Origin of the sequence: Mesonia algae (assembly GCF_003253545.1) — a bacterium.
GTDB lineage: Bacteria > Bacteroidota > Bacteroidia > Flavobacteriales > Flavobacteriaceae > Mesonia > Mesonia algae.
Genome location: NZ_QKYV01000001.1, coordinates 268,574 through 499,259, shown reverse-complemented (window position 1 = coordinate 499,259; position 230,686 = coordinate 268,574). Strand labels below are relative to the sequence as shown.

The following is a 230,686-nucleotide window of genomic DNA, read 5'->3' as shown; positions in this document are numbered from 1 at the left end:
TTATAAAATGTGGTTTTTGCAAAGGTATTTTAATAGGCCTTAAAAACATGAAAAATTATACAAAAAAAGACCCCGAACTGTTTTTCAACAATTCGGGGTTTAGTTATTAAATGAATGGTGTAGCGGTTACTACGTTATCTTTATGAAGCTGTATTTTGTCTTTTCAACTCATCTCTAATTTGAATAAGCAATTCTTCTTGGGTTGGTCCTGCAGGTGCTGCAACAGGTTTTGGATCTTCTTTTTTCTTTACTTTTTCATAATACTTTAAAAATAAGAAGATAAAAAGACCAACAATAATAAAGTTAATAATGGCTTGTATTAAGTTACCGTAAGTAATTACAGCAGCTTTTGCTTCTCTTGCAGCTTCTAAGCTTTCATAAGTTACGCCATCTAAGGAGATAAATTTTTTCGTGAAATCTATTCCACCTGTTAACATTCCTATGATAGGAGTGATGACATCTTTTACAAAAGAATCTACAATTGTTTTAAAAGCAGCGCCAATAACAACTGCTGTAGCAAGGGCAACGATATCGCCCTTCATTAAGAATTTTTTAAAGTCACTAAAGAACCCCATAGTTTATTTTTGTTTGGTTAGTATAATTAAATATAGAATAAATTTTAAAATTATTCTATAATTTTTCTTTTTACTCGTTGAGAGACAGAGGTTATCAGTTCATAAGAGATGGTTCCGGCATTATGGGCAAATTCTTCGGCGCTTTTTTCTTTTCCAAAAAGGATGACTTCATCCCCTTCTTTACAGTTAATTCCCGAAATATCTATCATAATCATATCCATACATACATTTCCAATGATGGGCGCTAGATGTCCGTTTATAGAAACATTTGTTTTTTGTTTTCCGTAAATTCTATTGATGCCATCGGCGTGACCTAAAGGTAAGGTAGCTGTTTTGGTATCTTTTTCGGCTTTAAACTTTCGGTTATAACCTACACTTTCCCCTTCTTTGATATGATGAATTTGAGAAATAATCGTTTTTAAGGTTCCTACGGGAATAAGCTGTTTATCGATTTCATCTGAATTTCCGTAGCCATATAGTCCGATCCCTGTTCTTACCATATCAAAATGAGCTTCGGGATAATTTAAAATTCCGCTGGTATTACATAAATGTTTTAGGGGTTGATAACCAATACCTGCGATGATATCTTCACTTACTTTTTTAAATGTGTTTATTTGAGAGGTAGTAAATTCTTTTTCTTCTGGGTCTTCACTTGCTGCTAGATGAGAAAAAATCCCGTCTACTTTTATACTCGAAGTCTGTTGCAACTTTTCAATAATCAACGGGGCTTCATCAGGGTCAAAACCAAGTCGGTTTAAACCTGTATTCAATTTTAAGTGAATAGGATAATGCTGTTGATTGTTCGCTTCCGCGGAAGCGATAAAATGAGTAAGTACAAAATCACTATAAATACTCGGAGTAAGACAACGATCTATAATTTCTTGAAAATGGGCAGACTGTGGATGAAGCACTAAAATGGGTTTAGTAACCCCTCCATCTCTTAATGCAACTCCTTCTTTGGTGTATGCAACTGCAAAATAGTCTACTTCTAGCTTCTCTAATCTTTTTGCTAAAGCTACAGAGTCACTCCCATACGCAAAAGCTTTGATCACCGCTAGTTTTTTTACTTGACTATTTACTTTAGAAGCAAGGTAGCGGTAATTATGTTCTAAAGCTTTAAGATCTATTTCGAGAACAGTTTCTGAAGCTTTCATAGTTTTTTTTCTTCTTTAGGTAAAATCTCTTTTATTTCAATATCCATTTTTCTCACCTTTTGATCGAGCATGGCTTTGTAGTAGGCAGCCCTACTTAGAGGTTCATATTCTTCGGTTTCTCCTAAAAGCACTAAATCTTTACTAGCTGCTTTTCTAAAGCTGTATTGGGCTAAATTTCCCGTTCGTGTGCAAACAGCGTGTACTTTAGTCACATACTCTGCAGTGGCCATAAGATTAGGCATAGGTCCAAAAGGGTTTCCTTTAAAATCCATATCTAAACCAGCAACCACTACTCGAATTCCTTTATTCGCCAAATCGTTGCAAACGCTTACAATCTCATCATCAAAAAATTGAGCTTCATCAATGCCCACAACATCGCAACCATCTGCTAAAAGTCTAATGTTAGCAGCGGCAGGAACGGGTGTAGACCTAATTTCGTTAGCATCGTGAGAAATTACCATCTCATCATCGTAGCGCGTATCGATAGCGGGTTTAAAAATTTCTACTTTTTGTTTGGCAAACTGGGCTCGTTTTAACCTGCGAATAAGTTCTTCTGTTTTACCAGAGAACATACTTCCACAAATTACTTCAATCCATCCAAATTGCTCTTCGTGATTTACAGTATTTTCGAGAAACATTTTGTAATTTTCAGCATTCAACAGGAAAATTCCTGTTAGAGTAAAGTTGAGATAAATTTACTAAAAATAAAGCTGCAGTAGCAAAGTAAATCATAAAGTTATGAAGAAGACCCTAGAAGCAGAGCTTATGAGTATAGCTCATAGAATTTTGCAATTAAAAAATAAAGCAGATGTTCATGAACTTAAAGCAGTAACGGGTGTATTGTACGAAAAACTTTCGGTGCTTTCTTTCACCGAAAAGTATTTTGAAGGACCGCAACCCACTATTGGTAGAAAAAATATTGAAAAAGCCTTAACGGAAGAAATTGTAGCTCCATCAAAATCAAAGAAAGAGGATAACACTTCTATTAAAGATGATGCTAGGCCTGATGGGACAGAACATAACACCCAAGCCATTACAGAACCTAATACCGAAAAAATTAAAGATATTGTAGCTTCAATGGCTCCAGAAACTCAAAAAGTAGATGAGGTGTTAGAAGATATCTTACCACAAAAAGAGGAAGATAAAAAAGATGAGTTTAGAAATTTAGGAGGTATACATTATGACGATTTGCCTCAATTTGAAAGACCTTCCGAAAAGAAAGAAGAGAAGAACGAAAATGAAATTGCTCACGAAATAACCTCTACAGAAGAACCTCAATTTGAAGAAAAAGAAGTAAAAAACGATATAGAAAAAGCGAAAGATGAGAATTTATTAACGGAAGAGCAGCAAAATCTCTTTGGAATTATGCCAGAGTTTGAACGCAAAGAAGACTTTAACAGTAAACATTCTGACAAGAAAAAATCATTAAATGATCGTTTAAAAAAAGGAATTCAAATAGGACTTAATGATCGGCTAAGCTATATTAAACATCTTTTTGATGGAGATGCATCAGACTACAACAGAGTGCTTTCTCAATTAAATACTATAGAAAGCTACCCTGAAGCAGAGAGATTTATTAATGAAGTCGTAAAACCAGACTATAACCATTGGGAGAATAAAGAGGTTTATGAAAATAGATTTCTTCAAGCTATCGAAAATAAATATGCCTAATGGGAAAACTATTTATTGTTCCTACACCTATCGGTAATTTAGAAGATATGACTTTTAGAGCCATTCGAGTTTTAAAAGAAGTTGATTTTATTTTAGCCGAAGACACACGAACCAGCGGAAAACTTTTAAAACATTTTGAAGTTTCTACACAAATGTACAGTCATCATATGCACAATGAGCATAAAACTTTAGAGATGATTGTAAATAGATTAAAACAGGGGGGAAATGCGGCATTAATAAGCGATGCAGGTACACCAGCAATTTCAGATCCTGGCTTTTTGTTGACACGTGCTTGTGTTGAAGAGGGTTTAGAAGTAGATTGCTTGCCGGGAGCTACCGCTTTTGTTCCTGCTTTAGTGAATAGTGGTTTGCCCAACGACAAATTTATATTTGAAGGATTTTTGCCCGTAAAAAAAGGAAGACAAACTCGGCTTCAACTCTTAGCGGAAGAAACCCGAACCATGATTTTTTATGAATCTCCGCATAAGCTTTTAAAGACACTTCAACATTTTAAAGAATATTTTGGAGGGGAACGGCAGATTTCTGTTTCAAGAGAAATAAGTAAGTTGCACGAAGAAACCCAACGAGGAGAGGTACAAAAAGTATTAGAGTATTATACTCAAAAACCTCCTAAAGGTGAAATCGTAATTATTGTAGAAGGAAAAAAATAAGGTGGCTGCAAGCCACCTTATTTTATATTTAATAAGAAGATTATTACTTAGAAGATTTTTCTAAAAGCATTAATGATTCTTTTGCATTAGAAAGTTCAGCGAATTTTTTGGCAGTGTATCTTTCTTTGCTAGAGCGCATAGAAAGATCTGCTCCATTTTCAATAAGAAGCGTTAGGATCTCTACTTTATTATATCTTGCAGCATACATCGCTGGTGTTTTTCCTAAAGATTTTTGATTAATATCTTCTCCTAGATCAATAAGTTGCTGTACCATTTTTAGATCTCCTTTTACGATTGCTTTACAAAAAGAGCTTAAAGTTTCGTTATTCTCGTTCATTTCGTAAGTCGAAACAGAAACGTAAGTTTCATGATTTTCTAAAGCTGTTGCATAACTAGATGCTGCTAACAAACTCATCGCGGCTAGTGTAAAAAATAATTTTCTCATAATGAATTAATTTTGATTAATGAATTAGTTTATAGTTACTTACTATATTCTAAAGACCAAATTAATTATTAAATGTTTCAAAAATCTTTATAAGATTTAAAGAAATGTTTATTTTAAAGTAAGTTTTAATGACTAAATGTGAAGTAGGGTTTAAGTCATTAATGAAATGAGTTGAGAAGTTTTTCAAAATAAACCTGATCTTGCTTACTGTATTCTTTAAGATCAATTTTTAAATTTTCACGATCTTTGAGTATCACTTCTAAATGGTCATCGGTGAGAAGCGCTTTTTCTATTAAATCGGTTTTTATTTTCTTACTCTCTTTTTGGGTAAGTTTAAATTTTACAAAAACAGGATCGTATATGACTTGATTCTTTTTAATTCGGGAGGTAAAGAAAATGTAAGCTAATATAATATTAGCTGCAGCCACGAGATAGAAATAGATAAAATCTTGAGAAATAAAATAGCCTATTAATCCGCCGACTAGTAAGATAAGCCCTAACAAAACAAAACTAAAAATCTTTAATAAATTACGTTGCTTAAATTGAATAGGTCTAGCGGGCATAAAATAGGTTTAGGTTTTTTCAAATGTAATAAACTTCTTTTGAGACAAAAAAACTAGAACCTAATATTATAAAGTGTAAGCGATATTCTTACTTGTAGCGCTATACTTTTGTAACTTTACTCTTAATAAATATCAAAATATAGAAAATGCGTTGGACGCTTGCCCCAAAACCAGATCAAGAAAAAGTAGCACAACTTCAAAAAAGCTTGGGAGTAGAAGAAGCTATTGCTTTTTTGTTAGTCCAGCGAGGCATTGAAACTTTTCAACAAGCTAAGAAATTTTTTCGGCCGCAGCTAGAAGATTTACATGACCCATTTCTTATGAAAGATATGGATGTAGCGGTTAAAAGAATTCAGGAAGCTGTACGCGAAGAAGAATTCATTATGGTTTATGGCGATTATGATGTAGATGGGACTACAAGCGTAGCATTAATGAGCTCTTATTTGAGAACACAAACCAACTTAGTCACTACCTATATTCCCGATCGCTATAAAGAAGGATATGGCGTTTCTTATGCGGGAATAGATTATGCACACGACAATGGAATAACCCTAATTGTAGCCTTAGATTGTGGTATTAAAGCCATAGAAAAGGTAGCTTATGCTAGAGAAAAAGGGATAGATTTTATTATTTGTGATCACCACAGACCAGGAAATCAAATTCCCCAAGCAATAGCCGTTTTAGACCCTAAACGAGAAGATTGTAATTATCCCTATAAAGAACTTTGTGGTTGCGGTGTAGGGTTTAAACTTATACAAGCTTTAGAGCAAGATAAAGGAAATACGGTACAAAGTTTAATTCCATATTTAGATTTAGTGGCAACCGCAATAGGAGCCGATATTGTCCCTATAACAGGGGAAAATAGAATATTAGCCTATCACGGTTTACATGTTATAAATACGCTTCCGCGGAATGGATTCAAGGCGATTATCAATCAGATAAAAAAAACAACGTTAACCATTACAGATGTAGTTTTTATCATCGCTCCCAGAATAAATGCTGCCGGAAGAATGAAACACGGTTTACACGCTGTAGAATTACTTACTGAAGAGAATGAGGAACAAGCTCAACTTTTTGCACAAGAAATAGAACAGTACAATAAAGAAAGAAGGGAAGAGGATAGAAGTATTACTGAGTTGGCTTTGCAACAAATTTTAGATCATAAGGAAGAAGATAAATTTACTACGGTAGTTTATCAAGAAGATTGGCATAAGGGAGTCATTGGGATTGTGGCTTCCCGTCTCACCGAAACGTATTACAGACCAACGTTGGTTTTTACTAAAAGCGGTGAAAAATTAGCAGCTTCGGCAAGATCCGTTAAAGGCTTTGATGTTTATAATGCTTTAGAAGCTTGCCAAGAATATATAGAGCAATTTGGCGGACATAAATATGCTGCGGGTTTAACACTGCACGAAAACCAATATGAAAAATTTAAACAAAAATTTGAAGAAGTAGTTGCGGCAACTATAGAACCTCGTCTTCTTACGCCCGAAATTAAAATAGATGCAGCATTATCTTTAACAGAGATTACCCCTAAATTTTATAGAATCCTTAAACAGTTTGCGCCTTTTGGACCTGGGAATATGGCTCCTACTTTTCTAACGACCAACCTTACAGATACGGGTTATGCAAAAGCCGTAGGCCAAGAAAATGATCATTTAAAATGTTGTGTACAGCAACTTCCTAACCAAGGAATGCTGGGAGCAATAGGTTTTAATTTAGGAAAAAAATTAAAAACTGTAGCTAACAAAGAGCCTTTTGATGCTGTTTATTCAGTTGATGAGAATGAATGGAAAGGCAATGTTAGTCTCCAATTAAAACTGAAAGATATTCGATAAGTAAATGTTAACAAAGAAAGAAAAGGAAAGATTATTTCTGGAGAAATATCTTGATCAACTAGAAGAAAAGTTCGAGATAGAAAGTACAGAATCGCCAGATTTTATTTTAACTAGAAATAATTATAAAATTGGATGCGAAATCACAGACTTTTATTCAGACTATTCTGATACTGGCTCTATTTTGAAAAGGAGTGAAGTTTATGTAAATCGTCTACATAAAATCGCAAGAAAGCGAATTAAAGAAAGATATCCTAAAGGTTATAGCATCACTATACATTATAATCACATAGTAATAAATCATTTAAAATTTATTGAAGAAGCTAAAAGCTTAGAAGAAGAAATCAGAAACTATATTAATGAAAGACAAATTATAAACCCAACTCCAAATATTAGAAGAGTAACTATCCTTAAAAGGAATCATAGTACTATAATTAATCTAAGTGTAACTTCAAATTATGAAGACACTAAAGAAGAATACATTAATTGTATAGTTAAAAGTAAAAGTCAATTAGCATCCAAATGGTTTTCAAATTTTGAGAGTAATTGGTTAATTATATGTGCTGGTGCATCTAGATCGAGTGATTTAGACTTGAGGGATATCTCATCCAATGATAAATTTGAATTACATAACTGGAATAAAATTATTTTAGTAGATATCTTTACTTCTGAAATCTTAGAAATTAAAGAAAACTCAAAGATTAATTATATAGCATTTTAAACAACTATCAACTTGAATAAATATTACTTAGATATATTCGCCATAATTTTTTTAACAGGCTTTGCCATTTTAGCTTATTCTTTAGGGTGGTGGCAAAATTATTCCGCATTTGTATTGATACCGCTTTTAGGAGCTTATTTTCTTGGAAAAGAGATTGCTAAAAAGCAGGAAAAATAAAACGCATTTTTAGTTTAGAATTATTCTAAATAAGTTTATCTTTGATTCAAAAGATAAGCATGGAAGAAATAGATATCATACACAAAACCCAATTCGGAATTTCTTTTTTTTGGAAATCAAAAAAAGATAAATTACAAGTGGTATTTAGAGACACGGGTTTTTTTCTTAGCGTAGAAGAGGTAAAGTTGTTTCAAAAAAATGTAATTGAAGCAGTAGAACAAGGCTGTTGTTCACAATGCAAGACGCCAAAAGACTGCAAGTCTATTCTTCTAAAAACGCCATCTTCAAAAATTGAATTGGCGGTTAGTAAAATAGAATTAGAAGAAATTAATACCTTATTAGGAGCAACATTATTTCAATTAGACCTTAAAAAATATTTAGAAGTTTGCGCTAATTAATATTCCTTTAACTCAAATGTATTTCCGTTAAAAACTCCATAGGTGTAATAATTAATCCAATCTCCAAGATTGTGATAAGTAGAGTCTTTTCCTACTTCTATACTCATAGGTAAATGTCGGTGTCCAAAAACAAAATAATCGTAATGTTTACTTTCTAATTTTCGCTTAGCATATTGTACTAACCACTCATTTTCTTCTCCTAAAAATTTGGCATCGTCATCGCCAGAGATCAGTTTATTTTTAACTGAGAGGTGCTGTGCTAATGGCACCCCCAAATCTGGATGAAACCAACGGTACAACCATTTAGAAAAAGGATTGGTAAACACCTTTTTCATTCGTTTGTAGCCTTTGTCTCCCGGGCCTAGACCATCGCCGTGTCCTATGAGAAAGGTTTTGTTATTAAAAATAAATTCTTTGGGTTGGTGAAAGACAGGAATGTTTAATTCGTCTTCAAAATAAGAGTTCATCCAAAGATCATGGTTACCAACAAAAAAGTAAATAGGGATTCCGCTGTCACGGATTTCGGCTAATTTTCCTAAAACACGTACAAATCCTTTGGGGACTACGTGTTTATATTCAAACCAAAAATCGAATAGATCTCCCAGCAAAAAAATGGCTGCTGCATCTTCTTTTACCTCATCTAGCCATTGCACAAATTTTTTCTCTCTGGGTTTGCTTAATTCTTGAGTAGGAGCGCCTAAGTGATTATCACTTGAAAAATAAACTTTTTTACCTGGAGGAATCTGCATGGTTTTCATTGTAGAAATCAAATATACTTATTTCTAAGAAGATTTTTTTTTGCGTTAGGGATTGAAATGAAAATCCTTTAAGAGTTTTTGAAGAAAACTTTTAAAGATTGCAATGTAAAGCCCGACCCGCAGGGAAACGCCCTAATTATCACTCGCAAACCACTCGGCAAAACTAGTTTCAGTTTCTTGAAGTTTTAAGCTGTGTAATTGTATTTCTTTAGGAAGTCTTGCTTTAATTTTTTCGGCAAAATCTATGATCATTTGCTCGCTTGTGGGTTGATAATCTACCAAAATAACATTATGATCTCTCTTTATCAATTCTTCTGCCAGTTCTATATGCGGCGTAGTTTTATTGAGTACCGTAGCGTGATCAAATTGGTCTACAATTTCTTCTTTCACAATTTTTTTTAGATCGCTAAAATCGATCACCATTCCGTTTTTTACGTGGTTACGGTCGTTAATAGGTTGTCCTATTACCGTAACGTTAAGTTTATAGCTATGACCGTGTACGTTTTTACATTTACCATCGTAACCATAAAGGGCGTGACCCGTTTCAAAATTAAATTGTTTGGTAAGGCGAATTTGACTCATTATTTCTTGAATTTATTATAAAGAACCACTGCAACTACTGCTATACCTAAAATTAAGAAAAGTCCTGGGCCGCTTAAAAATTGTAATATTTCCACTAGTAAAAATTTTATTTGTGCTGCAAAGTTAAGGATTAAACTTGAGTTGAATTAAATTTTAATTTTTCTGATTTTTTTAAAACTATACAATCAAAAAAAAGGACTAATATTGCCGGGCTATTTTATAAATATTTTAATGCTAAATACCGAACTTTTTGAGCAAGTAGATTTTGAAGTAAATCTAAAATTTGAGAAAATAATTGAAGACTTATTAAAAGATCAATACAGTATCATTGATACATTTTTCGATGCCTCGGAAATAGAAATTCTACGTACAGCGACATTACAGAAGTTTGAAGAAGACCAATTTAAAAAATCTGCCATAGGAAACCGAACTAACGAGGTAATTGAAAAAGCCATACGAGGTGATTTTATTTTATGGATAGATGAACAAAAGGCAGATCGGGCAGAAAGTATTTTTTTTACAAAAATAAATAACCTTGTAGCTTACCTTAATAAAACTTGCTTTATGGGAATTTTACATAAAGAGTTTCATTATGCGGTATATCCTACAGGAACATTTTACAAGAGGCATTTAGATACTTTCCAAAATGATTCTCGTAGAAAACTGTCGATTGTTTGCTATTTAAATGAAGAGAATTGGTTAACTACCAACGGTGGGGAATTGGTTATTTACAAACCCTATGGTGGCGAAGAAGTGATTTATCCTATGCCTGGTAGAGTTGTAATTTTTGAAAGTCAGGTTTTAGAACACGAAGTAAAAAAGGTCACCAACGATCAACGTTTAAGTATCACCGGTTGGTTGAAGACTCGTTAGTATTTTGTCGAGCTTCTTCTTGCCTTTTTAAACGTTCTCGTTTCAACCTCTTAGAATACATAAGAACGATTAAAGCAATAACAACAACTGCCGTAATATAAAACCAATTGGCAGCTATAAAATCTCCTAAAGTATACCAACCAAATTGCTGATTCGTATCTGTTTTTTCTTCGTTAGGTATATGAATTTGTTGAAGCATGGTCTTGTATTTTTCTTAAAGTTAGAAAAAATGAATTACAAGACCATGCGTTTTAGCTTAGCTTTAACCCTTATAAATTATTGATAAAATTACCATATAGGTCTTGAAATTGAGTGCCTTCAGAAAAGTCGTGCTTACTTAGTTTTTGATAGGCAGCTAATCCCCACAATACCATCTCCATCATAAAAAATTGATCATTCTCATTTACATCGGGAACGTATTTTTTTACAAGTTGAGGTAAGGGAGTAATTCTTAATAAAGTTTGCTGGTATTCTTCATCACTCAAATCTGACGTTATTGCAACCCCTTCCTGATTAAAAAACCAATTAAGTAAATCATCATAAGGCGTTTCTTCGTCTTGTTTTTGAAGCTTTTCAATTTTCGGGAAGTAAGTAGTGAATAACGTTTTTACAGCTTCGGTCATTAATTCTTTGGCTACAAAATCGGCTCCTTCTTGTTCACCTTCATATACCAATTCTATTTTCCCAGTGATAGCAGGGATTATTCCTATAAAATCACTTAATCGAAGTTGCGTATGCTTATCATCAGCTATTATTGCTCTACGCTCTGCCGTACTCAATAAGTTTTGAAAAGCAGTAATACTCATTCTTGCACTAATACCACTTTTTACATCTACATATTCGCTTTTTCTCGCCTCAAAACTAATTTGTTCTAATACATCTTTAGCAATTTCAGGGACACTTACTCGGGTATTTTGATTCTCTTCTAGTTTTGCTTCTTGTGCTGTAATCTTTTTAGCCGTTTCTATATCTTTAGGATAGTGCGTCAGAATTTGAGAGCCAATTCTATCTTTAAGTGGCGTGACAATGCTTCCTCGGTTGGTGTAATCTTCAGGGTTTGCGGTAAAGATAAACTGAAGATCTAGCGGCATTCTTAACTTAAAACCACGTATTTGAATGTCTCCTTCTTGTAAAATATTAAAAAGAGCCACCTGTATTCTGGCTTGTAAATCGGGCAACTCGTTAATTACAAAAATACAGCGGTTTGCGCGTGGTATCATCCCAAAATGAATAACACGATCATCGGCATAAGTCAATTTTAAATTAGCAGCTTTAATAGGATCTACATCCCCAATTAAATCGGCTACAGTGACATCTGGCGTTGCTAATTTTTCAGCAAAACGATCGTCTCTATGCAACCAACTTAACGGAGTGTCATCTCCCATTTCATTTAAAGTCTCTTGTGCAAACCTAGAGATAGGATGAAAAGGATCATCATTAATTTCTGAACCTTTAACTACAGGTATATATTCATCTAATAACTGAAGCATTAAACGCGCAAGTCTTGTCTTTGCTTGTCCTCTTAATCCTAAAAGATTAATGTTATGTTTAGATAGAATTGCACGTTCCAATTCTGGAATTACTGTTTTTTCATAGCCGTGAATTCTTTCAAAAACTTGTTCTTTACGCTTTATTTTATCAATAAGATTTTGGCGAAGTTCTTCTTTGATACTTTTACTTTGGTATCCTGTATTTTTTAACTCGCCAAATGTTTTTATTTCAGTTAAATTCATTTTTATATTTCTTTGGGCGCAACCCTGCGGGTCGGGCTTTCACGAGTCGCTTTTTTAAACTGTAGCTCTCGCAACATTTTAAAAAGAGCTTCAACAATCGCTCAATCCCTTGCGCATTAATATTTATTCTTTTTCTCTTTAGGCTGAACGAAGTCAAAACCTATTATTTACCGTATTCTCTTTTTTCTATTCGCTTCATAATCTTCAAAAATCATCTCTCCTAATCCCGAAAGTCCAGTGTAATAAGCTTTTCCTTGATTGGAAGCAGAAAATTCATCTACAAATTGTTGTAAATAAGGGTCTGATGCTATCATAAATGTAGTGATAGGAATATTTAATTTTCTGGCTTGTGCTGCCATATTATAGCAGCGTTGGGTAATATATTCATCTAAGCCCATAGAGTTTTTGTAATATGTACCATCGGGTAAGCGCAAGCAACTGGGTTTACCATCAGTAATCATAAAAATTTGTTTATTGGCATTTCGTTTTCTTCTTAAAATATCCATCGCCAATTGCAATCCGGCAACGGTATTGGTATGAAACGGACCTACTTGTAGATAAGGCAAATCTTTAATTTTTATAGGCCAAGCATCATTTCCAAAAACGATTACATCTAAGGAGTCTTTGGGATATTGAGTAAGAATTAATTCCGCTAAGGCCATCGCCACTTTTTTGGCAGGAGTAATACGGTCTTCACCATATAAAATCATACTATGACTTATATCGATCATTAAAACCGTGCTCATTTGCGATTTATGATTGCTTTCTTCTACCACCAAATCATCTTCGCTTAAATGAAAATCGTCTAAACCATGGTTAATTTGTGCATTTCTCAAACTCTCTGTCATAGAGATTTTATCTAGCGCATCTCCATATTGATAATTCCTAAAATCTTCTGTAGAATCCTGGGTATTTCCTGTATGTTTTGTTTTATGGTTACCCGAGGCGCCTTTACGCATTTTCCCAAAAATTTGTTTTAATGCACGTTGTCGTATCGCTTTTTCGGTTTTTGAAGTAATTTCAATTCCGTTTTTACCATCAGGTTTTACACGTTCTTGAATGTAGCCTTTTGCTTTAAGATCTTCAATAAAGTCTTCGATACTATAATCTGGAGTGGTCAATTCATATTCCTTATCGAGTTGACGAAGCCAATCTATAGCTTCATCAAAATCTCCAGACGTGTGGGTAATTAATTCTTTAAAAACCTCAAAAAGAACTTCAAAGGGAGATTGATATGGTTTTTTGTAGGTTTTAAAAATAAAACCACTACTAACATCGTTTCTATTCATACCTTAAAATTACGACTTTTTAAAGCAATTTTAAATAGACAGATGTTAAACTGAAATTAATATTATAAATAGAAGTTTTTAGATTTTGGTTTTTTTTCTCTTCAACACTTTTTCCATAAGACGTACAAAATTAATGTTATCAAAAATTAATCCGCCAACGATTAATCCTAAACCTATAAGGGTTGAGCTTTGGATGTTTTCCCCAACCGTAAAGTAAATAACGATTAAAGACAAAAATGGGACGAGGTAGATTAATCGACTTACTTTAGCTGTGTGCGTCGATTTTTTTAAAGCCATAGACCAAATAATAAAAGTAACTCCCATTTCAAACAATCCTACATAAACAGCACCCATATAATGCTTAGCGGAAAAAGTAGGGAAACTCGAAAAAGCAGCTAGAGCAATACTAATGTAAACGATTCCGAAAAGGAAATTGAGAAAGAGCTTGCTAATTTCATCTCGTTTATCTTTGATATTGTAAATCCAAAACAGCGCCCAAATTACAGCAGAAGCAATTCCTAAAATAGCTCCGTAAGGGTTGCTAAAAGAGAAACCTAGTAAATTACCTCGTGTAGAAATGGTGAGAACACCTAAAAAGCTAATGAGAATCGCTAAAAAATTTTGAATATTTATCTTTTGCTTTAAGATGGGAATAGACAAAAGCGTCATCATAATAGGCCACGTATAATTTAAAGGCTGGGCTTCTTGAGCAGGCAATAGATCATAAGCTTTAAATAAAACGATATAGTAAAGAAAGGGATTTATGAGTCCAAAAACAGCAGATTTTAAGTAAGCTTTTAAAGGAAGTTTAAACACATTTTTCAACTTTCCTTGACCTACTATGACGATAAAAAGCACCACTAAAGAAACCGAAACAGAAAGAAAGAGCAATTGTAAAAAATCGAGATATGCTAAGCTAATTTTCATCGCAGAAGCCACAGTTGCCCATAACAGAACAGAAATGCCAGCGTAGAGGTAAGCTTTGTGTTGATCTTGCATAAACCTTAATGTTTTAATTCAAATATTTTCTTCTAAACTGAATAACCAATGCGCTGCTGCGGATGAGCATCCAAACCAAAAAACCAAGCCAAATGGCATAAAGCTTTAATCCAAAATAGTCTGCCAACAAAAGGGTAGGTGTAAAACCTAAAAAAGTGGCTGCCAATAAAATATTGCGAAGGTATTTAGCTTCTCCCAAGCCTTTAAAAATACCGTCGAACATAAAAGCAATAGCGTTTATAGGTTGCATTAAAAGTACTAACCAAAATACTGAAGAGAATAAAACCAATACACTTTCTTCTTTGTTAAAGATAAGTCCGATTTCATCGTAAAATAACCCACAAATTCCTACTAAAATAAAAGCGATAAACACCGCATACTTGCAAATGTCTTTACTTAAATTCCATAGTCTGGTATAATCTTTTGCACCTAAAAGTCTTCCACTTATAGCGTTCCCTGCATTAGCATAACCATCAATAAAAAAGGAAAAGAAGAGCCAAATGTTCATCAAAATACTCTGCGCAGCAATATAGTTTTTACCATAATCTGTAGCGTAAGCATTTGCTAAATAAATGGCGAAATTGAGCGCTGCCGTTCTTACGAACAGATTAGCTGCCATAATAAGAAGTGGTTTCATTTGAGGGTTAATATTGAAACTCAGCTTTAAATGGAATGGTGTTTTTTTAAAGAAGTAATACAAAGCCATAATAAGCATGGTAGCTTGTGCAGCAAGACTCGCATAAGCGGCTCCAGCCAAATGCAGAGGAGGAATATAACCTTCAACGCCATAGACAAGTAAAAAATCTAGCCCTACGTTAACTGCCGCTCCTGCCAAACTACACTTCATGGCCCAAAGTGTATTTTGAAGCCCGCGAAAAATTCCGAAAATAGCAAAAGTGACTAAGGTGAGTGGATAGCCAAGGGCCCTAATCGTGTAGTATTCTTGCGTGTATTGAAGTATTAATCCATCGGCATTGTAAGCGCTAAAAATAGCTTCAGCAAAAAAGGCTGTAAGTCCGTAAATAACGAGACTCAAAAACAAATTAAAAAGAATGGCCTGTGGTATTAAAGTCTTTACCGCATGAATTCTATTGGCTCCTAAGTGTTGAGAAATAATAGAAGAAATAGCGGTTTTGGTTTGTGCGACAATCCAAATAATAGCCGATAAGAATGATCCTACAATTCCGGCAGCAGCCAAGGCTTCAATAGAGTTTTTTTCTACATTTCCAATTACTGCGATATCGGTTAAAGAAATAAGCGGTTCTGCTATTCCTGCAATAATAGCTGGAATTGCAATTTTGTTTATTTCTTTAAAAGATACTTTTGGAGTTGTGGCCAAGACTTAAAATTTTAAGCCACAAATTTCTTTAAAAGGATTTTAAAAACCTCAATCTTTCACTTCTTTAATTACAAAAAAACCATCATTTCCTTGCGCTTGATATAAAGGCATAAAAATTCTTGCGTTCCACTGACTTTTAATTTCTTTTCCGTTTTGAATGGCAAGCAATTCCCCCTTTTTTATTTCTTGAAAATTTTGAAAACCAGGTTGCATTTTAAAATCGTCGTTATTTTCTAATCCGTGGCGGTATTCAATATCAAAAACTTTTTGTGCGGGTGCATTTTTAGTTTTAAAATTTTCGACACAATCGGGGTAGCAAGAAATAAGACTTAAATCTAAGTTGCAGGCTTCTTTTAAGCAAAGCCAAATCATCCCTTCTTGGTTTTCTACAGAAGATTTGCTTTCGTGTTGACCAGCTTCAAAAACAAAGCCAGTAAGACCAGTTCTACTTAGGTAATGATCAAAATCGCCCGTAATAATGTCGCTAAATCCTCTTACGATATAAGTAGGGAAGTTACGCGACCACGCATCGTTATCGTTTACTTCTTGTACAGAAAGGTAAGGGAGACTATCAGAAGAAGTGGTATGACAATCCATAAAATAGCGCTTGGTAAAATTAGCTTCAGGATATTTTTTTAGTACTTCAATAATCTCGTACATCTCTTTCTCTTCGTGACTTTCAGCTTTCCCCTTTTCTATGTTTTCTTCTGTCCAAACCCGATTAAGATCTTCGTCTATATAACGTTGATTTTTATTAAGTGCTTTATGGTTTCCAGAAATTCCGACAAGGGTTCCGTTAATGTGAGGTTGGGTTTTTTCTAATTCTTTAAACACTTTTTGGAGAGCAATAACTCCGCTGGGTTCATTCCCATGAATTCCTGCACTTATAAATAATAAAGGGCCTTTATTGCCAGAGGTATATTCTCCTAATATTCTTGTTACGTTCTCTTTCATTTTTCTCTTTTCTAAAAATTATTCCATAGTAGCCAAAACCCTGTTAGAAAGGTGATGACCATACATTTTTTTATATTTTAGCTTTCTCTCTATTGCATCGATAATTTCGTCACCAAAATCGGGATAATCTATTTGATGGAAATAATCTAACCCCCCCGGACTTAATACATTAATTTCTATCAACTTGTCTTTAACCACATCTAGACCAACAAAGAACAAACCATCTTGAATTAATTTTGGTGCAACCACCTCAATAATCTTTTTAAAATCATCGGTAAGCTCAACTGCTTCTGCCGTTGCTCCTTGATTAAAATTACTTCTAAATTCACCTTCTCCCATTTTTCTTCTAATCATAGAGTGTTTACCGTCACGTTCAATAAGTCTACCGTTCATTAGCAAAATTCTCACATCGCCGTCTTTTACATCGGGTAAATATTCTTGCCCAATCACATAACCTTGATTTAATAAGGTTTCGATAATTTGGTTGAGGTTTTTTTCATTTTCATCAATAAGATAAACATCTCTTCCACCCGAACCCTCCAAGGGTTTAAGCACCATTTTTTTGTTTTGCTTTTCAAAGAATTCTAAAATATCTTCTTTCTTGCGGGTAATGACAGAATCGGGTTTTATACTTAACGGAAGTTCTTCAAAGTAAAGTTTATCTATAAAAGCGTGCGATAGCGCATAAGCATCATTAAGTACTAAAACACCTTCTTGTTGCATCATTTTTCCAAAAGCGACACCTGCATGTTCTGCCCATTGTCTTTCTACTTCTTCAGTAGGGTTATTCCTAATAAAAAGCACATCTACATTTTTAGAAGAGATCTTCTTTTTCTTGAGCTTAGCCTTCTTAACATCATCAATAAACTTTTTAGCCGATTTCGTTTTCACGGATTTAGGCACTTGAAGTACATAAATACTTAGCGGTTCATTATGTGTGAAATTAAAATCACCTACATCCATCATTAATACGGTATGACCTCTTTGGTGAGCATTGTGCATAAGCAAAACAGAACTGTTATAGTTCTCTTCGTGGACGTTATTTACTACAAAACATATTTTCATGGGTTGATCATTTGTGAGATGGGCAGGCCTTCTCTAATTAGTTGTAATCTCTCTTTTGCTTTATTACTAGTTAAATAACTAGGTCGTAATTTTGGTGGATGTAAAACTTGTCTTTCGGTTAATTCTTTGACGACTTCTAAATGCTTTAAGCTGAATTTACCAGCTAGCAATGGCTCATAATCTCCATCATTTTGTAGGTAATTGCGTAAAAGCACTAATCCTTTTAAATAAATTATATCTTTTATGAATCCTCCACCTTGCATAATTCTCGAAGTGATATTAAAAGCACTCTCGGGAGAAAAATCTTTTTCTTGAGTAAGCAATCTAAATATTTGTTGAAAATCTCCTCCATCCATTAGAGCTTTTCCTGCAACTACTCTTCCTGCCAAGGTTCGTAATCGATTAGCAGTAAGTCCTCCAATTAAATACTCAGACATTACAGCGAGTCCTTCTTGTAAGGTATCATAGTCGGCTAACCCGACACTTAATTGCTGTAAAGGTTGCTGTTGACCATTATAAAAAGTAAGCGCGTGCGTGCCAACCTCGTGCTGAATTAGTGCTTCAGCTTCTGTAGCACTCATTTTATAATCGCTAGGAATATACAACTCCCCTTGAGAGACCATCATAATATTTACATCGTCTCTTAAATGAACTTTACATTTAAAATTTTTGTCTTGCTGTTTGTAGTAAGAAAATTCTTGATGAGCTAAATCTCTAAAATAAGTAGCATCGCATATATCATTATCTTCGGTTTTTTCCTTTTCGGAAATGTCTTGTAATATTAGTTCTGCTTGTTGGCAAATTTCGTTGTCTATTCCCTTATAAAGTCGGATGCTGTTATAGAAAAAATTTTTACTTCCCCTTTCATTAAGCATCGTAATTTGCTGATCTAATTCCTCTCTTTTTTCGTGAAAAATATAAGACATAGCAGGATCATTAATGTCTTCAATTTTTAGATTGTAAAGCTTTCTTTTTAAAATATCTGGATCTATAGGAAGAAGACGATAATGGTAGTCTAAAACTTTTTTGTAGTTACTTTCAAAGAAAGTTTGTTTTATATTTTGAATATTAACAGGAGATACCAGCCATAAAAACTGAAATGATTTTTCAATATCAGCTAATTCTTTATCGATTTCAAAAACCTTTTGCTTTAAACTTTTTCTTCCTAAAGCATAATAACTCTTTATAGGATTTTTAGTTTGTACCCTTATAAAATCATATACCGCTTTTTGAACGGAGTTGATAAGAAAATCTCTAAACTTCCTAAAAAATAAAGGATACAAGTGATATTCTTTATCTCTAAAAATGGGAGGTATTTCTAAGCCTATCCATAAGGCACCAGAATCTTTGGCGTCTTCAATAGAAATTAAGGGATAATTTCCTTCCGCTTGACGGTTTTCAACATTTTTTATTTCCGCCGAAAGGCTAATTCCTTGTGATAAACCAGAAGATTTGGTAAGCTCTTCTTTAAGAATCTCTAAGGTAGTGGAGATCTTTTGTGCAGGACCTTTTATGTAAAAATTTTTACTTTCTAAAGCGCTTAGATACATCTCAAAGAGCATGTAAGAACCAAATTTTATAGAAAGCTTATGTGATAAAGTTTTTAATAGTTTTTGATAGCCCTGAAAATCTTTTTCACCAATAATAAGGTAAGCACCGCCACTATTAATCATTTTTTTGATTCCAGTATCTTCATTTACTTGACGATAGATAATGAGGTAAGGGAGGTTATTTTCTATATGCATCCATCCTCCTCCTGGAAGTTCACAATTAACCTCAGAAGATTCTTCAAGAGTAGTTAAAATCTTTTCTATAGATTTTTCTGAAAAACTAGAGATATGAAGCATTGCTAAGCGAAGTTTTATTTTTAATTAGTTAGAGAAACATTTTTCCAAAAAAACTGGGAAACATTTTCTTCTGTTAAATTAAAAATAAAACAACGTTTAGGAGTATTGCAAAAACAACTTTGGCTTTAATTTAAGAGGAAGCTGTTGGTTGTTAAGGTTTTATTTAGAAACTATAAACTTTTAGGAAGTTAATTTTCAAAAAGCGCTTTTAGTTCGGTTGCTTCTTGGGGTTTCATTTTTCCTGCCAAGACCAAACTAAGTTGTTTTCTACGTAATGCGGCATCGTATCTTTCCTTTTCTACATCAGTCTCTGGCTGTAGAGGAGGAACAGGAACGGGTAAACCGCTATCGTCTACTGCAACAAAAGTATAAATAGCATCATTGGCTTTAGAACGAATTCCGCTTTCGCGATCTTCAATCCACACATCTATAATTACCTCCATAGAGCTTTTAAAAGATCGTGAAATATTGGCTTCTACGGTAACTACACTTCCTAACGGAATTGTTTTTTTAAATGCTACGTGATTCACAGAGGCAGTAACCACAATTCTTCGGCTATGTCTTCTTGCAGCAATACTCGCAGCTCTATCCATTCTTGCAAGTAGCTCTCCCCCAAAAAGATTATTTAGAGGATTGGTCTCACTAGGTAAGACTAAATCGGTAAGTATAGTTTTTGAATCTTTAGGATGTTTTGGCTCCATCTTCTTTTTTGTGCAAAGATAAGCTTATGAATGTTAAAAAGAGATTAAAGTTCTTTAACTAACAACCAAGCTCCAGGATTGTTTGATTTTTTAATTTCGCGAAGTTTAGCTAAAGCTTCTTCTCGAGTTTCAAAACTGCCATAAACTACTTGATGTAAACCATATTTGTTAGCACCAATTTCTCTTGGAGAGAAACCTTCGGCTTTCAACTGAGTTACTTTTTTGGCTGCATTTTCTTTTTCTCTAAAAGCTCCCGCAACAATATGATAATTGCCTATTTCGGTTTTTACTTTAAATACAATTTCTGGTAGGGGATTGTTAATGACAAAAGTAGCTTCTTGTATTTGCTGTTCTACTTTTTTGGTTGCTTTTTGTTGTTCTACTAAGTTATGTTCGGTTACATTTTGGCTGTACCAATTGGCTCCAAATAATCCAGCAACACCTAATGCAATAACTCCTACAGCAGCATATTTAGCAAATGCATAGCTAGAAGTATTTCGCTTTACAATAGCTTCTTGTAAAGAAATTTCTTTTATAGAAGCTGTAGCAGTTTCTTCTTGTTGAGGTAAAGTTTTTGATACTTTTACCTTTACGGAATTAGCTTTCGTACTCTGTAACCCAAAAGAATCTAATAGGAAATTTTGACTGCCATTAACAAAGAATAATATTTTGTCATCTTTTTGATAGAAAGTACCTATTTCAGATAACTTTATTTCTTTGTGTTTAGCGAGAGAACTAGAAAGTTGTTCTACAAATAAATTGATTTTATCTACCGCTTGTTGATAGCTAATATTTTCCGCTTTAGCGATATAGTTAGCTAAAATTCCGTCATTCTCAATTAACTGTCGGTTAAAAGAAATGCTTTTAGAAGGTGCTATAAATTGCTGATTTTGAATGTCTAAATAAGCCGATTTTCTTTGGGTTAAAAAACCTCCAAAACCAGGTATAACAACGCATTCGTAGCGGTATAATAATTCTTTTATGTAGTGTTCCATTCTCATTAAAACAAAAGTAGACGTTTTTTGTAAAACGAAAAATAAGATGTCAAAATTTTATTAACAAATGTTTTTATGTAATTTTAGAAAGAGCCTAACACACTATGAGCGAGCAAGAACTAATTTATTTACTAGCATTACAAAAAGTACCAAACATCGGAGATATTTCTGCGAAAAAGCTATTAAGAACATTAGGTTCCGCGGAAGCGATTTTTAAAAGTACCAAAAAAGAACTTAAATTAATTGAAGGTTTTGGAGATTTAAAAATTAATAGCATTCACGATTCTTCTTATATGGAAGAAGCAGAACAAGAGCTTTTATTTATAGAAAAAGAAAATATTAAAGTGCGTTATTTTGAAGACAGAAATTATCCCGATTATTTAAAACATTGCATTGATGCTCCTATTTTACTATTTCAGAATGGAAATATAGACTTAGCACACAAAAAAATTATAAGTATTGTAGGAACAAGAAAAGTAACCACTCACGGAGTGGCTTTTTGCGAACAACTTATAGAAGAACTTGCACCCTTAAATCCTGTAATAGTTTCAGGCTTTGCGTACGGAGTAGATATTTGTGCACATAAGGCAGCTATGACTCATGGATTGCAAACTATAGGTTGTTTGGCTCATGGATTAGATCAAATTTATCCTAAAGCTCATGCTAAATATGAGAGTGAAGTGATGGATCATGGAGGTTTTATGACTGATTTTTGGAGCGGTTCCCACTTTGATAGAAAAAACTTTTTAAAAAGAAACCGTATCATCGCCGGTTTAAGTGAAGCTACCATTGTTATTGAAAGTGCCGAAAAGGGTGGCTCTTTGGTCACTGCCGATATAGCGAACTCTTATAATAGAGAAGTGTTTGCCGTGCCAGGAAGAAATACCGATCAGTTGAGTAAAGGCTGTAATAATCTTATAAAAACTCAACAAGCACGGTTATTAACGAGTGTAGCTGATTTGGTATATGTGCTTAATTGGGATATTCAGGATCAAAAAAAACAACAAACTCAGCTTTTTGTTGAACTTTCTACTGAAGAACAATTTGTATTTGATACTTTAAAAAAATTAGGAAAGTCTGAAGTGGATGTGCTCGCCTTACAATGTAAATTACCTACGTTTAAACTCAATCCTATATTATTGGCCTTAGAATTAAAAGGTGTTGTGAGACCATTACCTGGAAAACAATTTGAGGTAATTTAAAAGTTTTATTTCGGAATATATATTGCAACTTTAACAGAAATAATACATAATGAAAAAATTAATTTACTGTTTAGTCTTTGTACTTAGTTTAGTATCAGTAAATGCACAAGAATCTATTTATGGAATACAAACGGGAGTTTTAGGTTTTTGATGACATACAGAGAGAAGGTTAACTAATAAAATAGCATTAAGAGCCGAAATAGGTTTAGATGCTGCGCTTTTTGGTGGAAGTATTTATTTTGAAGATAACAGAACCAATTATGCCTTTGCGCCAGTAATTACAATTGAACCTAGATGGTATTATAATATTGGAAAAAGATTTGAAAAAGGAAAAGCTATTGATAAAAACAGCGCAATTTTTTTCACTATTTCTTTTAGTTATAATCCCGATTTGTTTGTAATCTCTAACGTTGATAACGTAAACGTATTTAATCAAATACGTATTGTTTCCAAATGGGCTATAAAGAGAACAATAGCAAAACATCTTACTTACGAAGCAGGAATAGGCTTAGGTTATCGATACGCTTTTTTTGATGAACAAGATTATTTCTTTCCTCCCGAAAAAGGTTTTGCAGTTTTAGACCTTCATATTAGGTTAGGATATACCTTTTAAATCATAAAAGCCACTTCTTTTTATGAAAGTGGCTTTTTTATATCTAATTTCTTATAAAATTAATACCCTAATTTTTCTCTTACTCTAGCGAGTACTCCGTTAGCAGTTTGTTGTGCTTTTTGAGCTCCAGTTTCTAAAGCTGAATCTATTTCTTCAAGGTGAGTCATATAATACTTATACTTTTCTCTCTGTACCGCATATTTGTCAATTAAAAGGTCGAATAGAGCTTGTTTTGCGTGGCCATAACCGTAATTACCACCTTCATAATTAGCCCTCATTTCTTTAATTTGTTCCGCGGAAGCGATTACTTTATAAAGGTTATACACATTACACGTATCGGGATTTTTAGGTTCTTCTAAAGGAGTACTGTCAGTCTCGATACCCATCACTTGCTTGCGTAATTTTTTATCGGTCTCAAAAAGATTGATATAATTCCCTCTAGATTTACTCATTTTTTCGCCATCGGTACCAGGAATATATTTGGTTTCTTCTTGTATTTTTCCTTCAGGCATGACAAAAGTTTCTCCCATTTGGGTATGAAAACGAGAAGCTACATCGCGGGTCATCTCTATGTGTTGCAATTGATCTTTTCCTACAGGAACTAATTCGGCATCGTATAATAAAATATCTGCTGCCATTAACATTGGGTAAGTAAATAACCCCGAGTTAACATCTGCCAATCTATCGGCTTTATCTTTAAAAGAATGTGCCAAGGTAAGACGCTGAAAAGGAAAGAAACAACTTAAATACCAAGAAAGTTCGGTTGTTTGCGGAACATCACTTTGTCTATAAAAAACAGTCTTATGAATGTCTAAACCAAATGCAAGCCAAGTTGCTGCGACAGAGTAGGTGTTGTGCCTAAGTGTTTCTGCATCTTTAATTTGCGTTAACGTATGCAAGTTAGCAATAAACAAATACGATTCGTTTTTAGAATCGTTTGCCATCTCAATAGCGGGAATAATGGCTCCTAAAAGGTTTCCTAAGTGAGGTGTGCCTGTACTTTGCACGCCTGTTAGTATTCTAGACATAATTATATTTTTTGTAAAGGTACTTTTTTTATAGAGTTTGCTAAATACATTTTCATATTTTTGGAAAATGAAGATTTTAAAGAAATCTATAATTTTGCTGTGGCGGATTTGGTTTTACGTGCTAATGGGAGTTCCTATTATACTCATGTTTCCGCTATTGCTATTGTTTACCTCTAAGGAGAAGTTTTATCCACAATTTTTTGTGTTAGCTCGGTTTTGGGCGAGAATCATAATCTACGGTATGGGCTTTAGGCCTATTGTAAAACGAGAAGCAGAACCTCAATTAGGTTCTAGCTATATGTTCGTGGCTAATCACACTTCTATGATGGATATTATGATGATGTTGCATATGGTAAAAAATCCATTTGTCTTCGTTGGTAAAAAAGAGCTAGCAAAGATTCCCATCTTCGGTTTTTTCTATAAGCGTACTTGTATTTTGGTTGACCGAAAAAATATACGCAGTCGAAAAGAAGTTTTTAATCAAGCCCAGCGTAGGCTTAATCAAGGAGTAAGTATTTGCATTTTTCCCGAAGGAGGCGTGCCCGATGATGAAACTACAATATTAGACCCTTTTAAAGATGGCGCTTTTAGGTTGGCTATAGATCATAAAATAGCTATTGTGCCTTTAGTATTCTACGATAATAAAAAAAGATTTTCATATACATTTTTTAGCGGAAGCCCGGGTAGAATGAGAGCAAAAATCCTTCCTTTCTTTTCTACTCAACCATATTCCCACGAAAATAAAGCGCAGCTAAAAGAAAAAGTAAGGCAAGTAATCTTAGACGAATTAACTTCTGAAAAGTAAAAAGGCTTATCTTTTTATATAAGATAAGCCTTTTTACTTACTACTTTAACTTAACTAAAACTTAAAATTTAATCCTGTATATATCCCAAAATAATAGGGTTTAAAACCATTAGTATTTCCCGAAAATGTATTGAGTTGATATTTAAAGGTAGGCTCTACATTAAAATCTAATTTTTCTGAAATCTCATACCCAAGTCCAACCCCTAAGTTTGTACTAAAACTTACTGAGTTAAGGTTGTTAGCTTTTCCTAAATTGGTAACACCTTCAGAAGAGGAAATAGCGACTTCATTTTCATTAAGAATAAGACTACTAGCTCCACCTATAAGATGAATTCCAAAACGTTTATCTAATATAGCATATTCAATCTCTAATGGTACTTCAATAAAACCAACTTGCTGTTTTAGAGCACCAGAAGTATATGGGTTTATATTGCGTCCTTGTATGCTTTGATCTTGATTTCCAGAAGGTCGTGCACTTACCACTTGTATGTTTTTAGTACGTGCATTACTATTTACTCCACTTAGATTCATAGGCTCTACCGATGAGGTGAAGGCAACATCATTAGTACTATAATTTAATTTAACTCTACTCACCCCTGTTCTAACTTTTAATTTCTTAGAAACAGCATAAGCAAAATTAACTCCGTATGCCATACTGACTTCCCCGGAAGCATTGTTATTAGAAAATTGCGGATCTATAGGGCTTCCAGAATCACTTAGATTTCCGTAATAAACTGGAGAAACATTGGGTCTAATATTCCAACGAGCAAAACTTTCAGTTTCATCATCCTCTTTCTCATCATTATTTTCTTCTTTAAGCTCTTTCTCCCGCTGTGCTAAGGCATTCTCTTTTTCTAAATTTTCTTTTGTTAATGTACTGTCTTTATTAATTACTGTAGCAGCAAGGTTGGTATTGTCTAATTTTAAATTTCCGTCTTGATTAAAGTCAGTTTCTTCCTTAAAATTTTCAGTGGTTTCTAGAAGGTTCTTTTTAGTTTTCGCTTCCGCGGAAGCGTGATTAGTTTGAGCTATATTTTGAGTTTTATTTTCGTGAGCAGAATTATAAGAGTTGAATCGTTTATTTGATTTTTTTACCGATTCTTGCTGAGAATAAAAATCGGTATTATTCTCTTTCTTGGGGGTAGTACTTGGACTGGTTTCTGCAATTTTAATTTCGGTTTTCAATTTGTCATTTTCCTGAAGTGAAACAGAGCTTTCTTTACTTTTATTTATTACAGTATTTTTTAAAGAAGGGACAGATTCATCTTTTAAAGTTTCTTCTTTAGGATTGCTAGAGTTAACAATCTCTACTTGTTCGGGCTCAAATAAAGTATCTCCCAAAAATATTAAAAGTGCAATTGCCGCAGCCACACCTGCGGTTTTATACCAAAATATAGGTATAACTCTGCGTTTTTTGTCTTTCTTTAATTCTTGCTCAATATTTTTCCATACACGTTTATGCGGAGTTGCTTCAAAATCTTTGAACTTCTCTTGGTATAAACGATCTATATTCTTCTTGTTACTCATCTTTAAACAGACTGTACGTTATTTTTTTTTTGACTTTCTTCTATTTTTCGTTTTAAAATCGCTCTTGCCCTAGCAAGATTAGATTTTGAGGTGCCTATAGAAATACCCATGGTTTCTGCAATTTCTTTGTGAGAGTAGCCGTCTAAAGCATAGAGGTTGAAAACCATACGGTAACGGTCTGGCAGCTCTTGAATTATTTGAAGTAAAAAATTTAAAGGGGTATTTTCTTCATTGATTTCTACTTCGGGTTGTTCTATATTTTCTTCATTTACAATTTCAAAAACGTGTTGTTTGCGATAACGTTGTAACGCAGTGTTAATCACAATTCTTTTCATCCAGCCTTCAAAAGAGCCTTTAAAGTTAAACTGGTTAATTTTCTTAAAAATAGTGATAAAGGCATCTTGTAAATTATCTTCGGCCTCGGCATAATTTCTTGAGTACTTTAAAGAAACTGAAAAAAGTTTATGTGAGAAAAGTTGATATAACTTTTCCTGAGATTTTAAATCTTGCTTTTTACATTGTTTTATAAGCTTCTCAATACTCATTAATAACTATTGCTGAATCATTATTTCTTTAGTTAGATACAATTCATTTCCTTCTTCATCTTCACCTTGGTATATTTTAAAAGTATAATAATCGTTGCGTTTTACAAAGAATTCAAATACTTCAGTAACAGTAGTATTTTCTAAATTTTTACAATTAGAACTGTTTTTTATTACAGTGTTTAAAATACTTAATTTAACTTCTTGTTCGTTTTCAATAACGTTAAATCCTGCAAAGCCATAACAGGTAGAAGGACGGTTATAACTTAGCGGGAAATTATAGGTTTCGTTAAAATTTATAGTGTCGGGAAAATCAATAGAAGTAACTGGCATTAATTCATAGGTAAAATCAATATCATTTATATCATCAACACTACAGCTTGTAACTAAGACAAGGAGGGCAAAAAACAGGGTAATTTTCTTCATCACTTGAGAATGTATATCTTACAATACAAATATAAGGGTTTAGTTATAGATGTTTAATTATCAGAATGGTTGCGTGTAAAACAAAAGAATCTCGCCATTGGCGAGATTCTTTAATCTAAAAGGCAAAATGTTTTTAAGCTTTAGCTAATTTAATAGCTTCAGTAATTTTAGTTTCCAACTCATCCATTAAATCTGGATTGTCTTTTAAAAGTGCTTTAACGGCGTCTCTACCTTGACCTAATTTAGTGTCTTCATAGCTAAACCAAGAACCACTTTTCTTTACAATTTCATAGTCTACACCTATATCAATGATTTCTCCAACTTTAGAAACCCCTTCGCCGTACATAATATCAAATTCTGCCATTTTAAAAGGAGGAGCAACTTTGTTCTTCACTACTTTTACACGGGTTTTATTCCCCATTACGTCGCTATTGCTGTTTTTAATTTGAGTAGATCTTCTAATATCTAATCTTACAGAAGCATAAAACTTAAGAGCGTTACCTCCCGTAGTCGTTTCTGGATTTCCAAACATTACTCCAATCTTCTCACGTAACTGGTTAATAAAAATAACGGTACAATTGGTTTTACTAATAGAAGCCGTTAATTTTCTCAACGCTTGTGACATTAACCTAGCATGAAGCCCCATTTTTGAGTCTCCCATTTCTCCTTCAATTTCACTTTTAGGAGTTAATGCTGCTACAGAATCGACTACAATTATATCTATTGCTCCAGAACGAATCAGGTTATCGGCAATTTCTAATGCTTGCTCCCCATGATCTGGCTGAGAAATAATTAGATTTTCAATATCAATTCCTAACTTTTCAGCATATGTACGATCAAAGGCATGCTCTGCATCAATGAATGCTGCAATACCTCCTGCTTTTTGAGCTTCCGCAATAGCGTGTAACGTTAATGTAGTTTTACCAGAAGATTCTGGTCCGTAAATTTCAATTACTCTACCTCTAGGATAACCTCCCACTCCTAAGGCTAAATCTAAGCCTAAAGAACCCGAAGGGATAGCATCTACATCTTGTACGGCTTGATCACTCATTTTCATCACCGTTCCCTTACCGTAAGTTTTATCTAACTTGTCTAACGTTAATTTTAACGCTTTTAGTTTTGCTTCTTTTTCGTTATCTTTTTCTTTGCTCATAATCTATCGCTTTCTATGTTATCTTCAAGTGGTGCTAAAGTACTATAAGTTTTGTTTCATTACAATCTTATACGCAACCTTTTTATATTTCTTGCATCTACTTTAAAAGCAAGGAGAACATTTATGAAATTTCTCAAAAAAAATATGATTTTGAATTCCCGTCACGGCGGTGCTACCATAAGTTTTATGAGTAGCTGTAAAGTGGACGGTGGCTAACGTTATTTCTATTTTTTGATTTTTTTTAAAAAAATATAAATAACGAATTAGCCGTTCAAAAAAATGCCCCAAGCAAAAGCTTCGGGCATTTTTTTTTACCTTTAATTTATCACAAAAGCTTATGTAGGCTTGTTTTTAATTTTAAGCAACTTCTAATCCACACATTTAAGCTTATTCCCAAGTTCTTTATTTTTATATTATCTTTGCCGCTTCAACTTTTGTATAACTTAAAATTAGTATAGCATGCAACTGTACAATAAGCTAAGTGCACAAGAGAGAGCGCAGCTTTTAGATGATGCCGGTGAAGACCGTTTAACGCTTTCTTTTTATCAGTACGCCAAAATTGGCAATCCAGAACTTTTTAGAAACCATTTATTTGTGGCTTGGGACCAACTAGAGGTCTTAGGTAGAATTTATGTAGCAAACGAAGGGATTAATGCCCAACTTTCTGTTCCTGCAACCCGATTTAATGAATTTAAAAATTTCTTTGACGGAATTTTTTTCTTAGAAGGCGTACGTTTAAATGTTGCCATAGAGCACGACACCAAATCTTTTTTAAAATTAAAAGTGAAAGTGCGTGATAAAATTGTAGCCGACGGTCTTAATGATGAAACCTTCGATGTCACCCAAAAAGGAGTTCACGTAGACGCACAAAAATTTAATGATCTTATTAGTGATCCTAACACGGTTTTGGTAGATATGCGAAACCATTACGAAAGTGAAATAGGTCATTTTAAAGGAGCTGTTACACCAGATGTAGACACTTTTCGTGATTCTTTAGATATTATAGAAGAAGATTTAAAAGAGCACAAAGAAGATAAAAATTTAGTGATGTATTGCACGGGAGGTATTCGTTGCGAAAAAGCTAGTGCTTACTATAAGCATAAAGGTTTTAAGAACGTATTTCAGTTAGAAGGTGGTATTATAGAATACGCCCGCCAAGTAGAAAATTTACAATTAGAAAATAAATTTATAGGTAAGAACTTTGTGTTTGATCACCGTCGAGCGGAAAAAATCACCGATGATGTTATTGCCAAGTGTCACCAGTGTGGCGAAGCCTGCGACACGCACGTAAATTGCGATAACGAAGCTTGCCATTTATTATTTATACAATGTACATCTTGTGCAGAAAAAATGGATAACTGTTGTTCTCAAGAATGTAAAGAGGTGAATGCGCTATCTTATGAAGAGCAAAAAGCACTAAGAAAAGGAAAACACAACAGTAATAAAATCTTTAAAAAAGGAAGATCTGAAGTGCTGAAGTTTAAAATATAATTACAAAAAACCCTTCAAGAATTTGAAGGGTTTTTTTATTTAAGCTTTTTTTAGTCTATAAAGAAGTTGACTTATTCCATTTGCTTTTAATCTCGCCACCGTATAATTGAACATTTTCTTAGAGAAAAGATATTTGCTTTTTAAATAAATTTCAGAATTATTTAAATTAGTTATGAGTCTATACCATTTCCAAGTAGATTCATTTTTTTCGATAAAATATTGAGCTCCTACTCCTAAAGTCTGTACCCCCCAAGTTGTGCTAAAGGCTTGATGAAAGGGTTGGGAATGCATAATCAAATCGGCATTATCTATTGAAATATCAAGATTTTTCTCAATTATTCCCGAGGCCATCGAAAAAGATATTCCGTAATTGCTATCTTCTAAAAACACAGACATTTTCCCTAACTTATTTAAAATAAATTTTGGGTAGCTTAAAAGCAACTGATCTCTTCTTTTGAAAAACCCTTCTTTTATAGTTTCAAAAGAAATTTCAGGATAACTGTCATAATCTAAAGAGGCAAAATTAGATTGTTCTTCAAATTTTTTGAGAGCTTTAGAATCATCATAATTTTCATTATTCAAATCTAACTCATCATTAATATAAAGAGCTTTTAATCCTAAGCCTTCTTGATCGAAAATATTTTTTACATCACTTACTGTATTGTGGTAAGCGTTAATGTATTTATTGGTGATACTCGAAAAATATACAAAACTTGCAAACGGAATTGTAATTTTAGCATTTAGACCTTTATGATCTGTGATCATATTCTGTAAAATGCCCTTAGCTTTGGTTTCAATTTGAGGAATGTTTTCTCTAGAACCATTATTACCCGCTAACGAAAATTGATTGAGTAAAGCATCTATTTTAGAATCAAACTTCTTTGAAATTATCTTATAATCATTGGCATTAGGCTCGCAATCATTCATATTAAAAACAGAAAACCCCTTATTTTTAACACCTAAAGCAGAGTCCATAATACCTACTTGATAAACAAAAACTTCTGTTTGATCGGTAAGCTTAGTTAATTTAGAATGCGTAAGTAATTTTACAGTTTTAAAACCTAAACGTTTAAATGCGTTTGGCATTTTATCAGAATTTTTCTTCTGAAAAAGAACAGTAACTCTTTCCTTAAATGAAGCGGGTAAATTTTTAAGGGTTTCAATATGAAAGTGATCTGGGTGTTCATGAGAAATCCATAAATAATCTATTTCATTATACCATTCTTCCTTAAAGTTAGGTTTTGGGTGTAAGCTCCAAGAGTTATTAAAAGCTTTTCCCACTAACCAAGGGTCTGTCCATATTTTACAATCAGAACATGTGATTATTGCAGAAGCTTGTGATATTAATTTTACTTTCATATTTTTAGATTATAATATAAATGTGTCTTTTGAAGACAAGAATTACAAATGTAAAAACAATTTGTGTAATCGATGTTTTAATTTATAATAATGCCTTTTCAAGTACTTCAATAGTTTATGAAAATTCAACTCATCAATAAACTTGTGTTTTTTTCCGCTTTAAGCGTGCTTTTATATTTTTTGTGGCTCTACAGTTTTACTTATTTTGACATTAAAGATACTCCTGTAATTGTAGGTGTTTTTGTAGAGTTATTAACCATTCCCGCATTTTTGGCTACTCCTGTTATATTAGTAGCGTCATTTTTTTTGTGGTACAAAAGTAAATGGAATCCTGTTTCTTTTCCGTTAGCCGCTATTTTGGTAACACTTTTTCTTATCTATTTTCTCGTTAAAATCTCTTTCTAAGAAGAGAAATCTATTATCTTTTTTCATTTTCTCTTGCCTCACAATAAATTGGTATATTTACCCTTTTAAATAAAGTATTAATTTTTCAATACACGCAGTAATGAAATAGCTGCGATTGTATCTCAATATATAGAACATATGGCGTGTGGAAGTTGCTCGACTGGCAAAGACGGTCAGCCAAAAGGATGTAAGAATAATGGAACCTGCGGTACAGATGGTTGTAATAAACTAACTGTATTCGATTGGTTATCAAATATGAGTTTGCCTAATGGGCAAGAAACTTTTCAATGTGTAGAAGTACGTTTTAAGAACGGAAGAAAACACTTTTTCAAGAATACAGAAAACCTTACTTTAAGTATGGGTGATGTGGTGGCAGTAGAAGCTTCACCAGGTCATGATATAGGAATTGTTACCCTAACGGGGGAATTGGTTCGCGTACAAATGAAGAAAAAACGCGTAAAAGTAGATAGTGAGGAGGTATTGAAAATTTATAGAAAAGCTTCACAAAAAGATATTGATATTTGGCAAACTGCACGAGAAAAAGAAGAGCCTATGAAGGTGAGAGCTCGTGAAATAGCAATTCGTCTTCAGTTAAAAATGAAGATTAGTGATATTGAATTTCAAGGAGATGCTTCTAAAGCTACTTTTTATTATACCGCAGAAGAGCGTGTAGATTTTAGACAGCTTATTAAAGAGTTTGCACAAGAATTTAGAACGCGTATTGAAATGCGTCAAATTGGTTTTAGACAAGAAGCGGCTCGCCTTGGCGGAATTGGTTCTTGTGGGCGTGAATTATGCTGTTCTACTTGGTTAACCGACTTTAGAAGTGTAACCACATCGGCGGCTAGATACCAACAGCTATCATTAAATCCGCAAAAATTGGCGGGTCAATGTGGTAAATTGAAGTGTTGTTTAAATTACGAATTAGATTCTTATTTAGATGCTCTTAAAGAATTTCCAAGACAGGATACAAAACTCCAAACTCAAAAGGGGACGGCGGTTTGTCAAAAAATAGACATTTTTAAAGGTTCTCTTTGGTATGCGTATGAAGGGGAATGGATGAATTGGCATGAGTTAACTACAGATCAGGTTAAGATCATTATTAAAGCTGCAAAGGAGAAAAAGCCAGTAGCAAGTTTGGAAGAGTTTGCAACTCAACTTCAGCAAGAAGTAGAGATAGATTTTAGTAATGTAGTTGGGCAAGATAGTTTAACCCGATTTGATAAACCTAAATCATCTCAACCTAAAAAGAGAAGAAAGAAAAAGAGAAAGCCACAAAAGGCAAATGCAAATACGAATACAATCTCTAAACCTAATCAAAAAACGGGTAGTAAAAAACCTCAGAACAAGTCAAATAACAGGAGAAAAAATAATTCTAAAAATGCATAAATTAGGAGTTTTTCTTTTAGGGTCTATTTTTCTGGTTAGCGCAATTTCTTGTGACTCTAAGCAAGTGTATGATGAATATAAAAGTATACCAAATACGTGGGCAAAAGACTCTGTAGTTAAATTTGAAATAAAAAATATTGATAGCTTACAGACTTATAACTTGTTTTTTAACGTTAGAAATAATAGTGATTATAAGTATAATAACCTTTTTCTAATATCAAAAATGCAATTTCCCAACGGAAAACAAATTACAGATACTTTAGAATATGAAATGGCTTACCCTAATGGAGATTTTATGGGAACGGGAGCTGGAGAAGTAAAAGAGAATAAACTTTGGTACAAAGAAAACGTACGCTTTTTAGAGGATGGAGCATATACTGTTACCTTAGAACAAGCAATGCGTGAAAATGGAGAAGTAGAAGGTATAAAGAATTTAGAAGGGATTTTAGAAATAGGTTTTAGGGTAGAAAAAACAACTAATTAATACGTATAAAGGTGGCAAACGTAAAAGCAAATAAGAAAAAGAAAAAAGAAACAAGTTCTTTTAGAAAATACATTGGTATTTTTTGGAAGCTTTTCGCCTTAGGGATCGTTTTAGTAGTAAGCATATTTCTTTTGGCGAGTTGGGGACTTTTGGGTGAAATGCCAACTTTTGAACAATTAGAAAACCCTGAAACTAATTTAGCTACAGAGGTTTTCTCTTCAGATGGGGAGACCTTAGGAAAGTATTATAACGAAAATCGTACTCCTATAAAATATGAAGAGCTTCCCTCAAACCTTATCAATGCTTTAGTTGCAACCGAAGATATAAGGTATTATGATCATTCTGGTATCGATGCAAGAGGTACATTAAGAGCAGTAGCCTATTTGGGATCAAATGGTGGGGCGAGTACTATTTCTCAGCAATTAGCTAAGCAGTTATTTACTGGAGTAAGATCAAGTAATATTTTTGAAGCGGTAACTCAAAAGATTAAAGAGTGGGTAATAGCGGTTCGTTTAGAACGAAGTTATACCAAGCAAGAAATACTGGCCATGTATTTCAATATTTACGACTTTAACAATAATGCGGTAGGTATTAGATCGGCTTCCAGAATTTATTTTGGAGGAAAAGAACCTCAAGAATTAAAAATTGAAGAAGCTGCTGTTTTGGTAGGAATGTTTAAAAACTCTTCCCTTTACAATCCTCGTAGAAATCCAGTTGGAGTAACCAATAGAAGAAATGTGGTTTTACTACAAATGGAAAAAGCTGGTTTTATAAATGAAAAACAAAAAGATTCGCTTCAAGCACTCCCTTTAACAATAGATTATCATCCAGAAAGTCACCAATCTGGTTTAGCTACTTATTTTAGAATGCATCTAAGAGAGTTTCTTAAAGACTGGGCAAAAGAAAATCCGCAAGCGAATGGTGAAACATACAATATCTATAGAGACGGACTTAAAGTATATACCAGCATAGACTCTAGAATGCAAACTTATGCAGAAGAAGCAGTGCAAGCGCATATGTCAAATCTTCAAAAAGAATTTGATAGGCAGAATGAAAAGAATAAAACGGCTCCTTTTAGAAAAGTATCTTCAGAAGAAATAGATCGTATTATAGAACGCTCTATGAAAAATAGTGTGCGTTGGTGGGAGATGAAAGATAAAGGTTTTTCAGAAGAAAAAATAAGAGCCTCATTCGATAAAAAAACACCTATGTCTGTTTTTGCATGGAATAAGAAAAGAGAAAAAGATACAATTATGACGCCTAGAGACTCCATCTATTACTATAAATCTTTCCTAAATACGGGAATGATGTCGATGGAGCCTCAAACAGGAGAGGTAAAAGCATGGGTTGGAGGAATAGATCTAAGACATTTTAAATACGAACACGTAAAGCAAGCGCGTAGACAAGTAGGTTCTACTTTTAAGCCATTTGTATACGCAACGGCGATTGATCAACTACATCTTTCACCATGTTACGAATTACCAAACACCCAACACACCATTCCTGCAGGAAAACATGGAGTAACTAAAGATTGGACCCCAAAAAATAGTGGTGGGAAATACGGCGGAATGGTAAGTTTAAAAGAGGCGTTAGCAAATTCATTAAATACCATAACATCTAGATTAATTGATAAAATTGGTCCAGAGCCAGTAATTGATTTATTAGACAAACTGGGTGCAAATACAGAGAATATAGATCCTGTTGCGGCTATAGCTCTGGGATCTGTAGATTTAAGTGTATTCGAAATGGTTTCTGCTTATAGTACATTTGCCAATAAAGGCGTTTATGTAAAACCTGTAATTGTTACTCGTATTGAAGATAAAAACGGAACTATACTTTACCAACATGTGCCAGAAAGCAGAGATGTAATGAGTGAAGAAACAGCTTATGTAACCATCAACTTAATGGAAGGCGTAACTCAAGGAGGTTCGGGTACGAGATTAAAAACCGATAGTAATTACGCTGCAAATCTTACCCATTATAAACGAGCGGTAACGGGTTACCCTTATGCATTTAAAAACCCTATCGCAGGTAAAACAGGAACCACACAAAATCAAAGTGATGGGTGGTTTATGGGTATTGTTCCTAACCTTACCACAGGAGTTTGGGTAGGAGGGGAAGATAGATCGGTGCATTTTCCTACGATTACTTACGGTCAAGGAGCAACGATGGCTTTGCCTATTTGGGGAATTTATATGAAAAAAGTATATGAAGATGAAGATTTAGAAGTTTCTAAAGGAGCTTTTGAAAAACCAGAGGTACTTACTATTCAAACAGATTGCGATACTACTTCATCTGAAAATACAACTACAGAAGGAGGAGAAATAACAAAAGAATTAGATCTTTAAAATATATTCTTATGATAAGAAAAACGGTAAATAATGTTCAAGAAGCTTTAGAAGGCATTCAAGATGGGATGACTTTTATGCTTGGCGGATTTGGCCTTAGCGGAATTCCTGAGAACTCTATAACAGAACTAGTCAATAAAAATGTAAAAGATATTACTTGTATTTCAAACAATGCAGGAGTAGATGATTTTGGATTGGGTTTATTGCTGAAAAAAAATCAGATTAAAAAAATGATATCTTCTTATGTAGGTGAAAACGCCGAGTTTGAGCGTCAGATGTTAAGCGGTGAATTAGATGTAGAGCTTACTCCGCAAGGAACATTAGCAGCTAAATGTCAAGCGGCTCAACAAGGTTTTCCTGCTATTTTTACTCCAGCAGGTTACGGAACAGAAGTAGCCGAAGGGAAAGAGGTACGTGAGTTTGATGGGAAAATGTATGTTTTAGAAGAAGCATATAAAGCAGATTTTGCCTTTATAAAAGCATGGAAGGGAGACGAAGCAGGAAATCTTATTTTTAAAGGAACTGCAAGAAATTTTAACCCTTGTATGTGCGGAGCTGCAAAAGTAACGGTGGTTGAGGTAGAAGAGTTGGTAAAACCAGGAGAACTAGATCCTAACCAAATTCATATTCCAGGAATTTTTGTACAACGTATTTTTCAAGGAAAAGATTACGAAAAGAGAATTGAACAAAGAACCGTTCGTCAAAAAAAATAAATTATGGCTTTAGATAAAAACGGAATAGCACAACGCATTGCAAAAGAGGTTAAAGATGGGTATTATGTAAATTTAGGAATAGGAATTCCTACGTTGGTAGCCAATTTTGTAAATGACGATATAGAAGTAGAGTTTCAAAGTGAAAATGGAATTTTAGGAATGGGGCCTTTTCCTTTTGAAGGTGAAGAGGATCCAGATTTAATCAATGCAGGAAAACAAACTATTACTGCATTACCCGGAGCGAGTTTTTTCGATTCAGCTACAAGTTTTGGTATGATTCGAGGAAAACACGTTGATTTAACCATTCTAGGAGCGATGGAAGTTGCAGAAAATGGAGATATCGCCAACTGGAAAATACCTGGGAAAATGGTAAAAGGAATGGGTGGCGCTATGGATTTGGTCGCTTCCGCGGAAAACATTATTGTAGCGATGATGCATACCAATAGAGCAGGAGAATCTAAGTTATTAAAACGCTGTTCTTTGCCACTTACTGGTGTTGGTTGTGTAACTAAAATTGTTACCAATTTGGCAGTTTTAGAAGTTACCGAAAAAGGATTTAAACTTTTAGAAAGAGCTCCAGGCGTAAGTGTAGAAGAAATTCAAGCCGCTACAGAAGGAATATTAATTATGGATGGAGAAATTCCTGAAATGAAACTTTAAACATGGGTTTATTTAATAATATTTTAGGTAACTCTAGTGAGGTTTCTGTAGAGAAGCTTTTAGAAAAATACGGGCGTTTGTTGGTAGAAGGGGAGCAAATTGAAATCGGTTTCAAACTATTTCGAGATACCTTTATGTTTACCAACAAACGTTTGGTATTAATCGATGTTCAAGGAATTTCTGGTAGTAAGGCAGAGTATAAATCCTTACCTTATAAAAATATTTCTAGATTTTCTTTAGAAACAGCAGGGACATTCGATTTAGATGCCGAACTTAAAATTTGGATTTCTAGTGAAGATCTTCCTTCCGTAAGTAAAAAATTCAATAAAAGTATAGATGTGTACGAGGTACAACGGTATTTAGCAGAAAAAGTACTTTAATATTTTTTTCAGCTTTAAGCTTATTTAATTACTTGGGTAACCAGATATTACATATTCGACCTTATCATAAAAAAGATCAATCTCATTTAATAAACCTTCTCCAACTCAATACTCCAAAATATTTTTCTGAAGAGGAAGAAATAGACTTCATTCATTATTTAGAAAAAGAACGAGAAGATTATTTTGTGGTAGAACTCTCATCTAAAATTGTGGATTGTGGTGGAATAAATACACAAGGAGATATTGGTATTTTAAGTTGGGCTCTTTTACATCCCGATTTTCAACAACAAGGTATAGGCAGTCAACTGCGACAGTATAGAATACAGCGTCTTCTTCAGCAAAAAAACAGTTCAAAAATACAAGTAAGAACCTCTCAATTGGTTGAACCTTTTTATAGAAAAAACGGATTTCAACTCATAGAGATTAAAAAAGATTATTGGGCTAAAGGTTTTGATTTGTATTTTATGGAATATCAAAATATCTAACTATTCATATTTTTTTAAGTTACTTGGGGATCGAAATAAAATAAGGGCAGCTTTCTTTAAACTGCCCGCTTTTCGCATGTTTTTATAAATATCTACCCATACGTGAAAGACCAATTTAACGGGATTGTAATGTTTAGGTTGTTCTAAAATCCCATAAACCGCTTGTTCATCTTCAGGTTGAAAAGTGCCAAACATTCTATCCCAAATAATAAAAGTAGAGCCATAATTTTTATCTAAATAATGCTTATTTTTTCCATGATGCACACGGTGGTGAGAGGGAGTTACAAAAATAAAGCTTATCCACTTTGGAAGCTTTCTAATATATTCGGTATGAATCCAGAATTGATATAGAACGGCAATTTGGTGACAAATAAAGAAGATAACAGGGTGAAAGCCTAAAAAGCTTATAGGTAGGAAGAAAACCACTTTAATTTGTTGAGTCCAAGAAAGCCGGAAAGAAGTAGATAGATTATATTTTTCTGAATTGTGGTGCGTCACATGGGTTGCCCAAAAAATACTAGTTTCATGCCCAAACCGGTGCGCCCAATATCTAAAAAAATCTAAAACAACAAAACAAAGAATTGAAGTTACCCAATTAACAGGAATACTCCACGGGACCAGATTATAAAGCCATATTACCGACCCAAATAAAAGGGTTTTAATAAACAAGTTTTGAACTACAGAAACTAAGCCGATGCTCAAAGAAGCAAAGAAGTCTTTTTTCTCATAAAGCTGTTTCTTATGTTTCCAACTAAAATAACATTCGAGTAAGGCTAAACCAATTAGAATTGGCGCGGCGTAGAAAATTAAATCTGGCGCATTAGACATTACGTGATCAAGCGTTATCTTTTTCTTCATAAATTACAATCCTTTTGGTATTGCATCAATCAATTGTTGTGTATATTCTTTTTCGGGATGAGCATAAACAACGTCGGCATCGCCACGTTCTACGATTTCACCCTTATGCATCACTAAAAGTTGGTCAGCCATAAATTTCACTACTGCCAAATCGTGTGAGATGAAAATATAAGTAAAACCAAACTTTTCCTTCAACTCATTTAACAAGTTTAACACTTGTGCTTGCACCGAAATATCTAAAGCAGAAACCGACTCATCACAAATAATAAGTTTGGGTTCTACGGCAATGGTTCTAGCGATTCCGATACGTTGACGCTGACCACCACTAAACTCGTGCGGATAACGATAAAAATGAGCTTCCTCTAAGCCTACTCGTTTTAGTAACTCGAGTGTTTTTTCCTTTCGCTCTTTTTTACTTTTATACAAACCGTGGACTTCCATCGGCTCCATGATCGCTTTTCCTACAGGAATACGAGGGTTTAAAGAAGAAAAAGGATCTTGAAATATGAGTTGTATTTCTTTACGGAGTTTTCTCAATTCTTTCTTAGAAAGTTGCGTGATATCATTCCCTTTATAAAGTACTTTTCCTTCACTAGGTTTGGTAAGTTGTAAAATTACATCTCCCAGAGTTGATTTTCCACAGCCCGATTCTCCAACTAAACCTAAAGTCTCTCCCTCAAATATTTTAAAACTAACATTATTTACCGCTTTTACTACACTGGGTTTTTTAAAAAACCCAGCATTAGAAATAAATTCTTTTTCTACATTCTTAACCTCTAATAAAGGCGTTTGGTTGTAAATCTTATGGTGTCTTTCCTTTCTTTCTGTTTGAGTTTCAGCTATACTTATGGGTTGGTTTTCTATAAAATCTTTAACCGTTGGTAATCGTTTTAAGCGCTCTTGGGTGTCGGGTTTAGATGCTAATAAAGCTTTGGTGTATTGTTGTTTTGGATGATGAAAAATTTCTTTTGTGGTGCCTTGCTCAACGATAGAACCTTTAAACATAACCAAGACTCTATCGGCAATTTCAGAAACTAATGCCAAATCGTGTGAGATAAATAAAACACTCATTTCTGTTTCCACTTGGAGCTCTTTTAAAAGGTTTAAAATTTCTTTTTGCACGGTAACATCTAATGCGGTAGTAGGTTCATCTGCGATGAGTAATTTTGGTTTACAAGCAATTGCCATCGCAATCATTACCCGTTGTTTTTGTCCGCCGCTTATTTGATGAGGGTAAGATTCAAAAATCTTTTCGGGTCGAGGCAATTTTACCTTTTCAAATAAATGTAAAGTTTCTTGTTTTGCTTCCGCGGAAGCGATATTAGTATGTCTTAAAAGAATTTCTTGTACCTGAAAACCACAAGTTAAAGATGGGTTTAACGAACTCATGGGTTCTTGAAAAATCATGGAGATCTCATTTCCGCGTAAGCTTTGCATTTCTTTATCTGAAAATGACGCTAAATCTTTACCTAAAAACTGAATTTCGCCTTTCGTAATTTGTGCAATTGAAGGTAATAATTTTAAAATACTAAGCGAAGTAATCGATTTTCCTGAACCAGATTCTCCCACTACACCTAAAATTTCATTTTTATAAAGCTGAAAAGAAATATTATGGAGAACAGTTTGCTTTATATCACTTGTGTTAAAGCTAACTTCCAATTGTTTTACATCTAATAATTCGTGTTGTTTCATGTGTAATAAATGAGGCTTATTATTGAGGAAAAAGCACTTTTTAAGGGCTTATTTTGCGAATAAAAATGCATTTTAACGATTAAAATTTCATTTAGTCGATAAAATTTATTTAATTCGTAAGCAAGTTAATTATAAATTAATAATTTTTTAAATGAAACAAAACTATTTCTCTCAGCAAATAGTTATGTTGTACCATACTTTTAAGGATGAGCAACGTAACGTAAAACAACCGCCTAAACTACAATACGAAAAGCAATTAGCCATTCAGCAGTTTACGCATAAATTCCCTTTTTTAGAATTCTGGTCTAAAATTAACCACCCCCTACATCCCCTTCAATTTTATAGGCCAAGAATTTACGAAACTCCAGTTTTCAATTAAATTTTAAAATTTAAAAAATTTCAAACGTAATGTTTTGACGGTAATATTTATTGTCAAAACGCAAACAGTTGTTTATTAATCAAATCTTTATATTATGAAAAAAGACTATAAGAGCTTGGCTGTAATGGCTACTTTTTTATTAGGATCTACTTTCGGGTTTTCTCAAGAAAGTCCTAAAAAACCAATTAAAAAATTAAATGTATATGAGGAATCACAAAGCTTTCAAACTGCAGATGATAGCTTTAAAAGAAGCTTAGGCTTGCCGCCAGAAAATACATTATCTTTAGTAGAACAAAGAACAGATGAATTGGGATACCATCATCAAAAATTTCAACAATATTATAATTCTATTCCCGTAGAGTTTGCAACCACAGTTTTACACGCCAAAGAAGGCAAAGTAAAATCTTCTTCTAATAACCTTTATAGAATTAAAGATTTACCAACCACCCCATCTATTTCTAAAGAGATGGCATTTAATAAAGCTAAACAACATGTAGGAGCCACTGAGTATATGTGGGAGAATAAAGAAGAATCTAAACATATATCCTACCATCTTCCTGCTGGAGAATTAGTTATTCTGCCTAAAATTAAAGGAGTTACAGAAGAAAATAAACTTGCATATAAGTATGACATTTATGCAACAGCTCCTCTTTACAGAGCAGATGTTTACGTAGATGCGCAAACGGGTGATTTTATAATGGAAAATAAAAAAATTCACCATGCTAATACTCCGTCAAGCGGAAGTACACTTTATAATGGTAATGTTTCTATTACTACAGATAGTTACAATGGAAGTTACCGTTTAAGACAAACGGCAGATGGCGGCGGAATCCAGACGTATGATATGAATAACAGTACAAACTATAACAATGCTCAAGAAGTAACGAGTAGTTCTAGTAATTTTACAAATAATCCAACTGCGGTACAAGCACATTGGGGAGCAGAACAAACCCATAAATATTTCTCACAAAAGCATAATAGAAACTCTTATAACGGTAACGGAGCAATCATACGCTCATACGTTAGTTATGATAGTAATTATGTAAATGCATTTTGGGATGGTAGTAGAATGACTTATGGTGATGGTGATGGTGTTAATTATGGACCATTAGTAGCATTAGATATTGTGGGTCATGAGATAGGTCACGGTGTTACAGAATATGCGGCTAATCTCGTTTACAGTTATGAGTCTGGAGCTTTAAATGAATCTTTTTCAGATATTTTTGGAGAAGCTATTGAAGCCTTCGCTACAGGAACCAACGATTGGTTAATGGGTGATGAAATAGGATCTGGCGGAAGCGGAGGTGCACTACGCTCTATTAGTAACCCAAATGCTTACGGTCAACCCGATACGTATTTAGGAACTAGCTGGTATAGTGGTTCTGGAGATAATGGTGGTGTTCATTATAACTCTGGAGTTCAAAATTTTTGGTTTTACTTGTTGAGTACAGGAGGTTCTGGAACTAACGATAATGGAGATAGTTATAGTGTTACTTCTATTGGTATGGAGAAAGCTGCTGCTGTAGCTTACAGAAATTTAACTACTTACCTTAGTTCAAATTCTCAATATGCTGATGCTCGTAATGGTGCGATTCAAGCAGCAAAAGATCTTTACGGAACAGGAAGTACAGAAGAAATCGCAGTGACTAATGCATGGCACGCCGTAGGTGTGGGTGCAGCATATAGCGGTGGAGGAAATCCAGAACCTGAAGATTGTACAAGTGGAGATATTTATTTATCGATTACGTTTGACAATTACCCAGAAGAAACTTCTTGGACTTTGAAAGATGCTTCTGGAAATACAGTAGATAGCGCAGCATATTCTACATCGAATGCAGATGGTTCTACAGTTACAAAAACAATTAGTGGGTTAACTGATGGAGATTATACTTTTACGATTACCGATCAATATGGAGATGGGATATGCTGTAGCTACGGTTCTGGTTCTTATACCTTATCTAGTGATGATGGTACTATTTCTTCAGGAGGAAATTTTGGTAATTCTGAAGCAACCAATTTCTGTATAGAAGGTGGAGGTACTTCTTTAGACAGTGAAGCGCCATCAGCTCCTTCCGCTTTAAGCGCAAATAATGTTACACAAACCACAGTAGATTTATCTTGGAATGCTTCTTCAGATAATGTTGGTGTGGATACATATGAAGTTTTTCAAGGAAGTTCTTCTTTAGGAACAACAACCAGTACTTCTACACAGATTACGGGATTAACGGCTGGAAGCTCTTATTCATTTTCAGTTAAAGCAAAAGATGTAGTTGGGAATATTTCTCCTAGATCTAACGTTGTTAGTATTACTACGGCAGGAGGAAGTACTCCAGATTACTGTAATTCTCAAGGAAATAATTCTTCTTATGAATGGATTGACTTGGTAAGCTTAAATAATTTGAATAATTCTAGTGGAAATGACGGTGGATATGCTGATAATACAAATTTAATTGCTAATTTGCCTTACGGATCTAATACGATTCAAATAAGTGCAGGTTTTGCAAGTTCTAGTTATACCGAGCATTGGGCGGTTTATATAGATTATAATCAAAATGGTGCTTTTGAAACCAATGAGAAAGTAGTTTCAGGAAGTTCTAGCAGTAGTAATTCCCTTAGCGGAACTTTTAGTGTACCAACTTCTGCGATTAGTGGTAACACCAGAATGAGAGTTTCTATGAAATATAATGCTTCCCAAACTGCTTGTGAAAGTTTTGGTTATGGAGAAGTTGAAGATTATACCGTTAACGTTGGGCAAGCAGCTGCTCAAGGATTTAATAACAATAGTTTAGCTGCCACAGCAATTGGAAATGAAAGTGCAATATTTGCTACTACCATTTATCCTAACCCAGTTACTGGAAATGAAATATTTGTAAAAATGGAAGATGCTAGAGATGCAACTTACAAAATTTACGATATGTTAGGGAAATTAGTATTAAGCGGAGAATTAACGCAAAATGCTATACAATTAAATAGGCTTTCGGGCGGTGTTTATATGTTACAATTAGGAGATGGACAAAAGTCTATTACCAAAAAATTTGTAAAACAGTAAGCATCAATTTTTCATATGGGTTAAAGCTCGGGGTGGTTCCCGGGCTTTTTTATTACACAGAAGTAATTTCTGATTCTTCTAATAGTTTTTCTTGTCGGAGTTTTAAGAAAATCTGTGCAATAGCGACTACGTCTTTTTCACAATACGATACAATTCTTAATACATTATTCTCTTCATAAAAAACATCTCTTACTTGAGAGCCATCTATATCATCTTTTGGGGATGGGACACCTAATACGTGAGTCATCAATTTAAGAGAAGTATAGTGTTTATAATCGCCAAACTTCCATAATTCTAAAGTGTCTAAATGAGGTACTTCCCAAGGTTTCTTCCCGAATAAATCTAATTTAGAAGGTAGTTCTATACTGTGAATAAGCATTCTACGAGCGATATAAGGAAAATCAAATTCTTTACCGTTGTGCGCACACAGTAAATGCTGAGCTTGGTGAAAGTAATTATTAAGTAGTTCTTTAAAACCTTGTAAAAGCTTTTTCTCTTCCCCATGAAAAGTGGTAGTTCTAAAACTTCTATTATTTTCTTTTAAGACAAAATACCCTACAGAAATACATACTATCTTCCCAAATTCTGCCCAAATACCTGCTCGATCATAAAATTCTTTAGCTGTAAACTCATCTTTGCGTTGGTATTGAGATTTTAATTCCCACAAAGTTTTCTTTTCGTCGCTTAATTCATCATAAGAAGAAAATTCGGGTACGGTTTCTATATCTAAGAATAAGATATTCTCTAAGTTGAGTTTTTTAAGCATATTAAAAAAAATTATACCTATTGAAGATACAAAAAAAACAATCAAAAGATGTTGTTTGAAAAATGCTAAAATTTAATACTTTTTGTAACCTATAAGGACATAGGCACTAAGGTTTCTTAGCTTTATAGAATTAGCATCGATTTTTTCAAAATTAAAGTTTCTAATAATCAACTTATAGCTTCCTATATCATTAGAAAATATATATGTAAAACTTTCTTTAGGAGCACTTTTTAAGTCCGGATAAGCAGATAATGTTTTTAGTAATTTCTCATCTAGATTAAAAGTAAATAATAGGTTTTCACCTTGCTGTAATTTAAGTTCTTTGGGAGAGTGGGAGAATTGATAGTTAGCATTATGATAATTACTTAAATTAACCTCTACAAAATAGTCATAGTCTTTTACAAGTATTTTATCGCCCTTGTTATTATTATAAGAGTTATAATAATAATGATTATTGTTATAATAAGAAGAATTAGAAAATTGTTTTGCTTTTTCTTTTCCGTAAAGGGAATCTAAAATATAATTCCCAGAACTATATCTATTGGTAATATAATTGGTTTTAAAGCCTAAAAACTCATCTGCCAAAAAGAGCTTGTCCCTTTCTTTTAAGTAACGAGCAATACTTTTAAACTGGTTGGCTTTTTCTTGAGAGATAAGCTGGTTTTCTTTATTCTTTATTTCAGAAACAATTTGCTTCAACTCATTAACTTGTGCTTTAACAGAAACATTAAAAGCACTCCAAGGGCCATAAGAAGCCAAAACACAAAGTATAAATAATGAAATAGGAAACAGGCTTAATCTTTTCTTTTTACTGAAAAGCATATACAAACTCATTCCTAAAATCCAAACACCAAGTAGCATTAAAAAGTACCTGTTTTCTGTAAAGCTATAATCGCTTATTCGGGTGTAAATCGCCACGAAAAGTAAAACAAGCAAAGGCAATAATAACAGGTAAAATAGAGGATAAAACTTTTTAATGATTTGGTTGGGATGTGTTTTTCTTATCGGTTCTATAATAATCTGAATAATAAACCCAATTATAGCCAAAATACTAATTAAATAAGAGACCCATCCTTTTGGAAGCTCCCAAGCAATGAAAATTTTAATGGAATAGGCATAAACAATAAAAAGGTAAAGCGATAAAATAGGAATTAAAATAAACTTTAAAAAAACATCTAAGGCCTTAGTATAATAAAGTTGTTGGGTGTCGTAAATTTTCTTAGGAAAGTCTGATAAATAAATGAATGTATTGATAATACCAACGCAAGCTACCCATAACTGAAGATAAATTTTATCATCTATTGCTATATTAAATAGGTTATCTATCGCTACAATGGCTAGAGAAACACCAGAAAAAATTACAAATGAGAACAGGCTACTTCTTGCAATGGCAATGATAATTCTTTGTAAATAATTCCAATAATCAGTTTTGTTCCATTTTTTTAAAAACGGAGCAAAAAAAATAAAAACATGACCTGCCAATAGGAGCAAAAACCATCTGATGTAAACAATAGGATTAGAAGAAAAATCATTTTTTGGTAATGAGAAATAATAGACAATTAGGAATACAATGATTGTAATTTTTAAAAGCCAACCTTTCTTTTTATCTGCTAAGCTTTCAGTAAAAAATTGAGCGCCAATAAGCCAACTTACACCCAAGATTAGCGTAAGTAATTCTGCATTATAATTATCAAATATATTGGCTTCGACTAAAATAAGTATAATGAGAAATCCGCTTCCTAAAACCGACCATAAAATTGTGAGTGGAAACCTCTTAAAGGCAGCATAAGTTTTTGAAGGAAGCTCATTAAAATATTTCATTTGTTTTAGTTTAGCGATGGATCATTTGATAAGCTTCTTCCACGTAAGTGTAAAAATCATCTGTAAAAGCTCTATCGTTAGTTTTTTCTTCGCGTTGATGCCCCAGTCGAACAATAATCATATCATCTTCAGGAATCGTGATTACGTACTGTCCCAAAATACCTCGCATTACAAACATTTTTTTGTTGAGGTGGTTGCTTAACCAAAAACCATAACCGTATTCTGGGCTATCTTTAAATTTTGGCTGAATAGAAGTAGCCACAAAACTAGAATCTAAAAGTTGTTCCTCATTCCATTTCCCATGATTTTTATACAGTTTTCCAAATTTTGCAAAGTCTCTAGCGTTGCTGGCAATACAACAATAGGCTTTTTCATCACCCTCTTCATTATCATCTAACTGCCAAAAAGCTTTATCTTGCATTCCCATAGGCTGCCAAAAGCTTTCGCTTAAATAATCTGAAAGTGTTTTTTCACTTGCTTTGGCTATAACCATAGATAATAACTGGGTGTTTCCGCTAAGGTATTTATAAGCTTTTCCTGGTACTTCTTCTACTTTTAACGACAAGATAAGTTCTTTAATATCGTCATCTAAATACGCCCTAGCTGTCATAGAAAACGGACTGTAATAATTTTCTTCCCAATTTAAGCCAGAGGACATCGATGATAAATCACCTACGCTTAATCGCTTATCAAATTGGGGATAAAAATCTGCAACAGGTTGATCTAAGCTCTTTATAAATCCATCTTTAATCGCTTTTCCTAACAAAGCAGAGGTAATACTTTTTGCCATCGAAAATGAATTGGTATGGGATGTTTTACCATAATCATCTGCATATTTTTCATACCAAATGCTGTCATTTTTAATGATAAGAAATGCAACGGTTCCTAACTCTTCGTTTATCGATTGTAATTTTTGTGTCGCTTCCGCGGAATTATATTTTTTATGTAAAGGCCAAGGTTGAGGTTTTCCTGAAGTTTTAATCGTGCGATTATCAAATTCCGAGTAATCGTCTATATACGCAGTTTTATATCCTTTTAAGTAAGTAATTTTAACGCCACGCAAAATATAATCGGCATCAAAAAGGTAAAGCGCCAAAATGGCTAAACCCAATAGGGTAGCTAGGCTAAGAAGAAGCTTTTTAAAAAATTTCATATAAAAGAATGCTGTTAATTGTCAAGCTTAAATATATTAAAACAAAAGTAAACTTAGTTAAGAGGTTGGTTTAAAAGCTATTGTTACCATCGCTTTTTTACCCATTCTTCTTGCTTTTCTTTTGGCAGGAATGTCCAAACTACTATTCGGCTAGTTTTATTACCTGTGCCCATAGAAATCTCTTTTATTTGTTGAGCTTCTAGCTTTTTTAATAATTTATGAATTCCTTTAAGGTTAGATTCTTTTGAAACTAAGGAAGAAAACCAATAAATATCGTTTGCAAACTTTCTACTTTCCCAGATCATATTTTGAATAAACTTAGATTCTCCGCCTTCATAAATAAGTTCATTGTTTGCACCAGAAAAATTAAGCTCTGGAGTTTTTACTTTCTTACCAGATAGGTTTTTTATTTTTCTTCGTGTTCCCTTTTGAGCTTCTTCTATAGAGGAGTGAAAGGGAGGGTTGCAAATAACAACATCTACTTTTTCTTTAGGTTTTAGTATGTGATGAAAAAAATCTCTCGGACTTTTTTGCAGTCGGCAGTCAATTTTATCTTTAAGACTAGGATTTGCATTGACAATGTTTTTGGCAGAAGATATAGATTTTGCATCAATATCAGATGCTATAAATTGCCAGTCGTATTCTGTAGCACCAAGTATGGGATAGATACAACTTGCGCCTACGCCAACATCAAGGCAGGTAATTTTATCACCAGTTGGAATAGTGCCAGAATTACTTTCAGATAATAAATCGGCTATATGGTGGAGATAATCTGCTCTTCCAGGAATTGGCGGACATAAATTCTCATCGGGAAATTCCCAATATTTAATTCCGTAATAGTGATGGAGTAGAGCTTTATTTAAAATTTTTACAGCATTAGGATTAGAAAAATCTATTGATTCTACTCGTACTTTGTTGAGTTTTAAATAATTTTTAAGCTCGGGTTTAGCTTTTAATAGCGCTTCTAAATCATATCTTTCGCGGTTTTTATTCCGAAGGTGTAATCTTGATTTTACTTGTTTTTTTGTAGACATGATTTATGGTAGAATTATAGCGATTTAAAACTTCTTGTTTTATAGCAGTAAATATATAAAGTCTGCAATGATTAAAACCTGAAATACAAAACTTAAAATCTCGACTCGTTTTTTATATCTTATGGCCAACAGTAATATAAGAATAGTAATTAAAGGCAATGCGAGACCAGAAACTAATCTTAACGAATAAACGTTTCTTTTTTCTGAATCTATAAGGGAATAGTAATTCACCTCATTAAAAAGTGGAGAAATAGAGTAGGTTATTTTTTCAACATCCTTAATTTGTTTTGCGAAAGATCCTGAAACATTAAAGTCTTCTCTTTCTGTAAATACCTTGTAAGAAGAATGAGAATTTCCAGCGGCATTGTAATATTGCTGGCGTTCTTTTTTAATATTTAGAATAGGATCTGTATATACTTTACCCGGAATTATAAAATCTATGATAATCATAAGGGCAGCGAGAATAGATAAAACTTGAAACCATTGAGTTAAGGTAAATTCTTTTTTCAGTTTCGAAGAGTCCATTATTATTTTGTGAAGGTTACAAGTAGTTTTAAAGATTGCACATATGGCACAATCTTTAAAACTAAGAATTTATTCTTAATAAATGTGTATTGAAATCCTCAACATAAATTTTACTATTTCAAGCATATAATCTATTTAGAATACGCACCAGAAGAATAGGTAAGCTCGTAACTGTGTGTGTAAATTTCAAAGACGATTCCAAAAGGATCTTCTACGTAACACATTTTAAAAGGTTTTTCTTTAGGGTAATATTCTCTAATTGGCATCCTTTGTTTTCCCCCATAAGCTACAATTTTGTCGATAAGCTCTTCAATATTTGGGTCTTGTATGCAAAAATGAAATAGACCAGTATTGAAGGGATTAAACTCTGGAGCTTCTTTAATTCCGTGCGGAAAAGAAAATAACTCTACTCCAATTCCATCTGAAGTTGCCAAATGAGCAATTTCAAATTCGCTCCAGTCGTCTCCAAACACATCTATACACATTTGTCCAATAGCTGTTTCTTTTTCTTTTTTTACTGTAGAAGGCTGCATGATTACGTACCATCCCATTACTTCTGAATAGAATTTAACTGCTTTATGAATATCTGGAACAGTAAGCCCAATATGGGAGAATGATTTAGGATAATTTTTTATTGTAGTCATAAGATCTAATTTAGATTTCAAAATTAGTATATATTTGCTTGTTAGGCAATAACTTACCTTAAAGTGATATAGTTACTAAAAGGAGTAAAATGCTGTTTTTTAATATTTTAAATTATGTAAATTAAATAAAGATATGGATTGCCCTTTAAATTATACCATGAATTTGATTGGAACAAAATGGAAACCTCTAATTCTATTTCATTTGTTAGATGAAAATTTACGTTCGGGAATTTTACAAAAGAAAATTCTGGGTATCTCCAATAAAATGTTCACTCAGACGGTAAGAGAGTTAGAAAAAGACGGGCTTATTTTTAGAAAAGTATATCCCGTTGTACCACCCAAAGTAGAATATGGATTAACTCATAGAGGAAAATCTCTCGAAATTATTTTAAGAAGTATGGACGAATGGGGATTAAACGATAGCGACGCTAATTAAAACAAACGTTGTTGTTGAGCAGGACTTTCGTGCTCAAGTAACCACTTTTTTCTCCAAATTCCACCAGCATAACCTGTAAGAGAACCATCGCTTCCAATCACTCGATGACACGGAACTACAATCCATAAAGGATTTTTTCCGTTAGCGGAAGCCACTGCTCGAATAGCTTTAGGGTCGCCTAAACGTTTAGAAAGTTCTAGATATGAAGTAGTTTTTCCAAAAGGAATTTTTAAAAGTTCTTGCCAAACACGCTGCTGAAACGCAGTTCCCTGTGGCTGAATAGAGAAATTGAATTCTTGTAACTCACCTTTAAAGTAAGCTTTTAACTGCTCAGCTGCTTCAGTTAATTCTGTATCCTGAAAATTTCTCTCTGGAGTTTCAGATAAAACTGAAATTTTTTCAACCCCATTTGCGTTTCCTTCAATAAGAGCGATTCCAATGGGAGTTGGGAGGTGATATTTATTTTTCATCTTTCTCTTCTCCTGTAAATAAACCTAAACGTTTTGCTCTACGCTCCCAATTTTTCCTAGCCAAGAGTTGCATATCCTCTACGCTATCACTCTCATCCATGATTTCAAGCCCCAAAAGAGTTTCAATAATATCTTCCATGGTAATTAACCCTACAGTATTTCCAAATTCGTCAGTAACAATAGCCAAGTGTGATTTTTTGTCTATAAACAGCTCAAACAATTTGGGAATTGCGGTATGAGAATGTGTAACTAAAACATCTTTTTTTAACTGATTTAGAGTATCGTTTCCTTTATTTTCAATCATATGTTCTAAAACTTCATCTTTCAACACAAAACCTGTTATATTATTGGGTTGAGTTTTGAAGATAGGAATTCTTGAAAATTTTAAATTTTTATGAGTAGAAATAAAATCTTGAATGGTCGTTTCTTCTTCGGCTGTGACCGCAACAGAAAACGGCGTCATCACATCTTTTGCTAAAACCGATTTAAAAACGAGCATATTTTTTATAAAAGTGGTTTCATTTTCTTGAAAAATACCTTCTTTTTCTGCCGCATCTGTAATGGCCATAAACTCTTCTCTGCTCATTGTATTGGCGTGAGCAGATTTGCCAATAAGTTTGGTAGTTAACAAAAGTAGCCACAAAATACCTGTGTATTTTAAAGGAAAAATAATGATACGTAGCGTTTTGGCAGTAAAATTACCTAAAGATTTCCAGTAACTGGCACCAATGGTTTTAGGTATAATTTCTGATAATATTAAAATAAGGATGGTCATAATCGCAGATACCAATCCTACAAAATTGATTCCTAAAATTGAGTAATCAAATCCACCTTCTACAGCTAGTTTCCCAGCTTGGTTTCCCACTAGAATTGCACCTACCGTGTGCGCTATAGTATTAAGCGTTAAAATTGCGGTGAGTGGTGTATCTATATTTTTTTTAAAACCCGCTAAAGTTTTAGCGTAACTTTTTCCTTCTTTCGTTTTAATACGAATAAAAGTAGGGGTAAAGCTTAACAATGCCGCCTCTAGAATAGAGCATAAAAAAGAAACAAAAATAGAAACAAAGGCATAAACGATGAGTAGCGTCATAGTGATAAAGTAATTTTCAACAAGTTAAAAATTATTATGGCTGTTACTCTTAATTTCTATTTAAAATTTAAAAACCCCGAGTAATTTGTGGCTCGGGGTTTTTAGAAACTAACTTAGTTTTGCTTTCCATTTTTTAGCAAGTTCAAATTGCTCAATTGCAGAAACTTTTACATCATCATTATCTTTATAAAAATCAAATTGATGTTGGGTGTTAGAAGATTTAAAGACTAAAGAAATTTGCTCTATAGACTTATCATTTTTTCTAATTTCTAAAAGATCGATAGAGAAGTTTTTAAAATCTATTATGTGCATTTTTTTCTCTAAACTTTCTAAATTTCCATATATTAATTGTTCACTTTTATGATCTATTCCTATATAATCATCACCAAAAACATCAATTTCATTCAGTTGAATTTGATGAATCGCAGCTTTTTCTTGAATATTTTTTAAAGCTTGTTTTTTTCTTTTTGATTTTCCCATAACGGCATAAGCGACTGGGGCTGTAAATACGATTAGGAAAACTAACCCTAATACAATAGATGAAGTATCCATATTTTTCTTTTTTGAGATGGCAGTTACGCTTCCGCGGAAGCGAACTCGAATAAATTTTTAAATAAATCTAGGGTAAGTGTGAAATCCGCAAAGAGGGAAACCTATTACAGGCTTTCACATTTAAAAAAGTAAACAATCACAAAAAGAAATGAAATGGAAAAAGGTATCGAAAGATTTTCGCTCTTTGATCTACACAGAGAAATTGTATAAAAAGAGTTTTGGTTGTTGAAAAAGCATCGACCTTAGAATGATACGCTGTAGTGAAATCATAACTCCATTGGTGATCAATTTCATAAGAAGGTGCAGAAGATGAAATTTCTTCTACGGCATAGAATTTATGTTCATTTGCCGAAGAGCTAATAGTTTCTTTAACGCTATTATCTAGCAAAAAAAGACCATCACCGCTTTTTGCAGTACTTACTAACGAGAGTAGAAGTATGCAAAAAGCAGTGAGAAATCTAGAATAAGATGCTAACGTTAAGTTCATAAAGCGAAGTTGAGCTAAAAGCTTGCCAAGTTAATTATGAAAGTAATTTGGCAGCATCTTTGGCAAAATAAGTGGCAATAAAGTCAGCTCCCGCTCTTTTAATGGCAGTAAGTTGTTCTAAAATGACAGCATCATGATCTAACCAACCTTTTTCTGAGGCGGCTTTGATCATAGCATATTCACCACTTACTTGATATACAGAAATAGGAACATTCACGTTATTTTTTATATCTCTTACAATATCTAAATAACATAATCCTGGTTTTACCATAACGATATCGGCGCCTTCTTCAATATCCATAAGTGTTTCTTTAATAGCTTCATCGCGATTTGCAGGGTCCATTTGGTAAGTTTTCTTATCTTTTGGAATGTCTTTAGCATCTACAGGAGCCGAATCTAGAGCATCTCTAAATGGACCATAAAAAGCAGAAGCAAATTTAGCACTGTAGCTCATAATCCCGGTATTAGTGAAACCTTCCGTTTCTAAAGTTTCTCTCATCACCAATATTCTACCATCCATCATATCGCTTGGGGCAACAAAATCGGCTCCAGCTTGGGCGTGAGATAAAGCCATTTGTGCTAATGCTTTTACAGATTCGTCGTTGAGTACTTTTCCATTTTCTATAATCCCATCGTGGCCATAAATGGAATAAGGATCTAAAGCAACATCGGTCATCACCACCATTTCTGGAACAGCATCTTTTACAGTCTTAATAGCTCGTTGCATAAGTCCATCTGCATTTACAGCTTCGGTTCCTTTATTATCTTTTAGTTGATCATCAACTTTTACAAATAATAAAACTGATTTTATACCCAAGCTCCACAGGTCTTTTACTTCTTGCTGAAGTAAATCTAAACTGAACCTAAAATAATTGGGCATCGAGGCAATTTCCTCTTTTTTATTTTTGCCTTCTACTATAAATAATGGAGCCTGAAAATCGTTAGGAGTTAGAAAGTTTTGTCTTACTAAGCTTCTAATGGCTTCGTTTGTTCTTAATCTTCTATTTCTTCTTAGTGGGAACATAGGTTTTTGGCATTAGCTATTAGCTTTTAGCCTTTAGCTTGTTATATTTTTATTTCTTCTTCTTCTTAGATTATTGTTATTAACTAATAACTGAAAATTTTAGCTTGATAATTTTTGAATTAATGAATTAAGCATCTTTTTTATTTCTTCTACCTGAATCAGTAAACTTGCTCCAATTTCTTTCGGAATGAAATGAAGTTCAATACTTAATAAAAGCTGATACTCCAACTCATTAGCAGAACCGAATGCAAAGTAAAGAAATCTTGAGAAATCTTTTTCTGATTTTCTTCCACAGCCTTCAGCAATATTTGTCGGTATAGAACTAGAAGACCTTTTCATCTGACTAACCAAATTAAATAATTCTTCTTTAGGATATGTTTTTGTGTGTTTATAAATAGCTAGCGTTAATTCATGTCCTTTTTGCCAAACTAAATATTTTTTATAATCCCTCATTTCAATTATTCTTCTTTCTATTAAAAGCTAAAAGCTAAAAGCTAATTGCTTTAAGCTTTAATCCAATCTTTAGGCTTTTCTAAAACTTTTAGTAGTTTTTCTTCTTCGCTTCCTTCTGTAGGCTGGTGATCATAAACCCATTGCACGTGTGGAGGCAAACTCATTAAAATACTTTCTATTCTTCCGTTGGTTTTTAAACCGAACAAGGTGCCCTTATCGTGTACTAAATTAAACTCGACATAACGACCTCTACGTATTTCTTGCCAAGTTCTGTTTTCTTCCGTAAAGCTTAAGGTTTTTCTTTTTTCAACAATGGGAACGTAAGCTTCTAAAAAACTGTCACCTACTTCGGTAACAAAATTATACCAGTCTTGCATACTTTTTTCTTCGGAAACTTTTAAATGATCAAAAAATAAACCTCCAATACCGCGAGCTTCATTACGGTGAGCATTCCAAAAATATTCATCACATTTTTTCTTATATTCTGGGTAGAAAGATTTATCGTGTTTCTCACAAGCACTTTTAGAAACTTCATGAAAATGTTGAGCATCTTCATCAAATAAATAATAAGGTGTTAAATCTTGACCACCACCAAACCATTGATCTACCGTGTTACCCTGTTTGTCGTACATTTCAAAATAACGCCAGTTAGCGTGTACTGTAGGAACCATTGGGTTTTTTGGGTGAATAACTAGACTAAGTCCGCATGCAAAGAAATTAACATCACCTACATTAAAGTATTTTTGCATAGCCGGAGCTAAAGGCCCGTGAACAGCAGAAATATTTACACCGCCTTTTTCGAAAACATTTCCGTTTTCGATGACGCGTGTCCTTCCGCCACCGCCTTCTTCACGCTTCCAAATATCTTCATGAAACTTAGCTTCACCGTCTACCTCTTCTAGCTTTTGTGTAATACGATCTTGTAAATCTTGAATGTAATTATAAAATTTATCTTTCATTTTCAATATAAATCAATTGTTGTGTTGCTTTTTTAGCCTCATTTGGAGTAGAAACTTTTAAAGCCTTTTTCATTTCTTGCTGAAGAACAGCTACAATATTTTCTTCGTTTATTCCTTGTTCAAAAAGATTTCTGCCTTGTTGATTATTATGTAAATCCATAATTTTTGCCAATTCTTCATTGGGCGAGAGTTGCTCGTGCAAATGAGTTATTTTTCTTGCCCATTCTAAAGACTTCTTTACGGAATTATTTCCGCGGAAGCAATATTGAGCAATTAAAAAATTCCATAATGCATGTCTAAATGCATTGGCTTTATTGTTTTTATGGTGTGATTTTCCAAAAAGTTGATTGCATATGCTTACACTTTTTTGAGTTGCCTTATACGTAGGAATAATATAAGTAGGGTGAAGTGTAAAATGTTGGGCCAGCACGAAAAACTGCTTAAAATTTAAGTTTTTTATACGAGCCCAAATTGCCACTATCCTTGATATTCTTTTACAGCATCAACAAAGGCTTTAGCATTTTCTACCGGTATGTTAGGTAAAATACCGTGACCTAAATTGACAATATATTTGTCTTTTCCAAACTCATTAATCATTTGGTGAACCATTTGTTTAATCTCTCTTGGAGGAGAAAATAACCTTGACGGATCAAAATTACCTTGCAATGTAATGTTACCACCGCTTAAGTAACGCGCATTTCTTGCAGAACATGTCCAATCTACACCTAAGGCCGAAGCACCAGATTCGCTCATTTCTTTTAGGGCAAACCAGCATCCTTTCCCGAAGGCAATTACAGGAATATCGTCTTTTAAAGCGTCTATAATTTGTTGCATATACTTCCAAGAAAACTCTTGATAATCTACAGGAGAAAGCATTCCTCCCCAAGAATCGAATAACTGAACTGCATCTACTCCAGCTTCTACTTTTCCTTTTAGGTAAGCAATAGTAGTATCGGTTATTTTTTGTAATAAAATATGCGCTGCCATAGGTCGTTTAAAACAAAACTCTTTGGCTTTATCAAAGTTTTTAGAACCTTGTCCTTGTACTAAGTAGCAAAGAATAGTCCACGGTGAACCTGCAAAACCTATTAACGGCACTTCGTCATTCAAAGCTTGTTTGGTCATCTTAATGGCTTCGTAAACGTAACCTAATTCTTCATACACATCTGGTACAACGATATCATTTACTTGTACTGGAGTTCTTACTGGGTTAGGTAACCAAGGACCAACGCCAGGTTTCATTTCTATTTCTACTCCCATGGCTTGAGGAACTACAAGAATATCGCTAAAAAGAATAGCTGCATCTGTTCCTACTTGGTGAATAGGCATTACCGTAATCTCGGTAGCTAACTCTGGAGTTCTACAACGTGTAAAGAAGTCATATTTCTCCTTAAGCTTCATGAAGTCTGGTAAATAACGACCTGCTTGACGCATCATCCAAACTGGCGGACGTTCTACCGTTTCTCCTTTAAGGGCTTTTAAAAATAAATCGTTTTTAATCATTTTTATATTTTTTTACCACTTGCACGATGACATTTTCTATAGTGGGTTGGTTCGCAATTATGATATGATTAGTGTGTTTTTCTAATTCTTTAGCTGTGGTAGTACCTATACAAAATGCAATTGCAGATTTTAAAGTATTTACAGCGAAAAAGCTTTTTACAGCACTCGGACTAAAAAACAAGACGCCATCAAATTCTTGTTTAAATTCTTTATGATTTTCTAAGGTATCATATACCTGTATTTCTGTAAAGGAAATATTATTTTCTTTTAGTTTTTGAGGAATTTCATTCCTTCTCTTTTTTCCACAGAAGAAATAAAACTCTTCATTATTATGGGATTCACATATTTTATGAGCTAAATCTTTACCGTAATCTTGAGATTCAATAATATTAATATTGTTCTCTCTTAATAACTGTGAGGTTTTTTCACCTACCACATATGCATTTTCAATACTAACCTTATCTTTTATTACCTTCCAGGTGTTTTGGCTAGTAATAATAGCATTTATCACTTCTTTAGAGAAACTAAAATTAGATATTGGTGAAATGCGTATAGCATCGTATGATACATAGCTAATGCCTGCATTTAATAATAATGACTCTTGGTGTTTGTCAAGTTTTTTAGTGCTGAGTATCGTTGTCATTGTTTTTTAAATAATTTTCGACATCACTCTTTTTTCCAAATACTACCAATGTATCGTCTTCTTTAAAAACGGTATCGGGGGTAGGCATTCCTAATCCCTCTTTTTTATGAGTTTTTCTTCCGATAAGGTTATTGTAATTTTTATTTCTTAATATGGTAATGATATTTAATTTGTATTTCTTCCTAAAATCAGATTCAAATAATTTTTCTCCCACATGTTTTTTGTAAACAGCTACTTCTGAAACTAAGTGATCATCATCGGTTTCAAAATTATCAATACTACCTTTCAGGTTAATTTTTTTAGTAAGTCTCTCAGCAAATTCTTGTTCGGGATGTACTATTTGGTCTATTCCCATCGCCTCTAATATAGTATCTTGAATCTCTGAAGAGGATCTGGTAATAATTTTTGCTTTAGTGATTTTTTTAACAATGGCAGTTACCATAAGGCCAGTTCCTCCGTGCTCTCCAATGGCAACAATCACCACATCTGTATTTTTTAAAGGTAGAGATTGGTATGCACTTTCGTTGGTAGCATCCATTGAAACGGCATGGGAAACCTTGTTTTTTATAAGCTCTATTTTTTTTAAATCCTTATCGGAAGCAATCACTTCATTGCCAGAATCGGCTAAATGAATAGCGAGCGACATTCCAAAATTTCCAAGGCCAATGACAACTATTTTCATTTAGTATTTTTTAATTGATAAGAATATTTTCTTTTGGGTATGTATACTCTGTTGTATTTACACTTTTTAAGATTCCTATCATTAGATTAATAAGACCTATTCTGCCAAAAAACATTAAAAATATAATTACATATTTACTGTTTTCACTAAGTGCAGGGGTAATTCCTAAAGAAAGTCCCACTGTACTGTAAGCAGAAAAAGTTTCAAAAGCAATTTGTAATAATGTAAACTCTGGATTAAAAATAAGCAATAATAAAATTCCTGTTCCTATAGAGGTTAAAGAAATAGCGATAATTGCAAAAGCTCGCAAAACTGCTTCTTTGGCAACACGTCTTGTTCCAATTTCTATATTTGGTTTGTCTTTAGCGATAGAAAAAATATTAAGTGTAGCTAAAGCAAACGTTGTGGTTTTTATACCACCACCTGTAGATGCCGGGGAAGCTCCAATCCACATAAGGAAAATCATAAATAAGATTCCAGGAATGGTAAAATTGGTCATATCTACCGTATTAAATCCTGCAGTTCTTGTGGTAACGGAAGAGAACATAGCGGTTGTAAATTTCCCGAAAGCAGTTTTATGCTCCGCTAAATTGGTTTGTTGTTCAGATAATAAAAAGAAAGCGGTACCGGCCACAATTAATATAAGGGTAGTATACATCACAATTTTAGTGTTGAGTGTAATGACCCTAGATATAAATTTTTGATTTTTCTTGTTAAAAATATTATAGAAAAACTTTCTTACATATTGAATAAAATTAGAGGCAATAGCATAACCTAACCCCCCAAATACAATTAGCGCCATAACCACCCATTGCATATAGTAATTAAATCTAAAATTAGCGTCATATAAACCAGTAGATGATGTAGAAAAACCAGCATTACAATACGCAGAAACGGCATGGAACATAGCAAAAAAACTTTTATGTTCCATATTCTCTACATCTTGAAGTGAGCTGTAAATTAATAAAGCTCCAATACCTTCTATGATTAAAGAAAATACCACAATACGCATAGCAGTTTGCATAATGCTGTTTAATTTTTCATTCCCTAGAATATCTTTCATAAAAAGACTTTCTTTAAATGAAGCACCACTTTTAAAGAAGTAAGCAAAAAATGAAGTAAAGGTCAACATCCCTAAACCTCCAAGCTGAAACAATATCATAATTACGGTCTGCCCAAATGGAGTAAAATCTTTGGCGGTATCAAGAACAATTAAGCCAGTTACGGCAACAGCACTTGTTGATGTAAACAAAGCATCGGTAAAGCTAATGCCAGAGGTGGTAGCTGCAGGTAGCATTAACAAAAAAGTACCCGCTATGGCAATTAGCGCAAAACTACCCACAAATAATATAGCCGGATTAAAATAGAGATCATAAATACCTCTTACTAGAAAGGTAAGTCTTATGAAAAAGTAGAAGATTAGGCCGTATTCCATAAAATAGCGTTCTCTAAAAAACGTATCTATAAAAGAACCTTCATAATTTACTAAGACTAAAATAATTTCTAAAACGATTAGAAATGAAAGTAAAATTAGATTGAATCGAGAAGTGCGCTTAACTCTGTGTATTGATTGTAAATATTGATACTTGTAATAGTTAAAAGCAATAAGGGCGAATAACAAAACTGGCAAAGCAATAAGCTTGTAGAGTCTATATTCTTTAAAACTATCAAAGCCAAAATCAAATATTAAAAAAGATAGCAGAATAATGTCTAAAAACCAAAGGGCAATATTTGAATGTGCCACCTTTTTAAACATTAGTGCTCTAGTTTGGCTTTTATGGAGTGCATAAGTTCTTTTCCTCCTTGTTGTAATATTTTATGAGCTAAATTTTGACCCACATCTTGGTAGTCACTTACGTTAAAAGTAGCTTTTTCTTCTATTTTTTCTTTTCCGTCAAGGCTAAAAAGATTTCCGGTAAACGAAATTTTTTCTTCATTTTTAAATTCTGCTAAAGCTCCAATAGGGGCGGTACAACCTCCTTCTAAAGTTCTTAAAAACTCACGTTCAACGTGAACGCACATAGCTGTTTTTTCATCATTAAGCTTTTCTACAGCCTCTTTTGCATAAGAGTTAGATTCATTCACAACAATTAGCATTGCACCTTGAGCTGGGGCTGGAGTCATCCAATCTAAAACGGTGTGATTTTCTGGTTTTAAATTAATACGCTCTAGACCTGCTGCAGCAAAAATAGCTCCGTTCCAATCTTGGTTATCTTGTAGCTTTTGAAGTCTTGTATTAACATTTCCGCGAAGGTTTACAATTTTATGAAAAGGGTATTGGTTTAACCATTGTGCTTTTCTGCGTAAGCTTCCTGTAGCTATTACACCTTCTGAAGCTAGAAAATCTAAACCTTTATGAATTAAAATATCGTGTACATTGGCGCGTGGTAATACCGCAGCTTGCACAATACCTTTTGGTAATGCTGTAGGAACGTCTTTCATAGAATGTACGGCAATGTCTATTTCGCCTTTTACCATCGCAATATCTAGCGTTTTGGTAAAAATGCCTGTAATACCCATTTCGTAAAGCGGTTGATCTAAATTAAGATCACCTGTAGATTTTACGGGTAATAATTGAGTTTTGTACCCTAAGGCTTCGAGTTTATCTTTTACCGTATTGGCTTGCCACAGCGCTAATTCACTATCGCGAGTACCAATTCTTATTGTTGTCCCCATGTAAACTTATTTCGAAAAATCTTCTAGTTGAAAAACCTTTTGTATAAGTGCCAAGCTTTCATCGTTAGAATCGCTATCCTCTTTAAGGTGACTAGCAAATTGATTCATTATTTTTTGAATAATACGATTACTTACAATTTCGGCGTGTTCATTATTAAAGTCGCTAAGTTTTTTGCTTTGAAAGTCCAATTCTTCGTCTTTCATATTTCTTAGCTTATGTTTTAAAGCCTTGATGGTGGGAGCAAATTTACGTGTCTCTAACCAAGCATTAAAATCTTTTCTTACCTCTTCTATAATAATTTTAGCTTGTGGAATAAATGTTTTTCGCTTTGCTAAAGTAGCATCGGTCATTTGAGAAAGATGATCTAAATGAATGAGTTTTACATTCTCCAAATCGGCCACATCATCAGATACATTTTTAGGAATCGATAAATCTAAAATTAGCAATTCTTTATTGGAATAGATAAGTTCTTTAGAAATGGTAGGATTTTGTGCTCCTGTTGCAACGATAAGGATATCGGTGTCCCGAATCTCGGTTTGCAAATCGGCATGATCTTTTACGATAAGATTAAACTTTCCTGCAACTTTTTCAGCTTTATCTTTAGTACGATTAATTAACGTAATATGATCATTTTTGGTGTGTTTCACCAAATTTTCACACGTGTTACGTCCAATTTTTCCTGTTCCGAAAAGGAGAATATTCTTATCGGAAACATTTTCGTAGTTATTTAAAATATATTGTACTGAAGCAAAAGAAACCGAGGTTGCTCCTGAAGAGATTTCGGTTTCATTTTTAATTCTCTTGCTTGCTTGAATCACAGAATTGACTAAACGTTCTAAAAACGGATTGGTCATTTGTAAATTCTTGGAAAGAGAAAAAGCAAATTTTAACTGACTAATAATCTCGAAATCACCCAAGATCTGACTGTCCAAACCTGTTCCCACCTTAAAAATATGAGAAATGGCTTCTTGGTTTTTATAAACATAAGCCACTCTTTCAAATTCTTCTACCGTGCCGTGCGTATGTTGGCAAAGAAGTTTTATAAGTTGAAAAGGGTGTTGAGCAAATCCGTAAATTTCGGTTCGGTTACACGTAGAAGTTACAAGTATGCCGTCTACACCGTCTTTTTTTGCGTCCTCAATTAAATTCTTTTTTTTCTCTTCATCGAGACTAAAGTGTCCCCTAATGTCGGCGTCAGCTTTTTGATAGCTTAGACCAATGGCATAAAAAGAATTGTGTTTAGATATATGGTAGTTCTTCATAGAAGAAAAAAGTCCTGAATATTTAGACTACAAAAGTAACCGCTTACATTTTCTAAAAATAACGTTAAAAGTACTTTTATTGTCGCTATAAGTTATTTTGATCTAGAATTTACTCTAATTTAATGAATTAAGCTATTTTTGTAGTATCAACAAGCATTTGAAGATCATTATTTTAGAATGATTCTAAATAAAAACAAGATTTTGTCTATGAATATTTCATTAGAAAATAACGCTCAAAGTACTTTTCATAAATTAGTTATTGAGGAAGGGATTCATATTCTTACTTTTCAAAATAACACTACTGATAATCAGGTTTTTGAAAAAGATATTCATCTTGATTTTATTCAGTTTCATTTTTGTTTAAAAGGCTCAGGTCAGTTTAGTTTTAATCAAGGAAACTATACCCTAGACTTAGGTGATGAAAAATCGTTGTTGCTTTATAATCCTACTAAAAATTTACCGCTTAGTGTCACGGTAAGTGCTAATTCTTGGATGGTAAGTGTCATTATTTCTATACAGAAACTGCATTCACTTTTTTCTGATGAAGCCAATTATATAGATTTTTTAACAGATGATAATAGAGACAAAAAATACTATCAAGAACAATCTATAAGTCCGTCTATGGCTGTAGTTATTAGTCAGATTTTAAACTTTAATTTACACCCATCAGTAAAGAAAATTTATCTAAAAGGAAAGGCTTACGAACTTATGGGGTTATACTTTAATAGACCCGAAGAAGCAGATGTTGAGCAATGCCCTTTTTTGATTGATGAAGATAATGTACGCCGTATTCGCAAAGCAAAAGATATAATGATACAGCGCATGGCAGAACCACCAAGCTTACAAGAATTAGCGAATGAAATTGGACTTAGCTTAAAGAAATTAAAGGAAGGGTTTAAAGAGGTGTATGGCGATACTGTATTTGGATTTTTATTTGATTACAAAATGGATTTTGCTCGAAAACTTTTAGAGACAGGACAACACAATGTAAATGAAGTAGGTTTAAAAGTAGGTTACAGTACAGCAAGTCATTTTATTGCCGCTTTTAAAAAGAAATTTGGGACTACCCCAAAAAAATATATACAGTCGGTTAATTTAATTTAACTATTGTGTGATTGATAAATAGAAGGAATTAGAAAGAATTTTGTTAGTATAATCGATTATTTTTGAAATAAATAAATTGAAATGAAAGGAGTTTTACTCGTTAATTTAGGTTCTCCAGAGAGTACCAATCCAAAAGATGTAAAGAAGTATTTAGATGAATTTTTAATGGATGAGCGCGTAATAGACGTACCATGGCTTCTGCGTGCTTTTATAGTAAAGGGAATTGTTTTAAATACAAGACCAAAAAAATCCGCGGCAGCGTACCAAAAAATATGGTGGGAAGAAGGGTCTCCACTTATCGTACTATCAGAACGTTTGCAAGAAAAAATAGATAAGTTTACTGAAGTTCCTATATCTCTGGCGATGCGTTATGGAAAACCAAATATAGAACAAGGTTTAAAAGAGTTAAGCGCAAAAGGTGTGGATGAGGTATTACTATTGCCATTGTACCCACAATTTGCGATGGCTACTACAGAAACAATTTTGGTTTTAGCAGAAGAGTTACAAAAGGAAAAATTTCCGCAAATGAAGCTTACTACGTTACCACCGTTTTATAACCGTCCAGATTATATAGAGGTTCTTTCCCGTAGTATTGCCGAAAAAATAGAAAACTTAGATTACGAACATTTATTATTTAGTTACCACGGCGTTCCAGAAAGACACATTAAAAAGAGTGATATTACCAAATCGCATTGTCAAATAGATGGTACATGTTGTAAAACTCCGTCACCAGCACACCAATTTTGTTATCGTCACCAATGTTATGAAACCACGCGTTTGGTCGCAGAGAAATTAGATTTAAATCCAGATGCGTTTAGCACTTCGTTCCAGTCCCGTTTAGGATTTGATCCTTGGTTACAACCCTATACCGATAGAACAATTGAGAAGTTTGCTCTTAACGGAATAAAAAAAATGGCAATTGTTACACCGGCATTTGTTTCAGATTGTTTAGAAACCTTAGAAGAAATTGCCATGGAAGGCGAAGAAATTTTCCATGAAAATGGCGGAAAAGAATTTACGGTGATTCCGTGTTTAAATGATCGGGAAGATTGGGTAAAGACGTTAAGCAGTTGGATAAATTCTTGGGCAGAATTAACAGAAGAAGAAAGTATCGTTAAATAATGGCAAAGGTAAATTCGACCGCCTTAGGACAAGAACCTATAGGGAAGCTTCTTATAAAGCAATCTTTACCAGCCTCTATAGGCATTTTAGTAATGTCTCTAAATATTTTGGTCGATACTATTTTTGTAGGTAATTGGATTGGACCTACCGCCATTGCCGCTATAAATGTTGTTTTACCGGTCTCCTTTTTTATTGCTGCTTTAGGAATGGCGATTGGGATAGGAGGTTCATCAATTATCTCTCGTGCTTTAGGAGCAAATGATAGTAGCAAGGCATTAAAAACTTTTGGCAATCAAATTACCCTAATCATAGTGCTGTGTATTACGTTAGTAATTTTAGGGTTGACATTTATAGAACAATTAATTCCTGCATTTGGAGGAAAAGGAGAAATTTATGCTCCTGCAGAAATTTATTATCGTATTGTGCTTTACGGAGTTCCTATTTTAGCCTTAAGCATGATGGGAAATACAGTAATTAGGGCAGAAGGAAAACCTAAGTTTGCCATGATCGCTATGATTTTACCTTCTATAGTTAATCTAATAGCAGATTATTTTCTCATTAATGTTTTAGACTTAGGGATGGCAGGTGCAGCTTGGGCAACCACAGGTTCTTATGTAATCTGTTTTTTATATGTTTTATGGTTTTTTCTTTCTAAAAACTCTGAATTAAAACTACAAAGCGCTCATTTTAGGTTAGATCTTCCCATTTTAAAAGAAATAAGTTCTTTAGGTTTTGTGACATTAGCAAGACAAGCAGTGGTGAGTATTACTTACTTATTACTGAATAATATTTTATATAATCTTGGCGGAGCTGCCTCGGTTACGGTTTATGCGATTATAGGTAGAATGCTCATGTTTGCTTTATTCCCAGTATTGGGAGTTACTCAAGGATTTTTGCCTATTGCAGGTTATAATTATGGAGCAAACAATCCGTCAAGGGTAAGAGAATCTATTAATAAAGCTATTTTATATGCGGGAGTATTGGCGCTAGTAGTTTTTGCGATTATCATGATTTTTCCAGAATCTATTGTAGCTATTTTTACGACAGATAAAACCATTTTGGCAGAAACACCTTCGGCTATGCGTTGGGTTTTTGCAGCATTACCCATTATTAGTTTACAATTAATTGGTTCAGCTTATTTTCAAGCCGTTGGGAAAGCAACTCCAGCTTTGTTATTAACGCTCACGAGACAAGGCTTTTTTTTTATACCGTTAATTTTAATTTTACCAAAATACTATGGAGAACTAGGAGTATGGATCTCTTTTCCCTTAGCGGATGTAATTTCAACTATAGTTACAGGTATCTTTCTTAATAAGGAGATTAGAAAGAATTTAGTCCCGAAAACAGCTTTACCGATAGAAGAATAATTAAATTTGAATATGGAGTATTATAATTACATCAAATCTCTTCATTTAATCTTTGTGATTACTTGGTTTGCAGGCTTATTCTACATTCCAAGGCTATTTATATATCATATAGAAGCACAAGATAAAGATTCCACCGAAAGGGAGATTTTAAGTAATCAATTTAAGATTATGACCAAGAGGTTATGGTTTATAATTACTTGGCCTTCTGCAATTTTAGCTACATTATTTGCGATTATACTATTAATTCTACAACCTGTTTGGTTACAACAGGATTGGATGCATGTAAAGCTGGCATTTGTTTTGTTATTGTTTGTCTATCACTTTAAATGTCATCAAATTTTTAGGCAATTACAGCGAAATGTTTTTAAATGGTCATCTAACCAAATGCGATTATTTAACGAGGGTTCTACACTTATCTTGTTTTCAGTAGTGTTTTTAGTGATTTTAAAAAACTCTTTGAATTGGATTTTTGGTGTAGCAGGAATTTTTGTGTTGGGAATTTTGTTAATGTTAGGAATAAAAATTTATAAACGAATTAGAAATAAAGGTAAATAAGATGAGGTGGCTTAAGCGCTCTTTAAGAACTCGTATATTCTTAAGCATGATTTTTTTAGTGCTGGGAGCTTCTGTGCTTATTGCTATTGTTACGATCTATCAATATAAAAAAGAAGCTGAAGCTTACCAAAAAGATAAACTAAAACAAAAAGAAGCTTCTATACGGGCAAGTATCAATTACGAGATACAAACCACCACCTATGAAGTAACCACAGAGAATATTCCTTTAATTTTTAGAAAGAAAATCTACGAGCTTAAGAATATTCATAATACCGAGATTAACTTTTACGACCTCAAAGGTAGATTGCTCAAATCGTCTAAACCTACTTTTTTTAAAGATACTTCGATTACTAAGATGCCCGAAATGGCTCTTACACAGTTAGAAAATTCAGAAAACAAAAAATACGTTCAATACTATAAAGAAGACGGAGTAAAGTACCAATCTTCTTATACTTATATCACTGATACTTATTTTAAACCTTTAGCTATTCTCAATTTGCCAAAAATTGAAGATGATGGTTTTATTGATATGCAGCTAAAAGATTTTCTAACCATTTTAGCTCAAGTTTATTTACTTCTTATTCTTGCTGCCATTTTGCTTTCCTATTTTCTTTCTAAATACATTACCTCTTCTTTAAAGGCGGTAAGTGAGAAGATTCACGCTACGCGATTAGATAAAAAGAATAAGAAAATTGCGATTAAAGACACTTCCGAGGAGATAAAATCACTTATAAAAGCTTACAATTCTATGATTGATGAATTGGAAGAAAGTGCTGTAAAATTAGCTACCAACGAACGAGAACAAGCTTGGCGAGAAATGGCAAAACAAGTAGCCCACGAGATTAAAAATCCGCTTACTCCTATGCGTCTTACCGTGCAAAGTTTTGAGAGAAGATTTGATCCCGATGATCCAGACATAAAAGAAAAACTCAATGATTACACTAAAACACTAATTCAGCAAATAGATACGATGAGTTCTATCGCATCAGCATTTTCAAACTTTGCCAAGATGCCAGCGCAACAAAATGAAACCCTCAACGTGCCTAAAATTGTAAAATTAGCACTTGATATTTTCAATGAAAGAAATATTATTTTCTTTACGGAAGAAGAAGAAATCTTAGCCATTTTCGATCGTACACAGCTTATTAGAGTAGTGACCAATTTGGTGAAAAACGCTTTGCAAGCCTCAGAAGAAAATCCGCAGCAGCGTATAGAAGTGAGTGTAAAAACCGACGAAAATTATGCTTGTATTCTAATAAAAGATAATGGTTCTGGTATTTCAGAAGAAAATAAAACCCGTATTTTTGAACCTAAGTTTACTACTAAATCTAGCGGAATGGGACTAGGTTTAGGAATTATTAAAACCATTATAGAAGCCTACAAAGGCACTATTACCTTTACCTCACAAGAAGGTGAAGGCACTACATTTGAAGTTAAATTTCCTAAAATATAAACCATGAGTTACAACAATATTTTAATAGAAAAAGAAAACGGACTGGCGCAATTAACGATTAACCGTCCTAAAAAATTAAACGCTCTCAATAGAGAAACTTTAGAAGAGATACATAACGCTTTCGCGGAATTAGAAAGCGACGAGAATGTGAAAATAATTGTCCTTACCGGAAGCGGAGAAAAAGCCTTTGTAGCTGGAGCAGACATCTCTGAATTTGCCGATTATAGCATAGCAGAAGGAAAAAACTTGGCAGCAAAAGGACAAGAGGAAGTTTTTGATCGCATCGCCAATTTTCATAAACCTGTAATTGCAGCCATCAATGGTTTTGCTCTTGGGGGAGGATTAGAATTAGCCATGGCAGCACATTTTAGAATTGCTAGTGATAATGCCAAAATGGGACTTCCAGAAACATCTCTTGGAGTAATTCCTGGGTATGGAGGTACACAACGTTTACCGCAATTAGTAGGGAAAGGAAGAGCGATGGAAATGATTATGACCGCAGGAATGATAGATGCTAAACAAGCTTTACAATACGGGTTAGTGAATCATGTAACTCCTGCAGAAGAACTTATGGAATTCACCACAAAAACGGCTCAGAAAATCATGAGAAATTCTATGGTAGCGATTGGTAAAGCCATAGAAGCCATAAATGCAAATGATGAAGACGGAGTAAATGGTTTTGATAAAGAAATTGAAAACTTTGGAAAGAGTTTTGGAACAGAAGATTTTAAAGAAGGAACAACCGCTTTTTTAGAAAAAAGAAAAGCAGATTTTCCAGGAAAATAAAGAGCGAAATTTATTTAAAGTAAAGCTGTCTAAAAGTGTATTTTCGTCAACCTGAACTTGTCTGAATTGAATATTTAATTTAGGAGAGTTTGAATCAGGTTATCATACTTATGTACAAGTAAGGATGATAAAATTCTGAAATCTATTCAGAATGACATTTTTTATGCTTTTAGATAGCTTTCTTGTTTACTACATCTTAAGATTAATTTTATAACTAATGAAATTCTATTTTTTTACGCTTTATGCTTTCATTGTTCTTGCAGTCACTTTCAACTCTACTGTGAGTGCTCAAAACAGCAGAATTAAAGTTGATAAAAGCGAAATATTTAAAGATAGGGGGAGAACATCAAGCCTATTATATTCTGCAGAAGATAAATTAGGCGGTGCTGTATTGGTTAGAGTGTTTTATGGAGGCGATATTTATATGCCTAAACTTTATGTTGTAGAGCATTATGATGCAAATTTAAATTTAAAGAATCACTATGATATAAGAATAGAACACAATAGGTTAAAAGCACTTTTTATAAAAGATAATAAAGTTAATCTTATTGAATATCGTTGGGATAAGGAGAAGAAGTCAAATGATTATAATGTCCTAACGGCAAGTTTAAATGATTTTAAATTCCACTCAAGAAATCTATTTTCTATTTCAGACGATTATTTTGAGAATTCGTCAAAGGCGGGTAAAATTTTAAGATATGTGAGGAGTGAAAACAGGGATATTGATGAAACAGGAGAGGTTACTTTTTCTGAAAACAACAAGCTCGTAACCTTTAATTTTGATTTGTTGGATAGTGATAAACAACGTCATTTGATAAAAGTCTATGATACTGATTTTAATAAAATTTTTGAACATAATCTTATAGAGGATACTAAAGACCGACTGTTCGATTTTAATTCAATTGCAACCAATGAAAGTGACACTACAGTTTATTTTTTAGGAAAATCGTATAAAAATTACCTTAAAAAATCTAAGATTTTTGGAAAGGTTGATTATTTATACAAGCTCTTCAAGATTAATAATAAGGGAGAAAAAGAATTGAGTTTCAATACTAATGAAAACTTTATCTCATCATTAAAAGTATTAACTAAAAATAATCAGTTAGCATGTGTGGGTTTTTATTCTGAAAAAGATGACGACCAATACATGGGAATAGTAAATTATCAAATTCATCCAGAAGATTTCACTATTAAACGAGAAGTATTTAATCCGTTTACGGAGCAGTTTATGATAGATAAGTATGGAGAAGAAAAAGGTAAACGTAGACGAAAGAATGAAAAAGAACTCAAAAGAAGTCTAACTTATAGAAACTTTCACTTTGATGATAATTACAATATTTATCTAACAGCAGAAGAGGTGTATTATAGTCAATTACCGAATTACGGAGGAGGAAGACATTACGGTATGAGGTCTGGAGTGTTATTACATTTTGATGATATTTTATGTGCTAAAATTAATGCTACCGGAAATTTAGAATGGGCTAGGAATATAAATAAAATTCAAACTTCACGTGGAATTGAAGCGGAACACTATTCTTTTTTAAGTACGGTTAAAGATGGTATTACTTATCTTTTTATAAATGCTCCTAGGGAGATAAAAGAATTAAAAGACGGTAGATCGGTAATTACGACAACTAACCTGAAAAACCTAAATTTATATAGATTTGAGATTGATTCTACAGGTAATATGGGGTACCATAAAATTATCGATAGCGATGAAGCGGAAGTAAGCTATAAAATTGGTGAAGGAAGTGTTTCAAAGCCTACAAAGAATATATATTTTATAGGTAGTAAGAAAATAAAAAAGCAAATCGTAAGGCTAGAACTACAAGATTAAAACAAAAGAATGGAGCTTCAACGTATTTCTGGAAAACATAAAAATAATAAGCTTTTGTATTACATAAAAAACTATACAAGGTTATTGTTACCTGATGCTTATTATCAAAAAAGACTAATAAATAAATTAAAATCTATTCCAAAGAAAGAACAGGAAGAAATTTTAAAAAGAGTAAATTATTACAACAAATTAGAAGAGAAAGTTGATTTACCTACAGCTACACCTAAACTTTTAAATCTTAAGCTAAAAGATGGAAAAACCTATTTTTTCGATTTTAGAGAATACACAAGGTATTTTAAGAAGCATTTAAAATGTTCTTTTTTGTTTGGAGATATTGTTGAAGTACCTTCTCAACCTTCATTTGTAAAAAGCAGACCCATACATCCTTCTAATGAAAATTCTATTCTCTTAAAATGGAATAAAATCAGGCATTTTTTATTTATTAAAAATGACTCCAAGTCTTTTTTAGAAAAAAAGAATATGTTGGTGAGTAGAGGGAAAGTCCACCCAACGCAACCCCAACGCATTCAATTTTTAGAGAAATATTTTAACCATCCGCTTTGTAATATAGGAAAGGTTAATAATAATGAGCTCAACTCGAAATGGCTAGTAGAAAGAATGGGTATTCAGCAGCAGCTAGCTTATAAGTTTATTTTATGTATTGAAGGTAATGATGTAGCGACCAATTTAAAGTGGGTCATGTCTTCCAATTCAATTGCTGTAATGCCACAACCCAAATTTGAAACTTGGTTTATGGAAGGTTTGTTAATACCAGATTATCATTATATCTGTTTAGCTGATGACTATTCTAATATGGAAGAAAAACTCACTTACTATATAGAACATCCTGAAAAAGCTCTAGCTATCATACAGAATGCTCACCGTTTTATTGATCAATTCAATAATAAAAACAAAGAAGACCTTATTTCGCTTTTGGTACTTAAAAAATACTTTGAAAAGACGAACCAGATTTAAAGAATCAATAAGGATTAAATCCTAATTTTTGGAAATATTACCATTTTGTACTTATATTTGAAAAGTACAAATTATTCCCTTATGTCTATTTCTTACCTAAAAGGTCGTGGCGCTCAGCAAAATACTCCTAATAAATTCCTAGAGCAAGAACATACGGTAGATCCAGAATTTTTAGAATATTGCTATAAAGAAGGAGAAGAACCTTCTAAACTTGCTACCCAGTATCAAGAAGTTTTCCCTAAGACCTTTGTTAACAAAGTGAACAGCCCCGATGTAGGTATGGGGTATTCTGCCAATCCTTACCAAGGTTGCGAACATGGTTGTATTTATTGTTATGCTAGGAATTCACACGAATATTGGGGTTATAGTGCTGGCTTAGATTTTGAAAAGAAAATACTAGTAAAGAAAAATGCACCTCAACTATTAGAACAAAAACTACAGAGTAAAAATTGGCAAGGCGATACGATTATTTTTTCGGGAAATACAGATTGCTACCAGCCCATAGAAAGGAAGTTAAAAATCACCAGAAAGTGTTTAGAGCTTATGCTTAAGTACAAACACCCCACAGGTATTATTACTAAAAACAGTCTTATTTTAAGAGATTTAGACGTATTAAAAGAATTGGCAGAGCTTCATTTAATTAGAGTGAGCATATCTATAACATCCTTATCGGAAGAAACCCGTCGAATCGTTGAGCCAAGAACAGCAAGTATTAAACAGCGGTTAAAAACTGTAGAAGTACTTGCTAAACATAACATTCCGGTAAATGTAATGATGGCACCAATTATTCCAAGTATTAACAGTCACGAAATTTTGCCTTTGGTGAAAAAAGTAAGCGAATTAGGAGCAAGATCTGTAGGTTATACTATAGTGCGTTTAAATGGCGCTATTGCGGATATATTTAAAGATTGGATTGAAAAAACCCTTCCCGATCGTGCTGAAAAGGTATTGCACCAAATTGAAGCTTGCCATGGCGGAAATTTGAATGACAGTCGGTTTGGTACAAGAATGAAGGGAGAAGGTGAGTTTGCTAAGCAAATAGCTCTACAGTTTAAAATAGCGAGAGCAAAATACCTTTCTTCCGTAAAGGAAATAGAGCCTTTAGATAATAGTCATTATTTAAAAATTAAAAATCCTCAGTACAAATTGTTTTAGCATTTCCCTTCCCATTCGGCGTAAAATTGCTCTAAAAATTGTTCCATAAACTCGTGTCGCTTTTGAGCAAGTTTTTTTCCGGTCACAGTATTCATTCTTTCTTTAAGTAATAAAAGCTTTTCGTAAAAATGATTGATAGTAGGATTTTCATCTTTTTTATATTCTTCCTTGCTCATATTTAATTTAGGAGCAATAGATGGATCGTAAATTTTACGATTTTTGAACCCACCATAATTAAAGGTTCTTGCAATACCAATTGCACCCATAGCATCTAATCTATCGGCATCTTGAATTACATCTAATTCGGGAGAAGTAAACTCTTGTTTAATATTGCCTCCTTTAAAAGAAATATTCTCAATGATTTTCACCACGTGATCAATAACGAAGTCTTGTACGTGTAAACTTTCTAAAAAAGTTCTAGCTGTTTGCGGACCAACATTTTCATTTCCTTGATGAAATTTTGAGTCTGCGATATCGTGTAAAAGCGCACCTAAAGAAACGATTTCTAGATTAACGTTTTCATCCCGCGCCAAAAGTAAAGCGTTTTTATAAACACGTTCAATATGAAACCAATCATGACCACCTTCTGCATCTTTCAATTCACTTTGAACAAACGCTTTGGTGGCCTGAATAACTTTAGACTCTTCTCTCATCTTATTTTGTAAGTGCTGGGTTTACCCATTTAAAATGAGTTATTTTTTCGGGAATTCTTATACGCTGATTAACACGTTCCATTCTTGCTGGTAAACTGGTAACAAAATCTCTCGCTTTCTCACCGTCTTCTTTAAGGCCGGTAAGGTTTTCGATATCCCAACGTTTAATTAATCGTCTCATAATATCTACATAATCTTGACCAGTGTAAACGCCTATACGTTGAGCCGAATTAGAAAATTCATCAAATGCAGCTCCCATACTATCACCAGACTCTCTCAAAAACATAGCGGGCATAACAATTTTGTTTTTCATCATGTCTCTAAAAGCGATCATCATATTGTTGGGGTCTAACTTAAAGATCTCATCAACAAAAGTGCTGTAAGCATTAAAGTGGCGCATTTCGTCTCCACTTATAATTTTACACATTTTTGCTAAAGATTTATTGCCATAATTACGAGCTAATTTTGCAACACGGTTATGAGAAACATAAGTTGCAAGCTCTTGGAAACTAGTATAGACAAAGTTTTTGTAAGGATCTCTATCGGTTCCAATGTCAAAACCATCATTAATTAAGTGTTGTGTGGTACGCTCTACCTCAATCATATTTACCCTACCAGAAAGGTATAGGTATTTGTTAAGGGTATCTCCATGACGGTTTTCTTCTCCTGTCCAATAACGAACCCATTTAGACCAAGCAGAACCTCCATCGTGTTGGTTAATTCCTTCTACATCCATCAACCAAGATTCGTAGGTAGGTAAAGCCTCTTCAGTGATTGTATCACCTACTAAAACCACCCAAAAATCATAAGGAAGCTCTTTAGCGAGCTCTCTAATTTCTTTTACCTCATCAAAAAACTGATCGCCTTGAGAGTTAGGTAGAAAGTCGGTAGGTTGCCAAATTTCTTCCACAGGAATAAGAAATTGATCTATAAAGCCATCAACCTTACTTTCCAGTTGTTGCATTACTTCTAGTCTTATATTTTTTTGAGGTTCCATGGTGATGTGTATTTTATAGATTTTTAATGTCTTGTATGATAACTTGCTCTACTTTTTCTATTAATTCTTCTGTAGAGTAATCACTTACTTTTATTGTAGGTTGAACTTTGCATTTTAAATGTATCCCTAAACTTAACGGAAATTGTCCATTTTTCACAATTTTCCAAGAGTTATTAATGGTTAAAGGAACAATTACAGCATCGGGACAAAACTTGAATAACATTTTTAATCCGTTAGGAGAAAACTTTTTAGGCATTCCCGTTTTACTACGTGTTCCTTCAGGAAAAATAACAGCAGCTCTATTAGTATCGTTCAAATATTGTGCAAATTTTTTAATTTCAGGCAAAGATTGTCTTGGGTTTTTTCTGTCTATTAAAATAGAACCCCCATGCCTTAAGTTATAGGAGATACTAGGAATACCTTTTCCTAACTCTTTTTTGCTTATAAATTTAGGGTGAATTTTTCTCAAATTCCAAATGATAGGAGAAATATCGTAATGGCTCTGGTGATTGGCAACAATAATATGGGGAACATCTTGTTGAAGCGTTTCATTATTTTCAAACGTAATTCTAGTTCCTAAAATATTAAGACATCGAAGTAGCGAGAAATTAAGATAATCTACACTTTTTTTATGTGCGTTATATCCAAACACATTAAAACAAATCCATTGAATGGGATGAAAAATCACCAAAACCAAACCAAAACAAAGGTAATATATAACCGAAACAGGATAAGATAATATAGTCTTCATAACAAATACGACGTCTAAGCAGCAAAAATAAGTTTTAAATTAGAGTAGTAACTATTATTTTTTTAAAACAATTGTGCTTGCATAATAAAAAAAGCCGTGCAAGAAATGAACGGCTTTATTATTTATTAAAATGATTGAATTTTAGCAATATTCGTTATAAGCATCTTTTAAGTTTTCTGCAATCATTTCGGCAGGTCTACCTTCAATGTGGTGACGCTCTAACATGTGAACTAATTCTCCGTCTTTAAATAAAGCCATAGAAGGAGAGCTAGGAGGGAATGGTACCATATGAGCACGAGCTTTATCTGTAGCTTCTTTGTCTACACCAGCAAAAACCGTTACCAAGTTTGCAGGTTTTTTACTGTTATCTAAAGACATTCTAGCTCCTGGTCTTGCATTCGCTGCAGCACAACCACAAACCGAATTTACAACTACCAATGTAGTTCCCGATTGGTTAATAGCACTGTCTACTGCTTCTGAGCTTTGTAATTCTTCAAAACCTATAGAAGTTAATTCTTCTCGCATAGGTTTTACTAAATCTGCTGGATACATATTTTGATATTTTTTTGTATAAATTATAGAATACAAAGATACCAAAAACTAGTTACAACTTATATCTCATTTTCTAATACATCTATAGGATATTTTTATTCATACCTTTAAAACCAAAGAAGCTTATATATTTGCATTTCAAAGCAAAATTATGATCAAGTGGATTGGAGCCATTCTAGGAATGGTTTATATGAAATGGCCAGGAGCAATTCTTGGTTTTTTATTAGGTAGCCTTATAGAAGTTTCTTTAAAAGGGAAACGAGCAAAAGGAGGAGGAAGTGTTTTTCAAGATATGTTTAATCAACAAAAGGGGCAAAATGTCTCTATGGGTGATTTTGAATTAAATTTACTCACCCTTTGTTCTGTTGTAATTAAATCTGACGGGAAGGTAAATCAAAAAGAACTCGACTATGTGCGTTCTTATTTTGTGCAAGCCTATGGTAAAGAAAGGGCCAATGCGACTTTTAAAACTTTTAATGAGGTTATTAAAAACCGTGAAATAGATTCTGCAAGAATTTGTGCTTATATGCGTTCTAGAACTACCTATGAGGTGCGTTTGCAAATTCTTCATTTCCTTTTCGGAATTACCCAAGCAGATGGTCATATCTCTAATGCAGAGGTAAATGAGTTAAGAAATATAGCACATCATTTGCAAATCAATCAACGGGATTTTGAGAGTATACAAGCGATGTTCGTAAAATCTAATGATACCTCAAGCGCCTACAAAATTTTAGAGATTGATAAAACCGCTACAGATGCTGAAGTGAAAAAAGCTTTTAGAACTATGGCGAAAAAATACCATCCCGATAAGTTAGAAAGTATGGATGAGGCTTATAAAAAAGGAGCTCAAGAAAAATTCTTAAAGGTTCAAGAAGCTTATGAAAAAATTCAAAAAGAAAGAGGTTTATAACTACTAAATGATTTAGTAAGGGTTAAAACAAATAGCCCCTTTTCATTTGTGGAAAAGAGGCTAATCTTGAACAACCAAAGTTTAAGATCAACAAAACTTTTAGTTATTGTTTTACTTAAAATTAATTTAGACAAATCTAAATATAATATTTAACTCGACGAAATATAGGATGAAATATTTTCAGTAAATCTTAAACTAAGTATAGTTGGCTTCTAGAATAACATCAAAATTCCCAACAACTATTTAATATCTAATAAAAATAAACTCTTCAAAAAAGCTAATTTTTAAATTGTAGCTTTCTTGAAGAGTTTTATACATTAAATTTATAGTGTATATGGTTTAAAGTAATTGCAATAATTTTTTTGTAGTATAATATTCGAAAACTCTTGTTTGGAGCCTAAAATCTTTGTCAAATATTAAAGTAACAGGCAACGAGAAAGGAATGTTTTTTCTTGAAGCTAGTAGTAAGGGTAATTGATGTACTCCATTACGTTTTGTTTTTGATTGAATATTGCTAAATTTTTGACCATCAAAATGAATAGTATCTTCAGTTTCTACATCCATCTCTACGGCATAATATTTTTTATTTAATTTTTCGATAACTTTTTCTTTGGTGAAAATTTCTCGTTCAATTTTCTTGCAGTAGGCACACCATTCTGCATGAAAAAAAATAAATACTGGTTTAGGGTTTTCTTCTAAAGCACGATCTAGTTCCTCCCAAGTTAACCAGTTAATTTCTTGGTTTTGTTGAGCCCTTAACGGATAAAATAATCCGAGGAGAAAAATCAGTAATATAGAATACTTTGTTTTCATTATTTATTTTTAAAAATCACCAAATTTTAACCCTATAAAAAAAGTTCTTGGACGGTTAGGGCCATAAATGTAAACAGAATCCCTAAGCGGTCCTTTATCAAAATCATCTTGATAGCTGTCAAATATATTTTGAACGCCTCCACTTAACTCAACGTGAAAATTTTCTATAGGATCAAAATGATACGTTAATTTAGTAGTCATATCAAAAAAAGCTTTCGTGTCTACTAAATCTATAAATCCAGAATCACTTATTACGTGTGGAGCAATCATCGATCCAGTATAACTTCCGGTAAGATCTAAATTAAGAGCTTCGGATACGCTCCAATTCGTATTCATAAAACCATAAACATTGGGAGAACGTACAAAATCATCCAAAATAACATCTTGCTCACCTTGTACACTTCCATCGGCTTCAAAAAGCAATTGATCTTCTTTAAAAACAGAGCGTTGAATTGTCGCTCCAGTGGTAAACATAAAATCTGAATTTGGAGAAACGTTTAATTCTAAATTAATACCTGTTACATAAGCGCCAGAACCGTTTCTAGATTCTTCTAAAATAGAACCATTAGGCAAAGAAGTCCCTGTGCTTACAATTGTAAAGGGATTTTGAAGGTCTGTATAAAACCCTTCTAATAAAAAACTGGTTTGGGTTTTATTAAAGTCTTTACTGTAGTTAAATGAAGCTGTGTAGGCATTTGAGAATTCACTTTCTAGATTATCTGAAAGAATTACAAAACGTTGTTCTCCTCCTACAGAAGAAATATGTAAATCTTCATTAAAGGCTTGTGGTGCACGAAAACCTCTTGAATAACCCCCTCTAAACTGCAATTCTTGAGAAATATCGAACAAAACTGTCAACCTTGGACTTAATACGGTTTCATCTACCTGTGAAGAACGTGCAATATCTTGAATGGTATAAAAACCATCTACATTAACATGGTCTAAACGAGTACCCACAAGCGCTGTAAAACGTTCGGTAGGTTTCCATTCATACTGTCCGTAAAGCCCAATACTATTTACTTGTTGGTCTACTAACCTATTGTATCCTAAGATAGCATCTTCAGTATCGTTTAATTGATATTCTGCCCCAACGGTAAGAACGTTTTTATTGTTAAAAGTATGAGCATATTTCGCTCCAGCTACCATAGCAACATCAGTAGTTTTACCAAATGCACTATTGGCAGCAATAGAGTCGGCAGCGGTTCTGCCACCGCCCAAACCACCATAATAACTGTCGCGATTTGTATGCTGTACAGATATATAAGCCGTACCGGTGTTTTTACGTTCATCGTCAAAAAGTTCATAATCGATACCAGAGAAAACGGTATTATGATCAAGTTCTTCGGTCACATCAGTAAACTGAGGGGCTAATTCAATGCGATCTCCACCACGTCTGTATTCACGAATTCCCGTAAAATCAAATCCAATACGGCTATTGTCATTAGGTTTTAAAAATGCTTTGGCGCCAAGAGAATTGTTGGTGAGTTTTGTAATTTCACTAAAACCATCGTTGTTGGCGTCATAAGCATCACGATCACGAAAAATTCCGTAAACTGTAACGCCGCTAGATAAATCTTCACTTACAATAGAAGCATTTAAATTTACGTTACGATCTGCTGTGGTACCGTCAATTAGTCCTAAGTTAGATGTTACTGCCCAACTATTATTAATTGGTTCTTTAGTGATAACATTTACGGTACCTGCAATAGCATTAGAGCCAAATAGAGCAGAGCCGCCACTGCGAACTACTTCTACACGATCTATAATACTTACTGGGATTTGTTCTAAACCATATACTCCATTTAATGCACTAAAAACAGGGCGGCTATTTACTAAAACTTGAGTGTATTGTCCTCCCAATCCGTTAAGGCGAACTTGTGTAAAACCACAATTTTGGCAATTGGTTTCAACACGAACACCTGGTTGATAATTTAAACCGTCTGCTAAAGAGATGGATTGTGTGGCTTCAAATAGTTTTGGACTCAGCACATTTACAATGACGGGAGCATCTTTTTTTCTTATTCTATTTCGGGTTGCACTTACTACGACTTCCTCCAGCCCCAATAAATCTTGTTTTAGTTGAAAGTTAATAGAATTTTTTTCAAAATCTTCAAGGGCTATGTTTTGTTTAAGTGTTCTAAACCCTACCGCTTGTATTTGAATAGTGTAATTACCTGGTTGCAATGTTAATTGGTAGTTTCCGTCAATATCTGCGGCTGTTCCTACGCTCGAATTGATAACCGTAATGTTAGCAAAGGGAATAGGAGTCTCTCCGTTGCTAATTTTCCCTTTAATGTTATTATTTTCTTGAGAAAATATATACAAGGGTATCATAAAAATAATTAGTAATAAGTTTTTCATTTTTTAGTCTTAGTTTAATTAAATTTTAGGCAAATCTAAATATAATTTTTTAAATTATAAAATGTATATTTGCATTGACTTAAAAAAAACAAAATGACGTTATCGGAAGAAAATTACTTAAAAGCGGTATATCATTTAGAATTAAACTTTTCTAAAGGTGTGCCTACCAACGCTATTGCAGAAGAAATGAAAACTAAAGCCTCTTCTGCAACTGATATGATAAAACGCTTAGCGGAAAAAAAATATCTTTCTTATAAACCTTATCAAGGAGCCAAACTTACTGCAAATGGTAAAAAAAGTGCTATCAAAGTAATTCGTAAACATCGTTTATGGGAATGTTTTTTAGTTGAAAAACTAAATTTTAATTGGGATGAAGTGCACGATGTTGCAGAGCAATTGGAGCACATTCAGTCAGAGAAATTAACAGAAGAACTTGACAAGTTTTTGGGTAGGCCAACTTACGATCCGCACGGAGATCCTATTCCTGATGCAAATGGAAATTTGCCAAAATTCACAAAAAAGAAATTATCTGAATTAAATGAGAATGAAGAAGGAATCTGTAAGGGTTTTAATGATGATTCTTCATCTTTCTTAAAATTCTTAGCTAAACAAGATATTGGACTTAACACCCATTTAAAAGTTACTCATATAGAATCATTTGATGAAAGTATGACAGTACTTATTAAAAATAAAGAGATACTACTTTCTAAAACAGCTACAGATAATATTTATGTTGAAAGCAAATCATAAAAAATTATAGTTTTTAAAATTAGCCTTTTACATATTTAAATGCACTCAAGATTATGATCAAAAAAATTTTATTTTTCTCTCTTATTTTCATTTTTTCAATTAGTTGTGTTAATTCTAATAAAACAAAAAAAGGTGATAAATTATATGTGGTAACTACAACCACTATGATTACAGATTTAGTTAAAAATATAGGGGGAGATGTGATTGAGGTAAAAGGTCTAATGGGAAGTGGTGTAGATCCTCACCTTTATAAGGCAAGTGAAGGAGATGTTTCTAAGTTAACAAATGCAGATGTAGTATTTTACAGTGGATTGCATCTGGAAGGGAAATTAGTAGACGTATTTGAAAAAATGGGAAGAAATACCAACACAGTTGCGTTAGCAGAAGTGTTAGATAAAAGAGGTTTAATAGGTTCAGAATACTTTGCTTCTAATTATGATCCTCATATTTGGTTTAATATCAAATATTGGAAAGAAATAACAATCTATTTAACTGAGAAATTAAGTGAATTAGATCCCAAGAATTCTTTGCTATTTGAAAAAAATAGTAAAGCTTACCTTGATAAGCTTGATATTCTTGAAAATAAGATTATTCAAACTATAGCTACACTACCAAAAGATAAACGTATCTTGATAACTGCTCATGATGCTTTTAATTATTTTGGAAAACAATATGGTTTTGAAGTTATTGGTTTGCAGGGCTTAAGTACTGCGACAGAGGCTGGTGTACAAGATGTACAGAACTTGGCCAAACTTATAATAGAAAAACAAGTAAAAGCAATTTTTATAGAATCAAGTGTTCCCAAAAGAACCATCGAAGCACTCCAAGAAGCTGTAAAAGCAGAAGGTTTTGATGTGAAAATAGGTGGTACATTATATTCTGATGCACTAGGTAATGCAGAGACAAATGAAGGTAATTATATTGGGATGTTTCAATATAATGTCAATACCATAGTGAAAGCTTTAAAATAAACCAAATTATAAATTTTGAATTTTAAAAGAAATGATTCAAAAAAAATACGCTATTCAAATAGATGACCTTACAGTAGCTTACAACTATAAACCTGTGCTTTGGGATATAGATTTATTAATTCCTGAAGGGGTGTTAATGGCGGTTGTTGGTCCTAATGGTGCTGGAAAATCTACTCTTATTAAAGCTATTTTAGGTATTATAAAGCCTATTGCTGGTAGTGTAAAAATTTTTGGAAAACCATACAAAAAACAAGTAAATAAAGTGGCCTATGTACCACAAAAAGGGAGTGTAGATTGGGATTTTCCAACAACCTCGCTAGATGTTGTAATGATGGGAACATATGGTAGTTTGGGATGGATTAAACGACCAGGAAGTAAAGAGAAAAAACAGGCTCTGGAAGCATTAGAGAAAGTAGGAATGCTTGAATTTAAAAATAGACAGATAAGTCAGTTAAGTGGAGGTCAGCAACAACGTATATTTTTGGCAAGGGCATTGGTTCAAAATGCCTCTATATATTTAATGGATGAACCTTTTCAAGGGGTAGATGCTACTACGGAAAAAGCAATTATTAATATTTTAAAAGAGCTACGTAAAGCAGGTAAAACATTAGTGGTGGTTCATCATGATTTGCAAACCGTACCAGAGTATTTTGATTGGGTGACATTTCTCAATGTAAAAGGAATAGCTTCGGGTCAAGTCAAAGAAATTTTCAATGACAATAATCTTACAAAAACCTATGGTATCAATTATAAAGTAGCTATAAATAAATAGCAATTATGGATTTAATAGATTTTTTTACCAATTATACATTGCGTACCATAACTTTAGGAACTGCCATTTTGGGAGCTATTTGTGGAATGTTAGGTAGTTTTGCGGTATTACGCAAACAAAGCCTACTAGGAGATGCTATTTCTCACGCGTCCCTTCCAGGTATAGCTTTGGCATTTATAATTACAGGAGTAAAAGATCCAAATCTTATTTTACTAGGTGCTCTTATAAGCGGACTTATAGGTACTTTTTGGATTAAAGGTATTACTAAACGAACACGCTTGAAAAGTGACACTGCATTAGGTTTAATACTTTCTTTATTTTTTGGTCTAGGGATTTTACTGTTAACCTTTATTCAAAAAATGCCAAATGCCAATCAAGCAGGCTTAGATAAATATCTTTTTGGACAAGCTGCTACTTTGGTAGAACAAGATGTTTTAATTATGGCATCGGTTACAGGGGTAAGTCTAATTGTATTGCTTCTTTTTTGGAAAGAATTTAAATTATTACTTTTTGATCCAGATTATACTAAAACTTTAGGGTTTAATACGCGGTTTTTAGATATTCTTATTACTTTTTTTATTGTGCTCGCCATTGTTTTAGGATTGCAAACTGTTGGTGTTATTTTAATGAGTGCAATGCTCTTGGCGCCAGCAGCAGCAGCACGACAATGGACAAATAATTTGAGTACTATGATTATATTGGCTTCAATATTTGGAGCTCTTTCTGGTATTTTTGGAACAGCAATTAGTGCCACCCAAAATAACCTCTCTACTGGTCCAGTAATTGTTTTAATTGCAGCAAGTTTTGTGCTTATCTCATTTGCTTTTTCTCCAAGTAGAGGTTTGATTTTTAGAGAAATGAGGTTCCGCAAAAATCGAAAAGAACTTCATTTAAAAAAGACTCTAACTTTTATGTACCGCATTGCTCAAAACCATGATAATATATCGCACCCCCATGCTATTCGTATCCTCAACAACTTTCAAGGTTTTACCAAAAAAAGCTTACTTAAATTAGAAAATCAAGAACTCATAAGTTTAAGTGGTAAACAATGGGCACTTACAAAAAAAGGATATGAAGAAGCTGCATCTATAAATAAGAAATTAGGAAAAAGCGATGACTAGCGCACAATTAGAAATACAAATTATAGCTGCATTGGTAGCGATGGCATGTGCAATACCAGGTACATTTTTAGTATTAAGAAAAATGGCAATGATTAGTGACGCAATAAGTCACTCCATACTTCCAGGCTTGGTTTTGGGTTTTTTCATTACGAATGATCTTAATTCTCCATTTCTAATTTTATTAGCAGCTATTACTGGGGTCGTTACTGTTGTTTTAGTAGAATTTATTCAAAAGACAGGTCTTGTAAAAGAGGATACAGCGATAGGACTTGTATTTCCTGCATTATTTAGCATAGGTGTAATTCTTATTGCTAAAAATGCAAATGATGTGCATTTGGATATTGATGCAGTATTACTAGGAGAACTTGCTTTTGCACCCTTTGATCGCTTAGAGGTGAATGCAATAGATATAGGACCTAAATCTCTTTGGGTAATAGGGACTATATTGTTAACAACAATTAGTCTGTTACTTTTATTTTTTAAAGAACTCAAATTGAGCACTTTTGATAAAGGTTTAGCGACTACATTGGGTTTTTCTCCTTTATTATTACATTATGGATTAATGACCGTTTCTTCAATAACTGTAGTAGGAGCTTTTGATGCAGTTGGAGCAATTTTGGTAGTTGCCCTCATAATAGCGCCAGCGGCCACCGCTTATTTGCTTACAGACAGTTTAAAAAAAATGTTATTAATAAGCTGTTTTCTAGGAGTTTTTTCTGCTATTTCAGGATATTGGATGGCAAATTTCTTAGATGCATCTATTGCAGGATCAATGACTACTATGTTAGGAATTATATTTCTTATAGTCTATCTTTTTGCACCTAAGAGAGGTGTTTTTTCTGTAATATATAAAGAAAAACATCAGCGAATAGAAGTGTCATTACTTGTATTTTTGTTACATCTTCAAAATCATGTAGAAATAGAAGAACGTCATGTTGACCATTTACAAAAACATATCAATTGGGGAAAAGTAAAATCTAAAACAATTTTAGATTTGGCTCAAAAAAATAATTTGATTAAACTATCTGGAAATATTGTTAATTTAACTGAAAAAGGAACAGAATTTACTGAAGAGGCTTTAAGATATATCACAACTAATAAGGAAACAGCAATTGAAGATCTAAAAGCTAAGTTTTTTCTATTTAGAGGGTGATTCAATGTAACTTTATCTAAATTGTTGATTTTTATAATATTTACATTAATGTTAAATTTTAGAAAAAAAGTAAGAAATAACCTTTAAGAGTATTTTCTGTAATGTCTTTTCAGTCTATATTATCTTATGCGTTAGCTTTTGCTGCTGAAGCCACGATATTTATGGTTGCAGAAGAAGTAATTCTTGAATCTCGACAAGCTAATTATAACAATATTGCTATTCTCAGATTTATATATTTAAACTATGAAAAAATCAATTCTTACCCTTGTTTTATTGTTAACCGGTCTAGTAATTCAGGCTCAACAAAAAACCGCTACACCTGTGATAGTAAAAAAATTACCTTTAGGAAAGTCTATTATTGTACATACTAACTATAGTGTCGACTTTTTAGAAGTTACTGAAGATTCACGTTGTCCTACAGGAACAGAATGTATTTGGGCGGGTCAAGTAAAAGTGCTGTTAATGATATGTAAAGATGGCGAGGAAATGGAAAAAAAGGAAGTTATACTTAAAGATTTAAGTACAGAAAACCCTTTCCAACTTACTTTAGCGCCATCTATTAAGGTTAATATATATCAGTTAAAGCCACATCCTACTATAGAAAACAAAAATAATCTAGATTATTACCTTCAAATAGCAGAAACTAAGAACTAATAATTAATGGCATCCACAATCTGAACCAGAAGAGCCGCAACCCTTGCTCTTGGCTGCATTCTTTTGCATAAATGGTGGTGTCCATATAAGTTTGGTAAACAAATAAAAAAGAGCCACTAAAAATGTAAGTAAAACTAAAATTTCCTGTAACATAATTTTTCTATTTTAAAATTTGGAATGCGGCTAAAGCAGCGACATAAGCTATTCCCGACATAATAAATAATTGCAAAGCAGGCCATTTCCAAGAATTTGTTTCTCTTTTTACGATAGCCAGAGTACTCATACATTGCATAGCAAAAGCATAAAAAAGAAGTAAGCTAATACCGCTGGCAAAATTAAACAATGGGCCTCCTAATATAGGATTTACCTCTGCTGCCATTCTATTTTTTATAGTTTTTTCATCATCACTTCCTACACTATATATGGTTGCTAGCGTTCCTACAAAAACTTCTCTCGCAGCAAAAGAACTTACAATAGCTATACCAATTTTCCAGTCGTAACCTAAGGGAGCTACAGCTGGTTCTATAGCTTTACCCATAATACCTATATATGAGTTTTCTAACTTTACGGAAGAAACATGTTTATTAAATTCTTCTTCAGATAAACTATTTCCATACTCTTGAGTGACAACGGCTTCAGCATTATTAAAATCGTCTCCAGGACCATAACTAGCCAAAACCCACAAAACAATTGAAATGGCTAGAATTATTTTACCGGCGCCAAATACAAAAGACTTTGTTTTTTCTACAACGTTTATAGCTACGTTTTTGAACATAGGAAGCTTATAGTCGGGCATTTCAATGACAAAATAGCTTTTCCCTTTGATGTCCATAATTTTATTGAGCACCCAAGCAGAGAATACAGACATACCAAAACCAAGAAGGTAAAGGAGCATAAGTGTTAATCCTTGATAATTAAAAATCCCAAGAAAACGCTCATCGGGAATAACTAAGGCAATAATAATAAGGTAAACGGGTAATCTAGCAGAACAAGTGGTAAAGGGTACTACTAAAATAGTAATTAAGCGCTCCTTCCAATTTTCTATATTTCTAGTGGCCATAACTGCAGGAATGGCGCAGGCTGTTCCCGACACTAAAGGAACTACACTTTTTCCGCTAAGGCCAAAACGTTTCATAATTTTATCCATTAAGAATACTACACGGCTCATATAGCCACTTTCTTCAAGGAGCGAAATAAATAGAAATAGAAAGGCAATTTGTGGAATGAAAATAACGATTCCGCCAAGGCCAGGAATAATTCCTTCAGAAATTAGATTAGTGAAAACACCTGCAGGCAATACATTTTTAGACCATTCGCTTAATTCGGCGAAAGCCATATCTATAAAATCCATTGGGTAGCTAGACCAATCATAAATCGCTTGAAAGATGAGTAGCATGATAGAAAAGAATATAACGTACCCCCAAACTTTGTGAGTAAGTATACGATCTAATTTTGCACGTAAATCTTTGGCAGCATTAATATCTACGGTGTGGGTTTCTTTTAAAACACCATTAATAAATTGATATCTTGCAATGGTTTCTTTTTGCTGAAGTCGTTTAAGTTCGCTTTTCTTTTTAGGTAGAAAATCTTGAGTAAGATTAATTTCCTTTCGGTTGAGGTTTCCAAAATTTACATCTTGAGTAATAACTAACCAAAGTTTGTATAAAGACTGGTTAGGAAATGCTTTTCTTAAACGATCAAAATATTCAGGATCTATAGAAGAGGCATTTAAACATGGTTCGGTAGGGATTCTACCATAATTAATGATGAGTTCTTTTAATTCTTCAATCCCTGTATTTTTACGAGAACTAACGAGGGCAATTTTGGTTTTTAAGCGTTCTTCTAGTAAATCTATATCTATACTTATTCCCTTGAGCTCCATGCGATCTGCCATATTAATGACTAATATCGTGGGAATACCTAAATCTTTAATTTGGGTATATAAGAGTAAGTTTCTTTTTAAATTTTCTACATCGCTTACAACGACCGCTACATCTGGGTAATCTTTGTCGTTTTTGTTAAGCAATAACTCTATAACTAGATTTTCATCAAGAGAGGAAGCGTTAAGGCTATAGGTGCCTGGTAAATCTATAATGTGAGCTTTTAAACCACGCGGAAGTTTACAAATACCTTCTTTTTTTTCAACCGTTATTCCAGGATAGTTTCCTACCTGTTGGTTGAGACCTGTTAGGTGATTAAATACAGAGGTTTTACCAGTATTTGGGTTTCCTATAAGAGCGACATTTATTTGCTTTGCCATACTATTCTACCAGTTCTATTTCTACTTTTAAGGCGGTTTCCTTTCTTATTGCTAAATGACTTCCATTAATATTGAGGTACAAAGGATCTTTAAAAGGTGCAATTTGCACTAACTCAACGTCATTACCGGGTAAGCATCCCATTTCTAAAAGTTTAAGAGGGATGGTATCATCAGTAAATTCTTTAATGATTCCGCGCTGTCCGCGCTTTAAGTCGGCTATAGTTAATTTCAAAGTTTATTTAGATTGAATTTAAACAACGCAAAAGTAACAGAAAAAAACTTCATAGTAAAGCCTTAATCGTTAAAACCTCATTCTTCTGAATTTTGTATCTTTTTTAAGGTGGCGATGTCTTCAATTAACTCCTCAATGGCATCGGGATTGGTGCCATCATAAAATTTTCTAATACGGCGTTGGTTATCTATAAGTGCGAAATTTTCGGTATGAATCATGTCATACGGACCTCCGTTTCCTTGGTTTTTGACTACAAAATAAGATTTTCTTGCCAATTCGTAAATTTGCTTTTTATCGCCAGTAACTAGATTCCATTTACTGTCAATTACGCCTTTCTTATCTGCGTATTTTCTAAGCTGTTCAACACTATCAATTTTTGGAGTGACCGTATGAGAGAGAAGTAAAACTTCATCATCATCCTTAAACTCTTCTTGGATTTTCTTCATATGGTCTGTCATAATCGGGCAAATAGTTTGACAAGTGGTAAAAAAGAAATCAGCTACATATATTTTATCTTTGTAATTCTCTTGTGTAACAGTGTCACCATTTTGGTTAATCAACTTAAAATCGGCTACTTTGTGGTATTTTCTAATGTATTGCATGGTAGAATCTACCAATTCGGTATTCACCATACTCGGTTGATAAATTGGTAAATTAGGCGCCGGTTTTAATAACTGGTAGATGATTGTGATGATAATTGCTGATAGGATAAAGAGAACAACAGCAAAATACTTATACTTGGCAAAGAATTTGAGCATTGCAGGTAATTATTTTAGGAGTTACAAAAATAAGCTCTTTGACCGAGAGGATGAAATATGTAGGCAAATTTATTCCGCTAAGGAAATCTAAAAATTGTTATTTATTTACGCTTTCGCGGAAAAAAAAGTTCAAACCATACCGATTAAAAAAGCGAGATAAGCTAATGATTTTGTGTTATGAATGAATTAACACAAAGGAAAATAAAGGAGTGTTTTTCTAAGCGGAAAGAAAAGATTACTTTTGTGCGATTTTAGAAATCAAGAGCTTCCATTTACATAAAGGAGATTGCGATTAAAAAACCACTTTAATTATTCGAGAGAAGTCTCTAAAGGTTAAATTATTATAAAGAATTAAGAAAAACGACTATGAGTCCATTTGCTATAAAAGCCATACAATTACTTTTAAGTTTATCATTTTTAATTGTTCTTCATGAATTAGGACATTTTATTCCAGCTAAACTATTTAAAACAAGGGTAGAAAAATTCTTCTTATTTTTTGATGTAAAGTTTGCACTTTTCAAGAAGAAAATAGGAGGCACCGAGTACGGAATAGGTTGGTTGCCTCTTGGCGGATACGTGAAAATAGCCGGAATGATCGATGAGAGTATGGACAAAGAGCAAATGGCAAAACCACCACAACCTTGGGAATTTAGAAGCAAGCCAGCTTGGCAACGTCTTATTATTATGTTAGGAGGTGTGACGGTAAATGTTCTTTTAGGGTTTCTTATCTATATGATGGTTCTATTTGTTTGGGGAAGTGATTTTGTAACTAAAGATGATATTCCAGACGGGTTTGCAGTTGCACAACCTTTAGAAGAGTTTGGATTTAAAGATGGAGATCGAATTTTAGAAGTTAATGGAGAAGAATTTGAAAATCAAATTGCCATTAACCAACATTTTATGGTTAGGGATGTGGAAACGGTAAAAGTTTTGCATCAAGATGGTTCTCAACAATTAATTAATATTCCTGAAGATATAGGGACGCAGTTGTTTCAATCTGGTCATATGAAACCATTTAATAGAATGGCGTCTACAACAATAGATTCTGTAGTTGATAATTCTATAGCTAAAAAAATAGATTTAAGAAAGGGAGATGAAGTGATTGCTTTTAATAATGAGCCTCTTTCAAAATGGCAAGATTTTCAAGAACAGAAAACTAATTTAGAGTCATTAAGTGGAACTTTAACCGTCTTACGTGATGGGAATAAGAAAGAAATCCCATTTACTTTAAATGATGATAAAGAATTTGGAGTGTTTCCTAAAGCGAAACCTGTAAATATTCAAACAAGAGAATACAGTGTGGGAGAAAGTATAGCTAAAGGCTTTGACTATGGGTATTGGACCCTACATGATTATGCGGCCCAATTTAAATACGTATTTACTAAGAAAGGAGCTACTCAAGTGGGTGGTTTTGGAGCGATAGGGAATCTTTTCCCAGATGCTTGGGATTGGAGAGCTTTTTGGGGAACAACGGCGCTTATATCTATGATTTTGGCATTTATGAATATTTTGCCTATTCCTGCTTTAGATGGTGGTCACGTCATGTTTTTACTGTATGAAATTATTACTGGAAGAAAGCCAAACGATAAATTTATGGAGTATGCTCAAATGGTTGGATTCTTCATTCTCATAGCTTTAGTGCTTTTTGCCAATGGTAATGATGTCTACCGATGGTTATTTGATTAAAAAAAAATTAAAAAAATGTTTGCGCAAACTAAAAAAGGTTTTATATTTGCATCCGCTAAGCAGTTATTGTGAGGCAAAGACATAAACTCCTCTTTAGCTCAGTTGGTTAGAGCATCTGACTGTTAATCAGAGGGTCCTTGGTTCGAGCCCAAGAAGAGGAGCAAAAAGAAAAGCCTTACAGAAATGTAAGGCTTTTTTATTTATATTATTAAAATGAAGTGCTTATCTCCTTTTGCTTTTAAAAAAGCTCTGAAGTAATCTAGAAGATTCTTCAGCTAATAATCCAAACGAAATTTTTGTTTTAGGGTGAATTTTTCCGCCTTGAGCGCGATAACCACGCTCAGTATCTTCTGCAGCAACTACTACTTTAGATATTTGACTCCAATATAAAGCGCCTGCACACATTTGGCAAGGCTCTAAAGTTACATACATCGTACAGTCTTTTAAGTATTTTCCGCCAAGGTAGTTTGCAGCTGCAGTAATGGTTTGCATCTCAGCGTGTGCGGTGACATCCTGAAGCATTTCTGTTAAGTTATGTCCTTTGGCAATTATAGTATTCTGGCTAACGATAATACATCCTACAGGTATTTCTCCTCTGTTAAAAGCAGTTTCGGCTTCTTGTAAAGCTTTTTTCATAAAATAGGTATCATCAAAAGGAGTAAGCATAAGTAATTATTTCGTGACAAGTTTTACCTTTGCAAGATATGGAAAGTGCCTTTTTAAAACAGATCAATTCTCCCAAAGATTTAAGGAAGCTTAATAAAAAGCAGTTGAGTTTTTTAGCCAGAGAGCTTAGAGAATTTATTATAGATATAGTTTCGACCAAAGAAGGGCATCTTGGTGCAAGTTTGGGCGTAACAGAACTCACAATTGCATTACATTATTACTTTAATACTCCATATGACCAATTAATTTGGGATGTGGGTCACCAAGCCTACGGACATAAAATTCTAACAGGAAGAAGAGATAATTTTGAAACCAATAGGAGATTAAACGGCCTTAGCGGATTTCCAAAGCGGTCGGAAAGTGAATATGATACATTTGGAGTTGGGCATAGTTCTACATCTATCTCTGCGGCTTTAGGAATGGCGTTGGCTTCTCAATTAAAGGGCGAGCACAAAAAAAAACATATTGCAGTTATAGGGGATGCTTCTATTGCTAGTGGAATGGCGTTTGAAGGTCTTAACCACGCAGGAGTTACAAGTGCCAACCTTTGGGTGATTTTAAATGATAATGCTATAGGAATAGATCCTAGTGTTGGAGCTTTAAAAGAGTATTTATTGAAAGCAACTGTAGACAAACGTCCGTTGCAAGCAAATATGATTGAAGCTTTAAATTTTCATTATTCTGGCCCTATTGATGGGCATAATTTTGAAGAATTGCTTGGCGCTTTCGCGGAAATGGAAAAAGTAGAAGGGCCTAAATTTTTACATGTCATTACTAAGAAAGGAAAAGGTTTACAAAAGGCAGAAGAAGACCAAGTAAAATATCACGCTCCTGGGAAATTTGATAAAAGAACGGGAGAGTTGATCGATACTTTAGATAAAAACCTTCCGCCAAAATATCAAGATGTATTCGGTCTTACATTGTTAGAATTAGCCGAAAAAAATGAAAAGATCATAGGGATTACTCCAGCCATGCCTACAGGAAGCTCATTAAAATATATGATGCAAAAATTTCCTGAAAGAGCATTAGATGTAGGTATCGCAGAACAACATGCGGTTACACTTTCGGCGGGAATGGCAACACAAGGAATGATTGTTTATTGTGCTATTTATTCTACTTTTTTACAAAGAGCATATGATCAAGTGATTCACGATGTAGCCTTACAAAATTTACCAGTCATTTTTTGTATAGATAGGGCGGGACTAGTAGGGGAAGACGGAGCTACCCATCACGGAGTATTTGATATTGCTTATCTGCGTTGTATTCCTAATATTATTATTGCCAGTCCATCAAATGCCTCAGATTTGAGAAACCTTCTTTATACTGTTTCTTTAGGAATTGAAAACCCTATTGCGATACGTTACCCAAGAGGAAGAAGTCAAGATAAAGATTGGCGAAAAGAATTTAAAAAATTGGAGTTAGGGAAATCTAAAACTCTCCTTAGCGGAAACAAAATTGCAGTAATTGCTGTTGGTTCTTGTGTTGCAGATGCTAAAAAAGCCATACAGAAAACTCAAGACCCTTCAAATTTTACATTAACAGATCTAATATTTATAAAGCCGCTAGATCTAGATTTGATAAAAAAAACATTAAGACAACACCAGCACATCTTAACAGTTGAGGACGGAAGTATAAAAGGAGGAATAGGGGAAGAGATTTCCCGAATAGCACTGGAAGAAAATTTTGCAGGTAAAGTTGAAAGTTTAGGTATTCCAGATAAATTTATCCATCAAGGTACTACAGAAGAGCTAAAAGATTTAGCCGGGATTTCTAATGAGACCATTAAAAATAAGTTGATAAGTATGCTTTAAACTGCTAATTAAAATTTCAAATAAATTAGCTTATTTAGATTTATTAAGAATAGCTTGCAGGAGAGAATAAACCCTATTACTTTTGCAGCCAAAATTATTTAAATTTAGTCTAAGTATAGAATGAGAAATTTTTGTTTTCTTTTAGCTTTATTATTTTCGGTTGGTGTTGTAGCGCAAACCTCTACAATTTCAGGTAAAATAGCCAATAACCAACAGCAAGCATTAGCGGGAGTTAACGTGGTGATTAATTCTCAAAATATAGGTGCTCAAACTCGGGAAGATGGTACATTTTTGTTGGAACGAGTTCCTGTGGGGAATTATAAAGTAACCGTAACTTATTTAGGTTATAAAACTAAAGAATTAAATGTAGAAGTGTTTAACGGAAGCAATCAAAATTTGGGGAGCATAGTTTTGTATGAAGGAAATGAGATTTTGAATGAAGTAATTATTAAAAGTGAAAGAAGGAATAAATTTTCTAGAAAACAAACGGCTTATGTCGCTAAACTGCCTTTAAAAGATTTAGAAAACACACAGGTATATAGTACGGTAACAAATGAATTATTAGAATCGCAAGTAGTAACTAATTTTGATGATGCATTAAAAAATGCAACTGGGGTAGAGCAGTTGTGGACTTCTACAGGTAGAGGAGGGGATGGAGCAGGTTACTTTTCTTTAAGAGGGTTTTCTGTTCAGCCGCAATTGGTCAATGGTTTGCCAGGTTTAACTAATGGAACAATTAATCCAGCGAATATTGAGCGAATAGAGGTTTTAAAAGGACCCTCGGCTACCTTGTTTGGTAATGCAGTGAGCTCTTATGGAGGTTTAATTAATGTGGTGACAAAAAAACCATATGTTGGAACTGGAGGACAAATTTCTTATACTGCCGGCTCTTATGGCTTTAATCAAGTCGTGGCCGATGTGAATTCCGCTTTAAGCGAAAAGGATAACATTTATTTTAGAGTTAATACAGCTTATACTTCACAGCAAAGCTTTCAGGATGCAGGTTTTAGTAAATCTTTTTTTGTAGCTCCTTCTTTGTCATATAAAGTGAATAATAAATTATCGTTCTCTTTTTATGCTGAAATCACTCAAGCCGAACAAACTAATCCTATGTTTCTATTCTTAAATAGAAGCGCCCCTACAGAATCTCAGGATTTAAATGAGCTTAACTACAACAATAAACTTTCATTTACAAGTAATGATTTGACCTTAGAAAATCCTAATCAAAATTACCGTTTTGAGACTGATTATAAGTTAAGCGACTCATGGAAATCTCAAACCTTATTGTCTAGAAGTAATACTTCTACAAAAGGATATTATACTTATTTAATTGATTACGGAACCTTAGGAGATGATACTTTTTCTAGATTCTTGAGTAAACAAAATTCTAACACACAAACTACAGATATTCAGCAAAATTTTATTGGGGATTTTAAATTAGGATCTTTAAGAAACCGAATGGTAATTGGTTTAGATTACTTTACGGCAAAAGAAACTGATAATAGTTCGAAATTCGCTTTTTACGGAAATGTAACTCCAGAAGGACTATCAAATGGAGATAATCCATTAACTCTAGATGTAGTAGAAGATGTTTTTTCTCCTTTATCTACTTCTGGTGTAGATAGTGTTTTAGAAAACCAACCTATAAACAACGCTACATCTAAATATGAAACTTATAGTTTCTATGTTTCAGATGTTGTGAATATTACCAAGCAATTATCTGCGATGGTAGGAGTTCGTTTAGATCATTTTAATAATGATGGAGATATTTTGGTAGAAGATGATAATTATGATCAAACCACTTTATCACCAAAAGTCGGATTGGTTTATCAGCCTATAGAAGAGCAACTTTCTGTCTTTGCAAACTATCAAAACGGGTTTACGAATGTTGCTCCAAAATTAGTAGGTGATCCAGATCAAGGAGCTCAAACTTTAAAAACATTTGATCCAGAACAAGCAAACCAAATGGAGTTTGGGGTAAAAACAAACTTATTTACCAACCGATTAAATGCCACCATTAGTTATTATGATATTAAGGTTAAAGATAGAGTTATAACAGACCCTAACTCTCTTTTTAATAAAATTCAAGGTGGTGAGGTTGAAAGTAGAGGAGTTGAGATAGAGTTAAATGCTAATCCTATAAAAGGACTAAATATAAGAGCGGGTTATAGCTATAATGATAGTGAAACCACAAAATCTGACAATTTGGAAATCCTAAATAAGAGACCATTAGAAGCAGGACCAGAAAGTCTTTACCATGCGTGGGCAAATTATGAGCTTACAAATGGGAAGTTTAAAGGTTTAGGTTTTGGTGCAGGTATTAATGGTGCAAGTGAAAGATTTGCTATTAACTATGTTTCTACTGGAGAGTTTATTTTACCCTCATATACTATTGCTAATGCAAGTATTTATTATCAAGCTAAAAAGTACAGTCTTAGCTTAAAATTAAATAATGCTTTTAATAAAGAGTATTATAAAGGTTGGACCACTATTAGTCCACAAACTCCAAGAACTCTATTAGCTAAAGTAGCTTACAAATTTTAAACTCCACCATCCGTTATGGCTTCTACAAAAAAGATTTTTTTTCAATTGCACAAATACCTTGGGTTAGTCACTGGGATTGTAGTTTTTGTGGTTGCCATAACAGGTTGTTGTTGGGCGTTTAAAGAAGAAATAGAAAGCTTGTTAGATGATTCTGTGCAGGTAAGCCTTCAAGACCAACCTATACTTACTCCTACTCAAGCTAAAACATTTGCTAAAGAGGTATTTCCCAATCAAAGTATACACGGAGTTTTATTTGAACATGGAGCTCAGCCTGTAGAGGTGATTTTTTATGATGCCGAACCAGAATTTTACCAAAGTGTTTTTTTGAATCCCTATTCTGGTGAAGTAATAGAAGTGAAAGATCATATGAGTGGTTTCTTTGCGTTTATTCTAAAAGGGCATATTCGTATGTGGCTTCCTAAAGAAATTGGAGAACAATTAGTGTCGGCTTCAGTATTAATATTCCTATTGATTATCATTTCGGGGATTGTAGTATGGTTTCCAAAAAAGCGTAAAAACTTAGATCAGCGACTCAAATTTAAGTGGAAAAAAAACACCAAGTGGAAACGTAAAAATTATGATTTACATGCTATTACAGGATTTTATATATGTTCATTAGCTTTTGTGTTAGCTTTTACGGGTTCTGTTATTTCTTACAATTGGTTAAAATATGTGGTATATAAATCTATAGGAGGAGAAAAAGAAGCTAGTTTTATCATTCCTGATAATAATAGTGCTCCTCTAAAACTAGTAACACAAGAAAAACCTATTGATCGGTTAATTGTAAAATTAATGAAAGAGTCGCCCAACGCGGTTTCTTATGAATTACATTACCCTCATGACGAAGATGAAAGTATATATGTAGAATTAGCAAATAGCGAAGGCCTTTATTATAATAATGATTATCGTTTTTTTGATCAGCATACCTTAGAAGAAATTGAAACTCCAGGAATTTACGGGAAATATAAAGACGCTAAACTATCTGATAAAGTACTGCGAATGAATTATGATATTCACATAGGTGCCATTGGAGGTATAGCAGGAAAAATCTTGGCCTTTATTATAAGTCTGTTGACTGCAAGTTTACCCGTTACCGGATTTTTAATGTGGTACGGAAGAAATTATAAGAAGAAGAAAAAATAAGTAGTTTATTTTCTTCCAAAATCTGCAGGAATTTCAAATTGTTTTTAAAAAATGTTAAAGACAGTATAAAGCTTATCCTTTTTTCAAATTTATTCAGAGTGCCGTTTATAATGTGTTAATAGTAAGATCTAACTTACCTTGCGATGGCGGTAAAGCAATATTTAATCAATGTGATGATCAATTTAATGATGATATGAGTGGAATTCATTATAATTGTGATACTGCTGTAGCGTATTGGTCAGCAATATCATTATGAAAAGTGACATATATGTCAGCTTGTTGTGCAAAGGCAGGTGGTGATGCGGTTTTAGCTACAGGGCTAGCAATTGATAGACATACCTGTTGTGACAATCCTAATATGAGTGGTTATTAATTTTTTTAAGTTTTAATATATAATAAGATTGAGTGGATCATGCAGGGAAATACTAATTTTTTGATTATAATTTTTTTAGCATCTTTATTTTATTTTTATAAGGAATACGAGAGTAATAAGGAAATATTGGCGAAAATAAAATTTGGAAAAAGCTTATTTTTCTTGCAATCCGTAGTTGCGATGTTAGTGCTATTTTTAATTAATATGAAATTGATAAGCCTGATAGTTCTTATAATATTAATTCCATTTTTAGCTATGAATCTATGGCTGAATTATGAGATGTACAAACAAAATGGCTCTATTCAAAGAATAATCTATTCTGCTTGTATTTACTTTATGATAGTTATCATTTTTGTCAATTTACACTGAAATTTTAAATAATATAAAAAAAATCGTCAACCGAGTGTTGACGATTTTTTACTTAAGCTTACTTTCTTCCAAAATCTGCAGGAATTTCACCCCATTCTTTAGTATTCCACTTGAGCACTTTAGTAGCTACTCGATTGGTATTTAGCCAAGCTTCGGCACGATCTACTAAAGCGAAAATATCGGCATTCTTTTTACTTCGAGGTAATTTGGTATTGCAATTTTTTTTGCGCACCCAACTCATCGCTATTTTAGAATCAGAGTAAATAACTTTATCGCTTTTTTGATTATTTAATAGAGCCAAGCCGTGTACTAAAGCTAGAAATTCACCAATATTGTTAGTGCCTTGAGCAAAAGGTCCTTGGTGAAAGAGCTGTTTTTTGGTTTGAGTATCTACACCGCGGTATTCTACTTTACCAGGATTTCCGCTAGAGGCAGCATCTACAGCAATAGAATGAAAATTGACTTCTTCTGCTACTTTTTTTTGCTGAAGCGGAGAAGGTTTGTTTTTATTTTTCTTGGAAGTGATAAAATCCGCGTAAGCGCCATTAAATGCTTTTTTTGCCTCTGCAAAAGTAGGGAAAGACTTGTATTGAGCCCCTTTGAAACTTTTAATGGCAGCTTTACAATCTTCCCAAGATTCAAAAATACCAGTTTTGTTTCCTTTCCAGACGACGTAAAATTTCTTTTTCTTACTCATTAATAAGAAGGTCTTCGATTACTTTGACAAAATGTTTGTGCTCTAATTCGTGAATTCTCTTTTGTAAAGTAGCTACCGTTTCATTTTCGTTTACCGGAATTATTTCTTGAGCTATCATTTTTCCTTCATCGTATTTTTCATTTACATAATGAAAACTAATGCCCGTTTCTGCTTCTTTATTATCTAGAACAGCCTTATGTACATTAGCACCATACATTCCTTTTCCTCCATATTTAGGTAAAAGAGCAGGATGTAGATTGATTATTTTATTAGGAAAGTTTTTGATGATATTTTTAGGCATCATCCATAAAAATCCAGCCAGTACGATTAGGTCTGGCTCAATATCTTTTAATAAATTTAGCACTTCATGCGTGTCATAAAAGGCAGATCTATCAAAATGAAGCGCATTAACTTCTAAATCGTGAGCAGTTCTTAAAACTGGTGCTTTTATATTATTTGAAAACACATGGGTAACCTCAATTTGGTTCGTGTTAGAGAAATATTCGATAATTCGCTTAGCGTTAGATCCTTGCCCAGAGGCGAAGATGACAATTTTCTTGATAGAGGGACTGTTATTTGATTCTGAAACCATAAATTTTGCAAAATATTAAAAGGTAAAAATAGCTATTAATGTAAAAATACGTAAATTGACACCACATTTTTGGTATTAAAACTTGTTTTAAAATAAAGTTTTTTATTTTTGCCACTTAATCAAAATTAAAAATATAAGATTATGTCAGACATTGCATCAAGAGTAAAAGCAATTATCGTTGATAAATTAGGAGTTGACGAAAACGAAGTAGTAAACGAAGCTAGCTTTACTAACGATTTAGGTGCGGATTCATTAGATACCGTAGAATTAATTATGGAGTTCGAAAAAGAATTCGACATTCAAATTCCAGACGACCAGGCAGAAAATATAGCTACTGTTGGTCAAGCTATTTCTTACATCGAGGAAGCAAAAAAATAACAAACCTATAGTATGGAGTTAAAGCGAGTAGTAGTTACAGGTTTAGGTGCATTGACCCCAATTGGTAACAATATTGAAGAATATTGGGACGGATTGGTTAATGGTAAGAGTGGGGGTGCCCCAATTACTTATTTTGATACTGAAAAATTTAAAACTAAGTTCGCTTGTGAAATAAAAAACTTCGATTTTGATGCGTATTTTGATCGTAAAGAGAAGAGAAGATTAGATAGATTTGCTCAGTATGCTATTGTAGCATCAGACGAAGCTATTAAAGATTCTGCTATAGATTTAGATACCATCAATAAATACCGTGTTGGTGTTATTTGGGGAGCTGGTATTGGTGGCTTAGAAACCTTTCAAGAAGAGGTTAAAAACTTTGCCAATGGTGATGGTACTCCGCGTTTTAACCCATTTTTTATTCCTAAGATGATAGCCGATATTGCTCCTGGTAATATCTCTATTAAACATGGGTTTATGGGGCCAAACTACACGACTGTTTCAGCTTGTGCATCATCAGCAAACGCAATGATTGATGCCTTGAATTATATCCGTTTAGGGTATAGTGATGTAATGGTAACAGGAGGTAGTGAAGCAGCAGTAACACAAGCAGGTATGGGTGGTTTTAATGCGATGCACGCACTTTCCACTAGAAATGAAGATCCACAAAAAGCTTCAAGACCTTTTGATTCAACCAGAGATGGTTTTGTATTAGGAGAAGGAGCAGGAGCTTTAGTTTTAGAAGAATACGAGCATGCAAAAGCACGTGGAGCAAAAATTTATGCAGAAGTTGTAGGAGGCGGAATGTCTTCTGATGCTTATCATATGACAGCACCACACCCAGAAGGAATAGGAGTTGTAGCTGTGATGGAAAATTGTTTACAAAATGCTGGTTTAAAACCAGAAGATGTAGATACAATTAATACACACGGTACTTCAACGCCACTAGGTGATGTAGCCGAATTAAAAGCAATTACAAAAGTTTTTGGAGAACACGCTAAGAACATTAATATTAACTCTACCAAGTCTATGACTGGTCACTTACTAGGTGCTGCTGGAGCTATAGAAGCAATTGCCTCTATTTTAGCAATGAAACATAGTATAGTGCCACCAACTATAAATCATGAGACGGCAGATGAAAATATTGATTCTTCACTCAATCTTACGCTTAATAAAGCGCAAGAAAGAGAAGTGAATGTTGCTATGAGTAATACTTTTGGTTTTGGAGGTCACAATGCTTGCGTACTATTTAAAAAGTTAAACGAATAATAATTTCATTTTATGAATGTTATTCGAAATATATTAGGTTCCCGTTCTGAAAAGAGCGGGAATTTTTTTTCTGAAGTTCAAAAAATTATTGGCTTCAAGCCTAAATCTATAGCGCATTATCAAATAGCATTTACCCACAGATCGCTCAATAAGAAAGATAAAGACGGTAACCCTATAAGTTATGAAAGGTTAGAGTTTTTAGGAGATGCTATGCTTAGCGCTGTAATTGCAGCACATTTGTTTAATGAAGTTCCGCAAGGGGATGAAGGTTATTTAACTAAAATGAGATCTAAGGTTGTAAGTAGAAAACACCTTAATGAATTAGGAAAAGATCTTAACCTCATTAAATATATAGAAACGAATATCCCTACGAGTCATTTTGGAGCTAATATTCATGGAAATTTATTTGAAGCGCTGCTAGGCGCTATTTATCTTGACAAAGGTTATAAATACTGTGAAAAATTTATATATAAGAAAGTAATTGAACCTTATGTTGATATAGATCAATTAGAAGGGAGAGTTATCAGTTACAAAAGTTTACTGATTGAGTGGTGTCAAAAAAATAAAATAAAATTTCATTATGATATTTATGAGGACACAGGCAAAGATGAGCAAAAACATTTTGCAGTTAAACTTCGTTTAGACGATAAAATTGTGGCTAAGGCGAGAGCCACCTCAAAGAAAAAAGCTGAAGAAAAAGCATCTAAACGAGCATATTTTGCCAATCAAAGCAAAATTGATACCCGAGAATAAGAATTATTCTTCATTATTTTTTAACGTGCCCTCAACTTAAATTGTGTAAGGCAAATCTTATCTTTACCTTTATTATTTTAAGAAAATGATTATGGCTAATAAATTAATGCTCAATACCTTTATAGAAGAAGATTTTGATCTTATTGCCATACATTGTTCTTTAGAAGCATATCACTTATCTTTTTTGCTAAATAAAACCTTGAACTTTAGATTACACCGGGAAGATATGGATGTAGATTTTACCTATAAAGAAGGAACGGCGTTTTATGAACTTTTTAAATATTGTGACGACTACCAACAATGTAATTATTACTTGGTAGAGAATAAACATAAAATAAAAGCATCCAATTTATATAGCGAAGGGTCATTGTTTAAAGATGATGCGACGTATTCTACTAATTTAATACCAGAATATAAAAACGTAGATTTTTTCTTAAAAATTCAAAATGAAGGATCTCATATTGATTCTAAGAAAATAATCTCTGAATTGCATAAAATTACCCCAATAATTACTGCTTATAAAGTAGATTTTGATACTTTAAAGTCTGTAGAAAATTTAACTTTTAGTTGATGAATAAAATAAAGAAAACAAAAATAGTAGCCACTTTAGGACCAGCAACTGCTTCTAAACAGATTCTTAAGTCAATGCTTGAAAAAGGCGTTAATATCTTTAGAATCAATTTTTCTCACGCCAATTATGAAGATGTCGTTGAACGTATTAAGATGATACGAGAGCTCAATGAAAAATATGGTTTCAATGCAGGGATTTTAGCCGATTTACAAGGACCAAAACTTCGTGTAGGGATAATGAAAGAAGAGGTGGTGGTAAACAAAGGAGAGATCATTGTTTTTGCTACTGGTGAAGAATTTAAGGGAACTAAAGAGCGTGTTTACATGAACTATAATAGCTTTCCTCAAGATGTAAAACCTAAAGAGAGAATTCTTTTAGATGACGGAAAGTTAATTTTTGAAGTGGTAAGTACAAATCAAAAGAATGAAGTAGAAGCAAAGGTAATTCAAGGCGGACCTTTACGTTCTCGAAAAGGAGTCAACTTACCAAATACCGACATTTCTCTTCCGGCGCTGACCGAAAAAGATATTGAAGATGCTAAGTTTGCTATAAAACAACAAGTAGACTGGATAGCTTTATCATTTGTTAGAAATGCTGAAGACCTACAAGTGCTACAAAAAATTATAGATGAACATAGCGATCATAAAATACCAATCGTTGCTAAAATAGAAAAACCTGAAGGGGTTAAGAATATTGATAAAATTGTAGCACATTGTGATGGTTTGATGGTAGCTCGTGGAGATTTAGGAGTAGAGGTTCCTGCTCATGAAGTTCCATTGATTCAAAAAGAATTAGTCTTAAAAGCTAAAAAAGCAAGAATCCCAGTAATTATTGCTACCCAAATGATGGAAACGATGATTACGAGTCTTACCCCTACAAGAGCAGAAGTAAACGATGTAGCCAACTCTGTAATGGATGGTGCCGACGCTGTGATGCTAAGTGGAGAGACATCTGTAGGGAAATTTCCAGTACAGGTTATTGAAAAAATGGCGCAGATTATTAGAAGTGTAGAACATTCAGATTTAATACAAGTTCCTCACAATCCGCCACATATTCGTACTAAACGTTACATTACTAAATCGGTTTGTTATCATGCAGCGACCATGGCAAATGAGATAGATGCCAAAGTAATTTGTACCCTAACCAATAGTGGTTATACAGCGTTTCAAATTTCAGCTTGGAGGCCTTCGGCTAATATTTTAGCATTTACTTCTAATAAGAGAATCCTTACACAATTAAGTTTATTATGGGGTGTTAAAGCTTTTTACTATGATAAATTTGTGAGTACAGATGAAACTGTAGAAGATGTTAATCAGATCGCTAAGGACAAGAAATTCGTAAAAAAGAACGATTTTGTTATTAACCTTGCAGCCATGCCTATTGGTAATAAAGGAATGGTAAATACTTTAAGAGTTTCAGAAATTGATTAGATGAAAATTATCACAAGCTTCTTTTTACTGTTTTCTTGTACAATCTTTGCACAGAAGCACTATACATTTGATTACGCGATTGAATATAAAAGGTATTGTAAAAAAGCTTGTGATGATGAAACATTCTTTTTCTTGACCAACTCTAAAGACAATAGTTATTTTGTTAGACTAACAAATAAAGACAGTTTAGAATATAAAATCTTATTTATAGATCAAAACGGAAACTCTTCGAGAACTTCTGTATTTAAAGATAGTTTACACTTGGCAGAATATATTAATATTCCCTGCAATAATGTGGGTAAATATAGAAATCCCTACAAAAAAAGAGTAAAAGATTATGATTTTGAAAATTTAAAAGACACTCTAATTAATGGGGAATATTATAGTTTCTATAAATTTAAATATCTTAAGGGAGAAAGAAAAAAGCGGAGAAAGAAGATAGGTGAATTACAGTATATTATTCAGGATTCTACGGAATTTCATACTCCTATACTTTATTTAGCTACGGCTTATGAAGAATGGCTACAGAAAAAAAATATCCCTAACGGAATTATTAAAGAAAAAATTCATTTAGGTTACAAAAATGATACTCTTTACAAGGAAAAGTTAGTGAGGTATAAAAAGATAAATAAGACAATTGTTATACAAGACTCTTGTAATAATTCACATTAGCAGTTTAACTCTAAAATAATATTATTTTCGTTTCCTTTATCTTTCCTATTAGGATTTAATACAAATGAATTGCGCTCTAATAAAGACAATGATTTGCTGTTTTCGTAATGAGTAAAGGCTTCAATTTTAATTAATTGGAGATCTTGTAATGCATAATTTATTACAGCTTTCAAAGCTTCATTCATAATTCCTTTGCCTTGTTGGTTCGTAGCTAAATCATAACCCACTTCTGCAGTCGTTTTATCTTCCGAAAAATGCCATAGGCAGATACTTCCAATCATTTTTGGGTTTTCTTTTAACGAAATACTCCAATACAGTAACTCCTTTTTTCGAATCCCTTTTTGAATTTTATAAATAAATGCTAGAGCTTCTTTTTGATTTCTTGCAGATGGTCTAGAAACATATTTATTCACAGTCATATCACTCCTTAAATATGCTATTTCTTCCCAGTCTTTAATAGACAAAGCTCTTAAATTTAATCTGGTAGTATTTAAAACACAAAACTCTTTCATTGTAGAAAGTTACAAAAAAGTTTAAAATTTAAATTTTAGCTGTATATAAAGATCTTTTGGCTCATCTTCAACTTTTATTTTCTTATCAGTATTTAAATTAGATAAAGAAATACCTAAAAGCCTCACTGAATCTTTCATTTTTTCTTGGTAAAGCAATTCTTTTGCGGTTTCTAAAATGAGTTCTTTAGAAGCTATAAAATACGAAAGTGTTTTACTACGGGTGTGTAAACTAAAATCACTATACTTTATCTTTAGAGTTACTGTTTTTCCAGCGACTTTACTCTTTTTTAGTCTGCGTTCAATCTCTTCGGCAATGTGCTCTAAGCGTTCTAACATATAGACTTCCGAAGAAATATTTTCAGAAAAAGTACGCTCGGCACCCAAAGATTTTCTAATGCGGTTAGGTTTGACCTCGCTTAAGTGAATTCCGCGTACAGCGTTATAATAATACGGACCGCTTTTACCGAAATTTTCAGCTAAAAACTCTAGGGATTTCTCTTTTAGATCTCTTCCTGTAAAAATCCCTAATCCATACATTTTCTCTGCAGTAACTTTTCCCACCCCATGAAATTTTCTAATTTCTAAAGCTTCTAAAAAAGAGGCAATCTCTTTGGGATAAACCGTTTTTTGGCCGTTAGGCTTGTTATAATCGCTGGCAATTTTGGCTACAAATTTATTGATAGATATTCCTGCAGAAGCATTTAAACCTGTTTTTTCTTTTATCTTCTCTCTAATTTCTTGGGCAATTAAGGTAGCACTGGGATTGCCCATTTTATTCTCGGTCACATCTAAATACGCCTCGTCTAAAGAAAGTGGTTCGACCAAATCTGTATACTCAAAGAAAATTTTTCTTATCTGTTGAGAAACTTCTCGGTAACGATCAAAATTTGATTTGACAAAGATAAGATGCGGACAAAGTTTTTGAGCCAAAGCACCGCTCATAGCACTTTTCACTCCAAATTTACGAGCCTCATAACTAGCAGCACTCACTACGCCGCGTTTAGAACCTCCACCTACAGCAATTGCTTTTCCTCGTAATTCGGGATTATCGAGTTGCTCTACAGAAGCGTAAAAAGCATCCATATCTACATGAATTATTTTGCGTAGTGTCATTAACTACAAAGTTAAAACATGTTTTATGAATAGTGCTTTTACTTAAAACGATTCGTATATTTTTTATCTTTATAAGATGAAAAAGAGAAAAACAGCTATTGTATTAGGAGCAACAGGGTTAACTGGCGGACTTTTATTAGACCAACTTCTTAAAGATGAACGCTATGAGAAAGTAAAAGTTTTTACTAGAAGAAGCCTTGGCTTTACCCATCTAAAATTGGTAGAATTTAAAGTAGATTTACTTCGGTTAACCGAACAAAAAAATCATTTTACAGGCGATGAGGTTTTTTGTTGTATTGGGAGCACTCAAAAGAAAACCCCTAATAATGACGTTTATGAAAAGGTAGATGTTGGTATTCCTACACAAGCTTCAGTATTAGCAAAAGAGAATCAAATAAATACTTTTATAATGATTTCTGCGCTTGGCGCGGATTTAGAAAGTCGGTTTTTTTACAATCAGATTAAAGGAAGGGCAGAAGCTAATGTTCTTCAACAAGAAATAAAACATACTTACATTCTACGACCTTCATTAATTTCCGGTAAACGGAAAGAAAAACGTCCGTTTGAATTTTTATGGAAACAAATCATGAAGATTGCCAATTTTGCGATGTTAGGTCCCTTAAAAAAATATCGATCTATTTCTGCATCAACCATTGCTAATGCAATGCTAGTATTGGCTAATTCTCAATCTAATAAGCAAATTATAGAATCTGAAGAGATAAAAAAACTAGTCTAATCATTAATTATCTTCTTTTTGAATATTGACATGAAAAGGAGGCGCTTTATAGTCCTTATCTAAATAATCTGCAGGGATGGTAGTCATACTTCCGTCACGCTGCGCTCGATAATGCGGCGATAAGATTTCAATATCCATTTCATTGCAACAATCCTGAATATTTTGATGCAATTCTGAATATATTAAAGCCTGTTTGTTGGGTTCTTTGGTGTAAGCATTTAATTGATACGAAACATAAAAATCATCTAAACTGGTTTGCAAAACAAAGGGTTGTGGCTTCTTTTGGATGGCATTTGTTCTTAAAGCAGCTTCAATTAATGCTTCATTTACTTTTTTATAAGGGATATCATACCCTAGCGTAACCGTAGTATTTATAATTAAACCTTCTTGTTCTCCATAGGAAGAGTAATTAATTGTATTTCCGTTAAGAACAGCTGAATTAGGAATGGTAATTTCTTCGTTTTTGATGGTTCTTAAACGCGTGACTAACAATGTCTTTTCTACCACATTTCCAGAAGTGTTGCCAATATTAATACGATCTCCAATTTTAAAAGGACGCATATAGGTAATCACCAAACCTGCAACCATATTGGCAATGGCAGATGAAGATCCTAAAGAAAGTAAAACCCCAAGAAATACCGAAACTCCTTTAAAAATGTTAGAATCTGATCCTGGTAATAATGGGAATATCAACACAAACATAAAAGCGTACAACAAAAACCGAACAATAGTAAATGTTGGCATCGCCCAATCTTGATGAAAGCCTGAGATCTCTAATTTTTTATCTTGAATTTCTGAAAAAATATACCTAACAAATCGCATAAAATACCTCATAACAAGTATGATAGCAGCGATTTTTATAATATTAGGAAAATAGCTCCAAATGGCTGTAAATATCTGTTTAAAAGATGACCAGATTAAATCAAATAAATAGTCAGACCAACCTCTGGTGAATTCAAACACACTAAAAATTAGTGGAAAGAAAATATAGACTATTAATAAAATTAAAACCCATTTTACAATCCTCACCAGAAACAGAATTACAGTCAGCTCTTGCTCTGGAGTAATAAAAGTGTAATTGTTATAAGTAAGACTTTTTAGCCATTTGCTTTTGTGCTTTTCTATAAATAAAATGGTTTTTTTATCTACAAAAGCAATGAGTTTTAAGGCCAACCATAAGCCTAAAAGAATTAAAACGGTGAGGCCTATTTTTAAAAAGATATTTACGGGTACAAAGCTTTCGGTTTGTTGATTTAGATTGGCTTCTACAATAACTAGATAAGCTTTAGAAAGTGAATCTATCGTGGTTTCGTTAGCAAGAGCATCTCGACTCGTAAGACTTATTAAAATGTTTTTTCCGTAAAGAATATCGGTTTCATTTTCTAGTTTGGCGATTGTAAGAGAATCTGCAGAGAAAGTTTCAAATTTAATTTCTTGAATTCTTTCTGAAATTAGCGAAGCTCTTTCTGCAGCGCTTAAAGATCCCGATTTTGTATAAATAGAAAAGAGCTCTTCTTTTTGCTTTCCTATCACTGGAAAACCGTTACGGGTTTTTAAAATGTCATTTTGATTAGATGTAGAGTCTTTGGCAACTGCTTGTAGAGGAACAACATTAGCAAAGCTTGCTAAATGAAAAACAATGAGGAATAAAAAAGAAAAAAAGGTAAATTGTTTTTTCATATATATGAAGTTCTAAGACTCTAACTAATAGTTAAAAGTAGGTAAATTTTGATTTAATTTTAGAGAAGTAAATAAAAATAATATAAGATGACTAGTTTTGTCGCTCATCTGTAAATTAAAATCCAGTAGATGCAAGAGATAGAAAGAAAATTTTTACTGAAAGATAACTCCTTTAAAAAGGAAGCTTATGACTCTTTTTACATCAAACAAGGTTACCTTAATTCTCATAAAGAAAGAACCACACGCATACGTATTACAGGAGAAAAGGCATTTATAACCGTAAAAGGTAAATCTTCTTCTAGTGGATTGTCAAGATTTGAATGGGAAAAAACGATTCCCTTAGCGGAAGCAGAAGAACTATTAAAATTATGTGAGCCAGGACAAATTGAAAAGCAACGTTTTTTAGTAAAATTTGAAAATCACACTTTCGAAGTAGATGAATTTTATAAGGATAACGAAGGTTTATGTATTGCCGAAGTAGAGTTAAATTCAGAAAAAGAAAAAGTGTCTTTACCAGCCTGGATAGGTAAAGAAGTTACGGGAGATTTAAAATATTACAATTCTGCATTAATTAATAAACCATATACAACTTGGTAAAATGAAAAGAACAATAACATTTTTATTAGTACTAGCTGCTTTTACTTCTTGCGAAGAAGCTTTAAAAGATCACGATAAAAAAGAGGGATTTGCAAAAGATAGCGTAATAACAAAAGATAAAGAAAGTTTAGAACTTAGTATAGAACAGAGAACTGAACAATTAAAAGAAAAAGGTTATCAAGTATTTCATTACAAAGAAGGAGACACCACTTATCTAATGCAACAATATTTTATGGTGTTTTTAAAAGCGGGCAAAAAAAGAAATCAAGATTCTTTAGAAACGGCGAAATTGCAAGAAAAACATTTGATCCATTTGGAGCGTATGGCTAAAGAGGGATATACAAGTTTAACTGGACCTTTTGGAGATGATGGAGATCTAAGAGGAATTGTTGTTTATAATACTCCTAATCTAAAAATGGCCGATAGTTTAGCAAATTTAGACCCTATGGTGAAAGCAGGGAGGTTAGAAGTAGAAATACACCCTTGGTGGACCGCTAAAGGAGGGACTTTAAAGTAAAAAGCCTTGCACTTTCGCACAAGACTTTTACACTAACCAAAAAAAATAAATAAAACAATCTTTATTGCCAACCGCCACCTAAGGCTTCATATAAATTGACCATTGAGTTTAACTGAATGTATTTAGCGTTGATTAAATCTAGACTAGAATTTAATGCATTTTCACGTGCAGTTAGCACTTCTAGATAATTAGCTAAACCATTATTTAATAATTCTTCAGAATACTGTGTAGCAATATCATAAGCTTCAAACTCTTTTTGCTTTACATCTATTTTATCTGTAGCTGCTTCATAATTATATAAAGCATCTGCAACTTCCTTAGTAGCAGTTAGAAAAGCTTGTCTAAACTGAAGACGAGCTTGTTCTTGTTGAGATTCTGCAACTTCAAATTGTGTTCTTATTTGTCTTTTATTAAAAATAGGCTGAGTAATACCTCCAATTAAAGTGGCAAATAAGGATTGCGTATCAAATAATTTATCAAACTCTAAAGCTTGTAAACCACCAGTAGCATTTAAGGTAATAGAAGGGTAGAAATTAGAGCGTGCTACATTAGTTAATTCAAAAGCATTTACCAAGCTATATTCTGCTGCTATTAAATCTGGACGATTTTTTAGTAATTGTGCAGGAACACCTGTTTTAAGTTCGGTTTCTATTTCTTGATCCTCTAATTCTGCTCTAGCAATAGTAGAGGGCTCTTTCCCTAATAAAATAGACATTGTGTTCTCCAACAATCTAATTTGATTATTAATGTCTATTAAAATAGCTTTAGCAGTATATAATTGTGCTTCAGTTTGTTTTACACCAACTTCTGTAATACTGCCAGCTTCTTTTAAAGCCTTATTAGTTTCTAAACTTTTTTCACGGTTTTCTATAGTTCTTTCAGTAACTTTTTTCTGTTCATCTAAAGAAAGTAATTGATAATAAGAAGAAGCGATCTTAGATACAAGTGTTGTTTTTACTGCTTGGTGGGCAGCCACACTTTGCAAGTAACTTGCTTCAAAAGCTCTTTTATTACTTCTTATTTTTCCCCAAATGTCTGCTTCCCAAGATAAGTTGGCAGAAAGGTCATAAAGATCTATGTGATCTCCAATTCCTCCTCCGGTTCCAGAGTTTCCAAGTTGCAAGCCTAATTGACCGTTTTTAGAAAAATAATTTCTAGTAAAAGTCCCACTCCCTGTAATGGAAGGGAAATAACCTGCTTTTCCTTGTTTTAAATACGCTTCCGCGGAAATAATTTGCTGTAAAGCTACTCGTATATCTATGTTGTTCTTTAATCCTTCATCTATATGTTCTTGCAAAATAGGATCGGTAAACATATCTCGCCAAGAAACCTCGGCCATAGTAATACTATCTTGTGGTAAATTGTCTGTTCTAAAATTTTCTTCTTGAATAATCTCAGGTTGCTCATAATCTTTAGCAACAAAACAGCTTTGAAGTGTAATGGCAAGAGTAGACATTAAAGCTACTCTTTGCCAAGATTTATTATTTATAATAGATTTCATATTATTTATTTTCTTCAGAATGTTCAACTATAAATTTTGGTTCTCCAGAGATTTTTTCTTGTAGCCATTGAAATAGAATAAAGAGTATAGGGATAACAAAAACTCCAAAAACAGTTCCTATTAACATTCCTCCAGCTGCTCCAGTTCCTATAGAGTTATTCCCTTCGGCTCCTACACCTTTTGCTAACACTAGAGGCATTAATCCTAAGATAAAGGCAAAGGATGTCATTAGTATAGGTCTCAAACGAGATTTAGCTCCGTCTATAGCCGCATTTACAATTGACTCTCCCATTTTTCTCCGCTGTAAAGCAAACTCTACAATTAAAATAGCGTTTTTGGCGAGCAAGCCAATAAGCATAATGAGTGCAATTTGGAAATAGATATTGTTTTCTAATCCGAAGAAATTCGTACTTATATAAGCTCCAAAAACTCCAAATGGTAATGATAATACAACGGCGAACGGCAATAAGTAACTTTCATATTGTGCACTTAATAAAAAGTATACAAATAGAATACTAAGAATGAATATAAATGTAGTTTGGTTTCCTGCATTTACTTCTTCTCGTGTTAAACCAGAATAAGCTACGGTATAATTGTTAGGAAGTTTAGCAACTTCTTCTTCAATTACCCTAATGGCATCTCCTGTACTAAAGCCTTCATTTGTAGCTCCTGTTATTGATGTAGAGTTGAACAAATTGAAACGTGTCACCGATTGTGGTCCATATACACGCTTTAAATTAACAAATTGTGTAATAGGTGTCATCTCCCCACTATCGGTTCTTACATACATACTGTTTAGTGCATTTTCATCTGCTCTATCTTCTGGAAGAGCTTGTATGTAAACCCTAAATTGTTTTCCAAATCTTGAAAAATCTGACGCATAAATACCTCCAATATAACCCTGTAAGGTGGAAAAAATACTGGTAATAGAAACTCCCTTTTCTTTCGCCAATGGAACATTTACCTCCATTTCATATTGAGGATAACTAGTATTAAAAGATGAGGTAGCATATTTAATTTCTGGATGCTTCATTAAGGCCATCGTAAAATCTTTATTCGCCTTATCTAGATCTGTAAATTCACCTCCAAATTTGTCTAATAAATTTATTTCAAAACCAGAAGAATTACCAAACCCACGAATACTTGGTGGAGAAAAGAAAATGATATTTGCTTCTGGAATACCAGCAGCTATACCAAATAATTTTCCTGTTATAGCTTCCGCAGAAAGAGATTCACCTTCACGATCTCCCCAATCATCTAATTTTATAATTCCAAATCCAAAGTTGCTTCCTGCTCCACTAATTAAACTTCTACCTTTAATAAAGTTAACTCCAGCAACACCTTCAATATCTTTTACGTTGCCATATAACTCATTAGCAACAGCATTTGTTCTATCTAAAGAAGCCCCTGGCGGCAATTCTATATTCGCAAAAATAATCCCTCTATCTTCATTAGGCACAAACCCTGTTGGGGTGTTATTTGCAGCCCAATAAATACCAACTACGGCAATAATTAATAGAAGTACCGAAACAAATTTTCTTCTGTATAAAAACTGAAGTGATTTTCCATATTTATTAATAGTAGCGTTAAAACCACGATTAAATAAAGTGTAAAAACGTTGTAACGGATTTTTTCCTTTCAATTCTTTGTCCTCTTTGTGTTCCTTTAAAAGTAAAGCACATAATGCCGGACTTAGAGTTAAAGCGTTTACCGCAGAAATTAAAATCGCAATAATTAAAGTAACTCCAAACTGCTCATAGAAAACTCCCGTAGGCCCTGTCACAAAAGTTACAGGAATAAATACTGCTGCCATCACTAAAGTAATAGAGATAATAGCACCAGAAATTTCGTTCATAGCCGTTAGTGTTGCCTTTTTAGGATTTTTCTCCCCATCATCCATCTTGGCGTGTACAGCCTCTACCACAACAATGGCATCATCTACTACAATACCAATAGCGAGGACTAAAGCAAAGAGCGTTAATAAGTTAATCGAATAGCCAAAAACACTTAAGAAAAAGAACGTACCAATAATAGATACAGGTACCGCAATGGCAGGAATTAATGTAGATCTAAAATCTTGTAGGAAGATAAATACCACTAAAAAGACAAGTAAAAAGGCTTCTAATAAGGTGGTTACCACTTTATCTATAGAAGCGTTTAAGAATAAACTCGTATCATAAGGCACAAAAATATCTAAGCCCTCTGGTAAATCTTCTTCTACGTCGTCTAAAGTTAGCTTAATGTTTTCAATAATTTCTTGAGCATTGGAACCTTTGGTTTGGAAGATTCCCATAAATACTGCAGGATTTCCTAAACTCATAGCATTAGAAGCATAAGACTGAGCATCTAACTCTATGGTAGCTACGTCTTTTAAGCGTAAAAACTCTCCGTTTCCTAAAGCTTTAATTACAATGTCACTGTATTGACTCTCGTCTTTAAAACGACCACTATACGTTAATGTGTACGAAAACGATTCTCCGTTATTTTCACCTAATGACCCAGCTGCTGCTTCTAAGTTTTGTTCTGCTAAAGCCGCTGAAACATCAGAAGGGATTAGATTATAGGCTGCTAATTTTTCAGGTTTAAGCCATATTCTCATCGCATAATCCTGTTGAGAAAATACACTAACATCTCCTACACCGCTAATACGTTGCATGGCAGGAATCACATTAATTTTTAAATAATTCTGAATAAATGTAGCATCGTAATTCTCACTTTCAGAATACATAGAGATGAACATTAAAGCACTTGTTTCTTGCTTTTGTGTAGTTACCCCAGTTTGGATTACCTCTTGAGGTAATAATGGGTTTGCTCTAGCCACACGGTTTTGCACATTCACTGCTGCAATATCGGCATCAATTTCTTGGTCAAAATAAACCGTAATTTCTGCAGTACCCGTGTTAGAAGCCGTAGAGGTTATGTAGGTCATCCCTTCTACACCATTAATTTGTTCTTCAATAGGAACAATTACACTTTCTAATACTGTTTCTGCATTTGCACCTGTATAGTTTGCGGTCACTTTAATAGTGGGAGGTGCAATATCTGGATATTCCTCTATAGGTAAGCTGGTTATGCTAATAACCCCTAGCATAACTATGATTATAGAGATTACTGTTGAAAGAACGGGTCTTTCAATAAATGTTTTTAACATGATGATCTATATTTTTAGTTAACTAGTATTTAAATAAAGTAGCTACGGGTTCAATGGCTTTATCGAAAGATGTTTCTTGAGGAGAAATAGCCATTCCGCTACTTAACTTACCAACCCCAGAAATAACAATAGTATCATCTGCACTCACACCAGATTCAACTACGTACAAATTGTCTACTGTAGCTTTTATTTTTATAATTGAAGCGATTACTTTATTATCATCTCCAAGTTTAAAAAGCATAACATTACCTTGTTGCTCATAGGTTGCATCTTGTGGAACTACAGTTGCATTTTCATACTGAGTAGGGATTTGTATCTTACCACTATTTCCGTTAGTTACTAATTGGTTAGGGTTATCAAAAATAGCTCTAAAGCTTACAGTACCTGTATTTTGATTAATTTGTCCAGAAGTTGTTTCAATTTTTCCTTTTTCATCATACACACTTCCATTGGCAAGTACCAAATTGACTTTAGGGAAATTAGCCAGTTTTTCTGATATATTTTTCCCTTCAGTATTTTGTATAAAATCTATATACTGGGTTTCATTCAAACTAAAAAAAGCATATACTTTACTAATATCACTAACCGTAGTTAAAGGAGTAGAATCGTTAGAACTTATTAACGCTCCTTCTCTATAATTAATCTTACCCACGTAACCATTAACAGGACTCTTAATAGTTGCGTAACCAATATTAGCAGAAACACTACTGTAATTAGCTTTTGCTTGGGCTAAATTAGCTTTTGCAGTTTCTAATTGTACCGAGCTAATAATGTTTTTTTCAACTAAAGGAATAAGCTTATCTACCTCAACTTGAGCTACATTAACACGAGCTTTTGCTGCACTTGCATCTTGTGATAGAGACTGTGTTTCTAATTTAAATAACACTTGTCCTTTGCTTACTTTTTCACCTTCATCTACCAATACCTGTTGAACGTAACCTGCAACTTTTGCTCTTACATCACTATTTACGACACCTTCAATATTAGTAGGATATTCGGTATAACCAGTAACGGTTTTTTGTTCTAATTGAGTTACAGGAAATGGTAAAGCTTGTTGTTGAGCAGTTGCAGCTTGTTTATTTTCTTTATCGCCACAGCTTACTACAAATAGTAGCACGCTTATGCTACTTAATATGAATAATAATGAATTTTTTTTCATTGTATTAAAGATTGAATTTATTGTTTATAAGGTTTTCTTTTAATTCTTTTATAGAGCTTGAAGCTTCATCTAGAAATTTGAGGTAATCATTATGAAATGACAATTCAAACTTTTCGGTATCTTCATCAGTAATATGATCATTGATGGTTTGCTTATAATCCCTTATTTCTAAATGAAGATTTCTCGTAGTTTCCCATTCTTTTATCATACCATCTATGTGATGTAGAACCGAATTTTTATTAATAATGAAGTACTTTTTACGGTCACCAGTTTTAGTGAAGTATTCTATCTTTTTTAAATCTTGTAAGTGATTTAGATGGGTGGAAATTGTGCTTTTGCTAGCGCAAAGTAAAGACACCATTTCTTCAAAAGTGGCTCCAGATTTTCCTGTGAGAACGATGTAAGATAATATTCTAGCTGCTACAGGCGCTAAATTTTCTCTATTTTCAAAATGAACTCCTAGTTTTTCTACAAGGGCCATTTTTTTACTGCATATCTCTTTTGTCATAATTGAGTAAATAAATAATGACGCAAAAATATATATTAGTTCGGAACAAACCGAACTAAGCGAAGTTAATTTGCTGTTAAATAAAGTTTAAATAACAAATGTGATCTTTATTTTTCTTCAAAAATCTCAGTAATTAATTTGTTACTAATATAGCTAGCTCTAAACATTCCAGTTGTGTTAGACTCACTCACGAAATTATTTAAATAATCGACAGCAATAATACCTGCATTTACTCTTAGGTGAGCTGTTTCTCATAGAATACTTTTTTCACAGCTTCATGTAAACTCAATTATTTTCAGCTCAATTCTTTGTATTCTATTCTATTTTATTAAATCATCTAATTCGGGTTTTTCTGTATGGAAGAATGATGCTACTTTGCCAGAATTAAATAAAGGGGAATCTTCCATTAGATTTAGGGTTTGTTTTACCGTTTCTATTGCAAAACCTCCATTTTTTAAAATTTCATTTCTTTTGGTAGTGGATTCTTTTAATTTATCATGATATACTTTTTCTAAGCTGTTGCTAATGATTTCTTTTTTAATATAACTTGCGCCGCCGTGAATAGCGATACTGTAGTTGGCTACTTTTTTATTTTTAATTTCGGCAGTATTTCTTTCCGCGTTAAGCGAGCTTCTATACTCTTTACAAGTAAAAATGAGAATCAATACGATTAGGAGTATAAATCTTTCCACTTTATGAATAATTAAGTAATTTTAGGAAAACTAAAAACACTGTGTTTACTAAATAGAATAAAAAATTAACTATGGGAATTCAGAAACCTTTTAATTTAAATAAGTGGATTGAAGAAAATAGAGATACTTTAAAACCTCCGGTAGGTAATAAAAATTTGTATAAAGATGCGGGTGATTATATTGTGATGATCGTGGCAGGACCCAATGCAAGAAAAGATTATCATTATAATGAAACCGAAGAATTGTTTTACCAATTAGAGGGGAATATAGAAGTACACATTCAGGAAAACGGAGAAAAGAAAACCATGAAGTTGGGACCAGGGGATATGTATTTACACCCAGCAAAAGTTCCTCATTCGCCTGCAAGAGGAGAGAACTCTATTGGTTTAGTAATAGAAAGAAAACGAAAAGAGTTACCAGGCAAAGATGGATTACTTTGGTTTTGTGACAACTGCAATCATAAGTTATATGAAGTGTATTTTCCGCTAGAAGATATAGAGGTAGATTTTCTTAAACATTTTAAGCATTTCTACGGAAGTAAAGAATTAAGAACCTGCAATAATTGTGGTACGGTGATGGATGTAGATAAACGTTTCGTCGCAGACGAGGATTAATGCTTCATTTTTGTTATTTTTGCGAAGAATCAATTAATTAATAATAAAATTATCACATTAATGAGTCAGATTGCTAAAGAATTTGGAATAGATAAAGCCCTAAAAGAATTAGGCTTACAAGATATAAATAACGGTACTTCTACGGGAAAAGATTTTTTTTCTAATGGAGAAATCATCGAATCTTACTCTCCAGTAGATGGAGCGTTAATCGGTAAAGTAAAAGCGACTACTAAAGAAGATTATGAAAAAGTAATCACTACTGCAGAAAAAGCTTTTAAAGAATGGAGAACGATGCCGGCTCCACAACGTGGTGAAATTGTTAGAAAATTTAACGATGAACTACGTCGTTTAAAAGAACCTTTAGGGAAATTGGTTTCTTATGAAATGGGTAAATCTTACCAAGAAGGTTTGGGTGAAGTACAAGAAATGATCGATATCTGCGATTTTGCTGTAGGTCTTTCTCGTCAGTTACACGGTTTAACGATGCATTCAGAGCGTCCAGGACATAGAATGTACGAACAATACCATCCATTAGGGGTAGTAGGAGTAATTTCTGCATTTAACTTTCCAGTTGCTGTTTGGTCTTGGAATACTGCTTTAGCTTGGGTTTGTGGAGATGCTTGTATTTGGAAAGGTTCAGAGAAAACTCCATTAACTTCTGTAGCTTGTCAAAATATCGCAGCACGTGTATTTTCTGAAAACGGAGTTCCAGAAGGAATTTCTTGTTTAATTACAGGAGATTATACGGTAGGTGAAATGATGACCAAAGATGAGCGCGTACCTTTAATTTCTGCAACAGGTTCTACCCGAATGGGGAAAATCGTAGCGAAAGAAGTAGCAGGACGTTTAGGGAAAACTTTATTAGAGCTTGGCGGAAACAATGCGATTATCGTAACCCCAGATGCTAATATTAAAAATACCGTAATCGGAGCTGTTTTTGGAGCGGTAGGAACTTGTGGACAACGTTGTACTTCTACACGTCGTTTAATTGTTCACGAAGATATATACGATAAAGTAAAAGACGCTGTCGTGGACGCTTATAAGCAAATAAAAATCGGAAACCCATTAGATGAGAGCAATCACGTTGGTCCATTAATTGATAAAGATTCAGTAAAAAATTACCAAAATGCACTTGACAAAGTTGTTCAAGAAGGTGGTAAAATTTTAGTTGAAGGTGGTGTATTAGAAGGAGAAGGTTACGAAAGCGGATGCTACGTAAAACCTGCTATCGCTGAAGCGGAAAATCACTTTGAAATTGTACAACACGAAACATTTGCTCCAGTACTTTACATTATGAAGTACAAAGGCGATGTGGCTGATGCATTAGAATTACAAAACGGAGTACGCCAAGGACTTTCTTCTGCAATTATGACTAATAATTTGCGTGAAGCAGAACGTTTCCTTTCTGTAGAAGGATCTGACTGCGGAATTGCGAATGTAAATATTGGAACTTCTGGAGCTGAGATTGGTGGTGCTTTTGGTGGTGAAAAAGAAACCGGAGGAGGTAGAGAATCTGGTAGTGATGCTTGGAAAGTTTATATGCGTAGGCAAACCAACACGATTAACTATACTACAGAGTTGCCATTGGCACAAGGAATTAAATTTGATTTATAAGATTCTAGGAATTAGAATTTATCATATTAAAAACGCCCTCGCTTTAAATAGTGAGGGCGTTTTTGTTTTAAATAAATATTAGTGTTGTTTTATGAGATAATAAAAACCTCCAGGAATAATAGCCTCTGGTAGTGGTGGATCACCACGTTCTACAGTTATAATACCACCACGTTTAAATATTTGAATGGCTTGTTGCCCATTTATGGTTGCTGTTCTTACATCTAAGTTACTAGAACAACCATTAGGTTCACACATAATCAATTCTATTCTAAAAACATCTGAGGTATAATCGTTAAAAGGAGTGTGTTGGTAAGTATTTATATAATTACCATCAATACTGTGGTGATAAACGTATGGTAGAAATGGATCGGTAAGCTTATCTAAAGTATTGGTAAGTTCTATACCATTTTCTTTATATTGAAATTCGCCTATCAATAAATCTTCATAATAATCCCCCGCATCGACCATCGTCTTTTTTTCAAAAACTATCTTTAAGTATTGGGTGCCATTATCAAACACCCAAGTTCCCACAAATGGGTCAAGAAGGTTATTGTTATCTTTATAATAGGCATTGGTTATTTCAGAACCATCATCATCTTCTATATTTATAATAGGGTTTTGTGCTTTGCACGCAAAACAAATAACAAATAGAATTAATAACTGAAAGAGTTTCATATTTATAAAAATACAAAACCCAACGGTTTAAAGTTGGTTTTTATAAGTTAAAATTAAATCACCGCAAAGCAATTTGGGTAGAAGAAGTAAAGTTGAGCTTATAGTTTTTTATCGTGTATTCTTTTGAAAAATTCACTTCTGTAAGTGTCCCCTAACGGGAGGTCTTTTCCGTTTATCCATACCTCATAATTATCGGTTTTTTCAACTTTATCTAAAGCTACGATATACGATTTATGAATTTTAATAAACTTAGATTTTGGTAAACTTTCTTGAATGTTTTTTAAGGTGTTGTAGGTGACTAACTGCTCAACCTCAGTATGTATGATGACGTAATTTTTAATACTTTCGGCAAAGAGAATGTCAGATAATTTTACTTTACGGAATTTATTTTTCCCATCTGTTTTTACAAAGAAATACTCTTCATTGTGGAGGTTTGAAGTTTCTTTTACTGAAGTTTTCTTCTTTTTTACCTTCTCAACAGCTTCAATAAACCTAGGGAAAGCAATAGGTTTTAAAAGATAATCTACAGCATTTAGCTCAAAACCTTCTACAGCAAATTGAGAATAAGCGGTCGTGAAAATAATATTTACGTTTGGATCTATCAATTTTGATAGTTGAATTCCCGTTAAATCTGGCATTTGTATATCTAAGAAAACAATATCGGGTTGTTTTTGCTGAATAAGCTCCAACCCCTCAAGTGCATTAGAAGAAGAAGCTATAAGCTCTAAACCTTTCAATTGACTTATGAATTTTTCTATAACCCGAATTGCAGGGGGTTCGTCATCTACAATTATGCACGTAAAGAGATTTGACATTTTATTTTTTTAAAGGGAGTTGTAGTTCTACAAAATACTTATTTTCTTTTTGAAAATGTTTAAGTTGATAATTCTTTCCAAACATTAACTGTAAACGTTGTGTAATATTCTTATATCCAATCCCATTTTCGTCATAATTATCTTGAGGTTTAAATGCATTCTCAATTTTAAAAACAAGTTGTTCTTTTACAATTTCAATGTGAAGTTGAATAGGGTTTTTAGCATCATTTAAAACTCCATGTTTAAAAGCATTTTCAACAAAATGAATTAAAAGTAAGGTGGGTACTTTATAAGGTTTTGTAAATTCAGGGTAAGAATTTTTTATAAATAGACCTTCTTCAAATCTTCTTTTAAAAAGAATAATATAATTATTCAAGAAATTGAGTTCATCTTTCAGTAAAACAAATTCTTCATTTTGATAAGTGACATACCGCAGCATTTCTGAAAGTTTTAAAATATCATCACTAAGTTTGGAGTTCACATCGAGGGCATCTGCATAAAAACTGTTGAGGGTGTTAAATAAAAAATGCGGACTCAATTGCGATTTTAACACTTGTAATTCTGCTTGTTTCTTTTCTAATTTTAATTCATTGTATTGCTGGTTGACCTTTAATTGATGTTTTACAAAATAGAAAACAAGACTGAGTAAGATAATTCTAAAAGCATAATAAGAATTATCGAAAATATAAAAGAGAGGCCGAAGAGAGTTAGGATAGTAATTATGAAATCCCGTGATTTTATATAAAACGATTTCTTCTAATACATATCGCAGGCCTGCAAATAATAGAATACATAAAATTAAGGCTGAAACTAAATAAGTCCACTTTTTAGCAGGAATAGTTACAGGAGCAATCTTAAGATAAACGAAATAGAAAATGCCCATTTGTAAAACAAGAAACTCCAGGTTATGTAAGAGATATTCATTTGGGTTCTCTATCGCATTTTTAAAAACGATATCAGAAAATACTTCCATTAAAAGAAAAAGTATCCAAAAGATAATGTGATAGCGAATTTCTTGTTTCTTATTCATTTAGTAATTTAACTTTAATACTTGGGAACTTCTCTTTCAACTCCTTTTCAAGTCTAATTATATGTGCTGCGCCCACAATAACGATACTTTTTCTTGCTTGATTTGCTAATATTTGTTTGCCTACGTTTTGTGACATCCGTTCATTTCTTTGGTTCCAATATTTGGTGCCTAATAAGCAACTTTTGGTCTTGTATTTAACATAGGAGAAAGAAGCTAGTTGATCTAAGCGTTCTAAAGATTTTCGTTTGTTTACGTGCATTCCTAACCCTCTAAAAAGTGCGGGAATAATAGCACTATTATAATCTTTTTTGTTAAGTTTTTGGTTTATTTTATTGTCTCCATTTTTACTTCCATCTTCAGCACACTTTTGCCAAGCATCATGATATTCTTTATTGGTTTGTTGGTCATCCATAGCCATTAAACGTTTAATGTTTAACTGAATGGCTAATTTAGCCGTTAAATCTCCATCTTCGTGTTGTGTTGGTTTTGCAGAACCTTCTACACCATATTTCTGAATATATCTGTAAAAATCGTAATTAGCATAATCTCTTAAATAACCAAAAGAATTGATAATTACATCTAAATCTTGATGAGACAATTTACTGAAATCTTTCTTCAACAAAAAATTGAGTTGTTTTGAGCTAAAGTTGAAATGTTGCTGAAGAGAATCGGCTAAAAAGTAAAACTTCTTATAATTCTTAGACCACCCATCTTTTAGATATTCCCAGCTAATGGTATCATTGGCGCGAGGAGTTTCTACATAAATAGCTTCCGGATTGTATTTTAAGGCTCTTTTTAGTAAAGGTTTATAGCTGTTTTTTACAATTTTTGGAACTGTGTGCATTGTACCGATGAGTAAAACCTCTTTCTCTTGAGCGGTTATGTTTTGGGTTAATATAATTGCCCAAAACAAGAAAATATACTTTCTCATAATTTATAGCGAATTAAACTTTACCAATTCGAACTCTGGAGAACATTCAAACAACCATTTAAGTATGGAGATATGTCCTGCACCAAACAGTACTAAAATTCGATCGTTTTCGGTATATCCTATTTGTTGTATTTTTCTGTAAATTCTCAAATTTCTGTTCAGCCAAAACATAGAAAGAGCATCTGGACCTTCCATCTCTTTAGAAGTAAATTGACCGCCAGAAATGTAAGCTCCAAAACCACGATCCAATACTTTATCAGAATTCATATAAGTGAAGGTTTCTAAAAGAGTTTGGCTAACCGTAAGTTTGTCTTTGTAATGATAAAAATTAGAGTAACGTTTATTTATTTCGTCATCACCGCCAAAATAATGTCTTTTGGTAATTTTATCGATGTAAGTTTTAGAAGCTAAACTGTCTTTTCCTGAAGAAAGCTTATAAAGTAAAGAAGGGGAATCTACTCCATAAATAGTGTCTAACTGAAAACGTTCAACCAAACGCATACCTATTTGGCTACTTTCATTAGCGTACAATTTTTCAGTTCCTTTTTTATAATGTTCGTAATTTTTAAAAAGATAACCTGTGTTCGCTCCAGCTTCAACTATAATTTTGGTGGGCTTAAACTTACTTAGGTAGTCTAGGAGTTCTTGAAGTTCTTTTTGCCTTTTTTCTGCATAGATGTTTATTTTTTCATCTTCGCTGGCTTTGTGAGCATCTAACCCGGGATAATTAAAATGAAAGCTCCCAACCAATAAGACTTTTGGAACTTTTTCATTTAACTGAAGAAAATCATCTGGGTTTTTAAATGGAGACTGAGCAAATAACCGGGAAACGCTCAGTATAAAAAGAATTGGAATTATACAGTTTTTCATGGATTGATAGGTATTAGTTTCAGTATAAAACTAATAAGACAACCTCTTTTAAAAACAGCAATAAATTTAACTCCCTAATTTATGGGACGAACTAGGGAGTTTGTACAATGAATATTTTTAGAATCTATACCCTACACTAAAACCACCGTGAAACTCAATAGCCGAAAAACGCTCTTTTACTTCATCACTAAAGTTTCGAGCAATAGAAACATAAGGTCCTAATACAAATTTATCTCCAAAATTCCATTTATAACCAGCGCCTAGTCCAACCATAAAGGCATTCATATCAGTTTCTACCATTACGTTATTTACTTCTTGCTCAAAATCTCCAAAACGGTATTTTACAAAAGGATTGGCGTAAATACCAGAACCTGCATTTTCTTTCCCGAAATAATAATTGTACCCTAATTTAATACTGTTGGTATTAAATTTACGTGACCCTTTTTCGCTATGATAGTTGATGCGGTCGTTAATTAAAAACTCTACGTCTACAGATTGATTAAAACCAATAAACCTTTCATAACCAACTTCTACCGATGCAATGGCAATGGTATTAGCAATATTTAGTTTTGCTTCATTTTTAGGGAAATCTGATTCTTGTGCTTTCATATTAATTCCGATAAGGAAAAGAAAAGCAACGGCATATAAATTTTTCATAGAGTTTATTTTTATGCAAATATAAATTAATTTCTCCCTTTTTCATTAGCATACAATTTCCAAACGGGATCACTTTGAAAAACTTCTTTAGAATTCACATCGATTAAAGATAGTTTTCCTTTAAAAGCTGCGCCGGTATCTACATTCCAAACATTGGCAGCTTGTACAGGTTTTTCTTTATCAATTCGGGTAACAGGAGTGTGACCTATAAAAATTTCTTTAAATAATTTTAGGCGCTTCGGATAACGAAAATCATCTTCGTTAATTTCTTTATCTAAGCACAGAGCGGTCTCCCATAAAGTTCTATCCCAATAAAACATATAAGGTTCATATTCCTGTTTGGGTCCGTGTTGATTGGTGAAACCTGCGTGGAGAAATAACCTATTTTGATCATCAATATAATAATTGACCATTTCTTTTAGGAAAATGCGATGCTGCTGGATTGTTTCATCAGATAAATTTCTATACGCATCTATGCTCGACTGTCCTCCATGAGTCAACCATTTTTCATTGGTTTCGTGGGTTTTTAACCATTGGTGTAATAATTCATCGTGATTACCACGTATAAAAATGCAACTATTTTGTTTGGCTAACTCTATAAGATAAGAAATGACTTTGGCAGAATCGCTCCAGCCATCTACGTAATCTCCCAAGAAAATAAGTTGATCTTCTGGAGTTATTTTTGCTCTTTCTAGCAATTGCTCTAAAGCTTTTAAACCGCCGTGTATGTCGCCTATGGCTAAAATTCTTTTCATTTAATTGTATTTCACTTTTCTTAAAATTCTAATATTTTCTTTATAACGCAGGTAAGCTTCTTTATGGTGAGTTTTTAATAAACTTTTGGCTTCTTCTAATTTTTCAATGGCTTCGGGAAATCCATTAAAATAACAAAGTAAATAATTGGCAGGAAGTTTTAAAATATCTTGTTGTTCTATTTCGCTTAAGCGGAAACCTTTCTCCAATTTTTCTAATAAACTCTTATTACTGTTCATAATATGGTGCAGAGTCGATTTTGAAAACTGAGGCGGATCGAACACCATCTTGCTTTCAATTTCATAGCTAATATTATTATGAAACTTGATTATAACCTCTTCTAATGGATAATACTTATAAGATTTGTAAAGACCCAAATGCACATATTCTAAAATCTTAAAGCACTCATCGTTAAATTCGATACTTACCTCATCCAAATCTGAATAAAATAGTTTAACCTGTTCATTAATCAACTGAATATTAACTCTAGAGTAAAACGTACCTTTATGATTTACTTTCTTTTTTCCTGCCCAACACACTACAAAATACTCTTTAAAAACCCGATAGGTAGGCTTGTAATCTTTACTGCGATTCATAAAATCAAAGACACCATCTAATGTATATTTAATAGTGTTTTGGGAATGACTTTCTATAGCGGCTACCTTTTCAATATTAGAGTTGTTGAGTTTTACTTCAAAATTTTGAGGCATACTTATACTCCCTTCTCTATAAAAAACCATGCCTCCATAGTATTTCCAAATGTTTTTTTTTAAAGAGCAAATCAGCTCATTGTTAGGGTTTATAGTAATTAACCCCACAACTTTACCCTCAGGGAGATGCGGAAATAAAATATTGGCATAATTCACCCTTGGCGGATTGGTTAAATAAGCATTCACCAAGTTTTGTATTTTGCTATCATCATAAAAATCGACTCCAAAGATGTTATTCTTTTTATCTTCAACACCAATTACAATATAACTGTTGTTGTGAGGGTTGCTATTAGAAAGCGCGCAAATGTGCTTTAGCAACTTAGCCTTTCCTTCTTTGTCCCCAAGATTAACTTTTAGCTTTTTATCATAAAAACTATTCTCGGCACTATGGGCGAGTAAATTTTTAATGAGTAGGCGTTTGTTAATCATGAGATTAGTTTTAGTTTTTATCTACGAGAGTAGAAGAAGCTTGAGCGGTACACATTACAGTGAGGTCGGCTATGTTTACATGAGAAGGTCTAGTGACCACAAAGCAAATAACATCTGCAATGTCTTTGGCTTGTAAGGCTTTGAAACCTTCATAAACTTTTGTAGCTTTCTCTTCGTCTCCTTTAAAGCGCACTTTACTAAACTCTGTTTCTACAAGACCTGGATTAATAGCGCCAACTTTTACGCCAGTTCCGTTAAGGTCTAATCGCATTCCTTGATTAATGGCATCTACCGCATGTTTGCTAGCGCAATACACATTTCCTTTAGGGTAAACTTCCTTACCTGCAGTAGAGCCAATATTTATAATTTGCCCTTCTTCTCGTGCTATCATTTGAGGAATAATTTCTTTACTCACGTACATTAAGCCTTTTACATTAATATCTATCATAGCATCCCAATCTTCTAGATTTCCATCTTGAAAGTAATCGAGTCCGTGGGCATTACCTGCGTTGTTAATTAATACATCTATTTTTTTAAACTCTTCAGGCAAACTGTTAATGGCATTCTTGACTTCTTCCTTATTTCTTACATCAAATAGTAATTGATGGGTTTTGGTGTGCTTTAAAAACTCTTGCAAATCGGTTAATTTTTGTTGTCTTCTTCCGCAAAGCACTAATTGAAATCCTTCTTTAGCTAGAGCTATTGCTGCTGCTTCTCCAATTCCGCTTGAGGCCCCTGTTATAAATGCTGTTTTTGTCATAGTAAATATCTTGATTAAAAAAGATTGTAGAAAACTATTCTCTTTAAGTATGAGTAAATTAATCTTTACGGAAGATATAAATTTTAGTTTAACTAAAAGAGAGTTCTATAAATTTAAAAAATGTTGGTATTTTGCAACACCCATAAAAAAATAAAGTCTTTATAGATGGGCTTAAAATTTTAATAAAATGTAATTTTTTATGAGGTTTTAACCAATCATTAACAATGATTAAACAATAATTTTTTCACTTTGCAACGTTATAAAATAAGGTAACGGAATAAAATATAATTTTAATGGAGCAACAACAAACCTCATCGGTAGACATCGCAGGATTAAATGAGAAAATACAAAGAGAAAGTGCCTTTGTAGATTTATTGACCAATGAGATGAATAAAGTCATTGTCGGTCAAAAACACATGATCGAGCGACTATTAATTGGTTTACTAGGTCAAGGTCATATTTTATTAGAGGGAGTGCCAGGATTGGCAAAAACCTTAGCCATTAATACGTTGTCTAAAGCTGTAAAAGGAAGCTTTAGCAGAATACAATTTACACCAGATTTACTTCCTGCAGATGTAGTGGGAACGATGATTTATAATATAAAGCTCAATGATTTTAGCATAAAGAAAGGTCCTATTTTTGCCAACTTCGTGTTAGCAGATGAGATTAACCGAGCACCAGCAAAAGTGCAGTCGGCTTTACTAGAGGCGATGCAAGAAAAACAAGTTACTATTGGTGATACCACTTTTGTTTTAGATAAGCCTTTCTTAGTAATGGCAACACAAAACCCTGTAGAACAAGAAGGAACATACCCTTTACCAGAAGCACAAGTCGATCGTTTTATGTTAAAAACGGTGATTGATTATCCTACTCTTGAGGATGAACAAATGGTGGTTCGAGCTAATTTAAAAGGTAGTTTTGAACAGGTAAATCCTGTGGTTTCTTTAGAGCAAATCTTAAGCGCTCAAAAAGCCGTTCGTGAAGTATATATGGATGAGAAAATTGAAAAATATATACTAGATATTATTTTCGCTACACGTTATCCAGAAAAATATAACCTAGAGTCATTAAAACCACTTATTTCTTTTGGAGCTTCTCCTCGTGGAAGTATCAATTTGGCAACTGCCGCAAAATGTTATGCCTTTATTAAAAGAAGAGGTTACGTTATTCCAGAAGATGTAAGAGCAGTAGTGTTAGATGTTCTTCGTCACAGAGTGGGTATTACTTATGAAGCTGAAGCTGAAAATATTACTTCAGAAGATATTGTAGGTAAAATTATCAATGAAATAGAAGTGCCATAGACCAGCGATCTAATTGATACAATGATGTGTGAAGCATCATAAAAGCCGATAAGAAAGCATATTATGGATACCAAAGAATTACTAAAAAAAGTACGAAAAATCGAAATCAAAACACGGCGGTTAAGCAACCACGTGTTTGGAGGAGAATATCATTCTACCTTTAAAGGACGTGGTATGACCTTTAGCGAAGTGCGTCAATACCAATTCGGGGACGACGTAAGAGCAATAGACTGGAATGTAACCGCGCGCTATAACGAACCTTTTGTAAAAGTTTTTGAAGAAGAAAGAGAACTTACCATGATGCTTATGGTAGATGTCTCTGGATCAGAATTTTTTGGTACTCAAGGGAGTTTCAAAAAAGATATTATTACTGAGATTTCTGCAACTTTAGCATTTTCTGCCACACAGAATAATGATAAAATAGGATTGCTTCTTTTTTCAGATCAAATAGAACTTTACGTACCACCCAAAAAAGGAAGGTCACACGTACTAAGAATCATAAGAGAGTTATTAGAGTTTAAGCCTAAAAGCACTAAAACCGATGTAGCCGCAGCCTTAAAATATGTAAGAAATATGATGAAAAAGAAAGCCATCATATTTATTCTATCCGATTTTTTAGCAGATGATTACGACCATACACTTAAAATTTTAGCCAATAAACACGACATTACGGGCATTAGAGTGTATGATGAAAGAGAAAAAGAAATGCCTAATTTAGGAATGGTCCAAATGCAAGATGCTGAAACAGGAGAATTTCTTTTGGTAAATACAGGCTCGTCTTCTGTTAGGAAAAGTTATTCAACCTATTATCAAGAACGAGTAGAATATTTTAAAACGAGTTTTAATCATAGCGGCGCAGGTACTTTGAGTACGCGGGTGGATGAAGGCTATGTAAAGAAATTACTCGGTTATTTTAAACGAAGAGGTTAAGGGAATGAAAATGATAAATAAAAAAACCTTTCAAAATATAGGGAAAACACTAGTATTGGTTTTTTCCTTATTTCTTTTGCTCATAAATCAGCATACACAAGCTCAAACCGTTTCTTCTAGCATTGATAGCTCTTCTATTCAAATAGGAGAACAAATAAAATACAAAATTGAGGTAGAAACAGATACGACTAACTTAGTGGTCTTTCCCGAAGGTCAAACCTTTATGCCGCTAGAAAATGTAGAAGCTTCAGCTATTGATACAACTATCAATCAACGTAATTTTAAACTTTTAAAAGAGTATGCACTTACTCAGTTTGATTCGGGTAAATATACCATTCCGCGACAGCGTATTCTCATTAATAATAAAGCTTTTTTTACCGATTCTTTGCTGGTTGAGGTTAGAGATGTTGCGGTAGATACGACCAAGCAAAAACTATATCCGGTTAAGCCTTCTATACAAGTAGATAAGCCTTTTCAAGTGGCCGATTGGGTTTGGTGGTTGTTGATAACCTTAGTGATTATTGGCGGATTAGTATTTTTATTATGGAGAAGAAATAAAAAGAAAACCGAAGCAGCGCAAAAAATCCCTCCTTTTGAAAAAGCGATGCTCACTCTAAAGCAATTAGACGAAAGTCAGCAATTAGAAAGCGGACAAATAAAGGCCTATTATTCTTCCTTAACGGAAGCTATACGTCGTTATATCGATGAAAAAATAGATGATAGAGCTTTAGAAAGCACAACTGCCGAACTTGTTGCTCGCCTAAATGCTTTAACTCAAGAAAATAAATTACGCTTAAGCAAAGAGGAAATTACAAAACTTGAAGAAGTTTTAAAGCGTGCAGATCTTATAAAGTTTGCAGGTTTCTCGATGGACAAAATCACCGCAAAATCTGATAGGCAAACGGTAGAACATAACATCTTCGCTTTTAAAGAAGCAATCCCAGAGCCTACCGAAGAAGAGTTGCTAAAAGATCAAGCTTATAGAGAAGCTGTCGCCAAGAGAAGAAAAAGAAAAACCATTCTTATTAGTGTAGTTGCAGGTTTATCAATTTTGGTGGTGAGCGCTATTGGTTTTGTAGGTCTAAAAGGTTGGGATTATGTGCAAGATAATATTTTAGGAAGTCCGTCTAAAGATCTACTAAAAGGAGAATGGATACAAAGTGAGTACGGCAATCCAGCAGTTTCTGTCATTACCCCAAGAGTCTTAGTGCGTAATATGCAGCAAGACACTTTACCACAGGCTCAAACGGGAGCAATAATAGAGAGCTTCTCTTATGGTAGCATTTTAGGAGAATATTACATTAACCTAAGTTTGGTGAACTTTCCAGAAAAGAAAGAATTTGATTTAGATAAATCTATCGAAGCAGTTTATACAGATTTTGAGAATAAAGGAGCCACGAATATTCTTATGAAAAACGAAGAATTTACGACGGTAAATGGGGCAGAAGGGATCAAAATTTTCGGAAGCTTTAAAATTAAAAATCCCGTGTTACAAGATCGTACTATTCAGAAATCATATACCATTCTTAATTTTGGATATAATGGAGCTTTTGAACAGCTTATGTTAGTGTATGAAAAAGATAACGCTGCCGCGGAAGAGATAACAAATAGAATCATCAATTCTATAGAATTAAAGATAAAAGAAGAATAATGTTCAACTTTAATAATATCACATTTGAGCATCCCCAATGGTTTTGGCTATTTCTGCTATTGCCCATACTCATTCTATGGTATATCTGGAAAAGAAATAAACAAACCGCAGCGGTTAAAATATCGAGTATAAAGGGTTTTAAGGTAAAACAAGGTATTTTACCCAAGCTAAAACCTTTGTTGTTCGTCTTACGTTTATTGGCACTTGCTTTATTAATTACCGCTATGGCAAGACCTAGAACTGTAGATGTTTCTACAAAAACCAACACAACACAAGGGATAGATATTGTTATCGCAATAGATGTTTCAGCAAGTATGTTGGCAAGAGATTTAAAGCCCAATCGTTTAGAAGCTTTAAAAGAGGTCGCAGCAGAGTTTGTAAAACAAAGACCTAGCGACCGTATTGGTTTGGTAGAATATGCAGGAGAAAGCTACACTAAAACCCCAATTACCAGTGACAAAAGAATTGTATTAGAAGCCTTACAGAGTATAGAATATAATAATTTGCTCGAAAGTGGAACTGCCATTGGGATGGGATTGGCAACTTCGGTTAACCGATTAAAAGAAAGTAAAGCTAAAAGCAAGGTGATTATTTTAATGACCGATGGTGTGAATAACTCAGGTTTTATAGATCCTAAAATCGCTACCGAATTGGCGATGGAATATAATATAAAAACCTACACCATAGGGTTGGGAACTAACGGTATGGCACTTGGACCTATATCTATGAGTAGAAACGGACAATTAAGATATGGTAGTGTAAAAGTTGAAATTGATGAAGCTCTTCTTCAGGAAATAGCTCAAAAAACAGGAGGAAAATATTTTAGGGCTACCAATAACGAGAAGTTAGAGGCAATTTATGAGGAAATCAATAAACTAGAGAAAACAGACATAGAAGAGTTTAAATACTATAACTATGATGAGAAATATAGACCATTATTACTGTTAGCAGGTTTATTGTTATTGATCGAGCTTGTATTAAAGAATACTATTTTTAGAAGTTTTGTATAAATGTTGGTATTAGAAGAGAAAATATATTTTTGGTTATTATTGGTAATACCACTGGTGTTGCTGGTTTATGTAGCGCAAGTTATTTGGAAGAAAAAAACACAAAAGAAGTTTGCAGAAAGTTCTTTCTTAGAAAAATTAAGTCCAGATAAATCGATATTCAAACCTTTATTAAAAATGATTTTATTATCGCTGGCTTTCGCTTGTTTTGTAATTGCATTAGTCAATCCAAAAATAGGTTCTAAAACAGAAACTCTTAAACGAGAAGGAGTAGATGTAGTTTTTGCAGTAGATGTCTCTAAAAGTATGCTTGCCGAAGATATTGCACCCAATAGACTAGAGAAATCTAAACAATTGGTTACACAGATCATCAACAACTTAGCCAGTGACCGTATAGGGATCATTGCTTATGCAGGATCGGCTTTTCCCCAGTTACCTATTACGACAGATTATGGTTCGGCAAAATTATTTTTACAAGCCATGAATACAGATATGGTTTCAAGTCAAGGAACAGCCATAGGAGAAGCCATTCAATTGGCAGAAACCTATTATAATGACGAATCTCAAACCAGTAGAGTTTTATTTATTTTGAGTGATGGAGAAAATCACGGGGGAGAAATCGAAGAGGTTTTAAATGAAGCCGAAGAAAAAGGAATTAGAATTTTTACCATTGGTGTAGGAACTCAAAAAGGAGGAACCATACCTATAAAAAGAAACGGAGTTACACAAAGCTACAAGAAAGATACAAATGGCGAAACCGTCATTACGAGACTAGATGCAGCTACGTTAGAGGAAATTGCAGAAGAAGCAAATGGAGTTTACATAGACGGTACTAATACCAAAGAAGTGCTAGACAAAGTGACAGAAGCGCTTAATTCTTTAGAAAAAACCGAGTTCGAGACCAAACAATATGCGGCTTATAAAGATCAATTTCAGTGGTTTATTGCTTTTGGCATACTTTTTATAGTATTAGATGTGTTATTATTAGAGAGAAAAACAGCTTGGGTTACCCAACTTAATTTGTTTAATGAAAAGAAAGATAAAAATGCAGCGTAAAAAGGTTTCAATAAACTACATAAAATTAGTAGGAGTTTTTATTTTTTCGCTTTTCAGCGGAATCATTTCTGCACAGGAGAATACAAAAAAAGCACAAAAAGAAGCTAGAGTTTTTGCTGCCGAAGCACAAGAATCTCTTTCTGAAAATAATTTCGCTCAAGCGGAAGCCAACTACCGAAAAGCCATTGCTAAAGATCCGACCAACGCCGAAGCGAAGTACAATTTGGGCAATCTATATTACGCAAAAGATAAAGAAGGAGAATCTACTCCTAGATTAAAACAAGCCAGTGAAGCTTCTCAAAGTAAAGCCTTAAAACACAAAGCTTACCACAATCAAGGAAACGCTTTTATGAAGCAAAAAAAATATGAAGAAGCCGTAGAAGCTTTTAAAAATGCACTTCGTAATAATCCAAAAGATGATCAAACTAGATATAACTTGGCTTTAGCAAAAAAGATGCTAGAAAAAGAACAGCAAGAGCAGGATCAAAAGCAAGATCAAGACAAGGATCAAAATCAAGATAAAGAAGATCAAAAAGATCAACAAGACCAAGATAAAAAAGACGAAGGCGAGAATAAAAAAGATCAAGGAGAGGATAAAGAAAAAGGAGACGAGGGCGACCAAAAAGATAAGAAAGATCAAAGCGAAGATGAAAAGCAAGATGAAGGCGATCAAAAGAAAGAAGAGCAACCTAAAGATCCTTCTCAAGAAAAAGGTGATCAGCCTAAAGATCAAAAACCCCAACAAGCAAAAGGACAACTTTCTCCTCAGCAAATTAAAAACTTGCTAGAAGCGATGGAAAATCAAGAGAAAGAAATTCAAGATAAGATCAATGCTCAAAAAGCAAAAGGTAGAAAAGTTAGAACAGAAAAGGACTGGTAATGAAAAGTAAGTTTGTAGTTGCTATAATCGGCTTTTTTATTTGCCAAATTACTTTAGCACAAGTAAAATTTGAAGCAGAAGTTAGCCGAACCACTATTGGTGTTAATGAACGCCTACGTGTAGATTTTAAAATGAATCAAGATGGGGATAATTTTAACCCGCCAAACTTCACCAATTTTACGGTGGTTGGAGGACCTTATCAATCCATTAGCAACAGTTGGATCAATGGTAAAAGAACATACCAAAAATCTTACGGTTATTATTTACAACCTAATGCGAGAGGTAAATTTACCATAGGACAAGCTGAAATTTTAATAGAAGGGAAGACTTACAAAACCACTCCTATTAATATAAATGTTGTTGCCGCAGTAGATACCCCAACCGATGGTAATAATGCAGAAATAATTGCTTCTCAAAGTATTCATTTAGTAACCAAAGTTTCTAATGAAAATCCGTATTTAAACGAAGGAATAAGTGTAGAATACATTCTATATGTAAGTCCAGATATTAATGTGAGCCAGTGGCGACCAGTAGATAATCCTAAATTTGCTGATTTTTGGAGTGAGAATATAGATATTTCTAGATTAGATGTTAAAGATGGTACTTACTTGGGAGAACCCTACCGCTATGTTGCGCTAAGAAAAACAATTTTATATCCTCAAAAGACAGGTAAACTTACGATAGAACCTTTAACCTTATCGGTTTCGGTAGAAGTGCCTTCAGATCGTAGAGATATTTTTGGAAGAAGATTATATGAAACGGTACAAAAAAGAATATCTGCAAGTACAAAAGAGATAGAGGTAAAACCGCTTCCGCAAACGGGTAAACCAGCTAATTTTACCGGAGCAGTAGGAAGCTTCAATTTTAGTGTAACCACCAATAAACAAAGCTTAGATGCTACAGAATCTCTAGAGGCAAAAGTAAAAGTTTCCGGTAACGGGAATTTAATGCTTTTTCAATTACCTAAATTAAGCTTACCAGCTTCCCTTGAAGTTTATGAGCCAGAACATATTGAAGATACGAGAACTAATAATAATGGGGTTTTTGGTAGTATTACAGATACCTACACGATAGTTCCGCAGCAAAAAGGAAAATATCCAATAGAACCAGTAAATTTCTCTTATTTTGATGTAAATAGTGAATCTTACAAGGTGTTGAGCTCTAAAGAATTAATGATAAATGTAGAAAATGGCCCAGTGGCTTCTGTGCCTAATAATTCTACAGCAAGTACTTCAAATAAGCAAGAAGTAATATCTAAAGGAAACCAATTTAGGTACATTCAATTAGACGCTAATTTAAAACCTATAGGAGAAAAAGGATTCTTTAAAAGCTTGTGGTTTTGGTTATTAATATTATTACCTCTTCTCGCTATTCCTTTGACCATATTATTTGGTAAGAAAAGAAAAGAAAGATTGAATGATGTAGCAGGTAATCGAGTTAAAAAGGCAGATAAATTAGCCAAAAAATACCTTTCTGAAGCTAAGAAGAATATTGGTAATCCAAGTGCATTTTACTTAGCTCTAGAAAAATCTTTACACAACTTCCTAAAGGCAAAGCTGTCTATTCAAACTAGTGAAATGAGTAAGGATAGAATTAAGGTGATCTTAAGAGAAAAAGGGATTAAAGAGATGACTATAAATGATTTTATCCAGTTACTACAAAATTGTGAAATGGCAAGATATAGTCCGTCATCTCAAGCCTCTATGGAGCAAGATTATGAAAAAGCTGCTCAAGTATTATCCTCAATAGATAAAGACCTTTAAGTCATGAAAAAGATATTATTCCTTTGCTTTTTGAGCTTTTCTATAAGTGTGTTAGGGCAAGATTATAAGACTACTTTTGAAAAAGCTACCCAAGATTATGCTAACGGAAATTATGAAGCCGCCATTAGTAAGTATGAACAGATTTTAGAGGGAAAGCAAGAGTCAGTCGCATTGTATTATAATATGGCTAATGCCCATTATAAATTAGATCATATTGCCCCAAGTATTTACTATTATGAAAAGGCGTTAAAATTAGACCCTAATCATGAGGACGCACTAAATAATTTAGTGTTTGCCAATAACATGACAATAGATGCGATTGAAAAAACAGCACCTACAGGATTTCAAAAAATTAAAGAAAATACGATTGGCTCATTTAGTGCAGACGGGTGGGCACAAATTGCTGTGATAAGTATTTTGATTTTCGTTGTATTTTTTATTGGGTATTACTTTTCAGAAAAATCTATAACTAAACGAATTTTATTTACAGCTTCCATACTAGGAGTTATATTATTTATTTTTTCATTTACTTTTTCTTTTATTCAGCAAAATAATACATCGAATGAAAACTTTGCCATTGTTTTTTCTGAAGAAGCTTCTATTAAAGCAGAGCCTAACCCTAAAGCTTCTGAAGCTTTTTTACTACACGAAGGCACAAAAGTAAAATTACTAGATAGTTTTAATGGTTTTTATAAGCTAGAGATAAGTGACGGTAGGCAGGGCTGGTTAAAACAAGAGTCTTTAAAAGCCTTGTGATATATTTAATAACGATTTAACATTAGGAAATTTAAAAAATAGTATTTTTGCAAAACAATAAATGAACATGAAGTTATTTGCATATTTTTTTATAAGCGTATTTTTAGCATTTCTTGCTACACCTACGGTTGTGACGCTAATTGAGCGTGATGCAGATGTTTCTTATGTTTTTAGTTTAGCCGAAGAAGAAGAAAATCATAAAGGAGAAAAAGAAGGTTCTTCCAATATTAATTGGAAATTAGTTCCTAAAACTTTTAATGATTTTACATTTTTTGATCAAACTAAAATTTCATTTAACTTCTTTTATTTACTGGGAACCTCTTCTGTACATAGTAAACTGGTTTCTCCTCCCCCCGAATTAGCTTAATTTTTCCGTAAAATTATTTTAAAATTAAGTTGAGGTGTTTTTCTAATACCTCTAAAAATTCATACATTATTATGTTTAAAAATTTAAACAAAGACATACCCGCTAGTGTGGTGGTCTTTTTTGTTGCACTTCCTTTATGTTTAGGAATTGCATTAGCGAGTGGAGCTCCTCTTTTTTCTGGATTAATTGCAGGAATCGTAGGAGGAATTGTAGTAGGATCTATTAGTGGCTCTCAATTAGGAGTGAGTGGTCCAGCAGCAGGACTTGCAGTAATTGTTCTTGGAGCAATTGCATCATTAGGTTTTGAAAACTTTCTAGTTGCTGTAGTTATTGGAGGTGTTTTACAGTTATTATTAGGTGTTTTAAAAGCTGGAGTTATTGGATATTATTTTCCTTCTTCGGTAATTAAAGGAATGCTGGCAGGTATTGGTATCATTATATTTTTAAAACAGATACCTCACGCTTTTGGTTATGATAAGGATTATGAGGGAGACTTAGCTTTTTCTCAAGCTGATGGAGAAAACACCTTTTCTGAGCTTATAAATATGTTAGATTATGTTTCTCCAGGTGCGATTTTGGTGACAGTAATTTCTTTAATAATCTTATTATTATGGGAAAAAGTATTAAGCAAAAAACATAAGATTTTTACGATTATCCCTGGACCATTAGTAGCTGTAGCTGCAGGAGTTATTTATCAAATTACCATGGTAGGGAGCGGAAATTTAGCGATCTCTCCAGAGCATTTAGTACAAGTTCCTGTACCAGAAAGTGCAGCAGATTTTTTTGGTCAGTTTACCTTTCCTAATTTTGGAGCTATCACTAATCCTCAAATTTGGATTGCAGGAGCTACTATTGCCATTGTAGCGAGTTTAGAAACCTTATTATGTGTAGAAGCTACAGATAAATTAGATCCGCAAAAGCGTATAACTCCGACTAACAGAGAACTTTTTGCGCAAGGAACAGGAAACATAGTTTCAGGACTTATTGGTGGTTTACCAATTACTCAAGTAATTGTAAGAAGCTCTGCTAATATTCAATCAGGAGGACAATCAAAATTTTCTGCTATTTTTCACGGTTTCTTAATTCTATTGTCCGTGATTACAATTCCGTTTCTATTAAATAAAATACCATTAGCAGTTTTGGCCGCTATTTTATTAATTGTAGGTTATAAATTGGCAAAACCAGCATTGTTTAAACAAATGTTTAGCTTAGGAAAAAGTCAATTTATTCCATTTATTGTAACTATAGTAGGTATTGTATTTACAGATTTGTTAATAGGAATAGGATTAGGACTTGCTGTAGGTATAATTGTTATCTTGCTTAACAGTTATAAGAATTCACACTTCTTACATAAAGAAGGGTACGATGTAAATGATGGTAAGTTTAAAATGACCTTAGCGGAAGAAGTAACTTTCTTAAACAAAGGAGCTATTTCAAGAGAACTTCATAGTTTGCCAGAAAACGCTTACCTAGAATTAGACGTTACTAAAACAAAGAATCTAGATCATGACATCGTAGAAATTCTTGACGAATTTTCTGTACGAGCCAAAGAGAAGAATATTACGATTAAAATAATTTCAGAAAGAGGGACTATTGAAAACCCGTCTAGTTACAAAGAGTTTTTCGAAAAAGAAAAAAAACAAATAGCTTAAAAATATATAATTATGAGTAAAGAATTTTATAAAAAGATATTAGATAATAATAAAAGTTGGGTAAATACAAAATTATCTGAAGATAAAAATTATTTTAAAAAATTAGAGGATGGTCAAAAGCCTCCTTTATTATGGATTGGATGTGCAGATAGTCGTGTACCTGCAAACGAAATTATTGGAGCTGAACCAGGAGAAGTATTCGTTCATCGTAATATTGCCAATATGGTAGTACATACTGATATGAATATGTTGAGTGTGGTAGATTATGCTGTAAACGCATTAAAGGTAGAACACATTATTGTGTGTGGTCATTACGGTTGTGGTGGGGTTAAAGCTGCTATGGGTAATCAATCTATTGGTTTAATTGATAATTGGGTACGACATATAAAAGATGTTTATATGTTACACAAAAAAGAATTAGAAAGTATTGAAGATGAGGATAAGCGTTGGGATAAATTTGTAGAGCTTAATGTACAAGAACAAGTTTATGACTTAGCAGAAACATCGATTGTTCAAAATGCTTGGAAAAATAAGCAAAATTTAACTGTTCATGGTTGGGCTTATGGTATAGGAACTGGTATAGTAAATGATTTAGGTGTTAACCTAAGCAACAATAAAGACCTAGATAAGGTGTACCAATTAAATTTCTAATTCATTGAAATTTATAAATAAAAGAGACCGTTTTATACGGTCTCTTTTGTTTATAAATCACTTTCTTCCATTTCTAGACTTACTTTGCTAAGTATCTGAGGTAAAAATGTAGGAGCAATAAGTTCAATAGGATTGTATAATATAGATTTTTCTAATTTCTCTTTTTCAATAAAATTGGCCTTATCATTAAAACTGCTTATAAACATTATAAGAACACTAGTTATAAATGCCATTTTTAAAATCCCAAAAAGCCCACCAAGTATGCGGTTAACAATACCTAAAGCTATAGCTCCAACAAGTTTGGTGAGTAGTTTTCCAATTAACAATACAAAAATTACAATGAGAATGAAGGTGATTGCAAATGCTGTAAGCTGTATATATTGTTCATCCCAATCAAACTGGTTCTGTAAAAATTCAAAAGCAAAATAACTAAAATGTATGGCTCCGTAAATACCTACAATTAAAGCAACCAAGGAAGCAAGCTCAATAATAAATCCTCTCATTACCCCTCTAATAAGTCCAAAAAGAAGTATAATCCCTAAAATAATATCTATAACATTCATACCTCAAATATAGCTTAATTTAAAAAAGTAAGTTCTTATCTTTGCGATATGATAAGAGACGAAGAATTAAAGATGAGATGGGAGACTGTACAGGCAAAATTATCTAATCAATTTGCCGATGGAGAAACTCTAGATCTCGATGCTATTATATATCTAATTGGAGTTCAGGAATTAGGACAAATTCATAGAAAGTTTAAAAAAGATCATAAAGTAGATCTTATGCATATTGCTATATGTAGACTATTAGAGCCTTATGGTTATTATGAGTTTGATTATATAGATGATGATGGATGGCCGCATTACAATACCATAGAAAACTTACCTGTTTTAAAACCAGGAGAACAATCGGTAATGATGAAAGAAGCTATTGTACAATACTTTGTAGAGAAGGGATATATTAAGTAACTTTATTGTGACTCTAAGCTTTTAATTTAATCTCTTGATTGCTTGAGGTATAAAAATCTTAAAATACTTTATCTATTATTAAAAAACCGTTATCACTGAAAAAGTATTAAATTTTTAAAAATCACATTTCTTCCTAAGCCTTAATGCCTTTCAGATTATTGAGATGTTTTTACGCCCATCATTTTCTTTTATTGATATAATCAATTAATAATTCTGTCTGAAATTTAATCTTGATTCGGTAGAGTAGAGCATCCACAAATGTAAAAGATCTATCAGATAAAATTATAGCTTTCTAAAATACTATCTAAAAATACAATCAAAGTTATTTAGATTTAATCTTGTTAAGATCTAACCTCGAATTATATTTGCAAATAATTTATAATAAGTCTTAATAAGCTTAATCTAACCAATGCAATATAAATCGTATTACGTAACCACACTGTTATTCTTTGCTTTGTCATTAATGTATGGGCAATCCTCTGTCATTACAGGAAAAGTATTAGATGAGAATCAACTTCCCGTATTGGGAGCAAGTGTCAGTCTTAAAGAAATATCTAAAGGTACAATGACCGATGAAAACGGGAATTTTAGTCTTAAAGGTAACTTTGAAGGGACTTATACATTAGAAATATCTTTCGTTGGTTTTCAAACTTATTCAGAGAAAATATCTATAAAGTCATCACGTACTGAAGTTAAAGATGTAGAACTCAAGATAGGTTACGATTTAGAAGAGGTAACTATTTCTGCTAAAAGTAAAATTCAAGAAATAGAAGCTTTAGCATATAATGTAGATGTGGTAGATGCTACTAAATTACATAATACTACGCTAGATGTTGGTCACGCTTTAGATCGAGTTTCAGGAATTAGAATAAGAGAAAATGGCGGAGTAGGTTCTAGAATGCAATTATCTATGAATGGTTTTAGAGGTAATCAAGTAAAGGTTTTTATAGATGGTATACCTATGGAGAATTTTGGAAGTTCTTTTCAATTAAATAATTTACCAATAAACTTAGCGGAACGAGTAGAGGTTTTTAAAGGTGTTGTTCCTGTTTCCTTAGGATCAGATGCATTAGGTGGAGCAATAAATATAGTAACCAATACTTATGATGAAAATTATTTAGACCTTTCTTATTCTTATGGTTCATTCAACACTCACCGTACTAATGTAAATGCCGTTTTTGTAGACAAAAATGATTTTACCATACAAATTAATGCTTTTCAAAATTTTTCAGATAATAATTATAAAGTTACTGTAGATGCTGCAGACCTTAAAACGGGAGAATATTTTAGAGATCAAAAATTAGAACGTTTTCACGATCAATATCATAATGAAACTTTTATAGGGAAATTTGGTTGGGTTAAAAAATCATTTGCAGATCAACTTTTATTTGGAGTTACGTTAGGTCAAAACTATAAAGAAATACAGACAGGAGCTAGATTGGTAGCCGTTTATGGAGCAAGGCATACTAAAGGAAATATAATTATGCCAAGCCTTAGGTATGTTAAAAAAGACTTATTTACTAAAGGGTTGGATGTTAAACTTAGTGCAAATTATAATCTAGGGAAAGAAAGAGTAATAGATACTTTAAATAGGAGGTATAATTGGTTTGGTGATTTTAAAGAAGAAGATACTCCTGGTGGAGAATTGAGTTATACAGATTTAGAATTTCAGAATAACAACGGGATTGTAGTAGCAAGCGCAGATTATAAAATAAATGAAAAACACGCTATTTCTGTAAGTAATAGCTTCAACACATTTGATAGAAAACAGTGGAATTATTTAAATGATGAGGCTCAAGTTTATGATGATCCACAAAAATCGCAAAAAAATGTTTTAGGTCTAGCGTATAGTTATGTAGGCGGAGATTGGAATGCTACTGGATTTCTTAAAAACTATAATCAACTAAATAAATTTGAAGAGTCTTATAACCCTACGGGAGATTATGGAGATGTAGCATATCGTTACCAAGAAGATAATTTTAATGATTTTGGGTACGGAGCTGCGGCTACTTATTTCTTTACAGAAAATCTACAAGTAAAAGCATCTTATGAAAAAAGTTTTCGACTAGCATTGCCAGAAGAAATTTATGGAGATGGCGGAGTGTTACTTTTAGGTAATACAGATTTAAAACCAGAGACTAGTAATAATTTTAATGTAGGAGCGGGATATTGGTTTAATCTAGGCTCTGTAAAACATCTTGTAAATATAGACGGAACAGTTTTCTATAGAGACTCAAAAGATTTTATAAGACCTACATTAAATAATAATCAAGTATATCAAGTAATGGATAACCTTGCAGATGCTACAAATTTGGGTGTAGAAGCGCAAGTAAGGTACAATTACAATAATAGATTATTAGTTGGAGCAAACGTAACTTATCAAGATTTGAGAAACAATACACAGTTTGAAGACGGCCAAACTATAGAGAGTATTGTCTATAAAGATAGAATACCAAATATGCCTTACTTGTATGGAAATGGAAATATCTCTTACAATATTAATAATGTGTTAGGGAAAGAAAATGTACTGAGTTTAGATTACAACCTAACTTATGTACACGCATTTTATCGTTATTGGCCAAGTTTAGGAGGTGAAGGTAAATTTGGTATTCCAGAGCAAATATCTCACGATATGAATGCTTCTTTAAAAGTTGATAAATTTCAATTTACACTAGAATGCAGAAATATTTTCGATCAGAAAATGTATGATAATTTTAGTTTACAGAAACCCGGTAGAAGCTTTACTGGTAAAATTAGATACGTATTATAAAACCCAAATTAATCGAATATTATGAGAAAACTTAATTTTTATTTTTTAACAATTATTGCTATGTCTTTAGTAATGGTTAGTTGTAGTGATGATGATATCTCAAGCGAAGGAGGAGAAGGTTCAGAAAATCCAGATGCAATTTCTAAATATGTAATCACAGCATCACCTTTAGCGTCAGAGGGAGTTGCAGATTATATTTTAACTTCTAGTTCTTTAACAGAAGGAGAAATTAGTGTTGTAGGTAATGGTGTAGAGCAAGATGGTACTTACCGTTATTACATCACCAATAATAACAAATTTTTCAGTCTACTTTATGGCCAAGGTAACCCTGGAGCAGTAACGACTTATCAATTAGGAACAGATGGAAATTTAGATATGATATCAGATTTTCAAGCAGAAACTGTTCAGTCATTTACCAATGTAGGAGATGAAGTTTTAATGACAAAAATTTCTAGAAATACAGACTCTCCATACGCAGATTGGTACCGTTTAGATACAGAAACTTCTCAGATTGTAGGTGAAGGTCAAATTAATACTCAAGAAATAGTTGCAGATGAAGAATTAGCTTTTTTTAGTTGGATGACAGAAGTAGGAGGTAAAGTTTATGCGCCATTCATGCCAATTAAAGGATGTTGTGATGATAGTTTTGGTACATCTAATCCAGATAAAGCTTATGTGGCAGTTTATTCTTACCCAGAAATGGAGCTAGAAACATTAATAGAAGATGAACGAACAAGTTTTATAGGGCGTTATTTTACAAGTGGTTTAGAAGTAGATGAAAACGGAGATGCTTATGCATTTTCATCTTCTATAGCAAGTACTGCAGGTGAATTTAGTTCAACCAAGCCATCTGCAATTACTAGAATTAATGCTGGTACTACAGAGTTTGATCAATCTTACTTTTTTAATCTAGAGCAAGCATCTGGTGGTTATTACGTAACGGCACAAAAATATGCTAGCAATGGTAAATTTGTTGTGTTTATGGAGCCAAACGCAACTAAAGGATCTTATACTTTAGGGAAAAAAATAGCTATTGTAGATGTGTATACCCAAGAATTCAATTGGGTTACTGGAACTCCTAGTGCAGAAGCTATAACTAATATTACTAGTAATAACTATACATCAGAAGATGGATCTACAGTTCATATTGGTATTACTACAGATCAAGGAAGTTACGTTTATAATGTAAACGTAAGTGCTGCACAAGCTACACAAGGTATTTTAGTAGAAGGTGGAAACATTACAGCTATATCTAAACTTTCTAGTGTAGAACAAAATTAATTTATAATAATATAAAAGCCTGAGCAATCTCTGCTCAGGCTTTATTTATAATGCTATGGCAAAATCCTCAACCCAAAAAAAGAAAAAGAAGAATAAAAAAGGTCGCTCTTATTTTTACAGATTTTCTGCTTGGTTACATCTTTGGCTGGGTTTAATTTCTGGGATTGTTGTAGTAATAGTAAGTTTAACAGCAGCTATTCTTGTTTTTGAAAAAGAAATTAAAGAAGTTGTTGAGTCCTATCAAATTATAGAAACTCCCGAAGAAGGAAAGTTTTTACCACCCTCGGTGCTTAGTGATTTAGTTAAGGATGAATATGGATTTCCATCGGTATATAGCGTCTTGTATAGAGGTCCAAATAAAAGCGCAGAAGTGCCTTATTATGCAGATCGCACAAATTATCAAGTAGCTTACATAAATCCTTATACAGGAGAAGTACTACATAATCGTTATCTTAATGATGATTTTTGGAGATTTATGTTAGAGGGTCATTATCAATTTTGGTTACCAAGAAATATTGGGAAACCAGTTGTTGCATATAGTACTCTAATATTTGTTATAACATTGCTTACAGGTTTAGTGCTATGGTGGCCAAAAAGATGGACCAAATCTACTAAAGATGCTAGCTTTAAAATAAAATGGAATGCAAAATTTAAAAGATTAAATTATGACCTCCATAATGTATTTGGTTTTTATACGCTTTTAGTAGCTCTTATTTTTGGATTAACAGGAATGGTTTATGGAATGAAATGGTTTTCAGATTTTGCATATTGGTCGGCATCTGGTGGGCAAACAAATGAAAGATCTAGAATGGTTTCAGATACCCTATTAACTGCAAATTCTTCTAAAAAAGATCAAGACGTACTTTTTCAAAATTTAATTGATCAAGGCGTAGATTTAAAGGAAAACTCAATAAATATTAAATACCCAAGAGGGACAAATGGTATTTGGAGTATTAGCGTAAACCCTAGCTTTGTAAGTAGGTGGCAAGCACAAACTATTCATTATGAGCAACGATCTTTAAAAATTTTAAAGGAAGAACCAAAACTTTCTGATGCAAATGGAGGTGAACAGCTCATGCGGGTAAATTATGATTTACACGTGGGTTCCATTGGTGGTATTTGGACCAAAATAATAGCTTTTTTTGTGTGTATCATTTGTACCAGTCTCCCCATAACAGGTTTTATTATTTGGTGGAAGAAAAATAAAAAGTGGAAAGGACTAAGATTTCCTCTACCATAATTACATTTTAAAATTATTGGTTTATAAGCCCTAAATTTTCTTAACTTTGCGTCTTTAATAGTTGAAGAAAATGGTAGATAAGATTAAAGGTTATATTACTGAAGTAGAAAATTTTCAGGGGAAAACTACTGAAGAAATTGAAACCTTCAGAATTAAATTTTTGGGTAAAAAAGGTTTGTTAAATGAATTCTTCGCAGAATTTAAGAACGTCCCAAACGATCAAAAAAAAGAATTTGGTCAAACCATTAATCAGCTAAAAAATTCCGCCCAAGCGAAAGTAGATGAGTTAAAGGAATGGCTAGAGAATCAGACTGAGGAGAAAGGAATTTACGGAGATTTATCCCGACCAGGTGAAGCGATTGAGATTGGTTCTAGACATCCTATTTCTATTGTAAAAAATCAAATTATTGAAATCTTCTCAAATATAGGTTTCAATGTTTCTGAAGGGCCAGAAATTGAAGATGACTGGCATAATTTTACGGCTTTAAATTTACCAGAATATCATCCAGCAAGAGATATGCAGGATACGTTTTTTATACAAACCAATCCTGAAGATATTTTATTAAGAACACACACATCTAGCGTGCAAGTGCGCTATATGGAAGATAATAAGCCGCCAATAAGAACCATTTCACCAGGAAGAGTTTTTAGAAATGAGGCTATTTCTTCTCGTTCTCATTGTATTTTTCATCAAGTTGAAGGACTTTATATTGATAAAGACGTGAGTTTTGCCGATCTAAAACAAACCTTACTTTATTTTACCAAACAACTTTTCGGAAAGTCTAAAATACGTTTAAGGCCTTCTTATTTTCCTTTTACAGAACCTAGTGCTGAAGTAGATATTTACTGGGGCTTAGAAACTGAAACTGATTATAGAATCACCAAAGGAACAGGTTGGCTAGAAATTATGGGCTGCGGAATGGTAGATCCTAACGTACTCAAGAATTGTAATATAGATCCTAATGAATATTCTGGTTTTGCTTTTGGTATGGGAATAGAGCGTATTGCTATGTTACTTTATCAAATAGGAGATATTAGAATGTTTTATGAAAATGATGTACGCTTTTTAAAGCAATTTAAATCGGTTTTATAATGAAAAAAGCAGGCTTTTTAATATTGGTTCTTTTTATCTTAGGTTTAATCCTTTATGTAACTTTTATTGTTGCAGTAATTAAAATTACAGTAGGCTTAATATTATTAGGTATTGCTGCCATAATCCTAACTGTAATTTATTACAAAATTAAGCACCGTTTAAACGATTAAGTTTTGAAGAAAGACATTCAAATAACACCGGTAGAAGGCGTATATATTGCTGCGGTAAAAGAATATAATAAAGAGTTTCAAATGGATGATTGGAACACTTATATAATTAATGAAAATAACTATCCTTTAGAAACTGTACTTATTGTTTCTAAAGGATTTGATGGAAATAAAATAACCTCCACTTTTAGACATAATCTAAAGCTTCTTCCAGCAAAGTCTTACGCAAAAGTAGAATTGCTTCAGCCCGATCTATTTGAAATTAATAATGAGTTTTCGGTTTCTTTCTTTTCGGAAAAAGGATTTTTGCACCACAATTTCTTATTCCCAAAGCAAAGTATTAAAGAATCTAAACGAACAGAGCTTCCAGTGATGAAAGAGAAAGGAATTTTAGCAAAATAATTCCTCACTATATTTCAAAAATTATAAGGCTTTTTTAGCGGTTTTTAGATTCATTACTATAATAGAAAATAAAATGAGTATAATACCCAACCATTGCGGTAGAGTAACCACTTCATTTAATAAAAGGTAAGCCATACAAACTGCTACTGGTAACTCTATAGAAGTTATTATAACCCCTATTCCTACATTTAATTTTGGCATACCTGTAGTAAGAAACAACGGAGGTAAAATTGTACCAAACAAAGCTAAAATAGGTCCCCATACATAAAATATTTCGAGGTTAAACTCTTGTATTAATGTAGGTAAAGTGATTACACTTACAATAATTAATCCACCTAACATCATCCATTTACTTCTTACAAGAGAAGGCAGCTCAGTAGATACAGTATTAGAACTATAAATAGTTATGGTGTAAGAAGCAGCCGCTAAAAGACCAAACATTATTCCTCTAATATCTAGCTCAAAACTTTCAAATAAAACATTAGTAGCTAACAAAGTTCCTGCTAAAATAATAAACACAGCTAATACTTTTAACGGGGTCGGCTTTTCTTTGTGAATAATAGCATCTAGCGCCACGCCCATCCACACACTCTGCATTAGTAAAACTATGCCAATAGAAACTGTGATGTATTGCACAGCCAAATAATAAAAAATACTGGTAAGGCCTAATGAGCTTCCAGCTAAAATTAATTTAAGGACACTTTTTCTTGAAGTGGGAATAGAATGTTCCCTTTTCTTTCCTTTGTAAAAAAGATTAAGAACTGTAAGTCCTAAAAACCCTATAAGAAGTTGTGCAAATGTGACTTCGTAGGTAGTGAAACCTTCTTCATAAGCCATTTTTACAAATGTGGTAAGCATTCCATAACTAGAGGCTCCTAGAGCTACTAAGATTCCACCTTTTAAAGCTGTATTTTTCAAATAATAATTTTTACGCTTTCGCGGAATTAATCTAATTTATCGGTAAGTTTTAAAAAGACTTTCTTAGGATTTTTTTGTTCATACAATACTTCATAAACCGCATTGATAATTGGCGTTTTCGCTTTTTTCTTCCCTTTATCTTTATTTATGTGGTAGGCGCTTTTTGTAGCGTAGTAACCCTCTGCAATCATACTCATTTCCATTTGAGCGCTTTTTACGGTATAGCCTTTCCCAATCATATTTCCAAACATTCTATTGCGGCTAAAAACCGAATAACCCGTTACTAAAAGATCGCCTAAATAAGCAGAGTCATTAATATTTCGTTTCATCTTATACGTTTTTTTAATGAAACGCTTCATTTCTCTTATAGCGTTACTCATTAAAACACTTTGAAAGTTATCACCATAACCTAAACCGTGTGCGATACCTGCAGCAATTGCATAAATATTTTTAAGCATTGCAGCATATTCTGTCCCAATAATGTCTTCGCTAGTTTTACATTTAATATAGTGATTGCTAAGATGATCTGCTAAAAATTTAGCATTGTCTTCGTTAGAGCAAGCAATGGTAAGGTAAGAAAGTCTTTCTAAAGCAACTTCTTCTGCGTGACAAGGGCCTGTAATTACTCCAATTTGTTCGAAAGGGATATCATATGTTTTATGAAAATGCTCTCCAACAATTAAACTACTTTCGGGTACTATTCCTTTAATAGCGCTAAAAATGAGTTTATTTTTTAAGGATACGGTAAGTTGATCTAATTCAGTTTTTAAAAAAGCCGATGGAATTGCAAAAACAATATAGTCTGCTTCCGCGACAGCGATATTTATATCATTGGTTAAATTTAACTGAGTAACATCAAACTCTACCGAGCTTAAATAATTAGGGTTGTGTTCTTCTTTTTGTATATGTTCTATTGCGTCTTGGTTGCGCATGTACCAATTTACCGTTTGTACATTTTCACATAGCATCTTAGTAATGGCTGTTGCCCAACTACCACCACCAATGACAGCAAATTTTGAGTCTTTCTTCATAGGATTGGTTTCTTGAAAACAAAAATACAAAATTAAATAGGGTTTGAAATTTAACTCACAGGAGGGAAAACCAACTTTAACACTATTTATAATTTAAATGTGCAATTTAACCAAAGATACTCACGTTATCCTTAAAGATTTTTTGGTTGGTTATTTAGTTGAAGAGCCGTTTACTTTTTAAGGTAAGCGGCTCTTTTTTATAGATAAAATCCCATTTCATCAATATACTTCCAAACCGCTGCGGGTAATAACGGACGAATATTCTTGCCTTCTTTAATTGTATTTCTAATGAAGGTAGAAGAAATTTCCATGATGGGAGCATTTATATGAGTCACTTTATCGTGATTAGCTAAAGCAGATGTTTCTTTTAATTTATAAACTCTTGGGTAAACTAGTAATTGATAGCGCTCTAGAATGACTTCATAATTCTTCCATTTAGGAAGACTTTGTAAGTTATCTTCTCCCATAATCAATGAGAATGAATAATTAGGGTATTTTTCTTCTAGATGGGCTAATGTATTGGTTGTATAATTAGGTTGAGACAAAGAAAATTCTATATCTGAAGGTCTTAACTTTATATAATCCTCTGTCGCTCTATGCACCATTTCTAAACGATCATAATCGGGTAGAAGGCTGCTTTTCTTTTTGTGCGGATTATGAGGTGTAACCACCAGCCAAACTTCATCTACATTAGAGAATTCTGCAATATGATTGGCAATCGCTAGATGTCCAACGTGAATAGGATTAAAAGTTCCAAAATAAAGACCAATGTGTTTTTTCAAAACGAATTTGTTTTACTTACTCACAAAATTTTTAACCAAAGTATAAGATTCTAATAACGCTTTAGGAAGATCGTTATTAACGATAATAAAATCGAATTGTGGAGCGGTAGCCATTTCAATACTCGCTTTTGCTACCCTCATATTAATGCGATCTTCGGTCTCTGTTTTTCGCTTTTTGAGTCTTATTTTAAGTTCTTCGATGCTTGGTGGTTGTACAAATACAGCCAAAGTTCTTTCAGGATAAATATGTTTAATATCAAGTCCTCCTACGACATCTATATCAAAAACAACATGTTTACCTTGAGCCCAAATGCGTTCTACCTCCTTTTTTAGAGTACCATAAAAATTGTCTCGGTAAACTTCTTCCCATTCTAAGAAATCATCATTTTTAATGTGAGTTTTAAATTCTGATAAAGACATAAAATAATAATCTTCACCATGAACTTCATCTCCTCGTGGTTCTCTTGAAGTCGCTGAAATAGAGAAATCTAAATTAAGATCTTCTTGTTTTAATAAATGTCTAACAATAGTGGTTTTACCCGATCCTGAGGGTGCTGAAAAAACGATTAATTTACCTTCAATCATTATAAAACGTTTAAAAGTTGTTCTTTAATTTTCTCTAACTCATCCTTCATTTGCACCACTAACTTTTGCATTGGGGCATAATTAGACTTACTTCCAATAGTGTTGATTTCTCTACCTATCTCTTGACCTATAAATCCTAATTTTTTACCGTTAGAGTCATTAGAGTTTAGAGATTCCGTAAAGTAAGATAGGTGATTGTCTAAGCGTATTTTTTCTTCGGTGATATCGTATTTTTCAATGTAATAAACCAATTCTTGCTCAAACCTGTTTTCATCTACATTTTCTTTTAAATCGGCTATTCCTTTACGTAATCTTTCTTTTACGGCTTCTACACGCTCGGGATCTATGGCAATAATTTCTGCCAAAATACCTTTGATATTATTGATACGTAAAACAAAATCTTGCTCTAAAACTTTTCCTTCATCAAGTCTAAACTGCGTTACTTCTTGTAAAGCCATTTCAACCCCCTTTTCTATCGCTGCAAATTCATTTTCATCAATTTCTTCACGTTCAGTTTTAAGAGCATCGGGCAGGCGAATGGCCATTTTTAAAAGTTCAACGTCGTCTTTTGTTCCCGTTTCCGGAATTGATTTTAGTTGCTCTATATAATTTTTTACTACCACTTTATTAATGGATGCCGAAGTCTCTTCGCCTGTAACCTCTGCGTATAAAGAAAAATCTACTTTTCCTCTTTGCAATTCCTTAGAAATTTTATTTCTTAAACTCAGTTCTTTTTCTCGGTATTGAGAAGGCATACGAGTATTAAGGTCTAGGTTTTTACTATTTAAAGTTTTAATTTCAATAGTAATTTTTTTGTTAGGAAGCTCTACCATGTGCTTTCCAAAACCAGTCATGGATTGAATCATGTCTTTCTTTTAAAGTTGCGCAAAGGTAATAAAAACTAACTGCTTAACGATAATTATTATATTTTGCTCTTAGTAGTGGCTATTACGTTAAATAAAGGCAAATTATTTGAAACTTATGTTTTAAATTTGCTATGCTTGCACAATAAAAATAGAAACATGTTTACAAAAGAATTTGAAATCCGCTGGAGCGATATAGATGCCAATAGACATTTAGCCAATTCGGCTTATATGAATTTTATGAGTCATACCAGGATGGCTTTTTTACTGGAGCACGGTTTTGGACAAAAACAGTTAGCTGAATATAACATTGGTCCAGTAGTTTTTTATGAGCATATTTATTATTTTAAAGAAGTCTTTGCAGGTAAACCCGTGAGCGTTAGTTTAGAGCTTAAAGGAATATCTGAAGATGGAATGTTTTTTGAATTTCTTCATAATATTTATGATCATAAAGGAAGAAATTGTGCAAGTTGTGAAATGTTAGGTTCTTGGATTGATCTAAAAGAAAGGTCGCTAGTAACTTTGCCTAAAAATCTCTTAGAGCAATTAAATACTTTGAGTAGAACAGAAGATTTTAAAATCTTAACTAAAGAAGATACGAGAAGGTTTGGTAAGAAACCTAAAGATGTAGATCCTAGTTTGTTGTAACGGTTTTCTTTTTCGTCACCATATATACTCCAGTAAAAACAAATAAACCAGCTACTATTTTCACTAAATTGAGTTGATCTGCGCCGACGCTAGTTGCATAAATAATAGCAACTAAAGGTTGTAAATACATAAAAACACTAAGTGTAGAAGCAGAAAGGTGTTTAATAGCGAAAATGTTAAGTAAATAAGTCATAAAGGTGGTGGCAACAACCACAAAAGCAATTTGCCACAAGACAACAGTGGGGATCTCTTTCCAAACAATTTCATTAAACTCTCCAATGGTAATGGGTAAGTTAATGATGGTGGCTATTAAAAATAACCATTTCATTAACGTTATAGCATCGTATTTTGCGGTGAGCGGTTTTACTAAAATTAAGTAAAGACCAAAAGAAAAAGCGTTGACAATAAATAAAATATTACCTAATGGGATATTAGGAGCGTTTGTAGATGTACTCGAGCTAAAAAACACTAATATTAACGCGCCAATAAGACCTACAATTATTCCTGCTATTTTTAATAAGGTAATTCTTTCTCTTAGAATTATCGCCCCCAGTAATAATACCATAACGGGTGAGAGGGTAATGATAACCGAACTATTTATGGGAGTAGAAAGGCTTAGTCCTTTAAAAAAGAAAAGCATATTAATGACCATACCGCAAATTGCACAGGCGATTAATCTGGGCCAATCTTCTTTCTTTATTTTTTGTGAGGTTTTTAAAAAACTTAAACTCCAAAATAAGATAGCGGCGCCTACTACACGCAATAATATAAAACCATAGGGTTGAACATACGTAGGCATAACATCTTTAGCAAGAGTATGGTTAATGCCATAAATAGTGCTAGCGCCTATAGCTGCAAGAATAGCTAAAATACGATTATTCACTCAGCTGCTTTTTTAAAGCTTCAATTGTTTTTTTGCTGTTCCCTATAAAAATTTCGTCGTTAAGAATAAAAACCGGTCTTTTTAAGAAGGTGTAATGTTCTAATAGTAGATTTTTATAATCCGTTTCAGATAAGTTTTTCGTCTTTAGATCTCTTTCTTTATAAAGTTTGGCTCTTTTATTAAAAAGATTCTCATAGCTATGAGAATAGGTGTAAAGCTCATCCAGTTGAGATTCGGTTAAAGGTTCTTTTTTTAGATCTTGCTTGGTAAAATCATCTTTTAAGTCTAATTCTTTTAGGATTCTTTTACATGTATCGCAGGTAGAGAGAAAATATACTTTTTTCATTTTTATTGATTTAACCAAGCTTCGACATCTTCTTTTGGGAACGAAAATTTAATATCACCTTCAGCATAGCTTGCAGCTTCATAAGCATTGTAAATCATATAAAGACTATCCTTGGTAACGGCTATATTTTCAGCTAACTTAAACTCATCGTTTTCAAAGAAAAAACCATTCTTATTCAAACTTTCATTTTCAGTAAGATTAAACTTCTTTCGAAACATTCCTTCCGCGTAAGCTTTAAAAGCATTCTTATTTTTTAAAAGCTCTTCATTAGTTACTATTTCTCCTGTATTCTTATCATAGGTATGGTAAAGTTTAGCGCCATAACCGTGCGCACCTCCTGTATACGTATAGAAAGTAGTAGAATAAACTAAAGTTTGGTTATTTTCAAATAATTGCTCTTGGTCAATTTTTAGTTCATAAACAGCAGGAGATTCTGTAAATTCATTTTTAAAAGAAATATAATCTTCAATAAATTTATTTACACCTTCGTCAATTTTTTTATAGGAAATACTGTCATTAGGGGTTTGTACGATAGAGGATAAATTCTCTTCATTAGCCTTATTTATTTTTTCTCCAATATTAGAATCATTCGTAATGTATAAATACTTAATGTCCATTTGGGGACAAGGGTTTCTCTTGCAAATAGCTAAAGTGCTTTTTGATATACTTTTTACGCTAAAGTTAAAAGTTGTAGAATTAGAATTTTCTTGTTCTATAGGTGCATTTTCATTGGTTGTAGTTTTGTTTTCTTCTTTACAACCCACACTCAAAATTAACAGAAAACATAAGCTTAGAAGCGAAAATTTTTTCATTATTATAAGTTAAAAATAATAACTAAAGGTAAGGTCAATTTTGCGATTCGGCAAATAGAATAGTATTTTTGATAGATAAATATTTTAAATTAATAGTTGATGAAGTTTAATACAAAAACCATACATGGAGGCCAAGAAGACATAGATCCTGCATATAATTCTGTTATGCCTCCTATCTATCAAACTTCTACTTATGCACAATCTACTCCTGGAGGGCATAAGGGTTTTGAGTATTCTAGAAGTGGTAATCCTACCCGATCTGCTTTAGAGAAATCTATAGCTAGTTTAGAGAAAGGAAATTACGGATTGGCTTTTGGTTCTGGTTTAGCTGCAATAGATGCAATATTAAAACTTCTAAAACCTGGAGATGAGGTAATTTCTACCAATGACTTATATGGAGGAACCTTTCGCTTATTTACCAAAATTTTTGAAAATTTTGGAATTAAATTTCATTTTATAGGAATGGGCGAAGCTCAAAATATTGAAAATTATATCAATAAAAACACAAAATTGATTTGGGTGGAAACGCCAACCAATCCAATGATGAATATTATTAATATTGAAGCAGTCGCAGAAATTAGTAAAAAACATCAAACTCTATTGGCGGTAGACAATACTTTTGCTACTCCATACTTACAACAACCTTTAGATTTAGGTGCAGATATCGTTATGCATAGCGCTACTAAATATCTAGGAGGTCATAGTGATGTCGTTATGGGGGTTTTAGCTGTAAAAGATAAGGAACTAGCAAATAAGCTATATTTTATCCAAAATGCAAGCGGAGCGATTGCAGGTCCGCAAGACAGTTTTCTGGTATTAAGAGGAATTAAAACACTTCATCTAAGAATGCAAAGACATTGTGAAAATGGTAAAGCTGTAGCTGAATTTTTATCAAATCATCCCAAAGTAGATAAAGTATATTGGCCAGGACTACCGTCTCATCCTAATCATGATATTGCTAAAAAGCAAATGAAAGATTTTGGCGGAATGGTTTCTTTCACCACCAAGAATAATAGCCTGCCGGGAGCAATTTCTTTCGTTGAAAAATTAAAAGTTTTCACCTTAGCGGAATCTTTGGGCGGTGTAGAATCTTTAGCAGGTCACCCTGCGAGTATGACTCACGCTTCTATTCCAAAAGAAGAGAGAGAAAAAATAGGCGTAATTGATTCCTTAATTCGTTTAAGTGTAGGAGTAGAAGATGAAAGAGACCTGATTGAAGATTTAAAACAAGCATTAGGCTAATGATGTTTGTGTAAAAAATGTAATAACAAAAAAGCACTCATTCTACGAGTGCTTTTTTTATTATGAGTATTCAAATAATTTAAAAATTAAGGTAATAAATGTATCCTACATTAAGCCAAACCATCCATTCATTAGATTTATTTTGAATGTTGTCATGGTCTAGTCCGTCGATAAAATCTGTACCATAAGAATGCCATTTTAAATCAATGAGTAAATCACTATAATCATTTAATCGATAACGCGTTCCTGCACTAAAAACGATAGAATAGGTAGTGCCAGATGAGGCATCAATATATGGATCTTCTCCAGAAGGAGCCAAAAACTCGTAAAATGTATTTGCTTGAGAGCCTATTCTTCCAGGTAGGTCAGTTTTAACCTCTGGGTCATAATTTACAAAATGTACTCCTAAGCTTATATATGGAGCAAATTTATAAGCTCCAGCCTCATAGTCTCTAATACTGCGTGGAAAAAACTCTAAATGTGGTCCAATTTCAAAAACCTTTGCTTTTCCATGCATTGATCTAAGCTTCAATCCGCCAATAGAATTTTTTTCAGATTCTTTACCAAAGTGTTCAAGTTTGGTAACGTGGTAATCTAACTCAGTTCTAATTTTAAAATGATCGTTAAAATACCTATCTCTACTATAACAATTACAATCTGCTCGGTAAGCAAAATTAATGTAATGTACTAAGCCCACGCCTAGACCAATATTTCCAAAATTGGTTTCGGAGTTTCCTCTAAGACCGTAATCAGATTTCATGGCTACAGGACCAGCAATTATACCTATTTCTTGCGAAAAAGACTGAGCATAATTGGCGGTGCTACATAAAAACAACAAGGATAAGGTTAAAAGTAGACGGCTAGTTTTCATTAAAAAAAAACTTAAGTTAGTTTAGCAAATATATAAAAACAAAAATTAGGAGGAAATATAATTTCGTTATCTCCGAATTTATATCAATTTATTAATGAGAGCGTTATTAAAATGAAGATTATTCAAAAATGAAATACTTCTCAGCTAAAGAAACTTTATATTTGTAAAACTTAATACAATAATTGTTTAAAATATTTTCCAAAAAAATTATGAAAGAAAGTGTAAAAAACTTTTTAGATAAAGTTTCAAAAAGAAATGCCAATGAGCCAGAATATATGCAGGCGGTTCACGAAGTGGCAGAGACCATTATTCCTTTTATAGAAGAAAATGAAAAGTATCAAAATAAGATGCTTTTAGAGAGAATGGTGGAGCCAGAGCGTGTGATTATGTTTAGAGTATCTTGGTTAGATGATGAAGGTAATATTCAAATTAATAGAGGATTTCGTATTCAAATGAATTCAGCTATTGGTCCTTATAAAGGAGGTTTACGTTTTCATCCATCAGTTAACTTAAGTATTTTAAAGTTCTTGGCTTTTGAGCAAGTATATAAAAATAGTTTAACTACTCTTCCTATGGGAGGTGGTAAAGGTGGATCAGATTTTGATCCTAAAGGAAAATCTGATAATGAAGTGATGCGTTTTTGCCAAAGCTTTATGACAGAATTATCTAAGCATATTGGAGCTAATACCGATGTTCCTGCAGGAGATATAGGTGTTGGAGCTCGCGAGATAGGATTTATGTTCGGTCAATATAAAAGACTTCAAAATGAATTTACAGGAATCCTAACAGGAAAAGGACTTTCTTACGGAGGTTCTTTAATTCGCCCAGAAGCTACAGGTTACGGAAATGTATATTTTGCACAAAGCATGCTTAAAACTAAAGGAGATACTTTTGAAGGGAAAACAGTTGTAGTTTCAGGTTCAGGAAACGTGGCGCAATATGCTTCAGAAAAAGTAACTCAATTAGGAGGAAAGGTAGTGACTTTATCAGATTCTTCTGGATATATTTATGATGAAGAGGGAATTGATGAAAAGAAATTAGCTTTTGTAATGGAGCTTAAAAATGAGAGAAGAGGTAGAATTAAAGAATATTTAGATCAATATCCTAATGCTAAGTATTTTGAAGGAAAAACACCTTGGGACGTTAAATGTGATGTCGCTTTACCTTGTGCTACTCAAAATGAGCTTTTAGAAGAAGATGCTAAAACTTTAGTAGAAAATGGATGTATTTGTGTAGGAGAAGGGGCAAATATGCCTTGTACTCCAGAAGCAGTTGAAGTTTTTCAAAAAGCAAAAATTTTATTCTCTCCAGGAAAAGCATCAAATGCAGGAGGTGTGGCAACTTCAGGATTAGAAATGTCTCAAAACTCTATGCGTTACAATTGGACTTCAGAAGAAGTGGATGAAAAATTATTTGGTATTATGCACGATATTCATGAAGCTTGTGTAAAATATGGTACAGATGAGAATGGATATATAGATTACGTAAAAGGAGCAAATATTGCTGGTTTCGTTAAAGTTGCCGATGCTATGTTAGCTCAAGGAGCGGTTTAATAAGTTTATAAGTGTTTGAAAAAGCCGCAATTTGCGGCTTTTTTTTATGCTCAATTTTTTAAAGCTAAGCTATAAGGATATGAGTATATTTGCTTAAGATTACAATATTATTAGGTACACATAGTTATAACTTCATGAAACGAATACTAATATTTTTCTTTTTTATAAGCTTGTTTTCTCAAGCGCAAACACAAAATTTAGATTGGGAAGATTTATTTTCTTATTACAGTATACAAGATGTTTCTACAGGGGCAGGTAAGATATTCGCTGCTGCGGAAAACTCTGTTTTTTCATATAGAAGAGGAACTCAAGAGATTGAAAAAATATCATCTATACAAGGACTTTCTAGCGAAAAGATAAACACCATCTATTTTTCAGCAAATTATAATTTGTTATTTATTGGTTATAAAAATGGTCTTATCGATGTGTATAACCCACAAGACAAAACCGTTTTAAAAGTAGTTGATATTATTGAAAAAGTGACAATACCTCCTACCAATAGGAGAATTAATCATTTTTATGAATATGAAAATAAATTACTTATCTCGACCAATTACGGTATTTCAGAATTTAGGCTAAATAATTTAGAGTTTGGAGATACTTACTTAATTGGCGATGCAGGGGAGCAACTTACAGTTACTCAAACGACAGTTTTTAATAACAAAATTTATGCAGCTACCCAGGGAGGAGGAATACGCTTTGCAGATATAAATAGCCCTAATTTGGTAGATTTTTCAATTTGGCAAAATATTTCGAACAATTCCTTTAGAGGAGTAGTCAACCTTTCTAATAGCTTATATGTAATTAATAATAGCAATAGCTTACAAGAATTGCAGGGAAATACATTTGTGAATAGAGACCAATTTAATCAAGAAGTAAAAGATTTCCGTGTCAACGAGGAAAACTTAATTGTAACCACTTCCAATAGGGTTAAGGTTTATAACAATCAATTAAACACTTTAATTAATATTTCAAATTTCGGAGATGTACCTGTTAATTTAAGTAGTGCAACAATTTATCAACAAGTTATTTACTTGGGAGATTTGAGCGAGGGGTTATTGTCTACGACTGCAAGTAACACTACTGCTTTTCAATATTTAAGTCCAGATGGGCCTTTAAGAAATGACGTGTTTGGTCTTTCTGTTATTCCTAACGAGCTTTGGGTGACATACGGGGACTATGATGTATTTTTTAACCCATATCCTTTAAAAAAGGCAGGAGTTAGTCATCTTATGAATGAAGAATGGATTAATGTACCTTTCGAAAATTTAGATAGTACAGAAGAGATTGCTAGATCTGCGATAAACCCATCCAATACGAGTCAAGTTTTTTTAAGTTCTTTTTTTGGAGGATTGTTAGAAATGCAGGATAATGAATTGCAAAGTGTATATGATATTACAAACTCTCCCTTACAAAGTGTAGAAAATAATGATGTTAGAGTCAACGGAATTGCTTTTGATAGAGATGGAAATCTTTGGGGAAATGTTTCTAGAGTAGATAATGGATTATTTAAGCTTTCTTCTGGTGGAGGTTTTCAAGTTTTTGATACTTCAGAAATAGCTCCAGGGAATGGTAATGATAACTTGGGATTAACAGAGCTAATTATTGATAATTCGGGCAATATTTATTTTGGAAGTTATATTGATGGTATTATTGGGTACCAACCCTCTACAAATTCTTTTGCTAAAGTTAAAGGGTTAGAGACAGCAGGGAATCTTCCCAATAATTATGTAAAAAGTCTAGCTTTAGATAATAATAATCAATTGTGGATTGGGACATCGCGAGGATTAAGAGTATTGTTTGGACCATCAGGAATGTTTGAAAACCCAAATACAAGCACAAATGAGATTATTATATTAGATGATGATGGAGTGGCACAAGAACTTTTAGCTGGAAGCAGCATTTCTGCTATTACCGTTGACGGAAATAATAATAAATGGATCGCTACTGAAGCTGGCGCTTTTTATCTTTCTTCAAATGGTCAAGAAACCATTTATCGCTTTACAACTGAAAATAGTCCGCTTCCTTCCAATTCAGTAACCGATATTGAGGTTGATGAATCTACAGGAAAAGTTTATATAGGAACCACGAATGGGTTGGTAGCTTTTAGAGGAACCGCCACCTCGTCTGCAGAAACTTTCGAAAAAGTTAGAGCATTTCCAAATCCAGTTAGACCAGGTTATTCTGGGATGGTAACTATAGACGGTTTGCGAGAAGGCGCGAATGTGAAAATTACAGATATTGAAGGAAACTTAGTGTATGAAATAATTTCGGAAGGAGGAAGTGTACAATGGGACAGTCGAGCTTTTGGAAAACACAAAGTGGCGTCGGGGGTATATATGGTATTGATTACATCAGATGATCAATTAGAGACTAAGGTTACTAAAATTATGGTAATTAGGTGATGCTTGTACATACCAGAGCTATAGTCATTCAATCTATCCGCTACAGCGAAGCCGACCTTATAGTTAAATGTTTTACTCAAAGTGACGGACTTAAATCATACTTGTGTAGAAATATTTTAAAAAGTAAAAAAGGAAAGTTGAAAGCCTCCATGTTTCAGGTTCTAACACAGTTAGATTTAGTTGCTAAACATAAAGATAAAGGAACCTTAGAAAATATTAGGGAAGCAAAAGTAAACCCTCCTTATCAACATATTCCAACAGACGTTTATAAGTCTTCTATCGCTCTTTTTTTAGCTGAAATGTTGCGAAATACTATCCAAGAGGAGGAAAAGAACGAAGCATTATTTCATTTTTTAGAAGAGTCTTTTACAAGCTTAGATACTATGAAAAATTTTGCTAATTTTCATTTATGGTTTTTAGTAAAGTTAACACAGTATGTAGGTTTTTACCCCAATACAGAAACTTTAGAAGCTCCATTTTTTAATCTTTTAGACGGCGATTTTCAAATATTCGAAACTAATAAATACTGCATTAGTAATACAAACACTTATTTACTGAAACAGTTTTTAGAACAAACTCCAGCTGAAGCTTTAGCATTAAAACTCAATCAAACTCAACGAAAAAGTTTTCTAGAAATGATGTTGTTATATTACGAACTGCAATTACAAGGTTTTAGAAAACCCAAATCCTTAGATATTTTATATCAATTGTTTTAGGGAATTAATATTTAACTGAATTCTCGCTCTAATAAAAATAATAGGTTTTATCCAAAAAGAAGTTCTACCACTTCTTCTACTCGAGAAGCTAATTCTACTTTAATAGCATATTTTCCCGTATTTATTTTATTTTGAGTTGATACAACAATAATTTCAAAACCTAATTTTTCGGCTTCTAGAATTCGTTGTTCAACTTTAGTCACAGGTCTCACTTCTCCTGCTAAACCAATTTCTGCAGCAAAGCAAATATTCTTTTCAATAGATATGTCTTCATTAGAAGATAAGATGGCAGCGACAACAGCCAAATCTATAGCGGGATCATCTACAGAAATTCCTCCCGTAATGTTTAAGAAAACATCTTTAGCTCCTAATCTAAACCCGGCTCTTTTTTCTAAAACTGCCAAAATCATATTTAATCTCTTAGCATTATAGCCTGTGGTAGAACGTTGTGGGGTTCCATAAACAGCTGTACTTACTAATGCTTGTATTTCTATCATCAAAGGGCGTATGCCTTCAAGAGTAGCAGCGATAGCAGTTCCACTCAATTCTTGATTACTCTTACTGAGTAATATTTCTGATGGATTACTTACTTCTCTTAAACCTTCTCCTTGCATTTCGTAAATACCTAATTCATTGGTAGAACCAAATCTATTTTTATGAGCTCTAAGGATTCTATATACGTGGTTTCGGTCTCCTTCAAATTGCAAAACGGTATCGACCATATGCTCTAGTACCTTTGGTCCCGCGATGCTTCCTTCTTTAGTAATATGTCCAATCAATAAAACGGGAGTATGGGTTTCTTTCGCAAATTTAATAAGCTCTGAAGTGCATTCTCTAATTTGAGAAATGCTGCCTGGCGAACTCTCAATGAAATCACTATGTAAGGTCTGAATGGAGTCTATAATTACAATCTCTGGCTCTAATTTTTCTATTTGCTGAAAAATATGTTGTGTTTTAGTTTCGGTGAGGATGTAGCATTCAGAAGGGTTAGAGTTGATGCGTTCTGCACGCATCTTTATTTGCTGCTGACTTTCTTCTCCAGATACATATAACGTTCTATATTTTAACTGAAGTGAAACTTGTAATAACAAAGTACTCTTTCCTATTCCTGGTTCGCCTCCCAATAGGGTTAACGAACCAGGAATAAGTCCGCCGCCTAACACGCGGTCCAATTCAGTGTTGTTGGTAGAAAGTCTTTTCTCCTTTTTGTATTCAATATCTTTAATAAGGGTTGGACTAGCGTTTCTTTTTTTAGAAGAATTGCCAGAGCTAGAAGGAGTTTTCCAGTCCTTATCATCTTGCTTTTGAATTACTTCTTCTACGAGAGTATTCCATTGCTTGCAAGAAGAGCATTGGCCTTGCCATTTAGCATGCTGATTTCCGCAATTTTGACAAAAAAAAGTAGTTTTGGTTTTAGCCATTAGAAGATATTTTTAGCTAAAATAGAGAAAGTTTATAAACCTAAATCCGCTTTAAGCGAGTTAATTTTTTCTATCATCATGTCTTTAGTAAGATATGAAGCTTCATTAAGAGAAAAGGCTTCTTGATATTCTTTAAGAGCTCTTTTAGGTTTTCCAAGCTCTTCATTGTAACGTGCTAAAAAGTAGCTCCCAATCATACTTTCGGGATGTTCTTTTTGTGCTAGTTTTCCTAGGTCTTCATATTGTTCAAATTCTTTCTTCTTTTCGATAGCCGATGAAATTGTCATAAAATCACTAACGCGAATTTTGATATCTAATTCGTATAATTTTTGAATCACTTCATACTTATCTACCAAATAATTATAAAAAGTTCCTTTGGTCTTAAGTACTTTTTCTTGGTAATCTTTTGAAGTGATAGGACGATAAACTGAAAAAATATCTTCTATTGCTTTAGGAATAGCTCTCCCAACCAATGAGTAGTGAGTCGCTTCTTCAAAATTATCATCATAAAAATATAGCTTCTCATTTTCAATTTCTTTGAGGCTATTAATCATTTGCAGGTTGCTTTCTTTTAATAGATCAGCGTCATCTGTTCCTGTAGCTATATAATACCAAATTTTTTCTTTAGATTTTGAAAGAATACCTGGTAGGTTATTTTTTATAACATCGGTGTAATCTGCACTTAGATTAATATACCCATCAAAAATGGGATTTTCCTTGAGTAAATAATAATTCATTAAGTTCGCCGTAAGGTCGTGTCCCACAACAATCCTAAAATTAGAGATACGATAATTTTTCTCTAAAAGAGGTAATAACTCTTCTCCTATAAATTCAAAAAAATCGGCTCCTTGATCTACGGGGAGGTAATTTTCTAAGTCATATTTGGTATCATCCATTCTTGTTTTAGATTGATTGATTCCTACCACTAAAGCTTCAGGCATATCTTCCCAATAACTATAATAATCTACATTACCAGCGACAGGTTCAAATAAATAATCACCGTCAAATACAAGTACTAATGGATATGATTTTTTAACATTGGATTTGTAATTCCGCGGAAGCTGTATTTTTAGTTGCCGCTTAGTTTGAAGTTTTTCAGATTCCAACACTTTGTATTCTACTTGGCTGAATCCTAGTTGAGAAGAAGCTATAAGGGAGCATAGAAGTAGTATAGTTTTTTTCATTTAGTTGGCTTTGAAATTGCCTTATAAGTTATGAAAAAATTACTTTTTATTTACTACAGGGATTAAAAAAATTGACAAACTACCAATAACTAGGTTTAAAAGCGTTTGTGATCCCCAAATAACCCATCCAAAAGCTTCGCCAGTTTGTTGGTTTATTCCGTAAAGCGCAAGCACTGCGCCAATTGCAATCGGATAAACGCCAACGCCACCGTTGGTGACAGAGATTGCAAAGGAGCCTACGACAAATGCTACAAGAATTTGTCCTATGCTAATTGTAGATGCTCCTGGGACAGCAAATTTGATAAGATAAAACATAAGAAGGTACATAAGCCAAATGAAAATAGTATGAAAAATAAAGGCATACTTGTTTTTCATAGTGAGGATGCTTTTCATGCCTTCTAAAATTCCTATTCCAAATTTTCTAATTTTTATAATGAAAGGGATGTGTGATTTTTTAAGGATTTTTAACAATAAGAGGCCCAAAAAGAATAAGCTTGCTAATACCAAAATTCCCATAAATGGATTGATTTGATAAGTCTCAATCACTAATAATATATATTGGGTTTGGGAAATAAAGGCGATCGTTAAAATAAGAAGGAGCATCACTAAATCTGCCACTCTCTCTGAAATAATTGTTCCGAACGCTTTCTCAAAGGGGACATTTTCGTAGGTAGCGATACTAGCTCCTCTTAATACTTCACCAGATCTTGGAATACCTAAATTGGCTAAATAACCAGACATAACCGCCATAAAACTGTTGTGAAGTTTTATTTTATATCCCATAGGACTTAATAAAAACTTCCATCGATAGGCTCTAGAAAGGTGAGATAAAATACCACAAATAAGGGATAGAAATACAAAAAGTAAATCTGCATTTATGATATTTTCATAAAGTTGATTTCTTTCTTCTTGAGTAGATTTATATATAGATAACCCAATTAAAAAAACTCCCAACAAAAGTGGGAGTATAATTTTAAGGGATTTTATAATTTTCTTTTTTTTCAAAAGAAAGGTGTTAATTTAGGAGGTTGTTTTCTTCATTAGGGAAAACAATTGATGGCTTAAAAGTTTTTGCTTCCTCAAGGCTCATTATGCCGTAAGTGATTAGAATAAGCACATCTCCTTTTGCAACTTTTCTTGCTGCAGCACCATTTAAACAAATTTCTCCAGAATTTCTAGGTCCGGGAATAGCGTAGGTCTCTAGCCTTTCGCCATTGTTATTATTTACAATTTGTACTTTTTCACCTTCCACAATATTAGCAGCATCCATAAGATCTTCATCAATAGTAATACTACCAATGTAATTTAAGTCGGCTCCGGTAACTTTTACTCGGTGAATTTTAGATTTTACAACGTGAATTTGCATTTCTTTTTGTTTAAAACTTTTAGTTTAGTGCAATGTTATCAATTAACCTTACATTTTTCGCATAAGCCGCTATAAATGCGCGGTATTTTTCTTCTTGCTTTGACTCTGAAAAAGGCTCTAAGGTCTGGGCGTTAGCGATTTCAAAATATTCTAACTGCAATAGAGGATGATTCTCGAAGGCAAATTTAATATCCTTTTCAATATCTTTAACAGATTTTATGCCAAAGTTGTTCTTTGCTTCTTGTAAACTCTCATAAATAAAAGAAGATTCTGCTTTATCGTCTATAGAGAGTAAAGAGTTTCTTGAGCTTCTCGCTAAACCATTTTCTTCTCTGTTTATTTTACAGCCAATAACTTCTACGGGAAGTTTTGTGAGTTCTACAAGCTTTTTGATGATAAGTAGTTGCTGGTAGTCTTTTTCACCAAAAAAGGCTTTGTCTGGTTCTACTACTTCAAATAATTTTTTTACAACAGTTCCTACTCCGTTAAAATGACCATCTCTATATTTACCTTCCATAAAGGTCGCCACAGACCCAAAATCAAAATGAGAAGACAGAATTTCTTTTCCGTAAATTTCTTGTGCATTTGGGGCGAATATCACAATACCTCCAGAGAATTTCTCTTCTATTAGTTGAATATCATTATCTAAAGTTCTAGGGTATTTTTCTAAATCTTCTTTATTATTAAATTGAGTTGGGTTGACAAAAATACTTACAACAACAACCTCACAAGTTGTTTGTGCAAATTCAATTAACGATAGATGACCTTCATGGAGTGCTCCCATTGTAGGAACAAAACCTATTGTTTTATTGCTTGTTTTTTCAGCAGATAGAAAGTCTCTAAGTGCTTTTTTTTCTTTGAATAGCTGCACGCGGTTTATGTTTAAGTTGTGCAAAATTAATATATTACTGGTAAACTGCATAAAATTTTGTAATTTTGCCTGTTTTTTATCGTTAATAGTTAATAGCAATAGTATATCATTTATGAAAGATAAGCGCATTTTGTATGTATCTTCAGAGGTAATTCCTTATTTACCCGAAACCGAAATATCATCTATGTCATTTGAGGCACCTCGAATGATTAACAATCAAGGCGGGCAAATTCGTATTTTTATGCCAAGGTTTGGGAATATTAATGAAAGAAGACATCAATTGCATGAGGTAATTCGTCTTTCTGGAATGAATTTAGTCATCAATGACTTAGACATGCCTTTAATAATAAAGGTGGCCTCTGTTCCTAAAGAACGCATGCAGGTTTATTTTATTGATAATGAAGATTACTTTAAACGTAAAGCAACCTTTACAGATGAAGATGGTAATCTTTTTGAAGATAACGATGAGAGAGCAATCTTTTTTGCCAAAGGTGTAATCGAAACGGTTAAGAAATTGAATTGGTCTCCAGATATAATTCATGTACATGGGTGGTTGGCATCTCTTCTTCCTCTTTACTTGAGGAATTATTACGGAAATGAACCTTTATTCTCAAATTCAAAAATTGTGACCTCTATATACAATAAAGGCTTTGATGATATGTTAGATACAGAGATGCAAATGAAGGTTTTGTTTGATGGTTTGGAAGATGATGTAGTAGAGCATTTAAAAAATCCTACGTATTCAAACATTATGAAAACGGCTATTGATAATTCAGATGCTTTAATTAAAGGAAGTGAAGAAATTCCAGAAGAATTAGAAAACTATCTGAAAGAAAAAGACATGCCAGTATTAGAGTATAAATCTAAAGAAGAATTTGCTCAGGCTTATCAAGACTTTTATTTAACTGAAGTCTTAAATGAAAAAGAATAATTATATGAAAGAATTAAGCAGGTTAACTTTCCTACTTTTAGGAATAGTTTTATTCACCGCCTCTTGCGAAGATGATTTTTCAGAAACAGGAAGCAGCTTAGTAAACAATAATAATTTTAATGCGCTTTTGTATGACTCTTCTCAAATAGAGGTTTCTACAAAACCATTAGTTAAAATGCAATCTAATTTACTGAATAGCTACTCGCTTGGCTTTTATAATGATGATATCTATGGAAATTATTCAGCAAGCATTCTAACGCAATTAAGTCTTCAAAATCCAGATCCAGATTTTGGTGCATTTCCAGAATTAGATAGTGTAGTGTTGACTATTCCGTATTATAGTACTGCCATATCACAAGATGAAGAGGGTATACAGTATAAGTTAGATTCTGTTTATGTTAACTCTTCTGTGAAGCTAGAATTTTATCGCTCAAATTATTTCTTGCGAAGTCAAGATCCAGAAAATAATTATGCTGCTCAAGCATATTATTCTAATCAGGGGAATCTCTTTGAAAGTTTCTTAGAACCTACGCCTTTTCATATTGAAGAAAATTTTGTTCCTAACTCAGGTGAGGTGTATTATAGAAGTTTCGATTCTCAAGGAGAGCTTGATACCGTAGCTAGAGCTCATAGTCCTCGAGCAAGAATAGATCTACCTGTAGAGTTTTTTGAAGATTTAATAATAAATAGATCAGGTTCATCAGAATTATTAAGTAATTCTAATTTCCAAAACTTTTTTAGAGGTTTGTATATAAAGCCTGTTAATACTTCAGGTGAGCCTATAAGTGCTCTTTCTTTGTTGAATATGAGATCTGATGAAGCTAAAATAAGTTTATATTTTAGAACTTCTGAAATTGAAAATCCATCTGAAGAAGAAATAGAAAAAAATGAATATTCATTGTTTTTTGGATCTAATATCATCAATGTAATGAATACAGATGATCAAAATATTCCATCTGGTGATAATATCTACTTAAAAGGGGGGCAGGGGTCTATGGCAATCATAGATTTATTTACAGATCCAGCAGAGTTAGAAACTTTAAGGTCTTCAGATTGGTTAATCAATGATGCGAATCTGACCTTTTACGTTGATGAGAATGAAGTAAACGAAGATCATAATCAACCAGAACGACTGTTTATCTACGATATTAAAAATAATAGAGTGTTACAAGATTATACGTTTGACGTAAGTGCAAATGATAATAGTCCTCTTAACTCTAGGCTAATTCATTTAAGTAGGTTGGACGATGATGATAGTGGAAGAAGGTTCTATAAAATTAGATTAACTTCTCATGTAAGCGATATTATTAATAAAGATTCTACTAATACACGTCTTGGTTTAGTTGTTAGTAATAATGTGAACATTTTTAATCCTGTGAAAGCAGAGGTTGAAGGTGAAGAGAATGTAGATGAAGAGTATCAATTAGAGGTCATTCCTTCACCTATGTTGAATACTCCTCAAAGCACTGTTTTGTATGGGCCAGAAGAGCCTGGAGAAAACAGATTGAAGCTTAATATTTATTATACAGAATCAAATTAGTTATGTGTGGAATTGTAGGTTATATTGGAAAAAGAGATGCTTATCCTATTGTTTTAAAAGGGTTACAACGATTAGAGTATAGAGGTTATGACAGTGCAGGAATTGCACTTTATGATGGTGTAAATCTTAATGTTTGTAAAACCAAAGGTAAAGTTCTCGACCTTAAGAATAAGATGGAAGCTGAAGGGGTTTCTCAAGGAAATATAGGTATAGGTCACACACGTTGGGCAACTCACGGGGTGCCAAATGATGTTAATTCACATCCTCATTATTCTAATTCTGAAGATTTAGTTATCATTCACAACGGAATAATTGAAAACTATGATGCATTAAAAAAAGAATTAATTAAAAGAGGATATACTTTTAAGTCTGATACAGACACTGAGGTATTAGTGAATCTTATTGAAGATGTTAAGAATAAAGAAAATGTAAAATTAGGGAAAGCAGTTCAGATTGCATTAAATCAAACTATTGGGGCGTATGCGATCGCTGTGTTTGATAGAAATAAACCCGACGAAATTGTTGTTGCTCGTTTAGGAAGTCCACTAGCTATTGGAGTGGGGGAAGATGAGTTTTTTATAGCTTCAGATGCATCTCCTTTTATTGAATTTACTAAAAATGCTATTTATCTTGAAGACGGAGAAATGGCTATTGTTCGTCTTGGTAGAGAAGTTAAAGTAAGAGAAATTAAAAATGACTCTTCTGTAGATCCTTACGTTCAAGAGTTACAAATGAATTTAGAGCAGATAGAAAAAGGGGGTTACGACCACTTTATGCTTAAAGAAATTTATGAACAACCAAATGCTATTGTAGATACCTATAGAGGTAGAATGCTAGTTGATAAAGGCATTATAAGAATGGCAGGTGTTGATGACAATATTGAAAAATTCACAAACGCCAAGCGTATTATAATTGTAGCTTGCGGCACCTCTTGGCACGCAGGTTTAGTAGCTGAATATATTTTTGAAGATATTGCAAGAATACCTGTTGAAGTAGAATATGCTTCAGAATTTAGATATAGAAATCCTATCATCAATAAGAATGATGTGGTTATTGCAATTTCCCAATCTGGAGAAACTGCAGATACGATGGCGGCAATTAAGTTAGCTAAAGAAAAGGGAGCATTTGTATTTGGAGTATGTAATGTTGTTGGATCTTCTATTTCTAGAGAAACACATGCAGGGGCATATACTCATGCAGGTCCAGAGATTGGAGTCGCTTCAACAAAAGCTTTTACAACGCAAATTACAGTGTTGAGTTTAATAGCGCTAAAATTAGCTAAAGCTAAAGGAGAGATTAATAATGCAGATTTTCACTATCACTTACAAGAGCTAGACTTAATTCCTGGAAAGATTAAAAAAGCCTTAGAGGCGAATGATCATATTAAGGAGGTAGCTAAGAAATATATGAATGCTGCTAATTTCTTATATTTAGGAAGAGGATTTAATTTTCCTGTTGCTTTAGAAGGGGCGTTAAAATTAAAAGAAATCTCATACATTCACGCAGAGGGTTATCCAGCTGCCGAAATGAAACATGGTCCTATTGCTTTAATTGATGAAAAAATGCCAGTAGTGGTTATTGCTACTAAGAAAGGTCATTATGAGAAGGTAGTAAGTAATATTCAAGAGATTAAATCTAGGGAAGGAAGAATTATAGGTATTGTGACAGAAGGAGATGAAGATGTAAGGTCTATGGCTAATTATGTAATTGAAGTGCCAGATACTATAGAAGCATTTACACCATTGTTAACAACAATTCCGCTTCAGCTACTTTCATACCATATAGCTGTAATGTTAAATAAGAATGTAGATCAACCTAGAAACCTTGCAAAATCGGTAACTGTAGAATAATAATTAATTTTCAAAAATAGGGATGTTTTATTTCATGAAAATAATCTATCTTTGCAGCCGGAAAAAGCAAGCATTTTTTTCTATATTAAAAACTATAAATTAAACAATTAGATAATGTCTAAAGTTACAGGTAAAGTTGCACAAATTATCGGTCCTGTTGTTGATGTTGAGTTTAACACAGAAAACGCTGAGTTACCAAAGATTTACGATTCGTTAGAAATCACTAATAAAGATGGCTCTATATTAGTTCTTGAGGTTCAATCTCATATTGGAGAGAATACTGTTAGAACTATCGCAATGGATTCTGCCGACGGTTTAAGCCGTGGTACAGCAGTTGTTGCTACAGGAAATCCTATTCAAATGCCTATTGGAGATGAGGTTTACGGACGTCTTTTTAACGTAACAGGAGATGCGATTGATGGTCTAGGAAACTTGCCAAAAGCAGGTAAAGACGGTCTTTCTATTCACCGTGAAGCTCCAAAATTTGAAGATCTATCTGTATCTACAGAAGTTTTATTTACAGGAATCAAAGTAATCGATTTAATTGAGCCTTATGCAAAAGGAGGTAAAATTGGATTATTTGGTGGAGCCGGAGTTGGTAAAACTGTATTAATTCAAGAATTGATTAACAATATAGCAAAAGGTCACGGTGGACTTTCTGTATTCGCAGGAGTAGGGGAAAGAACACGTGAAGGAAATGACCTTTTAAGAGAGATGTTAGAGTCTGGTATTATTAAATACGGTGATGACTTTATGCACTCTATGGAAGATGGAGGTTGGGACCTTAACAAAGTAGATAAAACTGCGATGAAAGGTTCTAAAGCAACTTTCGTATTCGGACAAATGAACGAACCACCAGGAGCACGTGCTCGTGTGGCGCTTTCAGGATTAACTATTGCTGAGTATTTTCGTGATGGAGCAGGAGATGGACAAGGAAAAGATGTACTTTTCTTCGTAGATAATATCTTCCGTTTTACACAAGCAGGTTCAGAGGTTTCTGCACTTCTTGGTCGTATGCCATCTGCGGTAGGATACCAGCCAACTTTAGCTACCGAAATGGGAGCTATGCAGGAGCGTATTTCTTCAACTAAGAGAGGTTCTATTACTTCTGTACAGGCAGTTTATGTACCTGCAGATGATTTAACAGATCCAGCGCCAGCAACTACATTTGCTCACTTAGATGCAACAACGGTACTTTCTCGTAAAATTGCTGAGTTAGGTATTTATCCTGCAGTAGATCCTTTAGAATCTACTTCAAGAATTTTAACAGCAGATATTTTAGGAGACGATCATTATAACTGTGCACAGCGTGTAAAAGAGTTGTTACAGCGTTATAAGGAATTACAAGATATTATTGCAATTCTAGGTATGGAAGAATTATCTGAAGAAGATAAGTTAGCCGTATCTCGTGCAAGACGTGTACAACGTTTCTTATCTCAACCTTTCCACGTAGCAGAGCAGTTTACAGGATTAAAAGGAGTTTTGGTAGACATTAAAGAAACCATCAAAGGATTTAATATGATCATGGATGGAGAATTAGATAAATATCCAGAAGCTGCTTTTAACTTAAAAGGAACTATCGACGAAGCTATAGAAGCTGGAGAAAAAATGTTAGCTGAATCATAAAAATAGATAAGAGATAAAAGCTGAGAGGTATTAGGTTATCTTACATCTTGTTCTCACATCTTAATACTATAATACATGCATTTAGAGATAATAACCCCAGAAAAAGTGTTGCTTAGCGCGGAAGTAGAATCTGTTGCGGTACCAGGTGTAGATGGAGAGTTTCAAATGCTCAATAATCACGAAGCTATTGTTTCTGTCCTTGTAAAAGGGGAAGTGAAAATTGGTGGAAATGTAACTTTGAGTGAAGATCTTCAAAATGAATTTACTAAAGGGGAAGATGGAAGGTTAGAATACCACATTAAAGGTGGAGTTTTAGAATTTAAAAATAATAAAGCTATTGTTTTAGCCGATTAAACTCATCTTACATATAGATAAAAAAAGCCTGAACACTAGTTCGGGCTTTTTTTATACACAATAATATCTCCTGGTTGGCAGTCTAATGCCTTACAAATAGCCTCTAAGGTAGAAAACCGTATTGCTTTTGCTTTCCCCGTTTTAAGAATGGATAAATTGGCGGTGGTAATACCAATTTTTTCAGCCAACTCAACCGATTTCATTCCCCGTTTTTCGAGTACTTCCTCTAAATTAATCTTTATAGGCATAACTTAGATAGTTAAATCATTTTCTTGTTTATAAGTAGTGCCTTCTTCAGCAACAGCAGAGATAAATAACATCAATTTCCCTAAAATATAAAAAACAATAAACTGAGACAATGCGGTAAAAAAAGCGTTAATGTCAACATAGAAAAAATAACTTATCATATGAAGAGTATACCATGATTTGGCATAAATAATTAAACCACTCCCAATAGATTTAATCTTTTTAGTTTGCTTCAGGTTTAGTAAGCTTCCAACTCGGTAATTATTTAATAAAAGATTTGCTTTTAATAATTTTATTATTAAATATATATTTAATAAACAGAATAGGATTAAAAATATATAACCTACTATTGGATGGGGTTTATAATGTCCTTTTTTAAAATACTCTGATATTATATAATTATAGATACTATATTTTTCACTAATTATGGAGTTGGTTATTTCGTAAATTATACGTCCAGAAATTAGAGCATAATAAAGCTTAGCTAAGATTAAAATTATAGTCAATGAAAAAGTATTAAATTTTGAATTTTTCATATCGTTAAATCATTTTCTTGTTTTGCATCAATCGTTTCTTTTAAAACTCGACTAATCATGATAAAACAAAGACCTGTAATGAGCATAAATATTATTAAGTTGCCATGTCTCAACGATAAATCACCAGTTTTGCAATGTTCTTTGGTAGTAAAAGTATAGATAAGGCTTGAAGCTAATCCTAGAATAGAAGTGATGGTTAAATATCTCCCTGATATTCGAAATTGTTTGGCAATGTTTTCTTTGTACCATTTTTTCTTTAGAAAGCATTTAGCGACTTCTCGCAAATAACCAATACCTAAAAAGAAAAATATAGGTGTCAATATGTTAAGAATAGTTATTGGAATAATCCAATTGTTTTCTTTTTGAAAAGGGTAAGAAATATATGCTATTGTTTCAAAATTAAAAGTAAATACACTTATTAAAGTTATTATAATAGAACCAAGTGCGCTTAGCCCTAAAATATAAAATAAGATATCAATAATCTGTTTTAAAATAAAGTTAGTTCTCATACGGTAAGTTCGTTTTCTTGTTTGTGATGTTTAGCGATTTTGAATATTTCCGATAAGAAAATAAAAAATAGGCCTACAGCGATAATGAAGAAATAGTTTTCAAATAAACCGCTAGTTTTTATACTGGCTTCAATCCTATTATTATAAAATATTTTCAATAGAAAATCGACAGTTATTTCAGTGATTGTAATTCCTATAATAAGTTTACCAATGCGATTGAGGTAAAAAATTTGTAGCGAGGTAAAAATATTTGTAGGGCTAAAATCGTAAACTAATTTTTTAAATAAAAATAAGGTGTAAATATAGGTAGACACTATGATTGCATATACACTTAAAATAAATTTAATTTGAATTTTATTGGTTACTTCATAATTGTTAAATGTGAAATCTTCAGAAAAACCATTCCCAAAAATAGACATATAGAAAATAGCGAGAATAACAAGAATAGACACGGTCATAAACAGGCCGTAAATAAAACTAATCAATTTTCTTAAAATACTTAGTGTTTTCATTTATTATCGTTTTTCGATAACAAATATATAAAAATTATTGATAAACGATAATTAATACCTCAAATGAGGTTCATTAAAATGTTATTAGCGTGTTAAACCTTAAGATAAACCAAGGCATTTATAAGTGTACTATGCTTTTCCTTTTTATATTTGTAATTCGTAATTTTAGGTGACCTATGCTAATTGCAATTTTAATAGGATTTGTCTTTGCACTCTTTCTCGCTTTCGCTGGAAAATATTTAAAAGGCAAACTTTCTATACTTATTTCATTAATTCCTTTAGGGCTTTTCGTTTATTTTTTGCAATACATACCAAGTATTTCAGAAGGTAAATTATTAGTAGAAAACCATCAATGGATCCCTTCATTTGGAGTTAACCTTAACTTTCGATTGGATGGTTTGGCGTTGCTCTTTAGCCTAATGATTACTGGGATTGGAACCTTGGTTTTTGCTTATACTTCTTCCTACTTAAAAAACCATATTTACTTAGATAGGTTTTATGCTTATTTACTGGTGTTTATGGGGGCGATGTTAGGCTTGGTTCTTTCAGATAACCTTATCACATTGTTTGTTTTTTGGGAGTTAACAAGTATTAGCTCATTTTTCCTTATCGGATTTAATAACACCAACCCAGATTCTCGCCGTTCGGCACAAACAGCGCTGGCAGTGACAGGAATAGGAGGTTTACTCTTCTTAGCTGGAGCTTTAATCCTTGGTAATATAGCAGGTACCTATCAAATTTCTGAAATGATTCCGCTTAGCGAAATGATAGGTCAAAATGCACATTATGTATTGGCGGTGGCTCTTATTTTTGGAGCAGCTTTTACAAAATCAGCACAATTTCCTTTCCATTTTTGGCTTCCAGGAGCGATGAAAGCTCCTACACCAGTTTCTACTTACTTGCACTCTGCAACCATGGTAAAGGCAGGAATTTATTTATTATTTAGACTTTCACCCGTCTTAGGCGGACAAGCATTTTGGAATACGACCTTACTTATAGTTGGAGCGGTAACCATGTTTTATGCTGCATTTCATACGCTTTTTAGAACCGATTTAAAAGGAGTTCTAGCTTATTCTACCATAGCCGCATTGGGAATTTTAACTTTTCTAATAGGCTTAGGAACTCATGAAGCATTGCTTGCGGCAGGAGTATTTATTTTAGTACACGCCCTATATAAAGCCACCTTGTTTTTAATGACAGGAGCTATAGATTTGGGAACAAAAACGAGAGATGTAACCGCACTCTCTGGACTTAGAAAAGTGATGTTACCTATTGCCGTTGCCGGAATTTTAGCAGCAATCTCAAATGCAGGAATTCCACCAAGTGTGGGGTTCTTGGGAAAAGATCTTATCTACGAAAGCACATTACATTTTGATCACTCATCGGCTATATTTTTAACGATTTTAGCGGTTGCTACCAATGTATTAATCGCCTACGCAGGTTACGTGGCAGGAGTAAAACCTTTTATAGGAAAGTTGCCTACAGGGATGGAAAACGTAGATTTTCCGCCGTTATTAATTTGGTTGCCTCCAGTGTTATTAGCCGTTTTAGGTTTTGTTTTTGGGATATTTCCCGGTCTTATTCAAGAAAGTTTAATTAAACCTATATTGACATCCGTAGTACAAAACGCTTCAGATGTACATTTAAAGTTATGGCATGGTTTTACACCTATTTTAGGATTAAGTGTATTAACAATCAGCCTTGGTTTGCTCCTTTACTTCTTGTGGAAACCTACTAAAAGTAAAGAAGATTTTATAGAAAGGTTTGAACGTATCTCTCCAAAAAGTATATTAGAAAATTTAGCCATTCTATTTGAAAGAGGATCTGATTTATGGACAAGAATTTTTCAAAATGGTTATCTGCGTAATTATATTTCAGTAATAATTATCTTTTTAGTCGGTTTAGTATCGGTTACTCTATTAAAGAATACCACCTACAATATTGATTACTCCTCTTTTTCTCGCTTAACCGTTTATGAGGTAGTGACATTAGTGATTATGATCCTGTCTATAGGTTTTGCTGTATTTACAAAATCTAGGTTGGCTGCGGTTGCTGCAACAGGGGTTATGGGTTATTCTATATGTTTGTTCTTTGTATTTTACTCTGCACCAGATTTGGCAATGACGCAGTTTACCATAGATACCTTAACTGTTATATTATTTGTATTAGTACTATACAAATTACCAAAGTATTTAAAGCTATCAGATTATAAAACGAGAGTTAAAGATGCGGTAATTTCAACTGCTTTTGGCGGATTAATTACCATACTTGCTTTAGAGGTTTTAGCACAGCCAGTTAATGAAGAAATAAGTAATTATTATGCAGAAAATTCATATATTCTTGCTCACGGTAAGAATGTGGTGAATGTAATTTTAGTAGATTTTAGAGGAACTGATACCATGGTAGAAATTTCGGTATTAACCATTGCAGCTATTGGAGTATTCGGACTTTTAAAATTGAGATTAAAATCATCTGAAAGAAAACAAAAGTAAATGAAAACAATCATATTAAGAACGGCTTCCAATTATCTGCTACCTATATTGCTGCTGTTCTCTATATTTATATTGTTAAGAGGTCACTATTTGCCTGGCGGCGGATTTGTAGGAGGACTCATTGCATCTATTGCATTTGTGCTTCATGCATTCGCTAACGGATTAAAAGATACCAAAAAACTATTAAAATTTCACCCAGGCTTTTTGATGCCTGTAGGTCTAGCTTTGGCGTTTTTAAGTGGTTTACTACCAGTTATAGGTTTTGATGAAGCTTTTATGACAGGTCTTTGGATGCACGACCCTATTCCTGTTATTGGTTCTATAGGGACAGCTCTATTTTTTGATATAGGGGTTTATATTGTTGTGCAAGGAGTTACATTAACCATTATTTTCACTATTTCAGAATCAGCTTAATATGGAGTTTTTATTAGCAATTATGACAGGGATTCTATATGCAGCAGGGCTGTATATGATGCTTAGACGTAGCTTGGTAAAACTTATAATAGGTTTGATTATGATAAGTAATGGGGCAAACTTATTAATTTTTCTTCTAGGAAGAATCACAAAAGGACATCCACCTATTATTAAAGGAAGTGCAGAAGTTTTTGCTGATATTTATGCAGATCCCGTTCCGCAAGCTTTAATCCTTACCGCTATCGTAATTAGTTTTGGATTACAATCTTTTGCTATTATTCTGGTAAAGAGGGCTTATAAAGTGGTTAAAACAGATGACTTGGATGAAATGAATACAACAGACGAGGAAATATGATGCAACAATTATTATTATATCCGCTTTTGTGGCAACTCTTTATGAGTATTGCATTGATGTTTGCATGGCAGCATATTAATATCCAGAGAGTCATGAGTATCGTAGGAAGTGCGGTAGGACTGGTTTTTTCAGGAATGTTGTTTTATAAAGTTTTAGTATATGGTACGCAAACTATACAAGCGGGTGGCTGGGAAGCTCCCTTCGGAATTACTTTTGTTGCCGATACCCTTTCTGCCACTCTAGTTTTATTAACTTCTATTGCTGGCTTAGCTGTTTCTAGTTTCTCTTCGGCATCTATCATTCCAGCTCGATTAAGGTTTGGATATTTCGCCATATTTCATTTCTTACTTTTAGGCTTAATAGGTGCTTTCTTAACAGGAGATATCTTTAACCTGTATGTGTGGTTTGAGATTATCATCATTAGTTCATTTGTATTGATAACCTTAGGGGGTGAAAAAGCTCAAATTGAAGGAGCTGTAAAATACTTTACCTTAAATATACTTGCCTCTATTATCTTCCTTACAGCTATAGCAGTTTTATATGGTTTAGCGGGTTCTTTAAATATGGCCGATTTAGCCGTGCTTATCCCAAAAATTGAAAATAGAGGTTTAGTAAAAGTAGCTGCGATTTTATTTTTAATAGGTTTTGGTATCAAGTCTGCTGTATTTCCACTGTACTTCTGGTTGCCGGCATCTTACCACACTCCGCCATCTGCAGTAGCAGCAATTTTTGGAGGCTTACTAACAAAAGTTGGTGTCTATGCATTAATTAGGGTCTTTACACTCATTTTTGTAGGTGATGTTTTATTAGATGAGATATTAATTGTGATAGCTGTTCTTACGTTGTTTAGTGGAGGAATAGGAGCTTTAGTGCAAAAGAATATGCGTAAAGTATTCTCTTACCTTATCATTTGTCATATTGGCTTTATGATTGCTGGTTTGGGAATGTTTACAGAGCTTGCCATAGCAGGAGCGATCTTCTATTTAATTCATGATATCGTGGTGAAAACCAATTTATTTATGATTAGCGGTATTATATATAGAATTAAAGGAAGTAACAATATAAAATCATTAGGAGGATTGTATAAGGAGTATCCTAAATTAAGTCTGTTAATGACGATACCTTTCTTTTCTTTGATCGGGATTCCGCCTTTATCGGGATTTTGGCCAAAAATATCTTTAATTGTTTCTAGTTTTAATACTCAAAATTATTTGGTATTAGGAGCTGTTATTTTTGCTAGTTTTCTTACTTTAATTGTAATGGCAAAATTATGGTCTGAAGTGTTTTGGAAAAACCCTGTTGATTTACCAAAAAGAGAACATTTTCTTTATTTTAATAAAATGACTACCACGAGAAAACTTCAAATGCTTTTGCCGATTGTTTTTTTAACTGGAGTTTCTTTATATATTGGTTTTGGAGCAGAAAGCATTCAGCAGCTTTCTACTAGAATTGCAGGAGAATTAATGAATAGTCAACAATATATAGAAGCAGTAATGCCTAAAAGCTAAGCCATGAAGAATAGGTTTTTATCCAACATATTGTTAACTTTTATCTGGGTAGCTATCACTGGAAGCTTCGAGTTTGCTAACTATGTTTTTGGTTTTATACTAAGCTTTATCATACTTTATGTAATTACTCAAGGAAGGGGAAGTGCTAAGTATTTTAAAATTGTACCCAAACTAATTTCTTTTATTCTATTCTTTTTATATGAATTATTAAAAGCAAATTTGCAGGTAGCTTACGATGTAATTACTCCAACTTTTTATATGAAACCAGGGATTGTAAGGGTTCCTTTAGATGCAGAAACTAATTTAGAGATTACGCTTTTAGCTAATTTAATAACACTAACTCCAGGAACGTTAAGTTTAGATGTTTCAGACGACCGTAAGGTGTTATATGTGCATGCTATGTATATTTCCGATAAGGAAGCATTTATAAAAGATATTAAAGAAGGATTTGAAAAACGCTTACTTGAAATTTTAAGATGACCGTAGAAGAATACTTATATTATATAATTTTACCCATATTGGCCATTTCGGTTCTATTGGTATTTTGCCGTTTTGTGATAGGTCCTAAAATAGCCGATCGTGTGGTGGCTTTAGATTTATTAATCACCATTGGGATTACCATCATCTCTATTTATAGTATCGTATACGATCAATCTACTTTTCTAGATATTGCAATGATTCTAGGCTTAATCGCTTTTTTGAGTACAGTAGCTTTTTCCTATTATTTAGAGAAAAGAAATAAATCAAAATTGGACGAAGAAAAGAGAAAACATAACAATGACTGATGCTTTAATAATCATATTATCTAGTTTAGGTGCGATATTTATTTTATTGGCGGCTGTGGGATTCTTGCGTATGCCAGATACCTATTTAAGAATATCGGTTACAACTAAGGCTGTTACTTTGGGAGTAGGGCTTATTTTGGCAAGCGCAGCAATTTATTTTGATGACTTATCGGTTACTTCTAGAGTGCTTGCTATTATTTTGTTTATTATTCTTACCGCTCCCGTAGGTGCACATTTAATTGGGAGGGCCTCATACTTCTTAGGAGTTAAAATGTGGGATAAATCGGTGATGGATGAATTAGAAGGAAAATATAAAAAATTCTCTCACAAATTAAATAGCGGTGACGATTTAAAAGATGATGAGGAGAAAGTAGAGCAGCAAGAAAAAAACTAATTGTTCTATGAAACAATTAGCCAAAAACCTTCAATCAAAACTTCAAAATCGTAAAGAAAATCATCTTTATAGAAGCCTAGGGAAAACTCAGGCAAAAGAAATTAATTTTTACTCTAACGATTATTTAGGTTTTAGTAAAAACTCTTCTATTTCGCTTAAAGCGGAAAAAATACTGCAACAATTTCATATTTCTCAACACGGCTCTACAGGCTCTCGATTAATTTCTGGAAATCATAAACTGTTTCAAGTTACTGAAGAATTTATTGCTCATTATCATAAAGAAGAGTCGGCTTTATTATTTAATTCGGGTTATGATGCTAATGTAGGAGTATTGTCTTCGGTGCCGCAACGCGGCGATGTCATCTTATACGACGAGTTTTCGCACGCATCTATTCGTGATGGAATACAACTCTCATCAGCCAAATCATATAAATTTACTCATAATAACTTAGCCGATTTAGAGCTTAAATTAGAGAAATTCTCTAAGAGTTCTCAAAATATATATGTAGTTACCGAATCTGTTTTTTCAATGGATGGAGATTCTCCAGATTTAAAAAAACTCGTTGATATTTGCTCTAATAAAAATGCTTTTGTCATCATAGATGAAGCACATGCACTTGGGGTTATTGGTGAAAAAGGAGAAGGTTTAGTTCAAATTTTAGGCTTAGAAAAGAATGTATTTGCAAGAGTTGTAACATTTGGAAAAGCATTGGGCGCTCACGGAGCAGGCGTAATAGGAAGTCATCAATTATGTAACTTTCTTATTAATTTCGCTAAAAGCTTTATTTATACCACGAGTTTAGCGCCACATACGGTAGCGATCATTTATGCATCTTATCAATTTTTAGCTAAAACGGAGCAAAGAAAAAACTTAGAAAAAAACATTAGCTATTTTAAATCTCAAATTGATGCCTTTCAATTAAACTCAAAATTTATAGCTAGTGTCACTCCAATCCAGTCGTTTATGATCAGTGGTAATGAAAATGCATTGCGTTTGGCAAAAACTTTAGAGGAAAATGATATTTCCGCGAAAGCGATACTATCACCTACAGTCAAAATGAAAGAAGAGCGAATAAGAATTTGTCTTAATGCTCAACATACTTTAGATGAAATAAATAGCTTATTGCAAATATTAAAAAATTATTAGGTATGGATGAAAGTTGGGTGGTGGTCGCTAAATATCCTTATTCGTCGGAGGCGCAAATCTATAAAGGGAGATTAGAAGCAGAAGGAATTCAGGTGCATTTGCAAGATGAATATACGATAGATACAGATCCTTTAATGAGTCACGCGATTGGTGGCGTAAAACTAAAAGTACGTAAGGAGGATGAAGATTTTGCTTTAGAAATTTTAGAAAAAATGCCTAAATTTTCTCTCACTAATGAGGGAGAGAAAATTCATTGTCCTAAATGCAATAGCTCAAAAATAGATTATTTTACCACCATACACGATTTAAAAACTTTTCTTGCCTTTTTAGGTAGTTGGATTGTCGCAGCCTTACCTTTTTATGCAGCTTACGAGTATCGTTGTGCCAATTGCAAAACAAAATTTAAAAAATTATGAGTCACATATTTATTACAGGAATAGGAACCGAAATAGGAAAAACGGTAATTTCTGCTATTGTGGTAGAAGCTTTAGAAGCCGATTATTTTAAACCTATTCAGGCGGGCGATTTAGATAACTCTGACACACATAAGGTAAAGAAACTGGTAAGTAACACCAACTCGAAATTCCACGAAAGTGCCTATAAGTTAAATACTCCTATGAGTCCGCACGCTTCCGCAGAAATAGATAATGTAATCATTAGTGCTAAAAACTTAAAACGACCTAAAACCCAAAACACATTAGTAATTGAGGGAGCAGGTGGAGTTTTAGTTCCGTTAAACGGAACAGAAATGATTATAGATTTAATTTCTAAAGATGATCAGGTAATTGTTGTTTCTAAACATTATTTAGGGAGTATTAACCACACATTACTTACCATCGAAGCTCTTAAAGCAAGAGGATTAAAAATAGCAGGAATTATTTTTAACGGAGAAGAAAACCCTACAACAGAAGAAATTATTCTCTCTCAAACTCAATTAAGTTTGTTGGGAAGAATAGAAGAAGAGCCTTATATAGATGAAGCGGTAGTGCGCTATTATGCTGCCCAATGGAAAGAAAATTTAAAGAAAATAAAATGAGTATTTTAGAAAAAGACAAAAAATACATTTGGCATCCGTTAACTCAACACAAAAAGAAACAAGAGATTTTGCCTATAAAAAAGGCTAAAGGAGTTTTTTTGTATGATGAAAATGATAAATCTTATGTAGACGGGATTTCTTCTTGGTACACAGCGGTTTATGGCCATTGTAATGACTTTATTATAGAAGCGGTAAAAACTCAAATGGAAACTTTAGACCAAGTGGTTTTTACAGGGTTTACGCATGAGCCTGCTACAAAACTTGCCGAAGCGTTAATGGAGATTCTTCCGGAAGGTCAGCAGAAAGTATTTTTCAACGACAACGGTTCGACTTCTACTGAAATCGGAATTAAAATGGCGTTGCAATACCATTACAATTTAGGTAAGGATAGAAAAACCATGCTTGCTTTTGAAGAAGGTTTTCATGGGGATACCTTTGGAGCAATGTCGGTATCTGGGCTTTCGGTTTATAATGGAGCTTTTGAAGATCATTTTATTAAAGTAAAACGCATTCCTGTTCCTAATGGTAAGAATACAGACGAAATTCTTCAGAAAATAAAAGATATACATAAAGAAACTCCTTTGGCAGGGTTTATTTATGAGCCATTAGTGCAAGGAGCTGCTGCGATGAAAATGTACGACAAAAAAGATTTAGATCAAATTTTGAGATTGTGTAAATCTTTAGATATTGTTTTGGTAGCCGATGAGGTGATGACTGGTTTTGGAAAAACAGGAAGTTATTTTGCTTCAAATTTTATGGAAACCAAACCCGATGTAATGTGTTTGTCTAAAGCATTAACAGCGGGTCTTTTACCAATGGGTGCTACCACATGCTCTCAAAAAATATATGATGCTTTTTATGATGACGAGATTGCTAAAGGACTATTTCATGGGCATACATATACAGCAAATCCGTTAGCTTGTACTACAGCTTTGGCGGCAATTAAATTATTGATTAGCAAAAGTATACAAGAGAATATAGAAAAAATAATTAAGAGCCATCAGGCTTTTGGACTGCATATTAAAACTCACGCTAAGGTAAAATCTGTGAGGCAGCAAGGAGTAATTTTTGCTTTTGAATTAGACGTCGAGTTTTCTAGGTACGGAAATATGCGCGATAAAATATATCAATTTTTTATGAGCGAAGGAGTTTACCTAAGACCTTTAGGAAATACAATTTACATTTTAGCCCCTTATATAATTGAAGAGAAAGAATTATTGAAAATTTATAATTCTATTGAAAAACTTTTAAATTCAGATTTGTTAAATAGCAGTGATTAAGCTGTTTTGTTAAGGAATGTATTTATTTTTAATAAATAAAATTACATATATTCTTATTTTTAGATAAATATTTGTTATTATTGAGTATTAATTTTTAGTAATTGAGATTTTTCTAAAAATTAGGATTTGGGGTAACCTAATTTTTACTTGAAGCTCTGGTGTTTGCCGGAGCTTTTTTTTATATTTTTGAATCCAAAATATAGAAACATCTTATTTGAAAACTTTCCCCATTTATATTGAAGCTATAAATTCTATTTCTGCCTTAGGAAATTCTACAGAAGAAGTTTTAAAAAGCTACAAAAACGAGAAACCTTTGTTTACAGTTAAAGATTATAAGCACTTTAAGAATGCTTATGTTTCTTGCTTATCAGAAAGTTCTAAATACTGTTTGGAAGAAATTAAGAGGGAGAATAAATTTTATGCTTCTTTAGATGATTCTGTATTGTTAGCTATTTTTTCGGCAAGAAAAACTTTAAATCAGTTAAATTGGAAGAAAGACTTTGGGGTTAACATAGGTTCATCAAGAGGTGCAACAGGTTTATTTGAAAAGTATCACGAAGAATTTATCACTAAAGGGAATACTTCCGCATTAGCGTCACCCACTACTACTTTAGGGAATATTTCATCTTGGGTGTTGCAAGATCAACAAAGTAAAGGACCAGAGATGAGTCATTCTATCACTTGTTCTACCGCTATGCATTCTGTTTTAAATGGTATTGCTTGGATTAAAAGCGGGATGAGTGATCAGTTTTTGGTTGGTGGAAGTGAAGCACCCTTAACCGATTTTACCCTGGCGCAAATGAAAGCCTTAAAATTATATGCCTCATTTAAAGAAAATGAAGTTTTTCCTAATAAGAGTTTAGATTTTAGCAAAGATAGAAATACAATGATTTTGGGCGAAGCTTGCTGTACTATCGCTTTAAGCGGAAAGAAAACCAAAAAAGCCATTGCTAAAATTACTGGAATAGGTTATGCTACAGAAAGTTTAACTCATAATATCTCTATTTCCTCTGAAGCAGATTGTTTGCAAACCTCGATGCGAAAAGCTTTAGACGATGCTCAATTAACTACTGTTGATGCAGTAATTATGCATGCACCAGGAACAAAAAAGGGAGACACCTCTGAATTAAAGGCTATTGAAAATTTATTTAAAAAGGAAATGCCTTTATTAACCTCTAATAAATTTATGATAGGTCATAGTTTTGGAGCTTCTGGAGCTATGAGTTTAGAAATGGCGGTATTAATGCTGCAACATCAGCAATTTTTTTCGAATCCTATGTATAATAATAACTTCAGCAAAAAAGAATTGAAGAATATTATGGTTAATGCGGTAGGTTTTGGAGGAAATGCAGTGAGTATAATTGTTTCGGTATAGCGTAAAATAGTTAATTATTACAAAGTATATTATTATTAGATATAAATAACCACTTCATTTCTTATTTTTGAAGTATTAATTATCAGGATATGATCACAAAACACGATTGGACAAAAGAAGAAGTTCTAGCAATATATAATAAACCTTTAATGGAGCTTCTTTATGAAGCTGCTACGGTTCATAGAAAATATCACGAAGCTAATACAGTTCAGGTTTCTACATTATTATCAATAAAAACAGGAGGATGTCCAGAAGATTGTGGTTATTGTCCACAAGCAGCTAGATATCATACCGATATTGAAGGAAATGACTTAATGAGTGTGCAGCAAGTAAAAGCACAAGCTTTAAGAGCAAAATCTTCAGGTAGTTCTAGAGTTTGTATGGGAGCAGCTTGGCGTAATGTTAAAGACGGACCAGAGTTTGATAATGTACTAGAAATGGTAAGAACTATCAATAAGCTGGATATGGAGGTTTGTTGTACCTTAGGTATGATTACCGAAAACCAAGCTAAAAGATTAGAAGAGGCAGGTCTATACGCTTATAACCATAACTTAGATTCTTCTGAAGAGTATTATAAAGAGGTGATTTCAACTCGCGGTTATGAAGATCGTTTGGAAACTTTAGACAACGTGAGAAAAACGAATGTTACTGTTTGTAGTGGAGGAATAATAGGAATGGGAGAAAAGGAAGAAGATAGAGCAGGAATGCTGGTAGCTTTAGCTAGATTAAATCCGCAGCCAGAATCTGTGCCTATTAATGCATTAGTGCCCGTAGAAGGAACTCCTTTAGAAGAACAATTAAAAGTGCCTATTTGGGACATGATAAGAATGGTGGCCACCACTAGAATTGTAATGCCGCAAACACAAGTACGTTTATCTGCTGGTAGAACAGATATGAGTAGAGAGGGACAAGCTATGTGTTTCTTTGCAGGAGCAAACTCTATTTTTGCTGGAGATAAATTGCTTACCACACCAAATCCAGATGTAAACGAGGATATGAAGATGTTCGAACTTCTAGGGTTAAATGTGCAAAAGCCTTTTGCTAAACATGCGCAAACAAAAAGTGTAGAAGCAAAAGATTCTAAAATTTCAGCATTAGGTGAAAAACCAAAATGGTCTAGACCAGAACATAAAATTGAAAAGAATTTAGAAGCTCAAAAGAAAAGAGTTAAAGCGTAAATTGAAATTAAAAAGATGCGGTTAAAAGATGTAGATGTAGTAGACTCTATTGAAGCAAAAGAATTTTTAACCAATTATATAAACCCTCTAATGCCTTTGGTCGTTAGGGGGTTGTCTAAAGACTGGAAAGCTCATCATAACTGGAGTTTAGATTATTTTGCACAAAATGTAGGGGAGGTAGAAGTGCCTTTATATAATAGTGAACCAGCAAAAGGACAAGAGCCTTCTAGGAAACCAGTTACTAGAATGCTCATGAAAAATTATATTGAGCTTTTAAAAAAGGGTCCGACCGATCTACGAATATTCTTCTTCAATATCTTACAAAAAGCACCTCAATTAGTAGGTGACTTTGAGTACCCAAATTTGGGAATTAAATTTTTTAAAAAATTACCAGTTTTATTTTTTGGTGGTGCAGGATCAAAAGTTTTACTGCATTATGATATTGATTTTGCTAACAACTTGCACTTTAACTTTATAGGAGAGAAAGAGGTGATTTTATTTCCGCATGACCAAAAACCTTTTTTGTATCACGTGCCTTATTCAATAGTTTCAATGGAAAGTATAGAATTTGATAGACCAGACTATAAAAAATACCCTGCTTTAGAGTATGCTAAAGGTTATAAAGTAAAATTAAAACCTGGGGAAATGCTTTATATTCCTAGTGGTTATTGGCATTATATTCGTTACATAACTCCTAGTGTTTCACTAACTTTAAGGTCTTTTCCTTATTCTTTTAATAAAAGAATGAAGTTTCTAAAAAGCATATTGTTTACCATGCATTTTGACAATCTTATGCGCAAATTAAAGGGGCAAAACTGGATTGATTATAAAAATAAGAAAGCTATTGAGAGAGCAGAAAAAACAATTAAGGACTGTTAATTTGTCATGAAGAAATCTTGAAGATGTTTGTTAATTAGGAGTATGTAATAATTGAGAAGTTGAAAAATAATTTCTAGAAAACTTTAGGGAAACTATATTGTATTTACTTTATTTCAGCTAGTTTTTCATAAATGAGATGACTTTCCCAGCCTCTATACAGTAAATAATCTGCAATTTTCTTTTTTAATTTTACCGGATTTTTTTCTGTTAAGCTATCACGTCTTTTTGTAAAGAGTTGATTTAGGGTTTCATGGTAGTCTTCTTCGTTAATTTCTTTAAGTGCTGTAGTGATATTAAACCTAGAAATTTTTCTTTTTTTCAGCTCTTGCTGAATTCTTAATTTACCCCATTTTTTTATTCTGAATTTGCCTCGTGCAAAGCTTTGTGCGAAGCGTTCTTCATTGAGGAAGTCTTCTTGTATAAGAGTATGAATTATTTGCTGTCGAGCTTCAGGAATCATTCGCAATTCAAATAGTTTTTGCTCAACATCTTGATGACAGCGATCTTGATAAGCGCAATAATTCATAAGCTTTATCGTAGCTTCTTTAACGGTATATGTTTTATGGGTATTCAATTTATATTTAATATATAGTGTAAAAATAAAAAACCCTGTAAAGAATATCCTTACAGGGTTTAGTTTTTTAGAGTATTTCTTCCCCGTTTTTATCGTGAAAGTGATATTCTAGATACGTGTAAGCATCTCTTGGTAATATTTTTACCCAGCGTTTATGGTCAAAAAACCATTTGCTTCTAGGTGATGGAATGCCTCTGGTTAAAAAGGCGGCCACAAAAGGATGAGCCGTAAGACTCATTTTCTTATGTCCTTTTTTAATAATTTTTTGTAAGTCGGCGTTTATTTTATTAATTACAACAATAGGAGCTTCAATTTCCCCTCCCGTTCCGTTGGGGTTTTCTTCTCTTGTTTTAATATTCATTTCCGGTCTTACGCGTTGTCTTGTAATTTGTATCAACCCAAATTTGGTAGGAGGTAAGATTTTGTGTTTAGCACGATCATCACTCATTTCATCTCTTAAGTGATTGTAAAGGGCTTTACGGTTATCGGCTTTATTCATGTCAATAAAATCGACTACAATAATTCCTCCCATATCCCTTAATCGCAACTGTCTTGCAACTTCAGAAGCACTTATTAAGTTAACTTCTAAAGCGGTTTCTTCTTGGTTTTTGGCTTTGCTACTTCGGTTACCACTGTTTACATCTACAACATGCATTGCTTCTGTATGCTCAATAACCAAATAAGCACCTTTACTCATAGAAACGGTTTTACCAAAGGCTGTTTTAATTTGCCTTTCTATCCCAAATTTTTCAAATATGGGTACATTGGATTGGTATAACTTTACAATAGACTCTTTTTCAGGAGAAAACTCTCCTACATAATCTTTAATTTGAGTGTAAAGCGCTTCATCATCAGTACAAATAGAAGTAAAGGAGTCGTTAAACATGTCTCTTAGAATAGAAGAGGCTCTATTTAATTCACCTAACACTTTTGTAGGATGGTGGGCTTTATACAATTTTTTGCACATTCCTGTCCATCGACCCATTAAATTCTGTAGGTCTTTGTCGAGTTCTGCTACTTTTTTGCCTTCTGCTACGGTTCGTACGATAACACCAAACCCTTTGGGTTTAATGCTTTTTACCAATCTCTTTAAGCGTTCTTTTTCATCTTTACTTTCAATTTTTTGAGAAATTGAAATTCGATTAGAAAAAGGAACAAGAACGATATATCTTCCAGCAAATGAAAGTTCGCTACTTATTCTAGGTCCTTTGGTAGAGATAGGCTCTTTTACAATTTGTACCAGTAAAGATTGATTTGATTTAACGGCATCTACAATGCTACCATCTTTATCAATATCGGTCTCTAAAGGAAAATCCTTTAAAGAAAAGTCTTTTAATTTACCTGTGCTTACACGTTTTACGAATTTCAATAAAGAACCAACTTGTGGGCCTAGGTCGTGATAGTGTAAAAAACCATCTTTTTCATAACCTACATTTACAAATGCAGCATTAAGACCAGGTATAGCTTTTCTTACTTTGGCGATAAAAATATCACCTACAGAAAAATTGCTATCGTCGTTTTCTTTATGTAATTCTACTAGTTTTCCATCTTTTAATAAGGCAAAATCAACAGCAGAGGAATTTGATCTAATAATTAATTCTTTATCCATTATTCCTAGCTAATTAGATTTTTATCCATACATGATAAATCATATATAGATGGATTAAACAATAATTTTTCACAGGGTTTGTAAAAATCCTGATGAAGCTTTTTTACAGCTTCAATTTCAATGAACGTTTTTAATAAAAAAAAGTAGTTTGAAAACTACTTTTTCTTGTGTCGGTTAGCTCTTCTTCTCTTCTTACGCTTGTGCGTAGCTACCTTATGTCTTTTTCTTTTTTTACCACTTGGCATAAAAATATGTATTTAAATTAATAATTCGTTTTAACTTTTTTTATTTTACTTCTACGTTGGTTTTTACACCTTCTACAAAAACTTTTGCTGGTTTAAATGCAGGGATGTTATGTGCAGGAATTTTAATTGTCGTGTTCTTAGAAATATTTCTTCCTGTCTTTTCTGCACGCGTTTTAATGATAAAACTTCCAAAACCTCTTAGGTAAACATTATCTCCACTTTCCAAAGAATTTTTTACCTCGTCCATAAAGGTTTCTATAGTAGCTTGTACGTCACCTTTTTCCATTCCTAATTTCTCCGAAATGTTTGCTACAATATCTGCTTTCGTCATCTTACAATTATTTTTTGTTATATAAGGGTTATCATTTTTAGAGGGGGCAAATATACTAATTTAATTATCAATAAATCAAACCTAAATGTTTAAATAGTAACGGAATAAACTTTTATGTTCGCATTTTAATAAAAACATCCATGAAATTTCATAACAAGCTCATAGATTGGTATTTAGTGAATGCAAGAGATTTACCTTGGCGTAAAACTCAAGACCCATATCCTATTTGGTTGAGTGAAATTATGCTTCAGCAAACGAGAATAAGTCAGGGTTTACCTTATTTTTTCAAGTTTATAGAAGAATTTCCTACTGTTTTTCACCTCGCAAATGCTAGTGAAGACCAAGTGTTAAAACTTTGGCAAGGCTTAGGTTATTATTCTAGGGCAAGAAACCTTCATTCTACTGCAAAACATGTAGCTTATAACCTTAACGGAATTTTCCCCAACACTTATAAAGAATTAAAGACCTTAAAAGGAGTAGGAGATTATACAGCTAGTGCTATTGCTTCTTTTTGTTATCGAGAACCAGTTGCTGTGGTAGATGGTAATGTATATAGAGTGTTAAGTCGTTTTTTTGGAATAGACACTCCTATTAATTCTACCGAAGGGGTTAAAGAGTTTAAAAATTTAGCACAAAAATTACTTGATAAAAAGCAGCCTCACATTTACAATCAGGCAATTATGGAATTTGGAGCTTTGCAATGTTCGCCAAAATCTCCCGATTGTAATTCTTGTCCTTTACAAACCAACTGTGTCGCATTTCAGCAAGATTTAATTTCATCGCTTCCGCGGAAGCTAAAAAAAACAAAGGTTCAAGAAAAATTCTACAATTACCTCGTCATAGTAGATTCTAGAGAAAATGTGCTTATTGAAAAAAGAACAGGGAACGGAATTTGGAAAAATTTATATCAATTTCCATTAATAGAATCTCCAAAAGACTGTAACCTGCCTAAAGATTTAATTTCGTTTGATGAAAATAAGATTCCTCAAGAGATTTTAGAAAAAGCTTTACTTTATAATGAAGAGCCTATAAAACACATACTTTCTCACCGAAAATTATGGGTAAAATTTTGGGTGATAAACATTGAAAATTTAAATTTTATAGAAAATCTTTCAAAGTCATTTATTATGACTAATCAAATAGATACTTTTGCAGTTCCTGTAGTGATCGAAAAATTTATTGACACTTACGGTTTTAGCAAATAATACTTTTTGCTTACATTTACTAAAAAGAGAAATTATGGCAGGTACATTAAATAAAGTAATGCTTATAGGACATACGGGAGATGATGTAAAAATGCATTATTTTGAAGGTGGAGGTAGCATAGGTAGATTTCCGTTAGCAACCAACGAAGATTATGTGAACAAAACTTCTGGAGAGCGCGTGAGTAATACCGAATGGCATAATATTGTTGTGCGAAATAAAGCCGCCGAAATTTGCGAGAAATACCTTAAAAAAGGGGATAAAGTATATATTGAAGGAAGAATAAAAACTAGAAAATGGACCGATGATAAAGGTTTAGATCGTTATTCTACAGAAATTCAATGTACCGAGTTTACATTTCTAACTCCAAAAGATCAAGCTGGTGCACCAGCAATGAATCAAAATCAACCTCAATCACAGGCTTCTAGCTCTCAGAGTAATTATAAAAAGCCCGATATGCAAACCGAGGATGACGACGATTTACCATTTTAATTAAAATTTATAACCTTTGGACCCTGACCCTTCCAGTTTAATTACCCTTTTGTCGCTAGGATTTTACGATGTTCTTAGCTTTTTCTTGTTGTTTTTTCTTTTAGCTTGTTCTGCTTTAATTTCAGGCTCAGAAGTGGCCTTGTTTTCTTTAACTCCGTCAGATTTTGATGTAGATGAAGGAAAGATTTCCGCTAAGCAACAAATATTAATTCGTCTTTTAGATCGGCCTAAAAAATTATTAGCGACTATTTTAGTGGCCAATAATTTTGTGAATATCGCCATTGTTTTATTGTTTGATGCGCTTGCAGATAGTTTATTTGCAGGGATTAATTCAGTTTTCTTTGGGATTAATATTCGGTTTGTGGTAGAGGTGGTTATTGTAACCTTTCTTATTTTACTTTTTGGAGAAATCTTGCCAAAGATTTACGCCAATAGAAATAAAGTAAAATTCTCGCATTTTATGGCCTTTCCACTTGGGGTTTTAGATAAACTTTTTAGTGTGTTTAGTTTGCCTATGCGTTATGTTACGGTGTTAATTCATAATAAACTAGGGAAGCAAAAATCTAATTTAAGTGTAGATCAGCTCTCACAAGCTTTAGAGCTTACGAGTGAAGAAGATACAACTAAAGAGGAGCAAAAAATTCTTCAGGGGATTGTTTCTTTTGGGAATACGGTTACTAAGCAGGTAATGAAAAACCGAATGGATGTTTTTGCTCTTAATAAAGAACAGCCCTATAAAGAAGTAATTGAAGAAATTGTAGAGCAAGGGTATTCTAGAATTCCTGTATATGAAGATAGTATAGACAATATTTTAGGAATCCTTTACATTAAAGATCTATTGCCGCATCTAGATGAAACCAATTTTAAATGGCAAGATCTAATTAGAGAAGCTTTTTTCGTTCCAGAAAATAAAAAGTTAGATGATTTATTAAACGATTTTAAAGAGAAGAAAAACCACCTAGCTATAGTGGTGGATGAGTATGGAGGAACCAGCGGAATCATTTCTTTAGAAGATATTATTGAAGAAATAGTTGGAGATATTAGTGATGAATTTGATGATGAGGATTTAGTGTTTTCAAAACTAGATGATTACAATTTTATTTTTGAGGGTAAAACTCCAATGAAAGATTTTTATAGAGTCATTAAGCTAGAAGAAAACGATTTTATTGAAGAGAAAAGGGGAGAAGCAGAAACTTTAGCAGGCTTTCTATTAGAAATTTCGGGAGAATTCCCTAAAAAAAATCAGGAGCTTAAGGTAGAGCATTTTACCTTTACGATTGAGGCGGTAGATAATAAACGAATTAAACAAGTTAAACTGAATATAGCTCATGAAATATAGCCTTATTCTTATCATTATTAGCAGTTTTTTTGTAAGCTGCGGTGACGATGCAGCGCAACCTAAACCTAAAGCATTTTTAGCCTTAGAATATCCTACACCTATTTATAAAAAGGTTGAATTTCCTTGTTCTTATTCTTTTGAAATCAATGAAATAGCCAATTTAAAATCTCCGAAAATTAAAAATCCTTGTTGGGTAAATATTGATTATCCTCTCCTTGACGGAACTATATTTATTACCTACCAACCAGTAAATAACAATCTAAAAGAGTTATTGATGGATGCTCAAAAGCTTCCGCTAGAGCATACCGTAAAAGCCGATGAAATTGAAGGTGATACTTACATCAATAAAAAGAAAAGATCGTTTGGTACGTTTTACGAAGTTTATGGCGACGCCGCCTCGCAAGCGCAGTTCTATTTAACCGATAGTGTTAATCACTTCCTCACAGGTTCAATATACTTTAAAAGTAAACCTAATTTTGACTCAATAGTTCCTGCTGCAAATTACCTAAAAAACGATATTAAACATCTTATGGAAAGTGTGACTTGGGAGAATTGGTCGCCTCAACATCAACCTAAAGACAGCCTTTCTGTAAAAGAATAAACTACAACTAATAAAATTAAAAGATGTTTTTAAGAACGGTTTTTGTTTTTAAAGCATTAACTTTTTAGGCAAAATAATCTTTCTTAAAAAGGTAGTACACCTCATAAATAAATAAGATTTTTGCAACTTCTTTAAAAAAAGAGGCTATGCAACAATCACATTACAAATGGCTTTATTTAATAGCACTTTCGCTAGTTTGGGGAAGTTCGTTTATACTTATCAAAAAAGGATTGGTAGGTTTAACCGCTATGCAATTGGGAGCGCTAAGAACCGTTTTAGCTTCTATCTTTTTATTAATTATAGGCTTTAACAGTATTAAGAAGATTAAAAAAGAACAGTGGAAATGGATTACTGTTTCTGCTTTGTTGGGTAGCTTTTTTCCTGCTTTCTTTTTCGCTTTCGCGGAATTAGAGATTGATAGCGCCATTGTTTCAATTTTGAACTCTACCGTTCCTATATTATCCATTATCATAGGATTTTTAATCTTTTCGGTACAGTCAACCAAAAATCAAGTGATTGGTGTATTTGTAGGTCTATTGGGTTCTATTTTTCTTATCGGAAGTGGAGCAACGCTTAATGCCGATCAAAACTATTGGTATGCCTTATTACCATTGGCAGCTACTACCATGTATGCATTTAATGTGCATATTATAAAAAGACATTTGCAAGAAATACCAGCCTTAAGCATTACAGTGGGTTGTTTTACTATTTTGTTTTTTCCAGCTTTACTAGTATTGTACTTTTCAGACTTTTTTCAAGCCGAATTATTGCAACAAGAAGAAGTGCAAATTTCTATAGGTTATATCGCTATACTTTCGGTAGTAGGGACGGGAATTGCTAAGATTTTATTTAATCGATTGGTGCAATTATCCAACCCAGTGTTTTCTACTTCGGTAACGTATTTAATCCCTGTAGTGGCATTAACGTGGGGAATTTTAGATGGAGAAACTTTTAGCCTATGGCAAGCTCTTTCGGGGATCGTCATTTTAATTGGTGTTTATTTTGCCAATAAAAAACGAAAAGTGAAAGCAAGTCGATAGGGAAATATAATTTGGTTAAGACCATTTAATGTATTGCATGTCAAAACACTCGTCTCATATTTTTGCACAATGCCTTCATTATTTTCTATAATAATACCAAACTTACCTGAAACAATACCTTATTCTTCATCTAAATAGGTGATGTAAAGTTTATCAGTGTTTTCAGCAAATGGATATACATTCCCTTGTTCAATCTCTAAGTCATCTGTTGGAACACTAATTAATATGATATGAAAAAATTTATTATCTATATTCCCTAGTGCAAAATAATACCCTCCATCAACATATTGATAATCATAGTCTAATAACAAAAGAGGTTATAGGAAAAAACACTTTGCTGTATAGTTAATTACCAAAAGTATTTTTTCTTGTTTGGGCAGCTTGAATTAATTAATAAGCTTAAGGGTCTTGGGATTTTTTTTACCGTCGTATTGGTTCCACATCCTCAATCTACAAGACAAGTATATAGTTACCAATAAAATAAAAAAAAAGATTTATAGTGTGTTTTTAAATGCGTTTTAAGTAGATACGTTTCCGTAAAGTTCATAAAAAAACCCGACTGTTATAGTCGGGTTTTAAAAATAGGATTTAAGAAATCTTAGTTAAAGTCTGCGTCTTTTACGTCTTCATTGATTTTAACTTCATTCATTTTGATATCTACTAATTGCGGACCAAAACTTACGTTTAATGTATGTGGAAACTTCACGCCATTTACGGCTTTATAATCTCCATACATTGTAGTATTTTCTGCTGTTTGTCCCATTTGTTCAATTGTAGTAACACTTTTTACTTTTAAGCCGCTTTCTGTGCTGTAGTAGCTTTTCTTGTCTTCAGAAACTTGCACTACATAAGCGTCTTTACCGTCAACTTTTTCTATTCCGGTAAGCTTAGCATCTTTTTCTACAGATAATTCAGTAAATAAAGAAGCATCTTTTTTAGCTTCTGCTACTTCTTCTTCCGTAAAGTCTTTTCTTTGACCTTGTGCTTCATTGTAACCTTTTTCTCCGTTAAAGGCAGATTTTTGAATAGTCATCCCATTCATACTCACCATTTCTAAAGATTTACCAGCACTGGTCTTCTTTCTAATTATAGAAAGATTCATTCCTTGGATGCTAGCACTACCTGTCATAGAAACAGACTTCACTTTGTTAATAGCGTCTTTGCCACCAATAGCTTTAATATAATTGTCATAAACTGTATTTACAGTTACTCCTTCTGGAACTGGTTTTTTAAGAACAGGCTTATCTACTTTATTTCCCTCTTTGTCAAAATACAGAACAGGTACTTTTTTTCCGTTAAGCTCTACTTTTTCTAAATTCTCTATAACCTCTGCACCTTTACCAGCGACTACAATTTGCATATTGCTAGTTTTATAGTATTTGTTGGCTACTCTCATAATATCTTCTTGAGTAACAGCATTGATTTTTTGCAAGAATTTTTGGTAGAAATCTGAAGGTAAATTTTCAGTTTCGATATTTAATGCATAGCTAGCAATAGTTGAAGGACGTTCTAATCTTAATACGAAATCTCCTGCAAATTTGTTTTTTGCGTTGCTTAAATCTTCATAAGAAACCTTTTCGGTCTTTATACGGTTAATTTCTTTGAAAGTTTCTACGATAGCACTATCTGTAACTGCATTTCTAACACTTGCCGAAGCAACGAATCTACTTGCATACCTGTCATCTCCTGTAGAGGTTCTTGCTCCATAAGTATACCCGTGCTCTTCTCTTAAATTCATATTTAAGTAGCTACCAAAGCTACCTCCTAAAATTTGGTTAGTTACCAATAGTGGGAAGTAATCTTCATCTGCCATTTGTAAATCAATTGTATTTTGAATACGTAATTCACTCTGTACAGCATTAGGTACATCTATAAAATCTATTTGTGTGTATTGTACCGCTGGTAAACTTGGTAATGAACCTGAAGGAGGAACATCTGCTTTCCAATCACTAAATAATTTTTTAGTTAATTTCTTAACATCTCTTTCTTTAATATCACCAACTACCACTAAGTAAGCATTTTTTGGAGAAATGTAGTTTTCGTAATATTTGCTTACATCGTCTAGAGTTACATTTTCTACTGAAGATTCAGTTTCAAATTCCCCGTAAGGGTGATTTTTACCATAAGCTAAAGCTGCGCTGACATTGCTAGCAATTACACCTGCACTTTTAGCATTACTTTTTATACCCTCAATTAATCTTTCTTTTTGTGTTTTAAATTCTTCTTGGTCAAACTTAGGTTGTAATAAACCTTGAGCCATCAACTCCATCACTTCTGGAAAGAATTTTGATAAAGAACTTGCCGAAGCACCTCTAGTGCTATAATTTACACTAGCACCTAAGAAATCAATACGTTCATTGAATTCGTCTTTAGACATTTTCTTTGTTCCATTTCCCATCATGGCACTATAAAGAGATTTTAAACCTTCTTTATTTCCTTCTGAGCTAGGTTTATTGTCTATGATTAAGCTCGCACTTACTCTAGGAAGTTTATGGTTTTCTACGACCATTACTTTTAAACCGTTATTTAATTTGAAAGATGCTGGTTTTCCTAAATTAATTTTTGGTGCCGGACCTGGTTGAGGTTGTTTAGAACGGTCTACTTGAGCTTGAGCTCCAACGACCATAAGGCACATAATAAATATTGAATATAATTTAAATTTCATTTTTTTGCTTTTTTAGAATTATTCAGAATCTGGAGTTGGTAAGTAATCTAAGTCTAAACGTTGATTTTTGTTTAGGTACTTGCTAGCTACTTCTTTAATATCTTCTCTTGTAATTCCTCTGTAGATTTCGATTTCTTTGTTAATTAAGTCTGTGTCTCCGTAAAGCATGTGATAAGTTGCTAATGATCCAGCAATTCCTTGTACGCTACTGTTAGAGTTTACAAACCTGTTCTCAAACTTGTTTTGAAGCTTTTGGTATTCTTTTTCAGAGATTAATTCTGTCTGAAGTTTTTTAATTTCTTCATCCATAGATTCTCCTAATTTGTCTAAAGGAGTTTCTCCCATAGCTAAAGCGCCCATTACGTACATACCATAATCTTCTTGAGATCTTGGGAATGCTAATACTTGTAAAGCCTCTTTGTCTTCATCTACCATTTTCTTGTACATACGAGAGCTTTTTCCATCAGTTAAAATAGAAGAGATCATATCTAATACATAAGCATCACGATCTTTCATAGAAGGAGTTCTATAAACATATAATTTAGCTGGTATTTGAATATTATCATCATACTCTGTAGCAGTAATCGTCTTTTGAATAGGCTCTTCTTTGATATTAACACGTTCTACTTTAGGTCCCTTAGGGATAGTAGAAAAGTATTTTTTAATCATTTCTTTCGTATCCTTAGCATCGATATCACCAGCAACTACTAAAGTAGCGTTGTTAGGTCCGTAATATTTATCAAAAAACGCTTTAAACTCATCTAATTGAGCTGCATCAAGATCTTCCATCGTTCCAATAACCGAATTTTTGTAAGGATGTTTGTCGAACATATAAGGACTAATTCCTGTACTGTAAATAATCTTACCGTAAGGAGAATTGTCTATTCTAGATCTTTTTTCTTCTTTTACAACTTCGTTTTGAGTGTCTACACCAATTTTATTAATCACAGGGTGAAACATTCTTTCAGATTCCATCCATAAACCTAATTCTAGATTGTTAGAAGGGAAAGTTTCGTAATAGTAGGTTCTATCTTGTGTTGTATTTGCATTATTGCTTCCTCCATTGGCAGCAACTACATTAAACCACTCTCCACGTGCAATATTTTCTGTACCTTCAAATAATAAGTGTTCAAAAAAGTGGGCAAAACCTGTTCTACCTGCTTCTTCATCTTTAGCACCTACGTGATACATCACCCCTACCGTTACAACTGGAGCTGTATTGTCTTGATGCAAAATTACGTGTAGTCCGTTGTCTAAATCATACTCCGTATATTCTACCTCTTGGGCGAAACCAGAGAAAGTTAAAAATAGAGCACAAAAAGCTGAGCTAATTTTTTTAATCATTTTTAGTTATTTTAAGTTTTTTAATAAGTCCTCAAAAATACCATTTTGTTACATAAAAAAGACGAGAATTCTAAAAACTTCCTGTAGGTTAACATACATATTTACAGAAATTAACATGATGTTGTAAATTATATTCATCATTTTTTTAGAAATTTATAGGACAAATGAAATTTATTATGAAAAATCAAGCTATTTCAATACGTTACGGACTTTTAATTGCAGCAGCATTAATTATTTATTTTTTACTTCTCTCTTTATTGGGGCTACATACTGATCCTATATATAGTTTGTTTAATGGTGTGATCACGGGTGCAGGGATTTATTTGTGCATCAAAAATTATCAAACATATAAAGGGATGAAGTTTAAATATCAGAAAGGATTTATGGCTGGAATAATTTCTGGATTTCTAGCGACATTTATTTTTACTTTATTTTTTGGTATTTATGCTACGAATTTTGATCCTAACTTTATTACTGAAATTTTAGAGGGCTGGCAAAATGATAATAATACCAATATAGCGATGCTCTTATTTGTTGTGGCTACCATGGGTTTTGCTACATCATTAGTGCTTACATTGGCATTTATGCAGTTATTTAAAAGTAGTTGGAATACCAGACAAGCTAAAAAAGACCTTGCGTCGTAATTGTGTTTTTGTTTTATTATTTAGTATCTAATTTTGTGGAAGATAGACTTGTGCGTTAAGAAAAATAGAATTATATTTGCAACCGTTTTAAACAAATTTAATAAGTTACGCTATGTACGCAATTGTAGAGATAGCAGGGCAGCAATTTAAAGTTGCAAAAGACCAAAAGGTTTTTGTTCACCGTTTAGCAGGAGAAGAAGGAGATTCAATTTCTTTCGATAAAGTTCTTTTAGCTGGTAACGGAAATGACATTACTTTAGGCGCCCCGGCTATAAAAGGAGCTCTTGTTGGAGCTAAGATTACACGTCACCTTAAAGGAGATAAAGTAATCGTATTTAAAAAGAAAAGACGTAAAGGTTACCGTGTAAAAAATGGTCACCGTCAATCTTTAACTGAAATCGTTATTGAAGATATTTCTTTTGATGGAGCTAGTAAAAAAGCTACTAAAAAGAACGAATCTAGTAAAGATGAATCTCAAGACTTAAACAAGCACACTGTTGCTGAATTAAGAGAGATGGCTAAAGATAAAGGACTAGAGGGTTATTCTTCTATGAAAAAAGCAGAACTAGTTGAAGCTTTAAGTTAATTATTAATTTACGAAAAACCTAAAATAAGATGGCTCACAAAAAAGGAGTTGGTAGTTCTAAAAACGGTAGAGAATCAGAATCGAAACGTTTAGGCGTTAAGATTTTTGGTGGTCAAGCTGCCATTGCAGGAAATATCATCGTAAGACAAAGAGGTACTGCGCACAATCCTGGTGAAAATGTGTATGCAGGAAAAGATCACACTTTACATGCTAAAGTTGACGGTCTAGTAAAATTTACGAAAAAAGGAAATAACAAATCATACGTTTCTATCGAACCGTTTGAAGCTTAGTATTTTCTTCTGAAAATAAAAAACCCTTCAGTTTTATAACTGAAGGGTTTTTTTATATCTCAAACTAAAAAAAGCCTCTCAAATATTTGAGAGGCTTTTTCTTTTCGTGCTAAGGAAATTTAATACCTGTAATATTCAGGTTTAAATGGTCCTTTTACTTCTACACCAATATATTCTGCTTGTTCTTGAGATAAATCGGTAAGTTCTACTCCAATACGTTCTAAGTGTAATTTAGCTACCTTTTCATCTAAATGTTTAGGTAACATATAAACTTCATTTTTGTACTGATCGGTATTTTTCCAAAGCTCAATTTGCGCTAGAGTTTGGTTGGTAAATGAATTACTCATTACAAAACTAGGGTGACCTGTAGCACAACCAAGATTTACTAATCTTCCCTCTGCAAGTAGAATAATATCTTTTCCGTTAACGGTATATTTATCTACTTGAGGTTTAATTTCGTCTTTAGTATCACCAAAATTGTCGTTTAACCAAGCGACAGCAATTTCGTTATCAAAATGCCCAATATTACAAACGATGGTTTTGTCTTTCATCGCTTCAAAATGTTCACCTCTTACAATGTCTTTATTTCCAGTAGTGGTAATAACGATATCGGCTTTAGGTAAAACAGTTTCTAATTTTTTAACTTCAAAACCGTCCATTGCAGCTTGTAAAGCACAGATAGGATCAATTTCGGTAACCGTTACAATAGATCCAGCTCCTTTAAAAGAAGCGGCAGTTCCTTTACCAACATCTCCGTACCCACAAACAACTACGCGTTTTCCGGCAAGCATAACATCGGTAGCACGACGAATAGCATCTACAGCACTTTCACGACATCCATACTTGTTATCAAATTTAGATTTAGTAACAGAATCGTTTACATTAATAGCTGGCATAGGAAGCGTCCCATTTTTCATACGCTCATATAAACGGTGAACTCCAGTAGTAGTTTCTTCAGAAAGACCTTTAATATCTTTTGCCAATTCCGGGTAACGGTCTAAAACCATATTGGTTAAATCTCCACCATCATCCAAAATCATATTTAATGGCTTGCGATCTTCTCCAAAAAATAAAGTTTGTTCAATACACCAGTCGAATTCCTCTTCTGTCATCCCTTTCCAAGCATATACAGCAACACCGCTATCTGCAATGGCAGCTGCAGCTTGATCTTGTGTAGAGAAGATGTTACAAGAACTCCAAGTTACTTCAGCTCCTAAAGCGGTAAGCGTTTCAATTAAAACTGCAGTCTGTATTGTCATATGTAAACACCCAGCAATTCTAGCTCCCTTTAAAGGTTGCTCATCTTTATATTCTTCACGTAAAGACATTAATCCTGGCATTTCTGCTTCAGCAAGCTCTATTTCTTTTCTACCCCAAGCAGCTAAAGAAATATCTTTAACTTTATGTGGTGTGTATGTTATTGTTTTCGTACTCATATTCTTATATTTGTTATTAAGCAATTTTATGCCACAAAAATACATAATATCTACTTAAATTCATGGCTCTTTACAAAACAATAACAGTTGACGAAGGTACTAAAGTTCTCATTTGGAAGATAGAAGAAAGTTTTGAATGGCTTTGTGATGGAATCCAATTGACTTCGCATTGCCAAAATCGAGTAGATAGCATGAAAAGTGACCTCCACCGAAGAGGTTTTATGAGTATTAGACATCTGCTAGCTGAAGAGAGTTATGTAGATGAAGATTTATTTTATGATGATAATGGTAAACCACACCTTAAAGATGGTAAACACATTTCAATTACACATTCTTTTACGTTTTCTGGAATAATTATTAGCGATAAACCAATTGGTATTGATATAGAGAAACAGCGTGAAAAAATCATGAAAATTGCTCATAAATTTACACCACTTAATGAATACCATACCTTAGCAAATGATGAAGCTATAATAAGAAAACTGACTATTGTTTGGGGTGCTAAAGAATCTATTTATAAGTATATGAGCATCCCAGGACTGTTGTTTTTACACCATATCTACGTAGAAGATTTTGATTTTGATATGATGACAACTACCGCAAAGGTGAATTACCAAGGAAAGGAAGAGAAGTTCAACATTCACTATTTAGAGTTTGAAGGTTTTACTTGCGCTTACGCTCTGCCCAAATAAATTTGGTTCTTATGAGTTTAGCTTCAGGAATTTTGTATCAAGAAATTTTAGATACACCACGTAATTTCGCCATTCTTATTGACCCAGATAAAGTTGAAGTAAATGAAGTGCATAGGTTAGTAAAAAACCTCCCTTCAATAACCACACATCTTTTGGTGGGTGGAAGTACCGTAGAGAGAGGTAAATGCGAGGCTGTTGTAAAATCATTAAAAACTTTTACAAAAATTCCTATTATATTATTTCCTGGAGATTATACCCAAGTCACTCCTGAAGCGCAAGCCATCCTATTTTTAAGTTTAGTCTCTGGAGAAAACCCCGAATATTTAATCGGTCAGCAAATTAAATCCGCGAAAGCGATTAAGGGAAGCAAGTTAGAAGTAATTTCTACAGCTTATTTACTTATCGATGGAGGGAAAGAAACAGCTGTACAACGGGTTAGCAAAACTAAGCCTATGTCACAATTAGATATAAATAAAATTGTATCTACCTGCTTGGCGAGTGAATTGGCCGGAAAGAAAATGATTTATTTAGAAGCCGGAAGCGGAGCGCTTTTTTCGGTTAAACCGGAAATAATTAAAGCCGTTAAAAAAGAAGTGAGTATTCCTATTATTGTAGGAGGAGGCTTAAGAACAGAATCTCAAATAGAAATGTGTTATGAGGCTGGTGCCAATATGGTAGTGGTAGGTACTGCGTTTGAGGAGCAAATGAAAAATATGGTTGATGTCACTTCAAGGAGTGTTACTAATCTCGCTAATTCTTAATCAATAGAAAAAAGAAAACTTATTCTAAAAAGTAATTAATGGATGATTAAAAATATTAAAAACTACTAATGAGTACCATTTTTGATTGGCTTTTTTCGCAATATGAAGGGATAGATACACACCTCATCGTTTTAGAACTGTTTGGAGTTTTTTTTGGCGTACTAAGCGTGTTATATTCTAAAAACAATAAAATTCTAGTATACCCAACAGGGATTGTAAGCACCTTGTTATATGTCTACATTCTATATGTATATGGATTATTGGGCGATATGCTTATAAATGTCTACTATTTTACCATGAGTGTGTATGGATGGTATATTTGGACTAGAAAAACAGATGGCACACACGTAACTCCTGTCACTACAGTAACTAAAAAAGAAAATAAGATTATAGCGATCATTTTTATAGCTACCATGCTTTTTATTACATTGGTATATGAATTGTTTAATAAATGGCAAGGATGGCCTTCTTACGTAGATATTATTACTACGGCTTTCTTTTTTGCAGGGATGTGGCTTATGGCCAAAAAGAAAATTGAATATTGGATTTACTTGATGATAGGAAATATTATTTCGGTTCCGCTTTACTTTTATAAGGGACTTACATTTAGTGCATTTTTATATATTTTCTTAATCATTGTTGCTATTATTGGGTTCTATTCTTGGAAAAAGCTTTTATATAAAAAAGTCGCTACCATTTAAAATATACTTAAGTAGATGGGGTTTATAATCCAGATTGAAAGCAGTATTTGAAAATCATAAAATAATTTATATTTGCTTGTCTTTGTAGAAAAGTGCTTCATCACAAAATCTATAAAAGATTGGAACGGATAGAAATTTCATAAGAAGAAAAATTTAGCAGAGGAATATGAAAGATATGAGTTGGAGTAATGAAGATTTTTTGCAGATAGAAGCAAAAGGGATAAATGAAGAACAGTTAGAACTACAATTAAAGCAATTTGTAGAAGGCATCCCTTTTGAAAATTTAATAGCGCCAGCTACAATTGATAATGGTATTGTTAGACTCGAGGAAAATCGGAAAAAAAACTGGATAGAGAAATTTGAAAATTCTTCTGTAAAGAAATTGAAATTTGTTCCTGCAAGTGGTGCTGCAACTCGCATGTTTAAAAATCTATTTTTATTTTTAGAGCAGTTTAATCACGATGAGGAGTCTCTAGAAGATTTTGTAAAGAGAACCGATAAAAAGGAGCTTAGAAAGTTTTTTCAGCAAGTAAAAAATCTGCCATTTTATGAAGAAGTGATAAACAGTCAATATTTTAAAAATAATTTGACCTCAGAAGGTTTTGAAACTGCATTTTTAAAAGCCCTTTTAAGTGAAGAAAGTTTGGGTTACGGCAATTACCCTAAAGGATTAATCCCATTTCATAATTATAAGGAGGAGATTTTAACCGCTTTTGAAATGCATTTCTTAGAAGCTGTAAATTATGCTAAAGCTAAAGATGTAGCTCAATTGCATTTTACAGTGTCCGAAAAACATATTGAGAAATTTAAGAGAACACAATCGCAGATAGAAAAAAAATATAAAGACACCTCTTTTGTTGTAGATTATTCATTTCAATTAGCTACAACCGATACTCTGGCAGTAGATAACCATAATCAGCCATTTAGAGAAAAAAATGGTGAATTGCTATTTAGACCGGGCGGCCACGGGGCTTTGATTGAAAATTTAAATAATGTAGATGCCGATATTATCTTTATAAAAAATATAGATAATGTCTGTGTGCACGAATTTTTAAATGAGATTGTAGATTACAAAAAAGCCCTTGGCGGAAGTTTACTAGAAATTCAAGAAAAAGTTTTTGAAACTTTAGAAAATCTAGATAAAGAAAAACCTGAAGCTATAAACGAGGCTCAAAAGTTGCTGTCTCATTGTTTTCATCAAACTACTAAAATTGAAAACTTTACGGAAGCTAAAGCTTTATTAAACAAGCCTATTCGTGTATGCGGTATGGTTAAAAATGAAGGAGCGCCTGGAGGAGGTCCTTTTTGGGTAAAAGACATAGAAGGTAAAGCATCTTTGCAAATTGTAGAAAGTGCTCAAATTGATATGAGTAAGAAAGATCAACAAGAAATTGTATCTAAATCTTCTCATTTTAATCCCGTAGATTTAGTTTGCGGAGTTAAAAATTATAAAGGGGAGAAGTTTAATTTACTAGACTTTGTAGATCCTGCTAAAGGATTTATATCAGAGAAATCTAAAAATGGAAAGACTCTAAAAGCTTTAGAACTTCCTGGTTTATGGAATGGAGCTATGGCCAATTGGAATACCATTTTTATAGAAGTTCCTTTAGTAACATTTAATCCTGTAAAATCTGTAGTTGATTTATTAAAGCCTTCACATCAACCCAACACTTAATATGTTTTCTAAAGAAAAACTTTTAAAAGAAGCAGATTTTAAAGCCGTACTTAGTGGAGGTCCTGGTGGTCAACATGCTAATAAAACAAGCACTAAAGTAGTCTTGAGTTGGGACTTAGGTAATACTCAACTTTTTACTACCGAAGAAAAAGAAAGACTTCAGCAAAAGCTTTCTTCTAAACTTACAAAAGATTTGATTCTTCAACTTTCATCAGATCATAGTAGAAGTCAGCATAAAAATAAGGAATTGGTGATTACTAGATTTTTTAAATTAATTGAGCAGAGTCTTATAATTCCGCGAAAGCGAAAAAAAACTAAACCAAGTAGAGCTTCTAAATTGAGAAGATTGGAGGGGAAAAAGAAGCAAGCTCAAAAAAAGGCTAATAGGCAAAAGCCTAAAATTTAGATTAGTATTCTAAAAAGTGTGTAAAAAATCTACAGTTAACCTGTGGATTTTTTTGTTTTCTACACTTGTATTTATTGATTAAAACAACTGGAAAAATCTTCTTAAGTGTAGCAATACAAAGGGTCTTCAAAGGTTTTTAGCATTATTTACCATTTGGTGGCATAATATTTCTATTAGGTTAATTGAATTTGATTACGAACTATTAAAACCTCCAAAAGATGAAAAGACTTATGATTACAGTTTTAGTAGCAGGAGTTTTTACAATTACTACTGCCGGAGCACAGACTTTAGCAGATGGAAATTCAAATTCAATAAAAGAAAGCGTAGAAGAATTTAAAGAAATAAATGCAACTAGTTTACCTGAAACTATAAAGCAAGATGTAAAAAATGATTTTACAAAAGCTGAAGTACAAGAAGTATATGTAAATGATAAAATGGAATATAAAATAATACTAAGATTAGAAGAAACAGAAGTTCCTAAAATTGTATTTGCTAATGCAAAAAGAGGACTACTAAATATAGAATAAAACTAACCAACCAAAAATTTAATTAAACAACAAAAAACTATTGAAAATGAAAAATTTAATGATGACAGCTGCCGCAGCAGCAATGATTTTTGCAACAGCAAACACGAATGCACAAAGTACTCAAGCAGAAAAAACTCTAGTGAAAACAGAGGTAGCTGTACAAGAGGGGTTTCAAAGAATTGAAACTAGTAATGTTCCAGATGCGGTAAAAGCAGCGGTACAAAAAGATTTTGAAGGAGCGAGTATTGCTGAGGCATACATGAACAAGAAGAAAGAGTTTAAGTTAGTATTAGAATCTGAGGGAGCAGAGACAAAAACAGTCTATGCAAATGCAAAAGGGGAATGGATTAAGCCAAGCTCGAAGATGACTAAAATGAAAAAATAGTTAACTACCCCCAGTTAATTTATTTAGATTGAGATGAGAAAAGGGCCTTTTTAAAAAGGCCTTTTTTTTTATGATAAATTTGAGCGTCACTACAAAGCTTATTAATAAATTTGTAAAAAATACTTTTGTGCATCATATTTTAATTGTAGAAGATGATTTGGCATTTTGCAAAATGCTAGAAACCTTTTTAAAGAAAAAAGGTTACCAAGTAACGACTAGTTCTAGCAGCGAGGAGGCAATAAAGAAAATAAATTCTGAGTCTTTTCAAGTGATTCTAGCCGATGTTAGGTTGCCCGAAAAGGAAGGGACAATTTTATTAGAAACGGTAAAAGAACTACAATTAACTACCAAAGTAATTCTAATGACAGGCTATGCTGAGGTTAGTAAAGCTGTAGAAGTCATGAAAATGGGAGCTTTTGACTATATCTCTAAGCCTATTAATCCAGAGCAGATGCTCGATTTAATTCAGAAAGCGGTTGGATCTTTATCAGAAAATGCTTCATTAAAATCTATTGAAGATCAAGAAAAACCAGTTCCTGAGACAAAAGAAGAGTTAGAAGTTAATAGTAGTTATGTGGCAGGGGTAAGTGATGCCTCTAAAAAATTGAATGATTATATTAAATTAGTCGGGCCTACAGATATGTCGGTTCTAATTATTGGTGAAAGCGGAACAGGAAAAGAATACGTAGCAAAAAACATACACGAAAAAAGCAGACGTAAAGATGAGGTTTTTATTGCAGTAGACTGTGGAGCTATCCCAAAAGAAATCGCATCAAGTGAATTTTTTGGACACGTAAAAGGTTCTTTTACAGGAGCAATTAATGATAAAATCGGTCATTTTGAAGCAGCAAATAACGGAACACTTTTTTTAGATGAAATAGGAAATTTAAGTTATGATTTGCAAGTACAATTACTTCGAGCTTTACAAGAGCGAAAAATAAAACCGGTAGGGAGTAGTAAAGAAATAGAAGTTGATATTCGTGTGATAGCCGCTACGAATGAAGACTTAAAGAAAGCTGTAGAACTAGGAGATTTTAGACAAGATCTTTATCATCGCCTTAATGAGTTTTCTATTCAGGTGCCAGCACTCAAACATAGAAAAGAAGACTTGCTGTTATTTGCTAATTATTTTTTAGATAAAGCCAACCGACAGTTGCAAAAAGAAAGTGTAGGCTTTTCAGAGGAAGCTTTAGAAGCTTTAAAAAATTATGATTGGCCAGGAAATCTTCGTGAATTACAAAACAGTGTTAAACGCTCGGTATTACTATCGGATACTAAAGTTATAGAAAAGAAAGACCTTCCAGAAAACATTGTTAATCATACTTCAACAACAACTTCTTATAAGTTATTTAAAAATCAAAATGAGGAACAACTTATTCTAGATGCCTTAGAAGAAGCTGGAGGTAACAAAAGTAAAGCTGCTAGGATTTTAGATGTAGATCGTAAAACACTTTATAATAAATTAAAGCAGTATAATATTAAGCTTTAAACCTTCTTTTTAATCTCTTCCAATAGTTTTTCTAACGAAATTTTTGCTTCACTTGCCGTTTCTATAACTTCTGTAGATTTTAATCCAAATTTCTGTTGGTGCTCTAGTTTTTCAAATAATTGAGCTACTTTTTCGGCTTTCAACTGTCTTAACATAGGTAAAACCTTATGTGCGATTGCTGCAATTCTTTGATTATTCGCTTCCGCGGAAGCATTATCTAACGCTGTTAAATTTTCTTGAGAACTTTCTATAAAACTGCTTAAAATTATTTTTAAAGAATCTTGATCGCCATCTGTAAACCGAAGTAATTCTGAGGTGTCATAATTTTCTGAAGTCCTTCTTACAGTTTTCCTTTGTTGTTCTCGTACAATTTCTAAACCAAGAATATGAGCTATTTCTAAATAGAGCTCGTTGGTATTGAATGGTTTTATAAAATTGGTCGTAAACCCTTTTTGAAGGTATACCTCGTCGGGTAAATCGGTTTTTCCAGACAGAGAAATAACTGGCAATTTTTTAAATTTTGGAAGGGCTCTAATTTTTCTAATCAGTTCAAATCCATTCATTTTAGGCATTTGAATATCAGTAATTACCAAATCAATCTTTTCTTTTTTAATGATTTGTAAACCTTGCTGACCATCATTCGCAGTGAGAACCTTAAAACCACATTGAGATACTACTTCTTTAGTAAGGGTTTGTTGAGAGGGTTCATCATCTATAATTAAAATGGTTTTTCCTTTAGCATTTTTAATTGAAATCTCTTCATTAATGTTCGTAGTTTGGGAAGTTGTTTCTACGGGAATTTTAATAAAAAAAGAAGTTCCTTTGTTAAGATCACTTTCTAAATGAATACTTCCTTTTAGTAATTCTACAATCTTTTTTGTGATAGCTAATCCTAAGCCAGAACCTCCATATTGCTTTTCAATATGAGCATCTGCTTGAGAAAATTCTTCAAAGATATCTTTTTGCTGTGCTTTAGAGATACCTATTCCCGTGTCACTTATTTCTATTTTTAGTTGTTTTATTTTACGTGTTGTAGATTCTAATGATGCTTTAATATGAATAGAGCCTTTCTCTGTGAATTTATAAGCATTACCTAACAAGTTGGTTAGTACTTGTTGTATTCTAAAAGGATCACTTAAAAAAGTGGCTTCTATGCTTTCATCTAAAGTGGTGTGAATTACAAGATCTTTCTTTAATGTGGCAGGAATCGTGGCTTGAATACTGTCTTCAATTAGGTTTTTTGGCTGAAAGGGAAGCTTTTCAATATGCATTTTACCTGCTTCTAGCTTAGAGAGGTCTAACAAGTCATTTACCAAATGTAAGATGTAGGTAGATGATTTTTTTAAATGATCTAGGTGATATTGTTGTTTTTCAGATAGGGATGTTTTCTTTAGCAAGTCTGTATAACCCATAATTGTGTTTAAGGGAGATCGTAAGTCGTGTGTTACGGCTGCCATAATTTGTTTTCTCCTTTTAAGTAGAAATTCCGCGTAAGCGTTACTCTTCTCTAGCTCTTCTTTGTAGCGTTGGCTGCTGTTGGTGTCTTTTATAATAAGAATTACAAAAAGTAAAATAGTGAGCACACAAGCAATTCCTAAAGCTGCAATTATGGTAGAGGTTTCTTCTATAACTTCTCTAGAATCATTTACCTGCTGTACCGATTTTTGAATTTGTTCACGCTCAATTTCAGATCTTATTTTTCTTAATTGCGAGGAGAGTTCTTGGTCATTTTTAAGAAGTTCATTTTCCTTCTCAATTACTTCTTGTTGATACTTTCTTTCTTCTACCTCCAGTTCGCTGAGTACGTTTTTTACGGTGCTAATTAATGAATCTGCCGATTGTTGCGTAAGCGTTTCTGCATTGTCTTTATCTGCATATTCTAACCATTTTACTAGTGCTTGTCGAGCCTCTGGATTGTAGTCTTTAAGAAGTTCGTTATAATTATCTTCTTCAAATAAATAATTTACTTTTTGAAGGTTGTTGAGTACTCTATCATAGTAATTTTCACTAGAGTTATTTTTCCTCACTTCTAACAACTCTAACAAGTTTTGCTCTTTTAAAAGCAATAAATTTTGAAGACTGTCTAATTCGTTTTTAATTTCTTCTTCCTCATAAATTTGCTTTAAATTATCAATGAGTGTAGAGATGGTGTCTAACTGCTGATTAAACTGAGGTAAATTTTCTGGTTTTTGATTTTGAATAATATCCCTACTTATAGCTTCTGCCGAATATACATTAGTTACGGCTTCACTCATAAGTAACAATTTTTGTTGATTATTGTCACTTATTTTATTGGCGCCATTTAAGCCAATCACTTTGCTATAGATAAACCAAATAGAAATTGCAGCAAAAGCGGTAAGAAGTAGGTAGCCAACCACTACTTTGTAGGTAATAGAACGTTTGGTATTTTTTGCCATATTCAAAAGTAAAATGCTTTCTTCAAAATCTACTTAAAATTATGGTAAATTAAAAAATAACATTAGTTTTGCAGCCAATCTCAAAGGGGTGCCTTTTTAGGCTGAGATTATACCCAATGAACCTGGGCAGGTAATGCTGCCAAGGGAAATGCAAAAGCTTTCTAATGGCTTTTGTTGTATGCGCTCCTGAACGACTATCGTAGTTTTCAGGATTTTTTATTTAATTTAAAACCAAAGAATAATCGCCCCTTTTATTCGTAAAATGACATTACGAATGAAAAATGTATTATTTGTAGCAGCTTTGTTGCTTGGTCTTCAAAGTTTTGCTCAGCAATCCTATCAATTAAAGGGAAAAGTAAGTCGAGAGGGTGAAGTTTTACCCAATGTAAATGTACAGGTTGTAGGGACTGGTCAAGGAACTGTAACCAATTTGTATGGAGAGTATCAACTCATTTTACAAGAAGGAAATTATGAAATTAGCTTTACTTATGGAAACACAAAGACCATAGAAGTTAATCTTATTGCTAACCAAACTCTAGATGTTACTTTAGACAAGAGCGAAGAAGCTTTAGAAGAAGTTTTTTTATCCTCCATTAGAGTAGATGCAGATTCTCCTATTACGTTTAGCAATTTAAGTAATAAAGAGATTGAGGAGCGTAATTTAGGTCAGGATATTCCTGTTTTGATGAATTATTTACCATCGGTGGTGACTACGACAGATGCAGGTAACGGAGTTGGTTACACCAGTTTGCGTGTCCGCGGAAGCGATGCAACTAGAACCAATGTAACCATTAATGGTATTCCTTATAACGATGCCGAAAGCCAGGGCTCTTTTTGGGTAAATTTGGGTGATATTGCTTCTTCTGTAGAAAATATTCAATTACAGCGGGGAGTGGGAACTTCTACCAATGGAGCTGGTGCTTTTGGAGCAAGTCTTAATATTTTGACAGATCGTTATAGTGAAGAAGCTTACGCGGAAGTTTCTAATAGTTACGGTTCTTATAACACCCATAAACATACGGCTAAATTTAGTACGGGTTTATTTAATGATCATTGGGAGTTTGCAGGAAGAGCTTCTTTAATTAAAAGTGATGGTTATATAGATCGTGCAGAATCTGAACTAAAATCTTACTTTTTACAAGGAGCTTATGTAAATAATAACACTTTGGTAAAAGCACTTGCTTTTGGTGGAAAGGAAAGAACTTACCAAGCGTGGTATGGGATTGATGGAGATCAATTAAAAGAAGATAGAAAATATAACCCTGCTGGAGAATATACCGACGAAAACGGAAATGTAAAGTATTACGATAATCAAACCGATAACTACCAACAAGACCATTATCAATTGCTATGGGATCAAAAATACGACAGAAATTGGTCTTCAAATGTAGGTTTGCATTATACTTATGGTAGAGGTTATTACGAAGAATACCAAGAAGATGCAGTGTTGGGGGAATACGGTTTACCCGATTTTACAGCAAATGGAGAAGATGTAACCACATCAGATTTGGTAAATAGAAGTTGGTTGGATAATCATTTTTACGGAGTTACTTTTAATGGAACTTATCAAGATGAAAAGATGGAATTTATTCTTGGAGGAGGAATTAACAAGTACGAAGGTGATCACTTTGGAGAAGTAATTTATACACGTTTTGCACAAAATAATGATCCATATGAAGATTACTATTTTAATGTAGCCGAAAAAACAGATTTTAATATTTATGGGAAAGCTACAGTTGCGGTTATAGAAAATTTAAAAGCTTTTGGAGATTTACAATTAAGAACCATAAACTATACTACAGAAGGACCATTAGAAGAAGGAGTTGAACTTCCTGTAGATGACAGTTTTACTTTTTTCAATCCTAAAGTAGGATTAAATTATAAGCTAGATATCGCTAGTCAACTTTATGCTTCTGTAGCCGTTGCGCATCGCGAACCTACAAGAACAGATTATGAAAACGCTCTTTTTAATGGTGCCGATCAACCTGAAGAAGAAAAACTAACCGATTATGAATTTGGTTACCGTTTAAAGAAAGAGAAATTTCAGGTAAATGCCAACTTGTATTTTATGAACTATAAAAATCAATTGGTTTTAACTGGAGAAATTGATGATGAAGGAGCCGCAGTACGTGAAAATAGCGGAGATAGTTACCGTTTAGGAATAGAGGTAGAAGCTTCAGTACAATTGTTAGAAAAATTGAGCATTCATCCAAATGTGGCTTTAAGCCGAAATAAAAACAGAAACTTTAATACTCAATTTGATGGCGAGTTACAAGATTTTGGAGATACCGATATTTCTTTCTCTCCAGAAGTAGTAGCAGGTAATAGAATAAGTTATTCTCCCATAAACGGTTTACAACTAAATTGGCTAAGCAAATTTGTTGGTGAACAATATATGAGCAATATAGAATCGAGAGCTTCTTTGTTAGAAAGCTATTTTATTAATGATCTTAATGTGCAGTACGTTTGGAAAAAAGCACCTTTATTTAAAGAAGTTGTTTTTACAGGGTTGGTCAACAATATATTTGATGTAGAATATATATCAAACGGATACTACTTTTCTTATGATGACGATTCTTCAAATCCGGGTACAGTAACGACTATAGAAGGAGCAGGTTACTATCCACAAGCTACTATCAACTTTTTAGCTGGCATTACTTTAAAATTCTAAATACTAATCAATCTATTTGAAAAAAAGCTTTCTGTTTTCCAGAAAGCTTTTTTTAATACAATGTGATATAAAATTATGATAATAGTAGAGTGGCATATTATAAGAAAATTTAATTTCTCACATTTAATAACCCGTTACCACTACTTACCACGCGGTATCTAAATAGAGGGTATTCTAAATCCTCTTCCTCTCCTTCAACTACTCCACCTGTAAATAAATCGTATGTATTTCCTTCGCAAGAACAATAAAGTTGTACACCGTCAACTTCCATAGCTACACATTCATTTTTTCTAGGGTGGTTGGGATCGGCAGCATCATAAGCTACAAACGCATCGGTTCCACTTTTCATAATTACGACTCCGCCATTTCCATAGTTAGGAACATACACAGGACTAGAAGGGAAATTGAGACTATTATATTGTGGTAAACTTAGATCAATTTGAAAGTTCACGTTTACATCTAACAAGTTAGGATTATTGTTTAAAGTATCATCGTCGCTACAAGCCACAGTCGCAGTAATTAGTAACATTCCGATAAGGAAATTTTTCATGAGAATTATTTTTGGCTGCAATTTAATATAATTGCTAAGCTTGTTAAAATTTATTATCTTTGTTTGTATCGGAATCCCATGCGAGTGGGATTCTTTTTGTTATATAAACGATGAAGTTATGAGTAAAGTATCTTATTATACTGCAGAGGGTTTAAAAAAATTAAAAGACGAATTAAACCAGCTAAGAGACATTGAAAGACCTAAAGCTTCTCAGGCTATTGCTGAAGCTAGAGATAAGGGAGATTTGAGTGAAAATGCCGAGTATGATGCTGCTAAAGAAGCGCAAGGTTTACTAGAAATGAAAATATCTAAATTAGAAGCTGTAGTTTCTAATGCAAGAATTATTGATGAATCTCAATTAGATACTTCAAAAGTATTGATTCATAGTACGGTAAAGATAAAAAATACCACCAATGGTATGGAAGTAACTTACAAATTGGTAGCTCAAAGTGAAGCCGATTTAAAATCTGGTAAAATTTCTGTAGATTCTCCTATTGGTAAAGGTTTATTAGGAAAAGAAGTAGGTGATAATGCCGAAATACAAGTACCTAACGGAACGATGACTTTTGAAATTCTTGAAATTTCTAGAGTGTAAGAGTTTCCAAAAAATAAAAAAGCCTTTTCAGAAATGAAAAGGCTTTTTTTATGTGAAATTTTTAGCAACAACCGCCCCCATCATAATGGAAGGTAGATTCGCTAATAAAAATATCATCTCTGTTTAAATCTTGTAAAGCGTTAGCTGTTTTGTCACAAATGGCAATAGGTTGATTTTTTAGAAGTATGTGTCCCTTTTCATCATCAAAAAAATCTTCTTGTCCAAAATAGATAGCTGCCTTTCCTGTAAAAACACAAGGACCATCTTCTGGCATGGGATCTTTAATCGCCGCCACCTCTATACTTTCAATATAGATCATTTCTTCGGTAGGGTAGTTTTTAGCATCTAAAATTCGGTAGGGTTTTTTAGCTCTAATTTCTATCGTCCCAAAGCCAGCATCGGTAAGCATTTTTACGTATTCTTTTAAAGGAAGACTTCCGCTAAGGCAAAGTGCACGCAAACGCTCATCATTCCGTAAAGTTTCATTCATCTCCTGTTCACAAATAGGATCGCTCATCACCAATTTCCCATTGGGTTTTAATACCCGATACATTTCGTCAATTGCTTTTTTAAGTTCTTCTGTTTTAAAAATATTGAACAGGCAATTTTGAGCAGCAACGTCTATAGAGTTATCTTCTACGGGTAAATTAAGTGCGTCTCCTTTTTTAAGATCTACAAATTCAGATTTAAACCAAGGATTAGTTTCTTCGGCTTCTTTAAAGTTTTTACGAGAAGCTTCTAACATTTCATCGACAACATCTACGCCTATAACTCCATTTTTTTGTCTAGAAAAGTAGGCAAACTGTAAAAGCTCCATTCCGCCACCCACACCTACATATAGGGTTTTGGGGTTATTTACTAAATCTCTTGCATGAACTGTGCTTCCACAACCATAGTTCATTTCTTGCATTATTTTAGGGATTTTTAACCCTGGCAGTTCCCATACGGGATTGGTAGTACAACACAAACCTACATCTGGTGTAAGTGCAGCTTCTTTGTACACATCTTTTGTGGTTTCTAGATAGCTCATATAATTATAGAGATTTAATTAATTCTTTAAAAAGGGTAATCATTTGCGGTTCAGCTTTGGCAGCCATTGCCATAATTTCTTGAATATCTACTGGCTTTAAATGATCTGGGTCGCATTCATCTGTTAAAACGGAAACAGCAACTACTGGTAGTTTTAAATGGTTGGCCACAATAATTTCGGGAACTGTACTCATTCCTACGGCATCTGCTCCAATAATTTTTAGGTAGCGATATTCTGCTCTGGTTTCTAGTTGAGGTCCTACTACAGAGGCATAAACTCCTTCGTGCAAATTAATATTATTTTCTTTAGCAGTCTTCTTTAGGATTTCGCCCATTTCTTGGTCGTAAGGCTGGCTCATATCTACAAAGCGCTCTCCATATTTAGAGACGCCCTTAAAGGCAAGAGGAGAGTCTCCTAACAAATTAATATGATCATCGATAAGCATTAATTCACCTTTTTTAAAGTTGGTATTAATGGCTCCAGAAGCATTAGAAACTAATAATTTTTTAACGCCTAATTGATGCATAATTCTTACAGGAAAGGTAACATCTTTTAAGCTGTAGCCTTCGTAATAATGAAAACGACCTTGCATAACTACCACTTTCTTGTCTTCAATAATACCGTAGATTAGTTTTCCTTTATGAAATTCTACAGTGGCGGTAGGAAAATGCGGAATGTGATTGTAGCTTACTTCATGAATAATTTCCATTTCATCAAGAAGCTTTCCTAATCCGGTTCCTAAAATAATTCCTATTTCCGGGTTTTCAAATCCTCGTTGTTGTAAGTAGCTGGTAGTTTGTTCTATGTATTGCATATTATAATAAGTTCATTAATGTGGTATTGTCTTTCATATCTTCGTATTCGTCGATATCGTTGAGGGTTTCTAACAGCGTAACTGTTTTATCTTCCATACTTTTAAGCGTATCATTAAATACTGTAGAAGTACTCCAAGCTTTATTTTCAAAAATTTCTTTACGGAATGTGTTCATTCCTAGTAAATAGTAGCCCCCATCTTGTGCTGGTCCAATTACAAAATCGGTTTCTTTTAGTTTTTGAAAGGCTTCTTCAATAATTGTTGAAGAAACATCAAACAAATCACTCCCTACAATAATTATATGGTCGTAACCCGCACGAAATCCTTCCGCGAAAGCGTAAGCCATACGCTCTCCTAAATCTTTGCCTTGTTGAGCTTTTTTTGAATAAATGTTACTATCCCAAATATCATTTACAACTGGTTGAGTGGCGTACCATACTTGCTTATCTACAGGGATATTCTTAGTAATATTTGCTGTATGTTGTAGTAAATATTTATAAACGCTTAGTGCTTTTTTATCGCCTATAGTTTTCGCTAAACGGGTTTTACACTTTCCTAATTCTGGATGTCTTGTAAAGAGTAGTAATAAGTTTTGTGACATTTAATATACTTTAATTCCTTGTTGTAAATAGTTGCTCCATTTCTTACTGTAGGTATGGACGCTGTCGGTAGGTTGAGATTGGAGATTGTAAACCGTGAAACCATTATTTTTCCATTCAAAAATACCTCCGTAAAGGTTTTTTACATTTTTATATCCCGCGTCTTTCAGCTTCTTAGCAATTTTTTCTGATCGTACCCCAATAGAACAATATACTACGATAGGCTCATCTTTTTTAGGAAGCCTATCTTTTGTAAGTTCTATATTAAAGTCTTTGGAGCCAACATAAATAGCGTTAGCTAAATGACTTATTTGATATTCTTTAATTTGTCTAGCGTCTAATATAGTAATGAGATTATTTTGTTTTAAATCTTCTTGAAGCTCTTGTACAGTGATGTAAGGAATACTTTCGTCATTATATTGTTTTAAAACTTGTTTAAAATCCTTTTGAGCCATAATAAAACTTGGTAAGAATAAGATGCATATTATTATTTTCATAAAAAATTATTGTAATGATTGCGGTTTGTAAAGCTTAGAAAACCTAAATAGATAAAGAGAATACCGAATAAATAAAATACATTGTAATTTTATATATTTATAAACTCCAATTTTTATTTATTTACGAAATGTTTAAATAAACGGTTTACTAAAGTAAGTAATTGTGAACCTAATATACTTTAGAAATATATATTAATGAACAATAAATTCAGTAGTTTTTTTTCTTGGTTTGTTAACCGACCTAAAGTGATAGGCTTTATTTTGTTTATTATTATTTTTTCGATTTTCACTTACATTGTATATCAAGAATATTCTCTTGCTAAAGAATCTGAAAAAGAAAAAGAAAAACAAGTTTTGACAATTGTAAAGCAGAATATAGAACAATCTCTAAAGACGAGTTATGTTTCTGCTTTAACTTTAGCTTTAACGATAGATGATGAAGGTAAGCCGAAAAATTTTGAAAAAGTTTCAGAAAAGATTATTTCTTCAAGTGTTATTATTAGTGGGGTAGAGTTAGTTCCTAACGGTATAATATCGTATGTGTATCCTTATGAAGAAAATAAAGGAGCTTTAGGGTTGAATGTCCTTAAACACCCAGTTTCTCAAAAGGAAGCTAATAAATCTATTAATAGCGGAAAAATGGATTTTGCGGGACCAATTCCTTTTAAACAAGGAGGGAAAGGGATAATCGGAAGAATGCCTGTTTTTATTGAAAATCAATTTTGGGGTTTTTCTGCGGTAATAATTCGTGAAAAAGATTTTTTGTCTAATGCAGGTATCTATAAATTTTCAAAAGAAGGATTCAAATTTAGATTAGCTAAAGCAGATGAAGAAACATCTAAAGAAATTCTATTCTTTGGTGCTAAAGAGGATTTTAATGTTAATGAAGCTCAAAAATCATTTGTAAAAGATGGGAATTGGAATATTTATATCTATTCTGAAAATAAGGAAAATCTACTAATTTCTTTACTCCCTTTAATGTTTTTAGCATTATTGCTTTCAATTTTAATAAGCACATTTATTGTAAGATTTTTAAAACAACCCAGAGAATTACAACGAAAAGTAAATATTCAAGCAGCTAAATTATTAAACTCAGAACTTAAATTCAAAGCAATTTTTGACCGTGCGCCTATTGGGATTGTTCACGTTGAGGCAGAAAGCTATAAATTTATTGAGGCGAATCAGAAATTTTTGAGAAAGACAGGATTAAGTTTAGATGAAATTACTGAAGCTAGGTTTGATTCAGTTTGGAGAAATTCTAAAGATTTAAAAAAATTAGTAGAGAAAGGAGAAAAGATAAATTCAGTTCTTTTAAAGAAAAATGGAACTCAAATCGATGTTAGGGTAGCTGTTGATTATTTAAAATATATAGATAAAGACACTTACATCTTCATTATTGAAGATATTACTGAAATTAATAAAGCTCAAAATCATCTAAAAGAATTAGAGACTAGAGTAAAAATGGCTGTTGAAATAGCTCAGCTGGGATATTGGGAATGGAATATCCATACGAATGAGGTTATTTGGTCACCCATGATGTATGAGATCTTTAGAATCTCCAACGATTTTAAAATAACCCCAGATTTTATTGTATCTAGGATACACCATTTAGATGCAAAAAGATATGTAGATAGTATAAGATCTTTAGTAAATGGAGAAAATGTAAATCCATCTTACGAAGCAAAAATTTTAGATCCAGAAGGTAATCCTATTCACGTACTTGGCCATTTAGAAAGCGAGAAAGGGAAACTAGGAGAGGTTATAAAAATAAAGGGTACTTTAGTAGATATAAGCAGTGAAAAAAGAACAAAAGAAGAACTAGATCAATCTTATGATGTAGTGTTACAACAAAATAAGCGATTAATAAATTTTTCTTATATAGTGTCTCATAATTTAAGGTCTCATTCAAGTAATATCAAATCTTTATCCCATTTATTATTAGAAATGGAGCATACGCAAGAACAAGAAGAAATGTTTAGTATGCTTAACTCTGTATCTCATGCACTAGACGATACACTCTTTGATTTAAATGATGTAATTAACATTCAACAAAATATATCTATTTCAATTGAAGATATTTTAGTTGTAAAATATATTGAACGTGTTTTAGAAGTCCTTAAAGTAGAAATAATCCAAAAAAAGGCAGATATAATCGTAAATGTCCCTTCAGACATTAAAATTAGTTTTAATCCGGCTTATTTTGAAAGTATTTTACTTAACTTTATATCTAATGCTATTAGGTATAGACACCCAAATCGGCCTCCTATTGTAATTATTGATTTTCTAATTATAGAAAATCATCCAGTAATACAAATTAAAGATAATGGTATTGGAATAGACCTTAAGAAAAATGGTGATAAACTATTTGGCATGTATAAAACCTTTACTAAAAATAATGAATCAAGGGGATTAGGCTTATTTATTAGTAAGAGTCAAATGGAAGCTCTTGGAGGAAAAATAACTGTTCAGAGCAAATTAAATAAAGGAAGTGTTTTTAAACTTTTTTTTAAATAGAGTATGAAAATTTGTATAATCGATGATGATAAAATTTATCAGTTTCTTTTAAAGAAAATGGTTAATATGGTCGATAAGCAAATAATCACTAGCTCTTACTTTAATGGATTAGATGCAATATCTTCATTTGAAAAACTTGACTCCTGCTACGATATTATTTTATTAGATCTTAATATGCCTACTATGGATGGCTGGGAATTTATAGAAGAATATCAAAAGTTAAAAAGAAGTTCGAAACCACTTCCAAAAATATACATAGCTACTTCCTCAATCTCAGGGGAAGACAGGATGAGAGCTCTCTCATATAAGACTATAATTAAAGGCTACCTTATTAAGCCAATTACTCTCCAAATGATTAAAAAGATTGTAGAGTAGTGATTTTTTTTACTCTCAAAATCTGAAAATCAAGACTTTATTAAAAAAAGTTAAAATTTTAACACAACTATTTAAGATGTATAATTCACTGAAAATCAATGTTTTATTTATTTTAAATAAATATATTTTCAATTTAATTGTAAGATAATGAACACTTAATCGACGTAACATAACATTTAATCGATTATATTTATATGTTTGTAGTTTTAATTTCATAAGAAATATTTGCTGCAGCTACTTATAAAAAGTGTTTATGAATAAATTACTTTGCTTTCTTTTTATCCTAATATCATATATTGGGATTGGACAAACTGTTAGTGTTAATCAGAATAACTCTGCACAAAATCTAGTAAATATTTTACTAAATAATGCCTGTGTTGAAGTTTCTAACACATCAGTATCTTCACTTCAATCGGTTTCTTATTTTAATAATAATTCAGGAAGCTTCCCTATAGCAGAAGGAGTTATAATAAGAAATGGAGACGCTAGTTATACAGCTGGGAGTTATACTGGAAATAATTTGAGTTCACAAGAAAATTCGAATACTGATAGCTTCTTAGAAAGTTTGAATAATGCTTCTGGACAAACCTCTCAAATTACAGATGTTGCATATTTAGAGTTTGAATTTATACCACTTTCTAAAAATTTTAGTTTCGATTTTTTATTTGCATCTAACGAATACGGACAATGGCAATGTGTGTCTAGTGATGTTTTTGCTTTTTTATTGACAGATTTATCTACAGGAGAAACTACCAATTTAGCCGTTATCCCAGGAACGCAAACACCAGTTTCTGTTAAAAATATTAAAGATAGCGCGTATAATAATTCATGTTCATCAGATAATGCTTCACTATTTGATGTTTATAATGTTAACGATTCTTCACAGTCAACTATAAATATGCGAGGACATACTAAGCTTATGAATGCTTCAGCACAAATTACGCCTGGAAATCTTTACAAGATTAAGTTGGTAATAGGAGATTCTAACGATTCAGATTTTGATTCGGCTATTTTTCTTGCTGCAGGAAGTTTTAATGCGAATGTAGATTTGGGTGAAGATACTACAATCTGTCAAGGGAGTAGTAAAACGATTACAACGGGTTTAAGTACACAAAATTATTCTCACATTTGGAAAATGAACGGATTTGTAATTGCAGGACAAAATGGAAACTCCATAACCGTTACCAATCCTGCGACTTATAGTGTGGTAGTTTTAGAGAATAACTCAAACTGTATGCTAACCGATGAAATTACCTTAACGGAGGTCACGATCCAGGAACCAGAAGACATTAAAATTTGCCATGAAACATCAGGAAATTATAGTTTTAATTTATTAGAAAATACATATCAAGACTTAGGAGTTTCCGCAGCAGCGTATAATATAAATTACTATGCCTCCCAGCAGGACTTATTTATTGATAATGCTATTGCTGTAAATCAACTTTCTAATTATCTTGGACAAGATAATCAAACCATTTATATTAAGTTAAAAGCTCTCGATACCAATTTATATTGTGATGCAGTATATAATTTCCAGTTATTGGTGAATGAGCCTATAGATTTAACATTCCAAGATATAGAGTTATGTGATATTGCAAGTGTTGATCATGTTGTAGATTTAAATCAACATAATATTACTACAATTCTTAATTCTAGTGAGTACGATTTCTATTTTTTCCATAATTATTTTGATGCCCAAGCTAGTAACAACTCAATTTTAAATCCTGAAAATTACGTTCCCTCATTTAATAACAATGCGGACTCCATTTGGGTAAGAATAGAAGATACAAATATGACCGATTGTTTCACAATTGTAAATTTTCAAATTTTCCTAAATCCTTTACCACTGGTTGATGAAATTGCCGATGTTATAGAATGTAATCAATATACGTTACCGCCGATTACTAATGGTAATTATTATACTGGCACACAAGCTACTGGAAATATGCTGTTTGCTGGAGATATAATAGAGGATTCTGGTACTTACTATATATATAATGGGCCAGATGCAAATGGATGTTATAATGAAAGTAAATTTAAAATAATTTTAATTGAAAAATATAGTGTTAGAAAATTATGGTGTGGGCAAATGACCGTACCTTCACCTCCAGCTGGGGCATTTTATACAGAACCTGGAGGTCCAAATGGTAGCGGGCAAGTAATTTCTCCTGGGACCGTTTTTACAACTAACCAAACTCTTTATTTTTATGCTGATGTAAATGGAGTTTTTTGTAAAGAAGATGTTTTTCCTATTAATATTTTGCCTTTGCCACCTGTAGATGCTCCTTTAGATGTGGTAACATGTAATTCTTACACTCTTCCAACTTTACAAAACGGAAATTACTATTCAGAGCCTGATGGAGAAGGGACCCAGTATTCTGCGGGTGATGTTATTAGTAGTTCCCAAACCATGTATGTTTTTAATTATGACGGATTCTGTACTAATGAAAATTCTTTTGAAATTATTATTACTCCAAATTTTCAGGATTTGAACATTTGCGGTACATATACTCTACCAGATTTAGAAATAGGAGGGTATTATACACAAGCTGGCGGTAACGGTCAAGTTATCCCAGAAGGTCAGGTAATATCTTCTTCGCAAACTATTTATTATTATGCAATAACCACAACAAGTCCTAATTGTACACTTAATGAAGGGTTCTTTATCGAAATAAACTCTATTCCAGAAGTAGATAGTTTAAATGATGTTATGGTCTGTGAAGACGATATTTTCACATTGCCAAATTTAGTAAATGGACAATACTTTTCAGCACCAGATAGAGAAGGAGATCAACTTTTTGAAGGTGATGTTGTTAATGAAACAAGTACAATCTATATTAATAATTTAGCAAACGGTTGTACAAATGAAACTAGCTTTTTAGTAGAAATAATTGAATTGCCACCTATCGAAAATTTTACTGATGTTTATTCTTGTGAGGCTTATGAATTGCCTCCTTTAGCTAATGGTAATTACTTTACACAACCTTATGGTGGAGGGCAACAACTACAGCCAGGAGATTTAATCACCAACACACAAGAAATTTATATTTATAATTTTTGGCCTCAAATTAATTCTTGTGATAATCAAGATTCTTTTACCGTTTATATAGAAGGAGTAGAGGTAGGTGTTTTCGATAATATTCAAGCGTGTGATAATTATACGTTACCTCCATTAAATGAAGGGAAATATTTTACACAAAGTGGGGGTCAAGGTGAAATGTTGCAAGCAGGAGCTTTAGTTAGTACTTCTCAAGAAATCTTTGTATATGCTGTAAGTGGAGATCGTTTTACGTGCGAAAGCGAAGCTAGTTTTCAGATAAATATTTCTCAGACGCCCAATTTACAAGAATTCGAAAATATCGAAGCTTGTGGAAGCTACAATTTGTCTATGATTAATATAGAAAATGCAGAGGTTAAATTTTATAGATCTTCTAATCAGCAAGGATTATTGACACAAGAAGAGTTGCTATTTAATGAGCCAGGTACTTATATAGTATATGTTTATGCTTCCGCTGAAGCAAATACAAACTGTACTATAGAAAAAGCAATAGAAATTACAGTTCATCCTTTATTGCCGCTAAATATAGAAGAAGCGACTATATGTAAAGATCCTAAAACTGAAGAAATAATTTCACCTGCATTTCTAAGCTCTGGTCTCCCTGATAGTGAATTCGAAGTCAACTGGTATTTAGATGGTAATTTAATGCACACGGGTGAAAATTTTGAAGCTACAGAGTTGGGTATTTATACGGTTAGAAGTACTGTTCTAAACCCAATTTCTACTTCCGATTGTGGTTATGAGGTTACTTTGGTAACAGTGACCGAATCCAGCAAACCTATCATAGAAACTTTAGTAACCGAACCCTTCGAAGATGTGGCTGTGATTAATGTGATTGTAAAAGATGCTATTGGAGAATTAGAGTATCAATTGAATAATGGAATATTTCAAGAGAGCAATGAATTTTATGATGTAAAGCCAGGAGTGCATACAGTGAGAGTGAGAGGGATGAAAGGTTATTGCGGAGAAGCAATACAAGAAGTAGAAGTGATAAAATATCCCAAATTTTTTACACCTAACGCTGATGGTGTAAACGATGAATGGAACATCAAAGATCTAAAAGAACATCCAGAAGCTCAAGTCTATATTTTTGATAGATTTGGTAAGCTAATCACGACCTTAAGTCCAAGAAAAAGAGGATGGGATGGTTCACTTAATGGAAAGAATTTACCTTCAAATGATTATTGGTTTCAAGTAGTGTTTAAACAAGATGGAAACGAAAAAGTATTTAAATCTCACTTTACACTAAAAAGGTAAAAATTTATGGCAAGATTTATGCATTTTCACTTCAAGTGAAAAATTTTTTAAGTCTTATAAGCGTAACTATTTTAATTTTTGTGGGGTTCATTTCTTGCACAAAAATCAGTGAAGTACTGTCTTCACCTACAGCGAGAGAAACTTATCATAAAGAATTTAAAAATAGAAAAGCTGTTATTGACAAATGGCAATCTACTTATAGTAACGCTACTTTAGATAGTATTGATGTAAATTTACCTTATAGTGAAAAAGGAGCTTTCTCATATTTTCAAAATAAAATTTACACTTATTCTTTTCCACTACAAAGGGGAATTTCGTTCACGGCAAAAGTAAGTTTAGATTCTTTGCAGGATAGAGTTTTTATCAATTTTTTCAAAAAGAACGACACTTTATGGGAAGAAGTGCTGAGTAATAATATTCAAGAAAATACAATTATCTATACTCCTAAAGAGAATGGAGAATATAAAATCATTATTCAGCCCGAAATAGCTTCTAGCAGCAATTTTTTTATTCAACTACATATTTCACCTACCTATTACTTTCCTGTAGCAGGAAAAGATAATAAAGCGATCCAAAGCTTTTGGGGAAATCCGAGAGATGGCGGTAAAAGAAGTCACGAAGGGATTGATATTTTCGCTTCACGCGGAACTCCTACTGTAGCGGTGACTGATGGTAGGATCACCAGAACTGGAAATAGAGGACTTGGCGGAAAACAGGTTTGGCTAAAGGAAAGTTTATTTGGCAATTCTATTTACTATGCTCATTTAGATAGCATACTTGTAAATAATGGTGATAGAGTTAAAGTCGGTGATACCCTAGGTTTGGTAGGAAATTCGGGGAATGCAAGGACAACTGTACCTCACCTACATTTTGGGATTTATCGCAATAAAGCTATCGACCCTTTGCCATTTGTATATAAAACCAAGTCAATACAAAAAGATGATTTTTCAAAAAGTTTTGAGGAAGACTACTTAGTGATAAAAACTGCTCGAGCAAATTTGAGAAGTGGACCTAGTACTTCTAATAAAATTATAGCGAACCTATTTCAAAATGACACTATTAAATTATTAGGACAACATTACGACTGGCTTCACATTAAAACGACTTATGGAAAAGTAGCTTTTTTACATAAAAGTCTAGTAGAAAAATTAAAGTAGAAACTATAAAAAAAACTCCCATTTCTATATGGATAGAAAAGGGAGTGTCTTTAAGTTTTATCGATCTCGATTCTCTTCAGATAATAATCTTGAAAGCTCATCGTATTTAGGTGTAAGAATTACCTCAATACGTCTGTTTTTAGCTTTACCTTCAGCACTAGAATTACTCGCAATAGGAGCATATTCCCCACGGCCTGCTGCAGTTAATCGCTCTGCGTTAATTTTACCATTTTGTTGTAACAAGTTGACAATAGAAGTAGCTCTTTTAGTTGAAAGATCCCAATTGTTTTGTAAAGCTCCATTTCCGCCATAAGGCACATTATCTGTATGACCTTCTATCAATACATTTATGTCGTTATTTTCGGCTAAAACTGCTGCTAACTGCTTTACAGCTTGTTGTCCCTGCTTACCTACAGCCCAACTTCCCGAACTAAATAAAAGTTTATTTTCCATAGAAACATATACTTTTCCGTTTCTCTGCTCCACGGTTAAACCTTTACCTTCAAAGTTAGTCAATGCATTAGAAACACTTTGTTTTAACGCTTGCATTTTCTCGTCTTTTGCAGCTATAAGTCCTTCGAGTTCATCTATTCGTCTAGAGCGACCATCAAGATCTTTTTTGAGTTGTTCTAGTCTTTTCTGCTCCTTAGTCAAAGTTTTCTCTTTTTCTTCTAACTGATTTAAAAGATCACGGTTACGCTTAGAGTTTTCAGCCAATACTGCAGAGCTATTAGACTCTAAAGCATTATAGCTGTTTTGTAGTTGCTGCAAGTTTTTATTTTTAGCATCTAGATTTTTTTCAAGGCTTTTAATTTCTTCCGCTAAAGTCTCATTAGAAGTTTTTAGATCTGTTAAATCTTTAAGCGTTTGTGTTTTTTCTTCTCGACAATCAGTTAATTGATTTTCTAAAGTATTGTTTCTATTTTCAAGTTCAGCATATTTTTCTTCTAAGTCTGTGAACTTTTTTGCTGGAACACAAGAAACAATGAAAGCTAAAATAAAAGCAGGTATTATAAAATTTTTCTTATTCATGAAACTCAATATTATTTTAATTCTACTAAAATAGGGCAATGATCGCTATGTTTTGCCTCTGGTAAGATAACGGCTCTTTTTATTTTTTCTTGTAATGGAGCACTAACTAAATGATAATCTAAACGCCAACCTTTGTTATTTGCTCTAGCATTGGCACGATAGCTCCACCAAGAATACTCCACTCTATCTGGGTTTAAATACCTAAAAGAATCAAAAAAGCCTTGTGATAAAAAGCTTCCTAACCACGTTCTTTCTACTGGTAAAAATCCAGATACATTCTTTAAACGTACAGGATCGTGAATGTCGATAGCTTCGCGACAAATGTTATAATCTCCAGAAATCACCAAATTAGGAACCTCTTTTTTTATCTGATTTATATAGGCTTGAAAATCATCCATAAAGGTCAATTTAAACTCTAATCTGTCTATATTAGTCCCAGAAGGCAGGTATAAACTCATCACCGAAAGATCTTCAAAATCTGCTCTTATTGATCTCCCTTCAAAATCCATATAATCAATTCCCGTTCCATAAACAACATTCTTAGGTTCAGTTTTGCTTAAAATGGCCACCCCGCTATACCCTTTTTTTTGTGCAGGATACCAATAGCAATACTTATAACCAATTTCATGAAAAACCTCTTCATCAAATTGATCTGGATTTGCTTTTATTTCTTGTAAGCAAACTACATCGGCATTTACTTGGCTTAACCAAGTAAGTAAATCTTTTCTCAATGCGGCTCTAATGCCATTTACATTGTAAGAAACAATAACCATAAACTTATTTTTTCACAAAAATAGAATAATGTAAACGTTAAGAATACTTGTTTCTTAAAAATTGATTTAGATTTCATAAAATATTTATGAAAAGCATTAGTTTTACTTTACATGCGCATACTTCTATTTATTTTCTTTTTACTCTTTGCCATAACTGTGAATGCACAGGTATATGAGGGTGATTTTTCCGAAAAGAAGATAGTAGTTAGCGATACCATACTTATCGATTCAGTAAGTATAAATCCTTTTAAGTTTAAGGTTTACAACTCACAAGAAAAGTTACTCGATTCTACAGCTTACCAAGTAGATTTTGCTAAAAGCTACCTAGTTCTTAATGATTCTTTACGGAAACAAAACGATTCGATTAAAATAGTCTATAGAAAATATCCCGATTTCTTCACCAAACGTTACTATCAATTTGATCCCAATATCATTGTAGGAAATGAAAATCGGGTGAACCGAATTTACCAATTGGGAGAAGAAAAAAACCAAAGCTCTTTTGTTCCGTTTGACGGATTAACCACGAGCGGAAGTATTTCTAGAGGAATTACCGTTGGTACCAATCAAAATGCAGTTTTAGATTCTGAATTAGATTTACAAATCACGGGGAAAATTTCGGATAATGTAAATCTTCGTGCTTCTTTACAAGACTCAAATATTCCTATTCAGCAGAATGGTTATTCGCAAAACCTAAATGAATTTGACCAAATTTTCATTGAACTTTACGGAAAAAACTGGAACATAAGAGCTGGAGATGTAGATCTAGTGCAGACCGATTCTTACTTTGCTTCTTACACCAAAAAAGTACAAGGACTTTCACTTGGAGCCACTCTAAATCCTGACGGGAACTCCACCGATATTTTTGCTGCTGGAGCACTGGTACGCGGTGTGTTTACCAGAAATCAATTTGAAGGCCAAGAGGGAAATCAAGGTCCGTATAAATTAACTGGACCTAACGGAGAGCTATTCGTTTTGATCGTATCGGGCAGCGAATCGGTTTTTGTGAATGGAATCCGCCTTGAGCGTGGAGAAAATGAAGATTATGTGATAGATTATAATGCTGGGGAAATTATTTTTAACGCCACTTATCCTATTACTTCCGAAATGCGAATTACCGTAGAATATCAATATTCAGACCGTAATTATTCTCGGGTGGTCGCTACTGGTGGAGGAAAACATACCAGTGAAAAATTAGAAATTGGCGCATTTGTATATTCAGAAAATGATATCAAAAACCAACCCTTACAACAAAACCTCAACGAAGAGCAAGCTCAAATTCTTGCAGATGCAGGAGACGATCCTAACCAAATGATAGCCCCTAGTGCGGTTGCCGATACCTTTGATGAAAACAAAGTGCTCTACACGAAAGAAACCATAAATGGCGAAGAGGTCTTTGTGTATTCCACCAACCCTGAAGATGAATTATTTCAAGTGCGTTTTAGCAATGTGGGCGAAAATCAAGGAGATTATGTATTGACCAATGCGAGTGCTATAACGCGAACCTATGAGTATATAACTCCGGTAAACGGAATTCCGCAGGGAAGTTATGAGCCTATTATTCGGCTTTTTGCACCCACCAAATTGCAAGTAGGTGTGGTGAACGGAAAATATCAACCTTCAGAAAAAACAAAAGTAGATTTTGAATTTGCCGCCAGCAAAAATGATGAGAATTTATTTTCAGATCTAGATGACAATAACAATGATGGCTTTGCTGCAAGAGTAGAAGTTACTCAACGCGTGGTTCAATTAAAAGATTCTTCGCAAATAGAAGCTTTCGCTGGAATTAATTACTTGCAGGATGAATTTCAAAGTATCGAGCGTTTATTTAATGTAGAATTTAATAGAGATTGGAATTTAATAAATCCGTTAGGAAATCAAAATTATATACAATCGGGAATCAATTTTAGAACGCTTAAGAACGGTGTTTCCCAATACCGGTTTGAACACCTCGATTACTCGGAAAACTACTCAGGAACCCGTCATGTTATTTCTTCACAACACCAATTAGGAAAATTAAGAACACAACTTCACGGAAGTTATTTAGAAAGCGATGGCAGCACATTTACTTCAGAATTTTTACGGATGAATGCTTTTGCGGTTTATGATTTTGGAAAGGTTTGGACAGGAACCCGAATTAATCTAGAAGACAATCAGCAGCAAGAAAAAGCAACCCAAAATTTAACAGGAATAAGTCAGAGGTTTAATAGCTACGAAGTATTTACTGGCGTTGGAGATAGTACAGCAGTTTATGCCGAAATCGGTTATCGTCACCGAGTAAATGACAGTTTGCGAAACAATAATTTGCAGCGAGTTAGCCATTCTAATAATTACTATTTAAAATCGCAACTCATACAAAATGAAAACACGCAACTTTCGGTATTTGCAAATTATAGAAAGTTGATCAATGAAGAAGAAAATGTAGAAGATGAGCAATCGCTTAACTCTCGGGTGTTGTACAATCAATTTTTATTTGATAAATTGATAAGCCTCAATACTGCCTATGAGACCAATAGCGGAACCTTAGCCCAACAAGAATTCACTTACGTGGAAGTAAACGCAGGGGAGGGACAATACACGTGGAATGATTATAACGACAATGGCATACAGGAATTAGAAGAGTTTGAAATTTCACCCTTTCCCGATCAGGCTAAATATGTACGAGTCTTATTGCCCAATCAAATTTTCTTAAAAACACATCAGAATAAATTCAGTCAAGTTGTGACGCTTAACTTTATGCAACTGAGTGATGATGCGAGTACTAAAAACTTTTTAAAACATTTTTATAACCAAACGTCTTATTTGGTAGACCGAAAGATAGAACGAGAGGAAGATAACTTTGACCTGAATCCGTTTAACGATAGCGGTGAAGAAGAATTAGCCGTAAACCTCAACTTTAGAAATACCATTTTCTTTAATCGCGGAAAGCAGCGTTATACCACTTCTTACACGTATATCTCAACCCGAGCAAAAAACTTGCTTTCTACCGGATTTCAAGAAAATGACATTGAAAGTCATCAGTTAAAGTTTAACCATAAAGTACAAGAAAGCTGGTTGTTTAATTTTGACAACCAAACCACCACTACGGTAAGTGCCTCAGAGAATTTTGGCAACCGAAATTATGATATTTTAAGTTATACCACCAACCCCAAGGTTTCCTATTTACTCTCTAGAAGCACTCGTTTTGATGTATTTTACCAATATAACACCCAAACCAACAGGTTAGGCGATGAAGAGGAATTACAACAGCAAAAATTAGGCGCTTCATTTAATTTTGCCAACGCTCAAAAATATGCGGTTAGCGGAGAGTTTAATTACATTTTTAATGAATTTACAGGAAGTGCTTTTTCTCCCGTAGCCTACCAAATGTTGCAAGGTTTACAGCCCAATAAAAACTTTACGTGGACACTTTTAGCGCAGCGAAAACTCACCAATTATTTAGATCTCAATCTTTCCTATTTTGGAAGAAAAAGTGAAAGTGCAGACGCCATACATACGGGTAGCGTACAGCTAAGAGCGTATTTTTAAGATTTTCTTAACGGGTAGTATAAAAATGCTATATTGCTAAGCATAAACCAACTATCTTATGAAAAATCTTTACTTATTTCTACTTATTGTATTTTCTACGCTATGCACCCAAGCCCAAAACCAACCCTTTATTACGACATGGGAGGTTACTCTAAGTGATTTAAGCATAACTATTCCCACACATCCTGAATCAACTTATAACTATACTGTGGATTTTGGCGATGGAATCGTTTTAAACAACCAAACAGGAGATGCAACTCATATGTATAATACTGCTGGGACGTATACTGTAAGTATTACTGGGAATTTTCCTAGGATATATTTCTTTTATTCCAATCAAGCGAATAAAAGAAAAATAAAATCGGTGGGACAATGGGGTGATATCCAATGGCAAAATATGAATTATGCATTTTACGGTTGTGAAAATTTGGTTATAAATGCAACTGATGCACCAAATTTAAATCAAGTAATCGATTTAACTCAAATGTTTGCAAAATGTTCTAATTTCGATCAATCCCTTAACAATTGGGATGTATCAACTATTACTAATATGGAAGGAATGTTTAAAGAAGCAACATCTTTTAATCAACCTTTGAATAATTGGGATGTATCAAATGTTACTGATATGGAAGCTATGTTTTTGGAAGCATCTTCCTTCAATCAAGATTTATCTAATTGGAGTTTCAATACAAATGTTTTTTTTTCTAACATGGTAGATAATTCTAATTTGAATACTACAAACTACGAAAATCTATTAAATAAGTTTTATAGTTTGAATTTAATAAATAAATCTTTTAGTGGGGAAGGAATGTATTATTGCGACGGTACAATCCGGTCAAATTTAATTAACAATAGAGGTTGGACATTTTACAATGATTATCAAGATGTTTGTGGACAAGCATTGACACCTGGGGCCTTTGTTACAAAATGGTTAGTTGGTAACAATGTCTATATTTACGCCCAGTCTGCTAATACTGATTATAATTACACTGTAAATTTTGGTGACGGGACTGTTTTAAATAACCAAACTTCAAGTTGTTCACACGCATATTCTTCACCTGGAGTCTACATAATTACAATTACAGGGGATTACCCGAGAATTGATTTTGGAGAACAAGATAATTTACTTAGTGTTGAGCAGTGGGGTAATCAACAATGGTCAGATATGTATAATGCATTTAAAAATTGCTCAAAACTGAAAATTAATGCTACAGATGCTCCAGATTTAAGTCAAGTGCTTAGCATATCTTCAATGTTCGAGGGCTGTACAAGTCTTAATCAGTCCATTAATCATTGGGATGTGTCTAGTGTTCACTCTATGTCTAGAATGTTTTATGGAGCAATTAAATATAATCAACCTCTAAACGATTGGGATTTCTCAAGTGTTACCAATATGTCTAGAATGTTTTATGGGGCGATTAAATATAATCAACCTCTAAACAACTGGGATGTCTCTAGTGTTACCAATATGGAAAGTATGTTCCAACAAGCAACTTCTTTTAATCAACCGTTGAATAATTGGGATGTTTCTAATGTTACAGATATGGGTTTTATGTTTTGGCTTGCGGAAGACTTTAACCAACCTGTTGATAATTGGGATGTTTCTAATGTTACCGATATGGACAGTATGTTTTTAAGAACTACAAGTTTTAACCAGCCCTTAAATTTATGGGATGTCTCTAGTGTTACCAATATGGAAAGTATGTTCCAACAAGCAACTTCTTTCGATCAACCGTTGAATAATTGGGATACTTCTAATGTTGCCGATATGGAAAGTATGTTCCAACAAGCAACTTCTTTTGATCAACCGTTGAATAATTGGGATGTCTCTAGTGTTACCAATATGGAAAGTATGTT

227 protein-coding genes and 1 tRNA gene are annotated in these 230,686 nt (G+C 33.2%); 120 read left to right on the top strand and 108 right to left on the bottom strand.

The window, feature by feature from the left end; translation table 11 throughout:
• Positions 1-140: 140 nt before the first annotated feature.
• From mscL to LX95_RS02310, 3 genes are read right to left on the bottom strand one after another with little or no spacing between them, the layout of a single operon-like run.
• Complete coding sequence (gene mscL, locus LX95_RS02320) at positions 141-575, bottom strand: large conductance mechanosensitive channel protein MscL (protein ID WP_111539801.1); 435 nt, start codon at positions 573-575, stop codon at positions 141-143.
• A gap of 50 nt (positions 576-625) precedes the next feature.
• Positions 626-1,729 (bottom strand): alanine racemase, encoded by a 1,104-nt coding sequence (gene alr, locus LX95_RS02315; RefSeq protein ID WP_111539800.1) that lies wholly within the window; start codon positions 1,727-1,729, stop codon positions 626-628.
• Complete coding sequence (locus tag LX95_RS02310) at positions 1,726-2,367, bottom strand: thymidine kinase (protein ID WP_111539799.1); 642 nt, start codon at positions 2,365-2,367, stop codon at positions 1,726-1,728. Before LX95_RS02310 ends, alr begins: the two co-directional genes overlap by 4 nt.
• A gap of 100 nt (positions 2,368-2,467) precedes the next feature.
• Between LX95_RS02310 and LX95_RS02305 the strand changes: the two genes are divergently transcribed.
• Both LX95_RS02305 and rsmI read left to right on the top strand, forming a co-directional pair.
• A complete protein-coding gene (locus tag LX95_RS02305) occupies positions 2,468-3,400 on the top strand; it encodes a hypothetical protein (RefSeq protein WP_111539798.1) in 933 nt (310 codons plus the stop codon).
• Positions 3,400-4,071, top strand: a complete 672-nt coding sequence (rsmI, locus tag LX95_RS02300) for a 16S rRNA (cytidine(1402)-2'-O)-methyltransferase (RefSeq protein WP_111539797.1) — start codon at positions 3,400-3,402, stop codon at positions 4,069-4,071. Before LX95_RS02305 ends, rsmI begins: the two co-directional genes overlap by 1 nt.
• Positions 4,072-4,114: 43 nt before the next feature.
• Here rsmI and LX95_RS02295 read toward each other — a convergent pair whose 3' ends face one another.
• A complete protein-coding gene (locus LX95_RS02295) occupies positions 4,115-4,516 on the bottom strand; it encodes an ankyrin repeat domain-containing protein (protein ID WP_111539796.1) in 402 nt (133 codons plus the stop codon).
• Positions 4,517-4,674: 158 nt separating this feature from the next.
• Entirely contained in the window at positions 4,675-5,079 is a 405-nt protein-coding gene (locus LX95_RS02290; protein WP_111539795.1) for a hypothetical protein, read from the bottom strand.
• A 146-nt stretch (positions 5,080-5,225) separates the two neighbouring features.
• Here LX95_RS02290 and recJ point away from each other — a divergent pair, with 146 nt between their 5' ends.
• From recJ to LX95_RS02275, 4 genes are read left to right on the top strand one after another with little or no spacing between them, the layout of a single operon-like run.
• On the top strand, positions 5,226-6,917 hold the full coding sequence (gene recJ / locus LX95_RS02285; RefSeq protein ID WP_111539794.1) for a single-stranded-DNA-specific exonuclease RecJ: 1,692 nt from the start codon (positions 5,226-5,228) through the stop codon (positions 6,915-6,917).
• Between the two features lie 4 nt (positions 6,918-6,921).
• A complete protein-coding gene (locus tag LX95_RS02280; RefSeq protein WP_111539793.1) occupies positions 6,922-7,635 on the top strand; it encodes a hypothetical protein in 714 nt (237 codons plus the stop codon).
• A gap of 12 nt (positions 7,636-7,647) precedes the next feature.
• Positions 7,648-7,812: a hypothetical protein gene (locus LX95_RS14565; RefSeq protein WP_170116566.1), complete on the top strand. Its 165-nt coding sequence runs from the start codon at positions 7,648-7,650 to the stop codon at positions 7,810-7,812.
• A gap of 41 nt (positions 7,813-7,853) precedes the next feature.
• A complete protein-coding gene (locus LX95_RS02275; protein WP_211307630.1) occupies positions 7,854-8,210 on the top strand; it encodes a hypothetical protein in 357 nt (118 codons plus the stop codon).
• On the opposite strand, the gene LX95_RS02270 is transcribed toward LX95_RS02275, so the two are convergent.
• Together LX95_RS02270 and LX95_RS02265 are read right to left on the bottom strand one after the other, a co-directional pair.
• Positions 8,207-8,959 carry a UDP-2,3-diacylglucosamine diphosphatase gene (locus LX95_RS02270; protein ID WP_111539990.1) on the bottom strand — a complete coding sequence of 251 codons (753 nt, stop codon included), beginning with the start codon at positions 8,957-8,959 and terminating at the stop codon, positions 8,207-8,209. The two genes, LX95_RS02275 and LX95_RS02270, sit on opposite strands and share 4 nt — an antisense overlap.
• Positions 8,960-9,100: 141 nt before the next feature.
• A complete protein-coding gene (locus LX95_RS02265; protein WP_111539791.1) occupies positions 9,101-9,550 on the bottom strand; it encodes a 6-pyruvoyl trahydropterin synthase family protein in 450 nt (149 codons plus the stop codon).
• Positions 9,551-9,781: 231 nt separating this feature from the next.
• On the opposite strand from LX95_RS02265, the gene LX95_RS02260 reads away from it, so the two are divergent.
• The gene (locus LX95_RS02260) at positions 9,782-10,423 is read left to right on the top strand and encodes a 2OG-Fe(II) oxygenase (protein ID WP_111539989.1); all 642 of its coding nucleotides are present in this window, start codon (positions 9,782-9,784) and stop codon (positions 10,421-10,423) included.
• On the opposite strand, the gene LX95_RS02255 is transcribed toward LX95_RS02260, so the two are convergent.
• The 10 genes from LX95_RS02255 to LX95_RS02210 form a co-directional block, all read right to left on the bottom strand.
• Positions 10,398-10,622, bottom strand: a complete 225-nt coding sequence (locus LX95_RS02255; protein ID WP_111539790.1) for a hypothetical protein — start codon at positions 10,620-10,622, stop codon at positions 10,398-10,400. The genes LX95_RS02260 and LX95_RS02255 overlap by 26 nt on opposite strands.
• Before the next feature lie 70 nt (positions 10,623-10,692).
• Positions 10,693-12,156, bottom strand: coding sequence for a magnesium chelatase (locus tag LX95_RS02250; protein WP_111539789.1), 1,464 nt, complete (start codon positions 12,154-12,156; stop codon positions 10,693-10,695).
• A 167-nt stretch (positions 12,157-12,323) separates the two neighbouring features.
• Positions 12,324-13,445, bottom strand: coding sequence for a vWA domain-containing protein (locus LX95_RS02245; protein WP_111539788.1), 1,122 nt, complete (start codon positions 13,443-13,445; stop codon positions 12,324-12,326).
• A 78-nt stretch (positions 13,446-13,523) separates the two neighbouring features.
• Positions 13,524-14,444, bottom strand: a complete 921-nt coding sequence (locus tag LX95_RS02240; RefSeq protein ID WP_111539787.1) for a DMT family transporter — start codon at positions 14,442-14,444, stop codon at positions 13,524-13,526.
• A 13-nt stretch (positions 14,445-14,457) separates the two neighbouring features.
• Positions 14,458-15,783, bottom strand: a complete 1,326-nt coding sequence (locus tag LX95_RS02235) for an MATE family efflux transporter (RefSeq protein ID WP_111539786.1) — start codon at positions 15,781-15,783, stop codon at positions 14,458-14,460.
• A gap of 48 nt (positions 15,784-15,831) precedes the next feature.
• On the bottom strand, positions 15,832-16,737 hold the full coding sequence (locus LX95_RS02230) for a M14 family metallopeptidase (RefSeq protein ID WP_111539785.1): 906 nt from the start codon (positions 16,735-16,737) through the stop codon (positions 15,832-15,834).
• An 18-nt stretch (positions 16,738-16,755) separates the two neighbouring features.
• Entirely contained in the window at positions 16,756-17,802 is a 1,047-nt protein-coding gene (locus LX95_RS02225; protein ID WP_111539784.1) for a glutathione synthetase, read from the bottom strand.
• Entirely contained in the window at positions 17,799-19,649 is a 1,851-nt protein-coding gene (locus tag LX95_RS02220) for a flavohemoglobin expression-modulating QEGLA motif protein (protein ID WP_111539783.1), read from the bottom strand. Before LX95_RS02220 ends, LX95_RS02225 begins: the two co-directional genes overlap by 4 nt.
• Before the next feature lie 188 nt (positions 19,650-19,837).
• Positions 19,838-20,350 carry an acyl-CoA thioesterase gene (locus LX95_RS02215; RefSeq protein ID WP_111539782.1) on the bottom strand — a complete coding sequence of 171 codons (513 nt, stop codon included), beginning with the start codon at positions 20,348-20,350 and terminating at the stop codon, positions 19,838-19,840.
• Positions 20,351-20,394: 44 nt separating this feature from the next.
• Positions 20,395-21,345: an HU domain-containing protein gene (locus tag LX95_RS02210; protein ID WP_245924710.1), complete on the bottom strand. Its 951-nt coding sequence runs from the start codon at positions 21,343-21,345 to the stop codon at positions 20,395-20,397.
• A 104-nt stretch (positions 21,346-21,449) separates the two neighbouring features.
• Between LX95_RS02210 and dprA the strand changes: the two genes are divergently transcribed.
• On the top strand, positions 21,450-22,547 hold the full coding sequence (gene dprA, locus LX95_RS02205; RefSeq protein WP_111539780.1) for a DNA-processing protein DprA: 1,098 nt from the start codon (positions 21,450-21,452) through the stop codon (positions 22,545-22,547).
• Between the two features lie 391 nt (positions 22,548-22,938).
• Positions 22,939-23,160, top strand: coding sequence for a hypothetical protein (locus LX95_RS02200; RefSeq protein ID WP_111539779.1), 222 nt, complete (start codon positions 22,939-22,941; stop codon positions 23,158-23,160).
• A gap of 59 nt (positions 23,161-23,219) precedes the next feature.
• On the opposite strand, the gene trpS is transcribed toward LX95_RS02200, so the two are convergent.
• A complete protein-coding gene (gene trpS, locus LX95_RS02195) occupies positions 23,220-24,188 on the bottom strand; it encodes a tryptophan--tRNA ligase (protein WP_111539778.1) in 969 nt (322 codons plus the stop codon).
• Positions 24,189-24,255: 67 nt separating this feature from the next.
• Between trpS and LX95_RS02190 the strand changes: the two genes are divergently transcribed.
• Positions 24,256-24,993, top strand: coding sequence for a lysophospholipid acyltransferase family protein (locus LX95_RS02190; protein WP_111539777.1), 738 nt, complete (start codon positions 24,256-24,258; stop codon positions 24,991-24,993).
• A 54-nt stretch (positions 24,994-25,047) separates the two neighbouring features.
• On the opposite strand, the gene LX95_RS02185 is transcribed toward LX95_RS02190, so the two are convergent.
• The 4 genes from LX95_RS02185 to recA form a co-directional block, all read right to left on the bottom strand.
• Complete coding sequence (locus LX95_RS02185; RefSeq protein ID WP_111539776.1) at positions 25,048-26,520, bottom strand: porin family protein; 1,473 nt, start codon at positions 26,518-26,520, stop codon at positions 25,048-25,050.
• A gap of 2 nt (positions 26,521-26,522) precedes the next feature.
• On the bottom strand, positions 26,523-27,065 hold the full coding sequence (locus tag LX95_RS02180; RefSeq protein ID WP_111539775.1) for an RNA polymerase sigma factor: 543 nt from the start codon (positions 27,063-27,065) through the stop codon (positions 26,523-26,525).
• 6 nt (positions 27,066-27,071) lie between these two features.
• Positions 27,072-27,488, bottom strand: coding sequence for a hypothetical protein (locus LX95_RS02175; RefSeq protein WP_111539774.1), 417 nt, complete (start codon positions 27,486-27,488; stop codon positions 27,072-27,074).
• Between the two features lie 133 nt (positions 27,489-27,621).
• Complete coding sequence (gene recA, locus LX95_RS02170; RefSeq protein ID WP_111539773.1) at positions 27,622-28,641, bottom strand: recombinase RecA; 1,020 nt, start codon at positions 28,639-28,641, stop codon at positions 27,622-27,624.
• Between the two features lie 459 nt (positions 28,642-29,100).
• Between recA and trhO the strand changes: the two genes are divergently transcribed.
• Positions 29,101-30,132: an oxygen-dependent tRNA uridine(34) hydroxylase TrhO gene (gene trhO, locus LX95_RS02165; protein WP_111539772.1), complete on the top strand. Its 1,032-nt coding sequence runs from the start codon at positions 29,101-29,103 to the stop codon at positions 30,130-30,132.
• Positions 30,133-30,171: 39 nt separating this feature from the next.
• On the opposite strand, the gene LX95_RS02160 is transcribed toward trhO, so the two are convergent.
• Positions 30,172-31,491: an MBL fold metallo-hydrolase gene (locus LX95_RS02160; RefSeq protein WP_111539771.1), complete on the bottom strand. Its 1,320-nt coding sequence runs from the start codon at positions 31,489-31,491 to the stop codon at positions 30,172-30,174.
• 117 nt (positions 31,492-31,608) lie between these two features.
• Here LX95_RS02160 and LX95_RS02155 point away from each other — a divergent pair, with 117 nt between their 5' ends.
• The 8 genes from LX95_RS02155 to LX95_RS02120 all read left to right on the top strand — a co-directional run bounded on the left by LX95_RS02155 (position 31,609) and on the right by LX95_RS02120 (position 38,355).
• Positions 31,609-31,896: a hypothetical protein gene (locus LX95_RS02155; RefSeq protein ID WP_111539770.1), complete on the top strand. Its 288-nt coding sequence runs from the start codon at positions 31,609-31,611 to the stop codon at positions 31,894-31,896.
• Positions 31,897-32,034: 138 nt separating this feature from the next.
• Complete coding sequence (locus tag LX95_RS02150) at positions 32,035-33,285, top strand: PSP1 domain-containing protein (RefSeq protein WP_111539769.1); 1,251 nt, start codon at positions 32,035-32,037, stop codon at positions 33,283-33,285.
• Positions 33,278-33,769, top strand: coding sequence for a gliding motility lipoprotein GldH (locus LX95_RS02145; protein ID WP_111539768.1), 492 nt, complete (start codon positions 33,278-33,280; stop codon positions 33,767-33,769). The genes LX95_RS02150 and LX95_RS02145 overlap by 8 nt, the downstream gene beginning before the upstream one ends.
• A gap of 11 nt (positions 33,770-33,780) precedes the next feature.
• Positions 33,781-36,117 carry a penicillin-binding protein 1A gene (locus LX95_RS02140; RefSeq protein WP_111539767.1) on the top strand — a complete coding sequence of 779 codons (2,337 nt, stop codon included), beginning with the start codon at positions 33,781-33,783 and terminating at the stop codon, positions 36,115-36,117.
• Between the two features lie 11 nt (positions 36,118-36,128).
• Entirely contained in the window at positions 36,129-36,830 is a 702-nt protein-coding gene (locus LX95_RS02135) for a CoA transferase subunit A (RefSeq protein WP_111539766.1), read from the top strand.
• Positions 36,831-36,833: 3 nt separating this feature from the next.
• Positions 36,834-37,490 carry a CoA transferase subunit B gene (locus tag LX95_RS02130; RefSeq protein WP_111539765.1) on the top strand — a complete coding sequence of 219 codons (657 nt, stop codon included), beginning with the start codon at positions 36,834-36,836 and terminating at the stop codon, positions 37,488-37,490.
• Positions 37,491-37,492: 2 nt separating this feature from the next.
• A complete protein-coding gene (locus LX95_RS02125; protein ID WP_111539764.1) occupies positions 37,493-37,870 on the top strand; it encodes a PH domain-containing protein in 378 nt (125 codons plus the stop codon).
• A gap of 32 nt (positions 37,871-37,902) precedes the next feature.
• Positions 37,903-38,355: a GNAT family N-acetyltransferase gene (locus LX95_RS02120; protein WP_245924709.1), complete on the top strand. Its 453-nt coding sequence runs from the start codon at positions 37,903-37,905 to the stop codon at positions 38,353-38,355.
• Here the strand turns inward: LX95_RS02120 and LX95_RS02115 are convergent, their stop codons facing one another.
• Together LX95_RS02115 and LX95_RS02110 are read right to left on the bottom strand one after the other, a co-directional pair.
• Positions 38,356-39,213: a sterol desaturase family protein gene (locus LX95_RS02115; protein ID WP_111539763.1), complete on the bottom strand. Its 858-nt coding sequence runs from the start codon at positions 39,211-39,213 to the stop codon at positions 38,356-38,358.
• A gap of 3 nt (positions 39,214-39,216) precedes the next feature.
• Entirely contained in the window at positions 39,217-40,905 is a 1,689-nt protein-coding gene (locus LX95_RS02110) for an ABC transporter ATP-binding protein (RefSeq protein ID WP_111539762.1), read from the bottom strand.
• A 151-nt stretch (positions 40,906-41,056) separates the two neighbouring features.
• Here LX95_RS02110 and LX95_RS02105 point away from each other — a divergent pair, with 151 nt between their 5' ends.
• Together LX95_RS02105 and LX95_RS02100 are read left to right on the top strand one after the other, a co-directional pair.
• Complete coding sequence (locus LX95_RS02105) at positions 41,057-41,284, top strand: hypothetical protein (RefSeq protein ID WP_111539761.1); 228 nt, start codon at positions 41,057-41,059, stop codon at positions 41,282-41,284.
• 94 nt (positions 41,285-41,378) lie between these two features.
• Positions 41,379-44,333: a M4 family metallopeptidase gene (locus LX95_RS02100; protein WP_111539760.1), complete on the top strand. Its 2,955-nt coding sequence runs from the start codon at positions 41,379-41,381 to the stop codon at positions 44,331-44,333.
• Positions 44,334-44,385: 52 nt separating this feature from the next.
• Here the strand turns inward: LX95_RS02100 and LX95_RS02095 are convergent, their stop codons facing one another.
• From LX95_RS02095 to LX95_RS02070, 6 genes are all read right to left on the bottom strand, one after another.
• On the bottom strand, positions 44,386-45,099 hold the full coding sequence (locus LX95_RS02095; protein ID WP_111539987.1) for a 3'-5' exonuclease: 714 nt from the start codon (positions 45,097-45,099) through the stop codon (positions 44,386-44,388).
• A gap of 72 nt (positions 45,100-45,171) precedes the next feature.
• Positions 45,172-46,920, bottom strand: a complete 1,749-nt coding sequence (locus LX95_RS02090) for a DUF4153 domain-containing protein (protein ID WP_111539759.1) — start codon at positions 46,918-46,920, stop codon at positions 45,172-45,174.
• A 10-nt stretch (positions 46,921-46,930) separates the two neighbouring features.
• Complete coding sequence (locus LX95_RS02085; RefSeq protein WP_111539758.1) at positions 46,931-48,073, bottom strand: serine hydrolase domain-containing protein; 1,143 nt, start codon at positions 48,071-48,073, stop codon at positions 46,931-46,933.
• Positions 48,074-48,156: 83 nt separating this feature from the next.
• On the bottom strand, positions 48,157-49,107 hold the full coding sequence (rlmF, locus tag LX95_RS02080; RefSeq protein ID WP_111539757.1) for a 23S rRNA (adenine(1618)-N(6))-methyltransferase RlmF: 951 nt from the start codon (positions 49,105-49,107) through the stop codon (positions 48,157-48,159).
• A gap of 39 nt (positions 49,108-49,146) precedes the next feature.
• A complete protein-coding gene (locus LX95_RS02075) occupies positions 49,147-49,632 on the bottom strand; it encodes a hypothetical protein (protein WP_111539756.1) in 486 nt (161 codons plus the stop codon).
• A gap of 131 nt (positions 49,633-49,763) precedes the next feature.
• Positions 49,764-50,276: a VOC family protein gene (locus LX95_RS02070; RefSeq protein WP_111539986.1), complete on the bottom strand. Its 513-nt coding sequence runs from the start codon at positions 50,274-50,276 to the stop codon at positions 49,764-49,766.
• Between the two features lie 133 nt (positions 50,277-50,409).
• Here LX95_RS02070 and LX95_RS02065 point away from each other — a divergent pair, with 133 nt between their 5' ends.
• On the top strand, positions 50,410-50,712 hold the full coding sequence (locus tag LX95_RS02065) for a winged helix-turn-helix transcriptional regulator (RefSeq protein ID WP_111539755.1): 303 nt from the start codon (positions 50,410-50,412) through the stop codon (positions 50,710-50,712).
• Here the strand turns inward: LX95_RS02065 and LX95_RS02060 are convergent.
• From LX95_RS02060 to hemA, 14 genes are all read right to left on the bottom strand, one after another.
• Positions 50,709-51,182 (bottom strand): methylated-DNA--[protein]-cysteine S-methyltransferase, encoded by a 474-nt coding sequence (locus LX95_RS02060; RefSeq protein WP_111539754.1) that lies wholly within the window; start codon positions 51,180-51,182, stop codon positions 50,709-50,711. The two genes, LX95_RS02065 and LX95_RS02060, sit on opposite strands and share 4 nt — an antisense overlap.
• Positions 51,172-52,272, bottom strand: a complete 1,101-nt coding sequence (locus tag LX95_RS02055) for a CNNM domain-containing protein (protein WP_111539753.1) — start codon at positions 52,270-52,272, stop codon at positions 51,172-51,174. The genes LX95_RS02060 and LX95_RS02055 overlap by 11 nt, the downstream gene beginning before the upstream one ends.
• A gap of 108 nt (positions 52,273-52,380) precedes the next feature.
• Positions 52,381-52,824 (bottom strand): hypothetical protein, encoded by a 444-nt coding sequence (locus LX95_RS02050; RefSeq protein WP_111539752.1) that lies wholly within the window; start codon positions 52,822-52,824, stop codon positions 52,381-52,383.
• 136 nt (positions 52,825-52,960) lie between these two features.
• A complete protein-coding gene (locus tag LX95_RS02045) occupies positions 52,961-53,311 on the bottom strand; it encodes a hypothetical protein (protein ID WP_111539751.1) in 351 nt (116 codons plus the stop codon).
• 34 nt (positions 53,312-53,345) lie between these two features.
• Complete coding sequence (hemB, locus tag LX95_RS02040) at positions 53,346-54,335, bottom strand: porphobilinogen synthase (RefSeq protein WP_111539750.1); 990 nt, start codon at positions 54,333-54,335, stop codon at positions 53,346-53,348.
• Positions 54,336-54,434: 99 nt separating this feature from the next.
• Positions 54,435-54,788, bottom strand: a complete 354-nt coding sequence (locus LX95_RS02035) for a four helix bundle protein (RefSeq protein WP_111539749.1) — start codon at positions 54,786-54,788, stop codon at positions 54,435-54,437.
• 50 nt (positions 54,789-54,838) lie between these two features.
• Complete coding sequence (gene hemF / locus LX95_RS02030; protein ID WP_111539748.1) at positions 54,839-55,747, bottom strand: oxygen-dependent coproporphyrinogen oxidase; 909 nt, start codon at positions 55,745-55,747, stop codon at positions 54,839-54,841.
• Complete coding sequence (locus LX95_RS02025; protein ID WP_111539747.1) at positions 55,737-56,225, bottom strand: DUF6973 domain-containing protein; 489 nt, start codon at positions 56,223-56,225, stop codon at positions 55,737-55,739. Before LX95_RS02025 ends, hemF begins: the two co-directional genes overlap by 11 nt.
• Positions 56,225-57,250, bottom strand: a complete 1,026-nt coding sequence (gene hemE / locus LX95_RS02020) for a uroporphyrinogen decarboxylase (RefSeq protein ID WP_111539746.1) — start codon at positions 57,248-57,250, stop codon at positions 56,225-56,227. The genes LX95_RS02025 and hemE overlap by 1 nt, the downstream gene beginning before the upstream one ends.
• Entirely contained in the window at positions 57,243-57,893 is a 651-nt protein-coding gene (locus LX95_RS02015) for a uroporphyrinogen-III synthase (RefSeq protein WP_111539745.1), read from the bottom strand. The genes hemE and LX95_RS02015 overlap by 8 nt, the downstream gene beginning before the upstream one ends.
• Positions 57,871-58,575: a potassium channel family protein gene (locus LX95_RS02010; RefSeq protein WP_111539744.1), complete on the bottom strand. Its 705-nt coding sequence runs from the start codon at positions 58,573-58,575 to the stop codon at positions 57,871-57,873. The genes LX95_RS02015 and LX95_RS02010 overlap by 23 nt, the downstream gene beginning before the upstream one ends.
• Positions 58,576-58,585: 10 nt before the next feature.
• Entirely contained in the window at positions 58,586-60,319 is a 1,734-nt protein-coding gene (locus LX95_RS02005; protein ID WP_245924708.1) for a TrkH family potassium uptake protein, read from the bottom strand.
• 11 nt (positions 60,320-60,330) lie between these two features.
• Positions 60,331-61,251, bottom strand: coding sequence for a hydroxymethylbilane synthase (hemC, locus tag LX95_RS02000; RefSeq protein ID WP_111539742.1), 921 nt, complete (start codon positions 61,249-61,251; stop codon positions 60,331-60,333).
• A gap of 6 nt (positions 61,252-61,257) precedes the next feature.
• A complete protein-coding gene (gene hemA, locus LX95_RS01995) occupies positions 61,258-62,514 on the bottom strand; it encodes a glutamyl-tRNA reductase (protein ID WP_111539741.1) in 1,257 nt (418 codons plus the stop codon).
• Positions 62,515-62,721: 207 nt separating this feature from the next.
• Between hemA and LX95_RS01990 the strand changes: the two genes are divergently transcribed.
• The 9 genes from LX95_RS01990 to LX95_RS01950 all read left to right on the top strand — a co-directional run bounded on the left by LX95_RS01990 (position 62,722) and on the right by LX95_RS01950 (position 72,868).
• Positions 62,722-63,618 (top strand): AraC family transcriptional regulator, encoded by an 897-nt coding sequence (locus LX95_RS01990; protein ID WP_111539740.1) that lies wholly within the window; start codon positions 62,722-62,724, stop codon positions 63,616-63,618.
• Between the two features lie 81 nt (positions 63,619-63,699).
• A complete protein-coding gene (gene hemH / locus LX95_RS01985; protein ID WP_111539739.1) occupies positions 63,700-64,740 on the top strand; it encodes a ferrochelatase in 1,041 nt (346 codons plus the stop codon).
• Positions 64,740-66,107 (top strand): MATE family efflux transporter, encoded by a 1,368-nt coding sequence (locus tag LX95_RS01980; RefSeq protein WP_111539738.1) that lies wholly within the window; start codon positions 64,740-64,742, stop codon positions 66,105-66,107. The genes hemH and LX95_RS01980 overlap by 1 nt, the downstream gene beginning before the upstream one ends.
• A gap of 12 nt (positions 66,108-66,119) precedes the next feature.
• Positions 66,120-66,662 carry a CopD family protein gene (locus LX95_RS01975; RefSeq protein WP_111539737.1) on the top strand — a complete coding sequence of 181 codons (543 nt, stop codon included), beginning with the start codon at positions 66,120-66,122 and terminating at the stop codon, positions 66,660-66,662.
• Position 66,663: 1 nt separating this feature from the next.
• Positions 66,664-68,115 (top strand): ATP-binding protein, encoded by a 1,452-nt coding sequence (locus tag LX95_RS01970; protein WP_111539736.1) that lies wholly within the window; start codon positions 66,664-66,666, stop codon positions 68,113-68,115.
• A gap of 3 nt (positions 68,116-68,118) precedes the next feature.
• Complete coding sequence (locus LX95_RS01965; RefSeq protein WP_111539735.1) at positions 68,119-68,901, top strand: enoyl-CoA hydratase/isomerase family protein; 783 nt, start codon at positions 68,119-68,121, stop codon at positions 68,899-68,901.
• Positions 68,902-69,118: 217 nt separating this feature from the next.
• The gene (locus tag LX95_RS01960) at positions 69,119-70,738 is read left to right on the top strand and encodes a hypothetical protein (RefSeq protein ID WP_111539734.1); all 1,620 of its coding nucleotides are present in this window, start codon (positions 69,119-69,121) and stop codon (positions 70,736-70,738) included.
• Between the two features lie 9 nt (positions 70,739-70,747).
• A complete protein-coding gene (locus LX95_RS01955; protein ID WP_111539733.1) occupies positions 70,748-71,713 on the top strand; it encodes a glycosyl transferase family 90 in 966 nt (321 codons plus the stop codon).
• An 81-nt stretch (positions 71,714-71,794) separates the two neighbouring features.
• A complete protein-coding gene (locus LX95_RS01950) occupies positions 71,795-72,868 on the top strand; it encodes a PA0069 family radical SAM protein (RefSeq protein WP_111539732.1) in 1,074 nt (357 codons plus the stop codon).
• Here LX95_RS01950 and LX95_RS01945 read toward each other — a convergent pair.
• The 4 genes from LX95_RS01945 to LX95_RS01930 all read right to left on the bottom strand — a co-directional run bounded on the left by LX95_RS01945 (position 72,865) and on the right by LX95_RS01930 (position 75,821).
• A complete protein-coding gene (locus LX95_RS01945) occupies positions 72,865-73,521 on the bottom strand; it encodes an HD domain-containing protein (protein WP_111539731.1) in 657 nt (218 codons plus the stop codon). The genes LX95_RS01950 and LX95_RS01945 overlap by 4 nt on opposite strands.
• A 1-nt stretch (position 73,522) precedes the next feature.
• A complete protein-coding gene (locus tag LX95_RS01940; RefSeq protein WP_111539730.1) occupies positions 73,523-74,518 on the bottom strand; it encodes an acyl-ACP desaturase in 996 nt (331 codons plus the stop codon).
• A gap of 13 nt (positions 74,519-74,531) precedes the next feature.
• A complete protein-coding gene (locus tag LX95_RS01935; RefSeq protein WP_111539729.1) occupies positions 74,532-75,269 on the bottom strand; it encodes a lysophospholipid acyltransferase family protein in 738 nt (245 codons plus the stop codon).
• 141 nt (positions 75,270-75,410) lie between these two features.
• Positions 75,411-75,821 (bottom strand): BrxA/BrxB family bacilliredoxin, encoded by a 411-nt coding sequence (locus LX95_RS01930; RefSeq protein ID WP_111539728.1) that lies wholly within the window; start codon positions 75,819-75,821, stop codon positions 75,411-75,413.
• A gap of 151 nt (positions 75,822-75,972) precedes the next feature.
• Here LX95_RS01930 and LX95_RS01925 point away from each other — a divergent pair, with 151 nt between their 5' ends.
• Positions 75,973-76,731: a TerB family tellurite resistance protein gene (locus LX95_RS01925; protein WP_111539727.1), complete on the top strand. Its 759-nt coding sequence runs from the start codon at positions 75,973-75,975 to the stop codon at positions 76,729-76,731.
• 339 nt (positions 76,732-77,070) lie between these two features.
• Here LX95_RS01925 and LX95_RS01920 read toward each other — a convergent pair whose 3' ends face one another.
• Together LX95_RS01920 and LX95_RS01915 are read right to left on the bottom strand one after the other, a co-directional pair.
• Entirely contained in the window at positions 77,071-77,544 is a 474-nt protein-coding gene (locus LX95_RS01920) for a thioredoxin family protein (protein ID WP_111539726.1), read from the bottom strand.
• A 9-nt stretch (positions 77,545-77,553) separates the two neighbouring features.
• Complete coding sequence (locus LX95_RS01915) at positions 77,554-79,905, bottom strand: TonB-dependent receptor (RefSeq protein ID WP_111539725.1); 2,352 nt, start codon at positions 79,903-79,905, stop codon at positions 77,554-77,556.
• Positions 79,906-79,998: 93 nt separating this feature from the next.
• On the opposite strand from LX95_RS01915, the gene LX95_RS01910 reads away from it, so the two are divergent.
• The 6 genes from LX95_RS01910 (at position 79,999) to LX95_RS01885 (ending at position 85,326) form a co-directional block, all read left to right on the top strand.
• Positions 79,999-80,655, top strand: coding sequence for a metal-dependent transcriptional regulator (locus tag LX95_RS01910; RefSeq protein WP_111539724.1), 657 nt, complete (start codon positions 79,999-80,001; stop codon positions 80,653-80,655).
• Between the two features lie 53 nt (positions 80,656-80,708).
• Positions 80,709-81,626: a metal ABC transporter solute-binding protein, Zn/Mn family gene (locus LX95_RS01905; protein ID WP_111539723.1), complete on the top strand. Its 918-nt coding sequence runs from the start codon at positions 80,709-80,711 to the stop codon at positions 81,624-81,626.
• A gap of 31 nt (positions 81,627-81,657) precedes the next feature.
• Positions 81,658-82,398: a metal ABC transporter ATP-binding protein gene (locus LX95_RS01900; RefSeq protein WP_146240728.1), complete on the top strand. Its 741-nt coding sequence runs from the start codon at positions 81,658-81,660 to the stop codon at positions 82,396-82,398.
• Between the two features lie 5 nt (positions 82,399-82,403).
• On the top strand, positions 82,404-83,519 hold the full coding sequence (locus tag LX95_RS01895) for a metal ABC transporter permease (protein ID WP_111539722.1): 1,116 nt from the start codon (positions 82,404-82,406) through the stop codon (positions 83,517-83,519).
• On the top strand, positions 83,512-84,672 hold the full coding sequence (locus tag LX95_RS01890; protein WP_111539721.1) for a metal ABC transporter permease: 1,161 nt from the start codon (positions 83,512-83,514) through the stop codon (positions 84,670-84,672). The genes LX95_RS01895 and LX95_RS01890 overlap by 8 nt, the downstream gene beginning before the upstream one ends.
• 243 nt (positions 84,673-84,915) lie before the next feature.
• Positions 84,916-85,326, top strand: coding sequence for a hypothetical protein (locus LX95_RS01885; RefSeq protein WP_111539720.1), 411 nt, complete (start codon positions 84,916-84,918; stop codon positions 85,324-85,326).
• 160 nt (positions 85,327-85,486) lie between these two features.
• Here LX95_RS01885 and feoB read toward each other — a convergent pair whose 3' ends face one another.
• The 3 genes from feoB to LX95_RS01870 form a co-directional block, all read right to left on the bottom strand.
• Entirely contained in the window at positions 85,487-87,586 is a 2,100-nt protein-coding gene (feoB, locus tag LX95_RS01880; protein ID WP_111539719.1) for a ferrous iron transport protein B, read from the bottom strand.
• A 1-nt stretch (position 87,587) separates the two neighbouring features.
• Positions 87,588-87,818: a FeoA family protein gene (locus LX95_RS01875; RefSeq protein ID WP_111539718.1), complete on the bottom strand. Its 231-nt coding sequence runs from the start codon at positions 87,816-87,818 to the stop codon at positions 87,588-87,590.
• A gap of 77 nt (positions 87,819-87,895) precedes the next feature.
• Positions 87,896-88,576, bottom strand: a complete 681-nt coding sequence (locus tag LX95_RS01870) for an SCO family protein (protein ID WP_111539717.1) — start codon at positions 88,574-88,576, stop codon at positions 87,896-87,898.
• Positions 88,577-88,942: 366 nt separating this feature from the next.
• Between LX95_RS01870 and rseP the strand changes: the two genes are divergently transcribed.
• Both rseP and LX95_RS01860 read left to right on the top strand, forming a co-directional pair.
• A complete protein-coding gene (gene rseP / locus LX95_RS01865) occupies positions 88,943-90,262 on the top strand; it encodes an RIP metalloprotease RseP (protein WP_111539716.1) in 1,320 nt (439 codons plus the stop codon).
• 87 nt (positions 90,263-90,349) lie between these two features.
• Positions 90,350-90,423: transfer RNA gene (locus LX95_RS01860), tRNA-Asn, on the top strand.
• A 61-nt stretch (positions 90,424-90,484) separates the two neighbouring features.
• Here LX95_RS01860 and LX95_RS01855 read toward each other — a convergent pair.
• On the bottom strand, positions 90,485-90,928 hold the full coding sequence (locus LX95_RS01855) for a nucleoside deaminase (protein ID WP_111539715.1): 444 nt from the start codon (positions 90,926-90,928) through the stop codon (positions 90,485-90,487).
• Positions 90,929-90,966: 38 nt separating this feature from the next.
• Here LX95_RS01855 and LX95_RS01850 point away from each other — a divergent pair, with 38 nt between their 5' ends.
• From LX95_RS01850 to LX95_RS01840, 3 genes are all read left to right on the top strand, one after another.
• Positions 90,967-92,739, top strand: coding sequence for a 1-deoxy-D-xylulose-5-phosphate synthase (locus tag LX95_RS01850; RefSeq protein WP_111539714.1), 1,773 nt, complete (start codon positions 90,967-90,969; stop codon positions 92,737-92,739).
• Between the two features lie 120 nt (positions 92,740-92,859).
• Positions 92,860-95,283, top strand: coding sequence for a TonB-dependent receptor (locus LX95_RS01845; protein ID WP_111539713.1), 2,424 nt, complete (start codon positions 92,860-92,862; stop codon positions 95,281-95,283).
• Between the two features lie 15 nt (positions 95,284-95,298).
• A complete protein-coding gene (locus tag LX95_RS01840; protein WP_111539712.1) occupies positions 95,299-96,426 on the top strand; it encodes a PepSY-associated TM helix domain-containing protein in 1,128 nt (375 codons plus the stop codon).
• Positions 96,427-97,226: 800 nt separating this feature from the next.
• Here LX95_RS01840 and LX95_RS01830 read toward each other — a convergent pair.
• Together LX95_RS01830 and purN are read right to left on the bottom strand one after the other, a co-directional pair.
• Positions 97,227-97,865: a ribonuclease H1 domain-containing protein gene (locus tag LX95_RS01830; RefSeq protein WP_111539710.1), complete on the bottom strand. Its 639-nt coding sequence runs from the start codon at positions 97,863-97,865 to the stop codon at positions 97,227-97,229.
• The gene (gene purN / locus LX95_RS01825) at positions 97,858-98,457 is read right to left on the bottom strand and encodes a phosphoribosylglycinamide formyltransferase (RefSeq protein WP_245924707.1); all 600 of its coding nucleotides are present in this window, start codon (positions 98,455-98,457) and stop codon (positions 97,858-97,860) included. Before purN ends, LX95_RS01830 begins: the two co-directional genes overlap by 8 nt.
• A 141-nt stretch (positions 98,458-98,598) precedes the next feature.
• Here purN and LX95_RS01820 point away from each other — a divergent pair, with 141 nt between their 5' ends.
• From LX95_RS01820 to LX95_RS01795, 6 genes are all read left to right on the top strand, one after another.
• The gene (locus LX95_RS01820) at positions 98,599-98,835 is read left to right on the top strand and encodes an acyl carrier protein (RefSeq protein WP_093141106.1); all 237 of its coding nucleotides are present in this window, start codon (positions 98,599-98,601) and stop codon (positions 98,833-98,835) included.
• A gap of 12 nt (positions 98,836-98,847) precedes the next feature.
• Positions 98,848-100,101, top strand: a complete 1,254-nt coding sequence (gene fabF / locus LX95_RS01815; RefSeq protein WP_111539709.1) for a beta-ketoacyl-ACP synthase II — start codon at positions 98,848-98,850, stop codon at positions 100,099-100,101.
• 12 nt (positions 100,102-100,113) lie between these two features.
• On the top strand, positions 100,114-100,854 hold the full coding sequence (gene rnc, locus LX95_RS01810; protein WP_111539708.1) for a ribonuclease III: 741 nt from the start codon (positions 100,114-100,116) through the stop codon (positions 100,852-100,854).
• 91 nt (positions 100,855-100,945) lie between these two features.
• On the top strand, positions 100,946-101,425 hold the full coding sequence (locus LX95_RS01805) for an IPExxxVDY family protein (RefSeq protein ID WP_170116565.1): 480 nt from the start codon (positions 100,946-100,948) through the stop codon (positions 101,423-101,425).
• Entirely contained in the window at positions 101,425-102,855 is a 1,431-nt protein-coding gene (gene pyk, locus LX95_RS01800; RefSeq protein WP_111539706.1) for a pyruvate kinase, read from the top strand. The genes LX95_RS01805 and pyk overlap by 1 nt, the downstream gene beginning before the upstream one ends.
• Positions 102,856-103,527, top strand: coding sequence for a hypothetical protein (locus LX95_RS01795; RefSeq protein ID WP_111539705.1), 672 nt, complete (start codon positions 102,856-102,858; stop codon positions 103,525-103,527).
• On the opposite strand, the gene LX95_RS01790 is transcribed toward LX95_RS01795, so the two are convergent.
• Together LX95_RS01790 and dinB are read right to left on the bottom strand one after the other, a co-directional pair.
• Positions 103,524-104,039 carry a GNAT family N-acetyltransferase gene (locus tag LX95_RS01790; RefSeq protein WP_111539704.1) on the bottom strand — a complete coding sequence of 172 codons (516 nt, stop codon included), beginning with the start codon at positions 104,037-104,039 and terminating at the stop codon, positions 103,524-103,526. The two genes, LX95_RS01795 and LX95_RS01790, sit on opposite strands and share 4 nt — an antisense overlap.
• Positions 104,040-104,060: 21 nt before the next feature.
• Positions 104,061-105,152, bottom strand: coding sequence for a DNA polymerase IV (dinB, locus tag LX95_RS01785; protein ID WP_111539703.1), 1,092 nt, complete (start codon positions 105,150-105,152; stop codon positions 104,061-104,063).
• Positions 105,153-105,228: 76 nt separating this feature from the next.
• Here dinB and LX95_RS01780 point away from each other — a divergent pair, with 76 nt between their 5' ends.
• Complete coding sequence (locus tag LX95_RS01780) at positions 105,229-105,888, top strand: NAD(P)H-binding protein (RefSeq protein WP_111539702.1); 660 nt, start codon at positions 105,229-105,231, stop codon at positions 105,886-105,888.
• A 3-nt stretch (positions 105,889-105,891) separates the two neighbouring features.
• On the opposite strand, the gene LX95_RS01775 is transcribed toward LX95_RS01780, so the two are convergent.
• Positions 105,892-107,568 (bottom strand): mechanosensitive ion channel family protein, encoded by a 1,677-nt coding sequence (locus LX95_RS01775; protein ID WP_111539701.1) that lies wholly within the window; start codon positions 107,566-107,568, stop codon positions 105,892-105,894.
• A gap of 129 nt (positions 107,569-107,697) precedes the next feature.
• Here LX95_RS01775 and LX95_RS01770 point away from each other — a divergent pair, with 129 nt between their 5' ends.
• Both LX95_RS01770 and LX95_RS01765 read left to right on the top strand, forming a co-directional pair.
• A complete protein-coding gene (locus tag LX95_RS01770) occupies positions 107,698-108,165 on the top strand; it encodes a CYTH domain-containing protein (protein WP_111539700.1) in 468 nt (155 codons plus the stop codon).
• 1 nt (position 108,166) lies between these two features.
• Complete coding sequence (locus LX95_RS01765; protein WP_111539699.1) at positions 108,167-108,682, top strand: YciI family protein; 516 nt, start codon at positions 108,167-108,169, stop codon at positions 108,680-108,682.
• Between the two features lie 61 nt (positions 108,683-108,743).
• Here the strand turns inward: LX95_RS01765 and LX95_RS01760 are convergent, their stop codons facing one another.
• The 5 genes from LX95_RS01760 to LX95_RS01740 form a co-directional block, all read right to left on the bottom strand.
• The gene (locus tag LX95_RS01760; RefSeq protein WP_111539698.1) at positions 108,744-110,183 is read right to left on the bottom strand and encodes an efflux transporter outer membrane subunit; all 1,440 of its coding nucleotides are present in this window, start codon (positions 110,181-110,183) and stop codon (positions 108,744-108,746) included.
• 1 nt (position 110,184) lies between these two features.
• Positions 110,185-113,334, bottom strand: coding sequence for an efflux RND transporter permease subunit (locus LX95_RS01755; protein ID WP_111539697.1), 3,150 nt, complete (start codon positions 113,332-113,334; stop codon positions 110,185-110,187).
• A 22-nt stretch (positions 113,335-113,356) separates the two neighbouring features.
• Positions 113,357-114,493, bottom strand: coding sequence for an efflux RND transporter periplasmic adaptor subunit (locus LX95_RS01750; protein WP_111539696.1), 1,137 nt, complete (start codon positions 114,491-114,493; stop codon positions 113,357-113,359).
• A 4-nt stretch (positions 114,494-114,497) separates the two neighbouring features.
• Positions 114,498-115,001 carry a GbsR/MarR family transcriptional regulator gene (locus tag LX95_RS01745; RefSeq protein ID WP_111539695.1) on the bottom strand — a complete coding sequence of 168 codons (504 nt, stop codon included), beginning with the start codon at positions 114,999-115,001 and terminating at the stop codon, positions 114,498-114,500.
• Between the two features lie 320 nt (positions 115,002-115,321).
• A complete protein-coding gene (locus LX95_RS01740; RefSeq protein WP_170116564.1) occupies positions 115,322-115,693 on the bottom strand; it encodes an isoaspartyl peptidase/L-asparaginase in 372 nt (123 codons plus the stop codon).
• Between the two features lie 71 nt (positions 115,694-115,764).
• Between LX95_RS01740 and LX95_RS01735 the strand changes: the two genes are divergently transcribed.
• Positions 115,765-116,307, top strand: coding sequence for a 3-hydroxyanthranilate 3,4-dioxygenase (locus LX95_RS01735; protein WP_111539693.1), 543 nt, complete (start codon positions 115,765-115,767; stop codon positions 116,305-116,307).
• Positions 116,308-116,367: 60 nt separating this feature from the next.
• On the top strand, positions 116,368-117,921 hold the full coding sequence (gene amaB, locus LX95_RS01730) for an L-piperidine-6-carboxylate dehydrogenase (protein ID WP_111539692.1): 1,554 nt from the start codon (positions 116,368-116,370) through the stop codon (positions 117,919-117,921).
• A gap of 78 nt (positions 117,922-117,999) precedes the next feature.
• Here amaB and LX95_RS01725 read toward each other — a convergent pair whose 3' ends face one another.
• The 9 genes from LX95_RS01725 to LX95_RS01685 all read right to left on the bottom strand — a co-directional run bounded on the left by LX95_RS01725 (position 118,000) and on the right by LX95_RS01685 (position 125,551).
• On the bottom strand, positions 118,000-118,596 hold the full coding sequence (locus tag LX95_RS01725; protein WP_111539691.1) for a DUF6705 family protein: 597 nt from the start codon (positions 118,594-118,596) through the stop codon (positions 118,000-118,002).
• A 98-nt stretch (positions 118,597-118,694) separates the two neighbouring features.
• On the bottom strand, positions 118,695-119,411 hold the full coding sequence (locus tag LX95_RS01720; RefSeq protein ID WP_111539690.1) for a LytR/AlgR family response regulator transcription factor: 717 nt from the start codon (positions 119,409-119,411) through the stop codon (positions 118,695-118,697).
• A 1-nt stretch (position 119,412) separates the two neighbouring features.
• On the bottom strand, positions 119,413-120,441 hold the full coding sequence (locus tag LX95_RS01715) for a sensor histidine kinase (RefSeq protein WP_111539689.1): 1,029 nt from the start codon (positions 120,439-120,441) through the stop codon (positions 119,413-119,415).
• On the bottom strand, positions 120,434-121,372 hold the full coding sequence (locus tag LX95_RS01710) for a DUF5694 domain-containing protein (RefSeq protein ID WP_111539688.1): 939 nt from the start codon (positions 121,370-121,372) through the stop codon (positions 120,434-120,436). The genes LX95_RS01715 and LX95_RS01710 overlap by 8 nt, the downstream gene beginning before the upstream one ends.
• Positions 121,373-121,375: 3 nt before the next feature.
• Positions 121,376-122,242 (bottom strand): DUF5694 domain-containing protein, encoded by an 867-nt coding sequence (locus LX95_RS01705; RefSeq protein WP_111539687.1) that lies wholly within the window; start codon positions 122,240-122,242, stop codon positions 121,376-121,378.
• Positions 122,243-122,359: 117 nt separating this feature from the next.
• The gene (locus LX95_RS01700; protein WP_111539686.1) at positions 122,360-122,899 is read right to left on the bottom strand and encodes an outer membrane beta-barrel protein; all 540 of its coding nucleotides are present in this window, start codon (positions 122,897-122,899) and stop codon (positions 122,360-122,362) included.
• A 26-nt stretch (positions 122,900-122,925) separates the two neighbouring features.
• A complete protein-coding gene (locus LX95_RS01695) occupies positions 122,926-123,654 on the bottom strand; it encodes a metallophosphoesterase family protein (RefSeq protein ID WP_111539685.1) in 729 nt (242 codons plus the stop codon).
• Positions 123,655-124,791 (bottom strand): ATP-binding protein, encoded by a 1,137-nt coding sequence (locus LX95_RS01690; protein WP_111539684.1) that lies wholly within the window; start codon positions 124,789-124,791, stop codon positions 123,655-123,657.
• 10 nt (positions 124,792-124,801) lie between these two features.
• A complete protein-coding gene (locus LX95_RS01685; RefSeq protein ID WP_111539683.1) occupies positions 124,802-125,551 on the bottom strand; it encodes an SDR family NAD(P)-dependent oxidoreductase in 750 nt (249 codons plus the stop codon).
• A gap of 293 nt (positions 125,552-125,844) precedes the next feature.
• On the opposite strand from LX95_RS01685, the gene LX95_RS01680 reads away from it, so the two are divergent.
• The 11 genes from LX95_RS01680 (at position 125,845) to can (ending at position 137,565) form a co-directional block, all read left to right on the top strand.
• Positions 125,845-126,852, top strand: a complete 1,008-nt coding sequence (locus LX95_RS01680) for an AAA family ATPase (protein ID WP_111539682.1) — start codon at positions 125,845-125,847, stop codon at positions 126,850-126,852.
• 63 nt (positions 126,853-126,915) lie between these two features.
• Positions 126,916-127,782, top strand: a complete 867-nt coding sequence (locus LX95_RS01675) for a DUF58 domain-containing protein (RefSeq protein WP_111539681.1) — start codon at positions 126,916-126,918, stop codon at positions 127,780-127,782.
• Positions 127,783-127,792: 10 nt separating this feature from the next.
• A complete protein-coding gene (locus LX95_RS01670) occupies positions 127,793-129,433 on the top strand; it encodes a DUF4381 domain-containing protein (protein ID WP_146240727.1) in 1,641 nt (546 codons plus the stop codon).
• On the top strand, positions 129,433-130,443 hold the full coding sequence (locus LX95_RS01665) for a vWA domain-containing protein (RefSeq protein ID WP_111539679.1): 1,011 nt from the start codon (positions 129,433-129,435) through the stop codon (positions 130,441-130,443). The genes LX95_RS01670 and LX95_RS01665 overlap by 1 nt, the downstream gene beginning before the upstream one ends.
• Entirely contained in the window at positions 130,444-131,496 is a 1,053-nt protein-coding gene (locus LX95_RS01660; RefSeq protein ID WP_111539678.1) for a VWA domain-containing protein, read from the top strand.
• On the top strand, positions 131,468-132,376 hold the full coding sequence (locus LX95_RS01655) for a tetratricopeptide repeat protein (protein ID WP_245924706.1): 909 nt from the start codon (positions 131,468-131,470) through the stop codon (positions 132,374-132,376). Before LX95_RS01660 ends, LX95_RS01655 begins: the two co-directional genes overlap by 29 nt.
• Entirely contained in the window at positions 132,376-134,139 is a 1,764-nt protein-coding gene (locus tag LX95_RS01650; RefSeq protein ID WP_111539677.1) for a BatD family protein, read from the top strand. The genes LX95_RS01655 and LX95_RS01650 overlap by 1 nt, the downstream gene beginning before the upstream one ends.
• 3 nt (positions 134,140-134,142) lie before the next feature.
• The gene (locus LX95_RS01645) at positions 134,143-134,895 is read left to right on the top strand and encodes a tetratricopeptide repeat protein (RefSeq protein ID WP_111539676.1); all 753 of its coding nucleotides are present in this window, start codon (positions 134,143-134,145) and stop codon (positions 134,893-134,895) included.
• A gap of 67 nt (positions 134,896-134,962) precedes the next feature.
• The gene (locus LX95_RS01640; protein ID WP_111539675.1) at positions 134,963-135,262 is read left to right on the top strand and encodes a hypothetical protein; all 300 of its coding nucleotides are present in this window, start codon (positions 134,963-134,965) and stop codon (positions 135,260-135,262) included.
• Between the two features lie 71 nt (positions 135,263-135,333).
• A complete protein-coding gene (locus LX95_RS01635; protein WP_111539674.1) occupies positions 135,334-136,914 on the top strand; it encodes a SulP family inorganic anion transporter in 1,581 nt (526 codons plus the stop codon).
• A 12-nt stretch (positions 136,915-136,926) separates the two neighbouring features.
• Positions 136,927-137,565 (top strand): carbonate dehydratase, encoded by a 639-nt coding sequence (gene can, locus LX95_RS01630; protein ID WP_111539673.1) that lies wholly within the window; start codon positions 136,927-136,929, stop codon positions 137,563-137,565.
• Between the two features lie 50 nt (positions 137,566-137,615).
• On the opposite strand, the gene LX95_RS01625 is transcribed toward can, so the two are convergent.
• On the bottom strand, positions 137,616-138,128 hold the full coding sequence (locus tag LX95_RS01625) for a CvpA family protein (RefSeq protein WP_111539672.1): 513 nt from the start codon (positions 138,126-138,128) through the stop codon (positions 137,616-137,618).
• A 48-nt stretch (positions 138,129-138,176) separates the two neighbouring features.
• On the opposite strand from LX95_RS01625, the gene LX95_RS01620 reads away from it, so the two are divergent.
• The 7 genes from LX95_RS01620 (at position 138,177) to LX95_RS01595 (ending at position 145,486) form a co-directional block, all read left to right on the top strand.
• Positions 138,177-138,533, top strand: coding sequence for a hypothetical protein (locus tag LX95_RS01620; RefSeq protein ID WP_111539671.1), 357 nt, complete (start codon positions 138,177-138,179; stop codon positions 138,531-138,533).
• Positions 138,534-138,942: 409 nt separating this feature from the next.
• On the top strand, positions 138,943-141,303 hold the full coding sequence (locus LX95_RS01615) for a TonB-dependent receptor (RefSeq protein WP_111539670.1): 2,361 nt from the start codon (positions 138,943-138,945) through the stop codon (positions 141,301-141,303).
• Positions 141,304-141,324: 21 nt separating this feature from the next.
• Positions 141,325-142,584: a DUF4374 domain-containing protein gene (locus tag LX95_RS01610; RefSeq protein WP_111539669.1), complete on the top strand. Its 1,260-nt coding sequence runs from the start codon at positions 141,325-141,327 to the stop codon at positions 142,582-142,584.
• A 55-nt stretch (positions 142,585-142,639) separates the two neighbouring features.
• On the top strand, positions 142,640-143,824 hold the full coding sequence (locus LX95_RS01605) for a PepSY-associated TM helix domain-containing protein (protein WP_111539668.1): 1,185 nt from the start codon (positions 142,640-142,642) through the stop codon (positions 143,822-143,824).
• 70 nt (positions 143,825-143,894) lie between these two features.
• A complete protein-coding gene (gene pheS / locus LX95_RS01600; protein ID WP_111539667.1) occupies positions 143,895-144,917 on the top strand; it encodes a phenylalanine--tRNA ligase subunit alpha in 1,023 nt (340 codons plus the stop codon).
• Positions 144,917-145,087, top strand: coding sequence for a hypothetical protein (locus LX95_RS14560; RefSeq protein ID WP_170116563.1), 171 nt, complete (start codon positions 144,917-144,919; stop codon positions 145,085-145,087). The genes pheS and LX95_RS14560 overlap by 1 nt, the downstream gene beginning before the upstream one ends.
• A gap of 3 nt (positions 145,088-145,090) precedes the next feature.
• Positions 145,091-145,486 carry a hypothetical protein gene (locus LX95_RS01595; protein ID WP_111539666.1) on the top strand — a complete coding sequence of 132 codons (396 nt, stop codon included), beginning with the start codon at positions 145,091-145,093 and terminating at the stop codon, positions 145,484-145,486.
• 21 nt (positions 145,487-145,507) lie between these two features.
• Here LX95_RS01595 and LX95_RS01590 read toward each other — a convergent pair whose 3' ends face one another.
• The 5 genes from LX95_RS01590 to LX95_RS01570 form a co-directional block, all read right to left on the bottom strand.
• Complete coding sequence (locus LX95_RS01590) at positions 145,508-146,404, bottom strand: EamA family transporter (protein ID WP_111539665.1); 897 nt, start codon at positions 146,402-146,404, stop codon at positions 145,508-145,510.
• Between the two features lie 26 nt (positions 146,405-146,430).
• Positions 146,431-147,435 carry an NAD(P)H-dependent glycerol-3-phosphate dehydrogenase gene (locus LX95_RS01585; protein WP_111539982.1) on the bottom strand — a complete coding sequence of 335 codons (1,005 nt, stop codon included), beginning with the start codon at positions 147,433-147,435 and terminating at the stop codon, positions 146,431-146,433.
• A 197-nt stretch (positions 147,436-147,632) separates the two neighbouring features.
• Entirely contained in the window at positions 147,633-148,217 is a 585-nt protein-coding gene (gene nadD, locus LX95_RS01580) for a nicotinate (nicotinamide) nucleotide adenylyltransferase (RefSeq protein ID WP_111539664.1), read from the bottom strand.
• 12 nt (positions 148,218-148,229) lie between these two features.
• Positions 148,230-148,802, bottom strand: a complete 573-nt coding sequence (gmk, locus tag LX95_RS01575) for a guanylate kinase (protein WP_111539663.1) — start codon at positions 148,800-148,802, stop codon at positions 148,230-148,232.
• Positions 148,802-149,668, bottom strand: a complete 867-nt coding sequence (locus tag LX95_RS01570; protein WP_111539662.1) for a YicC/YloC family endoribonuclease — start codon at positions 149,666-149,668, stop codon at positions 148,802-148,804. Before LX95_RS01570 ends, gmk begins: the two co-directional genes overlap by 1 nt.
• A 156-nt stretch (positions 149,669-149,824) precedes the next feature.
• Here LX95_RS01570 and LX95_RS01565 point away from each other — a divergent pair, with 156 nt between their 5' ends.
• A complete protein-coding gene (locus tag LX95_RS01565; RefSeq protein ID WP_111539981.1) occupies positions 149,825-150,313 on the top strand; it encodes an acyl-CoA thioesterase in 489 nt (162 codons plus the stop codon).
• On the opposite strand, the gene LX95_RS01560 is transcribed toward LX95_RS01565, so the two are convergent.
• From LX95_RS01560 to LX95_RS01550, 3 genes are read right to left on the bottom strand one after another with little or no spacing between them, the layout of a single operon-like run.
• Positions 150,300-151,196, bottom strand: a complete 897-nt coding sequence (locus tag LX95_RS01560; protein ID WP_111539661.1) for a DMT family transporter — start codon at positions 151,194-151,196, stop codon at positions 150,300-150,302. The two genes, LX95_RS01565 and LX95_RS01560, sit on opposite strands and share 14 nt — an antisense overlap.
• A complete protein-coding gene (locus tag LX95_RS01555) occupies positions 151,189-151,542 on the bottom strand; it encodes an arsenate reductase family protein (RefSeq protein ID WP_111539660.1) in 354 nt (117 codons plus the stop codon). Before LX95_RS01555 ends, LX95_RS01560 begins: the two co-directional genes overlap by 8 nt.
• 2 nt (positions 151,543-151,544) lie before the next feature.
• Entirely contained in the window at positions 151,545-152,354 is an 810-nt protein-coding gene (locus tag LX95_RS01550) for a DUF3298 and DUF4163 domain-containing protein (RefSeq protein ID WP_111539659.1), read from the bottom strand.
• Between the two features lie 99 nt (positions 152,355-152,453).
• Between LX95_RS01550 and LX95_RS01545 the strand changes: the two genes are divergently transcribed.
• Positions 152,454-153,596, top strand: coding sequence for a cystathionine gamma-synthase (locus LX95_RS01545; RefSeq protein ID WP_111539658.1), 1,143 nt, complete (start codon positions 152,454-152,456; stop codon positions 153,594-153,596).
• Between the two features lie 79 nt (positions 153,597-153,675).
• Here LX95_RS01545 and LX95_RS01540 read toward each other — a convergent pair whose 3' ends face one another.
• Complete coding sequence (locus LX95_RS01540) at positions 153,676-154,467, bottom strand: THC0290_0291 family protein (RefSeq protein WP_111539657.1); 792 nt, start codon at positions 154,465-154,467, stop codon at positions 153,676-153,678.
• A 209-nt stretch (positions 154,468-154,676) separates the two neighbouring features.
• Between LX95_RS01540 and gdhA the strand changes: the two genes are divergently transcribed.
• The 3 genes from gdhA to recO all read left to right on the top strand — a co-directional run bounded on the left by gdhA (position 154,677) and on the right by recO (position 159,141).
• Positions 154,677-156,020, top strand: coding sequence for an NADP-specific glutamate dehydrogenase (gene gdhA / locus LX95_RS01535; RefSeq protein WP_111539656.1), 1,344 nt, complete (start codon positions 154,677-154,679; stop codon positions 156,018-156,020).
• Between the two features lie 134 nt (positions 156,021-156,154).
• Complete coding sequence (gene porZ, locus LX95_RS01530; RefSeq protein WP_111539655.1) at positions 156,155-158,425, top strand: type IX secretion system anionic LPS delivery protein PorZ; 2,271 nt, start codon at positions 156,155-156,157, stop codon at positions 158,423-158,425.
• Positions 158,425-159,141: a DNA repair protein RecO gene (gene recO, locus LX95_RS01525; protein WP_111539654.1), complete on the top strand. Its 717-nt coding sequence runs from the start codon at positions 158,425-158,427 to the stop codon at positions 159,139-159,141. Before porZ ends, recO begins: the two co-directional genes overlap by 1 nt.
• A gap of 47 nt (positions 159,142-159,188) precedes the next feature.
• On the opposite strand, the gene radA is transcribed toward recO, so the two are convergent.
• Genes radA through panC form a run of 5 tightly spaced genes read right to left on the bottom strand, consistent with a single transcriptional unit; the run spans position 159,189 to position 163,983 of the window.
• Complete coding sequence (gene radA, locus LX95_RS01520) at positions 159,189-160,562, bottom strand: DNA repair protein RadA (protein ID WP_111539653.1); 1,374 nt, start codon at positions 160,560-160,562, stop codon at positions 159,189-159,191.
• A 32-nt stretch (positions 160,563-160,594) separates the two neighbouring features.
• The gene (locus LX95_RS01515; RefSeq protein WP_111539652.1) at positions 160,595-161,746 is read right to left on the bottom strand and encodes an alpha/beta hydrolase; all 1,152 of its coding nucleotides are present in this window, start codon (positions 161,744-161,746) and stop codon (positions 160,595-160,597) included.
• 39 nt (positions 161,747-161,785) lie between these two features.
• The gene (locus tag LX95_RS01510; protein ID WP_111539651.1) at positions 161,786-162,751 is read right to left on the bottom strand and encodes a lysylphosphatidylglycerol synthase transmembrane domain-containing protein; all 966 of its coding nucleotides are present in this window, start codon (positions 162,749-162,751) and stop codon (positions 161,786-161,788) included.
• A 10-nt stretch (positions 162,752-162,761) separates the two neighbouring features.
• Positions 162,762-163,112, bottom strand: coding sequence for an aspartate 1-decarboxylase (gene panD / locus LX95_RS01505; protein WP_111539650.1), 351 nt, complete (start codon positions 163,110-163,112; stop codon positions 162,762-162,764).
• Between the two features lie 19 nt (positions 163,113-163,131).
• Positions 163,132-163,983, bottom strand: a complete 852-nt coding sequence (gene panC / locus LX95_RS01500) for a pantoate--beta-alanine ligase (protein ID WP_111539980.1) — start codon at positions 163,981-163,983, stop codon at positions 163,132-163,134.
• 112 nt (positions 163,984-164,095) lie between these two features.
• On the opposite strand from panC, the gene LX95_RS01495 reads away from it, so the two are divergent.
• The 5 genes from LX95_RS01495 to LX95_RS01475 all read left to right on the top strand — a co-directional run bounded on the left by LX95_RS01495 (position 164,096) and on the right by LX95_RS01475 (position 170,284).
• Positions 164,096-164,914 (top strand): glycogen/starch synthase, encoded by an 819-nt coding sequence (locus tag LX95_RS01495; RefSeq protein ID WP_111539649.1) that lies wholly within the window; start codon positions 164,096-164,098, stop codon positions 164,912-164,914.
• 4 nt (positions 164,915-164,918) lie between these two features.
• Positions 164,919-166,454 carry a DUF4270 domain-containing protein gene (locus LX95_RS01490; protein WP_211307629.1) on the top strand — a complete coding sequence of 512 codons (1,536 nt, stop codon included), beginning with the start codon at positions 164,919-164,921 and terminating at the stop codon, positions 166,452-166,454.
• Between the two features lie 2 nt (positions 166,455-166,456).
• On the top strand, positions 166,457-168,304 hold the full coding sequence (glmS, locus tag LX95_RS01485) for a glutamine--fructose-6-phosphate transaminase (isomerizing) (RefSeq protein ID WP_111539647.1): 1,848 nt from the start codon (positions 166,457-166,459) through the stop codon (positions 168,302-168,304).
• A gap of 114 nt (positions 168,305-168,418) precedes the next feature.
• A complete protein-coding gene (gene atpD, locus LX95_RS01480; protein WP_111539646.1) occupies positions 168,419-169,930 on the top strand; it encodes a F0F1 ATP synthase subunit beta in 1,512 nt (503 codons plus the stop codon).
• A 75-nt stretch (positions 169,931-170,005) separates the two neighbouring features.
• Entirely contained in the window at positions 170,006-170,284 is a 279-nt protein-coding gene (locus LX95_RS01475; protein ID WP_111539645.1) for a FoF1 ATP synthase subunit delta/epsilon, read from the top strand.
• 35 nt (positions 170,285-170,319) lie between these two features.
• Here LX95_RS01475 and LX95_RS01470 read toward each other — a convergent pair whose 3' ends face one another.
• The 4 genes from LX95_RS01470 to LX95_RS01455 are packed head-to-tail and all read right to left on the bottom strand — an operon-like array spanning position 170,320 to position 172,087.
• The gene (locus LX95_RS01470) at positions 170,320-170,532 is read right to left on the bottom strand and encodes a helix-turn-helix domain-containing protein (protein ID WP_111539644.1); all 213 of its coding nucleotides are present in this window, start codon (positions 170,530-170,532) and stop codon (positions 170,320-170,322) included.
• Positions 170,533-170,535: 3 nt separating this feature from the next.
• A complete protein-coding gene (locus LX95_RS01465) occupies positions 170,536-171,066 on the bottom strand; it encodes a DUF2975 domain-containing protein (protein WP_111539643.1) in 531 nt (176 codons plus the stop codon).
• Complete coding sequence (locus LX95_RS01460) at positions 171,063-171,575, bottom strand: DUF2975 domain-containing protein (protein WP_111539642.1); 513 nt, start codon at positions 171,573-171,575, stop codon at positions 171,063-171,065. Before LX95_RS01460 ends, LX95_RS01465 begins: the two co-directional genes overlap by 4 nt.
• A complete protein-coding gene (locus LX95_RS01455) occupies positions 171,572-172,087 on the bottom strand; it encodes a DUF2975 domain-containing protein (protein WP_111539641.1) in 516 nt (171 codons plus the stop codon). Before LX95_RS01455 ends, LX95_RS01460 begins: the two co-directional genes overlap by 4 nt.
• A gap of 176 nt (positions 172,088-172,263) precedes the next feature.
• On the opposite strand from LX95_RS01455, the gene LX95_RS01450 reads away from it, so the two are divergent.
• The 14 genes from LX95_RS01450 (at position 172,264) to LX95_RS01385 (ending at position 184,930) form a co-directional block, all read left to right on the top strand.
• The gene (locus LX95_RS01450) at positions 172,264-174,579 is read left to right on the top strand and encodes a putative monovalent cation/H+ antiporter subunit A (RefSeq protein WP_111539640.1); all 2,316 of its coding nucleotides are present in this window, start codon (positions 172,264-172,266) and stop codon (positions 174,577-174,579) included.
• Positions 174,580-174,993, top strand: coding sequence for a Na+/H+ antiporter subunit B (locus tag LX95_RS01445; RefSeq protein ID WP_111539639.1), 414 nt, complete (start codon positions 174,580-174,582; stop codon positions 174,991-174,993). It begins immediately after the preceding gene.
• A gap of 1 nt (position 174,994) precedes the next feature.
• Complete coding sequence (locus LX95_RS01440) at positions 174,995-175,348, top strand: Na+/H+ antiporter subunit C (RefSeq protein WP_111539638.1); 354 nt, start codon at positions 174,995-174,997, stop codon at positions 175,346-175,348.
• Positions 175,345-176,856 carry a proton-conducting transporter transmembrane domain-containing protein gene (locus LX95_RS01435; RefSeq protein WP_111539637.1) on the top strand — a complete coding sequence of 504 codons (1,512 nt, stop codon included), beginning with the start codon at positions 175,345-175,347 and terminating at the stop codon, positions 176,854-176,856. Before LX95_RS01440 ends, LX95_RS01435 begins: the two co-directional genes overlap by 4 nt.
• A 3-nt stretch (positions 176,857-176,859) precedes the next feature.
• Positions 176,860-177,336, top strand: coding sequence for a Na+/H+ antiporter subunit E (locus tag LX95_RS01430; RefSeq protein ID WP_111539636.1), 477 nt, complete (start codon positions 176,860-176,862; stop codon positions 177,334-177,336).
• Positions 177,333-177,641: a cation:proton antiporter gene (locus LX95_RS01425; protein WP_111539635.1), complete on the top strand. Its 309-nt coding sequence runs from the start codon at positions 177,333-177,335 to the stop codon at positions 177,639-177,641. Before LX95_RS01430 ends, LX95_RS01425 begins: the two co-directional genes overlap by 4 nt.
• The gene (gene mnhG / locus LX95_RS01420) at positions 177,634-178,035 is read left to right on the top strand and encodes a monovalent cation/H(+) antiporter subunit G (RefSeq protein ID WP_111539634.1); all 402 of its coding nucleotides are present in this window, start codon (positions 177,634-177,636) and stop codon (positions 178,033-178,035) included. Before LX95_RS01425 ends, mnhG begins: the two co-directional genes overlap by 8 nt.
• Before the next feature lie 7 nt (positions 178,036-178,042).
• Complete coding sequence (locus LX95_RS01415) at positions 178,043-179,182, top strand: aminotransferase class I/II-fold pyridoxal phosphate-dependent enzyme (RefSeq protein WP_111539633.1); 1,140 nt, start codon at positions 178,043-178,045, stop codon at positions 179,180-179,182.
• A 2-nt stretch (positions 179,183-179,184) separates the two neighbouring features.
• Positions 179,185-179,598: a putative signal transducing protein gene (locus LX95_RS01410; RefSeq protein ID WP_111539632.1), complete on the top strand. Its 414-nt coding sequence runs from the start codon at positions 179,185-179,187 to the stop codon at positions 179,596-179,598.
• Entirely contained in the window at positions 179,595-180,218 is a 624-nt protein-coding gene (gene bioD / locus LX95_RS01405) for a dethiobiotin synthase (protein ID WP_111539631.1), read from the top strand. Before LX95_RS01410 ends, bioD begins: the two co-directional genes overlap by 4 nt.
• Positions 180,215-181,498, top strand: a complete 1,284-nt coding sequence (bioA, locus tag LX95_RS01400; RefSeq protein WP_111539979.1) for an adenosylmethionine--8-amino-7-oxononanoate transaminase — start codon at positions 180,215-180,217, stop codon at positions 181,496-181,498. Before bioD ends, bioA begins: the two co-directional genes overlap by 4 nt.
• Before the next feature lie 214 nt (positions 181,499-181,712).
• Positions 181,713-182,873 (top strand): beta-ketoacyl synthase N-terminal-like domain-containing protein, encoded by a 1,161-nt coding sequence (locus LX95_RS01395; RefSeq protein WP_111539630.1) that lies wholly within the window; start codon positions 181,713-181,715, stop codon positions 182,871-182,873.
• Positions 182,874-182,962: 89 nt separating this feature from the next.
• The gene (gene bioB, locus LX95_RS01390; protein ID WP_111539629.1) at positions 182,963-184,051 is read left to right on the top strand and encodes a biotin synthase BioB; all 1,089 of its coding nucleotides are present in this window, start codon (positions 182,963-182,965) and stop codon (positions 184,049-184,051) included.
• Between the two features lie 15 nt (positions 184,052-184,066).
• The gene (locus tag LX95_RS01385; protein WP_111539628.1) at positions 184,067-184,930 is read left to right on the top strand and encodes a cupin-like domain-containing protein; all 864 of its coding nucleotides are present in this window, start codon (positions 184,067-184,069) and stop codon (positions 184,928-184,930) included.
• 103 nt (positions 184,931-185,033) lie between these two features.
• Here LX95_RS01385 and LX95_RS01380 read toward each other — a convergent pair whose 3' ends face one another.
• The 3 genes from LX95_RS01380 to LX95_RS01370 all read right to left on the bottom strand — a co-directional run bounded on the left by LX95_RS01380 (position 185,034) and on the right by LX95_RS01370 (position 187,689).
• Positions 185,034-185,504: a regulatory protein RecX gene (locus tag LX95_RS01380; RefSeq protein ID WP_111539627.1), complete on the bottom strand. Its 471-nt coding sequence runs from the start codon at positions 185,502-185,504 to the stop codon at positions 185,034-185,036.
• 67 nt (positions 185,505-185,571) lie between these two features.
• Positions 185,572-187,113, bottom strand: coding sequence for an Rne/Rng family ribonuclease (locus LX95_RS01375; protein WP_111539626.1), 1,542 nt, complete (start codon positions 187,111-187,113; stop codon positions 185,572-185,574).
• A gap of 285 nt (positions 187,114-187,398) precedes the next feature.
• Positions 187,399-187,689, bottom strand: a complete 291-nt coding sequence (locus tag LX95_RS01370) for an HU family DNA-binding protein (RefSeq protein ID WP_111539625.1) — start codon at positions 187,687-187,689, stop codon at positions 187,399-187,401.
• A gap of 140 nt (positions 187,690-187,829) precedes the next feature.
• Here LX95_RS01370 and mutY point away from each other — a divergent pair, with 140 nt between their 5' ends.
• From mutY to LX95_RS01345, 5 genes are all read left to right on the top strand, one after another.
• Positions 187,830-188,894 (top strand): A/G-specific adenine glycosylase, encoded by a 1,065-nt coding sequence (gene mutY, locus LX95_RS01365; protein WP_111539624.1) that lies wholly within the window; start codon positions 187,830-187,832, stop codon positions 188,892-188,894.
• A 34-nt stretch (positions 188,895-188,928) separates the two neighbouring features.
• On the top strand, positions 188,929-189,384 hold the full coding sequence (locus LX95_RS01360; protein WP_111539978.1) for a single-stranded DNA-binding protein: 456 nt from the start codon (positions 188,929-188,931) through the stop codon (positions 189,382-189,384).
• A gap of 16 nt (positions 189,385-189,400) precedes the next feature.
• Entirely contained in the window at positions 189,401-190,723 is a 1,323-nt protein-coding gene (locus LX95_RS01355) for a gliding motility-associated protein GldE (RefSeq protein ID WP_111539623.1), read from the top strand.
• Positions 190,713-191,324: a gliding motility lipoprotein GldD gene (gldD, locus tag LX95_RS01350; protein WP_111539622.1), complete on the top strand. Its 612-nt coding sequence runs from the start codon at positions 190,713-190,715 to the stop codon at positions 191,322-191,324. Before LX95_RS01355 ends, gldD begins: the two co-directional genes overlap by 11 nt.
• A 146-nt stretch (positions 191,325-191,470) precedes the next feature.
• Complete coding sequence (locus LX95_RS01345; RefSeq protein WP_111539621.1) at positions 191,471-192,364, top strand: DMT family transporter; 894 nt, start codon at positions 191,471-191,473, stop codon at positions 192,362-192,364.
• 119 nt (positions 192,365-192,483) lie between these two features.
• Here the strand turns inward: LX95_RS01345 and LX95_RS01340 are convergent, their stop codons facing one another.
• From LX95_RS01340 to LX95_RS01330, 3 genes are all read right to left on the bottom strand, one after another.
• Positions 192,484-192,675, bottom strand: coding sequence for a hypothetical protein (locus LX95_RS01340; protein ID WP_111539620.1), 192 nt, complete (start codon positions 192,673-192,675; stop codon positions 192,484-192,486).
• Between the two features lie 287 nt (positions 192,676-192,962).
• The gene (locus tag LX95_RS01335; protein ID WP_111539619.1) at positions 192,963-195,029 is read right to left on the bottom strand and encodes a M16 family metallopeptidase; all 2,067 of its coding nucleotides are present in this window, start codon (positions 195,027-195,029) and stop codon (positions 192,963-192,965) included.
• Between the two features lie 18 nt (positions 195,030-195,047).
• The gene (locus tag LX95_RS01330) at positions 195,048-196,373 is read right to left on the bottom strand and encodes a M16 family metallopeptidase (protein WP_111539618.1); all 1,326 of its coding nucleotides are present in this window, start codon (positions 196,371-196,373) and stop codon (positions 195,048-195,050) included.
• 176 nt (positions 196,374-196,549) lie between these two features.
• Between LX95_RS01330 and LX95_RS01325 the strand changes: the two genes are divergently transcribed.
• The 3 genes from LX95_RS01325 to rpmA all read left to right on the top strand — a co-directional run bounded on the left by LX95_RS01325 (position 196,550) and on the right by rpmA (position 197,893).
• The gene (locus tag LX95_RS01325) at positions 196,550-197,017 is read left to right on the top strand and encodes a DUF4199 domain-containing protein (protein ID WP_111539617.1); all 468 of its coding nucleotides are present in this window, start codon (positions 196,550-196,552) and stop codon (positions 197,015-197,017) included.
• A gap of 112 nt (positions 197,018-197,129) precedes the next feature.
• The gene (gene rplU, locus LX95_RS01320; RefSeq protein WP_111539616.1) at positions 197,130-197,603 is read left to right on the top strand and encodes a 50S ribosomal protein L21; all 474 of its coding nucleotides are present in this window, start codon (positions 197,130-197,132) and stop codon (positions 197,601-197,603) included.
• Positions 197,604-197,632: 29 nt separating this feature from the next.
• Positions 197,633-197,893 (top strand): 50S ribosomal protein L27, encoded by a 261-nt coding sequence (rpmA, locus tag LX95_RS01315; RefSeq protein ID WP_111539615.1) that lies wholly within the window; start codon positions 197,633-197,635, stop codon positions 197,891-197,893.
• 119 nt (positions 197,894-198,012) lie between these two features.
• On the opposite strand, the gene ahcY is transcribed toward rpmA, so the two are convergent.
• The gene (ahcY, locus tag LX95_RS01310; RefSeq protein ID WP_111539614.1) at positions 198,013-199,329 is read right to left on the bottom strand and encodes an adenosylhomocysteinase; all 1,317 of its coding nucleotides are present in this window, start codon (positions 199,327-199,329) and stop codon (positions 198,013-198,015) included.
• Positions 199,330-199,391: 62 nt separating this feature from the next.
• On the opposite strand from ahcY, the gene LX95_RS01305 reads away from it, so the two are divergent.
• The 8 genes from LX95_RS01305 to LX95_RS01270 all read left to right on the top strand — a co-directional run bounded on the left by LX95_RS01305 (position 199,392) and on the right by LX95_RS01270 (position 205,965).
• Positions 199,392-200,021 (top strand): 4'-phosphopantetheinyl transferase family protein, encoded by a 630-nt coding sequence (locus tag LX95_RS01305; RefSeq protein ID WP_111539613.1) that lies wholly within the window; start codon positions 199,392-199,394, stop codon positions 200,019-200,021.
• 11 nt (positions 200,022-200,032) lie between these two features.
• A complete protein-coding gene (locus tag LX95_RS01300) occupies positions 200,033-200,782 on the top strand; it encodes a geranylgeranylglyceryl/heptaprenylglyceryl phosphate synthase (RefSeq protein WP_111539612.1) in 750 nt (249 codons plus the stop codon).
• A gap of 68 nt (positions 200,783-200,850) precedes the next feature.
• Positions 200,851-201,483: a nicotinamide riboside transporter PnuC gene (gene pnuC / locus LX95_RS01295; protein ID WP_111539611.1), complete on the top strand. Its 633-nt coding sequence runs from the start codon at positions 200,851-200,853 to the stop codon at positions 201,481-201,483.
• Between the two features lie 166 nt (positions 201,484-201,649).
• Entirely contained in the window at positions 201,650-203,158 is a 1,509-nt protein-coding gene (locus LX95_RS01290; RefSeq protein WP_317046998.1) for a DUF4301 family protein, read from the top strand.
• 1 nt (position 203,159) lies between these two features.
• Positions 203,160-203,564 carry an alternative ribosome rescue aminoacyl-tRNA hydrolase ArfB gene (gene arfB, locus LX95_RS01285; RefSeq protein ID WP_111539610.1) on the top strand — a complete coding sequence of 135 codons (405 nt, stop codon included), beginning with the start codon at positions 203,160-203,162 and terminating at the stop codon, positions 203,562-203,564.
• A 218-nt stretch (positions 203,565-203,782) separates the two neighbouring features.
• A complete protein-coding gene (locus LX95_RS01280) occupies positions 203,783-204,091 on the top strand; it encodes a hypothetical protein (protein WP_111539609.1) in 309 nt (102 codons plus the stop codon).
• 46 nt (positions 204,092-204,137) lie between these two features.
• A complete protein-coding gene (locus LX95_RS01275; protein ID WP_111539608.1) occupies positions 204,138-204,476 on the top strand; it encodes a hypothetical protein in 339 nt (112 codons plus the stop codon).
• A 70-nt stretch (positions 204,477-204,546) separates the two neighbouring features.
• Positions 204,547-205,965 (top strand): sigma-54-dependent transcriptional regulator, encoded by a 1,419-nt coding sequence (locus tag LX95_RS01270; protein WP_245924705.1) that lies wholly within the window; start codon positions 204,547-204,549, stop codon positions 205,963-205,965.
• Here the strand turns inward: LX95_RS01270 and LX95_RS01265 are convergent.
• Positions 205,962-208,382, bottom strand: a complete 2,421-nt coding sequence (locus tag LX95_RS01265; RefSeq protein WP_111539607.1) for a hybrid sensor histidine kinase/response regulator — start codon at positions 208,380-208,382, stop codon at positions 205,962-205,964. The genes LX95_RS01270 and LX95_RS01265 overlap by 4 nt on opposite strands.
• Before the next feature lie 274 nt (positions 208,383-208,656).
• Between LX95_RS01265 and LX95_RS01260 the strand changes: the two genes are divergently transcribed.
• Positions 208,657-211,053 carry a TonB-dependent receptor gene (locus LX95_RS01260; RefSeq protein WP_111539606.1) on the top strand — a complete coding sequence of 799 codons (2,397 nt, stop codon included), beginning with the start codon at positions 208,657-208,659 and terminating at the stop codon, positions 211,051-211,053.
• A gap of 109 nt (positions 211,054-211,162) precedes the next feature.
• On the opposite strand, the gene LX95_RS01255 is transcribed toward LX95_RS01260, so the two are convergent.
• Positions 211,163-211,603, bottom strand: coding sequence for a Rieske (2Fe-2S) protein (locus tag LX95_RS01255; protein ID WP_146240726.1), 441 nt, complete (start codon positions 211,601-211,603; stop codon positions 211,163-211,165).
• A gap of 118 nt (positions 211,604-211,721) precedes the next feature.
• On the opposite strand from LX95_RS01255, the gene greA reads away from it, so the two are divergent.
• Positions 211,722-212,198 (top strand): transcription elongation factor GreA, encoded by a 477-nt coding sequence (gene greA / locus LX95_RS01250; RefSeq protein ID WP_111539604.1) that lies wholly within the window; start codon positions 211,722-211,724, stop codon positions 212,196-212,198.
• 61 nt (positions 212,199-212,259) lie between these two features.
• Here the strand turns inward: greA and arsM are convergent, their stop codons facing one another.
• The 4 genes from arsM to LX95_RS01230 are packed head-to-tail and all read right to left on the bottom strand — an operon-like array spanning position 212,260 to position 215,138.
• Positions 212,260-213,228, bottom strand: coding sequence for an arsenosugar biosynthesis arsenite methyltransferase ArsM (arsM, locus tag LX95_RS01245; protein WP_111539603.1), 969 nt, complete (start codon positions 213,226-213,228; stop codon positions 212,260-212,262).
• Positions 213,229-213,232: 4 nt separating this feature from the next.
• Positions 213,233-214,042, bottom strand: a complete 810-nt coding sequence (locus LX95_RS01240) for a purine-nucleoside phosphorylase (protein WP_111539602.1) — start codon at positions 214,040-214,042, stop codon at positions 213,233-213,235.
• Position 214,043: 1 nt separating this feature from the next.
• Entirely contained in the window at positions 214,044-214,643 is a 600-nt protein-coding gene (locus LX95_RS01235) for a TIGR04282 family arsenosugar biosynthesis glycosyltransferase (protein ID WP_111539601.1), read from the bottom strand.
• Positions 214,644-215,138 (bottom strand): rhodanese-like domain-containing protein, encoded by a 495-nt coding sequence (locus LX95_RS01230; protein WP_111539600.1) that lies wholly within the window; start codon positions 215,136-215,138, stop codon positions 214,644-214,646. It abuts the gene before it with no gap.
• A gap of 195 nt (positions 215,139-215,333) precedes the next feature.
• On the opposite strand from LX95_RS01230, the gene LX95_RS01225 reads away from it, so the two are divergent.
• The 4 genes from LX95_RS01225 to LX95_RS01210 all read left to right on the top strand — a co-directional run bounded on the left by LX95_RS01225 (position 215,334) and on the right by LX95_RS01210 (position 223,499).
• Entirely contained in the window at positions 215,334-217,652 is a 2,319-nt protein-coding gene (locus LX95_RS01225; protein ID WP_111539599.1) for an ATP-binding protein, read from the top strand.
• Between the two features lie 3 nt (positions 217,653-217,655).
• Positions 217,656-218,027: a response regulator gene (locus LX95_RS01220; protein WP_111539598.1), complete on the top strand. Its 372-nt coding sequence runs from the start codon at positions 217,656-217,658 to the stop codon at positions 218,025-218,027.
• 253 nt (positions 218,028-218,280) lie between these two features.
• Positions 218,281-222,342, top strand: coding sequence for a T9SS type B sorting domain-containing protein (locus LX95_RS01215; protein WP_111539597.1), 4,062 nt, complete (start codon positions 218,281-218,283; stop codon positions 222,340-222,342).
• A 35-nt stretch (positions 222,343-222,377) separates the two neighbouring features.
• Positions 222,378-223,499, top strand: coding sequence for a M23 family metallopeptidase (locus LX95_RS01210; RefSeq protein WP_111539596.1), 1,122 nt, complete (start codon positions 222,378-222,380; stop codon positions 223,497-223,499).
• A 57-nt stretch (positions 223,500-223,556) separates the two neighbouring features.
• On the opposite strand, the gene LX95_RS01205 is transcribed toward LX95_RS01210, so the two are convergent.
• Together LX95_RS01205 and LX95_RS01200 are read right to left on the bottom strand one after the other, a co-directional pair.
• Positions 223,557-224,531 carry an OmpA/MotB family protein gene (locus LX95_RS01205; RefSeq protein ID WP_111539595.1) on the bottom strand — a complete coding sequence of 325 codons (975 nt, stop codon included), beginning with the start codon at positions 224,529-224,531 and terminating at the stop codon, positions 223,557-223,559.
• 11 nt (positions 224,532-224,542) lie between these two features.
• The gene (locus LX95_RS01200; protein WP_111539594.1) at positions 224,543-225,304 is read right to left on the bottom strand and encodes an exodeoxyribonuclease III; all 762 of its coding nucleotides are present in this window, start codon (positions 225,302-225,304) and stop codon (positions 224,543-224,545) included.
• Positions 225,305-225,415: 111 nt separating this feature from the next.
• Between LX95_RS01200 and LX95_RS01195 the strand changes: the two genes are divergently transcribed.
• Positions 225,416-228,829 (top strand): hypothetical protein, encoded by a 3,414-nt coding sequence (locus tag LX95_RS01195; RefSeq protein ID WP_111539593.1) that lies wholly within the window; start codon positions 225,416-225,418, stop codon positions 228,827-228,829.
• 58 nt (positions 228,830-228,887) lie between these two features.
• Positions 228,888-230,686, top strand: a 1,799-nt coding sequence (locus LX95_RS01190) for a BspA family leucine-rich repeat surface protein (RefSeq protein WP_146240725.1), incomplete at its 3' end; no start/stop codon positions are given.

Bases quoted from the DNA above. Each gene is read 5' to 3' on its own strand.
- LX95_RS01515 (WP_111539652.1), bottom strand. From the start codon at position 161,746: ATGAAAAAAACTATACTACTTCTATGCTCCCTTATAGCTTCTTCTCAA.
- LX95_RS01905 (WP_111539723.1), top strand. From the start codon at position 80,709: ATGATCAAAAAAATTTTATTTTTCTCTCTTATTTTCATTTTTTCAATT.
- LX95_RS01195 (WP_111539593.1), top strand. From the start codon at position 225,416: ATGCGCATACTTCTATTTATTTTCTTTTTACTCTTTGCCATAACTGTG.
- LX95_RS02270 (WP_111539990.1), bottom strand. From the start codon at position 8,959: ATGCAGATTCCTCCAGGTAAAAAAGTTTATTTTTCAAGTGATAATCAC.
- LX95_RS01255 (WP_146240726.1), bottom strand. From the start codon at position 211,603: ATGAAAAATTTCCTTATCGGAATGTTACTAATTACTGCGACTGTGGCT.
- LX95_RS02295 (WP_111539796.1), bottom strand. From the start codon at position 4,516: ATGAGAAAATTATTTTTTACACTAGCCGCGATGAGTTTGTTAGCAGCA.
- LX95_RS01775 (WP_111539701.1), bottom strand. From the start codon at position 107,568: ATGAAAAAACAATTTACCTTTTTTTCTTTTTTATTCCTCATTGTTTTT.
- pnuC (WP_111539611.1), top strand. From the start codon at position 200,851: ATGAGTACCATTTTTGATTGGCTTTTTTCGCAATATGAAGGGATAGAT.
- LX95_RS01705 (WP_111539687.1), bottom strand. From the start codon at position 122,242: ATGAAAAACTGTATAATTCCAATTCTTTTTATACTGAGCGTTTCCCGG.
- pyk (WP_111539706.1), top strand. From the start codon at position 101,425: ATGAATAAAATAAAGAAAACAAAAATAGTAGCCACTTTAGGACCAGCA.
- amaB (WP_111539692.1), top strand. From the start codon at position 116,368: ATGAGTCAGATTGCTAAAGAATTTGGAATAGATAAAGCCCTAAAAGAA.
- recA (WP_111539773.1), bottom strand. From the start codon at position 28,641: ATGAGCAAAGAAAAAGATAACGAAAAAGAAGCAAAACTAAAAGCGTTA.
- LX95_RS01920 (WP_111539726.1), bottom strand. From the start codon at position 77,544: ATGAAAACAAAGTATTCTATATTACTGATTTTTCTCCTCGGATTATTT.
- LX95_RS01745 (WP_111539695.1), bottom strand. From the start codon at position 115,001: ATGACAAAAGAGATATGCAGTAAAAAAATGGCCCTTGTAGAAAAACTA.
- LX95_RS02215 (WP_111539782.1), bottom strand. From the start codon at position 20,350: ATGGAGCCAAAACATCCTAAAGATTCAAAAACTATACTTACCGATTTA.
- LX95_RS02100 (WP_111539760.1), top strand. From the start codon at position 41,379: ATGAAAAAAGACTATAAGAGCTTGGCTGTAATGGCTACTTTTTTATTA.
- LX95_RS01735 (WP_111539693.1), top strand. From the start codon at position 115,765: ATGGGAATTCAGAAACCTTTTAATTTAAATAAGTGGATTGAAGAAAAT.
- LX95_RS01335 (WP_111539619.1), bottom strand. From the start codon at position 195,029: ATGAAATTTAAATTATATTCAATATTTATTATGTGCCTTATGGTCGTT.
- LX95_RS01220 (WP_111539598.1), top strand. From the start codon at position 217,656: ATGAAAATTTGTATAATCGATGATGATAAAATTTATCAGTTTCTTTTA.
- LX95_RS02110 (WP_111539762.1), bottom strand. From the start codon at position 40,905: ATGAAACAACACGAATTATTAGATGTAAAACAATTGGAAGTTAGCTTT.
- LX95_RS01435 (WP_111539637.1), top strand. From the start codon at position 175,345: ATGATGCAACAATTATTATTATATCCGCTTTTGTGGCAACTCTTTATG.
- LX95_RS01230 (WP_111539600.1), bottom strand. From the start codon at position 215,138: ATGAAAATAATAATATGCATCTTATTCTTACCAAGTTTTATTATGGCT.
- LX95_RS01655 (WP_245924706.1), top strand. From the start codon at position 131,468: ATGAAAAGAAAGATAAAAATGCAGCGTAAAAAGGTTTCAATAAACTAC.
- pheS (WP_111539667.1), top strand. From the start codon at position 143,895: ATGGTAGATAAGATTAAAGGTTATATTACTGAAGTAGAAAATTTTCAG.
- LX95_RS01620 (WP_111539671.1), top strand. From the start codon at position 138,177: ATGATAAGAGACGAAGAATTAAAGATGAGATGGGAGACTGTACAGGCA.
- hemB (WP_111539750.1), bottom strand. From the start codon at position 54,335: ATGTTCCCACTAAGAAGAAATAGAAGATTAAGAACAAACGAAGCCATT.
- LX95_RS02210 (WP_245924710.1), bottom strand. From the start codon at position 21,345: ATGGAACACTACATAAAAGAATTATTATACCGCTACGAATGCGTTGTT.
- LX95_RS01830 (WP_111539710.1), bottom strand. From the start codon at position 97,865: ATGAGTAAGAAAAAGAAATTTTACGTCGTCTGGAAAGGAAACAAAACT.
- LX95_RS01975 (WP_111539737.1), top strand. From the start codon at position 66,120: ATGGAGTATTATAATTACATCAAATCTCTTCATTTAATCTTTGTGATT.
- LX95_RS01980 (WP_111539738.1), top strand. From the start codon at position 64,740: ATGGCAAAGGTAAATTCGACCGCCTTAGGACAAGAACCTATAGGGAAG.
- rplU (WP_111539616.1), top strand. From the start codon at position 197,130: ATGTACGCAATTGTAGAGATAGCAGGGCAGCAATTTAAAGTTGCAAAA.
- LX95_RS01790 (WP_111539704.1), bottom strand. From the start codon at position 104,039: ATGAAAGAGTTTTGTGTTTTAAATACTACCAGATTAAATTTAAGAGCT.
- LX95_RS02175 (WP_111539774.1), bottom strand. From the start codon at position 27,488: ATGAAGAAAATTACCCTGTTTTTTGCCCTCCTTGTCTTAGTTACAAGC.
- LX95_RS01465 (WP_111539643.1), bottom strand. From the start codon at position 171,066: ATGAAAAATTCAAAATTTAATACTTTTTCATTGACTATAATTTTAATC.
- gdhA (WP_111539656.1), top strand. From the start codon at position 154,677: ATGAAAGAAAGTGTAAAAAACTTTTTAGATAAAGTTTCAAAAAGAAAT.
- LX95_RS01890 (WP_111539721.1), top strand. From the start codon at position 83,512: ATGACTAGCGCACAATTAGAAATACAAATTATAGCTGCATTGGTAGCG.
- LX95_RS01855 (WP_111539715.1), bottom strand. From the start codon at position 90,928: ATGCTTACTCCTTTTGATGATACCTATTTTATGAAAAAAGCTTTACAA.
- rpmA (WP_111539615.1), top strand. From the start codon at position 197,633: ATGGCTCACAAAAAAGGAGTTGGTAGTTCTAAAAACGGTAGAGAATCA.
- dprA (WP_111539780.1), top strand. From the start codon at position 21,450: ATGAGCGAGCAAGAACTAATTTATTTACTAGCATTACAAAAAGTACCA.
- LX95_RS01650 (WP_111539677.1), top strand. From the start codon at position 132,376: ATGAAAAGTAAGTTTGTAGTTGCTATAATCGGCTTTTTTATTTGCCAA.
- LX95_RS01440 (WP_111539638.1), top strand. From the start codon at position 174,995: ATGGAGTTTTTATTAGCAATTATGACAGGGATTCTATATGCAGCAGGG.
- LX95_RS01200 (WP_111539594.1), bottom strand. From the start codon at position 225,304: ATGGTTATTGTTTCTTACAATGTAAATGGCATTAGAGCCGCATTGAGA.
- LX95_RS01460 (WP_111539642.1), bottom strand. From the start codon at position 171,575: ATGAGAACTAACTTTATTTTAAAACAGATTATTGATATCTTATTTTAT.
- LX95_RS02185 (WP_111539776.1), bottom strand. From the start codon at position 26,520: ATGAGTAACAAGAAGAATATAGATCGTTTATACCAAGAGAAGTTCAAA.
- LX95_RS02255 (WP_111539790.1), bottom strand. From the start codon at position 10,622: ATGCTTCAACAAATTCATATACCTAACGAAGAAAAAACAGATACGAAT.
- gldD (WP_111539622.1), top strand. From the start codon at position 190,713: ATGAAATATAGCCTTATTCTTATCATTATTAGCAGTTTTTTTGTAAGC.
- greA (WP_111539604.1), top strand. From the start codon at position 211,722: ATGAGTAAAGTATCTTATTATACTGCAGAGGGTTTAAAAAAATTAAAA.
- dinB (WP_111539703.1), bottom strand. From the start codon at position 105,152: ATGACACTACGCAAAATAATTCATGTAGATATGGATGCTTTTTACGCT.
- mscL (WP_111539801.1), bottom strand. From the start codon at position 575: ATGGGGTTCTTTAGTGACTTTAAAAAATTCTTAATGAAGGGCGATATC.
- trpS (WP_111539778.1), bottom strand. From the start codon at position 24,188: ATGTCTAGAATACTAACAGGCGTGCAAAGTACAGGCACACCTCACTTA.
- LX95_RS01610 (WP_111539669.1), top strand. From the start codon at position 141,325: ATGAGAAAACTTAATTTTTATTTTTTAACAATTATTGCTATGTCTTTA.
- LX95_RS01760 (WP_111539698.1), bottom strand. From the start codon at position 110,183: ATGAAATCTATTATAAATAATAAATCTTGGCAAAGAGTAGCTTTAATG.
- bioD (WP_111539631.1), top strand. From the start codon at position 179,595: ATGAGTCACATATTTATTACAGGAATAGGAACCGAAATAGGAAAAACG.
- LX95_RS01710 (WP_111539688.1), bottom strand. From the start codon at position 121,372: ATGAGAAAGTATATTTTCTTGTTTTGGGCAATTATATTAACCCAAAAC.
- hemF (WP_111539748.1), bottom strand. From the start codon at position 55,747: ATGAAAGATAAATTTTATAATTACATTCAAGATTTACAAGATCGTATT.
- LX95_RS01260 (WP_111539606.1), top strand. From the start codon at position 208,657: ATGAAAAATGTATTATTTGTAGCAGCTTTGTTGCTTGGTCTTCAAAGT.
- LX95_RS02055 (WP_111539753.1), bottom strand. From the start codon at position 52,272: ATGACGCTACTCATCGTTTATGCCTTTGTTTCTATTTTTGTTTCTTTT.
- LX95_RS01845 (WP_111539713.1), top strand. From the start codon at position 92,860: ATGAGAAATTTTTGTTTTCTTTTAGCTTTATTATTTTCGGTTGGTGTT.
- LX95_RS01695 (WP_111539685.1), bottom strand. From the start codon at position 123,654: ATGAAAAGAATTTTAGCCATAGGCGACATACACGGCGGTTTAAAAGCT.
- LX95_RS01885 (WP_111539720.1), top strand. From the start codon at position 84,916: ATGAAAAAATCAATTCTTACCCTTGTTTTATTGTTAACCGGTCTAGTA.
- porZ (WP_111539655.1), top strand. From the start codon at position 156,155: ATGAAACGAATACTAATATTTTTCTTTTTTATAAGCTTGTTTTCTCAA.
- LX95_RS01680 (WP_111539682.1), top strand. From the start codon at position 125,845: ATGGAGCAACAACAAACCTCATCGGTAGACATCGCAGGATTAAATGAG.
- LX95_RS01910 (WP_111539724.1), top strand. From the start codon at position 79,999: ATGACGTTATCGGAAGAAAATTACTTAAAAGCGGTATATCATTTAGAA.
- hemE (WP_111539746.1), bottom strand. From the start codon at position 57,250: ATGATTAAAAACGATTTATTTTTAAAAGCCCTTAAAGGAGAAACGGTA.
- bioA (WP_111539979.1), top strand. From the start codon at position 180,215: ATGAGTATTTTAGAAAAAGACAAAAAATACATTTGGCATCCGTTAACT.
- LX95_RS01870 (WP_111539717.1), bottom strand. From the start codon at position 88,576: ATGCTCAAATTCTTTGCCAAGTATAAGTATTTTGCTGTTGTTCTCTTT.
- LX95_RS01990 (WP_111539740.1), top strand. From the start codon at position 62,722: ATGAATATTTCATTAGAAAATAACGCTCAAAGTACTTTTCATAAATTA.
- LX95_RS02155 (WP_111539770.1), top strand. From the start codon at position 31,609: ATGAAAATTCAACTCATCAATAAACTTGTGTTTTTTTCCGCTTTAAGC.
- LX95_RS01795 (WP_111539705.1), top strand. From the start codon at position 102,856: ATGAAAATTATCACAAGCTTCTTTTTACTGTTTTCTTGTACAATCTTT.
- LX95_RS02250 (WP_111539789.1), bottom strand. From the start codon at position 12,156: ATGAATTTAACTGAAATAAAAACATTTGGCGAGTTAAAAAATACAGGA.
- LX95_RS02305 (WP_111539798.1), top strand. From the start codon at position 2,468: ATGAAGAAGACCCTAGAAGCAGAGCTTATGAGTATAGCTCATAGAATT.
- LX95_RS01425 (WP_111539635.1), top strand. From the start codon at position 177,333: ATGACCGTAGAAGAATACTTATATTATATAATTTTACCCATATTGGCC.
- feoB (WP_111539719.1), bottom strand. From the start codon at position 87,586: ATGGCAAAGCAAATAAATGTCGCTCTTATAGGAAACCCAAATACTGGT.
- can (WP_111539673.1), top strand. From the start codon at position 136,927: ATGAGTAAAGAATTTTATAAAAAGATATTAGATAATAATAAAAGTTGG.
- LX95_RS01915 (WP_111539725.1), bottom strand. From the start codon at position 79,905: ATGAAAAACTTATTACTAATTATTTTTATGATACCCTTGTATATATTT.
- LX95_RS01925 (WP_111539727.1), top strand. From the start codon at position 75,973: ATGATCAAGTGGATTGGAGCCATTCTAGGAATGGTTTATATGAAATGG.
- LX95_RS01780 (WP_111539702.1), top strand. From the start codon at position 105,229: ATGAAAAAGAGAAAAACAGCTATTGTATTAGGAGCAACAGGGTTAACT.
- LX95_RS01410 (WP_111539632.1), top strand. From the start codon at position 179,185: ATGGATGAAAGTTGGGTGGTGGTCGCTAAATATCCTTATTCGTCGGAG.
- LX95_RS01585 (WP_111539982.1), bottom strand. From the start codon at position 147,435: ATGAAGAAAGACTCAAAATTTGCTGTCATTGGTGGTGGTAGTTGGGCA.
- LX95_RS01225 (WP_111539599.1), top strand. From the start codon at position 215,334: ATGAACAATAAATTCAGTAGTTTTTTTTCTTGGTTTGTTAACCGACCT.
- LX95_RS01640 (WP_111539675.1), top strand. From the start codon at position 134,963: ATGAAGTTATTTGCATATTTTTTTATAAGCGTATTTTTAGCATTTCTT.
- LX95_RS01570 (WP_111539662.1), bottom strand. From the start codon at position 149,668: ATGATTCAATCCATGACTGGTTTTGGAAAGCACATGGTAGAGCTTCCT.
- LX95_RS01280 (WP_111539609.1), top strand. From the start codon at position 203,783: ATGAAAAGACTTATGATTACAGTTTTAGTAGCAGGAGTTTTTACAATT.
- radA (WP_111539653.1), bottom strand. From the start codon at position 160,562: ATGGCTAAAACCAAAACTACTTTTTTTTGTCAAAATTGCGGAAATCAG.
- LX95_RS01935 (WP_111539729.1), bottom strand. From the start codon at position 75,269: ATGAAGACTATATTATCTTATCCTGTTTCGGTTATATATTACCTTTGT.
- LX95_RS01940 (WP_111539730.1), bottom strand. From the start codon at position 74,518: ATGGAACCTCAAAAAAATATAAGACTAGAAGTAATGCAACAACTGGAA.
- LX95_RS01970 (WP_111539736.1), top strand. From the start codon at position 66,664: ATGAGGTGGCTTAAGCGCTCTTTAAGAACTCGTATATTCTTAAGCATG.
- LX95_RS01215 (WP_111539597.1), top strand. From the start codon at position 218,281: ATGAATAAATTACTTTGCTTTCTTTTTATCCTAATATCATATATTGGG.
- mnhG (WP_111539634.1), top strand. From the start codon at position 177,634: ATGACTGATGCTTTAATAATCATATTATCTAGTTTAGGTGCGATATTT.
- hemH (WP_111539739.1), top strand. From the start codon at position 63,700: ATGAAAGGAGTTTTACTCGTTAATTTAGGTTCTCCAGAGAGTACCAAT.
- glmS (WP_111539647.1), top strand. From the start codon at position 166,457: ATGTGTGGAATTGTAGGTTATATTGGAAAAAGAGATGCTTATCCTATT.
- LX95_RS02130 (WP_111539765.1), top strand. From the start codon at position 36,834: ATGGCTTTAGATAAAAACGGAATAGCACAACGCATTGCAAAAGAGGTT.
- LX95_RS01490 (WP_211307629.1), top strand. From the start codon at position 164,919: ATGAAAGAATTAAGCAGGTTAACTTTCCTACTTTTAGGAATAGTTTTA.
- LX95_RS01755 (WP_111539697.1), bottom strand. From the start codon at position 113,334: ATGTTAAAAACATTTATTGAAAGACCCGTTCTTTCAACAGTAATCTCT.
- LX95_RS02220 (WP_111539783.1), bottom strand. From the start codon at position 19,649: ATGCTTCATATCTCTAGTTTTTCAGAAAAATCTATAGAAAAGATTTTA.
- LX95_RS01375 (WP_111539626.1), bottom strand. From the start codon at position 187,113: ATGGATAAAGAATTAATTATTAGATCAAATTCCTCTGCTGTTGATTTT.
- arfB (WP_111539610.1), top strand. From the start codon at position 203,160: ATGTTTTCTAAAGAAAAACTTTTAAAAGAAGCAGATTTTAAAGCCGTA.
- LX95_RS02115 (WP_111539763.1), bottom strand. From the start codon at position 39,213: ATGAAGAAAAAGATAACGCTTGATCACGTAATGTCTAATGCGCCAGAT.
- LX95_RS01850 (WP_111539714.1), top strand. From the start codon at position 90,967: ATGGAAAGTGCCTTTTTAAAACAGATCAATTCTCCCAAAGATTTAAGG.
- LX95_RS01660 (WP_111539678.1), top strand. From the start codon at position 130,444: ATGTTGGTATTAGAAGAGAAAATATATTTTTGGTTATTATTGGTAATA.
- LX95_RS01555 (WP_111539660.1), bottom strand. From the start codon at position 151,542: ATGAAAAAAGTATATTTTCTCTCTACCTGCGATACATGTAAAAGAATC.
- LX95_RS01765 (WP_111539699.1), top strand. From the start codon at position 108,167: ATGAAAAGAACAATAACATTTTTATTAGTACTAGCTGCTTTTACTTCT.
- LX95_RS01645 (WP_111539676.1), top strand. From the start codon at position 134,143: ATGAAAAAGATATTATTCCTTTGCTTTTTGAGCTTTTCTATAAGTGTG.
- LX95_RS01965 (WP_111539735.1), top strand. From the start codon at position 68,119: ATGAGTTACAACAATATTTTAATAGAAAAAGAAAACGGACTGGCGCAA.
- LX95_RS01470 (WP_111539644.1), bottom strand. From the start codon at position 170,532: ATGCCTATAAAGATTAATTTAGAGGAAGTACTCGAAAAACGGGGAATG.
- LX95_RS02065 (WP_111539755.1), top strand. From the start codon at position 50,410: ATGGATTGCCCTTTAAATTATACCATGAATTTGATTGGAACAAAATGG.
- LX95_RS01625 (WP_111539672.1), bottom strand. From the start codon at position 138,128: ATGAATGTTATAGATATTATTTTAGGGATTATACTTCTTTTTGGACTT.
- LX95_RS01290 (WP_317046998.1), top strand. From the start codon at position 201,650: ATGAAAGATATGAGTTGGAGTAATGAAGATTTTTTGCAGATAGAAGCA.
- LX95_RS02095 (WP_111539987.1), bottom strand. From the start codon at position 45,099: ATGCTTAAAAAACTCAACTTAGAGAATATCTTATTCTTAGATATAGAA.
- LX95_RS02060 (WP_111539754.1), bottom strand. From the start codon at position 51,182: ATGAAAAATAAATATCACCTCCCAACTCCCATTGGAATCGCTCTTATT.
- LX95_RS02015 (WP_111539745.1), bottom strand. From the start codon at position 57,893: ATGACAACGATACTCAGCACTAAAAAACTTGACAAACACCAAGAGTCA.
- mutY (WP_111539624.1), top strand. From the start codon at position 187,830: ATGAAATTTCATAACAAGCTCATAGATTGGTATTTAGTGAATGCAAGA.
- recJ (WP_111539794.1), top strand. From the start codon at position 5,226: ATGCGTTGGACGCTTGCCCCAAAACCAGATCAAGAAAAAGTAGCACAA.
- rnc (WP_111539708.1), top strand. From the start codon at position 100,114: ATGAATGTTATTCGAAATATATTAGGTTCCCGTTCTGAAAAGAGCGGG.
- LX95_RS01385 (WP_111539628.1), top strand. From the start codon at position 184,067: ATGCGGTTAAAAGATGTAGATGTAGTAGACTCTATTGAAGCAAAAGAA.
- LX95_RS01415 (WP_111539633.1), top strand. From the start codon at position 178,043: ATGAAACAATTAGCCAAAAACCTTCAATCAAAACTTCAAAATCGTAAA.
- LX95_RS02280 (WP_111539793.1), top strand. From the start codon at position 6,922: ATGTTAACAAAGAAAGAAAAGGAAAGATTATTTCTGGAGAAATATCTT.
- LX95_RS01265 (WP_111539607.1), bottom strand. From the start codon at position 208,382: ATGGCAAAAAATACCAAACGTTCTATTACCTACAAAGTAGTGGTTGGC.
- ahcY (WP_111539614.1), bottom strand. From the start codon at position 199,329: ATGAGTACGAAAACAATAACATACACACCACATAAAGTTAAAGATATT.
- LX95_RS02160 (WP_111539771.1), bottom strand. From the start codon at position 31,491: ATGAAAGTAAAATTAATATCACAAGCTTCTGCAATAATCACATGTTCT.
- LX95_RS01430 (WP_111539636.1), top strand. From the start codon at position 176,860: ATGAAGAATAGGTTTTTATCCAACATATTGTTAACTTTTATCTGGGTA.
- LX95_RS01475 (WP_111539645.1), top strand. From the start codon at position 170,006: ATGCATTTAGAGATAATAACCCCAGAAAAAGTGTTGCTTAGCGCGGAA.
- LX95_RS02010 (WP_111539744.1), bottom strand. From the start codon at position 58,575: ATGAAAATAGTTGTCATTGGCCTTGGAAATTTTGGAATGTCGCTCGCT.
- LX95_RS02075 (WP_111539756.1), bottom strand. From the start codon at position 49,632: ATGGACTCTTCGAAACTGAAAAAAGAATTTACCTTAACTCAATGGTTT.
- LX95_RS02145 (WP_111539768.1), top strand. From the start codon at position 33,278: ATGCATAAATTAGGAGTTTTTCTTTTAGGGTCTATTTTTCTGGTTAGC.
- LX95_RS02310 (WP_111539799.1), bottom strand. From the start codon at position 2,367: ATGTTTCTCGAAAATACTGTAAATCACGAAGAGCAATTTGGATGGATT.
- LX95_RS02090 (WP_111539759.1), bottom strand. From the start codon at position 46,920: ATGAAATATTTTAATGAGCTTCCTTCAAAAACTTATGCTGCCTTTAAG.
- arsM (WP_111539603.1), bottom strand. From the start codon at position 213,228: ATGAGCTATCTAGAAACCACAAAAGATGTGTACAAAGAAGCTGCACTT.
- LX95_RS01450 (WP_111539640.1), top strand. From the start codon at position 172,264: ATGCTAATTGCAATTTTAATAGGATTTGTCTTTGCACTCTTTCTCGCT.
- rseP (WP_111539716.1), top strand. From the start codon at position 88,943: ATGAGTCCATTTGCTATAAAAGCCATACAATTACTTTTAAGTTTATCA.
- purN (WP_245924707.1), bottom strand. From the start codon at position 98,457: ATGGTTTCAGAATCAAATAACAGTCCCTCTATCAAGAAAATTGTCATC.
- fabF (WP_111539709.1), top strand. From the start codon at position 98,848: ATGGAGTTAAAGCGAGTAGTAGTTACAGGTTTAGGTGCATTGACCCCA.
- LX95_RS01720 (WP_111539690.1), bottom strand. From the start codon at position 119,411: ATGTCAAATCTCTTTACGTGCATAATTGTAGATGACGAACCCCCTGCA.
- LX95_RS01305 (WP_111539613.1), top strand. From the start codon at position 199,392: ATGGCTCTTTACAAAACAATAACAGTTGACGAAGGTACTAAAGTTCTC.
- LX95_RS01820 (WP_093141106.1), top strand. From the start codon at position 98,599: ATGTCAGACATTGCATCAAGAGTAAAAGCAATTATCGTTGATAAATTA.
- LX95_RS01725 (WP_111539691.1), bottom strand. From the start codon at position 118,596: ATGAAACTCTTTCAGTTATTAATTCTATTTGTTATTTGTTTTGCGTGC.
- LX95_RS01840 (WP_111539712.1), top strand. From the start codon at position 95,299: ATGGCTTCTACAAAAAAGATTTTTTTTCAATTGCACAAATACCTTGGG.
- LX95_RS02070 (WP_111539986.1), bottom strand. From the start codon at position 50,276: ATGACTACAATAAAAAATTATCCTAAATCATTCTCCCATATTGGGCTT.
- hemA (WP_111539741.1), bottom strand. From the start codon at position 62,514: ATGAAGAACTACCATATATCTAAACACAATTCTTTTTATGCCATTGGT.
- trhO (WP_111539772.1), top strand. From the start codon at position 29,101: ATGCAACTGTACAATAAGCTAAGTGCACAAGAGAGAGCGCAGCTTTTA.
- LX95_RS02225 (WP_111539784.1), bottom strand. From the start codon at position 17,802: ATGAAAATATGTTTTGTAGTAAATAACGTCCACGAAGAGAACTATAAC.
- LX95_RS02105 (WP_111539761.1), top strand. From the start codon at position 41,057: ATGAAACAAAACTATTTCTCTCAGCAAATAGTTATGTTGTACCATACT.
- hemC (WP_111539742.1), bottom strand. From the start codon at position 61,251: ATGGGGACAACAATAAGAATTGGTACTCGCGATAGTGAATTAGCGCTG.
- LX95_RS02265 (WP_111539791.1), bottom strand. From the start codon at position 9,550: ATGAGTCAAATTCGCCTTACCAAACAATTTAATTTTGAAACGGGTCAC.
- LX95_RS01345 (WP_111539621.1), top strand. From the start codon at position 191,471: ATGCAACAATCACATTACAAATGGCTTTATTTAATAGCACTTTCGCTA.
- LX95_RS02245 (WP_111539788.1), bottom strand. From the start codon at position 13,445: ATGAATAGAAACGATGTTAGTAGTGGTTTTATTTTTAAAACCTACAAA.
- LX95_RS01445 (WP_111539639.1), top strand. From the start codon at position 174,580: ATGAAAACAATCATATTAAGAACGGCTTCCAATTATCTGCTACCTATA.
- LX95_RS01945 (WP_111539731.1), bottom strand. From the start codon at position 73,521: ATGAGAGAAGAGTCTAAAGTTATTCAGGCCACCAAAGCGTTTGTTCAA.
- rlmF (WP_111539757.1), bottom strand. From the start codon at position 49,107: ATGTCTACAAAAAAACAAGTAAAATCAAGATTACACCTTCGGAATAAA.
- LX95_RS01550 (WP_111539659.1), bottom strand. From the start codon at position 152,354: ATGAAAAAATTTTCGCTTCTAAGCTTATGTTTTCTGTTAATTTTGAGT.
- recO (WP_111539654.1), top strand. From the start codon at position 158,425: ATGCTTGTACATACCAGAGCTATAGTCATTCAATCTATCCGCTACAGC.
- LX95_RS02150 (WP_111539769.1), top strand. From the start codon at position 32,035: ATGGCGTGTGGAAGTTGCTCGACTGGCAAAGACGGTCAGCCAAAAGGA.
- LX95_RS02190 (WP_111539777.1), top strand. From the start codon at position 24,256: ATGAAGATTTTAAAGAAATCTATAATTTTGCTGTGGCGGATTTGGTTT.
- LX95_RS01950 (WP_111539732.1), top strand. From the start codon at position 71,795: ATGTCTATTTCTTACCTAAAAGGTCGTGGCGCTCAGCAAAATACTCCT.
- LX95_RS01670 (WP_146240727.1), top strand. From the start codon at position 127,793: ATGATAAATAAAAAAACCTTTCAAAATATAGGGAAAACACTAGTATTG.
- LX95_RS01665 (WP_111539679.1), top strand. From the start codon at position 129,433: ATGTTCAACTTTAATAATATCACATTTGAGCATCCCCAATGGTTTTGG.
- LX95_RS02035 (WP_111539749.1), bottom strand. From the start codon at position 54,788: ATGAGGGATTATAAAAAATATTTAGTTTGGCAAAAAGGACATGAATTA.
- LX95_RS02045 (WP_111539751.1), bottom strand. From the start codon at position 53,311: ATGAACTTAACGTTAGCATCTTATTCTAGATTTCTCACTGCTTTTTGC.
- LX95_RS01300 (WP_111539612.1), top strand. From the start codon at position 200,033: ATGAGTTTAGCTTCAGGAATTTTGTATCAAGAAATTTTAGATACACCA.
- panD (WP_111539650.1), bottom strand. From the start codon at position 163,112: ATGCAAATTCACGTTGTAAAATCTAAAATTCACCGAGTAAAAGTTACC.
- LX95_RS01205 (WP_111539595.1), bottom strand. From the start codon at position 224,531: ATGAATAAGAAAAATTTTATAATACCTGCTTTTATTTTAGCTTTCATT.
- LX95_RS01715 (WP_111539689.1), bottom strand. From the start codon at position 120,441: ATGAATAAGAAACAAGAAATTCGCTATCACATTATCTTTTGGATACTT.
- LX95_RS14560 (WP_170116563.1), top strand. From the start codon at position 144,917: ATGAAAAAAGCAGGCTTTTTAATATTGGTTCTTTTTATCTTAGGTTTA.
- LX95_RS01615 (WP_111539670.1), top strand. From the start codon at position 138,943: ATGCAATATAAATCGTATTACGTAACCACACTGTTATTCTTTGCTTTG.
- LX95_RS02290 (WP_111539795.1), bottom strand. From the start codon at position 5,079: ATGCCCGCTAGACCTATTCAATTTAAGCAACGTAATTTATTAAAGATT.
- LX95_RS02050 (WP_111539752.1), bottom strand. From the start codon at position 52,824: ATGGATACTTCATCTATTGTATTAGGGTTAGTTTTCCTAATCGTATTT.
- LX95_RS01240 (WP_111539602.1), bottom strand. From the start codon at position 214,042: ATGCAATACATAGAACAAACTACCAGCTACTTACAACAACGAGGATTT.
- LX95_RS01545 (WP_111539658.1), top strand. From the start codon at position 152,454: ATGAAGTTTAATACAAAAACCATACATGGAGGCCAAGAAGACATAGAT.
- alr (WP_111539800.1), bottom strand. From the start codon at position 1,729: ATGAAAGCTTCAGAAACTGTTCTCGAAATAGATCTTAAAGCTTTAGAA.
- LX95_RS01455 (WP_111539641.1), bottom strand. From the start codon at position 172,087: ATGAAAACACTAAGTATTTTAAGAAAATTGATTAGTTTTATTTACGGC.
- LX95_RS01900 (WP_146240728.1), top strand. From the start codon at position 81,658: ATGATTCAAAAAAAATACGCTATTCAAATAGATGACCTTACAGTAGCT.
- LX95_RS01895 (WP_111539722.1), top strand. From the start codon at position 82,404: ATGGATTTAATAGATTTTTTTACCAATTATACATTGCGTACCATAACT.
- gmk (WP_111539663.1), bottom strand. From the start codon at position 148,802: ATGATTGAAGGTAAATTAATCGTTTTTTCAGCACCCTCAGGATCGGGT.
- LX95_RS01635 (WP_111539674.1), top strand. From the start codon at position 135,334: ATGTTTAAAAATTTAAACAAAGACATACCCGCTAGTGTGGTGGTCTTT.
- LX95_RS01275 (WP_111539608.1), top strand. From the start codon at position 204,138: ATGAAAAATTTAATGATGACAGCTGCCGCAGCAGCAATGATTTTTGCA.
- LX95_RS02240 (WP_111539787.1), bottom strand. From the start codon at position 14,444: ATGCAAGATCAACACAAAGCTTACCTCTACGCTGGCATTTCTGTTCTG.
- LX95_RS01605 (WP_111539668.1), top strand. From the start codon at position 142,640: ATGGCAAAATCCTCAACCCAAAAAAAGAAAAAGAAGAATAAAAAAGGT.
- LX95_RS01685 (WP_111539683.1), bottom strand. From the start codon at position 125,551: ATGACAAAAACAGCATTTATAACAGGGGCCTCAAGCGGAATTGGAGAA.
- LX95_RS02180 (WP_111539775.1), bottom strand. From the start codon at position 27,065: ATGAGTATTGAGAAGCTTATAAAACAATGTAAAAAGCAAGATTTAAAA.
- LX95_RS01700 (WP_111539686.1), bottom strand. From the start codon at position 122,899: ATGAAAAATTTATATGCCGTTGCTTTTCTTTTCCTTATCGGAATTAAT.
- LX95_RS01805 (WP_170116565.1), top strand. From the start codon at position 100,946: ATGGCTAATAAATTAATGCTCAATACCTTTATAGAAGAAGATTTTGAT.
- LX95_RS01955 (WP_111539733.1), top strand. From the start codon at position 70,748: ATGGAGCTTCAACGTATTTCTGGAAAACATAAAAATAATAAGCTTTTG.
- LX95_RS01540 (WP_111539657.1), bottom strand. From the start codon at position 154,467: ATGAAAACTAGCCGTCTACTTTTAACCTTATCCTTGTTGTTTTTATGT.
- LX95_RS01330 (WP_111539618.1), bottom strand. From the start codon at position 196,373: ATGATTAAAAAAATTAGCTCAGCTTTTTGTGCTCTATTTTTAACTTTC.
- LX95_RS01690 (WP_111539684.1), bottom strand. From the start codon at position 124,791: ATGATTAACAAACGCCTACTCATTAAAAATTTACTCGCCCATAGTGCC.
- LX95_RS01770 (WP_111539700.1), top strand. From the start codon at position 107,698: ATGCAAGAGATAGAAAGAAAATTTTTACTGAAAGATAACTCCTTTAAA.
- LX95_RS01750 (WP_111539696.1), bottom strand. From the start codon at position 114,493: ATGAAAAAAAATTCATTATTATTCATATTAAGTAGCATAAGCGTGCTA.
- LX95_RS01360 (WP_111539978.1), top strand. From the start codon at position 188,929: ATGGCAGGTACATTAAATAAAGTAATGCTTATAGGACATACGGGAGAT.
- LX95_RS02125 (WP_111539764.1), top strand. From the start codon at position 37,493: ATGGGTTTATTTAATAATATTTTAGGTAACTCTAGTGAGGTTTCTGTA.
- LX95_RS02260 (WP_111539989.1), top strand. From the start codon at position 9,782: ATGCTAAATACCGAACTTTTTGAGCAAGTAGATTTTGAAGTAAATCTA.
- LX95_RS01370 (WP_111539625.1), bottom strand. From the start codon at position 187,689: ATGACGAAAGCAGATATTGTAGCAAACATTTCGGAGAAATTAGGAATG.
- LX95_RS01960 (WP_111539734.1), top strand. From the start codon at position 69,119: ATGAAATTCTATTTTTTTACGCTTTATGCTTTCATTGTTCTTGCAGTC.
- LX95_RS01675 (WP_111539681.1), top strand. From the start codon at position 126,916: ATGGATACCAAAGAATTACTAAAAAAAGTACGAAAAATCGAAATCAAA.
- LX95_RS02230 (WP_111539785.1), bottom strand. From the start codon at position 16,737: ATGAAAGAGAACGTAACAAGAATATTAGGAGAATATACCTCTGGCAAT.
- LX95_RS01270 (WP_245924705.1), top strand. From the start codon at position 204,547: ATGATAAATTTGAGCGTCACTACAAAGCTTATTAATAAATTTGTAAAA.
- LX95_RS02085 (WP_111539758.1), bottom strand. From the start codon at position 48,073: ATGAAATTTTTTAAAAAGCTTCTTCTTAGCCTAGCTACCCTATTGGGT.
- atpD (WP_111539646.1), top strand. From the start codon at position 168,419: ATGTCTAAAGTTACAGGTAAAGTTGCACAAATTATCGGTCCTGTTGTT.
- bioB (WP_111539629.1), top strand. From the start codon at position 182,963: ATGATCACAAAACACGATTGGACAAAAGAAGAAGTTCTAGCAATATAT.
- LX95_RS01325 (WP_111539617.1), top strand. From the start codon at position 196,550: ATGAAAAATCAAGCTATTTCAATACGTTACGGACTTTTAATTGCAGCA.
- LX95_RS01930 (WP_111539728.1), bottom strand. From the start codon at position 75,821: ATGTATCCAGCAGATTTAGTAAAACCTATGCGAGAAGAATTAACTTCT.
- LX95_RS01235 (WP_111539601.1), bottom strand. From the start codon at position 214,643: ATGTCACAAAACTTATTACTACTCTTTACAAGACATCCAGAATTAGGA.
- LX95_RS01565 (WP_111539981.1), top strand. From the start codon at position 149,825: ATGTTTACAAAAGAATTTGAAATCCGCTGGAGCGATATAGATGCCAAT.
- LX95_RS02135 (WP_111539766.1), top strand. From the start codon at position 36,129: ATGATAAGAAAAACGGTAAATAATGTTCAAGAAGCTTTAGAAGGCATT.
- LX95_RS01495 (WP_111539649.1), top strand. From the start codon at position 164,096: ATGAAAGATAAGCGCATTTTGTATGTATCTTCAGAGGTAATTCCTTAT.
- rsmI (WP_111539797.1), top strand. From the start codon at position 3,400: ATGGGAAAACTATTTATTGTTCCTACACCTATCGGTAATTTAGAAGAT.